The 166,895-nt window shown below is 75.7% G+C and carries 148 protein-coding genes and 1 pseudogene; 90 read left to right on the top strand and 59 right to left on the bottom strand.

Annotated elements, in window-relative coordinates:
• Positions 1 to 198, bottom strand: a 198-nt coding sequence (locus ACI79O_RS04750) for a hypothetical protein (RefSeq protein ID WP_456913486.1), incomplete at its 3' end; no start/stop codon positions are given.
• A gap of 587 nt (positions 199 to 785) precedes the next feature.
• Positions 786 to 2,678 carry a chromosomal replication initiator protein DnaA gene (dnaA, locus tag ACI79O_RS04745; RefSeq protein WP_456913485.1) on the bottom strand — a complete coding sequence of 631 codons (1,893 nt, stop codon included), beginning with the start codon at positions 2,676 to 2,678 and terminating at the stop codon, positions 786 to 788.
• Positions 2,679 to 3,341: 663 nt separating this feature from the next.
• Here dnaA and rpmH point away from each other — a divergent pair.
• The 8 genes from rpmH to ACI79O_RS04705 all read left to right on the top strand — a co-directional run bounded on the left by rpmH (position 3,342) and on the right by ACI79O_RS04705 (position 9,156).
• A complete protein-coding gene (gene rpmH, locus ACI79O_RS04740) occupies positions 3,342 to 3,479 on the top strand; it encodes a 50S ribosomal protein L34 (RefSeq protein WP_456875766.1) in 138 nt (45 codons plus the stop codon).
• Between the two features lies 1 nt (position 3,480).
• Positions 3,481 to 3,876, top strand: a complete 396-nt coding sequence (gene rnpA / locus ACI79O_RS04735; RefSeq protein ID WP_456913484.1) for a ribonuclease P protein component — start codon at positions 3,481 to 3,483, stop codon at positions 3,874 to 3,876.
• Entirely contained in the window at positions 3,873 to 4,283 is a 411-nt protein-coding gene (yidD, locus tag ACI79O_RS04730) for a membrane protein insertion efficiency factor YidD (protein ID WP_456875764.1), read from the top strand. The genes rnpA and yidD overlap by 4 nt, the downstream gene beginning before the upstream one ends.
• Positions 4,276 to 5,445 carry a membrane protein insertase YidC gene (gene yidC, locus ACI79O_RS04725; protein WP_456913483.1) on the top strand — a complete coding sequence of 390 codons (1,170 nt, stop codon included), beginning with the start codon at positions 4,276 to 4,278 and terminating at the stop codon, positions 5,443 to 5,445. The genes yidD and yidC overlap by 8 nt, the downstream gene beginning before the upstream one ends.
• A 124-nt stretch (positions 5,446 to 5,569) precedes the next feature.
• On the top strand, positions 5,570 to 6,226 hold the full coding sequence (locus ACI79O_RS04720; protein WP_456886558.1) for a Jag family protein: 657 nt from the start codon (positions 5,570 to 5,572) through the stop codon (positions 6,224 to 6,226).
• Positions 6,223 to 6,879 (top strand): 16S rRNA (guanine(527)-N(7))-methyltransferase RsmG, encoded by a 657-nt coding sequence (gene rsmG, locus ACI79O_RS04715; RefSeq protein WP_456875761.1) that lies wholly within the window; start codon positions 6,223 to 6,225, stop codon positions 6,877 to 6,879. Before ACI79O_RS04720 ends, rsmG begins: the two co-directional genes overlap by 4 nt.
• 106 nt (positions 6,880 to 6,985) lie before the next feature.
• Positions 6,986 to 8,107, top strand: a complete 1,122-nt coding sequence (locus ACI79O_RS04710) for a ParA family protein (RefSeq protein WP_456886560.1) — start codon at positions 6,986 to 6,988, stop codon at positions 8,105 to 8,107.
• Positions 8,104 to 9,156 (top strand): ParB/RepB/Spo0J family partition protein, encoded by a 1,053-nt coding sequence (locus tag ACI79O_RS04705; protein WP_456886562.1) that lies wholly within the window; start codon positions 8,104 to 8,106, stop codon positions 9,154 to 9,156. Before ACI79O_RS04710 ends, ACI79O_RS04705 begins: the two co-directional genes overlap by 4 nt.
• A 63-nt stretch (positions 9,157 to 9,219) precedes the next feature.
• Here ACI79O_RS04705 and ACI79O_RS04700 read toward each other — a convergent pair whose 3' ends face one another.
• The 9 genes from ACI79O_RS04700 to ACI79O_RS04660 form a co-directional block, all read right to left on the bottom strand.
• Positions 9,220 to 10,215 (bottom strand): D-alanine--D-alanine ligase family protein, encoded by a 996-nt coding sequence (locus tag ACI79O_RS04700; RefSeq protein ID WP_456886564.1) that lies wholly within the window; start codon positions 10,213 to 10,215, stop codon positions 9,220 to 9,222.
• The gene (locus tag ACI79O_RS04695) at positions 10,212 to 11,621 is read right to left on the bottom strand and encodes an aminotransferase-like domain-containing protein (protein WP_456913482.1); all 1,410 of its coding nucleotides are present in this window, start codon (positions 11,619 to 11,621) and stop codon (positions 10,212 to 10,214) included. Before ACI79O_RS04695 ends, ACI79O_RS04700 begins: the two co-directional genes overlap by 4 nt.
• Before the next feature lie 103 nt (positions 11,622 to 11,724).
• Positions 11,725 to 12,807, bottom strand: coding sequence for an N-acetylmuramoyl-L-alanine amidase (locus ACI79O_RS04690; protein ID WP_456886568.1), 1,083 nt, complete (start codon positions 12,805 to 12,807; stop codon positions 11,725 to 11,727).
• 174 nt (positions 12,808 to 12,981) lie between these two features.
• Positions 12,982 to 13,311: a thioredoxin gene (trxA, locus tag ACI79O_RS04685; RefSeq protein ID WP_089405465.1), complete on the bottom strand. Its 330-nt coding sequence runs from the start codon at positions 13,309 to 13,311 to the stop codon at positions 12,982 to 12,984.
• Between the two features lie 83 nt (positions 13,312 to 13,394).
• Positions 13,395 to 14,405, bottom strand: coding sequence for a thioredoxin-disulfide reductase (trxB, locus tag ACI79O_RS04680; RefSeq protein WP_456913481.1), 1,011 nt, complete (start codon positions 14,403 to 14,405; stop codon positions 13,395 to 13,397).
• A 65-nt stretch (positions 14,406 to 14,470) separates the two neighbouring features.
• Positions 14,471 to 16,096, bottom strand: coding sequence for a hypothetical protein (locus ACI79O_RS04675; RefSeq protein WP_456913480.1), 1,626 nt, complete (start codon positions 16,094 to 16,096; stop codon positions 14,471 to 14,473).
• An 83-nt stretch (positions 16,097 to 16,179) separates the two neighbouring features.
• Positions 16,180 to 18,282 carry a murein biosynthesis integral membrane protein MurJ gene (gene murJ / locus ACI79O_RS04670; protein WP_456886574.1) on the bottom strand — a complete coding sequence of 701 codons (2,103 nt, stop codon included), beginning with the start codon at positions 18,280 to 18,282 and terminating at the stop codon, positions 16,180 to 16,182.
• On the bottom strand, positions 18,279 to 20,654 hold the full coding sequence (locus ACI79O_RS04665; RefSeq protein WP_456913479.1) for a DUF6049 family protein: 2,376 nt from the start codon (positions 20,652 to 20,654) through the stop codon (positions 18,279 to 18,281). The genes murJ and ACI79O_RS04665 overlap by 4 nt, the downstream gene beginning before the upstream one ends.
• Positions 20,647 to 21,123, bottom strand: a complete 477-nt coding sequence (locus tag ACI79O_RS04660; protein ID WP_456876998.1) for an NUDIX hydrolase — start codon at positions 21,121 to 21,123, stop codon at positions 20,647 to 20,649. Before ACI79O_RS04660 ends, ACI79O_RS04665 begins: the two co-directional genes overlap by 8 nt.
• Positions 21,124 to 21,165: 42 nt before the next feature.
• Between ACI79O_RS04660 and ACI79O_RS04655 the strand changes: the two genes are divergently transcribed.
• The 3 genes from ACI79O_RS04655 to ACI79O_RS04645 all read left to right on the top strand — a co-directional run bounded on the left by ACI79O_RS04655 (position 21,166) and on the right by ACI79O_RS04645 (position 24,672).
• Complete coding sequence (locus ACI79O_RS04655) at positions 21,166 to 22,620, top strand: CCA tRNA nucleotidyltransferase (protein ID WP_456913478.1); 1,455 nt, start codon at positions 21,166 to 21,168, stop codon at positions 22,618 to 22,620.
• A 123-nt stretch (positions 22,621 to 22,743) separates the two neighbouring features.
• Complete coding sequence (locus ACI79O_RS04650; protein ID WP_456913477.1) at positions 22,744 to 23,571, top strand: matrixin family metalloprotease; 828 nt, start codon at positions 22,744 to 22,746, stop codon at positions 23,569 to 23,571.
• A gap of 165 nt (positions 23,572 to 23,736) precedes the next feature.
• Positions 23,737 to 24,672 (top strand): matrixin family metalloprotease, encoded by a 936-nt coding sequence (locus tag ACI79O_RS04645; RefSeq protein ID WP_456913476.1) that lies wholly within the window; start codon positions 23,737 to 23,739, stop codon positions 24,670 to 24,672.
• Between the two features lie 7 nt (positions 24,673 to 24,679).
• On the opposite strand, the gene ACI79O_RS04640 is transcribed toward ACI79O_RS04645, so the two are convergent.
• The gene (locus ACI79O_RS04640) at positions 24,680 to 25,960 is read right to left on the bottom strand and encodes an MFS transporter (protein ID WP_456913475.1); all 1,281 of its coding nucleotides are present in this window, start codon (positions 25,958 to 25,960) and stop codon (positions 24,680 to 24,682) included.
• Between the two features lie 63 nt (positions 25,961 to 26,023).
• On the opposite strand from ACI79O_RS04640, the gene ACI79O_RS04635 reads away from it, so the two are divergent.
• Positions 26,024 to 26,686, top strand: a complete 663-nt coding sequence (locus ACI79O_RS04635; protein ID WP_456886584.1) for a YqgE/AlgH family protein — start codon at positions 26,024 to 26,026, stop codon at positions 26,684 to 26,686.
• A gap of 129 nt (positions 26,687 to 26,815) precedes the next feature.
• On the opposite strand, the gene ACI79O_RS04630 is transcribed toward ACI79O_RS04635, so the two are convergent.
• From ACI79O_RS04630 to ACI79O_RS04620, 3 genes are all read right to left on the bottom strand, one after another.
• Positions 26,816 to 27,577: a hypothetical protein gene (locus ACI79O_RS04630; protein WP_456886586.1), complete on the bottom strand. Its 762-nt coding sequence runs from the start codon at positions 27,575 to 27,577 to the stop codon at positions 26,816 to 26,818.
• Positions 27,578 to 27,683: 106 nt separating this feature from the next.
• On the bottom strand, positions 27,684 to 28,760 hold the full coding sequence (locus tag ACI79O_RS04625) for an inositol-3-phosphate synthase (RefSeq protein WP_456886588.1): 1,077 nt from the start codon (positions 28,758 to 28,760) through the stop codon (positions 27,684 to 27,686).
• Positions 28,761 to 28,867: 107 nt separating this feature from the next.
• The gene (locus ACI79O_RS04620; protein ID WP_456876990.1) at positions 28,868 to 29,473 is read right to left on the bottom strand and encodes a PadR family transcriptional regulator; all 606 of its coding nucleotides are present in this window, start codon (positions 29,471 to 29,473) and stop codon (positions 28,868 to 28,870) included.
• 202 nt (positions 29,474 to 29,675) lie between these two features.
• Here ACI79O_RS04620 and ACI79O_RS04615 point away from each other — a divergent pair, with 202 nt between their 5' ends.
• From ACI79O_RS04615 to ACI79O_RS04605, 3 genes are all read left to right on the top strand, one after another.
• Positions 29,676 to 30,086 carry a DUF5318 family protein gene (locus ACI79O_RS04615; protein ID WP_456876989.1) on the top strand — a complete coding sequence of 137 codons (411 nt, stop codon included), beginning with the start codon at positions 29,676 to 29,678 and terminating at the stop codon, positions 30,084 to 30,086.
• A 159-nt stretch (positions 30,087 to 30,245) separates the two neighbouring features.
• Entirely contained in the window at positions 30,246 to 32,669 is a 2,424-nt protein-coding gene (locus tag ACI79O_RS04610) for a transglycosylase domain-containing protein (RefSeq protein WP_456886590.1), read from the top strand.
• A 22-nt stretch (positions 32,670 to 32,691) separates the two neighbouring features.
• A complete protein-coding gene (locus tag ACI79O_RS04605) occupies positions 32,692 to 34,215 on the top strand; it encodes a glycosyltransferase family 87 protein (RefSeq protein ID WP_456913474.1) in 1,524 nt (507 codons plus the stop codon).
• Between the two features lie 79 nt (positions 34,216 to 34,294).
• Here the strand turns inward: ACI79O_RS04605 and ACI79O_RS04600 are convergent, their stop codons facing one another.
• Positions 34,295 to 35,107 (bottom strand): deoxyribonuclease IV, encoded by an 813-nt coding sequence (locus ACI79O_RS04600; protein ID WP_456913473.1) that lies wholly within the window; start codon positions 35,105 to 35,107, stop codon positions 34,295 to 34,297.
• Positions 35,108 to 35,280: 173 nt separating this feature from the next.
• Here ACI79O_RS04600 and rpsF point away from each other — a divergent pair, with 173 nt between their 5' ends.
• The 4 genes from rpsF (at position 35,281) to rplI (ending at position 36,860) form a co-directional block, all read left to right on the top strand.
• Entirely contained in the window at positions 35,281 to 35,568 is a 288-nt protein-coding gene (rpsF, locus tag ACI79O_RS04595; protein WP_456876984.1) for a 30S ribosomal protein S6, read from the top strand.
• A 2-nt stretch (positions 35,569 to 35,570) separates the two neighbouring features.
• The gene (locus ACI79O_RS04590; protein WP_456886596.1) at positions 35,571 to 36,065 is read left to right on the top strand and encodes a single-stranded DNA-binding protein; all 495 of its coding nucleotides are present in this window, start codon (positions 35,571 to 35,573) and stop codon (positions 36,063 to 36,065) included.
• A 100-nt stretch (positions 36,066 to 36,165) separates the two neighbouring features.
• A complete protein-coding gene (rpsR, locus tag ACI79O_RS04585; protein WP_073422051.1) occupies positions 36,166 to 36,402 on the top strand; it encodes a 30S ribosomal protein S18 in 237 nt (78 codons plus the stop codon).
• 2 nt (positions 36,403 to 36,404) lie between these two features.
• Positions 36,405 to 36,860, top strand: coding sequence for a 50S ribosomal protein L9 (rplI, locus tag ACI79O_RS04580; protein ID WP_456876982.1), 456 nt, complete (start codon positions 36,405 to 36,407; stop codon positions 36,858 to 36,860).
• An 87-nt stretch (positions 36,861 to 36,947) separates the two neighbouring features.
• On the opposite strand, the gene ACI79O_RS04575 is transcribed toward rplI, so the two are convergent.
• Both ACI79O_RS04575 and ACI79O_RS04570 read right to left on the bottom strand, forming a co-directional pair.
• The gene (locus tag ACI79O_RS04575) at positions 36,948 to 37,226 is read right to left on the bottom strand and encodes a hypothetical protein (RefSeq protein ID WP_456886598.1); all 279 of its coding nucleotides are present in this window, start codon (positions 37,224 to 37,226) and stop codon (positions 36,948 to 36,950) included.
• A complete protein-coding gene (locus ACI79O_RS04570; protein WP_456886599.1) occupies positions 37,219 to 37,731 on the bottom strand; it encodes a hypothetical protein in 513 nt (170 codons plus the stop codon). The genes ACI79O_RS04575 and ACI79O_RS04570 overlap by 8 nt, the downstream gene beginning before the upstream one ends.
• Before the next feature lie 70 nt (positions 37,732 to 37,801).
• On the opposite strand from ACI79O_RS04570, the gene ACI79O_RS04565 reads away from it, so the two are divergent.
• The 3 genes from ACI79O_RS04565 (at position 37,802) to ACI79O_RS04555 (ending at position 44,734) form a co-directional block, all read left to right on the top strand.
• The gene (locus tag ACI79O_RS04565; protein ID WP_456886601.1) at positions 37,802 to 38,257 is read left to right on the top strand and encodes a MarR family winged helix-turn-helix transcriptional regulator; all 456 of its coding nucleotides are present in this window, start codon (positions 37,802 to 37,804) and stop codon (positions 38,255 to 38,257) included.
• 463 nt (positions 38,258 to 38,720) lie between these two features.
• Complete coding sequence (locus ACI79O_RS04560; RefSeq protein ID WP_456913472.1) at positions 38,721 to 42,572, top strand: replicative DNA helicase; 3,852 nt, start codon at positions 38,721 to 38,723, stop codon at positions 42,570 to 42,572.
• A 254-nt stretch (positions 42,573 to 42,826) separates the two neighbouring features.
• Positions 42,827 to 44,734 carry an Ig-like domain-containing protein gene (locus tag ACI79O_RS04555; protein WP_456913471.1) on the top strand — a complete coding sequence of 636 codons (1,908 nt, stop codon included), beginning with the start codon at positions 42,827 to 42,829 and terminating at the stop codon, positions 44,732 to 44,734.
• A 77-nt stretch (positions 44,735 to 44,811) separates the two neighbouring features.
• Here the strand turns inward: ACI79O_RS04555 and ACI79O_RS04550 are convergent, their stop codons facing one another.
• The 3 genes from ACI79O_RS04550 to ACI79O_RS04540 form a co-directional block, all read right to left on the bottom strand.
• Positions 44,812 to 45,873 (bottom strand): CatB-related O-acetyltransferase, encoded by a 1,062-nt coding sequence (locus ACI79O_RS04550; protein ID WP_456913470.1) that lies wholly within the window; start codon positions 45,871 to 45,873, stop codon positions 44,812 to 44,814.
• Positions 45,874 to 45,938: 65 nt separating this feature from the next.
• Complete coding sequence (locus tag ACI79O_RS04545; RefSeq protein ID WP_456913469.1) at positions 45,939 to 47,147, bottom strand: fatty acid desaturase family protein; 1,209 nt, start codon at positions 47,145 to 47,147, stop codon at positions 45,939 to 45,941.
• A 25-nt stretch (positions 47,148 to 47,172) separates the two neighbouring features.
• Positions 47,173 to 48,273: a ferredoxin reductase gene (locus ACI79O_RS04540; RefSeq protein WP_456886610.1), complete on the bottom strand. Its 1,101-nt coding sequence runs from the start codon at positions 48,271 to 48,273 to the stop codon at positions 47,173 to 47,175.
• 105 nt (positions 48,274 to 48,378) lie between these two features.
• On the opposite strand from ACI79O_RS04540, the gene ACI79O_RS04535 reads away from it, so the two are divergent.
• Positions 48,379 to 49,560 carry a PucR family transcriptional regulator gene (locus ACI79O_RS04535; protein WP_456886611.1) on the top strand — a complete coding sequence of 394 codons (1,182 nt, stop codon included), beginning with the start codon at positions 48,379 to 48,381 and terminating at the stop codon, positions 49,558 to 49,560.
• 15 nt (positions 49,561 to 49,575) lie between these two features.
• Here the strand turns inward: ACI79O_RS04535 and ACI79O_RS04530 are convergent, their stop codons facing one another.
• Genes ACI79O_RS04530 through ACI79O_RS04520 form a run of 3 tightly spaced genes read right to left on the bottom strand, consistent with a single transcriptional unit; the run spans position 49,576 to position 51,799 of the window.
• Positions 49,576 to 50,163, bottom strand: a complete 588-nt coding sequence (locus ACI79O_RS04530) for a class I SAM-dependent methyltransferase (protein ID WP_456913468.1) — start codon at positions 50,161 to 50,163, stop codon at positions 49,576 to 49,578.
• Positions 50,160 to 51,503, bottom strand: a complete 1,344-nt coding sequence (locus tag ACI79O_RS04525; RefSeq protein WP_456913467.1) for a DNA polymerase IV — start codon at positions 51,501 to 51,503, stop codon at positions 50,160 to 50,162. The genes ACI79O_RS04530 and ACI79O_RS04525 overlap by 4 nt, the downstream gene beginning before the upstream one ends.
• A 35-nt stretch (positions 51,504 to 51,538) precedes the next feature.
• Entirely contained in the window at positions 51,539 to 51,799 is a 261-nt protein-coding gene (locus ACI79O_RS04520) for a hypothetical protein (RefSeq protein WP_456913466.1), read from the bottom strand.
• A 296-nt stretch (positions 51,800 to 52,095) separates the two neighbouring features.
• On the opposite strand from ACI79O_RS04520, the gene ACI79O_RS04515 reads away from it, so the two are divergent.
• Positions 52,096 to 52,650, top strand: coding sequence for an NfeD family protein (locus ACI79O_RS04515; RefSeq protein ID WP_456913465.1), 555 nt, complete (start codon positions 52,096 to 52,098; stop codon positions 52,648 to 52,650).
• Complete coding sequence (locus ACI79O_RS04510; protein ID WP_456913464.1) at positions 52,647 to 54,206, top strand: flotillin family protein; 1,560 nt, start codon at positions 52,647 to 52,649, stop codon at positions 54,204 to 54,206. The genes ACI79O_RS04515 and ACI79O_RS04510 overlap by 4 nt, the downstream gene beginning before the upstream one ends.
• A gap of 35 nt (positions 54,207 to 54,241) precedes the next feature.
• Here ACI79O_RS04510 and ACI79O_RS04505 read toward each other — a convergent pair whose 3' ends face one another.
• Positions 54,242 to 54,436, bottom strand: coding sequence for a hypothetical protein (locus ACI79O_RS04505; RefSeq protein ID WP_456913463.1), 195 nt, complete (start codon positions 54,434 to 54,436; stop codon positions 54,242 to 54,244).
• 322 nt (positions 54,437 to 54,758) lie between these two features.
• Positions 54,759 to 56,465: a helicase gene (locus ACI79O_RS04500; protein ID WP_456913462.1), complete on the bottom strand. Its 1,707-nt coding sequence runs from the start codon at positions 56,463 to 56,465 to the stop codon at positions 54,759 to 54,761.
• Positions 56,466 to 56,534: 69 nt separating this feature from the next.
• On the opposite strand from ACI79O_RS04500, the gene ACI79O_RS04495 reads away from it, so the two are divergent.
• Entirely contained in the window at positions 56,535 to 57,377 is an 843-nt protein-coding gene (locus tag ACI79O_RS04495; protein ID WP_456913461.1) for an alpha/beta fold hydrolase, read from the top strand.
• A gap of 21 nt (positions 57,378 to 57,398) precedes the next feature.
• Here the strand turns inward: ACI79O_RS04495 and ACI79O_RS04490 are convergent, their stop codons facing one another.
• Positions 57,399 to 57,824, bottom strand: a complete 426-nt coding sequence (locus ACI79O_RS04490; protein WP_456913460.1) for a TA system VapC family ribonuclease toxin — start codon at positions 57,822 to 57,824, stop codon at positions 57,399 to 57,401.
• Positions 57,824 to 58,048 carry a ribbon-helix-helix protein, CopG family gene (locus ACI79O_RS04485; protein WP_456886628.1) on the bottom strand — a complete coding sequence of 75 codons (225 nt, stop codon included), beginning with the start codon at positions 58,046 to 58,048 and terminating at the stop codon, positions 57,824 to 57,826. The genes ACI79O_RS04490 and ACI79O_RS04485 overlap by 1 nt, the downstream gene beginning before the upstream one ends.
• A 123-nt stretch (positions 58,049 to 58,171) precedes the next feature.
• Between ACI79O_RS04485 and ACI79O_RS04480 the strand changes: the two genes are divergently transcribed.
• The 4 genes from ACI79O_RS04480 to bluB all read left to right on the top strand — a co-directional run bounded on the left by ACI79O_RS04480 (position 58,172) and on the right by bluB (position 61,500).
• A complete protein-coding gene (locus tag ACI79O_RS04480) occupies positions 58,172 to 59,005 on the top strand; it encodes a helix-turn-helix domain-containing protein (protein ID WP_456913459.1) in 834 nt (277 codons plus the stop codon).
• Positions 59,002 to 59,397, top strand: a complete 396-nt coding sequence (locus ACI79O_RS04475; protein WP_456913458.1) for a VOC family protein — start codon at positions 59,002 to 59,004, stop codon at positions 59,395 to 59,397. Before ACI79O_RS04480 ends, ACI79O_RS04475 begins: the two co-directional genes overlap by 4 nt.
• Before the next feature lie 73 nt (positions 59,398 to 59,470).
• A complete protein-coding gene (locus ACI79O_RS04470; protein ID WP_456913457.1) occupies positions 59,471 to 59,788 on the top strand; it encodes a hypothetical protein in 318 nt (105 codons plus the stop codon).
• A complete protein-coding gene (bluB, locus tag ACI79O_RS04465) occupies positions 59,785 to 61,500 on the top strand; it encodes a 5,6-dimethylbenzimidazole synthase (RefSeq protein ID WP_456913456.1) in 1,716 nt (571 codons plus the stop codon). Before ACI79O_RS04470 ends, bluB begins: the two co-directional genes overlap by 4 nt.
• A 391-nt stretch (positions 61,501 to 61,891) precedes the next feature.
• Here bluB and ACI79O_RS04460 read toward each other — a convergent pair whose 3' ends face one another.
• On the bottom strand, positions 61,892 to 62,029 hold the full coding sequence (locus ACI79O_RS04460; protein ID WP_456886636.1) for a hypothetical protein: 138 nt from the start codon (positions 62,027 to 62,029) through the stop codon (positions 61,892 to 61,894).
• A gap of 73 nt (positions 62,030 to 62,102) precedes the next feature.
• Here ACI79O_RS04460 and pgm point away from each other — a divergent pair, with 73 nt between their 5' ends.
• Together pgm and ACI79O_RS04450 are read left to right on the top strand one after the other, a co-directional pair.
• Positions 62,103 to 63,737, top strand: coding sequence for a phosphoglucomutase (alpha-D-glucose-1,6-bisphosphate-dependent) (gene pgm / locus ACI79O_RS04455; protein ID WP_456886638.1), 1,635 nt, complete (start codon positions 62,103 to 62,105; stop codon positions 63,735 to 63,737).
• Between the two features lie 71 nt (positions 63,738 to 63,808).
• Positions 63,809 to 64,435, top strand: a complete 627-nt coding sequence (locus tag ACI79O_RS04450; RefSeq protein ID WP_456913455.1) for a hypothetical protein — start codon at positions 63,809 to 63,811, stop codon at positions 64,433 to 64,435.
• A 31-nt stretch (positions 64,436 to 64,466) separates the two neighbouring features.
• Here ACI79O_RS04450 and ACI79O_RS04445 read toward each other — a convergent pair whose 3' ends face one another.
• On the bottom strand, positions 64,467 to 65,357 hold the full coding sequence (locus tag ACI79O_RS04445; RefSeq protein WP_456886642.1) for a diguanylate cyclase domain-containing protein: 891 nt from the start codon (positions 65,355 to 65,357) through the stop codon (positions 64,467 to 64,469).
• Between the two features lie 125 nt (positions 65,358 to 65,482).
• Here ACI79O_RS04445 and ACI79O_RS04440 point away from each other — a divergent pair, with 125 nt between their 5' ends.
• Both ACI79O_RS04440 and ACI79O_RS04435 read left to right on the top strand, forming a co-directional pair.
• A complete protein-coding gene (locus ACI79O_RS04440; protein WP_456886644.1) occupies positions 65,483 to 66,427 on the top strand; it encodes a hydroxymethylglutaryl-CoA lyase in 945 nt (314 codons plus the stop codon).
• Positions 66,428 to 66,435: 8 nt separating this feature from the next.
• Positions 66,436 to 67,014 carry a flavin reductase family protein gene (locus ACI79O_RS04435; protein WP_456886646.1) on the top strand — a complete coding sequence of 193 codons (579 nt, stop codon included), beginning with the start codon at positions 66,436 to 66,438 and terminating at the stop codon, positions 67,012 to 67,014.
• Here ACI79O_RS04435 and ACI79O_RS04430 read toward each other — a convergent pair.
• Complete coding sequence (locus ACI79O_RS04430) at positions 66,928 to 69,228, bottom strand: SpoIIE family protein phosphatase (RefSeq protein ID WP_456913454.1); 2,301 nt, start codon at positions 69,226 to 69,228, stop codon at positions 66,928 to 66,930. The genes ACI79O_RS04435 and ACI79O_RS04430 overlap by 87 nt on opposite strands.
• Positions 69,229 to 69,403: 175 nt before the next feature.
• Between ACI79O_RS04430 and ACI79O_RS04425 the strand changes: the two genes are divergently transcribed.
• Complete coding sequence (locus ACI79O_RS04425; protein ID WP_456886650.1) at positions 69,404 to 70,174, top strand: hypothetical protein; 771 nt, start codon at positions 69,404 to 69,406, stop codon at positions 70,172 to 70,174.
• 4 nt (positions 70,175 to 70,178) lie between these two features.
• On the opposite strand, the gene ACI79O_RS04420 is transcribed toward ACI79O_RS04425, so the two are convergent.
• Positions 70,179 to 70,649, bottom strand: a complete 471-nt coding sequence (locus ACI79O_RS04420) for a hypothetical protein (protein ID WP_456886651.1) — start codon at positions 70,647 to 70,649, stop codon at positions 70,179 to 70,181.
• Entirely contained in the window at positions 70,642 to 71,007 is a 366-nt protein-coding gene (locus tag ACI79O_RS04415; RefSeq protein WP_456886653.1) for a hypothetical protein, read from the bottom strand. Before ACI79O_RS04415 ends, ACI79O_RS04420 begins: the two co-directional genes overlap by 8 nt.
• 62 nt (positions 71,008 to 71,069) lie before the next feature.
• Between ACI79O_RS04415 and ACI79O_RS04410 the strand changes: the two genes are divergently transcribed.
• Positions 71,070 to 71,909: a PaaX family transcriptional regulator C-terminal domain-containing protein gene (locus ACI79O_RS04410; protein ID WP_456877332.1), complete on the top strand. Its 840-nt coding sequence runs from the start codon at positions 71,070 to 71,072 to the stop codon at positions 71,907 to 71,909.
• A gap of 31 nt (positions 71,910 to 71,940) precedes the next feature.
• Here the strand turns inward: ACI79O_RS04410 and ACI79O_RS04405 are convergent, their stop codons facing one another.
• Positions 71,941 to 72,933, bottom strand: a complete 993-nt coding sequence (locus tag ACI79O_RS04405) for an aldo/keto reductase (protein ID WP_456886654.1) — start codon at positions 72,931 to 72,933, stop codon at positions 71,941 to 71,943.
• 135 nt (positions 72,934 to 73,068) lie between these two features.
• Here ACI79O_RS04405 and ACI79O_RS04400 point away from each other — a divergent pair, with 135 nt between their 5' ends.
• The 18 genes from ACI79O_RS04400 to ACI79O_RS04315 all read left to right on the top strand — a co-directional run bounded on the left by ACI79O_RS04400 (position 73,069) and on the right by ACI79O_RS04315 (position 96,769).
• The gene (locus ACI79O_RS04400) at positions 73,069 to 74,079 is read left to right on the top strand and encodes a siderophore ABC transporter substrate-binding protein (protein WP_456886656.1); all 1,011 of its coding nucleotides are present in this window, start codon (positions 73,069 to 73,071) and stop codon (positions 74,077 to 74,079) included.
• A gap of 16 nt (positions 74,080 to 74,095) precedes the next feature.
• Positions 74,096 to 75,124: an ABC transporter permease gene (locus ACI79O_RS04395; protein ID WP_456913453.1), complete on the top strand. Its 1,029-nt coding sequence runs from the start codon at positions 74,096 to 74,098 to the stop codon at positions 75,122 to 75,124.
• The gene (locus tag ACI79O_RS04390; protein WP_456886660.1) at positions 75,114 to 76,121 is read left to right on the top strand and encodes an iron chelate uptake ABC transporter family permease subunit; all 1,008 of its coding nucleotides are present in this window, start codon (positions 75,114 to 75,116) and stop codon (positions 76,119 to 76,121) included. The genes ACI79O_RS04395 and ACI79O_RS04390 overlap by 11 nt, the downstream gene beginning before the upstream one ends.
• Positions 76,118 to 76,876, top strand: a complete 759-nt coding sequence (locus ACI79O_RS04385; RefSeq protein WP_456886662.1) for an iron ABC transporter ATP-binding protein — start codon at positions 76,118 to 76,120, stop codon at positions 76,874 to 76,876. The genes ACI79O_RS04390 and ACI79O_RS04385 overlap by 4 nt, the downstream gene beginning before the upstream one ends.
• A 115-nt stretch (positions 76,877 to 76,991) precedes the next feature.
• Positions 76,992 to 77,807 carry a DUF899 family protein gene (locus tag ACI79O_RS04380; RefSeq protein WP_456886664.1) on the top strand — a complete coding sequence of 272 codons (816 nt, stop codon included), beginning with the start codon at positions 76,992 to 76,994 and terminating at the stop codon, positions 77,805 to 77,807.
• 82 nt (positions 77,808 to 77,889) lie between these two features.
• Positions 77,890 to 80,160, top strand: coding sequence for a DUF222 domain-containing protein (locus tag ACI79O_RS04375; RefSeq protein ID WP_456913452.1), 2,271 nt, complete (start codon positions 77,890 to 77,892; stop codon positions 80,158 to 80,160).
• Between the two features lie 41 nt (positions 80,161 to 80,201).
• The gene (locus tag ACI79O_RS04370) at positions 80,202 to 81,983 is read left to right on the top strand and encodes an N-acetylglutaminylglutamine amidotransferase (RefSeq protein WP_456886668.1); all 1,782 of its coding nucleotides are present in this window, start codon (positions 80,202 to 80,204) and stop codon (positions 81,981 to 81,983) included.
• 12 nt (positions 81,984 to 81,995) lie between these two features.
• Positions 81,996 to 83,753, top strand: coding sequence for an N-acetylglutaminylglutamine synthetase (gene ngg / locus ACI79O_RS04365; protein WP_456886670.1), 1,758 nt, complete (start codon positions 81,996 to 81,998; stop codon positions 83,751 to 83,753).
• A 237-nt stretch (positions 83,754 to 83,990) separates the two neighbouring features.
• Positions 83,991 to 85,034 carry a TerC family protein gene (locus ACI79O_RS04360; protein WP_456886672.1) on the top strand — a complete coding sequence of 348 codons (1,044 nt, stop codon included), beginning with the start codon at positions 83,991 to 83,993 and terminating at the stop codon, positions 85,032 to 85,034.
• An 85-nt stretch (positions 85,035 to 85,119) separates the two neighbouring features.
• Positions 85,120 to 85,494, top strand: a complete 375-nt coding sequence (gene crcB, locus ACI79O_RS04355; RefSeq protein WP_456913451.1) for a fluoride efflux transporter CrcB — start codon at positions 85,120 to 85,122, stop codon at positions 85,492 to 85,494.
• Positions 85,491 to 85,841 carry a fluoride efflux transporter FluC gene (locus ACI79O_RS04350; RefSeq protein WP_456886676.1) on the top strand — a complete coding sequence of 117 codons (351 nt, stop codon included), beginning with the start codon at positions 85,491 to 85,493 and terminating at the stop codon, positions 85,839 to 85,841. The genes crcB and ACI79O_RS04350 overlap by 4 nt, the downstream gene beginning before the upstream one ends.
• Positions 85,842 to 85,913: 72 nt before the next feature.
• On the top strand, positions 85,914 to 87,305 hold the full coding sequence (locus ACI79O_RS04345) for an alpha,alpha-trehalose-phosphate synthase (UDP-forming) (protein WP_456886678.1): 1,392 nt from the start codon (positions 85,914 to 85,916) through the stop codon (positions 87,303 to 87,305).
• Complete coding sequence (otsB, locus tag ACI79O_RS04340) at positions 87,302 to 88,045, top strand: trehalose-phosphatase (RefSeq protein WP_456913450.1); 744 nt, start codon at positions 87,302 to 87,304, stop codon at positions 88,043 to 88,045. The genes ACI79O_RS04345 and otsB overlap by 4 nt, the downstream gene beginning before the upstream one ends.
• A gap of 317 nt (positions 88,046 to 88,362) precedes the next feature.
• Entirely contained in the window at positions 88,363 to 89,964 is a 1,602-nt protein-coding gene (locus tag ACI79O_RS04335) for a methyl-accepting chemotaxis protein (protein WP_456886683.1), read from the top strand.
• An 88-nt stretch (positions 89,965 to 90,052) separates the two neighbouring features.
• Positions 90,053 to 91,675: a methyl-accepting chemotaxis protein gene (locus ACI79O_RS04330; protein ID WP_456913449.1), complete on the top strand. Its 1,623-nt coding sequence runs from the start codon at positions 90,053 to 90,055 to the stop codon at positions 91,673 to 91,675.
• A 372-nt stretch (positions 91,676 to 92,047) separates the two neighbouring features.
• Complete coding sequence (locus tag ACI79O_RS04325; RefSeq protein ID WP_456886687.1) at positions 92,048 to 93,649, top strand: methyl-accepting chemotaxis protein; 1,602 nt, start codon at positions 92,048 to 92,050, stop codon at positions 93,647 to 93,649.
• Positions 93,650 to 93,969: 320 nt separating this feature from the next.
• Positions 93,970 to 96,315 (top strand): chemotaxis protein CheA, encoded by a 2,346-nt coding sequence (locus ACI79O_RS04320; RefSeq protein ID WP_456913448.1) that lies wholly within the window; start codon positions 93,970 to 93,972, stop codon positions 96,313 to 96,315.
• A 1-nt stretch (position 96,316) separates the two neighbouring features.
• On the top strand, positions 96,317 to 96,769 hold the full coding sequence (locus ACI79O_RS04315) for a chemotaxis protein CheW (protein ID WP_456886691.1): 453 nt from the start codon (positions 96,317 to 96,319) through the stop codon (positions 96,767 to 96,769).
• Between the two features lie 4 nt (positions 96,770 to 96,773).
• Here the strand turns inward: ACI79O_RS04315 and ACI79O_RS04310 are convergent, their stop codons facing one another.
• Positions 96,774 to 99,089 carry a SpoIIE family protein phosphatase gene (locus tag ACI79O_RS04310; RefSeq protein WP_456913447.1) on the bottom strand — a complete coding sequence of 772 codons (2,316 nt, stop codon included), beginning with the start codon at positions 99,087 to 99,089 and terminating at the stop codon, positions 96,774 to 96,776.
• A gap of 261 nt (positions 99,090 to 99,350) precedes the next feature.
• On the opposite strand from ACI79O_RS04310, the gene ACI79O_RS04305 reads away from it, so the two are divergent.
• The 7 genes from ACI79O_RS04305 to ACI79O_RS04275 all read left to right on the top strand — a co-directional run bounded on the left by ACI79O_RS04305 (position 99,351) and on the right by ACI79O_RS04275 (position 104,297).
• Positions 99,351 to 100,241, top strand: a complete 891-nt coding sequence (locus tag ACI79O_RS04305; RefSeq protein WP_456913446.1) for a hypothetical protein — start codon at positions 99,351 to 99,353, stop codon at positions 100,239 to 100,241.
• Positions 100,242 to 100,603: 362 nt separating this feature from the next.
• Complete coding sequence (locus tag ACI79O_RS04300) at positions 100,604 to 101,716, top strand: protein-glutamate methylesterase/protein-glutamine glutaminase (RefSeq protein WP_456886696.1); 1,113 nt, start codon at positions 100,604 to 100,606, stop codon at positions 101,714 to 101,716.
• Complete coding sequence (locus ACI79O_RS04295; RefSeq protein WP_456886697.1) at positions 101,713 to 102,537, top strand: CheR family methyltransferase; 825 nt, start codon at positions 101,713 to 101,715, stop codon at positions 102,535 to 102,537. Before ACI79O_RS04300 ends, ACI79O_RS04295 begins: the two co-directional genes overlap by 4 nt.
• Positions 102,534 to 102,923, top strand: a complete 390-nt coding sequence (locus tag ACI79O_RS04290; protein WP_456874871.1) for a response regulator — start codon at positions 102,534 to 102,536, stop codon at positions 102,921 to 102,923. Before ACI79O_RS04295 ends, ACI79O_RS04290 begins: the two co-directional genes overlap by 4 nt.
• Entirely contained in the window at positions 102,920 to 103,447 is a 528-nt protein-coding gene (locus tag ACI79O_RS04285; RefSeq protein WP_456886699.1) for a chemotaxis protein CheX, read from the top strand. The genes ACI79O_RS04290 and ACI79O_RS04285 overlap by 4 nt, the downstream gene beginning before the upstream one ends.
• Positions 103,444 to 103,806, top strand: a complete 363-nt coding sequence (locus tag ACI79O_RS04280) for a response regulator (RefSeq protein WP_456886701.1) — start codon at positions 103,444 to 103,446, stop codon at positions 103,804 to 103,806. The genes ACI79O_RS04285 and ACI79O_RS04280 overlap by 4 nt, the downstream gene beginning before the upstream one ends.
• Positions 103,803 to 104,297 (top strand): hypothetical protein, encoded by a 495-nt coding sequence (locus ACI79O_RS04275; protein ID WP_456886703.1) that lies wholly within the window; start codon positions 103,803 to 103,805, stop codon positions 104,295 to 104,297. The genes ACI79O_RS04280 and ACI79O_RS04275 overlap by 4 nt, the downstream gene beginning before the upstream one ends.
• 48 nt (positions 104,298 to 104,345) lie before the next feature.
• Here ACI79O_RS04275 and ACI79O_RS04270 read toward each other — a convergent pair whose 3' ends face one another.
• Both ACI79O_RS04270 and ACI79O_RS04265 read right to left on the bottom strand, forming a co-directional pair.
• On the bottom strand, positions 104,346 to 104,804 hold the full coding sequence (locus ACI79O_RS04270) for an ATP-binding protein (protein WP_456886706.1): 459 nt from the start codon (positions 104,802 to 104,804) through the stop codon (positions 104,346 to 104,348).
• A 118-nt stretch (positions 104,805 to 104,922) separates the two neighbouring features.
• Entirely contained in the window at positions 104,923 to 106,599 is a 1,677-nt protein-coding gene (locus ACI79O_RS04265) for a SpoIIE family protein phosphatase (protein WP_456913445.1), read from the bottom strand.
• Positions 106,600 to 106,775: 176 nt separating this feature from the next.
• Here ACI79O_RS04265 and ACI79O_RS04260 point away from each other — a divergent pair, with 176 nt between their 5' ends.
• Entirely contained in the window at positions 106,776 to 108,566 is a 1,791-nt protein-coding gene (locus tag ACI79O_RS04260) for a SpoIIE family protein phosphatase (protein ID WP_456886710.1), read from the top strand.
• On the opposite strand, the gene ACI79O_RS04255 is transcribed toward ACI79O_RS04260, so the two are convergent.
• A complete protein-coding gene (locus ACI79O_RS04255; protein WP_456886712.1) occupies positions 108,563 to 109,477 on the bottom strand; it encodes an alpha/beta fold hydrolase in 915 nt (304 codons plus the stop codon). The genes ACI79O_RS04260 and ACI79O_RS04255 overlap by 4 nt on opposite strands.
• A gap of 17 nt (positions 109,478 to 109,494) precedes the next feature.
• Positions 109,495 to 110,262 carry a ZIP family metal transporter gene (locus ACI79O_RS04250; RefSeq protein WP_456886714.1) on the bottom strand — a complete coding sequence of 256 codons (768 nt, stop codon included), beginning with the start codon at positions 110,260 to 110,262 and terminating at the stop codon, positions 109,495 to 109,497.
• A gap of 146 nt (positions 110,263 to 110,408) precedes the next feature.
• Between ACI79O_RS04250 and ACI79O_RS04245 the strand changes: the two genes are divergently transcribed.
• Both ACI79O_RS04245 and ACI79O_RS04240 read left to right on the top strand, forming a co-directional pair.
• Positions 110,409 to 111,425 carry a zinc-dependent alcohol dehydrogenase gene (locus ACI79O_RS04245; protein WP_456913444.1) on the top strand — a complete coding sequence of 339 codons (1,017 nt, stop codon included), beginning with the start codon at positions 110,409 to 110,411 and terminating at the stop codon, positions 111,423 to 111,425.
• Positions 111,426 to 111,614: 189 nt separating this feature from the next.
• Positions 111,615 to 112,427, top strand: coding sequence for an alpha/beta fold hydrolase (locus tag ACI79O_RS04240; protein WP_456886717.1), 813 nt, complete (start codon positions 111,615 to 111,617; stop codon positions 112,425 to 112,427).
• An 82-nt stretch (positions 112,428 to 112,509) separates the two neighbouring features.
• Here ACI79O_RS04240 and ACI79O_RS04235 read toward each other — a convergent pair whose 3' ends face one another.
• On the bottom strand, positions 112,510 to 113,697 hold the full coding sequence (locus ACI79O_RS04235) for an AAA family ATPase (protein WP_456874860.1): 1,188 nt from the start codon (positions 113,695 to 113,697) through the stop codon (positions 112,510 to 112,512).
• A gap of 196 nt (positions 113,698 to 113,893) precedes the next feature.
• Between ACI79O_RS04235 and ACI79O_RS04230 the strand changes: the two genes are divergently transcribed.
• The 4 genes from ACI79O_RS04230 to ppk2 all read left to right on the top strand — a co-directional run bounded on the left by ACI79O_RS04230 (position 113,894) and on the right by ppk2 (position 121,211).
• A complete protein-coding gene (locus ACI79O_RS04230) occupies positions 113,894 to 114,262 on the top strand; it encodes a phage holin family protein (protein ID WP_456874859.1) in 369 nt (122 codons plus the stop codon).
• A gap of 70 nt (positions 114,263 to 114,332) precedes the next feature.
• Entirely contained in the window at positions 114,333 to 119,240 is a 4,908-nt protein-coding gene (locus ACI79O_RS04225; RefSeq protein WP_456913443.1) for an NAD-glutamate dehydrogenase, read from the top strand.
• A gap of 183 nt (positions 119,241 to 119,423) precedes the next feature.
• Positions 119,424 to 120,164: a lysophospholipid acyltransferase family protein gene (locus tag ACI79O_RS04220; RefSeq protein WP_456913442.1), complete on the top strand. Its 741-nt coding sequence runs from the start codon at positions 119,424 to 119,426 to the stop codon at positions 120,162 to 120,164.
• Between the two features lie 21 nt (positions 120,165 to 120,185).
• Positions 120,186 to 121,211 carry a polyphosphate kinase 2 gene (gene ppk2 / locus ACI79O_RS04215; RefSeq protein ID WP_456886723.1) on the top strand — a complete coding sequence of 342 codons (1,026 nt, stop codon included), beginning with the start codon at positions 120,186 to 120,188 and terminating at the stop codon, positions 121,209 to 121,211.
• Positions 121,212 to 121,271: 60 nt separating this feature from the next.
• Here ppk2 and ACI79O_RS04210 read toward each other — a convergent pair whose 3' ends face one another.
• Positions 121,272 to 122,711, bottom strand: coding sequence for an amidase (locus ACI79O_RS04210; RefSeq protein ID WP_456886725.1), 1,440 nt, complete (start codon positions 122,709 to 122,711; stop codon positions 121,272 to 121,274).
• Positions 122,712 to 122,763: 52 nt separating this feature from the next.
• On the opposite strand from ACI79O_RS04210, the gene ACI79O_RS04205 reads away from it, so the two are divergent.
• Positions 122,764 to 124,464 (top strand): DEAD/DEAH box helicase, encoded by a 1,701-nt coding sequence (locus ACI79O_RS04205; RefSeq protein WP_456913441.1) that lies wholly within the window; start codon positions 122,764 to 122,766, stop codon positions 124,462 to 124,464.
• 15 nt (positions 124,465 to 124,479) lie between these two features.
• Here ACI79O_RS04205 and ACI79O_RS04200 read toward each other — a convergent pair whose 3' ends face one another.
• The 4 genes from ACI79O_RS04200 to ACI79O_RS04185 all read right to left on the bottom strand — a co-directional run bounded on the left by ACI79O_RS04200 (position 124,480) and on the right by ACI79O_RS04185 (position 129,837).
• A complete protein-coding gene (locus ACI79O_RS04200) occupies positions 124,480 to 124,929 on the bottom strand; it encodes an iron chaperone (protein ID WP_456913440.1) in 450 nt (149 codons plus the stop codon).
• Positions 124,930 to 125,111: 182 nt separating this feature from the next.
• Positions 125,112 to 127,712, bottom strand: coding sequence for a SpoIIE family protein phosphatase (locus ACI79O_RS04195; protein WP_456913439.1), 2,601 nt, complete (start codon positions 127,710 to 127,712; stop codon positions 125,112 to 125,114).
• A 157-nt stretch (positions 127,713 to 127,869) separates the two neighbouring features.
• Positions 127,870 to 128,616, bottom strand: coding sequence for a peroxide stress protein YaaA (yaaA, locus tag ACI79O_RS04190; protein WP_456913438.1), 747 nt, complete (start codon positions 128,614 to 128,616; stop codon positions 127,870 to 127,872).
• A 96-nt stretch (positions 128,617 to 128,712) separates the two neighbouring features.
• Complete coding sequence (locus ACI79O_RS04185; RefSeq protein WP_456886732.1) at positions 128,713 to 129,837, bottom strand: spore photoproduct lyase family protein; 1,125 nt, start codon at positions 129,835 to 129,837, stop codon at positions 128,713 to 128,715.
• Between the two features lie 280 nt (positions 129,838 to 130,117).
• Here ACI79O_RS04185 and ACI79O_RS04180 point away from each other — a divergent pair, with 280 nt between their 5' ends.
• From ACI79O_RS04180 to ACI79O_RS04155, 6 genes are all read left to right on the top strand, one after another.
• On the top strand, positions 130,118 to 131,689 hold the full coding sequence (locus tag ACI79O_RS04180; RefSeq protein WP_456886734.1) for an MFS transporter: 1,572 nt from the start codon (positions 130,118 to 130,120) through the stop codon (positions 131,687 to 131,689).
• Entirely contained in the window at positions 131,686 to 134,448 is a 2,763-nt protein-coding gene (gene nhaA, locus ACI79O_RS04175) for a Na+/H+ antiporter NhaA (RefSeq protein ID WP_456913437.1), read from the top strand. Before ACI79O_RS04180 ends, nhaA begins: the two co-directional genes overlap by 4 nt.
• Positions 134,445 to 136,139, top strand: coding sequence for an FAD-dependent oxidoreductase (locus ACI79O_RS04170; RefSeq protein WP_456886738.1), 1,695 nt, complete (start codon positions 134,445 to 134,447; stop codon positions 136,137 to 136,139). Before nhaA ends, ACI79O_RS04170 begins: the two co-directional genes overlap by 4 nt.
• Positions 136,136 to 137,602, top strand: coding sequence for an ATP-binding protein (locus tag ACI79O_RS04165; protein WP_456886740.1), 1,467 nt, complete (start codon positions 136,136 to 136,138; stop codon positions 137,600 to 137,602). The genes ACI79O_RS04170 and ACI79O_RS04165 overlap by 4 nt, the downstream gene beginning before the upstream one ends.
• Positions 137,603 to 137,702: 100 nt before the next feature.
• Positions 137,703 to 137,975 carry a UBP-type zinc finger domain-containing protein gene (locus ACI79O_RS04160; RefSeq protein WP_456886742.1) on the top strand — a complete coding sequence of 91 codons (273 nt, stop codon included), beginning with the start codon at positions 137,703 to 137,705 and terminating at the stop codon, positions 137,973 to 137,975.
• Between the two features lie 139 nt (positions 137,976 to 138,114).
• Positions 138,115 to 140,364, top strand: a complete 2,250-nt coding sequence (locus ACI79O_RS04155; RefSeq protein ID WP_456913436.1) for a putative bifunctional diguanylate cyclase/phosphodiesterase — start codon at positions 138,115 to 138,117, stop codon at positions 140,362 to 140,364.
• Here ACI79O_RS04155 and ACI79O_RS04150 read toward each other — a convergent pair.
• Entirely contained in the window at positions 140,361 to 141,164 is an 804-nt protein-coding gene (locus tag ACI79O_RS04150; RefSeq protein WP_456886746.1) for an exodeoxyribonuclease III, read from the bottom strand. The genes ACI79O_RS04155 and ACI79O_RS04150 overlap by 4 nt on opposite strands.
• 268 nt (positions 141,165 to 141,432) lie before the next feature.
• Here ACI79O_RS04150 and ACI79O_RS04145 point away from each other — a divergent pair, with 268 nt between their 5' ends.
• Together ACI79O_RS04145 and ACI79O_RS04140 are read left to right on the top strand one after the other, a co-directional pair.
• A complete protein-coding gene (locus ACI79O_RS04145; protein ID WP_456886747.1) occupies positions 141,433 to 143,028 on the top strand; it encodes an LCP family glycopolymer transferase in 1,596 nt (531 codons plus the stop codon).
• A 104-nt stretch (positions 143,029 to 143,132) separates the two neighbouring features.
• Complete coding sequence (locus tag ACI79O_RS04140; protein ID WP_456886749.1) at positions 143,133 to 143,759, top strand: FMN-dependent NADH-azoreductase; 627 nt, start codon at positions 143,133 to 143,135, stop codon at positions 143,757 to 143,759.
• A gap of 10 nt (positions 143,760 to 143,769) precedes the next feature.
• On the opposite strand, the gene ACI79O_RS04135 is transcribed toward ACI79O_RS04140, so the two are convergent.
• Positions 143,770 to 144,219: a MarR family winged helix-turn-helix transcriptional regulator gene (locus ACI79O_RS04135; protein ID WP_456886751.1), complete on the bottom strand. Its 450-nt coding sequence runs from the start codon at positions 144,217 to 144,219 to the stop codon at positions 143,770 to 143,772.
• Between the two features lie 132 nt (positions 144,220 to 144,351).
• On the opposite strand from ACI79O_RS04135, the gene ACI79O_RS04130 reads away from it, so the two are divergent.
• Positions 144,352 to 144,564 (top strand): hypothetical protein, encoded by a 213-nt coding sequence (locus ACI79O_RS04130; RefSeq protein WP_456886753.1) that lies wholly within the window; start codon positions 144,352 to 144,354, stop codon positions 144,562 to 144,564.
• Between the two features lie 82 nt (positions 144,565 to 144,646).
• The gene (locus ACI79O_RS04125; RefSeq protein WP_456874840.1) at positions 144,647 to 144,847 is read left to right on the top strand and encodes a hypothetical protein; all 201 of its coding nucleotides are present in this window, start codon (positions 144,647 to 144,649) and stop codon (positions 144,845 to 144,847) included.
• Positions 144,848 to 144,936: 89 nt separating this feature from the next.
• On the opposite strand, the gene ACI79O_RS04120 is transcribed toward ACI79O_RS04125, so the two are convergent.
• The 5 genes from ACI79O_RS04120 to ACI79O_RS04100 all read right to left on the bottom strand — a co-directional run bounded on the left by ACI79O_RS04120 (position 144,937) and on the right by ACI79O_RS04100 (position 151,717).
• Positions 144,937 to 146,148, bottom strand: a complete 1,212-nt coding sequence (locus ACI79O_RS04120) for an acyl-CoA dehydrogenase family protein (protein WP_456886755.1) — start codon at positions 146,146 to 146,148, stop codon at positions 144,937 to 144,939.
• Positions 146,149 to 146,299: 151 nt separating this feature from the next.
• On the bottom strand, positions 146,300 to 146,740 hold the full coding sequence (locus ACI79O_RS04115) for a DUF4383 domain-containing protein (protein WP_456886757.1): 441 nt from the start codon (positions 146,738 to 146,740) through the stop codon (positions 146,300 to 146,302).
• Between the two features lie 209 nt (positions 146,741 to 146,949).
• Positions 146,950 to 148,596, bottom strand: a complete 1,647-nt coding sequence (locus ACI79O_RS04110) for a carbamoyltransferase family protein (RefSeq protein WP_456886758.1) — start codon at positions 148,594 to 148,596, stop codon at positions 146,950 to 146,952.
• A gap of 102 nt (positions 148,597 to 148,698) precedes the next feature.
• Complete coding sequence (locus ACI79O_RS04105; RefSeq protein WP_456913435.1) at positions 148,699 to 150,411, bottom strand: RecQ family ATP-dependent DNA helicase; 1,713 nt, start codon at positions 150,409 to 150,411, stop codon at positions 148,699 to 148,701.
• Between the two features lie 91 nt (positions 150,412 to 150,502).
• The gene (locus ACI79O_RS04100) at positions 150,503 to 151,717 is read right to left on the bottom strand and encodes a DUF2786 domain-containing protein (protein WP_456913434.1); all 1,215 of its coding nucleotides are present in this window, start codon (positions 151,715 to 151,717) and stop codon (positions 150,503 to 150,505) included.
• Positions 151,718 to 151,837: 120 nt separating this feature from the next.
• On the opposite strand from ACI79O_RS04100, the gene ACI79O_RS04095 reads away from it, so the two are divergent.
• Complete coding sequence (locus ACI79O_RS04095; protein WP_456886762.1) at positions 151,838 to 152,233, top strand: TOBE domain-containing protein; 396 nt, start codon at positions 151,838 to 151,840, stop codon at positions 152,231 to 152,233.
• Between the two features lie 79 nt (positions 152,234 to 152,312).
• On the opposite strand, the gene ACI79O_RS04090 is transcribed toward ACI79O_RS04095, so the two are convergent.
• Entirely contained in the window at positions 152,313 to 152,522 is a 210-nt protein-coding gene (locus ACI79O_RS04090; protein ID WP_456886764.1) for a TOBE domain-containing protein, read from the bottom strand.
• Between the two features lie 121 nt (positions 152,523 to 152,643).
• Here ACI79O_RS04090 and modA point away from each other — a divergent pair, with 121 nt between their 5' ends.
• The 7 genes and pseudogenes from modA (at position 152,644) to ACI79O_RS04055 (ending at position 158,136) form a co-directional block, all read left to right on the top strand.
• Positions 152,644 to 153,444, top strand: coding sequence for a molybdate ABC transporter substrate-binding protein (gene modA / locus ACI79O_RS04085; protein WP_456913433.1), 801 nt, complete (start codon positions 152,644 to 152,646; stop codon positions 153,442 to 153,444).
• Positions 153,441 to 154,238 carry an ABC transporter permease gene (locus ACI79O_RS04080; RefSeq protein WP_456874829.1) on the top strand — a complete coding sequence of 266 codons (798 nt, stop codon included), beginning with the start codon at positions 153,441 to 153,443 and terminating at the stop codon, positions 154,236 to 154,238. The genes modA and ACI79O_RS04080 overlap by 4 nt, the downstream gene beginning before the upstream one ends.
• Positions 154,239 to 154,267: 29 nt before the next feature.
• A pseudogene (locus ACI79O_RS04075) lies at positions 154,268 to 154,711 on the top strand (ATP-binding cassette domain-containing protein); the annotation flags it as partial.
• Between the two features lie 120 nt (positions 154,712 to 154,831).
• Positions 154,832 to 155,287: a TOBE-like domain-containing protein gene (locus ACI79O_RS04070; RefSeq protein ID WP_456874894.1), complete on the top strand. Its 456-nt coding sequence runs from the start codon at positions 154,832 to 154,834 to the stop codon at positions 155,285 to 155,287.
• Positions 155,288 to 155,404: 117 nt separating this feature from the next.
• Positions 155,405 to 155,986, top strand: coding sequence for a nucleotidyltransferase family protein (locus ACI79O_RS04065; RefSeq protein WP_456886768.1), 582 nt, complete (start codon positions 155,405 to 155,407; stop codon positions 155,984 to 155,986).
• The gene (locus ACI79O_RS04060) at positions 155,983 to 156,408 is read left to right on the top strand and encodes a molybdenum cofactor biosynthesis protein MoaE (protein ID WP_456886769.1); all 426 of its coding nucleotides are present in this window, start codon (positions 155,983 to 155,985) and stop codon (positions 156,406 to 156,408) included. The genes ACI79O_RS04065 and ACI79O_RS04060 overlap by 4 nt, the downstream gene beginning before the upstream one ends.
• 135 nt (positions 156,409 to 156,543) lie before the next feature.
• Complete coding sequence (locus ACI79O_RS04055; RefSeq protein WP_456886771.1) at positions 156,544 to 158,136, top strand: SpoIIE family protein phosphatase; 1,593 nt, start codon at positions 156,544 to 156,546, stop codon at positions 158,134 to 158,136.
• Between the two features lie 7 nt (positions 158,137 to 158,143).
• Here ACI79O_RS04055 and ACI79O_RS04050 read toward each other — a convergent pair whose 3' ends face one another.
• The 6 genes from ACI79O_RS04050 to ACI79O_RS04025 all read right to left on the bottom strand — a co-directional run bounded on the left by ACI79O_RS04050 (position 158,144) and on the right by ACI79O_RS04025 (position 163,186).
• Positions 158,144 to 158,365: a hypothetical protein gene (locus ACI79O_RS04050; protein WP_456874825.1), complete on the bottom strand. Its 222-nt coding sequence runs from the start codon at positions 158,363 to 158,365 to the stop codon at positions 158,144 to 158,146.
• Positions 158,362 to 159,411, bottom strand: a complete 1,050-nt coding sequence (locus ACI79O_RS04045; RefSeq protein ID WP_456886773.1) for a hemolysin family protein — start codon at positions 159,409 to 159,411, stop codon at positions 158,362 to 158,364. Before ACI79O_RS04045 ends, ACI79O_RS04050 begins: the two co-directional genes overlap by 4 nt.
• The gene (locus ACI79O_RS04040; protein ID WP_456913432.1) at positions 159,404 to 160,789 is read right to left on the bottom strand and encodes a hemolysin family protein; all 1,386 of its coding nucleotides are present in this window, start codon (positions 160,787 to 160,789) and stop codon (positions 159,404 to 159,406) included. Before ACI79O_RS04040 ends, ACI79O_RS04045 begins: the two co-directional genes overlap by 8 nt.
• A gap of 60 nt (positions 160,790 to 160,849) precedes the next feature.
• A complete protein-coding gene (locus ACI79O_RS04035; protein WP_456874822.1) occupies positions 160,850 to 161,098 on the bottom strand; it encodes a MoaD/ThiS family protein in 249 nt (82 codons plus the stop codon).
• 3 nt (positions 161,099 to 161,101) lie between these two features.
• Positions 161,102 to 162,151: a GTP 3',8-cyclase MoaA gene (gene moaA / locus ACI79O_RS04030; RefSeq protein WP_456913431.1), complete on the bottom strand. Its 1,050-nt coding sequence runs from the start codon at positions 162,149 to 162,151 to the stop codon at positions 161,102 to 161,104.
• A 147-nt stretch (positions 162,152 to 162,298) separates the two neighbouring features.
• Positions 162,299 to 163,186, bottom strand: a complete 888-nt coding sequence (locus tag ACI79O_RS04025; protein ID WP_456913430.1) for a hypothetical protein — start codon at positions 163,184 to 163,186, stop codon at positions 162,299 to 162,301.
• A gap of 189 nt (positions 163,187 to 163,375) precedes the next feature.
• Here ACI79O_RS04025 and ACI79O_RS04020 point away from each other — a divergent pair, with 189 nt between their 5' ends.
• The 3 genes from ACI79O_RS04020 to ACI79O_RS04010 all read left to right on the top strand — a co-directional run bounded on the left by ACI79O_RS04020 (position 163,376) and on the right by ACI79O_RS04010 (position 166,731).
• A complete protein-coding gene (locus ACI79O_RS04020; RefSeq protein ID WP_456886779.1) occupies positions 163,376 to 164,611 on the top strand; it encodes an MFS transporter in 1,236 nt (411 codons plus the stop codon).
• Entirely contained in the window at positions 164,608 to 165,789 is a 1,182-nt protein-coding gene (locus ACI79O_RS04015; RefSeq protein ID WP_456913429.1) for a GNAT family N-acetyltransferase, read from the top strand. Before ACI79O_RS04020 ends, ACI79O_RS04015 begins: the two co-directional genes overlap by 4 nt.
• A 102-nt stretch (positions 165,790 to 165,891) precedes the next feature.
• On the top strand, positions 165,892 to 166,731 hold the full coding sequence (locus ACI79O_RS04010) for an aldo/keto reductase (protein WP_456886783.1): 840 nt from the start codon (positions 165,892 to 165,894) through the stop codon (positions 166,729 to 166,731).
• Positions 166,732 to 166,895 lie beyond the last annotated feature (164 nt).

Raw genomic sequence — 166,895 nt, 5'->3', positions numbered from 1 at the left:
GCTCCTCTCCCTGCTCCTCTCCCTGCTCCTCTCCCTGCTCCTCTCCCTGCTCCTCTCCCTGCTCCTCTCCCTGCTCCTCTCCCTGCTCCTCTCCCTGCTCCTCTCCCTGCTCCTCTCCCTGCTCCTCGCTGTGCCTCTCAGGGCCCCGGACCGGAGCGTCCCCAGCCCTACTGGGGTTCGAGAACTCCTCGAGATCAATCCCTCATCTCCGTCATCACCGGTGTGGAAGCTGGGGATCGGGGCCCTTCGTGCAGGTCAGCGCCCGAGTCGACATGTTGGCCCGCTGTGGGGAACCGGCGTCTCGTTGTTGTCGACACGTGGACATCTCGACGGCCGTGCACAGCGACCCCCCGCCGTCCACGCGCTGTCCCCGGTCCTCCCCCGGGATGTCCCCAGTCCGTGCCCAGTCCCCGTCGGGGCCCGCCTCCGGCCGTCCGTCGGTCCCGTCCGGAGCCGGGGACGACGGCCCGCCGCTGGAACGAACGTGCAGGTCAGCGCGTGGAGGACACCGGGATGCACACGTTGGGGAGTGACCTGGGGACGGCGCGCGGTCGGGCCCGCCGACCTGCACCGCCGGTCACGTCACGATCACGATCTCCCCAGGGTGTGCACATCCCTGGGGACAACTCCTCGACGAGTCGACACCGCGCAGGCCGTCGACCGCCCGCGGAACCGCGGCCGTACGGGGCAGGACGGCCATCCCGGGCCGGTCCCCGGCTGTGGACAGCCGGTGGCGGCCGTCCACCGGCGCGGGACGGCGACGGGGACGGGGCTGCCGGCAGGCGCTACTGGCGGGCGCGGCTCTTGATGCGCGCGGTCAGCTCGGTGACCTGCGTGTACGTCGCGCGCCGCTCGCTCATCAGGTTGGTGATCTTCTTGACGGCGTGCATGACCGTGGTGTGGTCCTTGCCGCCGAAGGACGCGCCGATCCGCGGCAGGGACAGCTCGGTCAGCTCGCGGCACAGGTACATCGCGATCTGGCGGGCGTTGACCAGCGTGCGGCTGCGGTTGGAGCCCTGCAGCTCCTCCATCGTCACGGAGAAGTACTCCGCGGTCGCCGCCATGATGATCGCCGCGGTGATCTGCGGGCCCTGCTCGTCGCTGATCAGGTCCTTGAGCACCAGCTCGGCCAGTGGCAGGTCGACCTGCTGCTTGTTCAGGCTGGCGAAGGCGGTCACCCGGATCAGCGCGCCCTCGAGCTCGCGGATGTTGGTCTGCACCTTGCTCGCGATGAACTCCAGCACCGGGTCGGGCACCTGCAGCCGCTCGCCGTAGGCCTTCTTCCGCAGGATCGCGATGCGGGTCTCCAGGTCCGGCGCCTGGACGTCGGTGATCAGCCCCCACTCGAACCGCGTCCGCAGCCGGTCCTCCAGCGTCGTCAGCTTCTTCGGCGCCCGGTCGGAGGTGATGACGATCTGCTTGCTGGCGTTGTGCAGCGTGTTGAAGGTGTGGAAGAACTCCTCCTGCGTCCGCTCGGCGCGCTCCAGGAACTGGATGTCGTCGATGAGCAGGAAGTCGATGTCCCGGTAGCGCCGGCGGAAGTCCTCGGCCCGTCCGGAGTGCACCAGGTTGATGAACTCGTTGGTGAACTCCTCGGTGCTGACGTAGCGCACCCGCACGTTGGGGAACATCCGCGCCGCGTAGTGCCCGATGGCGTGCAGCAGGTGCGTCTTGCCCAGCCCGGAGTCGCCGTAGACGAACAGCGGGTTGTAGGCGCGCGCCGGGGCCTCGGCGACGGCCACGGCCGCGGCGTGGGCGAAGCGGTTGCTGTTGCCGATGACGAAGCTGTCGAAGACGTACTTGGGGTTGAGCCCCGGGTCCAGCCCGGCCGGCGGACGGCGGTCCCCGAACAGCGGCACCGCGCCGCCGGTGCGGCTCCCCGGGCGCCGCGGGGACGCGTCGGCGCGGTCGGCGACCGGGTCGGGTGCCTGTTCGGCGCCGTCGTCGCCGAGGTCGAACGGCAGCACCTCGGCGCCCTCGCCGGGGCGCACGCCGCGGCGGCGGCCGGTGCCGCGCGAGCGGACCGCCGGGCTCCAGTCGGTGCCGCCCCACTCCTCCGCGGCCTCGCCGGCCGGCTCCCCGGCGCCCGGCCCGCCGGCCGGCGGGTAGGTCTCGTACGGCGCCTCGGCCGGAGGCCGGCCGTCGGTGCGGACCGGCTCGTAGCGGCCGCCGTAGGGGTCACCGCCGTAGCCGGCACCGGGACGGGGATCGCCGCCGTAGCGGCTCTCGTCCGCGGGGCCGCGCCCGCCGTCGGCCGCCTCGAAGGCGGACCGCTCCAGCGGGCGGGCGTCGCTGCGGACCCCGAAGGCGCTGCGGCCGTCGTCGGCCCGCTCGCGGTCCTCGTCGGTGGGCTCGTCGGCCGGCGGCGTCCAGGGCCGGCGGACGGGGGCCTCCGGCTCGGGCGCCGCGGCACCGGCCGGGCTGTCCTCGAGCTGGATGGCGACGCCGATGTCGCGGCCGAGCTGCTCGGACAGCGCCTCGGCCAGCACCCGGCGCATGCGCGACTCGAGCACGGTCTGGGTGAACTCGTTGGGGGCGGCGAGCACCGCGGTCCCGCCCACCAGGCCCACCGGCCGGGTGAGGTTGAGCATCGCGTTCTGCTGCCGGGTCAGGCTGGTCGCCAGCCGTTCGCGGACCGAGTCCCAGACCTCCGCCAGGTCCACCGTGGCATCGGCCATGACCGTGTCCTCCCCAAGCTGTCTCGTGCCCGTGACCGACGTCCCGGTGTCCGGGGTCCGGCTGTGGACATCCGGACACACGGGTTCCACACGAGTGTCCACAGGCTGTGCACGACTGGCGACAGGGCGCCTTGTCGACCCGCTGCTGCGGGACGGACCCGGCGTCGTCGCTGGTCGGGAGGGAGGTCGTGATACGGCTCGAGGCGGACGGCGGTCAGGTCGACCGGGTGGTCGGCCCCCGTGCCGGGTTGTCACCCGGACCGGAGCGACGGCGACGCTAACAGCCCCGTCCACAGCCCGGCAACGACGTCCGGGGACGTCTGGGACGCCCGGTGCGCGTGTCGTTCGGCGTGTCGTCCCCTGGCGGTCGGCGTGCCGACACCATCCGTCCGCCCGGGGGGTGCAGCCTGGCGGGTCGGCTCCGGCGGGACCCCCCGCCCACCCGGCGGGAGAGAACGGTCCGGCGCCGGGCCGCGGCGACCGCCCCGCCCCTGGTTATGATGGGCGGAGTCCGTGCACCCGTGCCCGCCGTCGGAGCGGGCAGGTGCGCGGAGACCCGCCTCCGGGGTCCGGCACGCGGCTCGCGCCGATCGTCCGTGCCCCGCCCGCGTGCCTGCCCCCCGGCCGGCCCGCACCGTCGACGTCCTGCCGTAGGAGTACCCCGTGAGCAAGCGCACCTTCCAGCCGAACAACCGCCGCCGGGCCAAGACCCACGGCTTCCGGCTGCGGATGCGCACCCGCGCGGGCCGCGCGATCCTCGCCGGCCGCCGCCGCAAGGGTCGCGAGAAGCTCTCCGCCTGAGGTGCTGCCCGCGCAGGCCCGCCTGCGCCGGCGTCCGGAGTTCACCGCGGTCGTCCGGTCGGGTCGGCGTGCCGGTCGGCCGACCATGGTGCTCCACTACCTCCCCGTCCGACCCCCGGTCCCCCCGACCGGGGGTCTCGACGTGTCCGGGGACGGCGCACCGGGCGCCCGCGCGGGCTTCGTCGTCGGCCGGGCCGTCGGCAACTCCGTGGTCCGCCACCGGGTGACCCGGCGGCTGCGCGTTGCCGTCCGCGAGGAGCTGCCGCGGCTGCCCGTCACCGCGGACCTGGTGGTCCGGGCCCGGCCCGAGGCCGGCACGGCCTCCTCGGCGACGCTGCGCCGCGACCTCGCCGCGGGCCTCGACCGCCTGCTCGCCGAGCGGAGCCGGTCCTCGTGAGCGCCGCGTCGCCGGCGTCCGCGCGCCGCGGCCCCCTCGCCCGGGCCCTGCTGGCGGCCATCGGCTTCTACTCCCGGGCGATCAGCCCGGCCCTGCCCCCGCGGTGCCGCTTCGCGCCCACCTGCAGCGCCTACGCCGCCGAGGCGGTCGCCGTGCACGGCGCCGCCCGCGGGTCCTGGCTCGCGCTGCGGCGGCTGCTGAAGTGCGCACCCTGGCACCCTGGTGGGTTCGACCCGGTCCCGGCGCCGCGTGCCGGGCGGACGACCCCTGGAACCGGCGGCGACGGCCGCACGTCGATGACAGCGGCACCCTCCTCGGGAGCCGCCGCCGACGGTGCCCGTCGACCCGCCCCCGAGACCCCGCCGGCTGACCGCCGGTCCCCGCAGCAGGAGGCTGGCGTTGCTTGACTGGCTGTACACCGCGATCGCCTTCGTCATGAAGACGTGGCACTCGGTGTTCTCGACGTTCCTCGACCCCGCCTCGGGCATCACCTGGGCGCTGTCGATCGCCTTCCTCGTCGTCACCGTGCGCCTGATCCTGTTCCCGCTGTTCGTCAAGCAGATCAAGAGCCAGCGGGCGATGCAGGAGATCCAGCCGGAGATCCAGAAGCTCCGCAAGCAGTACGGCGCCGACCGCCAGGGCTTCAGCCAGGCGATGATGCAGCTGCAGAAGGAGCGCGGGGTCAACCCGCTGGCCGGCTGCCTGCCCATCCTGCCGCAGATCCCGGTCTTCCTCGCGCTCTTCCACGTGCTGCGCCGGCTGCGGCCGGGTGCCGAGGGGCTCTACAGCTGGAGCTACGAGCTCACCCAGCAGGCAGCCACGGCCAAGCTGTTCGGCGCGCCGATCTCGGCGTCGTTCTTCATGTCCGGCCAGAAGGCCGAGGACATCCTGGCGCTGCCCGGGGTGAGCCAGGCCGGCATCCGCACCGTCGCGCTGATCCTCATGGTCATCATGTGCGTCACCACCTACGTGACGCAGAAGCAGATCATGAAGCGCTCCGGCCCGGTCGAGGGCCAGGCCGCGATGGTGCAGAAGCTGCTGCTCTACGGCATGCCGATCAGCCTCTTCGTCACGGGCTTCTTCTTCCCGATCGGCGTCCTGCTGTACTGGATGACCAACAACCTGTGGACGCTGGGCCAGCAGTTCTTCATCCTGCGCAAGATGCCCCCGCCCGGCTCCCCGGCCGCCAAGGCCAAGGCCGCGGCCGAGAAGCCCGCCGTCGACCCGAAGACGCTGGCCCCCAAGCCCGGCGCCAAGCCGGTCCGCACCACCAAGGGCGGCCGTCCGGCCGGTCCCGGCGTCGCCCTGACCAAGGGTGCCGACGGCTCCGCACCCGACACCCCCGCACCCGACACGGCCGCGCCCGACGGCGCGGCGAGCGGTGACGGCGTGAGCGGGCAGACCCCCACCGGCTCCCCGCCGCCTCCCTCCGGTGGCGGTGCGACCGCCGCGGGCTCCGCGGGCGCGCCCAAGGGCGGCCGCGCCGGCGGTGGCAAGGGCACCCGCCCGGCCGCCCGGGCCCCGCACGGCCGCCCCGCCGGCACCGGCGGGAAGCGCAAGCGCCGCTGAGCCCCGCGTCCGGAGGACCTGCGTCCCCGGACGCCCCCGCCCGGCCGCCGTCCCGCGACGACGCCGGCCGGGCCCCCGACCCCCGGGTCCGCCCCGGCTGCCCGCACCGACTGGAGGTCCCTCCGTGAGCGTTCCGCACCGATCCACCGACACCGCCGCCACCGCCGCCACCGCCGAGGTCACCGCCGGCGCCGTCCTCAGCCCCGCGACCGGCACCCCGGACGGACCCACCGACCTGCCCGACACCGACGAGACCGGCGCCGACGCCTCGCTCGAGCCCGCCGACGAGGTGGCTCCCGCCCCCGCCCGCGCCGGCGGCACCGAGCTGCTCGTCCGCGAGGGCGACGTGGCCGGTGACTACCTCGAGCGGCTGCTCGACATCCTCGACGTCGACGGCGACATCGACCTCGACGTGGAGGGCGACCGGGCGTCGGTGGCCATCGTCGGCGGCGAGCTCGACGACCTCGTGGGCAGCGACGGCGCGGTGCTCGAGGCGCTGCAGGAGCTCACCCGGCTCGCCGTGGCCCAGTCCACCGGCGTGCGCAGCCGGCTCATGCTCGACATCGGCGGCTACCGCGCGCGCCGCCGGGCCGCCCTCACGGCCATGGCCGCCGACGCCGCCGAGCGGGTCGCCGCGAGCGGGCAGCCCGAGCGCCTGGCGCCGATGAACCCGTTCGAGCGCAAGGTCGTCCACGACGTCGTCGCCGGGGTCGCCGGCGTCCGCAGCGAGTCGGAGGGCGAGGAGCCGCAGCGGCGCGTCGTGGTCCTGCCGGAGCGGTGAGCGACACCCCCGTCCCGTCCGCCCCACCCGCCCCGGAGGTCGCGGCCGCCGTCTTCGGGACGGCGCTGCCCGAGGCCGAGCGCTACGTCGCGCGGCTGGCCTCCGACGGCGTCACCCGCGGGCTGATCGGCCCGCGCGAGGTGCCGCGGCTGTGGGAGCGGCACGTCCTCAACAGCGCCGCGGTCGCCGAGGCCGTGCCGCCCGACGCCCGGGTGGTGGACGTCGGCAGCGGCGCCGGGCTGCCCGGCGTCCCGCTGGCGCTGGCCCGGCCCGATCTGCGGCTGACGCTGGTCGAGCCGATGGCCCGCCGCGTGGAGTTCCTGGAGGAGGTCGTCGCCGAGCTGGGGACGGACTGGCGGGTGGTCCGCGGCCGCGCCGAGGAGCGCTCGGTGGTCACCGCGGTGGGACCCGTCGACGTCGTCACCGCCCGGGCGGTGGCCGCCCTCCCCCGCCTGGTCGGCTGGTGCCGCGGCCTGCTGCGGCCCGGCGCCCGGCTGGTGGCCCTCGTCGGGGCCCGCGCGGTCGCGGAGCTGCCGGGGATGCTCCCGCGGCTGCACGCGGCGGGGATGCGGGACGTGCACGCCCGGGCTGTCGGCACGGGGCTGGGCGAGGCTGCCACTACCGTGGTGGTCATGACGCGTGGCCCGCGGTGAGGCCGCGGAGCCGGCGCACCGCGTTCCACGGCAACCCGTTCCACGTGGAACCAGCACCGACACCCGACCCGTTCCACGTGAAACGGGGCGGCAGGGAGGACCTGCGATGACCGACCCGGGCCAGCGGCTGCGCAGCAGCCTCGCGGCCGACTCGGCGGCCAGCGCCGTGGAGTTCGACAGCCCCATCGCCATGGAGGCGCTGCGGGCCACCAGGGTCCTGCACGCCGCCGACCAGGAGCCCTTCCCCGCGCCGGGTCGGATCCGCGTCATCACCGTGGCCAACCAGAAGGGCGGCGTCGGGAAGACCACCTCGACGGTCAACCTCGGCGTCGCGCTCGCCCTGTACGGGCTGCGGGCGCTGGTGATCGACCTCGACCCGCAGGGCAACACGAGCACGGCGCTCGGCGTCGAGCACACGGTGGGCACGCCGTCGATCTACGACGCGCTCGTCGGGGACAGCTCCCTGGCCGACGTCGTCCACCCGACGACGGCGAGCTCCCTGCTGCGGTGCGTGCCGGCCACGATCGACCTGGCGGGCGCCGAGATCGAGCTGGTCTCCGTCGTCGCCCGCGAGTACCGGCTGCGGCGGGCGATCGAGGGCTACATCCGCGCGCTGCCCGAGGAGGAGCGGCCACACTACGTCCTCATCGACTGCCCGCCGTCGCTGGGTCTGCTCACCCTCAACGCGCTCGTGGCCGGCGACGAGGTGCTCATCCCCATCCAGTGCGAGTACTACGCGCTGGAGGGCCTGGGTCAGCTGCTCAACAACATCGAGCTGGTGCGGGCCCACCTCAACCCGGGCATCGCCGTCCGCACCATCCTGCTGACGATGTACGACGCCCGGACCAAGCTCGCCGACCAGGTCGCCGAGGAGGTCCGCAGCCACTTCGGGGACCTGGTGCTGACGACGGTCATCCCGCGCAACGTGCGGGTGTCCGAGGCGCCGGGGTACGGCCAGTCGGTGCTCACCTACGACCCGGGCTCGCGCGGCTCGACCAGCTACGTCGAGGCCGCCCGCGAGCTCGCCGAGCGCGGCGTCCATCTGGTGCCGGAGTCCGATCCGCGGCCGATGGGGCCGCCACCTCCCCCGCCGCCCCCGGCGACCGCGCCGATGCCGGCGGTCCGGCCCCAGTCCGGCCCGCCGTCCGGCCCGCTGCAGCGTGCCTTCCCGGAGTCCGACGCCGCCGTCGTGCCCGTTCCCACCTCCGTCGACGAGGAGACCCGATGAGCAAGCGTGGCGGCCTGGGCCGGGGCCTGGCGGCGCTCATCCCCACCAGCGCCCCGCCGGTGGAGCAGCCGCCGCTGCCCGAGGCCGACCGCCCGGCCGCCGCGTCCGAGACGGCCGAGACCGGTGAGGTGGGTGGGACCCACGCCCCGGTCACCCTGCTGCCGCCGGCCGCGCAGGCGGCCGCCAGCGTCGCGGCGCAGGCCGTGTCGTCCGGTGTGGCTGCCGTCGGCGTCCCCGGCGCACAGCTGCGCGAGGTGGCCGTCACCGAGGTGGTGCCCAACCCGCGGCAGCCGCGCCAGGTGTTCGACGACGAGGCGCTCGAGGAGCTCACCCACTCGGTGCGCGAGTTCGGCCTGCTCCAGCCGATCGTCGTCCGCGAGCGGGCCGAGGGTGGCTACGAGCTCATCATGGGCGAGCGGCGGCTGCGGGCCGCCCGCGCCGCGGGCCTCGAGACCGTGCCGGCCATCGTCCGCGACACCGAGGACGACGCCCTGCTGCGCGACGCGCTGCTGGAGAACATCCACCGGGTCCAGCTCAACCCGCTGGAGGAGGCTGCGGCCTACCAGCAGCTGCTCGAGGAGTTCGGCGCCACCCACGAGGAGCTCGCGCAGCGCATCGGCCGCAGCCGCTCTCAGGTCACCAACACGATCCGGCTGCTCAAGCTGCCGGTGCGGGTGCAGACCCGGGTCGCCGCCGGCGTCATCTCCGCCGGTCACGCCCGGGCGCTGCTCGGGCTCGACGACGCCGAGGCCCAGGACGCGCTCGCCGCGCGGATCGTGGCCGAGGGGCTCTCGGTGCGCGCGACGGAGGAGGCGGTCGCGCTCGCCGCGGCCGAGCAGCCGGCCTCGCGCCGGCGCGCCCGCCGGATCAGCGCCCCGGGGGTGGAGGACCTCGCCGGCCGGCTCTCCGACGTGTTCGAGACCAAGGTCAAGATCCAGATCGGCCGGGCCAAGGGACGCATCGTCGTCGAGTTCGGCTCGGTCGACGACCTGCAGCGCATCATCGGCCAGATGGCCCCCGACGTCGCGGGGCGCCGCGAGGAGTCCTGACCCCGGGAACCGCGAAGCGGCCCGCCTTCCGTCACGGACGGAAAGCGGGCCGCTTCGCTGCGTTCAGCGGGAGGTGCGGGCCCGCCGGGTGAGCAGCTCGGAGAGGACCTCGCCGAGGTCGCGGCCGGCAGCCTCGACCGCCATGGGGAACATCGACGTCTCGGTCAGCCCCGGGGAGACGTTCACCTCGAGGAAGTGCACCTCGCCGTCGGGAGCCACGATCGCGTCGGTGCGCGAGAGGTCGGCCAGCCCCAGCGCCCGGTGCACCCGCACGGCGAGGTCGGCCGCGCGGGCGGCGACGTCGTCGGCCAGCCGCGCGGGAGCGTGGTACTCGGTGAGGCCGGGGGTGTACCGGGCGGTGTAGTCGAAGACGCCGGACTCGGGCGCGATCTCCACCGCGGGCAGCGCCTCGGGGCCCTCCCCCAGGTCGACCACCGAGAGCGCCACCTCGACGCCGTCGACGAAGCGCTCCACCAGCACCGTGTCGCCGTAGGCGAAGCAGCTGACCATCGCGGCGGGCAGGTCCTCGACCCGGGTGACCTTCTGCGCGCCGAGGGCGGAGCCACCGGAGGCGGGCTTGACCATCAGCGGCAGCCCGAGGCGGGCCACGATGAGGTCGAGCACGGCGCCGGCGCCCAGCTCGCGGAAGGTGCTGTGCGGCAGCGCGACCCAGTCCGGGGTCGCCAGGCCCGCGGTGCGCACGACCGACTTGGCGGCCGGCTTGTCCCAGGCCAGGCGGCAGGCCGCGGCCGGGGAGCCGACGTAGGGGACGCCGGCGAGGTCCAGGACCGCGCGCAGGGCGCCGTCCTCTCCGGTGGCGCCGTGCAGGGCGATGAACACCGCGTCGGCGGGCGCGGCGGCCAGGCCGGGCAGCAGGTCGGCGTCGGCGTCGCGGAGCTCGGCCTCGACCCCGACGCGGAACAGCTCCTCGACCACCTGGGTGCCCGAGGACAGGCTGACCTCGCGCTCGAAGGTCAGGCCACCGGCCAGGACGACGGCGCGCAGGGGGGTCTCCTCGGCGGCTGGGGTGGGGGCGGGCGGTGCGGCTGGCTCGCTCACGGGTGGGGGTCCTCGATCCGGTCGCTGCTGGCGGGGCCGACGATCGTCGCCGGGCCGGCACCGGACCGGCCGACGGCGCGGAACGTGCCGGTGTCGACGGTGTCGAAGGTGGAGTGCAGGTCCAGCTCGGCCTCGATGACCCGGGCCAGCCGGCGCACGCCCTCGCGGATCTGGTCGGGCTCGGGGTAGCAGTAGGACAGCCGCATGTGCTCGCGGCCCGACCCGTCGGCGTAGAAGCCGATGCCGGGGACGTAGGCGACGTGCGCGCCCACCGCCCGCGGCTGCATGAGCTTGGAGTCCAGGCCGTCCGGCAGCCGGAGCCACACGTAGAAGCCGCCGTCGGGGCGGGTCCAGGTGGTGCCCGGGGGCATGAGCGCGTCGAGCGACTCCAGCGTGGCGTCGCGGCGCTCGCGGTAGAGCTCGGTGAACAGCTTGATCTGCTCGCGCCAGGGCTGGGTGTCCAGGTACCGGGCGACCGCGTACTGGGTGAGCGAGGGCGGGCAGAGCACCTGGGCCTCGGTGGCGAGCACCAGCTTCTCGCGGACGGCGAGCGGCGCGAGCACCCAGCCGACCCGCAGCCCGGGGGAGAAGGTCTTGGAGAACGAGCCGAGGTAGACCACCCGCTGGGCGTTGCGGGCCCGCAGTGCGCGCATCGGCTCGTGGTCGAAGCCGAGCAGGCCGTAGGGGTTGTCCTCGATGACCAGCAGGTCGTAGCGGTCGGCGATGTCCATGACGGCCTGGCGGCGCGGCTCGGAGAGCGTCACGCCGGCCGGGTTGTGGAAGTTGGGCACCGTGTAGAGGAACTTGACCCGGTCGCCGTTGGCGCGGCACTCGAGCAGCGCCTGCTCCAGCGCCTCGGGGACCAGCCCGTCGTCGTCCATGGTCACGTGCCGCACCCGGGCCTCGGCGGCCTGGAAGACGCCGAGCGCGCCGACGTAGGACGGGCCCTCGGCGAGGATGACGTCGCCGGGGTCGACGAACACGCGGGTGACCAGGTCCAGGGCCTGCTGGGAGCCGACGGTCACCACGACCTCGCTGGGCGAGGCGTCGGTGATGCCCTCCAGCGCCATGACGTCGCAGATGCGCTCGCGCAGCCGGGGGTCGCCCTGGCCGGACCCGTACTGCAGGGTCTGTGCGCCCATCCCGCTGACGAGTTCGCCGATCATCGAGCCCACGGCGTCGAGCGGGAGCGCGGTGACCGCGGGCATGCCGCCGGCCAGCGAGACCACCTCGGGCCGGCTGACGACCGAGAAGAGGGCGCGGATCTCCGAGCTCTTCATGCCGTGCGTGCGGGCTGCGTACCGGTCGGCCAGCGGGTCCAGCCGCGGGTGGCGGGGCACCACGTGCCCGTGCTGCTGCGGCGGCGTGCGGTGCGGCTGGCCGTGCGACGGCGGGAGGGAGGCCACGGACCGAGTGTAGGGACGGGCGGGGTGCGCCTCCTCCGACACGGCGGGTGAGACGGACCCGTCCGGTCCCGTCGTCCCACGCGCCCCAGGAGTGCGCGGTGCGCTACGCCCGCTGGGGCAGGACGAAGGTGCCGGTGGGCGGGTCGGCCTCGGCGGGCAGGAAGAGCCGCTGGACGGCGGCCAGGACGGCGGAGGCGACCGTGCCGCGCAGCCGGGCGTCGAGCAGCAGCAGCCGGTCGACCGGGTGGGACAGGTACCCGCAGTCGAGCCGGACGGCGGGCATGCGGGTCCACCGCAGCAGGTCCCAGGTCTTGGGGTGCCCGCCCAGGTCGAGCATGCCGGTGCGGGCCACGACCTCGCGGCGGGCGAGGTCGGCGAACCGCTCCCCCACCGTCGACGACGTCCCCGAGCCGGTGCCGTAGTAGTAGCTGGCCACCCCGCGGGCGTGCGGTGAGCCGTGCGCGTCCATGTGCAGCGAGATGAACAGGTCGGCGCGGGCGTCGTTGGCGAAGGCGGTCCGCTGCTCGGGCGTGGGGTCCTGGTCCCGGCCGCGGGTGAGGTAGACCGTGGCGCCGGCGGCGGCCAGCCGGCCCTCGATCCGGCGGGCCACGTCGAGCACCAGGTCGGCCTCGGTGGTCTCGCCGGCGGTGAACCCGGTGTCCTCGCCGCCGTGCCCGGGGTCGACGACGATCCGCCGGCCGATCAGGTGCGGCCCGCTGTCGACGAGGCTCGCGCTCTGCCGGAGCAGCTGCGGGCGGCCGCCGGTGACCTTGCGGCCGAGCTGGCGCAGCGCCCGCAGGGTCGCCGGCCCGCACGTGCCGTCGGGGGTCAGCCCGTAGTCGCGCTGGAAGGCCCGCAGCCCGGTCTCGGTCTCCCGGCCGAAGATGCCGTCGGCGCGGCCGGCGTCGTAGCCGAGCTCGAGCAGGCGCTCCTGCAGGCCGGTGACGTCGTCGCCGCGCACGGGCCGCTCGGGGTCGTGGTGCAGCAGCCGGTCGCCGAGCGACCAGCGCGCTTCCGACAGCGCCCGGTAGGTCTCCTCGCCGACCCGGCCGTCGACCGACAGCCCGCGCACCTGCTGGAAGTGGCGGACGGCGAGCTCGGTGGCCTGGTCGTACACCTCGGTCGCCGCCCCGGCGGCGGGCTGCAGCAGGCCGAGGCTGCGCAGCGCGGACTGGACGTCGGCCACCGCCGGTCCGTGGTCTCCCGGACGCAGCGGTTCCATGCTGCTGTCGTTACCCATCGTGCCGACGATTGTCCCGTGCGCGACCCCGACCGGCCCAGCGGGGTCTCCCCTACGCGTCCCCGGAGACGGCGAGGGCCCGCTCCCCCGGGTGGAGGAACGGGCCCTGGCAGAGGGGTCCTACCGGATGTAGTCGGCGAGGTCGGAGAGGATCGCGCCCTTGGGCTTGGCGCCGATGATGCTCTTCACCGGCTTGCCGCCCTGGAAGACGGTCATCGTCGGGATCGACATGACCTGGTAGTCCCGGGCGATCTGCGGGTTCTCGTCGATGTTGAGCTTGGCGATGGTGAGCTTCTCGCCGTGCTCCTTGGCGATCTCCTCCAGCACGGGGGCGACCATCTTGCACGGCCCGCACCACTCCGCCCAGAAGTCGACGAGGACGGGCTTGTCGCTGCCCAGCACCTCGTTGGCGAAGGTCGCGTCGGTGACCGTCACGGTGTTGCCTGCCATGGTCGTTCTCCCTCTCGGTCTGTCGAGGTCTGGGGTGGGCCTCCGGGGGTGAGAACCCCGGAGTGCCGTGGGGTATGCCCGGATCAGCGCTCGTCGAAGGTCTCGGCCAGCCAGCGCTCGGCGTCGATGGCCGCGGCGGCACCGGTGCCGGCCGAGGTGATCGCCTGGCGGTACACGTGGTCGACCACGTCACCGCAGGCGAAGACGCCGTCGATGTTGGTCCGGGTGGTGGGGTGCTCGACCTGGATGTAGCCCTCGTCGTCGACCTTGAGCTGGCCGACGAAGAGCTCGCTGCGCGGATCGTGGCCGATGGCCACGAACACGCCGGAGGTCGGCATCTCCTCGGTGGCGCCGCTGACGACGTCGGTGAGCTGGACGCCGGAGACGGTCTGGTCGCCGAGGACGTCGGTGACCTGCTTGCCGAGCTGCCAGCGGATCTTCTCGTTGTCGTGGGCGCGCTTCTGCATGATCTTCGAGGCGCGCAGCTCCTCGCGGCGGTGGACGACCGTCACGCTCCGGGCGAAGCGGGTGAGGAAGGTGGCCTCCTCCATCGCGGAGTCGCCACCACCGACCACGACGATGTCCTGGTCGCGGAAGAAGAAGCCGTCACAGGTGGCACAGGCGGACACGCCGCGGCCGAGCAGGCGCTGCTCGTTCTCCAGGCCCAGGTACCGGTACTTCGAGCCGGTGGCCACGATGACCGCGTGCGCCCGGTGCACCTCGTCGCCGACCTTGACCACCTTCGGCGTGGCGGTGAGGTCGACCTCGGTGACGTCGCGGGCGACCAGCTCGGCGCCGAAGCGCTCGGCCTGGGTGCGCATGTCGTCCATCAGCTGCGGGCCCTGGATGCCCTCCGGGAACCCGGGGAAGTTCTCGACCTCGGTCGTGGTCATCAGGGCGCCACCGAACTGGGAGCCCTCGAAGACCAGTGGGTGCAGGTTGGCCCGCGCGGCGTAGACCGCCGCCGTGTACCCGGCGGGGCCCGACCCGATGATGATCAGGTCACGGACGCCGTCGTGCTCCGCCGGCGGGATCACCGGCGCGGTGATCTCGGTGGTCGTGGCGGGGCCAGGGGTCGGCTGGGGGTGGGTCACGCGCGGCACAACGCCCCATCCTAGTGCCGCATTCCCCCATCAGGGCCGGTGGAGGGGGGTGTGGCTCACTCGGCGGGGGTGACGGCGACCTCGGCGAGGGCCCCGGCGAAGCCGTCCTCGGCGGGCACCAGACCGGTCACCCACACCAGCACGTACCGCGTGGTCACCGGCTCGTCGAAGGAGAGCTCGGCGGTGCCGTCGACGGTGCCGGCGGCGGCGACGGGGAAGGACTCCAGGTCGCCGTCGGGGGCCTCGCCGGTGCGGACCTCCACGGCGATGCCCGGGGTGGTCGTCGTCAGGGTCACCCCGCCGACCGGCTGGGCCGCGCCGAGGTCGAGGACGAGCCCGACGCCGGGCTTGAGGTTGCCGAAGGCGGGCGAGCCCCGGTAGCTCAGCGTCGACCACGCGGTGGCCGGGTCCCCGTCGACGGCCAGCGGCACGTCGTCGTCGTTCTCGGACGCCCCGTCACCGAAGGGGTCGAAGACCGCGCCGGAGGCGACGGCCAGGGGTGCGCCGGGGGTCGCGGGGGGCGCGGCGCTCGCCGAGGTCGCGGCGCTGCTCGACGACGGCGACGGCGTGACCGGCCGGCGGTCCACGTCGTCGGCCACCGACAGCAGGTTCGTGCCCACCCACCAGGCCAGCAGCACGACGACGGCGAGCGCGGCCAGCAGCAGCCCGGCGACCAGCAGCCGGCGGGAGGACCGCGACCGGCCGCCGCCCTCGTCGTCGTCGGCCGCGTCGAGCAGGACCGGGTCGTCGTCGGCCGCGTCGTCGGGAGAGCGCAGGGGCGGGACCGGTGGGAGGACGCCGGGGCCCATCCGCTGCGGCCGGTCCTCGGGCTCCGGTGCGACGACCGGGGTCGCCACCGTCGCGTCCCCCGCGCTGTCCGCCTGCTCGGCGTCCCGGTACTCGCGCAGCCGGCGCAGCCAGCCGCTGTCGCTCTCGTCCCGGTCGCGGACCGGCACGGAGGCGTGGCCCCCGCTGCGCGGCCGCTCGGCCAGCAGGGCGGCCATCGCGGCGGCGCTGGCCAGCCCCGCACCCGGCTCGGTGGACCGCGCCCGCCGTACGAGGGCGGCCAGGTCGGGCTGGGTGATGACCGGGGGTGGCGCGGCGACGCCGTCGGGACCGGCGAGGCCGGCGCGGCGGCCGGTCAGGCAGTACTCGAGCAGGGCGCCCAGCGCGGCGATGTCCTCCTGGACGCTGCCGGTGGCGGCCGGGACGGCGCGCAGCCCGACCAGCCCGTTGGGCCGCAGCACGACGGTCTCGGGGCTCAGCCCGCCGACGGCCAGGCCGACCCGGTGTGCCTCGGCGACGCCCTCGGCGAGCCGGCGCAGCACCGTGCGGGCCTGCCGCTCGTCCATCGGGCCGTCCGCGAGCCGGTCGGCGAGGGTCTGGCCCTCGATCCACTCGTTGACGACGTAGGCGACCCCGCCCGCACCGCCGGTGCCCTCCGAGGCGTCGTAGACCATCGCCAGGGCGGGCGTGGCCAGCCCGCCGGCGGTCAGCGCGCGGGCGATCCAGGCCCGCGCCGCCGGCCCGCCGGGCACGTGCACGCGGATGGCGACGTCGCGGTTGAGGACGCGGTCGCGGGCCCGCCAGCAGTGGATGACGCCGGTGCCGGTCCGCTCCTCGGGGCCGATCTGGTCCAGCGGCCGGTAGCGGTCGGGGAGCCCGGTGATCGTGGACGTCACGGACGCTGCCGACCCCCTGTCGCTGTCCGGCCGGTGGCGTGCTGCCCCGGGGCCGGTGCCGTCGCCCGCCGGCCGGTCGGCGCTCATCCGCGGCCCAGCCGCGCGCGGACGGCGGCGAGGGGCTCCCGGAGCTCCGGGACGCGGGCGAGCACGAACCCGGCCAGGGCCGTGACACCGACGACCACGGTACCGATCACGAGGGTGCCGAGCGAGCCTGCCACGGACGTGCCGAAGGCGTCCTCGGTCACCCCGGTCACCAGCCAGCCCAGCACGCCGGCGACGACCGAGGCCAGGACCATCCACAGCACCGGGCCGAGGGTCTCGCGGGTGCGCAGCCCGCCGAGCCTGCGCTGCAGCGCCACGTGCCCGAACACCCACCCGGCGAGGTAGGTGACGCTGGTGGCCAGCATCAGCCCGGCGACGACGTGCTCGGGCCCGACGACCGCCGGGACGAGCAGCAGCAGCGGCACCCGGACCAGCACCATGCCGACCTGGATGAGCGTGGGCGTGCGGGCGTCCTTCATGGCGTAGAAGACCCGCAGCTGCAGCAGCGTCACCGCCATGGGCAGCAGGCCGAACGCGCCGACCGCGAGCGCCGCGCCGATGCCCTGGGCCTCCTCCACCGAGGTGTTGCCGCGGGCGAAGGCGACGGTGGCCAGCTCCGGGCCCAGCACGGTCAGCGCCGCGGCCACAGGCAGCAGCCCCAGCGCCGACAGCCGGGTGCCCAGGGCGAGGTCCTGCACGACGCCGGGCACGTCGGAGCGGGCGGCGGCGCGGCTCATCCGCGGCACCAGGGCGGTCAGCAGCGCGACGCCGATGATCCCGTAGGGCATCTGGAACAGCAGGCTGGCGATGGCCAGCGCACTGGACCCCAGGCCGCCCTCGCGGGTGGCGGCGTTGGCGATGCGGGTGGCCACCACCACGCCGACCTGGCTGACGGCGACGTAGCCGACCACCCACAGCCCCAGGCCGCCCACCTCGCGCAGGCCGATGCCCCGCAGGTTCCACCGGGGCCGCAGCGGCACGCCGGCGCGGCGCAGCAGGGGTACGAGCACCAGCGCCTGCACGGCGATCCCGAGCAGCGTGCCGCCGCCGAGCAGCCAGACCTGGCCGGGCGTGATGGTCGCCGGGGTGAGGTCACCGGGCCCGGCGGCCATCAGGAAGAGCACGCCGGTGGCGATGACGACGAGGTTGTTGAGCACCGGCGCCCAGGCGGGCGGCCCGAACACGCCGCGGGAGTTGAGGATCGCCTGGGCGAGTGCGCCGATGCCGTAGAACACGATCTCGAGCAGCAGGATCCGCGCCAGCCAGTTGGCCAGCCGCACCTGTTCCTCGTCGCCCTGGATGCCGTAGAGCGCGGTGAGCAGCGGGGCGACCGCGACGGCGACGGCGGTGACCACCACCAGCCCGGCGATGGCCACGGTGGACAGCCGCTGGGCGTAGGACACCCCGCCGTCCCGGTCGCGTTCCTGGGCGTGCACCAGCAGCGGCACGATGACCGAGGTGAGGACCCCGCCGAGCAGCAGCTCGTAGACGATGTTGGGCAGCGTGTTGGCGGTGTTGTAGGCGTCGTTGACCAGGCCGACGCCCAGCGCCGCGGCCAGCACGACGGTGCGCAGCAGTCCGGTGACGCGGGACACCAGCGTGGCCACCGCCATCGTGCCCGCCGCGCGCAGGATGCCCCGGCTGGCGCCGGGGGTGCCCTCCCGCCGGCGGGCCTCCTCCTCGGTCTCCCCCTCCGGCGGCCGCGGCACCGGCGGCAGCACCAGCATCGGGAGGACCTGGGTCTCCTCGGCCGGCAGGAAGCGGTGGCGCACCGGCGGCGGCACCGGCGGCAGCGGCCGGGGGGTGCGCCGGACCTCCGCGGGCGGTGCGGCAGGCGGCCGGGCGCCGGTCCGCGGCGGTGGGGAGGGCGGCCGGCCGGCCGGGGAGCGCCCGGGCGCCGCGTCCGGGCGCGGCCGGGCCGGCGGCGGGACCGGGGGTACCGGACGGCGGGCCGGCGGGGCGGGCAGCCGCGAGTCCGGCGGCGGCGCGACCGGGTAGGGCGGCGGGGGGAGCGGCGGCCGGCTCGAGCGCTCGGTGCGGTCCGGACGCTCGGTGTGGTCCCGCGCACCGGAGGTGGGCGGGACCGGCGGCAGCGGCCGCTGCGCGGGGGCGTCCTCCTCGCTGCGGGGCCCGCCGCTCACACCGGGCTCCGGCTGGGCGGGAACGACGCGCCGGCCGGCTCGGCCGCGTCCTGCTCGCGGCCGCGCCGGCGCAGGTACCGCACGCCGCGGCGCAGGAACAGCAGGCCGAGCAGCGCGGCGGCGCCGATGGTGATCGACAGCGAGATGGTGCCGTAGGCGGTGCTGCGCACCTGGATGGCGACGTCCTCGCCCAGCGGCCGGCCGCCGGGCGTGGTCAGACCCGCGGTGACGGCGAACCGCCCGGACTGGCGGACCTCGGTGGGGATCTCCACCGTCGTCCGCTGCCCGGGCGCCACCTCCTGCGGGCCCGGGTCGCCGATGGTCAGGCCGACGTTGTCGCGGGTGCGGACGTCGAACAGCACCCGCACGGGGAAGGGCAGGTCGTTCTGCACGGTGAGCACCAGCGGGGCGTCGCTGGAGGCCAGGCTGTAGGTGCCGTCGGCCGGAGCGAGCAGGGTGACCTGCCGGCGCAGGTCCTCGACGGTGTCGCGCAGGTCGGCCGCCGCCGTCCGGAAGGCGGCCGGCTCGTCGCGCCAGGCCGACGACGCGGTGCGGGCCAGCGCGGCGTCGTACGGGGCCAGCTCCGTGGCGGGGTCGCTGGTCACCGCTCCGGCGAGGTCGTCGCGCAGGCTCGCGGCGGCGACGACGTCGGCCAGGCCCTGGGGGTCGAGCAGGGCGGCGTCCGCCGGCTCGAGCGGCGTGCCGGCGTCGGTGACCGGCCCGGCCGCGAGGTCGGTGAGCGAGGCGGGGCGCAGGCCCGGCAGCGCGGTGTCGGCGATCATCGCGGCGACGGTCTCGGGGTCGGGGTCGACGTCGCGCGGCGCGGCGACGAGCACCGACTGGCCGGCCGGGTCGGCGACCGGCTGCTGGGAGAGCAGGACCAGCTCGGCGAGGTAGCGCTGCTCGGCCACCCGGGGCCCGCCGGCGGTGCTCCGGGTGGCGCCGGCCAGGCCGGACAGGCCGCTGTCGGCCACCAGCGCCTCGACCGGGCCCTCGGCGCCGGGCAGGGTGGTGCGGGCCGCCGCGCCGCCGCCGGCGAGGCCGAGCGCGGCCTCACCCGTGGTCAGGGCGCCGGAGGCGACGACGACCTGCTCGACGCCGCCGCCGCGGAGCGTGCCGAGGGTCTCGGGCCGCAGCGAGCCGCCGGCGGCCCAGGCGAGGTCGGTGCGCGGCGCGACGCCGAGCACCTCCTCGACCAGGGCGGCACCGGCCGGTCCCGGGGAGTCGGCGGAGACGGTGCTCTCGGGCCTGCCGTCGGTGGGGTCCCCGCCCTCCCCCGTGGCCGGCGCCGGAGCGGCCGCGGGCAGGCTGCGGGTGAGCGCCGCGGGCAGGCCGGCCGACTGCAGCGCGTCGGCGTCGACGTCGCCGTAGGACAGCGCGACGACGGGGTGCTCGGCGGCCACGGCGCGCAGCCGCTCGAGCCAGGCCGCGGCCGCCTCGGTGCCGGTGCCCGCGCCCTCCTCGCCCGCGACGTCGTAGGGCCCCTCGGCCATGAGCGCGAGCTCCTCGACCAGCGCCGGGTCGACGGCCACGCTGACCGGGGCGACGGGGGTGGTCGTGGGCGCGCCCGGCCCGAGCGCGGTGGGCAGCCGCTCGAGCACCTCCAGCGCCCGGTCGAGCCGGCCGCCCTCGGACACCAGGCCGGTGAGGTCGTCGTCGACGAACCCGCCCGAGGCGTCGCGGTGGGTGCGCTCGACCAGCGGCCACAGCCAGGCCACCGCGGTCGCGGCGGCGGGGGCAGCGGTCTGCTGCACCACGGAGGTGGTCACCTCCCCGACCCGCCGCGGGTCGCCGTCGGCCCCGGTCCCGTTGACGTTGAGCAGCACCGGGTAGACGCCGTCGCGGTCCATGGCCAGGTCGGCGGTGGAGGCCGTGTAGGTGAACGGCAGCGAGGCGCCGGGCTCCAGCGGGGCGGGCAGCGGCACGAAGGGCGTGACGGCCGCCGACACCGGGTCGGGGTCGACGTCGGCGGCGAGGAGTTCGGCCCGGGTGGTGACCACCTCGCCGCGCTGCAGGCGGATGCCGAGGTCGGTGAGCGTCTCGTCGCCGGCGTTGGTGAGCGTGCCGGCCAGCGTGACCGTGCCACCGGGCGCGACCGTGCGCGGGTCGAGGCGGGTCAGCTCGACGGTCACCGGGCGCTCGGGGTCGACGGGGGGTGCGGGCCGCGACGGCGCGGTCGGCGTGGGCGGCGTCGTGGGGGCGGCGGCGGCCGGCGCCGCCGCCGGCCCCGCGAGCAGCGGGAGGGCCAGCAGCGCGGTGGTCAGGACGCGGCGGACGCGGTCACCGCGGCGCGTCCCGGCCCTCCCGCGCCGGCCGGCCCCGGCGGCGGGGGTGCTGTGCCTGGGACGGACCTCGCGCGAGCGGTCACGCACTGTCGGCGAGCAGCGCCGGCGCCCGCTCGACCAGCGCACGCTCGTCGGCGTAGGCCAGCCGGTCGCTCAGCTCGTCGAGGGGCACCCAGGCGACCTCGGTCACCTCGACGTCGGCGTCGGAGAGGGCACCGCCGATGGCGCGCAGCAGGAAGTGGTGCACGGTCTTGTGGACCCGCCGGCCCTCGGCGACGAACCAGAAGTCGATGATCCCGAGCGGGGCGAGGACCTCACCGATGATCCCGGTCTCCTCGGCGACCTCGCGGACCGCGGTGTCCTCCGGGGTCTCGCCCTCCTCGATGTGCCCCTTCGGCAGCGACCACAGCAGCCGACCCCGGCGGTCGGTGCGGCCGATGAGCGCGGCGCGGGGGCCGGAGATGCCGTCGTCGGCGACCACCAGGCCCCCGGCGGAGGTCTCGTCGACCCGGCGCAGTCGGCGGCCGGGGCGCCCTCGTCCACCGGTCCCTCCCATGCCAGGAGGGTAGCGCGAGACGCCGCACTACCCTGGCTCGTCGTGTCCGGTGTGCCCCCGGCGGTCCAGCAGACCGTGCGCGACCTCGTCGACGTCTCGCCCGTGCTCGTCGAGCTCGGCGAGCGGTTCGCCGCGGCCGGCTTCGAGGCGCACCTGGTGGGCGGCTCGGTGCGCGACGCGCTGCTGGCCGCCGGGAGCGGCGCCGCGACCCCCGCCGGCGACCTCGACGTCACCACCGACGCCCGGCCCGAGCAGGTGCTGCGGCTGCTGCGCGGCTGGGCGGGTTCCACGTGGAACCAGGGCATCGCCTTCGGCACCGTGGGCGCCGAGATCCGCGGCACCCGGGTCGAGATCACCACGTTCCGCGCCGACCGCTACGACCGGGAGTCGCGGAATCCGGAGGTGGCCTGGGGGACGTCGCTGCGCGACGACCTCGCCCGCCGCGACTTCACGGTCAACGCCATGGCCGTCTCGCTGGGCCCCGACCGGACGGTGACCGATCCCTTCGGCGGCCTCGGCGACCTGCTGGCCCGGAGGCTGCGCACCCCCGGCGCGGCCACGGACTCCTTCGCCGACGACCCGCTGCGGATGCTGCGCGCGGTCCGCTTCGTCGCCCAGCTCGGCGTCACGCCCGTCGACGAGGTGGTCGAGGCGCTCACCGCGATGTCCGGGGAGCTGGCCCGGATCACGCCGGAGCGGGTGCAGGCCGAGCTGTCCCGGACCCTGCTGCAGGACGCCCCGCGCGAGGCGCTGGAGCTGTTCGTGTCCACCGGCCTCGCCGACGTCGTCCTGCCGGAGCTGCCGGCGCTGCGGATGGAGATCGACGAGCACCACCAGCACAAGGACGTCTACTCCCACTCGCTGACCGTGCTGGACCGGGCCATCGCGCTGGAGCGGGCCGATCCCGACGCCCCGTCGCCGGACCTGGTGCTGCGGCTGGCCGCGCTGCTGCACGACGTCGGCAAGCCCGCCACCCGCCGGCACGAGCCGCGCGGCCGGGTGTCCTTCCACCACCACGAGGTGGTCGGCGCCAAGCTGGTGCGCAAGCGGCTGACCGCGCTGCGCTACCCCAAGGAGGTCGTCGAGGCGGTCGCCCGCCTGACCTTCCTGCACCTGCGGTTCCACGGCTACGGCCGCGGCGAGTGGACCGACTCGGCGGTGCGCCGCTACGTCACCGACGCCGGCGACCTGCTGCCCCGGCTGCACAAGCTGGTGCGGTCGGACTGCACGACGCGCAACAAGCGGCGGGCGGCGGCGCTGTCGGCCACCTACGACTCGCTGGAGCGGCGGATCGCCGAGCTGTCGGCGGCCGAGGACCTCGCCCGCGTGCGCCCCGACCTCGACGGCAACGCGATCATGGAGATCCTCGGCATCGGCCCGGGCCGCGAGGTCGGCGAGGCGTGGCGCTTCCTCAAGGACCTCCGCCTCGAGCGCGGCCCGCTCGACCCCGACGAGGCCGAGGCCGAACTGCGCGCCTGGTGGGCCGCCCGCTCCTGATCCCTCCTCCGCCCGGGTGACACCACCCCGCGCGGTCTCCCCCGCCGCGCCGGACGCCGGTAGGACCGACGGCCGGGCCGCAGGGACGGGGGACGGGTGCACGGGCGATGTGTGCACGGGCGAGTGCACGGCCGGGGGCACGGCCGGGGGCTCCTCCGGGCAGCGCGCCGCCCCGGCCCGACCGCCGTCGCCGTCGGTTGCCTGGTCCTCGCGCTGACCGCGTGGTCGGTCCAGGACCCCGCCGGCGCCTCGCCGGAGACGGCGCCGGCCGCGGTCCCGGGCCAGCGGCCCACCCCGGGGGTCGGTGCCGCGCCGTCGCCGCTGGGCGTCCCGCCGCCGGCTCCGGCCCCGGGCGGCAGCTGGGCGTTCCTCGACCACCAGGCCGACGGCGTCACGCCGGTCGCCTACGACCCCTGCCGCGCCGTCCACTACGTCGTCCGCGTCGGCGATGCCCCACCGGACGCGGAGGTCCTCGTCGCCGACGCCGTCGCGGAGGTCGCCGCGGCCACCGGCCTGCGGTTCGTGTCCGAGGGTCGCACCGACGAGCGGGTCGGCCGCGACCGCCCGGCGTACCAGCCCGCCCGCTACGGGGACCGCTGGGCGCCGGTGCTGGTCTCCTTCGAGCTGCCGGCCGGCAACCCCGACGTCGGCGGCGGCGTCGCCGCCCGCGGCGGCAGCGAGGCCGTCTCCGCGGGCGGGCCGGCGGTCTACGTGACCGGCAGCGTCGTCGTCGACGCCGACTGGGCGGCCGGCGCGGCGGCCACACCGGCGGGCCGTGCCGCGCTGCGGGCGGTCCTGGTGCACGAGCTCGCGCACGTGCTGGGCCTGGCCCACGTCGACGACCCCGGCGAGCTCATGCACGGGGCCAACGACGGGCAGCTCGACCTGGGCCCCGGGGACCGTGCCGGCCTGGCGCGGCTCGGCCGGGGCGCGTGCGAGCCGGCGCTGTAGGGACCTCCTCCCTCGGAGGTGTCCGGGCGGCCTCCGGGCTGTACCCCGGTGGTCGCGCGGCCGAGAGGATGGGGGACGGGAACGGGCGAGAGGAGCCGGAGCGTGCACGGGGGACCGGAGGACCGCCCGGGCGGAGCGCCACCGCGGGGCGGCCCGGTGCCACCCGTGCCGGGGGTGCCCACCTCGCCCACCGGCCGGGTGCCGCAGTGGGTGCTCGACGAGCTCGCCGGCCGGCCCGCCGACCCCGGTGCCTGGCGCTCGTGGACACCGCCCCGCCGCCCGCGCCGGCGCTCCCCCGCCGTACGGGGGCTGCTGTCGGTCCTCGTCGTCGTGGCCCTCGCCCTGGGCGCCTCCGTCCTGGTCGGTGAGCTGCCCTGGCCGGACCCGCCCGCAGGCGCCGGTGCCTCCGCCGGCGGACTCGGCGGACGCACCGGCGACCGTCCGACCCCGGGGCGGGAGGCCGCGGACGCGCCCCTGGGGCAGCCCGCCCCGGCACCGGGCACCGGCAGCCACGCCTTCGCCGCCGTTCAGGACGACGGCGTCACCCCCGTCGCCTACGACCCGTGCCGGCCGGTGCACTACGTCCTCGCGCCCGACGGTGCGCCGGAGGGCGCCGACGTCCTGGTCGCGGAGGCGGTCGCGCGGCTGTCGGTGGCCACCGGCCTGCGGTTCGTCCACGACGGGACGACCGACGAGCGGTGGTCGGACCAGCGGCCGGCCCACCAGCCCGACCGGTACGGCGACCGCTGGGCGCCGGTGCTGCTCAGCTGGGCGACGCCGGAGGAGGTGCCGGCGCTGGCGGACACCGTCGCCGGGATCGGTGGCAGCCAGGCGGTGTCGGTGGGCGGACCCCTCGTCTACGTCACCGGGGCGGTCGCCCTCGACGCCGGGTGGGCGGCCGCTGCCGCCTCCACCCCCGGGGGTCGCGAGGCGATCCGCGCGGTGGTCCTGCACGAGCTCGGCCACGTGCTGGGCCTGGCCCACGTCGACGACCCGGCCGAGCTGATGTCGGCGACCAACGAGGGTCAGGTCGACCTCGGGCTCGGGGACCTCGCCGGGCTCGCGCGGCTGGGCCGGGGCGCCTGCGAGCCGGCGCTGTAGGGACCGGTCAGGGCGCGTGCGCGCGGGTGATCCGGGCGTAGCCGGCGGCCGTGACGGCGTACACCGCGGCGACGACGGCCAGGCCGGTCACCGACCGTCCCGACGCGGGCAGCAGCAGGGCGCCGGCCACCAGGGCCGCCACGTAGGCGACGTTGACCAGGGTGTCGTAGACGGAGAACACCCGGCCCCGGAAGTCGTCGTCGACCGACTGCTGCAGCGTGGCGTCGACGCAGATCTTCACGCCCTGCGCGACGAAGCCGAGGACGAGACCGGCGGCCACCCACCCGGGCGGTGCGAACGTCAGCCCGAGCGCGAGCTGGAGCGCCCCGCCGCCGGCCAGCAGCAGCACCACCCACCCGCGGGTCCCCAGCCGGCGCACCGCCGCGGGCGTCGTCACCGCCGCCAGCAGGGTGCCGGCCGACCCGGCCGCCAGGACCACGCCGAGGCCGGCCAGCCCGCCCGGGAGCGGGCCGGTCCCCTCCGTGAGCGTGTTCCGGTACAGCAGCAGGGTCATGAGCGTGAGCAGGCCGTAGCAGACGCGGTGCGCCCCGATGGCCGCCAGCGCCGCGGCGGCCGGCGGGTGCTCGGCCACGTGCCGGGCGCCGGCCACCATCCCGCGCAGCACCGCCCGGGCCGGCAGGTGGGCGGACCGGGCACCCGAGTCGGGGCCGAGGTACTGCCGGCCGAACCCCGTGGCGACGGCGGCCGACGCCAGGTACGGCAGGGCCGCCGAGGCCGCCACGGCGGCGTAGGCGACGTCCCCGGCCGTCCCGAGCTGCAGCAGCCCCAGGGCGGTGATGCCGCCGACGACGGTGGCCACCGCCCCGGACGTCGTCGACAGCGCGTTGGCCGGCACGAGGGAGGCCGGGTCGATGGTGTGCGGCAGCGCCGCGGACAGCGCCGCCAGCAGGAACCGGGTGACGGCGAAGACGGCGAGCCCGGCGACGTAGAAGAGCGGTCCCGCGTCCCCGGCCAGCACCAGCGCGGCGACCACGGCGACCAGCCCGGCGCGCAGCACGTTGGCCCGCACCAGCACCTGGCGCCGGCTCCACCGGTCCAGCCAGACACCGGCGAACGGCCCGACCACCGAGTACGGCAGCAGCAGCACGGCGAAGGCCGCGGCGACGTCGACCGGGTCGGCCGCCCGCTGGGGGTTGAACAGCACCGTCCCGGCGAGCGCCGCCTGCAGCACGCCGTCGCCGGACTGGGCGAGCAGCCGGGTGGCCAGCAGGCGGCGGAAGTCCCCGCGGGCGAGCAGGTGCCGCACGGTGGTGTCGGCCTGCTGCACCCGATCACCGTACGGGGCGGCCCCACCCTCCCCCGGGCGCCGGACTGATGCACACTGGTTCCGATGTCCTCGGTGCCCTCGTCACCCGACCCCGACTCCGGCCGGCCCGCCCGGGCGGCCCGGGGCCGGCGTCGCGCGGCGGTCCCCACGCTGTCGACCGGCACGCTCGACGACGTCGCCCCGGGATCCCTGCTGGTCGCCATGCCGGCGCTGAGCGACCCCAACTTCGCCGGCACCGTCGTCTACGTGCTCGACCACAACGACAGCGGCACCCTCGGCGTCGTCCTGGGCCGGCCGAGCCAGGTCGAGATCCGCGACGTGCTGCCCGGCTGGTGCGACCTCGCCGTGGAGCCGGGCGTGTTCCACGTCGGCGGCCCGTGCGAGACCGACACCGCGCTGTGCCTGGCCGCCTGCCCCGGGCACGGCACCGAGCCGGAGGGCCTGCGCCGGGTGGCCGGTGACGTCTACCTCGTCGACCTCGACGCCGACCCCGACGCCCTCGAGGGCGGCGTCGCGGGCCTGCGGGTGTTCGCCGGTTACGCCGGCTGGTCGCCCGGTCAGCTCGCCGCCGAGATCGCCGAGGGCGCGTGGGCGTGCGTGCCGGGGACGCCCGGCGACGTCCTCAGCGAGCTCTCCGGCCCGGAGCTGTGGCGCGCGGTGCTGGGCCGCCAGACCGGCCGGCTGGCGGTGCTGTCGACGGCGCCGGCCGACCCGTCGGCGAACTGACCCTCCCGGGTGGTCCGACTCCCCGGGACACGCCGTCGTGCTGCGCCTGCCGACCGGTTCTGGTAGGAACATCCCCGGAGGGGGCGGTCTGGGGAAGAGGCCGCCCCCTCCCCCCATGTCCGGACCCGCTCACAGGCCCAGGGCGGCGGCGACCTCCGGGTGCGCGACCGCGTCGAGGGTCTGCCCCTCCTCCGGCAGCGCGATCGTCCGCGGCCCGTGGTCGGCGAGCGTCACCGTCACCTCGGTCTCCGGACCGGGCAGTGCGGCCTCGTACTGCAGCAGCAGGTCGCTGGTGTCGTCGACGGCCACCGACCAGCCCGCCTCCGAGGCGTAGACCGACGCCAGCCGGCTGTCGATCGAGCGCTGCCCCTCCCACGTCGCCGCGCCGTCGAGGAACGCGGCCGCCTCGTCGGCCTCCTCCGCGCCCAGGTTGAGCACCACCTGCACGAGGACGTCGGTCAGCGGCACCGCGTCCGGCCCGGCGGCGAGCGGGCGGCGGACGAACGGGACGTCGGGCAGGCCCGCGGCGGCCAGCGCCTCGGGCAGGCCCGGCACGTCGCCGAACCAGACCTGGTCGCGGGTGAAGAACAGCGTGCGGACGTCGTCGGGCCGCTCGTCCCCGTAGGAGGTCACCGCCCGGGCCCGGCCGGCTCCACCGGCCAGGTCGACCTCGCCGGTGAGCGTGAGCAGGCCGTCCTCGCCGAACGGGGCGGTGACCACGACGTCGGCGCCGCCCTCCTCCTCGACACCGCGGGCGAGCAGCCCGGCCAGCACCTCGGCCTCCTCGGCGGTCACCGGGTCGCCGGGCTGCCGGTCGGTCTGGTCGCCCGAGCAGCCGGTCAGCCCGACGCCGAGCAGGACCAGCGCGGTCGCGAGCAGGCGGCGCGGCATGGCGGCCAGCGTATGCAGCGCGGCGGCGGCCCGCGGCTCCCGACAGGCCGCAGGCCCGCCCCCCGGTGCGGGGGACGGGCCTGCGTGAGGTGCTGGACGGGGGTCCTTACACGACGTCGCCGCGGATGAAGGCCTCGACGGCGTCGCGGGCCTCGCTGTCGCTGTACTGCACCGGCGGGGACTTCATGAAGTAGGACGACGCGGAGAGGATCGGGCCCCCGATCCCGCGGTCCTTGGCGATCTTGGCGGCGCGGACGGCGTCGATGATGATGCCGGCCGAGTTCGGGGAGTCCCAGACCTCGAGCTTGTACTCCAGGTTCAGCGGGACGTCGCCGAACGCGCGGCCCTCGAGCCGGACGTAGGCCCACTTGCGGTCCGACAGCCACGGCACGTGGTCCGACGGGCCGATGTGCACGTTGTCGGTGCCCATGTCGCGGTCGACCTGGCTGGTGACGGCCTGGGTCTTGGAGATCTTCTTCGACTCCAGCCGTTCGCGCTCGAGCATGTTCTTGAAGTCCATGTTGCCGCCGACGTTGAGCTGCATCGTGCGGTCGAGCTGCACGCCGCGGTCCTCGAAGAGCTTGGCGAGCACCCGGTGGGTGATGGTGGCGCCGACCTGGCTCTTGATGTCGTCGCCGACGATCGGGACGCCGGCGGCGGTGAACTTGTCCGCCCACTCCTTGGTCCCGGCGATGAAGACCGGCAGGGCGTTGACGAAGGCGACACCGGCGTCGAGGGCGGCCTGGGCGTAGAACTCGGCGGCCTGCTGCGACCCGACCGGCAGGTAGCAGACCAGGACGTCGGCGCCGGACTCGCGCAGGGCGGCGACGACGTCGACCGGCTGCTCGTCGGACTCCTCGATCGTCGCCCGGTAGTACTTGCCCAGGCCGTCGAGGGTGGTACCGCGCTGCACGGTCACACCCAGCGGGGGGACGTCGCAGATCTTGATCGTGTTGTTCTCGCTGGCGACGATCGCCTCGGAGAGGTCGCGGCCGACCTTCTTGGCGTCGACGTCGAAGGCGGCGACGAACTGCACGTCGGACACGTGGTACTCGCCGAAGCGGACGTGCATGAGGCCGGGCACCGAGCTGGTCTCGTCGGCGTCCCGGTAGTAGTGCACGCCCTGCACCAGCGAGGCGGCGCAGTTGCCCACGCCCACGATGGCGACCTTGACAGCTCCCATGGTCTTCCCTTCTCCCTGGACCCGGTGGTCCGTGTCGCGGGACCGTTCCGGTCCTGGCGGTGGCTGCGGTGGCGGCGCAGCCGGTGGTGCCTGCAGTCGTGCCGTGGTCAGTCCTCCCCGGTCCGGCTCGCCGGGTCCGGGTCCGGGTCGGGCCGGCGGCGCTCGCTGTCGATCAGCTCCGACAGCCAGCGCACCTCCCGGTCGACCGAGTCCAGGCCGTGCCGCTGCAGCTCCAGCGTGTAGCGGTCGAGCCGTTCGCGGGTCCGCGCCAGTGAGGACCGCAGGCCGTCGCGCTGCCGTTCGACCGTGCGGCGGCGCCCCTCGAGGATGCGCAGCCGCACGTCGGCGGCGGTGTGCCGGAAGAAGGCGAGGTGGACGCCGAACAGCCTGTCGTCGTCGTACGCCTCGGGACCGGCCTGGCTGACCAGCTCCGCGAAGCGCTCCTTGCCCTCCGCGGTGATCGTGTAGACCACCTTCCCGCGCCGGCCGGTCAACGGCGGTGCGTCGGCCGGCAGCGGCGTGCGCCGGTCGGGCTCGTCGGTGGTGACCAGCCCGGCGGCGTGCAACCGCTTGAGCGCGGGATACAGCGAGCCGTAGGAGATGCTGCGCAGCCCGCCGAGGACCTCCGCGAGCCGCTTCCGCAGCTCGTAGCCGTGCATCGGGGACTGCTGCAGCAACCCGAGGATGGCGAACTCGAGCACCTCGCCCCCCATCGGTCCCTGCCGGTCGATGTATCGAGACGATACATCGGGGGGTGAACGCGTGGGCAACTCGAGGTGCGTCGCCCGACCGGTCGAGGTGCGTCGCCCGACCGGGGGACCCGGCAGCCGCGCCGGTCCGCCGCCGGTCGGTGCGGGCCGGCGCGGGTCCTCGTGAGGCTCCCGGCGGCCGGCGCACCTGCGTACATTGGCGGCCGTGCCCGGACGTCGCTCCGTCGTCGACTACTCGCTGCACCGGCGAGCGGTCCTCGCGGACGTCCAGGCCGGGCGCACCGGGCTCTTCGAGGTCTGTGACGCCAGCCCCTACCTGACCCGGGCGGCGAGGTACCACGGTCAGCAGACCGACCTCCCCTGCCCGGTCTGCCGCCGCGAGCGCCTCGCACTGGTGAACTACGTCTACGGTGAAGGGCTGGGCCACGTGTCCGGGCAGGCGAAGACCGAGGCGGAGCTCGCCCGGATGGACGCCGCGCAGGAGGAGTTCTCCGTGTACACCGTCGAGGTGTGCCGCGGGTGCGGGTGGAACCACCTGGACTGCTCCTACGTCCTGGGGGCGGAGCCCGAGCCCGGACGGCAGCCGCGCCGGCGCCGCCGCGCTGCCACGGACTAGCACCGCCGCTCCGGCGGTTGCACCACCGGCGGACCCGTCCGTCACACGCGTCCCGGGGACGCGGCGCGTTCCGCGCGTCCTCCCCGGTGCACACAGCCGAGAACGCCACGCTGGGCCGGATCCCGTCCTGCCCACCGACTACCGAGGAGGGGCTCCCTGGTGCCTCCCCACGACGAGACCTCGCCGGTCGGGCCGTCCGGCGGCCCGCCGCGGCGGCCGTCCGCCCGGACGACCGCCGCGGGCGGAGGTGCCCGCCGGCCGTCCGGGGGTGACCGCGGCCGCACGACGGCGGGACGGACCGGCGGCGCCCGCCCCGGCGGGTCCCGGCCCCCCGGCGCCCGCCCCGCGGCCGGCAAGAAGGCGCGCACCACGAAGCAGCGCCGCCGTCGCCGGCTCAAGGTCGCGCTGGCCACCCTCGGCGGGCTGTTCGTGCTGCTCGGCGTCTTCGTCGGCGTCGTCTACGCCACCACCGAGGTCCCCGACCCCAACTCGGTGCAGAACGCGCAGACGACGGTCGTCTACTACGCCGACGGCACCACCGAGATGGCCCGCCTCGGCGACACCAACCGCACCAACGTCGGCCTGGACCAGGTCTCCGAGGGCGCCCGCAACGCCATCCTCGCCGCGGAGAACAAGGAGTTCTACTCCGACCCGGGCATCTCCTTCACCGGCATCGTCCGGGCCGCGTGGAACAACCTCACCGGCAGCTCGACGCAGGGCGGCTCGACGATCACCCAGCAGTACGTCAAGAACGCCTTCCTCAGCCACGAGCAGACGTTCAGCCGCAAGTTCCAGGAGCTCTTCCTGGCGGTCAAGCTGGACAACCAGTACTCGAAGGACGAGATCCTCGAGAACTACCTGAACACCATCTACTTCGGCCGCGGCGCCTACGGCATCGAGGCCGCGGCGAACACCTTCTTCGGCGTCCCCGCCGCGCAGCTGACCCCCCAGCAGGGCGCGGTGCTCGCCGTCCTGGTGCGCAGCCCGAGCTCCTACGACCCCGAGGGCAACCCCGAGGGCGCCCAGGACCGCTGGGGCCTGGTCCTCGACGCGATGGTCGAGGAGGGGTGGATGACGCAGGGCGAGCGCGACGCGTCGGTCTACCCGCCGGTGCTGCCGCGGCCGGAGTCCTCGGCGCTGGGCATCCCCACCGGTCCCGAGGGCCTGGTGGTCTCGCAGGCGATCGACGAGCTCGAGGCGCGCGGCTACTCCGACGAGCAGATCCGGGCCGGCGGCCTGCGCATCACCACGACCGTGGACAAGGCGGCCCAGGACGCCGCGATCGCCGCCGTCGACGACGTCATGGACGGCCAGCCGGACAACCTCCGGCAGGCGCTGGTCGCCGTCGACCCGAGGACCGGCGCGGTGCGGGCGTACTACGGCGGCCGCGTCGGTGCCGGTGACGGCGCCGTCGACTACGCCCAGGCGCGCCGCCAGCCCGGCTCGTCGATGAAGCCCTACGTGCTGGCCACCGCGCTCGACCAGGGCATCGGCGTGAACTCCCGCCGCGACGGCAGCTCGCCGCAGACCTTCCCCGACCGCGAGGCGCCGGTGCGCAACTCCGGCGGGGTCTCCTGCGGGGCCTGCACCCTGGTCGAGGCCATGACCCGCTCGCTCAACACGACGTTCTACGGCCTGGCCTACGAGGTCGGCCCGGACAACGTCCGCGAGACGGCGCTGGCCGCCACGGGCATGCCCGAGACCTGGCCGGCCAACGGTGGCCTGCTCGACGACGAGCCGACCCTGACCGCGCCGGGCTCGGGCGTCACCGGCTCCTCGATCGGCATCGGCGAGTACGAGATGCGCCCGATCGACCAGGCCGCCGGGTTCGCCACCCTCGCCAACGGCGGCGTCCGCCAGCCGACGCACTTCGTCGCCCGGGTCACCGACACCGAGGGTGCGGTCCTGCTGGACAGCGGCGTCGGCCCGGGTGAGCAGGTCATCGACCCCGACGTCGCCGCCGACACCACCTTCGCCCTGAAGGGCGTGGCGCAGCACTCCCGCCGCGCCCTCGAGGGCGGCCGGGAGGCGGCGTCCAAGACCGGTACGCAGGGCATCGACGCCGACGACAACTCCGACGCGTGGATGGTGGGCTACACGCCCTCCCTGTCCACCGCGGTGTGGATGGGCACCGACGGCTACGAGCCGATCCGCAACGCCGACGGCGCGATCATCTACGGCGCCGGCCTGCCGGGCGCGATCTGGCAGCAGTTCATGGACACCGCCCTGGCCGGCACGCCCGAGGAGGACCTGCCCGACCGGGCGGTCATCCGCGGGGACACCGGCAACGGCGTCCCCGCGCCCACCACCGAGGCCCCGCCGACCACGCAGGCCCCGCCGACCACGCAGGCCCCGCCGACGACCGAGGCTCCGCCGACGACGACCACGCCGCCGGCACCGACGACGACCACCCCGCCGCCGGCGGATCAGGGGCCGCCCGGGGACGAGAACAACAACGGGGTCCCCGACGTCTTCGAGAACGGGGGCGGCGGGCAGGACGGCAACGGGGGCGGCACCGGCGGCGGCAACCAGGGCGGGTCGCCGGCTCCCGCGCCGGAGACCCAGGCGCAACCGACCGGCTGACCGCCCCGGGCACACTGACCCGGTGAGCTCCTCCCCCACGGGCCCGTCCGCTCCGGCACCCCAGCCGGCGGACGGGCCCGCGGCGTCTGCGGGGACGCCCGGGCCCGGCGCCGGCCGCCGTCCCGACCGGGTGGTGCCCACCTGGTCGGACCCGGTGGCCGCCCAGGCCAGCGAGGCCGTCGGCGGCCCGTGGGGGCGGCACGCGGTCACCGGCCGGGCGCTGTTCTGGACGCCGCTGCGCGTCTGCCTGCTCTACGCCACCGTCGTGCTCGCCGCCGCGTGGCTCAAGCAGTCCCCGTGCTCGGACGGCAACTGGGCGGGGTCGGTGCAGTACACGCACCTCTGCTACTCCGACGCCGTCCCGCTGTTCGGCATCCACGGCCTCGGCGAGGGTGCCGTCCCCTACCTCGACGCAGCCGTGGAGTACCCGGTGCTCACCGGCGCGCTCATGGCGCTCGCCGCGGTGCTCGGCCGCGGCTACGAGAGCCTCGCAGCGGCGGCCGGTCTGCTCCCCCAGGTCCCGCCGGTGCAGGCCTACTACGTGGCCACCTGCCTGCTGCTGAGCCTGTGCGCGCTGGTCACCGTCCGGGCCGTGCTGGGCGCCTCCGGTCACCGCCCGTGGGACGCGGCGCTGATCGGGCTCTCGCCGCTGCTGTTCGTGCACGCGTTCACCAACTGGGACCTGCTCGCCGTCGCGCTGGCGGCCTGCGGGCTGTGGGCCTGGGCGCGCGACCGGCCGGTGACGGCCGGCGTGCTGTTCGGCCTGGGCGCGGCCGCGAAGCTGTTCCCCGCGCTGCTGCTCCTCGCGCTGTTCCTGCTCTGCCTGCGCGCGGGGCGGCTGCGGGTGTGGCTGCGCGCGGCGCTGGCGGCAGGGGCCGCCTGGCTGGCCGTGAACGTCCCGGTCGCGCTGCTGGCCCCGGAGAACTGGTCGCTGTTCTTCCGGCTCAACAGCTCCCGGCCGGCCGATCCGGACACGCTGTGGAACATGGCCATCACCGCCGCCGGCGGCGACCTGTTCGACGGGCCGCTCGCCCAGGGCGAGACGCCGGTGGTGCTCAACGCGCTGGTGGCGGTCTGCGTGCTGCTGGTGGTCGCCGCCGTCGGCTGGCTGACGCTGGCCGCACCGGTGCGCCCGCGGGTGGCGCAGGTGGCCTTCCTGCTGGTGGCCGGCTTCCTGCTGGTCACGAAGGTGTGGAGCCCGCAGTACTCGCTGTGGCTGCTGCCCCTGGCGGTGCTCGCCCGGCCGCGCTGGCGCTCGCTGCTGCTCTGGCAGGCCACCGAGGCGGTGCTGTGGGTGGTGCGGATGCTCTGGTACCTGGGCACCGGCGAGCGCGGCGTCGGCGTCGAGTGGTTCTTCCTCGCGGTCGGCGTCCGCGACCTCGCCGTCTGCGTCCTGGTCGGCCTGGTCGTGCGGGACGTGTGGCGTCCCGACGGCGACGTCGTCCGGACCTCGTGGCCGGCCGTCGACGACCCGGCCGGCGGCCCCCTCGACGGCGCCGCCGACCGGGTGGTGCTGCGCCGCCGGCACCGGGATCAGGTGACCTGATCGTCGGGCGTCCTCCCTCACGTCCGGCCACGAGGGAGGACGCCGCAGGGCGAGGGAGGACGGCGGTCCGGGCGGGCGACTACCCGAGCGCCTCGCGGACCAGCGCGACCTCCTCCGCGTGCGAGGCGGGGTCGCCGGGGGTCTCGAGGACGACGGGGCAGCCGGCGGCGCGGGCCACGCCGAGCAGCAGCTCCAGCGGGATCTCGCCCGACGTCAGCGGCGCGTGCCGGTCGCGGCCGGAGCCCTGCGGGTCGCGGCTGTTGTTGAGGTGCACCAGGTCGACCCGGCCGGTGATCGCGCGGACGTCCTCGACGGCGGTGGCGAGGTCCCAGCCGGCGGCCCAGGCGTGGCAAGTGTCGAGGACGAACCCCGCGCCGAACTCGCCGACGGCGTCCCACAGCCGGGCCACCGCGCCCAGCTCGCGGGCCATCGCGTTCTCGCCGCCGGCGGTGTTCTCGATCAGCAGCGGCAGCGGGAAGCCGCCGTCGTCGGCCTGCCGGGCGAACGTCTTGCGCCAGTTGTCGAAGCCGGCGGCCGGGTCGTCCTTGGCCAGCACGTGCCCGCCGTGCACGACCATCCCGCGGGCACCGATCGCCGACGACGCCCGCGCGTGCACGGCGAGGTTCTTGCGGCTGGGGATGCGGATCCGGTTGTTGGTCGAGGCCACGTTGAGCACGTAGGGCGCGTGCACGAACACCGCGACGTCGCCGGCGAGCAGGGCCTCGGCGTCGGGACGCGGCGGCGGCGCCTTCCAGCCCTGCGGGTCGCCGAGGAACACCTGCACCGCGTCGGCGTCCACCTCCGCCGCCCGGGCCAGCGGACCGCCGGCGTCGAGCTCGTTGTCCTCGGTCAGTCCGGGTCCGACGTGGACGCCGATCGGCTGCGTGCTCACCCCGGCGACGGTAGTCAGGCCCGGTGACGGTGACCGGGGCTCCCGGCCGCGCTGGTAGCCTGGAGGGGCGCGTCCGTCCGCCGTCCCGGCGGGACCGGGCGCGCGACGCGTGTACGACCCTCCTGCTGCAGACGTCCTGCAGCCGCCACAGACCAGAGGAGGTGGGGTTCTCCGTGCGTCACTACGAACTGATGGTCATCCTCGACCCCGACCTGGAGGAGCGCACGATCGCTCCCTCCCTCGACCGGTTCCTGACCGTCGTCACCAACTCCGGTGGCACCGTCAAGACCGACATCTGGGGCCGGCGCCGCCTGGCCTACGAGATCAAGAAGAACATCGAGGGCATCTACGCGGTCATCGACATCCAGGCCGAGCCCGCCGCGGTCGCCGAGCTCGACCGCCAGCTCAACCTCAACGAGTCGGTCCTGCGGACCAAGCTGATGCGGCCCGAGGTCCACTGACCGTGGCCGGCGAGACCGTCATCACCGTCATCGGCAACCTGACCTCCGACCCGGAGCTGCGCTTCACGCCGTCGGGGGCCGCGGTCGCCAACTTCACCGTCGCCTCGACGCCGCGCACCTTCGACCGGCAGTCGCAGGAGTGGAAGGACGGCGAGGCGCTGTTCCTCCGCTGCAACGTCTGGCGGCAGGCGGCCGAGAACGTGGCCGAGTCCCTCACCCGCGGCTCGCGGGTCATCGTCTCGGGGCGCCTCAAGCAGCGCTCGTTCGAGACCAAGGAGGGCGAGAAGCGCACCGTCGTCGAGCTCGAGGTCGACGAGATCGGCCCCTCGCTGCGCTACGCCACCGCGAAGGTCACCCGTGCCTCCCGCGGTGAGGGTGGCGGCGGCTTCGGCGGCGGCGGCGGTGGCGGCTTCGGTGGCGGCGGCGGCGGTGGCGGTGGCGGGGCGAGCGACCCGTGGTCGACGCCCGCCGGCCCGTCCGACGAGCCCCCCTTCTGAGAAAGGACCCCCTCGCTCCCCGCGCCACGCTCCGCGCGGCGGGGGCCCCTGCGAGAGGGCCGTTCCATCTCCCCACCACTAGTCGTACCTGGAGAACCCAGTGCCCAAGCCCCCCGTGCGCAAGCCCAAGAAGAAGGTCTGCCAGTTCTGCAAGGACAAGGCGACCTACATCGACTACAAGGACACGACCCTGCTGCGGAAGTTCATCTCCGACCGCGGCAAGATCCGTGCCCGCCGCGTCAGCGGCAACTGCAGCCAGCACCAGCGGGACGTCGCCACGGCCGTGAAGAACAGCCGTGAGATGGCCCTGCTGCCCTACACCTCGACGGCGCGCTGACCATGAGCACCCAGAAGCTGATCCTGACGCAGGAGGTCACCGGTCTCGGGTCCTCCGGTGACACCGTGGAGGTCAAGGGCGGCTACGCCCGCAACTACCTCCTGCCCCGCGGCCTGGCCATCGTCGCCACCCGCGGTGCCGAGAAGCAGGTCGAGTCGCTGCGCCGGGCGCGTGCCGCCCGCGACGTGCGGTCGCTCGAGGAGGCCCAGGCCGTGGCCGGGCGCCTCTCCGGCCTGACCGTCCGGGTGCCGGCCCGCGCCGGCGACGGTGGCCGCCTCTTCGGCCGCGTCACCACCGCCGACGTCGCCGCGGCCGTCACGGCCGCCGGTGGCCCGGAGCTCGACCGCCGCCGCATCGAGCTGCCCAGCAGCATCAAGACCACCGGTCAGCACACCGTCACCGTGCGGGTGCACCCGGAGGTCACCACCCAGCTGGCGATCGAGGTCGTCGCCGGTTGACGCCGCCTCCCTGCGGGGAGGCGTGGAGCACCGCCCAGGAGGGGCGCCGGACGTCGTCCGGCGCCCCTCCTGCCGTCTCCGGCCCCGTCAGCTCCCCGGTGCGGGGTCGGGATCGGCGCGGCCGGCCGCGTGCAGCACCAGCAGTCCGCCGACGGCGGGCACGAGGCCCCGCAGCCGCACGGCCCGGGGCAGCGGGAGCTGCCAGGCGAGGACCGCGGTGACCAGGTAGGCGGTGCCGTGCAGCGGCCCGACGGCCGAGGCCAGCGGCGCCCAGTGCACGGTCACCAGGTTGACCAGCAGCACGGTGAGGGTGACCAGCTCGGCCGCGGTGGCCAGCGCCAGCCAGCGGGTCGGTGACTCAGACACCGGTCGTCGAGCCCGGCCGGACGACCATGAGCACCACCACGACCACCCAGACCAGGTTGAACGTCCCCGAGGCCATCGCCAGCCGCCGCACGCGGGTCGTGCTGCCGGTGAGGGTGCCGGCGACGGTCCCGACGCCCGGGCCTCCCTCGCCACCGTCCGTCCCCTCCCCCGCGGCGGCCGCGAGGACCTCCTGCTGGCCCGGCAGGACGACGCCGACCAGCACGCCCGCCGCGAGCAGCGTCAAGGCCATCGAGGCCAGCACCCAGGCGTCGGTGAGCACCCCCAGCGAGCTCGCCGTCGCGATCCCGAACACCGGCACGGCCAGCGACAGGACGGCGTAGACGCGGGTGACCCGGTGCAGCAGGCGCAGCGCGGGCACCGCGGCCGGGTCGCGCCCCTCCAGCGCCTGCCGGGCGTAGCGGGGGAACAGGCTCACCGCGATCGTCACGGCGCCGACGAAGACGACGGCCACGACGACGTGGACGCTGAGCAGCACTGCAGCCACGGGACCTCCTCGGTCGGTGCCACCCACAGTATCAGCCAGACTGAAACAACCGGCCTGCGATCATGCGGACGTGACGGCAGCGGAGGGAACGGGAGGCCCGCCACCGACCAGCACCGCGATGGCCCTGGTGGTGACCGGTCGGGCCATGGAGGACCTGCTCACCGCCCGGCTCGCGCCGCTGGGGCTCTCGCTGCGGCTGCTCGGCGCGCTCGGCCACCTGGCCCGCGACGAGGGGCTGTCCTACTCCGACCTGGCCCGCCGGGCGCGGGTCACCACGCAGAGCATGCACGCGACCGTCGGCCGGCTCGTCGAGCTCGGCGCGGTGGAGTCCGCCGGCCCGGGCCGCGGCCGGCGAGCGGGGCTGCGGGTCACCGGTCCGGGGCGTCGGCTGCTGGCCGACGGGCTGGCCGTGGTGGAGGCGGTGGACCGGGAGCTCGCCGCGGTCCTCGCCGACAGCGGCGGCGCGCTGGACTGGCCGGCGCTGCTCGCCGCCCTCGGGCTGGCCGGACGGCGGCCGGCGGGATGACGACGTGCGGTCCTGTCGACACGCCGCCCGTGCCGTCACGGCCGGTGCTGTGACGGCTGCGCCGGGCGGGACGACACGACACGCCCGGGCGTCCGGCACGCCGGTCTTTCTCGTGTCCACAGCCGGTGGGTGGTCACCGCGCAGGTGACGCGCGCAGGACCACGGCATGTCCGGCCGGTGTCCCGCCCGTCTCCACATGTCGACTCGGGCTGTCCACCGACTTGTCCACAAGTTGTGCAGAACGCGGTGCACATGGGGTGTTGGACGGGTCCGCCGTCGCTTCCTACCGTCCTCTGCGGCACCGGGAACTGCGAGAACTGTCGGTGGCTCCCGGTAGCACAGGGCTCGAACGCGCGTTCGAGTGCGGGCATCGCGCGTCCTGGTGCTTCCCCCACCGGGCCCCGGTCGGTCGGCCGGGGCTTGCCGCGCGTGCCCATGAGCAGAGGGAGGTACCCAGGTGGCGGTGGCCGACGAGTTCAGCCGGCCGCAGGCGACGGCGCCGGAGTACGACCGGCAGCCCCCGCAGGACGTCGCGGCCGAGCAGTCCGTCCTCGGCGGCATGCTGATGAGCAAGGACGCGATCGCCGACGTCGTCGAGGTGCTGCACGGCAACGACTTCTACCGGCCGGCGCACCAGGTGATCTTCGACTGCATCCTCGACCTGTACGGGCGGGGCGAGCCGGCCGACGCCATCACCGTCGCCGCGGAGCTCAACCGCACCGACCAGCTGTCGAAGATGGGCGGCGCGGTCTACCTGCACACGCTCATCGCCTCCACGCCGACCGCGGCCAACGCGGGCTACTACGCCGCCATCGTGGCCGAGCAGGCGGTGCTGCGGCGGCTCGTCGAGGCCGGCACCCGGGTGGTGCAGCTGGGCTACGGCGCGGCCGGCGGGCGCGGCGACGTCGACGACATCGTCGACCGCGCGCAGCAGGAGATCTACGACGTCACCGAGAAGCGCATGAGCGAGGACTACTCGCGCCTCGAGGACATCCTGCAGCCGACGATGGACGAGCTCGACGCCATCGCCTCCCGCGGCGGCACCGCCCGTGGAGTCCCCACCGGCATCCGTGACCTGGACGAGCTGACGAACGGTCTCCAGGCGGGCCAGATGGTCGTCATCGCCGCCCGTCCGGGTGTGGGTAAGGCGCTGGCCCTGGACACCCCCATCGCCACCCCCACCGGCTGGACCACGATGGGTGAGGTCTGCGTCGGCGACCGGGTGCTGGGCGCCGACGGGCGGCCGACGACGGTCGTGGCCGCCACCGACGTCATGACCGGTCGGCCCTGCTACGAGGTGCACTTCTCCGACGGGTCGGTGGTCGTCGCCGACGCCCAGCACCAGTGGGTCACCACCGACCGCGCCGCCCGGCGGCTCGGCGAGCGCGGCGAGGCCCGGGTCCGCACGACGGAGGAGCTGGCGCGCACTCTCCGCTGCGCCACGGCCGACCGGCGCCTCAACCACGCCGTGGCGAACGCCGCCCCGCTGGACCTCCCCGCCGCCGACCTGCCGCTCCCGCCGTACGCGCTCGGCGTCTGGCTGGGCGACGGCACCTCCGCCGCCGCCCAGTACACGAGCGCGGACCCGGAGATCGCCGCCTACATCGAGGCAGAGGGCCTGGTCGTCACGCCCACGGGGGTCGACCGGCGCTACTCGCTCCGCCTGCCCGCCCGTCCCGCGCCGGCCGAGCGGCCGTGCCCGATGTGCGGCGAGCCGTTCGTGCCGAGGACCTCGCAGGTGCAGACGTGCGGCAAGGCCTGCGGCGGCGCCCTGCGGGCCAGCGGCGGGGTGGGACGTCAGGCCACCTGCCCCGACTGCGGTGGCCCGTCGAGCGGGATGGCGCAGTGCCAGCCCTGCCGGGACGACCACGGCACCGTGAAGGGCCTCCTGCGCGGCCTAGGCGTGCTCGGCGGCAAACAGATCCCGGCGGCCTACCTCCGCGCGTCGGTGGCCCAGCGGCGCGCGCTGCTCGCGGGCCTGCTGGACACCGACGGCACCGTCACGCCGAGCGGTGCGGTGCAGTTCGCCGTCACCGACCGACGGCTCGCCGAGGACACCCGCGAACTGATCGCCGGTCTCGGGCACCGGGTGAAGCTGAGCACCAAGCGGGTGCGCGGTCGCACCGAGGCGTCGTCCACCTGCTACACGCTGACCTTCAGCACCGACGACGAGGTGTTCCGCCTCGAGCGCAAGAAGCTGCTGCACAAGGAGCGCGGTGCGCGCACCTACACCGCCCGCGGCGTCCGTTTCGTCACCGACGTGCGGCCGGTGGCCAGTGTGCCGGTGCGGTGCATCCAGGTCGACGCCGCCGACTCGCTGTTCCTCGCCGGCCGCAGCTTCATCCCGACGCACAACTCGACCCTCGGGCTCGACATCGCCCGGTCGGCGGCGGTGAAGCACCACTTGGCCACCTGCATCTTCTCGCTCGAGATGAGCAAGCACGAGATCACCATGCGTCTGCTCTCGGCCGAGGCGAAGGTGCCGCTGCACCACATGCGGGCCGGCACGCTGTCCGACGAGGACTGGTCGAAGCTGGCCCGCCGCATGGGCGAGGTGGCCGACGCGCCGCTCTACATCGACGACTCGCCGAACATGACGATGATGGAGATCCGGGCCAAGGCACGGCGCCTCAAGCAGCGCAACGACCTCAAGCTCGTGGTCATCGACTACCTCCAGCTCATGACGTCGGGAAAGCGCGTCGAGAGCCGTCAGCAGGAGGTGTCGGAGTTCTCCCGTGCACTCAAGCTGCTGGCGAAGGAGCTCGAGGTCCCGGTCATCGCGATGTCGCAGCTCAACCGCGGTTCCGAGCAGCGCCAGGACAAGAAGCCGATGCTCTCCGACCTCCGCGAGTCGGGGTGCCTGCCGGCGGAGACCCGCATCCTCCGGGCGGACACGGGCGCCGAGACGACGATGGGCGAGCTCTTCGCGAGCGGTGCCACCGACGTCCCGGTGTGGGCTCTCGACGACAACCTCCGCTACGTCCGCCGGCACCTCACCCACGTGTTCTCCACCGGTCGCAAACCGGTGCTGCAGCTGACCACCGCGTCGGGCAAGACGGTGCGGGCCACGGCCAACCACCCCTTCCTGACCTACGACGGGTTCCGCCCGCTCGGTGAGCTCGCGCCCGGTGACCGCATCGCCGTCCCGCGGCACGTGCCGGCGCCGGACCGGATGACGGTGTGGGAGGACGAGAAGGTCGTCCTGCTCGCCCACCTCATCGGCGACGGCAGCTTCGTCCGGCGCCAGCCCCTCCGGTACGCCTCGATCGACGAGGAGAACCTGCGGGCGGTCACCACGGCGGCGCTGCACTTCGGCGTCGTGGCAGTGCGGGACGACTACGCCGTCGCCCGCTGCACCACGCTGCGGCTGCGGTCCCCCTTCCCGCTCACCCACGGCCGGCGCAACCCGATCGCCGAGTGGCTGGACGAACTGGGCCTGTTCGGCCTGCGCAGCCACGAGAAGTTCCTGCCCGAGCCGGTCTTCTCGCTGCCGAAGAAGCAGATCGCCGCGTTCCTGCGGCACCTGTGGGCGACCGACGGTTCCGTCACGGTGAACAGGAACGGCCGAGGTGGGCGCGTGTACTACGCCTCGACCAGCCGCCGGCTCGTCGACGACGTCTCCCGCCTGCTCCTGCGCTTCGGCATCTCCAGCCGGATCCGCCGGGTCCGCAAGGCCGGCTACCGGGACGGCTGGACGCTGGACATCAGCGGCTGCGACGACCAGCGGCGCTTCCTCGGGGAGATCGGCGTCCACGGAGCCCGCGGCGTCGCCGCTGAGCGCCTGCTGGGCATCGTCCGGGAACTGTCCGGCAACCCCAACGTCGACACGGTGCCGGTGCAGGTCTGGGAGCGCGTGCGCGCGGTTCTGGAGGGGAAGGGGATGAGCCACCGCGCCTTCGCCGCCGCCATGGACTCGGCGTTCTGCGGCAGTGCCATGTGGAAGCACGCCCCCAGCCGGGAGCGCCTGGGGCGGATCGCGGCCGTCCTCGACGACGCGGAGCTCGAGATCCAGGCGGTCAACGACCTGCTCTGGGACGAGATCGTCTCCATCGAGCAGGGTGTCGAGGAGGAGGTCTACGACGCCACGGTGCTGGGCGGCCACAACTTCGTGGCCGAGGGGATCGCCGTCCACAACAGCATCGAGCAGGACGCCGACATGGTCATGATGATCCACCGCGAGGACATGTACGAGAAGGAGAGCCCGCGGGCCGGCGAGGCCGACATCATGCTGGTCAAGCACCGCAACGGCCCGACGGCGAACGTCACCGTGGCGTTCCAGGGGCACTACAGCCGCTTCGTCGACATGGCGAACTGACCGCCCCGCACCCGACACACCAGGGCCCGGGGACCGAGGCGGTCCCGGGCCCTGGTGCGTCCGGCCGGCGGGCCGCTGGTCCCCGGCGCCGCCCGCTGCGTTCCGGCGCCGCGCCGTGTTCCACGTGGATCACCGCCGGGACGCGCGGGACGGGCCGACGGCCATCACCTCGTGTGACTGAACGGCTGCGAGATTGTGATCCGAGTCTCCGTCGACTAGGAAGAGGCGTCCTCCCCTCCCACCTGGAGATGCCTGTGCAGCAACGACGCTGGCACCGGGCGACCTCGTCGCTCCTCGGTGCACTGACCCTGACGGCCGCCCTGTCGGTCACGGCCACCCCGGCCCTGGCCGCCCCGGACAAGCCCGAGCCGCTCTCGGTCTTCCCCTCCGACTCCCTCACCGTCCGCGACCCCGCGCAGCTCACCGGACGCCGGGTCGCGCTGCCGGCGGAGAGGTGCGGCGCCCCGATCGCCTGCGGTCTGGTGCAGCAGCTCAACCGGCTCGACGGGTTCGACCTCGACCCGCGGATCGCCGTGCGGTTCAGCGGGCCGGTGGACCCGGCCGCGACCGCCGCGCGCATCACCCTGCAGCCGGCCGGCACCGACACCCGCATCGGCGTCGACCGCGTGGTGTGGGACCCGGCGACCAACACGCTCTACGCCCACCCGGCCGAGCAGCTGGCGCCGTCGACGACCTACCGGCTGCGCGTCCAGGGCGGTCCGGACAACAAGGCCACGCACGAGACGTTCACGACGATGAGCGCCACCGACGGCCTGCTCGACCTCCAGCGGCAGATCGCCGACGGCAGCGCGTTCGCCGCCGCGGGGATCGACGACCCGTCCCTGCAGGTGCAGGGCGCCTTCCCGGCACGGGGGACCACGGTCGCCTGGGCCACCGACCGCGGCACGACCGACCCCGCGCCGACGCCCACGCCGGTCCCCACGGCCGCCCTCGGCGGCACCGTCGTCTTCGGCTCGTTCCAGGCGCCGTCCTGGCTCACGCCCGAGGTCACGATCCCGCAGACGCCGACCGGGGACGCCGGTCCCCGCCCGGTCGGGGCCGAGCAGCTGCCCTTCGTCGCCGTCCTGCCGCCGGGCACCCCGCCGCCCGGCGGCTGGCCGGTCGCGGTGTTCGGCCACGGGTTCACCAGCTCGACCAACGCCGTCTTCCTCGCGGCCGTGGAGAACGCGAAGAACGGCATCGCCACCATCGGCACCAACGTGGTCGGCCACGGCTACGGGCCCGAGAGCGACTGGGTCGTCACCAGCGGCGGCACGACGAGGACGTTCGACGCGTACGGCCGCGGGATCGACCAGGACCGCAACGGTGCCATCGAGTCCACCGAGGGGTCCTCGGCCACCGGCGCGGCCGCGGCCCAGTCCTCCCGCGACGCGCTGCGTCAGACCGTCGCCGACAACATGACGCTGATCCGCTCGCTGGGCGGCACCGACGTCGACGGCGACGGGACGCCGGACCTCTCCGGCGAGGACGTGACCTACTTCGGCCAGAGCTTCGGCGGCATCTACGGCACGATGCTGACCGGTGTCGACCCGGCGGTCACCCGCTCGGTGCTCAACGTGCCCGGTGGTCCGGTCACCGAGATCGCCCGGCTCTCGCCGTCCTTCCGCGGGCTCACCACTCTGGCGCTGCAGGCGGCCGGGCTGCTCAACAGCACCGACCCGACCCGCAACTTCTTCCAGGAGCAGATGCCGCTGCGCGGCGAGGGCCCGGTCACGGTGACCGTGCCCGGTGCGGTGGAGATCCAGGAGTACCTGGCCCGGTCGACCTGGCTGTCCCGCCCGGGCAGCCCGGAGACCTTCGCCCCGCTCATCGAGCCGGAGCGGGTGCTGGTGCAGGTGGCGTTCGGGGACCAGACGGTGCCCAACCCGACGTCGTACACGATCGTCGACGCCGGGGACCTGTGGTCGCGGACCAGCGTCTACCGCAACGACCGGGCGACGCCGCCGCTGCCCAACCCGCACTCGTTCCTGCTGGTGCTGCCGCATCCGTCGGCGCCGCAGGGGCAGGCGCAGGTGGCCGCCTTCCTCGGCCGGGGCGAGGTCGTCGACCCCGACGGGGGTGGCACCGTGTGGGAGGTGCCGGTCGAGGACCCATCGGTGCTGCTCGGGCTGAACTTCCCGCAGCCGGCGCTGCGGCCCTGACGGCCGCTGACGGCAGAGGGGCCCGGGACGCGATCCGTCGTCCCGGGCCCCTCGTGCGTCCAGGCTCAGGGCGGCGCTCAGGCCTGCGACGGGGCCAGCGAGCCGGGGTCGAAGTGGTCGAGGAACTCGGCGACCGGGCGGCCGAACCAGCGGTGCGCGCCCTGCACCGCCACCTGCGGCCAGTCCCACCAGGCGACCCGCAGGAGGCGGTCGACGACGTCGTCGGGGAAGCGCCGGCGGATGACACGGGCGGGCACCCCGCCGACGACGGAGTAGGGCGGGACGTCGGCGTTGACCAGCGCCCGGGCCCCCACGATCGAGCCGGTGCCCACGGTGACGTCGCCGAGCAGCGTGGCGCCGTAGCCGATCCAGACGTCATCGCCGACCACGAGACGCTCGCCCGTGACGCCGGCCGGGGGCTCCTCGTAGGGCTCGTCGGGCACGAGGATCCCGATCGGGAAGGTGGAGGCGGTCTCGGGACGGTGCAGGCCGCGCTGGTCGAGCGGGACCTGCTCCCCCGCCGCGTCATACACCCGGCCGCCGGGCAGCACGATGCGGACGTCGTCGGCGATCGAGCAGTAGCCGCCGAGCTCCACCCGGTCCAGCGGCGTGAAGGTCTGCACCAGCGTCCGCTGGCCGGCGTAGGTGCCCGGACCGGCGACGACGCCGGGGCTGCCGCCGAAGGGCCGGCGCACCCGCTCGCGGAGGCTGCCGGCGCCCGCGCACCCGGTGACCGGCACGCCGTCGGCCACCGCGCGGCGCACGAGGTCCGGCACCGGGTCGGTCCCCTCGGCGTCCTCCGGGCCGCCCCACCGCTCCCGGAGCAGGCCGGTGGGCGCGGCGACGTGCGGCGCCGGGTCACCGGGTGCGGCGACGGCGACCCCGCCGTCGCGGGCGGCGGCCTCGGCGAGGGCGGTGACCGCCGTCGGGACGGCACACCCCTCGGTACCGCCGGCCCAGACGACGTCGCCGTCGGCCCGGTCGAGTCCCAGCAGCAGGGCGGTGGCGCGGCCGGCGCCCGGCGCCCGCACGACCTCGGCGCCCTCGACCAGGCGCAGGAAGGCGGCGACCTCGTGGCGGCCGGAGCTGTCGACGACCACCGTCTGGACGGTGTGCCCGGCGGCCTCCGCGGTGCCCACGGCGGCGACCAGCGCCTCCAGCGACGCCTCGACGGCCGGGACCCCCTCCTCGGCGGTCGGTCCGCTCAGGCGGCGGCCAGGGCGGCCTGCTCGCGGAGCAGCGGGCGGCGGACCTTGGGCTTGCCGGTGGTCATCTTCCACAGCTTGACCAGCTGCGAGGGCAGGTTGCGGGCCGTCGTGTTCTGCAGCCAGCCGTTGGGCAGCGACAGCCGGATGATCTTGTGCCAGGCCGAGCCGACCTGCTTCGGCAGCGGCGCGGTGTGGTAGTTCAGGCCGTACCGGTCGAACAGGTCGCGGATCTTCGGCGCGATCTCGGCGTACCGGTTGCTCGGCAGGTCGGGGAACAGGTGGTGCTCGATCTGGTGCGACAGGTTGCCGGTCATGACGTGCATGGCCTTCGAGCCGGAGATGTTGGCCGAGCCGAGCATCTGGCGCAGGTACCACTCGCCGCGGGTCTCGCCGTCGATCGACTTCTTCTCGAAGGTCTCGACGCCCTCGGGGAAGTGGCCGCACAGGATGACGGAGTTGGTCCACAGGTTGCGCACGGTGTTGGCGGTGAAGTTCGCGGCCAGCGTGGCCAGGAAGTTCGGGCCCGACAGCAGCGGGTGGACCAGGTAGTCCTTGCGCACCTGGCGGCCGATCTTGACCAACACCTGCTTCGCCCGCGCGCGGAACTCGGGGTCACCGGTCTGCTTCTTGGCGATGACCGCGCCGAGCTCGAGGTCGTAGGCCGCGATGCCGTACTCGAAGAAGCACGCGTTGACGAAGCTCCACAGCGGTTGGCCGAGGTACATCGGCGTCCAGGGCTGGTCCTCGTCGACGCGCATGATGCCGTAGCCGAGGTCGTTGTCCTTGCCGACGACGTTCGTGTACGTGTGGTGCAGCTCGTTGTGCGAGTGCTTCCACTGCTCGGCCGGGCTGGCCATGTCCCACTCCCACGTCGTGGAGTGGATCTTCGGGTCGCGCATCCAGTCCCACTGGCCGTGGAGGATGTTGTGCCCGATCTCCATGTTCTCGAGGATCTTGGCGATCGACAGGCCGATCGTCCCGGCGATCCAGGCAGGCGGGAAGCCCGAGGCCAGGAGCACGGCGCGGCTGCCGAGCTCGATCTTGCGGTGGACGTCGATGACCTTGCGGATGTAGCGCGCGTCGGACTCGCCGCGGCTGTCGATCACGCCCTGGCGGATCTCGTCGAGCTCCTTGCCGATGAGCTCGATGTCCTCGGGGGTGAGGTGCTCGATCGGGTTGTCGGCCTTCTTCTGCAGAACGGTCATGCGGTGCTCCTGGGGGTCGAGACGGTCAGTGGTCGAGGTCGCAGGCGCCGGCGGCGGCGCTGACGCAGGTCTGGACGAGGACGCCGTCGCCGGGGGCGGCGGTGGTGACCTCGCCGGTGCGCAGGTCGCGGACGGCGCCCTCGCGGAGCGGGAGCACGCAGCCGTAGCAGATGCCCATGCGGCAGCCGCTGGGCATGAGGACGCCGGCCTCCTCGGCGGCGTCGAGGATCGGGGTGGCACCGTCGGCCTCGAGCGAGGTGCCGTTCCTGGTGAAGGTCACCGTGCCGCCCTCACCGGTGACCAGCACCTTCGGGCGGAACCGCTCGGTGTACAGGCGGTCGGCGAGGCCGGCGGCGGCCCAGTGCTCCTCGAGCGCCTCCAGCATCCCGACCGGGCCGCAGGCCCAGGTGGAGCGCTCGGCGAGGTCGGGGACGAGGGCGGCGACCGCGGCGGCGTCGAGCATCCCGGCGGTGTCGGTGTGCTGCTCGACCAGCCGGATGCGGCCGGCCGCGGCCATGTCGCGCAGCTCGGCGCCGAAGACGACGTCGTCGGCGGTGGGCGCGGAGTGCACCAGGACGACGTCGGTGAGCTCGGGGTGGTTGCGCAGGATGCCCATGACGGGGGTGATGCCGGAACCGGCGGTGACGAACAGCGCCTTGGCCGGGTGCTGCTCGGGCAGGCAGAACTCGCCGGTGGCCTGGTCGAGCTGGACGATCGTGCCCGGCCGCGCGCGGCGCACGAGGTGGTTGCTCACCCGGCCGCCGGGGATGGCCTTGACCGTGACGGTGAAGCAGCCGTCGGCGCGGCCGAGGTCGGAGGTGATCGAGTACGCGCGCCACATGCGGACGCCGTCGACGTCGATGCCGATGCGGACGTACTGGCCGGGGCGGTGCGGCCGCCAGTCGGCGCCGGGGCGGATGACGACGGTGGCGGCGTCGCGGGTCTCGGGGAGGACCGCCTCGATGCGCCCTCGCAGGGCGGCGCCGGACCGCAGCGGGTCGACCAGGTCGAGGTAGTCGGCGGGCAGGAGCGGCGTGGTCACGAGCTCGGCGAGGCGGAGCGCGCGGTCGCGCAGCGCCCGCAGGCCCGGCCGGGCCGGGGAGGGGCGCGGAACGGTCGCGGTCATACCTCCACAGTTCCCTGCCGAACGTCTAACTACCTGTGCTCTGGACGTGAACGTGGCGCCGGATACTGTTCCGTGCGAACAACCGAGATCACGAGGAGGTCACGGGTGACACCCGACCAGGGCACGTTCGCGCCGGAGATCGCGGCGGCGATGGTCGCCGAGGTGCCGGCGGTGGCCGAGCGCACGGTCGCGGCGATCGTCGTCGAGGTGCCCAGCTACGCCGAGGCGTTCCGCGGGCCCATGGGACGCAAGATCGAGAACGCCGTCCAGCTCGCCCTCGCCGGCTTCCTGGAGCTGGCGACGTCGGCCGGCGGCGCGGACGCCAGCCGGCCCATCGACCCCGCGATCGAGGGCGCCTACTCCCTGGGCCGCGGCGAGGCGCGCACCGGACGGTCGATGGACGCGCTGCTGGCCGCCTACCGGGTGGGTGCCCGGGTGGCCTGGCGGCACCTGAGCGAGACGGCGGTGGCGGCGGGCATGCCCGCGGCGTCGCTGGCCCGCTTCGCCGGGCTGGTGTTCGCCTACATCGACCGGCTCTCGGCCGCCAGCGCATCGGGCCACGCCGACCACCTGGCCGCCAGCGGCCGCGAGCGGCGGCGGAACCTCGAGCGGCTGGCCGGCCTGCTGGTCGCCGGCGCGCCGCCCTACGAGCTGCTCGCCGCGGCGGAGCGGGCGGACTGGACCCCGCCGCGGACGCTGACCGCCGTCCTGCTGCCCGAGGCGGGCGCGCGCGATGCCATGGCGAACCTGGACGCGCGGACGCTGCAGGCCGGCGAGGACCTGCCCGGCGCCGAGCCGTCGACCGAGCGGGCCGTGCTGCTCGTGCCCGACGCCGAGGGCTTCGCGCGGGCCGGGCTGCTGACCTCGCTGAGCGGTCGCGGCGCCGTCGTCGGGCCGCCGCGGCCCTGGCAGGACGCGCGGTCGTCCTACACGCGGGCGCTGCGGGCGGTGCAGCTGGAGCTGCTGCCCGACGGCGACGGGGCGGTGGACACCGAGCTGCGGCTGGCCGACCTCGTGCTGCGCGCCGACGCCGAGGCGCTGGCCGACCTGCGCGCCCAGGTGCTCGCCCCACTGGACGGCCTGGGCCCCGGCCCGCGGGAGAAGCTGCTCGAGACCCTGCGCTCATGGCTGCTGCACCACGGCCGGCGCGAGCAGGTGGCCGCCGAGCTCTACGTGCACCCGCAGACGGTGCGCTACCGGATGGGGCAGCTGCGCGACCTCTACGGCAAGCGCCTCGACGACCCGCAGACGGTCCTCGAGCTGACCCTCGCGCTCGGCGCTCGCTGACAGAAGACCTGCCCGTCACCCGGGGCGCAGCACCGCGACCAGGAAGTCCGACTCGGCGGTGAACGGGTGCAGGTGCCAGCTCGACAGCAGCAGGTCGGGCTCCAGCCCCGCGGCGCGGGCGTCGGCGAGGAAGACGGCGAAGTCGTAGTCGCGCCCGGCGCCGAACCCGACGACGGCCCGCCCGCCCTCGGCCAGGTGCCCGCGGAACCGGCGCAGCACCTCGCCCCGGGTCGACGGCGCCAGGAAGGTCACCACGTTGCCCGCGCAGACGATCGCGTCGAACCGGTCGGGCAGGTCGAGCTCGGCGAGGTCGCCCACCAGCCAGCGCGGCCCCGGGTGGTCCTCCTCGGCCGCGGCGATGAGCACCGGGTCGACGTCGACCCCGACCACCGTGTGGCCCACCGACGCCAGGTGCCCGCCGACGCGGCCCGGGCCGCAGCCGGCGTCGAGCACCCGCGAGCCGCGGGGCAGCATCGCGTCGACCAGCCGGGCCTCGCCGACGAGGTCCATCCCGCCCGCGGCCAGGTCCCGGAACCGCTGCACGTACGCCGCCGAGTGGCCAGGATCGGCCGCGGTCATCCGCACCCAGGCGTTCTCCGTCACGGCTCCATCGTCGGTGCCCGCCAGTCCGGCGGGTCGCCCGGGTGCAGCGCGGGGTCGTCGGCGGCCAGCGTCCGCACCGGGCCCGGCGGGGTGAGCGGCCCCTCGAACCGCACGGTCACCCGGCCCAGCCCGCGTCCCCACACCCAGCCCGCGCCGAGCTCGTCGTGCACGACGTCCTGCCCCGGCCACCAGCGCCGGTCGGCCGGCGGCTCGGGTGCTGCCGGGCCCGACTCGGCGGCGTCCTCGGGCTCCTCCGTCCCCGCGCCGTCGGCGAACAGCTCGCCCTGCGCGTACTGCGACAGACCGGACACCCCGACGCCGAGCAGCCGCAGGCCGCCGCCGGTGCCGGCCTCGGCGAGCAGCCGCCGGGCGATCGCGGCGACCTGCCGGGCGTCGTCGGTGGGCTGGGGCAGTGTCTGCGAGCGGGTCGTGGTGGTGAAGTCGTAGCGGCGCAGCTTGACCGTCACCGTCCGCCCCGACAGCGCCGAGGCCCGCAGCCGCCCACCGACGCGGGCGGCCATCGCGTCGACCAGCCGGTTGAGCTGGGCCAGGTCGGTGAGGTCGCGCTCGAAGGTCTCCTCCTGCGAGACCGACTTGGCCTCCCGCTCGGCCACCACCGGCCGGTCGTCCTCGGCGCGCGCCAGCTGGTACAGCCCGGAGCCGTGCGCCCGGCCGGCCAGCGCCACGAGGTCGGGCAGCGACTTGGCCGCCAGCTGCGCCACCGTGCCGACGCCGACCTGGCGCAGCCGCTCCGCCGTCGCCGGGCCCACGCCGCCCAGCCGGGTCACCGGCAGCGGGTGCAGCACGTCGAGCTCGCGGCCGGGCGGGACGACGACGAGGCCGTCGGGCTTGTCCAGGTCGGAGGCGATCTTGGCCATGAGCTTGGAGCTGCCGATGCCGACCGAGCCGGTGACCCCGCCGGTGGCCGCGGCGATGCGCGCCTTGAGGTCGCGGGCCAGCGCCGTGACGCCGGCGACGGACAGGTCGTGGCCGGGGCCGGCGGCGAGGTCGACGTAGGCCTCGTCGATCGACACCTGCTCCACCAGCGGCGACAGCTCGCGCAGCAGGCCCATGACGACGTCGGAGGTCCGCCGGTAGGCGCCGAACCGGCCGCCGAGGAACGCCGTCCCGGGCGGGCAGCGGCGCCGCGCCTCCGCCGTCGACATCGCCGAGCGGGCCCCGTAGGCGCGCGCCTCGTAGGACGCCGTGGCGACGACGCCCCGCCCGCCGGTGCCCCCGACGACCACCGGCCGCCCGCGCAGCGAGGGCTTGTCCCGCTGCTCGACGGCGGCGAAGAACGCGTCGAGGTCGAGGTGCAGCACACTCGCCTCCCGCCGCACGCCCCCATTCTCCGACGCCGGGACGACGGGACGGGTCAGGCGGCCGGGAGCGGCACGAAACGCCGCAGCTTGCCCGACGGCGGCCGCGGGATCCGCTCGACGGCGGTGACGCCCACCTCCGGGTCGGGGACGCCGAGCCGGGCGAGCTCGCCGGCGACGGCCGCGGCGAGGGCGTCGCCGTCCAGCGGTCCGGTGGCGTGGACGGCGACCTCGGCCCCGCGCGGGGTCTGGCGCACCTGGTACCCGACGACCTCGCGCCTGCGGGACAACGGCGACCGGAAGAGGTGGGGGTGCACGCGCAGGGCGCCGTAGGTGAAGACGTCGTCGAGCCGGCCCTGGGGGTCCTCGATCCGCCGGTGGGTGCTGCCGCACGGGCAGTCGTGAGCGCGGCGAGCAGGACGACACCCACGACGGCGACCGCGACCACGCGCGCAGGCCAGCCGCGGCCAACCGACCCGCCCCGGCGCCGACGCCCGACCCGCGGCGGGCACCGTCCGGGTGAACCGGCACGGCGCCGTACCCGAACCGGTTGATCACCGCGCCGGTGGCTGTGAGGCTGCAGCTCCCGCCAGCCCGACCGGACAGGAGGACCGTGAGCGCCGTCGCCACCGCGTTCCTCGTCGTGGGCGGGCTCGGCGTCGCCCTGCTCGTGTTCTCCCTGGTCGTCGGGGAGATCGCCCACCTGGGGGCCGCGGACGCCGACGGTCCGGTGTCGCTGGAGGTGGTCGCCGCGCTGCTCGGCGGCGTGGGCTTCGGCGGCGCCGCGGCCACGGCCCTGGTGCCCGCGGACCTCTCGACGCCGGTCACGGTGCTCGTCGCGCTGCTGGTGGGCCTGGTCGCCGCCGTCCCGCTGGCGTGGGGCGCGCTGCGCCTCTCGCGCGCGCTCCGCGACATGCCCACCACCGAGACGCTGACCCGCGACCACCTGGCCGGCGCGCAGGGCGTCGTCGTGTCCCCGGTCCCGGCCGGCGGGTTCGGCGAGGTCCGGCTCACGCTGGCCGGCCAGGGCCTGAAGTACGCCGCCCGCAGCGACGCCCCGCTGCCGGCCGGCACCCCCGTCTACGTCGTCGAGGCGCTCAGCGAGACCGCCGTCCACGTCGTGTCGACCGCCCCCGACCCCCTCCCCGACCTCGGAGACCCCGCATGACCCTGTTGCTCGCCGTGGGCGGCCTCGTCGTCCTCGTCATCGTGCTCGTGCTGTTCGTGCTCAGCCGGATCAAGGTGGCCGGGCCCAACCAGGCCTTCATCGTCACCGGCCGACAGGGCCGGCAGGTCACCGACCCGGCCGGCGTCGTCTCGCGGGACAGCTCCGGCCAGAAGGTGGTCATGGGCGCCAGCGTCTTCGTCCTCCCGGTCGTGCAGAAGCTGCACACCATGGACCTGTCCAGCCGGCGGATCCCGGTGGGCATCCGGGGCGCGGTCTCCAAGCAGGGCGTCAAGTGCGACCTGGAGGGCGTGGCGATCGTCAAGGTCGGCGGCACCGAGGGCGCCATCCGGGCGGCCGCGCAGCGGTTCCTCAACCAGCAGCAGGGCATCGACACCTTCACCTCGGAGGTGCTCGCCGGTGCGCTGCGCTCGATCGTGGGCCGGCTGACGATCGAGGAGATCATCCGCGACCGCGCGGCCTTCGCCTCCGCCGTCGCCGAGGAGGCCGAGTCCTCGCTGACCGGCCAGGGCCTGGTGCTCGACACCTTCCAGCTGCAGGACATCCAGGCCGAGGGCACCTACCTCGCCGACCTCGGCCGTCCCGAGGCGGCGCGGGTGCTCAAGGAGGCGTCCATCGCCGAGGCCCGCGCCCGGCAGGCGGCGCAGCAGGAGCAGCTGCTCGCCGACGAGGCGATCGCGGTCGCGCAGCGGCAGCTGGCCCTGCGGCAGGCCGAGATCAGCGCCGAGACGGACGCGGCCAAGGCGAAGGCCGCCGCGGCCGGGCCGCTGGCCCAGGCCGCGCAGGACCAGGCGATCCTCAGCGAGCAGGAGAAGGTCGCCGTGCGCACCGCCGCCCTGACCGAGCGGCAGCTCGACACCCAGGTCCGCCGACCCGCCGACGCCCAGCGCTACAAGGTCGAGCAGGAGGCCGAGGCCCGCAAGAACGCCGCGATCCTCGCCGCTGACGCCGACCGGCAGGCGACGATCGCCAAGGCCCAGGCCGCGGCCGAGCAGGCCCGGCTCTCCGGTGAGGGCGAGCGGGCGCGCCGGTCGGCGCTCGCCGAGGCCGAGGCGGTCGAGGGCGCCAAGCGCGGTGAGGCCGAGAAGTCGCGCCGGCAGGCCGTCGCCGACGCCGTCGAGCGGGAGGGCGCCGCCGAGGCCGCCGCGATCCTCGCCCGCGGCCAGGCGGAGGCGACCGCGATGGACGCCCGCGCCGAGGCCTTCGAGCGGTACGGCGAGGCGGCCATCCTCGACCTGCTGGTGAAGGTGCTGCCCGACGTCGTCGGCGCGGCGTCGGCCCCGCTGTCGGCCGTGGACCGGATGACGGTCATCTCCGCCGACGGCGCGAGCGCGCTGAGCCGGTCGGTGGCGAGCAACGTGGCCCAGGGGCTGCAGCTGTCCGGCGACCTGACCGGCCTCGACGTCGGCGCGCTGCTGCGCCGCCTCGCGGGTGCGGCCGGCGCGGACGGTCGGACCGGGGAGGGCGTCAGCCGCATCCCGGTGACCTCCGCCGACGGCGACGGCAGCGCCGACGGGCACGGGCCGCGCACCCGCTGACGACGGTCGGCGCCGCCCGGCGCGCCCGTGGGCCGCTACGGCGCCTCGGCGGCCCGGTTCCCGCCGACGCCGTAGCGACGCCGCGCCCAGACGCGGAAGCCGAGCACGACGGCCAGGAGCACCGCGACGTTGACGACGGCGGCCTGCCAGCCCAGCGTGAGCAGACCGATCAGCGCCAGCAGCAGCAGCCACGGCAGCTCCCGGACGACTCCCGGACGACGGTGCGCCACACGGACCCGCCGAAGCGGCGCTGCACCCAGGCGGCGTTCGCCTGCTCCTCGCGGGCGCGGGCGGCTGCGTGGCGCTGCTGCCAGAGGGTGGGCTGTCCGGCGGACATCGACGGGCTCCTCGTGGGACGGAGTCCGGTCCAGCTCCCCCCAGCCGTCGGTCAGCCGGCCGGTTCGGACGATCCGGTGATCACCCTGCGACCGGGACGTCCGCGCGGCAACCGGACGGCGCCGCCGCCGCGTGGGGCCCGAGCGTGTGCGCCCGAGCCACGCTCCGGGCCGGGGACTGCGGCGCCGGCGCACCCGCTCGGTCGGGTGCCCGGGCTCAGCCGGCGTCGGTGAGCGCGGCCGGCGGCAGCCAGTCGGCGTCGAGCAGCTCGGCGATCTCCTGCAGCGACGACGTGTCCGCGCCCGCCGTCGACCCGCTGACCGCCAGCCGCTCGACCATGACCCGCGCCACCTGCTCCTCGACGGTGCCCTCGGCGAAGGCCACCCGCCATGGGGAGACCTGCCCGTCGCGGTGGGTGCGGCCGGTGACCTGGCGGGCCTGGATGCCGGAGAAGCGAGGCTGGTGGAACAGGCCGACCCGCGGCGTGGTCGACGCCGTCGTCCCGGCGGGCAGCAGCTCGCCGGCGTGCAGGCTGATCGACGCGGTCACGGTGAGCACGCACACCGGCGCGGCGCCGGTCTGGAACCGCAGCCGCTCGGCCTCGACGTCGAACCGGTCCCGGCCGTAGATGCTCGCCACCGGGATCCCGGCGTCGAGCAGCGCCTCGCGGATGGGGTCGGCGGCCGTCTCGACGAACTCCACCGACACCGCCACCTGCCGCTCGGCCTCCACCTGCGCCCGCACCCAGTCGACCGTGGCCTGCGCGCGGATCAGCCCCGCCTTCTGCCGGAACCGCAGCAGCGCCGCCCGCCCGCGCGCGCTCTGCCGGGCCCGCCGCGCCAGCTGCATCTCGGCCCGGAACTCCTGCCACTCCGACTCGTAGGCGCACCGCTCGGCCGGGGTCAGCGCCACCGGCGTCCCGGTCACCGACACCGGTCCCCACGGCGCCGGGCGGTGCAGCGTGGCCGGCGGGTCGGCGTCGGTGAGCCAGCCCTGCAGCCGGGCGAGGTCGGTGCGCCGCCGCTCGGCATCCTCGGTCCAGGCCCAGCCGTACCGGCCGCGTTCCACGTGGAACCCGTGCTCGGCGAGCTTCGCCGGCAGGTCCGCCCACGCGCGGAGCGGCTCACCGTGGACCTGGGCGAACTGCGGCGCCAGGTAGGGCAGCTCCAGCGGCGTGTGCGCGGGGGTGGCGGTGGCGGCGATGACGAAGGGGACGTCGGTGGCGCGGGCGCCGCCCGAGACCGCCTTCCAGTGCTTCCACCGCTGCGTCGTCGTGTGCCGGACCATGTGCGCCTCGTCGGCGATGACGACGTCGAACCGCAGCGTCGACACCTTCGCCAGCCGGTCCCAGGTGGTCACGCACCAGCGCAGGCCGCCGTCGCCGAAGCCGGCGATCGAGCGGGTCCAGTGCGGGATGGTGATCGCGGCCGGGCGGTCGGCGACGACGAGCACCCGCTCGCCGCCGCGCAGCTCGCAGATCTCGCGGGCGGCCATGACCGCGGTACCGGTCTTGCCGACGCCGGGGTCGTCGCCGAGCAGGAACACCCGGTGCCCGGCCGCGGCCGAGGCGACGACGGCCTCGGCGCCGGTGCACTGCTCCTCGCGCGGCACCAGGGGACGGGCTCCGGGCAGCGGTCGCGGCGTCGCGTTGAGCTCGTCCTCGAGGAAGCGCTCGAACGTGTACGGCGGCGGGTCGTAGGGCGCCAGCGCCGCGGGCAGGTCCGCGCCGACCCACACGTGCGCCTGCAGCCCGGCGTGCCAGGCGGCGCCCGGCGCGGGCGCCCGGAAGGGGACGGCGAGCACCCACACCCGCTCGCCCGGGCCCGCGGTGGGCAGGTCGGGCACCGCTGGCCGGCGGGCCGGCGTCCGCCGCTCGGTCGTCCGGCGCTTGGTCGTGGTGGCGGCGCGGCGCCGTCCGGGCATCGTGGGACCTCCCCCGTCGTCCCGGGCACGGTAGGTCGCCGGACGCCGGGCATCTGGTGGAATCGCCGGATGGGGCCGCAGTCTGACGAGGGGTTGGCGGCGCGCACCGTCGGGGAGTCCGGACCGCGGGTCGTCTTCGTGCACGGCCTGTTCGGCCAGGGCAAGAACTGGACGACGGCGGCGAAGGGGCTGGCCGACGGTCACCGGGTGACGCTGCTGGACCTGCCCAACCACGGGCACTCGCCGTGGACCGACCGGGTCGACTACGTGGACATGGCCGAGCTGGTCGCTGCGGAGCTGGCGTCGTTCGGTGAGCCGGTGACGCTGGTCGGGCACTCGATGGGCGGCAAGGTGGCGATGCAGCTGGCGCTGCGCCGACCGGAGCTGCTGCGCGCGCTGGTCGTCGTCGACGTCGCGCCCGTGGAGTACCCGGTCTCCGGCGGCCGGACCGACGATCCCGACGAGGAGGCGTCCCCGTTCGGCGCGTTCATCGCCGCGATGCGGGCGGTGGACCTCGGTGCGCTGCGCACCCGCGAGGACGCCGACCGGGCGCTGCGCGAGGCGGTGCCGAGCACGATGGTGCGGTCGTTCCTGCTGCAGAGCCTGGTCCGCGAGGGGGTCGGCTCGGCTCGCTGGCGGTGGCGGCTGAACCTGGAGACCCTCGAGCGCGACCTCGGCGAGCTGCGCGGCTTCCCCGACCCGCCGCCGGGCGCCACGTTCGACGGTCCGGTGCTGTGGATCGCGGGCGCGAAGAGCCACTACGTGCTCCCCGGGGACCGCGGGCGCATGGAGGAGATCTTCCCGCACACCCGGCTGGTGAAGGTCAAGCACGCCGGTCACTGGGTTCACTCCGAGCAGCCCGAGGTGTTCCTGCGGACCCTGCAGGCCTTCCTGGACGCCGTCGAGCGCTGAGCGCGTGGGCCGGACCGTGGCTCAGGCGAGCGGATCGACCCACCGGACGCCGGGGAAGCGGGCGAAGTCGGTGTCCGCCGTCGCCACCGCGAGGCCGTGCTCGATGGCCAGCGCGGCGAGCTGTGCGTCCGGGACGAGGTTGCCCGTGGCGCCGGTTCGACGCAGCAGGTCCCCGAGGATGCGGGCCGTGCGCTCGGTGGCGGCCGGGACCCAGACACCGTCGACCTCGAGCCACTCCGCGACGTAGGACCACGCCTCCTCGGCGGTCAGCGGCCGACGGGTCACCCGCGAGTGGGTCGCGATGCGGACGAAGGCCCCGATCGTCTGCCACGGCAGGCCCACGCGACCCGCGCCGTCGAGCGTCGTCTCCCACCAGGCGCGCGCCGCCTCGTGCTGTGGCGCGGCGGTGCTGACGGCGTAGAGCAGCAGGTTCGCGTCGACCAGCATCAGGTCGTGCCGTCGAGCAGGTCGAGGACGTCCCCGACGTTGCGGACGTCGACGGTGAACTCCAGCTCCGCGGTGCGCTGGCGGAACGGCCGGACGTCACGGCGCGGGACCAGGCCGGCGCGGACGAGGCGGTTGACCGCTTCGCTGACCCCCAGGCCCTCCTCGCGGCGCAGGCGCTCGATCGCTGCGGCGACGTCGTCGTCCAGGGTCACCGTGGTCCGCACCACCCGAGGCTACATCGTGATGCGCCCGCGTCCGCATCACGATGCGCGACCCTCGGCCGAACCGTGCACCTCCGCGGCAGTGCACGCCTGGAGGCCGTCGCCCGCCGCTGCCATCCTGGCGGTGTGACCAGCGACTTCGTGCCGCACCGGCCGCACCCGGCGCTGCGCGGGCTGGTCGCCGGTGCCGTCGGCTACCGGCAGCAGGGCCTCGCGCCGGGCACGCACCGGGGGCTCCCCTCCCCCGCGCTCACACTGGTCGTCACCCTCGACGAGCCGCTCGACGTCGCCGCCCACCCCGACCCGGCGCAGCCGCCCGGCCGCTACGACGCCCTGCTCGGCGGGCTGCACACCACCCCGGCGCTCATCCGCCACCCCGGCCGGCAGACCGGGCTGCAGCTCGCCCTGTCCCCGCTGGGCGCCCGCCGGCTGCTCGGCGTGCCCGCCGGGGAGCTCGCCGCCCTCGACGTCGACCTCGCCGACGTCCTGGGCAGCACGGAGCTGGTCGAGCGGGTGCGCGCCGCCGGGACCTGGGCCGAGCGGTTCGCCGTCGTCGAGGAGGTGCTCCGGCGCACGGCCGTCGACGGCGACCCCGCCCCCGAGGTCGCCGAGGCCTGGCGGCTCACCGTGGCCGGCGGCGGGCGGCTGCGGGTCGCCGAGATCGCCCGCCGGGTGGGCTGGTCCGAGCGGCACCTCACCGGCCGCTTCCGCGCGGAGACCGGCCTCGGCCCCAAGGAGGCCGCCCGGGTGGTCCGCTTCGACCGCGCACGCCGGGCGCTGGTCACCCGTCCCCGGCCCGATCTCGCGGACCTGGCCGCGACCACCGGCTACGCCGACCAGGCGCACCTGACCCGCGAGTGGCGGGCGTTCACCGGGCTCCCACCGCTGCGCTGGCTGGCCGCGGAGTTCGGATTCGTCCAAGACGGCGGTGCCCGGGACGCGGCAGGGTCGGCGGCATGAGCACCCCACCGCCCACCGTGTGGCCCGCCTTCCGCGCCGCCGACGCTCCCGCCCTGATCCGCTGGCTGGTCGACGTCCTCGGCTTCACCGAGACCCTCGTCGTCCGCGACGGCGACCTGGTCGTGCACGCCGAGCTCGCCTGGCCGCCCGGCGGCGGCGTGATGCTCGGCTCTGCCCGCGACGACGGCGGCTGGCCGGTGCGCCCGGGCGGCAGCGGCGCCTCCGTGGTCACCGACGACGTCGCCGCGGTCTGGGCGCGGGTGCAGGCCGCCGGCGCCGAGGTGCTGCGGCCGCTCGCCGAGCCCGGGCACGGCGGCGAGGAGTTCTCCGTGCGCGACCCGGAGGGGAACAGCTGGAGCGTCGGCGACTACCCGGGCGCGCCCCGCACGTGACCGAGCTCGCGAGGTCACGCAGGTACGCAGCACGGCCCGTCACGCTGCCGACGAGCGTCAGCGAGGAGGCAGCGTGACGGAGGACGACGTCCGCGCCCTCGCCCTGGCCCTCCCGGAGGTCACCGAGGCCGAGCACCACGGCCGCCCGTCGTTCCGGCTGGGGACCGCCGTGCTCGCCACGCTCTGGGCACCGGGCATCCTCGACGTCGTGGTCGGGGAGTCGGAGGCGCGCGCGGCCGAGGGCGGCGCGGTGTCGCTGCTGTGGTGGGGCGAGCGGCTCTCGGGCGTGCAGGTCGACCTCGCCCGGGCCGACGAGGCGCTGGTCGCCGACCTGCTCGACGACGCCTGGACCCGCCGGGCCCCGGCCCGGCTGCGGCGGGCCCGCCCGTGACCTTCCCCCGGCCGGTGCCGCTGATCGGCGACGCGACCTCGGCCGAGCAGCGGGCCGGCGACCCCGCCGGGTGGGCGATGCCCGACGACGCCGAGGGCCTCTACGCCGTCGTCGCCGCCCGCCGCGACGTCCGCCGCTTCCGGCCCGACCCGGTGCCCGCCGAGGTCCTCCGCCGGGTGCTGGCCGCCGGGCACGCCGCGCCGTCGGTCGGGCACAGCCAGCCGTGGCGGTTCCTCGTCGTCCGCGACCCCGCGGTCCGCGACCGCGCCGCGGTCCTCACCGACCGCGAGCGGCTGCGGCAGGCCGCCGGGCTCGAGCCCGACGCCGCCCGCCGGCTGCTGGACCTGCAGCTGGAGGGCGTCCGCGAGGCGCCGCTGGGCATCGTCGTCTGCTGCGACCGGCGCACGCCCGCGGCCGGCGTCCTGGGCCGCGCCACCTTCCCCGACGCCGACCTGTGGAGCTGCGCCGCGGCGATCCAGAACCTGTGGCTGGCCGCCCGCGCCGAGGGCCTGGGCATGGGCTGGGTGACGCTGTTCCGCCCGGAGGAACTGGCCGGGCTGGTCGGGCTGCCCGACGGCGTGGCCACGCTGGGCTGGCTGTGCCTGGGCTGGCCCGACGAGCGCCCGCCCGCGCCGGGCCTGGAGCGCGCCGGCTGGTCGCGGCGGCTGCCGCTGGACGCCGTCGTCGTCGAGGACCGCTGGCCGGCCGGCGACGGCGGCCCCGCCGCTCCTCCCTCGCACCTGCGCGCGCCCGCCCGCGAGGCGGTGGTCGGCGCCCGCGACGAGGCCGACCGGCTGCTCACCACCCCCGGCTCGCTGGGCGTGCTCGACCGCGCGGTCGACCGGGTGGTGGCGCTGGGCCGCGGCGAGGTCACCGACGGCACGCTGGTGCTGGCCGCCGCCGACCACCCGGTGGCGGCGCGAGGGGTGTCGGCCTACCCGGCGACGGTCACCCGTGACGTGGTGCGGGCGGCGCTGTCCGGGACGGCGGTGGGCGCCACCGCGGCGGCCGCGGCCGGGCTGGCCACCGTCGTGGTCGACGCCGGGGTCACCGGCGACCCGCTGCCCGGCGCGGTCCACGCCCGGCCGGCCGGTCCCCGCGGCGACCTCGCCGCCGCGCCCGCGATGACGCCCGGCGACGTCGCCCGGCTGCTCGCCGCCGGCCGCGCCGTGGGCACCCGGCACGCGGGCCTGCTGGCGCTCGGCGAGGTCGGCGTCGGCAACACGACCGTCGCCGCCGCCCTCGCCGCCGGGCTGCTCGGCGCCGACCCCGCCGCGGTCACCGGTCTGGGCGCGGGCGCCGACAGCGACGTGCTGGAGCGCAAGCGCCGCGTGGTCACCGCCGCCGTCGCCCGCGCCGGCACGGGCCTCGACCCGCAACGGGCGCTGGCCGAGCTGGGCGGGCCGGAGCTCGCGCTGCTCGCCGGCGTGGTGCTCGGCGCCGCGGAGACGCGCAGCGCCGTCGTCCTGGACGGGTTCGCCGTCTCGGTGGCGGCCCTGGCCGCCGTGCTGCTCGAGCCCGGCGCGCAGGCCTGCCTGGTGGCCGGGCAGCGCAGCTGGGAGCGCGGTCACGACCTCGTGCTGCAGGCGCTGGGTCTCGAGCCGCTGCTGGACCTGCGGCTGCGGGCCGGTGAGGGCGCCGGCGCCGCCCTGGCCGCCGGGCTGCTGCTCGACGGCCTCCGCATCCGCCGCGGCACCGCCCGGGTCGGCTGAGCGGGATCCTCAGGTCGGCGGGAACGGCGCTGCCGGATCCGTGGACATCGGGAAGTGGCGCACGTCGGGGGTGGCCGGCTCCAGCCCGTTGACCTCGGCCACTGCCGCGACGAGGTGGTCGCCGGGACCGATCCCCCGTGCGAACGCCGGTGGGTGCGCATCAGCTCGCCGGCACGCCAGCCGACCCGGTCGGTCACGGGGAAGACCTCCAGGCTGGAGAGGAACCGCGTCACCTCTCGGCGCCCGGCAGACCGCATCCGGCCGCTGACCTCCGTGAGCGTCACCGCGCTCGTGGCCAGTCGCCCGGTCCGCCGGCGGGTGTCGAGCAGCCGGTCCCGGGCGGCGGGCACCCCGCGCAGGTGGGCGGTCACGACGTCGCTGCCCAGCAGGATCACAGGCGGCTGATCCGCTCGAGACGGGCGGCGCGTGCATCTGGACCGCGCTCCCCCGACTCCTCCTCGGCCAGGACGCCGAAGGCCCCGTCGATGGCGGTCAGGTCGGCCTCGAGGTCGGACGGCGCTGCGGACACTCCCCGGTCGTACACCGCGAAGACGGCGCCAGGCCGGTCGCGCGAGCTGCGGCCGCGGGCCAGGATCGGCGGCGTGACCGATCCCCGTGCCGGCCAGCCCGCCTCCCCGTCCGACCTGGTCGACGTCGCCTCGCTGGTGACCGCCTACTACACGCTGGTGCCCGACCCGGCCGAGCCGGCGCAGCGGGTGTCGTTCGGGACCTCCGGGCACCGCGGGTCGTCGTTCGACACCGCGTTCAACGAGGCGCACATCCTGGCCACCACACAGGCCATCTGCGAGTACCGGAAGGCGCAGGGCTACGACGGGCCGCTGTTCCTCGGCCGCGACACCCACGCGCTGTCCGAGCCGGCCTGGGCCAGCGCGCTCGAGGTGCTGGCCGCCAACGACGTGACGGTGCTGGTCGACGCCGCCGGCCGGTACACGCCGACGCCCGCGGTCAGTCACGCGATCCTCACCGCCAACCGGGGGCGGACCAGCGGACTCGCCGACGGCATCGTCGTCACCCCGTCGCACAACCCGCCCCGCGACGGCGGGTTCAAGTACAACCCGCCGAACGGCGGCCCGGCCGACACGGATGCCACCAAGGCCATCGCCGACCGGGCCAACGAGCTGCTCGCCGCCGGGCTCGACGGAGTCCGGCGGGTGCCCTTCACCCGCGCGCACGCGGCCGCGCAGCGCCACGACTTCCTCGGCGCCTACGTCGACGACCTGCCCGCCGTGCTCGACCTCGACGCCGTCCGCGACGCCGGGGTGCGGATCGGCGCGGACCCGCTGGGCGGCGCGAGCGTCGACTACTGGGGGGCGATCGCCGAGCGACACCGCCTCGACCTCACCGTGGTCAACCCGCTGGTCGACCCCACGTGGCGGTTCATGACGCTGGACTGGGACGGCAGGATCCGGATGGACTGCTCGTCGCCGTCGGCCATGGCCTCGCTCATCGGCAAGCGCGCCGACTACGCGATCGCCACCGGGAACGACGCCGACGCCGACCGGCACGGCATCGTCACGCCCGACGCCGGCCTGATGAACCCCAACCACTTCCTCGCGGTGGCGATCTCCTACCTGTTCGCGCACCGGCCGGAGTGGGGCGACGACGTCGCCGTCGGCAAGACGCTGGTGTCCTCGTCGCTGATCGACCGGGTGGTCGCGGGGCTGGGCCGGCGGCTGGTCGAGGTGCCGGTCGGGTTCAAGTGGTTCGTGCCCGGCCTGCTCGACGGCACCGTCGGCTTCGGCGGCGAGGAGTCGGCCGGAGCGTCGTTCCTGCGCCGGGACGGCCGGGTGTGGACCACGGACAAGGACGGCATCCTGCTGGCGCTGCTGGCCTCGGAGATCCAGGCGGTGACCGGCAGCTCGCCCTCGCAGCTGCACGCCGAACTGGTGTCCCGGTACGGCGAGTCGGCCTACGCGCGGGTGGACGCCCCCGCCGGCCGCGAGCAGAAGGCGGCCCTGGGGAAGCTGTCGCCCTCCGACGTCACCGCCACCGAGCTGGCCGGCGAGCCGATCACCGCCAAGCTCACCGAGGCGCCGGGCAACGGCGCGTCGGTCGGCGGGCTCAAGGTGGTCACCGAGAGCGCCTGGTTCGCCGCCCGCCCGTCGGGCACCGAGGACGTCTACAAGGTCTACGCCGAGTCCTTCCGCGGCCCGGAGCACCTCACCCGGGTGCAGGAGGAGGCGCGGGCCGTGGTCGACGCCGCCCTCGGTGGCTGACCCCACCCCGACGGGGGGCGGTACGGCTCCCGGGGGACGGCGCGGGCGGGCAGCGGCCCCAGACTGGGCCCATGACCGGTCAGCCGTACGAGCAGGAGTGGGACGTCGTCCCGCCCGGGTCCGCCACGACGCCGTACGGCACACCTCCCGCTACCGCGTACGGGCAGCCGCTCCCCTACGGTCCGCCGCCCGGCTCCGGGTACGGCCCGCCACCCGGCCACGGCCCCGGTCACGGCTACGGCTACGGCCCCCCGCCCGGGTACGGCTGGGGCCTGCCGCTCGCCCCGCCGACCTGGCCGGCGGGGCCCGGCCGGCCGGGCGTGGCCACCACGGCGGGGGTGCTCGGCATCGTCACCGGGAGCCTGAGCGCGCTGGTGGCGCTGTTCCTGCTGGTCGTCGTCCTGGGCGGCGACGACGACGCGCCGACCCTGGTGCTCGTGCTCGGCCTCCCCTGCGGCGCCGCGCTGGTCGCCTTCGGCATCCGGCTGCTGGGCCGGCACTCCGCGACGCCGCTGTTCGCCTCGGCGCTGGCGGCCGTGGCGGTGCTGGTCCTCGCGCTGGCCGTGGGCGCCGGCACGCTCGACCCCGACGACCTGGTCGGGCTCACCGCGTTCCTCGTCTTCGCGCTGCCCCTCCCGGTGCTCACCGCGGTCTTCGCCCGGCTCCCGGCCACCGTCGGCTGGGCCGCAGGCAGGTAGCCCCCGCGGGCCGGGCCCGCGGCCCGGCGGCTCAGCGGCGGCGGGCCTTGTCGGCGTACATCGCCGCGTCGGCCTCGCGGACCACCGTCTCCTGCGCCTGCTCGGGATCGGTCCCGCCGTCGACCGAGCCGATGCCGATGCTCAGCCCGACCTGCACCGTCGTCGGCCCCACCGTCAGGGTGCCCGGCAGCGCCTCCCGGAGCCGGATGGCGAGGGCCTCGGCGTCGGTGCGCTCGGTGTTCTCGCAGACGACGGCGAACTCGTCCCCGCCCAGCCGGGCGGCGGTGTCGCTGGCCCGCAGCACCGAGGTCAGCCGGCCGGCCACCGCGACCAGGACGGCGTCGCCGGTGGGGTGACCGAACTGGTCGTTGACCGCCTTGAACCCGTCGAGGTCGAGGACCAGCACGCACGTGGGCGTGTGCTCGCGGTGACCGCGCTCGAGGGCGTGGCGCAGCCGGTCGCGGAAGAGCAGCCGGTTCGGCAGCCCGGTGAGCGGGTCGTGGGCCGAGAGGTGCAGCAGGCGGGCCTCGAGCCGCTTGCGGTCGGTGACGTCCTCCACCACCGTCACCAGGTGCGGGATGGTGCCGTCGGGCGAGCCCTCCACCCACGACGTCGTCACCTGCACCGGGACCTCGCTGCCGTCGGGACGGAGGAACCTGCACTCGTACCGCGCCCGGCCGTGGCTCTCCCCGAGGCCGTCGAGCACGGTGCGGGCCCCGGCGACGTCGTCGGGGTGGGTGACCGCGGAGAGCGTGGTCCCGGGGAGCTCCTCCGGGGACCTGCCGAGCAGGTCAGCCAGTGCGCGGTTGCCTGCGATCAGCTCCCCGTCCGGCGTGCACAGCGCGACGCCCATGGGTGAGTTGGTGAAGGCACTGCCCAGGTCGGGGTGCCGCACCGTCCCCATGGACTCGACGTCGTCCACGGACCACCTCCCGTTTCCTCCCCCCGACTCGTGTGGTGACCAGGGTGTTCCCTCCCCGGTTCCACGTGGAACCTCCCATCCGGGCAGGATGGGCCCTGCAACCCGTGCGGACCAGGAGGACGATCATGACGTCGGACTTCGATCTCGTCCTGCCGACCGCGGTCGACGTCCGCGAGGTCGGCATGCGCGACGGACTGCAGCTGGAGGCGCCGGTCCCCCTCGAGGGCAAGCTGGCGATGCTCGACGCGCTGGTGGCCACCGGCGTGCGCCGGATCGAGGTCACCTCCTTCGTCTCGCCCAAGGCGGTTCCCGCGCTGGCCGACGCCGACCAGGTCGCCGCCGAGCTCTCCCGCTGGCCGGACGTGCACTGGTCGGCGCTGGTCGCCAACCCGCGGGGCGCCGTGCGTGCCGTCGACGCCGGCCTCGCGCACCTGGAGCTGGTCGTCTCGGCCTCCGACGGGCACAGCCGCGCCAACGCCGGCCGCTCTACCGCCGAGGCGCTGGCCGGGGTTGCCGAGGTCGCCGGGCTGGCGCACGGCGCGGGCGGGTCGCTCGAGGTCGTCGTCGCCACCGCGTGGGACTGCCCGTTCGACGGCCGGACGCCGATCGCCCGAACCGTCGACGTCTGCCGGGCCGCGGTCACCGCCGGCGCCGACGCACTGTGCCTGGGCGACACCATCGGCACGACGACGCCCGCGCGGGTCGTGCGCCTGCTGCAGGCCGTCCGCCGCGCCTGCCCCGGGACACCGGTCGCGGTGCACTTCCACGACACCCGCGGCACCGGCCAGGCCAACGCGCTGGCGGCGATCCAGGCGGGGGTGACCCAGCTCGACGCGTCCGTCGGCGGCCTCGGCGGCTGTCCGTTCGCCCCTGGTGCCAGCGGCAACATCGCCACCGAGGAGCTCGTCTACTGGCTGGAGGAGTCCGACGTGCGCACCGGCATCGACCTCGACGCGGTGCTGGCCGCGGCGCGGGTCACCGAGTCCGCGGTCGGCCACGAGCTGCCCAGCTCGCTGTACCGGGCCGGCGGCCGGTCGGTGCCGCGCGCGGCCGCCGCCACCCTCGCCTGACCGGTCCCGTGGAGGTCATCGACCCGCGCGTCATGCGCGACGTGCTGGGGCACTTCGCCTCCGGCGTGACGGTGGTGACCGCCGACACCGGCGACGGGCCGATCGGGTTCACCTGCCAGTCGTTCAGCTCGCTGTCGCTGGACCCGCCGCTGGTGGCGCTCGCGCCGGCCCGCACCTCGACGACCTGGCCGCGGCTGCGCGACCTCGGCCGGTTCTGCGTCAATGTGCTCGCCGAGGACCAGTCGGCGCTGTCGGCGGCCTTCGCCCGCTCCGGTGTGGACAAGTTCGCCGGGGTGCGATGGCGGCCCAGCCCGTACGGCTCGCCCGTGCTCGACGGCGTCGTGGCGTGGATCGACTGCACGCTGTGGGCCGAGTACGACGGCGGTGACCACACGATCGTGGCGGCGCGGGTGCTCGACCTCGGCGCCGACCCCGATCGCCGGCCGCTGCTGTTCCACCGCGGCAGCTACGGCCGGGCCGAAGCCAGCAACGAGGTTGCCTCAGGAGAAGCGGACGGCGATGAGCGCGACGTCGTCCCGGCCGTCGAGGGTGCCGCTGACGGCGGCGTCGCACAGCTCCCCGGGTGAGGCCCCGGCGGGCAGCGCCGCCAGCCGCCCGAGCAGCGCCTCGATGCCCTGGTCCAGGTCGGAGCCGGGCGTCTCGACCAGGCCGTCGGTGTAGCCGAGCAGGACCGACCCGGGCGCGAGCTCCACGGTGCGCACCACCCGCTGCGCCTCGGCGTCGACGCCCACCAGCATCCCGGTGGCGCCGTCGACGGGCTGCACCGTCCCGTCGGGCGCGCGCAGCACCAGCGGCGGGTGCCCGGCGTTGGCGACCTGCGCGGTCCACGGCCCGCCCGGCCGGTCCGGGGGCAGCAGGCGGACGTAGGCCATGGTGGCCATCGACGCCACCTGCAGGCCCTGCACCAGCCGGTCGACGCGGGTCAGCACGGCGCCCGGGTGCGGGTCGGGGGCGTCCCAGAGGCAGGCGCGGATGAGCCCGCGCAGGTGTCCCATGGCCGCGGCCGCGGCGACGTCGTGGCCGACGACGTCGCCCACCACCATCGCCACCGAGCCGTCGGGGAGCTGCAGCAGGTCGTAGAAGTCCCCGCCCACGTCGGCAGCGGTCGAGGCACTGACGTAGTGCGCCGCGGCCTCCAGGCCCGGGATGTCGGGCAGCTCGGGCAGCAGGGAGCGCTGCAGCGTGTCGGCGACGGCGTGCTCCTGCTGGTAGAGGCGCACGTTGTCCATGACCAGCGCCGCCCGCCGGGCGAGGTCCTCGACCAGGCTGACGTCGTCGGGGGTGAAGGGGCGCTCGTCGGAGGTGCGCACCAGGGTGATGGCGCCGCGGGTGCGGCGGCGGGCGACCAGCGGGACGCCCAGCGCGCTCACCGCGCCCAGCCGCTGGGCGACGTCCTGGGCGACCGGCGAGGCCATCAGGTCCTCGAGCCGGTCGGGCAGCCGCTCGACGAGGACCGACCGCGAGGAGTCGATGCTGCGCTGCCCCGGGGAGCCGGGCGGGAGGCGCAGGGCGTGCCCGCCGTCGTAGCGGCGCAGCTCGGTGCGCTCCCGCTCGCGGTCGCGGTACACCACCTCGCGGATCTCCCCGGACGGGTCGACCAGGGTGACGAGCACCCAGTCGGCCAGCCCGGGCACGCACAGGGTCGCCAGCCGGTCGAGCACGTCCCCGACGTCGAGGGTGGCGATGAGCGAGCTGGTGGCCTCGGCCATCAGCGCCAGCCGGGCCTGCGCGCCCTCGGCGTCGCGCTGGGCCCGCTCGGCGTCGGCCCGCGCCTGCTCGGCGATCGTGCGGGCCAGCTCGGCCTCCTGCCGGGCGGTCTGCTCGGCGGCGAAGGCCGCCTCGCGCTCGGCCTCCACTCGCACCCGCTCGGTGACGTCGGTCTGCACCCCGACGAAGCTGACCAGCTCCCCCTCGCCGTCGAAGACCGGGCTGATCGCGAGCTGGTTCCAGAAGGCCGTGCCGTCGCGGCGGTGGTTGAGCACCGTGATGGTGAGTGGCTCCTGGGCCGCCAGCGCCCGCCGGATCTCGGCCACGCTCGCCGGGTCGGTGCCCGGGCCCTGCAGGAAGCGGCAGTTGCGGCCGACCGACTCCTCGTAGGAGTACCCGGTGATCCGGCTGAAGGAGGGGTTGACCCAGACCAGCGGGTTGTCGCGGCGGCGGGGGTCGGTGATGGTGAAGGCGATGTCGGTGGCCACGACGGCGCGCTCGCGCAGCGCCTGCAGCTCGGTGTCGGAGTCGGCGGTGCGGCCGACGCTCTCGACCTCCAGCAGCACCACCAGTGACAGCTGCTCGGCGTCGGCGGGCTGGGACAGCGGGAAGCCCGACACCCACAGCAGCCGGTCCACGTCGCCGTCGTCCTCACGTGCCCGGTCGGCGTCGGTGCTGCGGCCCGGCGAGAGGCGGACCGCCTCGCCGGTGACCGGCTGCCCCTGGGCGACGAGCGACAGCGGTCCGCTGGTGCGGGCCAGCGGCGCGCCGCCGAGGTCGGTCAGGCCGGCCGAGGCGCCCCAGGTGTCGATGTCGACCGGGAGCCGCACGTTGCCCGCCATCTCGACGGCCGCGGTGTTGGCGTAGGTGACCGCGCCGGACTTCTGGTCGATGAGCAGGACGGCGACCGGGACGTCGGCCAGGACGGCGGGCAGCGCCGCGGCCGCCGAGCCGCTCGGGCCCCGATCGGACACGACGGCGTTCGCGGCGGTGACGATGCCGGCCTGCCGGTCGCCCGCGGCCCGACCGTCGACGGCGGCCCGTGCGACGGCCCCCCGGGCCTCCGGCGGCACGTCCCCGTGGGCCCCGGACGGGGCTCGCTCCTGCGGTGGCTGGCCTCCCGGTCGCACACGACGAATCTAACCGGCGCCGCAGGTCGGACGCCCGGACAGGGACGGTCGGCGGCCGGCAGGTGTGCCGCGCGCCCGGGCGGGCACCCCTCCCGCAGGTACTCGGGAGGGAGACGACATGGGACTGCTCGACCGGCTCCTCGGCCGCCGCCGCGCGCCGGAGCCCGCGCCCTACGGCGGGTACGACGGCTACGCCGCACCGCCGCCGCCCCCGCCCCCACCCGGCCCGCCGGCGTCGGGGCAGCGTGCTCCGCTCACCGACCAGCAGGCCGTCGAGCGCTACCGCTACCTGCTGCGGACCGCGCCTCCCGACCAGATCGAGCAGGCGCACGCCGAGGCCTTCGGCCAGCTCACGCCGCAGCAGCGGCAGGAGGTGCTCACCCAGCTCGCGGCCGCCGTACCGGCCGCCGAGCGACCGCGCAGCGACGACGCGCAGACCCTCGCCCGGGTGGCCACCCGCGCCGAGCTGCGCCAGCCCGGCACCCTGGAGCGCACCTTCGGCGGCGGCTACGGCCCCGGGTACGGGCCCGGGCCGGGCTACGGCCCCGCGTACGGCGGGGGCTACGGACCGCGGATGGGCGGCTTCGGCGGCTCGCTCGGCGGCAGCCTGCTGGGCACCATCGGCGGCCTCGTCGTCGGGACCGCGGTGGCCGACGCGCTGTTCGACACCGGCCTGGGCGACAGCGGCCTGTTCGGCGGTGGGGACGAGGAGGCCTACGCCGAGGGCTACCAGGACGGCGCCGGGGCCGGCGAGGGCGGCGGCGACTACGCGGCGGGCGACGGCGGCTACGGCGGTGACCCCGGGGCCGACTTCGCCGGCGGCGCCGACAACGGCTACGACGCCGGCGGGGACTTCGGCGGCGGTGACTTCGGCGGCGGGGAGTTCTGACCGCTCAGCGCCCCGGGCCTCCCGGGGTCCCGGGCGCCGCCGTCCGCGCCTGGTGGCGCAGCCACAGCAGACCGAGCAGCGGGAGCACGAGCGGCACGAAGCCGTAACCGCGGCCGAACGCCGACCACACCGTCTCGTCGGGGAACGCCGCCGGGTCGAGCAGGGACAGCGTGCCCACCACGAGCACGCCGGCCAGCTCGACCGCGCAGGCGACGACCGCCGTCCGCCGTCCGCCCCGGCCGCCGCGGGCCAGCCCCACGGTGGCCACCACGTACACGGCCGCGGCCAGCGCGGAGAGCAGGTAGGCGACCGGGGCCTCGTCGAACCGGGTGGCCAGCTGCACGGTGGCGCGGGCGCCCGCGGCCAGGGCGAACACGGCGTAGACGGCGACCAGCACCCGGCCCGGCCCGCTCGCCGTCCCGCCCGGCGCGGTCCCGCCGCGCGGTGCCGCCCGGTCCCGCGCCCGCTCAGACACCCGGGGCCTCCCACAGCTGCACCAGCCGCCAGACCATCACGGCGGTGACCAGGGCGGCGACGGCGAGGACGGTGCCCGCCCAGCGGCTGGGCTCGGTGCGCGACCACAGCACCCCGGCCACCGGGAGCAGCACCACGCCGCCGAGGTAGCCGAGGAAGGTCGCGGTCTCCGGCGGCCGCTCCCCGCCGGCCAGCGCGGCCCCGGCGACGACGGCCTGCACGACCAGCAGGACCTCGAGCACCGCGGCGCCGGCCAGGTGGACCAGGCCGATCCGCCGGCGGGCGAGCGTCGAGGCCAGCCCGGCGACCGCGACGGCGACCGCGACCGCCGTGGCCGCCCACACCAGGGAAGCGTTCATCGGCTCCATGATCGCGCGTCCGGCACGGGAGGCGGTCGCGGGGACGGGGTAGGGAGAGGGACATGACCGTCCGCGACCTGGTGGTGGACCTCGCCGCCGAGCACCTGGACGTCCTCGGTGCCGACCCGGTCTCCCTGCAGACGCTGGTCGGGCTGCTGGCCGCGTGCGGGGTGGCCGAGCCCAGCACCCGCCTGGCCGTGGCCGCCCTGCGGCGGGCCGGGTGGCTGACCGGGTCGCGGCGCGGGCGGGAGACGCTGGTCGCCCCGACGGCGCTGCTGCGGGAGGCGGTGGCCGCCCGTGACGAGCGCGTGCAGCGGCGGCTGGGGCCGTGGGACGGGCAGTGGCGGATGGTCGTCTACAGCGTCCCCGAGACCGACCGGGCGGCCCGCGAGCGGGTGCGCCGCGGCCTGGCCCGCGCCGGGTTCGGCCCGCTCGCGCCGGCCACCTGGGTGTCGCCGCACCGGGCGGCGCTCGACGAGGTGCACGCCGAGCTCGCCGGTGAGCCGACCTCGCGGCTGGACCTGCTGACCGCCAGCGTCGCCGACCCCCGGCTGTCCGACGGCGACCTCGCCGCCCGCTGCTGGGACCTCCCCCGGCTGGCCGCCGCCTGGTCCGGCGTGCTCGACCGGCTGCGCGCTGCCGGCGCCGGGCTGCCCGAGGGCCGGTCGGCGCTCGCGCTGCACCTGCGACTGCGCGCCGAGCTGCGGGCGGTGCTGGCCACGGACCCGCTGCTGCCCGCGGCGCTGCAGCCGGAGGGATGGCCCGCGCGCGAGGTCCGCGAGGCGTGGGCCGACACCGGCGCCCGGCTGGCGGCGGCCGCCCGGGCGCACGTCGCCGACGTGCTGGGGACCGTCGCCGCTCGCGCCGCCGTCCGTCCGGCCCCGCGCACCGCCGTCGCATGACCCGGGTGCCTTTGTCGCGATAAAGGCACCTCTACCGGTGGACGCCGGACATGTCGGGGTAGCGGTCGCCGACGGCGGCGCCGACCGGGGCGGCCTCGTCGAGCCGGCGCAGGTCGTCGTCGGTGAGCTCGACGTCCGCCGCCGCGGCGTTCTCCTCCAGGTAGCGCACCCGCTTGGTCCCGGGGATCGGGACGACGTCCGGACCGCCGCCGCGCCCGCTCTGCGCCATCACCCAGGCCAGCGCCAGCTGCGACGCCGTCGCGCCCCTCTCGTCGGCGATCTCGCGTACCCGGTCCACCAGTCGCAGGTTCTGTTCGAACGCCTCGCCCTGGAACCGCGGGTTGGACCGGCGGAAGTCGTCGGGCGCGAGGTCGTCGACGCTGCGGATCTGCCCCGAGAGGAAGCCCCGGCCGATCGGCGAGTAGGCGACGAAGCCGATGCCGAGCTCGGCGCAGGTCGACAGCACCCCGTTCTCCTCCGGGTCGCGGCTCCACAGCGAGTACTCGGTCTGCACCGCGGCCACCGGCTGGACGGCGTGCGCGCGGCGGATGGTCTCCGGCGCGGCCTCGGAGATGCCGGCCGCGCGCACCTTCCCGGCCTCGACGAGCTCGCGGATCGCCCCCCAGGTGTCCTCGACGGGGACCGTGGTGTCCACCCGGTGCTGGTAGTAGAGGTCGATGACGTCGACACCGAGGCGCTCCAGCGAGGCGTCGCACGCCCGGCGCACGTACTCGGGCCGGCCGTTGATCCCGCGGAAGGAGCCGTCCTCGCCGCGCTCGTTGCCGAACTTGGTCGCCAGCACCACCTCGTCGCGCCGGCCGGCGACGGCCCGGCCCACCAGCCGCTCGTTGGTGAACGGGCCGTACATGTCGGCGGTGTCGAGGAACGTGACGCCGAGGTCCAGGGCCCGCCGGATGGTCGCCTCGGCCTCCGCCTGGTCCCCGGTGCCGTAGAACTCGCTCATCCCCATGCAGCCCAGCCCCATGGCCGGGACGGACAGGGACCCGAGGGTGCGTGTCTGCATGACCCGCTCGGTGCCCTCCGGGTCCCGGCGGCAACCGGCCACTACGGGACCCTGCCGTTCCGTTGCTCCGGTGGGTGTGGCAGGTTAGGCGAGGCTCACTTAGGGCAGCCTGACCTACTCACGTCCAGGAGAACCATGCGCACCGCGACCCGGCCGCCGGCGGCCGCCGCCCTGTCCCTCGCCACGGCGCTCGCCCTGAGCGCGTGCGGCTCCGACGGGCCGGCGGCCGAGGCCGCGACCGACGCGGGGACGGTCACCTGGACCTGGGACCGCAACACCGCCGCCGAGGACCAGGAGCCCGCGTACGAGGAGACGACGGTCGAGGTCCCCGTCGACCCCGAGCGGATCGTCGTGTTCGACATGGCCGGCCTCGACACCATCGGCGCCCTGGGCGGCGAGGTCGCCGGCGCCCCGCTGGAGTCGGTGCCGGACTACCTGCAGCAGTACCTGGCCGACGACGCGTTCGACGCCGGGACGCTGTTCGAGGCGGACCTGGTCGAGATCGAGTCGCAGCAGCCCGACCTCATCGTGATCGGCGGCCGCTCCGCGGCGCTGTACGAGGACCTCAGCGAGATCGCGCCGACGGTGGACCTGAGCCTGCGCGGCTCCTACACCGAGACCCTCGAGCGCAATGCCACCTTCCTCGGCGAGGTGCTCGGCGCCGAGGACGAGGCCGCCGCGGCCGTCGCCGACCTGGAGGCCGGGATCGAGGAGGCGCGGGCCGCCACCGCCGACGCGGGCACCGGCCTCGGCCTCATGGTCTCCGGCGGTGAGCTCAGCGCGATGGCCCCGGCCGGCGACGGCGCGGACGCCCGCGGCGCACGCGGCGGGCTCGTCTACGACGCGTTCGGCGTGCAGCCCGTCGTCGACGACATCCAGGCCGCCACCCACGGCGAGCCGGTCTCCTTCGAGTTCCTGCTCGAGACCGACCCGGACCACCTGTGGGTCGTCGACCGCGACGCGGCCACCGGTGAGCAGGGCGCGCAGGCGGCCGCGGCGGTGCTCGACAACGACGTCGTGGCGCAGACGACCGCCGCCCGCGAGGACCAGATCCACTACCTCGACCCGGTCGCCTGGTACGTCGTCTTCGGGGGCATCGACACCACCCGGATCATGATCGACGACGTCCTGCAGATCGCCGGCTGAGTCCGGCACCTCCTCCGTGACGGCACTCGACACGGGTCCCGCGAGCACCCCCGCCCCGGCGCGCCCCCGGCGCACCGGCGCGGGGGTGCTCGTCGGCGTGCTGCTCGCGGTGCTCGCGGTCGCGAGCCTGTTCACCGGCGTCTCCGACGTGTCCCCGGTGTCGGTGCTGACCGGCGGGTCCGACGGCACCGCCGCCTTCCTGCTCGGGGCCACCCGGATCCCGCGCACGGTCGCGCTGGTCCTCGCCGGCGCCTCGCTCGGCATCGCCGGGCTGATCATGCAGATGCTCGTGCGGAACAGGTTCGTGGAGCCGGGCACCACCGGAGTCACCGAGTTCGCGACGCTCGGCGTGCTCGTGACGACGGTCTTCCTGCCGGGGCTGGCCGTCGTCGGGAAGGCGGGCATCGCCGCGGTGTTCGGCCTGGCCGGCACCTGGGTGTTCCTGCGGGTGGTGCGGGCGGTGCCGGTCCGCCAGCTCGTCCTCGTGCCGCTGGTCGGCATCGTGCTCGGCGGCGTGGTGGGCGCCGTGACGACCTTCGTCGCCTACCGCCTGGACCTGCTGCAGTCCCTCGGGCAGTGGGCGCAGGGCAGCTTCGCCGGCGTCGTCCAGGGCCGCTACGAGCTCGTGTGGATCGCCGGGGTGATGGTCGTCGTCGCCTGGTCAGCCGCCGACCGGTTCAGCGTCATCGGCCTCGGCGAGGAGTTCGCGACCAACCTGGGCCTCTCCTACCGCCGGGTGGTCGCGGTCGGCATGGTCGTCGTCGCGGTGATCACCGCGACGGTGCTCGTCACCGCGGGCCTGGTCCCGTTCCTCGGCCTCGTCGTCCCGAACGTCGTCAGCCTGCTCATCGGCGACAACGTGCGCCGCGCGATCCCGTGGGTCGCCGCGCTCGGCGCGCTGCTCGTCGTCGCCTGCGACGTCCTCGCCCGCGTCCTGCGCTTCCCCTACGAGATCCCGCTGTCGGTCGTCGTCGGCATCGTCGGCATCGTCGGCGCGGCGCTGTTCCTCTGGCTGCTGCTGCGGAGGGGGAGCCGTGCTCACTGACCCCGCTCCGACGACGGCCCGCCCCGGCGTGGCTGTCCGCGCGCGCCGGACCGGGCCCGCGGTGCGCCTGGCCGTGCTCGGTGCCGCCGCCGTCGTCCTGACCGCCGTCCACCTGTTCACCGACGTCCCGGGCTCGCTGTCCTACGCGCTGGAGAAGCGCGGCCTGACCGTGGCCGCGGTGCTCGTCGTCGCGACGGCGGTCGGGGTGTCGACCGTCGTCTTCCACACGATCACCCAGAACCGCGTGCTCACCCCGTCGATCATGGGGTTCGACGCGTTCTACGTGCTGGTGTCGACCGTCGTCGTCTTCACCGCCGGGTCGGCGGCGTTCCTGGCGGCCGACCCGGGGGTCCTGTGGGCCGTCCAGGTCGCGGTCATGGTCGTGTCCAGCGTGGTGCTGTTCTCCTGGCTGTTCGGTGGCCGGCGGCGGTCGATCCACCTCGTGCTGCTGGTCGGCATCGTGCTCGGCACGTTCTTCCGCGCGCTCAGCGACTGGATGCAGCGGATGCTCGACCCGCTGGACTTCCAGGTGCTCTCCGACGCGTTCTTCGCCTCCCTCACCCGCCCCGACGAGGCGCTGCTGGCGCTCACCGCGGGCCTGGTCGTCCTCGGCTGCGCGCTGGTCGTGCCGCTGCTGCGCACCCTCGACGTGCTCACCCTCGGCGAGCCGGCCGCCGTCGGTCTGGGCGTCGACCACCGGCGCGTGGTGATGACGCTGGTCACCGCCGTCTCGGTGATGGTCGCGGCGTCGACCGCGCTCGTCGGGCCGATCCTGTTCTTCGGCCTCGTCGTCGCCAACCTCGCCTACTGGTGGGCGGGCTCGTCCCGGCACGTGTGGACGGTGCCCACCGCGGTGCTGCTCGGCGTGGTCTGCCTGCTGGGCGGCCAGCTCGTGCTGGAACGGGCGCTCGGCTTCGGCGGCACGCTGTCCACGGTCATCGACTTCGCCGGCGGCCTGTTCTTCCTGTACCTCGTCCTGCGGAAGGGGGCGCGGTGATCGCGCTCGAGGGCGTCACCAAGCGCTACGGCGGCCAGACGGTGGTCGACGACGTCACGATCGTCCTCGGCGAGGAGGGGGTGACGGCGCTCATCGGCCCCAACGGCGCGGGCAAGTCGACGCTGTTCGGCCTCGTCGGCCGCCTGGTCCGGCCCGACGCCGGCCGGGTCACCGTGGACGGGATGGACGTCGCGACGACGCCGTCGCACGAGCTCGCCCGGCGGCTGGCCGTGCTGCGGCAGGACAACCACGTCACCGCGCGGCTGACCGTCTCCGACCTCGTGGGGTTCGGGCGCTTCCCGCACTCGCGGGGCCGGCTCACCGGAGCCGACCGCGAGCAGATCGAGCGGGCGATCGCCTACCTGGAGCTCGACGCCTACCGGGACCGGTTCCTCGACGAGCTCTCCGGCGGTCAGCGGCAGCGGGCCTTCATCGCGATGGTCCTCGCCCAGGACACCCGCTACGTGCTGCTCGACGAGCCGCTGAACAACCTCGACCTGCGACACATGGCCGAGACGATGCGGCTGGTCCGGACCATGGCCGACGAGCTCGGCAAGCGCGTCGTCACCGTGCTGCACGACGTCAACTCCGCCGCCGCCCACGCCGACCGGATCGTCGCGATGCGCGACGGCGCCGTCGTCGCGGACGCGCCCGCGCGCGACGTCGTCCGTCCCGAGGTGCTGGCGGCCGTCTACGACACGGCCGTCGACGTCCGCGAGATCGACGGCCGGCCGGTCGCCCTCTACTACGGCTGAGCCGCCCGACGCCGGCCGGTCGCGATGAGTTCCGGCCGGGTCGCGAGTCCCTCCTGGTGACCCTCGCAGGACGTCGGACGATGCCGCCCGGCACGAGATCCCCGCGGAGAACGCCATGACGACCACGCCGGACGACCCGACCACCGCCCTGCCCGGCCGCCCGCCCGTCGTCGACCGGGCCACCTGGCAGGCCGCCCGGGACGAGCTGCTGGTCCGCGAGAAGGCCCACACCCGCGAGGGCGACGCCATCGCCGCGGCCCGCCGCCGGCTGCCGATGGTGGAGCTCGACGGGACGGCCGAGGTCGTCGGACCCGACGGCCCGGTCCCCTTCCGGGACCTGTTCCAGGGCCGCGACGAGCTCGTGGTCTACCACTCGATGTGGTACGACGGCACGCCGCACCAGGGGCAGTGCGAGGGCTGCACCTTCAACCTCTGGCACCTGCGGGATGCCGTGTACCTCAACGCCCGCGGCGTCTCGTTCGCCGTCCTGACCTCGGGCGCGTGGGACGAGGTGGCCCCCTACGTCGAGTTCATGGGCTACACCCAGCCCTGGTACTCGGTCCGGGGCGTGGAGGAGCGGATCGCCACGGAGGAGGGGCACATCGTCTGCTACCTGCGCGACGGCGACCGCGTCTTCCTCACCTACTCCACCACCGGCCGGGGCAACGAGCCGGCCGACGGGACCCTCGGCCTGCTCGACATGACGCCCTACGGCCGCCGCGAGGGGTGGGAGGACGTCCCCGAGGGCTGGCCCGAGCCGCCTGCGGTCGGCTCGCCGGTCGGCGGGCACGGCGCGCCGATCTGCTGGTACTGGCGCTCGGACTCCGAGGGGAACGCCTCCTGGGGCCCGACCAGCCGCCCCGTGCCGCAGTGGACCCGCCCGGGCGTGACCCCCGCGGAGTCCCTCGGCCGGCACGTCCACCACCACTGAGGCGCCGTCGTCGGAGTGGAGGTCGGTCCTGTGGCCCGCTGACCTGCGGGTTCTGTCGTACCCCCGCCGTAGGTTCGGTGTCGTGGAGGTCGCGGAGCACCGGTCGCCGGTGGAGCAGGCGCTGCTCGATGCGGTGATCGCGACGCCCGCGCGGTTCCGCCGGCTGCCGGTGGGACTGCTGTCCCGCGAGCAGAAGGCCGCCGAGCTGCAGCGGGTCGCGGCGCTGAAGGCGATGACCGCGGCCTACGAGGCCGAGCTGGTGCTCGGGCTGGCCGACGACTCGCCCGATGACGACGACCCCGCGCCCGGCACTCCCGGCGCGCGCACGGGTTCGTGGGCGCCGGACACCGAGCTGCCCGGGGTCTCGGAGTTCTTCACCGCCGAACTGGCGATGGTGCTCAACTGCGGCCGGGGCACCGCCAACCACCTGGCCCACCGGGCCTGGACCTACCGGGAGCGCCTGCCCGCCACCTGGGCCGCGCTGGCCGCCGGTGACCTGGACGAGGCCCGCGCCAAGGCGCTGGTCGACGTCCTCGAACACGCCCCGGCGGGGATCGCCCGGCGGATCGAGGCGGCGCTGCTGCCCGCGGCCGCGCAGTGGACGGTGGGCCGGCTCAAGCAGCGGGCCCTCGCCTTGCTGCTCGACCTCGACGCCGACGCCGTCGGCCGGCGCAAGCAGCAGGCGCGGCGGCGCGCCGACGTGCGGGTCGACCCCTCGCCGCTGGCGGGGATGGCCACGCTGGCCGCCGACCTGCCCGCCGAGGTCGCCGCGGCCTGCCACGCGCTGGTCGACTCACTCGCCCGGATGCTCAAGGCCGACGGTGATGAGCGGCCGATCGGGGAGCTGCGCTGCGCGGTGCTCGCCGACCTGATCCAGCGGCCCTGGCAGACCGGCCCGGCGGTGACCGCGCAGCTGACCATCATCGCCACCCTGGCCGCGCTGGCCGGCGACAGCGAGGAGGCCGGGGAGGTCAACGGGCTGCCGATCACCGCCGCCCACCTGCGCGAGCTGCTGCGCGAGTTGGACGCGCTCGGGGTGCGGGCGCCGGAGGGCGGGTCGGTGACGGTGGCGCTGACCGACGCCGACGGCACGCTGCGGGCCACCGGCACGCTGGACCGGCTGCGCCGACTGGCCGCCCGCGGCTGCCCCGACCACCCCGACACCACCGACGAGCCGGACTGCGGGTGCCCGGTGCTAGACCGGCCCGACCCGGTCGACCGCTACACCCCCACGCCCGCGCAGCAGGCGTTCGTGCGCACCCGCGACCGCGCCTGCCGGTTCGCCACCTGTGGGCAGCGGGTGGGCTGGGCCGACGCCGACCACGTCCTCCCGCACGCCCGCGGCGGGGTCACCGACTGCGCCAACCTGTGCTGCCTGTGCCGGAGCCACCACCGGCTCAAGACCTTCGCCCGCGGCTGGCGCTTCACCATGAGCGACGACGGCACCCTGACGGTCACCACACCCTCCGGCATCACCAGGACCACCCGCCCACCGGGCACGCGTCCACCACCGGTAGCCGAGCCACCGCCGGACGACACCGGATCACCACCGCCATCCGTCGAGCCGGACGACGACCCCCCCGTTTTGACCGAGGGTCAGCCCGTCAGGGGGTCCGCCTACGCCCAGCGGGCCAGCGCGGTCCGGGTCCCGGAGGCGACCACGGTGAACCCGGCGTCCCTGACCTGTACCGGCGCGGAGGTGACCAACTGGGCCCACCGGTCGGCGTCGGGGTGCTCCACGACCACGGGGAAACCGGCACCCGCCCAGGCGGCCAGGCGTGCGGGCGGCATCCGCATCGCGGTCAGCTGCGCGGCGTGGCCGCAGGCCGCGGCGGCCTTGCCCAGCGGCAGGAAGGGCTCCGGGCAGACCGACACCACGACCGGCCCGCCCGGCACCGGGTCGGCCGCCGCGCACGCGTCCGGGTCGTCGAGCTCGCTGCCGGTCAACTGCAGCCGCCCGACCTCGGGAGGCAGCTCGTCGAGGGCCGCCGGCACCAGCGCGCGGACCTCCGCCCCGCCCACCTGTGCCGTGACACCCGGCAGCGCGGCCACCCGCTCCCAGGCCACCCCGCGCGCCCGCCGACAGTGCTTGCGGATCGCCCCGTCGGTCCACCGGCGGACCTGCGGGGACCACTCGCCGCCGGGCTGCGCCCGGTCGTCGGCCAGCAGTCGCACCACCGCGACCGCCGCGGCCGCGCACACGGCCGTCCGCGTCGGCGGGTCCCGCCGCTCGACGCGGGCCACCAGTTGCAGCGCCCAGGGCGACTCCCCCTCCGGATCGGCGTGCACGCCCCCACCCTGCCCGGTTCCACGTGGAACCGAGCCGTGTGACGTCGGTGTGACGATCACGTAGCGGCGTCGCGGCTGCCAGGTCCGTGGGGTTGGATCGATCCCATGTGCGGCCTCTCCGGCGAGATCAGGTTCGACGGCTCCCTGGCCGACACCACCGCGGTGGCGCGGATGGTCGAGGCGCTGGTCCCCCGCGGTCCCGACGGCCAGGGCCAGTGGAGCGCCGGCCGGGTGGCGTTCGGCCACCGCCGGCTGTCGGTCATCGACCTGTCGGCCAGCGGCTCCCAGCCGATGATCGACAGCGAGCTCGGTCTCGAGGCGGTCTTCAACGGCTGCATCTACGACTACAAGGAACTGCGCGCGGAGCTCGAGGGCCACGGCTACCGGTTCTTCTCCACCAGCGACACCGAGGTCCTGCTCAAGGGCTACCACCACTGGGGCGTCGACTTCGTCGACCACCTGCACGGCATGTTCGTCGTGGTCATCCACGAGCGCGACACCGGCCGCGTGGTCATGGCCCGCGACCGGCTGGGGATCAAGCCGCTCTACCTCGCCGAGACGCCGGGGCGGCTGCGGTTCGCCTCCTCTCTGCCGGCCCTCCTGCGCGCCGGCGACGTCGACACCTCCATCGACCCCGTCGCGCTGCACCACTACCTGACCTGGCACGCCGTCGTCCCCGCGCCGCGCACGCTGCTCAACGGCGTGCGCAAGCTGCCGCCGGCCACCGTCCGCGTCGTCGAGGCCGACGGCACCAGCCGCGAGCACCGCTACTGGGAGCCCAGCTACGAGCGCCGCCCCGAGCACTCCGGCTGGTCGGCCCGCGACTGGGAGGACGCGATCGAGGAGGCGCTGCGGGTCGCCGTCCGCCGTCGCCTCGTGGCCGACATCCCGGTGGGGGTGCTGCTGTCGGGCGGCCTGGACTCCAGCCTGATCGTCGGCCTGCTCGCCCAGGAGGGGCAGACCGGCCTGGCCACCTACTCGATCGGCTTCGAGGCCGTCGGCGGCCACGCAGGCGACGAGTTCCGCTACTCCGACGTCATCGCCGAGCGGTTCGCGACCGACCACCACCGCATCCGGGTGTCCTCCGACGAGCTGGCCGCCGCGCTCGGCCACGCCATCGGCGCCATGGCCGAGCCGATGGTCAGCCACGACGTCGTCGCCTTCGACCTGCTCTCGGAGCGGGTCAGCCAGTCGATCCGGGTGGTGCAGTCCGGGCAGGGCGCCGACGAGGTGTTCGCCGGCTACCACTGGTACCCGCCGCTGGCCGACGTCGGCCGCGAGGAGGCCGTCGAGCGCTACGCCGCGGCGTTCTTCGACCGCGGCGCCGACGACATGCGGGCGCTGGTCGGCGAGCGGTACGCCCTCGACGGCGACCCGAGCCTGGACTTCGTCCGCGACCACATGTCCCGGGCCGGCGCGCAGACCGCCGTGGACGCCGCGCTGCGCCTCGACAGCGAGGTCATGCTCGTCGACGACCCGGTCAAGCGGGTGGACAACATGTCCATGGCCTGGGGCCTGGAGGCCCGGGTGCCCTTCCTCGACCACGACCTGGTGGAGCTGGCCGCTGCCTGCCCGCCGGAGCTCAAGCTCGCCGACGGCGGCAAGGGCGTGCTCAAGGCCCTCGGGCGCCGGATCATCCCGCCGGAGGTCATCGACCGGCCCAAGGGCTACTTCCCGGTGCCGGCGATCACCCACCTCGAGGGCAAGGTCCTCGGCCTGGTGCGCGACGCGCTCTCCAGCGATGCGGCGCGGGAGCGGGCGCTGTTCCGCCCGGAGTACGTCGCCCGGCTGCTCGACGACCCCAACGGCGAGCTGACGCCGTTGCGCGGCAACAAGCTCTGGCAGCTGGGGCTGGTCGAGCTGTGGCTGCAGAACCACGGGGTCTGAGGAGGGCCGACCGTGTCACCCCGGCTCGCCGGTCACCGTCGTCGCACGCCGGTGGCCGGCACACCCGACCTCACCGGCCGCAACTGGACCCGGCCCGCGCCGCACCAGCTCGAGGGCATGGGCACCGACGTGGTGCTCGACCTGGCGTGGGGGCGCCTGGTCTTCGGCCAGACCTTCCCCGAGATGCACAACATCCTCACCGCGCTGCGTGCCGAGGAGACCGGCCGGCGCGACATCTGCATCTACGCCCGTGACCCGCACGTCCTGGTGGGCCTGGCGCCCGACGAGCTGTTCATCGACCCCAGCTACACCTACCGCCTGGACCTCTACCGCTACCGGCCGCGACCCGAGCTCATCCGCGGCGTCTTCGTCCGCACGGTGACGGCGCTGGAGGAGATGCAGGCGATCAACGAGATCTACGCCCGCAACGGCATGGTCACCGGCGACCCCGAGACCATGTGGGCCAACCACCGCACCCGCTGCTTCACCTACCTCGTCGCCGAGGACACCCGGACCCGCCGGATCGTCGGCACGGTGACCGGCGTCGACCACGTGCTGGCCTTCGACGACCCGGAGAGCGGCACCAGCCTGTGGTGCCTGGCCGTCGACGGGCAGAACGCCCCCGCGGGCACCGGCGAGGCGCTGGTGCGGGTGCTGGCCGAGCGCTACGTCGGCCGCGGCCGCTCCTACGTCGACCTCTCGGTCATCCACGACAACGCCGCGGCGATCGCGCTCTACCGCAAGCTCGGCTTCGTCCGCGTGCCCGCCCTCTGCGTCAAGCGCAAGAACCCGATCAACACCCCGCTGTTCGCCGCCCGGCCGCCCGGCCTCGACCAGCTCAACCCCTACGCGCGGATCGTCGCCGACGAGGCGCTGCGCCGCGGCATCCGGGTCGAGGTCACCGACGCGGAGTCCGGCGAGCTGCGGCTGTCCCTCGGCGGGCGCCGGGTGCTCACCCGGGAGTCGCTGTCGGAGTTCACCACCGCCGTCGCCATGAGCCGCTGCGACGACAAGCGGGTGACCCGCCGCATCGTGGCCGACGCCGGCGTCCGGGTGGCCCGCGGCGTCTCGGTCCCCGAGGACGACCTCGGCCCGGCCCGCGAGCTCCTCGCCGTGTGCGGGGAGCTGGTGGTCAAGCCGGCCCGCGGCGAGCAGGGCAAGGGCATCACCGTCGGCGTCACGACCGAGGAGGACCTGGTCCGGGCCGTGGCCGCCGCCCGGCAGTTCTGCCCCGACGTGCTCGCCGAGGAGCTCGTCCCGGGCGAGGACCTGCGGGTGGTGGTCATCGACCACGAGGTGGTCGCCGCCGCGGTGCGCCGGCCGGCCGAGGTGGTCGGCGACGGCCGCCGCACGGTCACCGACCTGGTGCGGGCGGCCAGCCGGCGGCGGGAACGCGTGACCGGCGGGGAGTCGCGGATCCCGCTGGACGACACCACCGCCGACGTCGTCCGCGCCGCCGGCCACGCGATGGACGACGTCCTCCCCGACGGCGAGCAGCTGCAGGTGCGGCGGACGGCGAACCTGCACACCGGCGGGACCATCGAGGACGTCACCGACCGGCTGCACCCGGACGTCGCCGAGGCGGCGGTGCGGGCGAGCCGGGCGATCGGCATCCCGGTCACGGGCATCGACTTCCTCGTGCCCGACGTCGAGGGGTCCGAGGCGGTGTTCGTGGAGGCGAACGAGCGCCCGGGGCTGGCCAACCACGAGCCGCAACCGACCGCCGCGCGGTTCGTGGACCTGCTCTTCCCGGAGACCCGCGCGCGATGAAGGACCTCCCTGCCCCCCACCGCTCGCAGGTTCGCGGCGGGCCCCTGCAGGGAGGCCGTTCCAGCACGTCGCCTACTGGCATCAACAGGTGAAATCTGCTTCACTTGTCGGCGGGAGGGGAGTATCCCCGCAGCGCTGCCGTCGTCAGTACGGCCCCACAGGAGGGGTCCGGCGGAGCGGGCCCCGCGTGGGCCGGGAGAGACCTCCGGTTGGTGCACCACCGACTGGAGGCTCTTCGTGGACGTCCCCTTCTGGCTCTGGCTGGCCGTGCTCGGCGTCATCGTCGGCATGCTGGCCGTCGACCTGTTCGCCCACCGCCGCGCCCACGTCATCGGCGTGCGGGAGGCCGCCCTGTGGTCGGCGGTGTGGGTGGCCATCGGCGTCGGCTTCGGCGCCTGGGTGTGGTGGGCATACGGCGCCGAGTTCGGCCAGCAGTACTACGCCGGCTACCTGATCGAGAAGTCGCTCGCCGTCGACAACGTGTTCGTGTGGGCGATCATCTTCACCTTCTTCGCGGTACCCCGGGAGTACCAGCACCGCGTGCTGTTCTACGGCGTGCTCGGCGCGCTCGTGCTGCGCGGGGCGTTCATCGCCGGCGGCGCGGCGCTCATCGAGAGCTTCGAGTGGGTGCTCTACCTGTTCGCCGCGTTCCTGCTCGTCACCGGCTGGCGCATGCTCCGCCAGCGCAACGAGCACATCGACCCCTCGCGGTCGCGGACCCTGCAGCTGTTCCGCCGCTTCGTGCCGATGACCGACGCCTACCACGGCCAGCGGTTCTTCGTCCGGCGGGGCGGCGTCCTGCTGGCCACTCCCCTGCTCGCCGTGCTGGTGCTCGTCGAGGTCACCGACGTCGTCTTCGCCGTCGACTCGATCCCGGCGATCTTCGCGGTCACCGACGAGCCGTTCCTCGTCTTCACCGCCAACGCCTTCGCCATCCTGGGCCTGCGGGCGATGTACTTCCTGCTCGCCGACCTGATCCACCGCTTCGTCTACCTCAAGGTCGGCCTGGCGCTGGTGCTCATCTGGGTGGGCGTCAAGATGCTGCTCAAGATCGACCTCTACTACATCCCCACCACCGTCAGCCTCGCGGTGATCGCCACCATCCTGGGCGTCGCGGTGTGGGCCAGCCTGCGCGCCACCCGCGGTCAGGGCCGCCGCGCCGTCGAGGCGCCGGCCGCTCCCCCGTTCCGGCTCGCCACCGAGGAGGAGTTGGCCGAGGTCGAGCCGCTGTGGCGGCGGGGCAGCCGGCGCGACACCCCGGAGCCGACCCGCACCTCCTGACCGGGGGCCGGGCATAGGAAGCTCTCCCCACGTCCTCAGCCCCGAGACGTGGGGAGAGCTTCCTATGCCTGCGGGGGGTGCACGGGTGGGGTACCTCCTCGCCGCGATCGGCGGCGCCCTCGGTGCGCTGGCCCGCTGGGGCGTCGCGGAGGCCCTCCCCGCCCGGGACGGCGGCTGGCCCTGGGCGACGCTGCTGGTCAACCTCACCGGCTGCCTGCTGATCGGCGTCCTCGTCGGCGCGCTGGCCCGCCGCTCCCCCGAGCCTGCGTGGGCCCGTCCGTTCCTCGCCGTCGGCCTGCTCGGCGGGTACACGACCTACTCCGCGTTCGCCGTCGAGGTCGTCGGTCTCGCCGACGCCGGCCACGTCCTCGCTGCCGTGGCCTACGTGCCGGCCTCGGTGCTCGGTGGGGTGCTGGCGGTGGCCGCCGGTGTGCTCGCGGTGCGGCGGAGCGGCCCGTGACGCCGCTGCTCGTCGCCGCCGGTGCGCTGGCCGGCGCTCCCCTGCGGCTGCTGGCGACCCGGCTCGCGGCCCGGTCCGGCCGCGACCCCGCGCTGGGCACGCTGGCGGTCAACGTCGCCGGCGCGGCCGTGCTGGGCGTGCTGCTCGGGCTCGGCGGCGTGCCGGCCTGGGTGCTCGCGCTGGTCGGCACCGGCTTCTGCGGCACCCTCACCACGTTCTCCACGCTCGGCGCCGACGTCGTCCGGCTGGTCGAGGAGCGTGCCCTCGGCCGCGCGCTCGGGTACCTGGCCGCCACCCTGGTCCTCGGCCTGGGCGCCGCCGCGGCCGGCTGGTTGCTGGCGGGCTGACCGCCCCGGGGGTGCCACGGCGACGGCCGGTCGTTAGGGTCGGGGCGTATGGCCGGGGCAGACGCGGGAGACGTGCAGGCGGACAGTCCGGTCGTCGTCGTGGCCAACCGGCTGCCGGTCGACCAGGTCACCGACCCCGACGGGACGACGCGCTGGCAGCGCAGCCCCGGGGGCCTGGTCACCGCCCTGGAGCCGTTCGTGGCCGGGCGCGGCGGCGCCTGGGTCGGCTGGTCCGGCTCGGCCGGCGAGGCGCCCGAGCCCTTCGAGTCCGGCGGCATCTCGCTGGTCCCGGTCGAGCTCTCCGAGGAGGAGGTCGACCGCTACTACGAGGGCATGTCCAACGCCTCGCTGTGGCCGCTGTACCACGACGTGGTCGAGAAGCCCGAGTACCACCGCACCTGGTGGGACACCTACGTGCGGGTCAACCGGCGGTTCGCCGACCGGGCCGCCGAGGTCGCCGCCGAGGGCGCGATCGTCTGGGTGCACGACTACCAGCTGCAGCTGGTCCCGGCGCTGCTGCGCCAGCGCCGCCCCGACCTCACGATCGGCTTCTTCCTGCACATCCCGTTCCCGCCCTACGAGCTGTTCACCCAGCTCCCGTGGCGCTCGGCGATCGTCGAGGGGCTGCTCGGCGCCGACCTGGTCGGGTTCCAGCTGCCCAGCGCGGCGGCCAACTTCGTCCAGCTGGCCCGCCGGCTGCACGAGCTGCCCACCCGCGGCGCGACGATCGAGTACGACGGCCGGGTGGTGACCGCCCGGGCCTTCCCGATCTCCATCGACGTCGCCGCCTTCGACCGGCTGGCGAACTCGCCCGATGTCCTGAAGCGGGCCGAGGAGATCCGCACCGAGCTCGGCGACCCGCAGAAGATGATCCTGGGCGTCGACCGGCTCGACTACACCAAGGGCATCAGCGTCCGGCTCAACGCCTTCCAGGAGCTGCTCGAGGACGGCGCCGTCGAGGCGCCCGGCACGGTCATGGTGCAGGTGGCCACGCCCAGCCGGGAGCGGGTCGAGCACTACGTGCACATGCGCGAGACGATCGAGCAGCAGGTCGGGCACATCAACGGGGTGTTCGGCACGATCGGCGGGCCGGCGGTGCACTACTTCAACCAGTCGATGCCGCGCGAGGAGCTCGCCGCCCTCTACCGCGCCGCCGACGTCATGCTCGTGACGCCCTACCGCGACGGCATGAACCTGGTCGCCAAGGAGTACGTCGCCGCCCGAAGCGACCTCGGCGGCACGCTGGTCCTGTCCGAGTTCGCCGGCGCCGCGGCCGAGCTCCGGCAGGCGTTCCTGGTCAACCCGCACGACATCGCCGGGGTGAAGAACCAGCTGCTGCGCGCGCTGCGCCTCGAGCCCGCCGAGGCCGCCCGCCGGATGCGGGCCATGCGGCGGCACCTGGCCAAGCACGACCTCGACCACTGGGCGTCGTCGTTCTTCGACGCGCTGCAGGCCCAGGCGTGAGCCCCGTCCCGGACGCGCTGGCGACGGCGATGGCCGGGGCGGCCGCCCGCCGCCCGCTGCTGGTCGCCACCGACTACGACGGCGTCCTGGCGCCGCTGGTCGACGATCCCTCGGCCGCGGTCCCCTTCCCCGGCGTCGCCGAGGCGCTGGCCCGGGTCGCCGCGGCCGACGGCGTCACCGTCGCGCTGGTCAGCGGGCGCGGCGTCGACGACCTGGTGCGGGTCAGCGGCCTCGCCGGCCCCTACCGGTTCGTCGGCAGCCACGGCGCCGAGTACGGCGGGCCGCTGACCGGTGAGCTCGCCGACCGCCGCGACGCCCTGGCCGAGCGGATGGCGCCGCTGGTGGCCGCCGTCCCGGGCGCGTGGCTGGAGGTCAAGCCGGCCAGCGTCGCCGTGCACGTGCGGCAGGTCGCCGACCGCGCCGCGGCCGCCGCGCTGCTGGCGGAGGCCGATGCGGCGGCGGATCCGTCACTGACGAAGAAGCCGGGCAAGGACGTGCTCGAGCTCGCGGTCACCGACGCCGACAAGGGCACCGCGGTGACGCGGCTGCGGACCGACCTCGGCGCCGCCGCCGTCGTCTACCTCGGCGACGACGTCACCGACGAGGACGTGTTCCGCCGGCTCGGGCCGGCCGACGTCGGCGTCAAGGTCGGCGAGGGCCCGACCCTCGCCGGTCACCGGGTGACCGACCCCGCCGCCGTGGTCGCCGTCCTCGGGCTGCTCGGCGACCTGCTCGGCTGACCGGCCGGGGCGCGTCGCCCCCCGGCCCCGGGTGACCGGCGGCCGGCCGGACGGCGACCGCTCCCCCGGCCGTCGACACGTCGACGGCTCCTCCCCGCCACCTGCGCGGACACGCCCGCCGCCCACCGCGGCCGGCGGGTCGCCGGGGCGGCCGGGTCGACCTGACGACGGCGCTGCGGGCGGTCACCGCCTCCTGCACAACGATCCGCCCGCGGACCTCCCGCGCGTCCGGGCGCGGCGCCGCCGCGGCTCCACCATTCCTCCTGCACGCCCGCCACATCCGTCCCAGCGGGCACACGCACCCAGGAGGCCCCACCGTGAACGCCGCGTCCCGCCCGCACGCCGGCCCGTCCGGCTGGTTCGCCGATCGCTCCCTCACCGTCAAGTTCGGCACCCTCGTCGCCGTGGGCGCCCTGGCCGTGGGGGGCCTGCTGGGGACGACGATGATCGGCAACTCCGCCGTCCTCGACGCCGAGCACCGCCTCACCGACCTCAACCACGCCGAGGAGCTCGTCCTCCAGCTCGACACCCGCGCGAGCGAGCTCAAGGTCGACGGCTTCAAGGCCCTCGTGCGCGAGGACCCCGCCGCGCAGCTGCCCGAGCTGGCCGACGACGTGGCCACCCCCGAGGCGCTGCTCGACGAGCTCTCCGGCGTCGAGCTCACCGGCGACAGCGCCGCGGCGGTCGAGGAGCTGATGGGCACCTACGGCGAGTACACCGCCGCGATCACGGCCTTCGTCGAGAGCGCCGTCGCCGACCAGGCCGGGGCCCGGGCGCGGTGGGAGGACATCCAGGCCGCCAACGACCTCACCGACGCGGCCATCGGCACGGCCAAGGACACGCTCATCCGCGAGGTGGACACCGCCACGACCGAGCTCGAGGACGTCACCACGCGGTCCGAGACCGTCGCGATGGTGGTGGCGGGGCTCGGGCTGCTGCTCCTGGTCGGCCTGAGCTGGCTGACCGCCCGCTCGGTGGTGCACCCCGTCCGCGCCGTGCAGGCCTCCCTCGAGGCGCTGGCCCAGGGCGACCTCACCCGGGAGAGCGGGGTGCACTCCCGCGACGAGGTGGGCCGGATGGCCGACGCGCTGCACCGGGCCCAGACCGGCCTGCGCGAGGTCATGGGGGCCGTCGTCACCTCCGCGGACGCCGTCGCCGCGTCGTCGGAGGAACTCAGCGCGAGCTCGGCGCAGATCTCGGCGTCGGCCGAGGAGACCTCCGCGCAGTCCGGCGTGGTGGCCGGCGCGGCCGACGAGGTCTCCCGGAACGTGCAGACGGTCGCGGCGGGGGCCGAGCAGATGGGCGCCTCCATCCGGGAGATCGCCTCCAACGCCGCCGAGGCCTCCGCCGTCGCCGCCCGCGCGGTCGCCGCCGCCGAGACCACCACCGCCACCGTGGCGCGGCTGGGGGAGAGCTCCGCGGAGATCGGCAACGTCGTGAAGGTGATCACCTCGATCGCCGAGCAGACCAACCTGCTCGCGCTCAACGCGACCATCGAGGCGGCGCGCGCCGGCGAGGCGGGCAAGGGCTTCGCCGTCGTCGCGAACGAGGTCAAGGAGCTGGCCCAGGAGACCGCCAAGGCCACCGAGGACATCGCCCGCCGCGTGCAGGCCATCCAGGGCGACACCACCGCCGCGGTGACCGCCATCGGGGAGATCAGCTCGATCGTCGCGCAGATCTCCGACCGGCAGACCACCATCGCCAGCGCGGTGGAGGAGCAGACCGCCACGACCAGCGAGATGTCGCGGTCGGTGGCCGAGGCCGCCCAGGGCTCGGGTCAGATCGCCGACAACATCTCCGGCGTCTCCTCGGCGGCGGACTCCACGACGCAGGCGCTGACCCAGACCCGCATCGCCGTCGACGAGCTCGCCCGCATGGCCGCCGGCCTGCGCGCCACGGTCGGCCGCTTCACCCACTGATCCCGGACCACCCTGCCCCCCACGCCTCGCAGGCGGAGGGGTCCTGCAGGGCGGCCGGTCCCGCACCTCACCACCGAAAGGCACGACCGTGTCCCTGTCCTGGCTCTCCGACCTGCGGGTCGGTCTCCGCCTCGCCCTCGCCTTCGGCGCGGTCGGCCTCCTCGTCGTGGTCTCCGCCGCGACCGGGCTGTCGGCCGTGGCCCAGCAGCGCGACCTCGCCGAGGAGCTGAGCCGTGCCGACGCCGTCCTCGCCGACGCCGAGACCGCCCGCTTCCAGATCGCCGACGTGACCGGCTGGCAGGGCCTGGTCGTCGCCGACGCCGTCACCTTCGGCCCGGAGGTCGCCCTGGCGCCGGACTCCTACAACCGGGCCGGCCTGCTGGACAGCAAGGACGCCGTCTACGCCTGGCTGGACGAGGTCGACACCGCGGCGATGGACGCCGACGAGGCCGCGGCCTTCGCCGAGCTGCGGCCGGCCTGGGACAACTACTTCGCCTGGGACGACCGGGTGGTCGAGTGGCTGTCCACGGGCACGCCGGAGGACGCCCGGGCGGCACTGGAGAGCATCAACGGCGGCGAGGCCGGTGAGGGCTACGGCATGGTCCTCGACCTCGCCGACCGGATCCAGGCCTCGGCCACCGAGCGGGCCGACCGGCTGCGTGCCGAGCAGGCGGACGCGCAGCGGAGCGCGACGGTGCTGCTGAGCGCCGTCGGCGTGCTCGCCGTGGTCCTCGCCGGCCTGTGCGCGGTGCTGGTCGGGCGCTCGGTGGTCCTCCCCCTGCGCCGGGTGCAGGCCCTGGCCGTCCGGCTGGCCGCGGGGGACCTGACGGAGGGCACCGGGATCCGGCAGCGCGACGAGGTCGGCCGGGTGGCCGAGGCGCTCGACGCGGCCCAGGACGGCCTGCGCACCGTGATGGCCTCGGTCGCGGCCTCGGCGGACGCGGTCGCGGCCAGTTCCGAGGAGCTGTCGGCGTCGGCGGCGCAGATCTCGGCGTCGGCGGAGGAGACCTCGGCACAGTCCGGCGTGGTGGCCGGTGCCGCCGAGGAGGTGTCGCGGTCGGTGCAGACCGTCGCCGCCGGGGCCGAGCAGATGGGCGCCAGCATCCGGGAGATCGCGACCAACGCCGCGGAGGCGTCGGCGGTGGCCGCGCGGGCGGTCACCGCGGCAGAGGCGACCACCGCGACGGTGGCGCGGCTGGGCGAGTCCTCGGCGGAGATCGGCAACGTCGTCAAGGTGATCACGAGCATCGCCGAGCAGACCAACCTGCTGGCCCTCAACGCGACCATCGAGGCCGCCCGCGCCGGCGAGGCGGGCAAGGGCTTCGCCGTCGTGGCCAACGAGGTCAAGGAGCTGGCCCAGGAGACCGCCAAGGCGACCGAGGACATCGCGCGGCGGGTGCAGGCCATCCAGGCCGACACGGGCGCCGCCGTGGGGGCGATCGGCGAGATATCGCAGATCGTCGCGCAGATCTCCGACCGGCAGACCACGATCGCGAGCGCCGTGGAGGAGCAGACGGCGACCACGGCGGAGATGAGCCGCTCGGTGGCCGAGGCCGCCCAGGGCTCCGGTCAGATCGCCGACAACATCTCCGGCGTCTCCTCGGCGGCGGACTCCACGACGCAGGCGCTGACCCAGACCCGCATCGCCGTCGACGAACTGTCCCGCATGGCGGCCGACCTGCGCACCGGCATCGCCCGTTTCACCCACTGATCCGGAATGGCTCCGCCCGGCCGCTGTCCTGCGGTCGGGCGGAGCCATTCCCGAATGGCCGCACCTCCTCCTGGCGCGTGGAGGGAAACGGCCCAGAACGTCCCCCGAGCGGCGTGTGTGCCCATGTCGACAGAGCAATCGCGCCGACCGCCGCTGCTCGGCACCGTGTCGACAAATGATGCGGAATGGCGCCCCGACCCGGTTCCGTCGACCAATTCCGGTCGTACCCGGATCGTTACCGACACGCCATTTCCGGACGGGCGCGGTCCCCATTCCCGTCCGTCACAGTCCGTGCCGACGGATCGCCCGGCCCGCGGCCGATCCCCGCCCGTCACCCCGACCGCCCCACCCCGAGATCCAGGAGCACACCCCATGAGCACCTCCCGCGCCGGCCGCTCCGGTGGCTGGTTCGCCGACCGACCGGTCGCCGTCAAGATCGGCGCGGCCGTCGCCGTCCTCGCGGTCGTCGCCGTCGCCATGACCGTCCTCGCCGTGAGCCGGCTGGCCGCGGTCGAGGCGGCCGCCACCCGGATCAACGGCAACGTGGTCACGCTGGCCGACCTCGCGGACATCCAGCGGTCCTGGCAGGGCGACCGCTCGCGCTACAACACCTACCCGATCGCCGACGGGCAGACCCGGGCCGCGCTGCGGGCCGACCTGGCCGAGCGCCGGGAGACCATCGACGGGCAGCTCGACGCCTACGCCGAGGTGACGGTCAACCGGGCCGCCTTCGACGAGTTCCGCGCCGTCGTCGAGGACTACTACGCGGTCGCGGACGGGCAGCTGGTGCCGGCCGCCGACGCGGGCGACCTGGCCACCGCCGCCGCCGTGATCACCGGTCCGCTGCAGGACCGCTCCGACTCCCTCATGGACCAGTACGCCGCCATGCAGGACCGCCGGGTCGCCGCCGGCCAGGCCGACACCGACGACGCGGTGGCCACCGTCTCCTCGGCCACCACCACGCTGTGGCTGTCCCTGGTCGCCGGCATCGTCGTCGCCGGCGGGCTGACCGTCCTCGTCGTCCGGCGCCTGGTGGGCACCGTCCGCTCCGTGCAGCGCTCGGTCGAGGCGCTGGCGCAGGGCGACCTGACCGTCACGCCCGAGGTCCGTGGCCGCGACGAGCTGGGCCGGATGGCCGCCGCGCTGGGTGCCGCCCAGGAGAACCTGCGCTCGGTGCTGTCCTCGGTGGCGGCCTCCGCCGACGCCGTCGCCGCGTCGTCGGAGGAGCTCAGCGCGAGCTCGGCGCAGATCTCGGCGTCGGCCGAGGAGACCTCCGCGCAGTCGGGCGTCGTCTCGGGTGCCGCCGAGGAGGTGTCGCGGTCGGTGCAGACCGTCGCCGCCGGGGCCGAGCAGATGGGCGCCTCGATCCGCGAGATCGCCTCCAACGCCGCCGAGGCCTCCGCCGTCGCCGCCCGCGCGGTCACCGCCGCCGAGACCACCACCGCCACGGTGACCAAGCTCGGGGAGTCCTCGGCGGAGATCGGCAACGTCGTCAAGGTGATCACGAGCATCGCCGAGCAGACCAACCTGCTCGCGCTCAACGCGACCATCGAGGCCGCCCGCGCCGGCGAGGCGGGCAAGGGCTTCGCCGTCGTGGCCAACGAGGTCAAGGAGCTGGCCCAGGAGACCGCCAAGGCGACCGAGGACATCGCCCGCCGCGTCGAGGCCATCCAGAAGGACACCGGCGCCGCCGTCGGGGCCATCGGCGAGATCTCGCAGATCGTCGCCCAGATCTCCGACCGGCAGACCACCATCGCCTCGGCGGTGGAGGAGCAGACCGCCACCACCGCGGAGATGAGCCGCTCGGTGGCCGAGGCCGCCCAGGGCTCGGGTCAGATCGCCGACAACATCGCCGGGGTCTCCAGTGCCGCCGACTCCACCACCCAGGCGCTGACCCAGACCCGCACCGCGGTCGAGGAGCTGTCCCGGATGGCGGCCGACCTGCGCACCGGCGTCGCCCGCTTCACCTACTAGGAGGACCCCTGCCCCCGCCGCTCGCAGGCTCGCGTCGGGCCCTGCAGGGGGCCGACCCCGCGGGGGGGGGGGGGGGGGGGGGGGGGGGGGGGGGGGCGCCCCCCCCCCCCCCCCCCCCCCCCCCCCCCCCCCCCCCCCCCCCCCCCCCCCCCCCCCCCCCCCCCCCCCCCCCGCGCGCGGGCGCGGCGGGGGCAGGCCGCCGGCCCGCGCCCGCGGCGCGCGCGGCCGCCCCCCCCCCCCCCCCCCCCCCCCCCCCCCCCCCACCGCCGATGACCCATCGGGGACCCCTCGGTCCCCTCGCACTGAGAGAGAAGGCAGCGGTGGACGGTCTGGACGACATCGTCGAGGAGTTCCTCGTCGAGAGCCACGAGAACCTCGACCAGCTCGACACGGACCTGGTCGCCCTCGAGCAGGAGCCCGACTCCCGGGAGCGGCTCTCGAGCATCTTCCGCACCATCCACACGATCAAGGGCACCAGCGGCTTCCTCGCCTTCGGCCGGCTCGAGGAGGTCACCCACGTCGGGGAGAACATGCTCTCCCGGCTCCGCGACGGCGTCCTCGCGCTGACCCCCGAGCGCACCAGCGTGCTGCTGCGGATGGTCGACACGGTCCGCTCGCTGCTGGCCTCCATCGAGGCCACCGGCGGCGAGGGCGGGGTCGACGTCTCCGCCGTCGTCGCGGAGATCAGCGCGGCGATGGAGGACCGGCCGGCCCCGGCCGCCGCCCCCTCCCCCGCGCCCGCCGAGCCCGCCGAGCCCGCCGAGCCCGCCGAGCCCGCCGCCGCGATCGTCCCCGAGCCCGTCGTCGTCGAGCCCGTCGTCGAGCCCGTCGCCGAGGTGGTGGCGGAGGAGCTGCCCGACTATGCGCACGAGGAGCACCTCGACGAGCACCCCGACGAGCACGCCGAGCCCGGCTCGCCGGCCGGTGCCGCGCGGCCCGAGGGCCCCGGCGGCCAGCAGGCCCGCCGCGGCGTGGCCGACAGCACGATCCGCGTCGACGTCGACCTGCTCGACTCGCTGATGCTGCTGGTCGGCGAGCTGGTGCTGACCCGCAACCAGATCGTCCAGTACGTGGGCCGCTCCACCGACACCGACCTGGTGCGCGCCTCGCAGCGGCTCAACCTCATCGCCAGCGAGCTGCAGGAGGGCGTCATGAAGACGCGCATGCAGCCGATCGACCACATCTGGTCCAAGCTGCCGCGCGTCGTCCGCGACCTCGGCATCCAGTGCGGCAAGTCCGTCCGGCTGGAGATGGAGGGCAAGGACACCGAGCTCGACAAGACGCTGCTCGAGGCGGTCAAGGACCCGCTGACCCACCTGGTCCGCAACTCCGTCGACCACGGCATCGAGTCCCCCGACCGCCGCCGCGCCGCCGGCAAGCCCGGCGAGGGCGTGCTCACGCTGCGCGCCCGGCACGAGAGCGGCCAGGTCGTGGTCGAGGTGGCCGACGACGGCGCCGGCATCGACCCGTCGCGGATCGGCGCCAAGGCCCTCGAGCGCGGCCTGGTCACCGGCGAGCAGCTGGCCCGCATGAGCCCGCAGGACGTGCTGCAGCTGATCTTCCTGCCCGGGTTCTCGACGGCCGCCGCGGTCACCAACGTCTCCGGCCGGGGCGTGGGCATGGACGTCGTCAAGACCAACATCGAGGCCATCGGCGGCACCATCGAGGTGGAGTCCGAGCCCGGGCGCGGCACCGTCTGCCGGCTGCGCATCCCGCTGACCCTCGCGATCGTCCCCGCGCTCACCGTCGAGTGCGCCGGCGACCGCTACGCCATCCCGCAGATCAGCCTGCAGGAGCTGGTCAGCCTCGACGCCGAGAAGGCCGCCAACGCCGTCGAGGAGGTCGGCGGCGCGCCGGTCTACCGGCTGCGCGGCGAGCTGCTCCCCCTCGTCCGGCTCACCGATGTCCTGGGCCTCGCCTCCGACCGGCACGACGGTCACGTCGTCATCGCGGTGCTGCGCTCGGAGGGCCGGCGCTTCGGCCTCGTCGTCGACCGGGTCATCAACACCGAGGAGATCGTCGTCAAGGCCGTCGGCGGCCAGCTCAAGGCGATCGGCCTGTACTCCGGCGCGACCGTCCTCGGTGACGGCGCCGTGGCGCTGATCCTCGACGTGCAGGCGCTGGCCCGCCGGGCGCTGCGCACCGAGACCACCGAGCGGCAGGAGGCCCGCGAGGCCGCGGAGCGCACCGCCGCCGCCGAGACCGAGCGGCAACGGATGCTGCTGGCCGCCATCGGCGAGGGCCGGCGGGTGGCCATCCCGCTGGACACCGTCACCCGCCTGGAGCAGGTGCGGGCCGACGCCGTCGAGCGGGTGGGCAACCGCGAGGTCGTGCAGTACCGCGGCGCGATCCTGCCGATCGTCCGGCTCGACCGGCACCTGGGCGCCTTCGGCTCCGGCGAGCGCGAGGTGCTCGAGGTGATCGTCTACAGCGACCACGGCCGCAGCGTGGCGATCGTCGTGGAGGAGATCCTCGACATCGTCGACGGCGGCGCCGCGGTGCGCAGCGACATCGACGACCTGGGCCTGCTCGGCTCCGCCGTCCTCGGCGACCGGGTGACCGAGCTGCTCGACGTCCGCGCCGCGATCCTCGCCGCCGACCCGGCCTTCTACGCCGGGCTGCCGGCCCCCGACCACTCCCCCGCGTCCGCTCGGCTGGAGGCCTGACGTGACGACCCCGACCGACACCCCCACCCGCGCCGCCAGCGGTCAGCTGGCCACCTTCCGGCTCGACGGCGACCTGTACGGCGTCGAGGTCGAGCACGTGCAGGAGGTGCTGCGCAGCCAGAAGCTGACCCGGGTGCCGCTCGCCCCGCCGGCCGTCGCCGGGCTGATCAACCTGCGCGGCCAGGTGGTGACCGCCATCGAGCTGCGGGAGCGGCTCGGGCGCCCGCCGCGGCCGGCCGGCACCGACGCCGTCGTCATCGTCGTGCGCCTGCACGGCGAGGCGGTGAGCCTGCTGGTCGACTCGATCGCCGACGTCGTCGACGTGGACGCGGCCGACTTCGAGGCCCCGCCGGACACCCTCGACGGCCAGGCCCGCGAGCTCATCCGCGGCGCCTACAAGCTCGACGGCTCGCTGCTGCTCGCCCTCGACGTCCAGAAGGCGGTCGGCGCCTAGCGTGTCACCGCGGGCGCAGGCGGGCGACGAGCAGGGCGGCGTCGTCCTCGGCCGGGCCGGCACGGAACCGCTCGGTGGCGGCCAGGACGAGGTCGGCGAGGTCATCGGCGGTGCGTGAGCGGCCGGGCGGCCCGGCGAGGGCCGCGACGAGCCGCTCCTCCCCGAACAGGCCCTCGCGCCCCCGGGTCTCGGTGATGCCGTCGGTGTACATGACCAGGGCGTCGCCGGGCCCGAGGACGAGCTCCTGGGTCTCGACGGTCACCTCGGGGAGGATGCCGAGGAGCTGCCCGGCCGGGGCCAGCAGCGTGGCGCTGCCGTCGGCCCGCACCAGCACCGGGGGCTCGTGGCCGGCGCGGGCGAGCTGCACCGCGGCGGTGCCGTCGGGGCGCGGGGTGACCCGGGCGCAGGCCGCGGTGAGGAACCGGTTGGGGGAGGTCTGCGCGCGCAGGGCGTCGTTGAGCCGCACCAGCGCGGCCGCCGGGGGCAGGTCCCGCGCGACGGCCTCCAGCGTGTGCCGGGCCAGCCCGGTGGTGCTCGCGGCGTCGATGCCCCGTCCGCAGACGTCGCCGATCGCGAGCACGAACCCGCCGCCGTCGAGCGGGACGACGTCGTAGAAGTCGCCGCCGACCTCGACCGCCTCCTCCGCCGTGGCGTAGCGGGTGGCCAGCTCCACGCCGGGGACCTCGGGCAGCCGGGCGGGCAGCAGGCCGTCCTGCAGGCGGCGGGCGATCCGGGTCTGCCGGCCGTAGAGGTGGGCGTTGTCCAGCGCGACCGCGACGCGCGAGGCGAGGTCGCCGACGAGCTCCTGCTGGTCGGTGAGCGGCCAGCCGCCGGCGGAGGCGCCGACCAGCGACAGCACGCCGGTGCTCCGGCCGCGCACCACCAGCGGCGTGAGCAGACCCGGGCCGGGGCCGGGGCCGAGCAGCCGGGCGAACCGGGCCACCTCGGGCGGGCCGCCGTCCTCGGTCAGGTAGGGGAGCGCGTCCTCGACCACGAGGGGCCGCTGGGAGCGGAAGACCCGCGCGGCCGCGCTGCCTCCGTCGATGCGCAGCGGCCGCGCCGCCAGCAGCTCCTGCGCCGCCGCGTGGATCCCCGGGTCGGCGTGCACCGAGCACCGGGGCACCAGCTGCCCCGGCCGGCCGGCGAGCAGGACCACCAGCCAGTCGGCGTGCTCCGGAACCAGCAGGGCGGCCAGCTCGTCCAGCACGGCCGACTCGTCGAGGGAGCGGCTGAGCACCTCACCGGCCCGGGCCAGCAGGTCCAGCCGCTGCTGCGCCCGCTCGGCGCCGAGCCGGGCGTCCTGCTCGGCCCGGTAGAGGCGGGCGCGGTCCATCGCGGTGGCGCACTGGTCGGCCAGCGCGGTGAGCAGCTCCACGTCCTCGTCGGCGAAGGTGCGCGGACCGTCCCAGCCGAACGCCACGATCCCGGCCGGCCGGCCGTGGCTGCACAGCGCCAGGTTGGCCCAGGCCTGCTGCCGCACGCCCGAGCCCGCCATGTCGGGGTACCGCTGGTCGCGCTCGGTGGTGCTGCCCACCAGCACCGGGCCGTCCCCCTCGAGGACGTCGCGCACCAGTGGCGGGAGGGGAGCCGGGATCACCTGGCCCGGTCGGGCCACCTCGGGCGGCAGGCCGGTCACCGCGAGGACCGACAGCCCGGTGCCCGGCTCGTACTCGTTGAGGGTGGCGGCGGTGGCGCCCAGGATCCCCGGGGCGAGCTCCACCATCGTGGCGGCCACGTCGCGCACCGTGGTCGCCCGCGCCAGGGCCGACGTCAGCCGGTGCAGCCGCTCCTGCTGCTGCAGCGCGTGCCGCACCCGCGCCGCCGCCGTCCGCTCGGCCTCCAGCAGCCGGCGACGTTCCTGCTGCTCCTCGTGGCGGGCGGTCTCGTCGGTGACGACCACGCCCAGGCCCTCCGGCGGCCCCGCCCCCGGCGTCGCCCGCACCGGGTAGTAGCTGACCCGCCAGTGGCGGCGGCGGCCGGGCTCGCCCGGGGTGGGCCCGCTCTCCAGCTCCAGGCCGGTGATCGGCTCACCGGTGGCCAGTACCCGGCGCAGCAGTGGCTCGGCCTCCGGGGCCACGTCGGGGAGCACCTCGGCCACCGACCGGCCCAGGTGGTCGGCCACCGGGACGCCGTTGACCGCCGCCAGCGTCTGGTTGATCCGCACGTAGCGCAGCTCGGTGTCGAGCACCGCGAAGCCGACCGGCGCACCGGCGAGCAGCATCCCCACGGCGGCCTCGACCAGCGCCGCACCTCCGGGTGCCGCCGACCCGGCCTGGCCACGGGGTCGCCGCGCTCCTGGGGTGGGGACCTCGGCCTGCATGGCGGCGTCAGTATGGAGGCGGCGCCCCTCCCCTGGTAGGGCCCCCGGTGTCCCGGGACCGCGGCCGACGGCGCCGTCGGCCGGGTGTCCCCGACGGACAGTCACCCGCCGTGATCGTTCCCTCGCCCGGCGGCGCTCGACACGCGGTGGTCGCCCTTGACGCCTCCGGCGATCGGGTGACGGCCGCGTGGCGTCACGGGGTGATCACCCCCAGCATGGACGGGCCGCCTGCTCCAGGGCGGTGCCGTCGGAGGGGGAGACGTGCCGTACACGCTGGTCAGTGCCGCGACGCTGGGGTTCGACCTGGTGCGCCTGCCCGGGGGCCGCGCCGCCGCCGACGTGCTCCTCACCGGCCTGACCGCCGGACCGGCCGAGCTGTCCGCCCTGGCCGCCGCCAGCCGCACCCGCGGCGCAGACCGCGAGCAGCGTGCGGTGCTGGCCGTGCGCGCCCGGCGGGCCCGCGAGCTGGCCGCCGCCGTCCCGCAGCTGCGCTCGGTGACCCCTGGCGAGGGCGAGCGCACCGCCGTCCTCGTCGCCCAGCTCGAGCGCGGCACGATCGGCACCGCCGCCGCCGTGGAGCGGGTGCTGCGCGAGGACGTCCTCGGGCCCGAGCACGCCGCCTTCCTCCAGGCCGACGACGACGTCCGGGAGCAGGCCGCCGAGGTCCTGGCCGACGCCGTGGTGGGGGAGTGGGCCGCCGGCGTCCTGCCGCCGCTGGTCCGCCGCGAGCTCGTGCAGCCCTTCGCCACCGCCGTCCCGGACGCCCCCACCCGCGGCGCCGGCGCCGACCTCGGTCCCGCCACGCCCGAGCTCGCCTCCCTGTTGGCGACCGTCTCCGGCCTCGACGCCCGCGGCCGCGACCGCTGGCGCACCGCCGTCGACGAGGGCCGCGCCGAGCAGCGCCCGTGGGCCACCGCCATGCACGAGGCCTCCTGGGCCGCGCACGTCTCCGGCCGCACCCGCACGCTGGCCACCGCCCAGCTGCTCGCCGTCCGCGCGTTCGCCGCCGGCGGCTTCGACGCCCGCGACGGCGCCTCGGGCTCGTGGAACGCCCTCGCCGGCGTCGTCCAGGGGCTGGCCATGGGCGACCTGCTCGACGGTGGCGCGCTCGGCGTCCTCCTCGCTCCCTGGCGCCGCGTGACGGGCCGCTGAGACCCCGCTCCTGCCCCGTCGACTGTCGGGTTGGTGCCGCCGGCACGCGAGGACACGCCGCGACGAGCGACGACGAGCCGCATCTCGAGCCACCGCCCACATCCCGAACCGCAGGTGAGCGCGCTGCCGGCCCCGGCAGGTCACCGTGCGGCGGGTCGACATGTGCCCGCGCCCGCGGCGGTCACCGGCCGGTGCCGTAACGGTTGGGCGCTCCGCGTCAACCCGGCGGCTGGGGCGGCCGAGAACTCCTGTGACAGGCGATGCGGGTGGGGCTGCCCGGGGCCGATCCCACCGGCCCGCCCCGCTGCCGAGACCCCCGACGCACGGCCGACCGGCCGGGCGCCGCCGGAGCAGGAGGACGTGTGGACCCGATCCGGGTGCTGGTGGTCGACGACTCGGTCGTCGTCCGCAAGATCGTGACCGACGTGCTGTCCTCCGACCCCGCGATCGAGGTCGTCGGGACGGCGGTCAACGGCAGGCTCGCCCTGGGCAAGGTCGACCAGCTGCGGCCCGACCTCGTCACGATGGACATCGAGATGCCGGAGATGAACGGCATCGAGGCGGTCCGGGCCCTGCGCGCCCAGCGCAACCGCGTGCCGATCGTCATGTTCAGCACGCTCACCGAGCGCGGCGCCGCGGCCACCCTCGACGCGTTGTCGGCCGGGGCCAACGACTACGTCACCAAGCCGGCCAACGTCGGCAGCGTCGCGGCGTCGATGGAGAGCGTGCGCGAGCAGCTCATCCCGCGGATCAAGGCCCTCACCGGGCGCCCGGCCGGTCCCGCCACCGCCCGTCCCGCCGCCGCGCCGCCCGCCCCGCGCACGGCGGCGCCCCGCACGGTTCCCCACAAGGCCCCGGCCGTGCTCGTGATCGGCTCCTCCACCGGCGGGCCCGAGGCCCTGGCCAGGGTGCTGCCGGTGCTGCCGGCGAGCCTGCCGGTGCCGGTCCTGCTCGTGCAGCACATGCCGCCGGTCTTCACCCGGCAGTTCGCCCAGCGCCTGGACCGGCTCTCGGCCCTGCGCGTCGTCGAGGCCGTCGACGGCTCGCCGCTGCTCCCGGGCACCGTGCACCTGGCCCCCGGCGACCACCACCTCACCGTGCGCGGCAGCGGCCGCGGCGCGACGACGACCCTGACGCAGGGCCCGCCGGAGAACTTCTGCCGTCCCGCCGTCGACCCGCTGTTCCGCTCCGCGGTGACCGCCTACGACGGCGCCGTCCTGTCCGTGGTGCTCACCGGCATGGGCGCCGACGGTCGCGCCGGCGCGGCGGCCGTCCGCGACGCCGGCGGCACCGTCGTCGTCCAGGACCAGGCCACCTCGGTCGTCTGGGGCATGCCCGGCGCCGTCGCCGCCGCCGGCCTGGCCGACGAGGTCCTGTCCCTCGACCGCATCGCCGAGGCCATCACCCGCCACCTGTCCCGCGCCGTCCCGCCGCGCCCGGCACCTCCGACCCTCGCGACGGGAGCCCTGCGATGACCCTCACCGCCACCCGCTTCGACTGGGTCCGCCAGCTGGTGCACCGGGAGAGCGCGATCGTGCTCGCCCCGGGCAAGGAGTACCTGGTCGAGGCCCGGCTCCTGCCGCTGGCCCGCAAGATGGGGCTGGCCGACGTCGACCAGCTGGTCGACACCGTCCGCAGCCGCCCGCGGCCGGACGACACCCGCCTGATCGTCGAGGCGCTCACCACCAACGAGACCTCGTGGTTCCGCGACGGCGACCCGTTCACCGCGCTGACCTCCACCGTGCTGCCGGCCCTGCAGGCCGCCCGCGGCCCGGCGGAGCGGCTGCAGATCTGGTCGGCGGCCTGCTCCAGCGGCCAGGAGCCCTACACGATCGCCATGCTGCTCGACGACGCGCTGCCCGACGCCGTGACGCGGGTGTCGATCACCGCCACCGACATCTCCCGCGAGATGGTCGAGCGCACCCGCACCGGCCGGTTCAGCCAGCTCGAGGTCAACCGCGGCCTGCCCGCCCCGATGCTGGTCCGCCACCTCCGGCGGGCGGGCAGCGAGTGGGAGGTCGCGCCGGACCTGCGCCGCATGGTCACCGCCCGCGAGTGCAACCTGGCCGCGCCGCTGCCGCGGATGGGCCCGTTCGACGTCGTGTACCTGCGCAACGTCCTCATCTACTTCGACCTGCCCACCAAGCAGGCGATCCTCCGCCGGGTGCGCGAGCTCATGCGCCCGGACGGCTGGCTGCTCCTCGGTGCCGCCGAGACCACCCTCGGCGTCGACGACTCCTGGAGCCGCGTCGTCCTCGGCCGGACCTCCGCCTACCGCCCGCTGAAGGGGGCATGACCGTGCGCGCTCTGGTGATCGACGACTCCCGCGCCATGCGGCGCATCGTGACCGGCATCCTCGAGGGGTTCGGCTACGAGACCCGCCAGGCCGAGCACGGGCAGCAGGCGCTCGACGTCCTGCACGAGGGCTGGGCGCCCGACCTGTGCACCGTCGACTGGAACATGCCGCTGATGGACGGCCTGCAGTTCGTCAACGCCGTCCGCGCCAACCCGGCCTGGCGCGCGGTGACCCTGATGATGGTCACCTCCGAGAGCGAGCACGGCCAGATCGTGCGCGCGCTGGCCGCCGGCGCCCACGAGTACGTCATCAAGCCGTTCACCGCCGATGCCATCCGCGACAAGCTCGCGTTGCTCGGCCTGCTCCCGCAGGAGGTCTCGCTGTGAACCGACCGGGCGACACCGGGCTGCGCCGCCGCGCCACCGACCGGCCGCCGGCCGTCGGCGACCTGCTCGACGAGGCGACGCTCCAGCAGATCACCGAGCAGGCGTGGCTGGCCCTCGTCGGCGAGGACGAGGTGCTCGTCCCGCTGCCGGCGCCGCTGCCGGCCGCGACGCGCAGCTCCTGGGTCGAGATCGTCGGCCCGTGGACCGGCGCCGTCGTGCTGACCTGCGGCCACGACACCGCCGCCGAGCTCACCGCCGCCCTGCTCGGCGCGCACGCCCCGCCGGTGCTCGAGGACGAGGACGTCGACGACGCCCTCGGCGAGCTCGCGAACGTGGTGGGCGGCAACGTCAAGGCCGTCCTCCCCGGACCGTCCGTCCTCGGCCTGCCCGAGGTCGGCGCCACCCCACCCGCCGGCTGCGAAGCCGACACCCGCCGCGTCGCCGTCCTGTGGCGCGGTCAGCCGCTGACCGTCTCCGTGCAGTCCCCGCTGCACACCGAGCGAGAGAACGAGGTGCCCCTGTGAAGATCCTGGTCGCCGACGACAGCCGCGTGATGCGGCAGATCGTCATCCGCACCCTGCGTCAGGCCGGCTACGACGACCACGAGGTGGTCGAGGCCGAGGACGGCCGCGACGCCTACGACAAGGTCCGCTCGGAGAACCCCGACCTGGTCCTGTCGGACTGGAACATGCCGAACATGACCGGCCTGGAGTGCCTGCAGGCGCTGCGTTCCTCCGGCTCGGCGGTGCCCTTCGGGTTCGTCACCTCCGAGGGGTCGGCGGAGATGCGGGAGAAGGCCGCCGACGCGGGCGCCCTGTTCCTCATCGCCAAGCCCTTCACCGAGGAGTCCTTCCGCGAGAACCTCGACGGGGTGCTGGCGTGACCGCCGCCCTGACCGTCTCGCTGCCCGACGCCAAGGCCGTCAAGGACATCCTGTCGGGCCTGGTCGGCAAGCCGGTGGGCGTGACGCCGGGCGACCCGGTCACGCCCACCGCGACCGACCCGGTCTCGGTGGCGGTCTACGTCAGCCCGACGATGGCCGTCAACGCCCTGTGCGTCATGGACCTGCCGCTGTCGGCCTGGACCGGCGGTGCGCTGGCCCTGCTGCCGCCCGGCGGCGTCCAGGACGCCGTCGAGGAGGACGGCGAGCTCACGTCGATGCTCGCCGAGGCGCTGCACGAGGTCGTCAACGTCGTCTCGGCGCTGTTCAACGTGCCCGGCGCCCCGCACTCGAAGCTCTACCGGCTGTACGTGCCGGGGGAGGACCTGCCCGGCGACGTCGCCGGGATGCTGGCCGCCTTCAACCGCCTCGACCTCGCCGTCGAGGTGCCGGGCTACGGGAAGGGCCGGCTCTCGCTGGTCGTCCCCTCGTGAGGACTGCCCCGGGGCGGCGCGACGATCGTCACGCCGCCCCGGGCGCACTCAGGCGGAGTTGACCGCGCACTCCTCGACCGTCGTCGGCAGGCACGCCCAGACGTGCTTGGAACCGTCGTCGACGTACCAGCCGTGCGCCACGGACAGGCGGGCCACCAGGTAGAGGCCCAGGCCGCCCTGGGAGGGGTCCCGGCCGACCGCGGGCGAGGGCATCGTGTCCGCGTCCCGGTCGCTCACGTCGAGCAGCCAGCCACCGGTGCCCGCGACCACCGTCGCGACCACCGGCGACCGGCCGTGCCGCAGCGCGTTGGAGGCCAGCTCGTCGAAGGCCAGCACCAGCCGGTCCGACGCCGGGTCGTCGGGGTCGCGGGGGAAGCCGAGGGAGCCGAGGTGCTCGCGGAGTCCCGCGCGCGCCGCCGGGAGCTCGGCGATGTCACCGAGGTCGAAGCGCCACAGCTCGCCGCGCCCGTCGGGCAGGGGCCGCAACGGCCACGTCAGTCGGCCCATGTCCTCTCTCCGTCGTGGTCCCGTTCTCGGACGGTCCCGGGGTGCCCAGCCCACCGGCGGGTCAATCGTGTCCGGCCCCGCCGGGTGAGGCGGATCTCGCGCCCGGTGACGGCCGCGGTCAGGGCCGGGGAGGGGCGACGGTCAGCGCGACCAGGGCGACGTCGTCCTGCGGGGTGCCCTGCAGCAGCCGCGCCAGCAGCTCGTCGCACAGCACCGCCAGCGGCCGTCCGGCCAGCTCCGCGAGCGCCCGGTGCAGCCGCGCGGTGCCCTCGTCGAGGGTGCTCGCGCGCCGCTCCACCAGACCGTCGGTGTGCAGCAGCACCGTCGACCCCGGGGCCAGCGGGACCACCGCCTCGCGGCGTTCCGCGGTCGCGTCGACCCCGAGCAGCAGGTCGGCCTTGTCGTGGGCCAGCGCCTCGACGCCGCCGTCGGGGCGCAGCAGCACCGGCGGCGGGTGACCGGCGTTGGCCCACCGCAGCCGGGTGCCGCCGGCCTCCAGCCGCGCGACGGCGGCCGTGGCCAGCGTCCCGGCGTGCATGGTGGACATCGCCTCGTCCAGGCCGCGCAGCACCTCGGCCGGCCCGCCCCGGCTGGAGTGCGCGATGCCGCGGACCAGGCCGCGCAGCTGTCCCATCGCGGCCGCGGCCGCGGTGTCGTGCCCGACCACGTCGCCGATGACCACCACCGCGTCGCCGTCGGGGTGCCGGAAGGCGTCGTACCAGTCCCCGCCCACCCGGGCCGCCTCGGCGGCCGGCACGTAGCGCACCTCCACCTCGACGCCGGGGAAGGCAGGGGGCGCGGTGAGCAGGCTGCGCTGCAGCGCCTCGGCGAGCTGGATCTGGCGGCTCTGCCGGCCGACCCGGTCGATGGCGCGGCCGGCCTGCACCGCGACGGCCCGGGCGGTGGCGAGGTCCTCGGGGGAGACCTCCCGGCCGGGGTCGAGGTAGAGCGACAGGACGCCGACGGTCCGCGACTCGGCCGGCAGCGGCAGCACCAGCACCGACTGCGCGCGCAGGTCCCGCAGCATCTCCCGCGTCCGGTCGTCGGACATGAGCGCCAGGACGTCGGTCACCGGGGCCGCCACCGGCGCGCCCGTCCGCAGCGCCCGCCCGACCGGTGAGGACGGCGGGAGGGTGTCCAGCCGCACCATCGCGTAGCGGGCGAGCAGGTCGCGGCGCTGCGGGTCGGCGTGCCACGAGCCGACGTCGCGGGTGCGGCCCTCGCGGTCGACCACGGTGACGACGCAGCCGTCGGTGAGCACCGGCACGACCAGCCGGGCCAGCCGGCCGAGCGCGGACACGCCGTCGAGCGCCCCGGACAGCTCCGCGGCGACCCGCACGAGCAACGTCGCGCGCGCCGCGGCCCGGTCGGCGCGCTCCTGCACCGTCCGGCGGCGGGAGACGTCGGAGACGGTGAGCGCCAGCCCCTCGGCCGCCCGCGCGGCGCGGACCTCGTACCACCCGCCGCCGGCCAGCACGGTCACGGGCTCGCCGGAGTCGGCGGCCTCGGCACCCGCGGAGGCCAGCGCCGGACCCGCCGTGCCGGGCACCTCGGCCAGGACCTCGCCGAGCAGGTCGGACTGCAGGTGCCCGAGCAGCCGCTCGGCGGCGGCGTTGAGCCAGGTCAGCCGGCCCCCGGGGTCCAGCGCGAGGACGGCGGCCGGCAGCCGGTCGACCAGCGCGGCCAGCGCCGCCGGGTCACCGAGCGGGGGAGTGCGGCGCGGGAGCGGCACGGTGGGCTGGGGACCGGGTGGCAGGCCGCGTACCGGCCCCGGCCCGGTGAGCGGATCGGCCATCGTCCTCGGTCCTCCCGGCACCGTCGGGGCGAGGCTGGCTCCCGCGGACACCACCGTGATCGTGGCGCCTGCGGGCCCGGCTGCCAACCGCCCGGCGCGCCGTGCCCTCACCTGAACGGGGCGGTCCGGTACCGGAGGTGCGGCCCACCGGGACGGATGCGGCAGCATGTGTCCCCGTGACCCCGGACGGCCTGGCCCCGCCGCCGAGCGACCTGCTGGTGCAGGCCGTCGAGGGCATGCAGCGGCCGCTGTTCGTGCTCGACGAGGGGTGGCGCTTCGCCTACGTCAACCCCGCGGGCGCGGCGGTCCTCCGCCGGACCGTCGCCGGCCTGACCGGGAGGGGCATCTGGGAGGAGTTCCCCGAGGCCGTCGGCGGCCCGTTCGAGGAGCTGTACCGCCGCGTGCGGGGCACCGGCGGGGCGGGGTCCACCGAGGCCTTCTTCGCGCCGCTGGACGCGTGGTTCCGCGCCGAGGCCTTCCTCACCGGGGCCGGGCTGGTGGTCACCTACGACGACGTCACGGTGCACCGGCGGGCCGACGAGGAGCGCGCGGCGGCGATCGCGGCCCGGGAGCAGGCCGCCGCCTCCGCCGCCGCGGCCGCCGAGCGGGCCGAGACCGCCGCCCGGCACCTGGTCCTCCTGGGCGACATCAGCCAGGCCATGACCGCCACCACCGACGTCGACGAGGCGGTGGCCCGGCTCGCCGCGCTCGTCGTCCCGCTGCTGGCCGACTGGTGCCTGGTCAGCGTCGTCGACCCCGACGGCACCCGCCGCGACGTCGGCCGCGCGCACAGCGACCCCGCGATGGTCCCGGCGATGCACCGGTACGCCGACCTGCGGGTGCGCAGCAACCGGCCCACCGCGCCGGTCCCGACCGCGCTGGCCCAGGGCCGGCCGGTGGTGCTGACCCGGGTCACCGACGACGACGTGCGGGCGATGGTGGCCGACGAGGAGAGCCGCGCCGCCCTCTCGCCGCTGCGGGTCGCCGCCGTCGCCACCTTCCCGCTGGTCGCCCGCGGCGAGACGTTCGGCGCGTTCACGCTGGTCAACGGCCCCGAACGCGGGCCGCACACCGACGCCGAGCTGCGCACCGCCGAGATCGCCTCCCGCCGCGCGGCGCTGGCCCTCGACAACGCCCGCCTGGCCAGCGCCGCCCAGCAGGTGGCCGAGCGGATGCAGCACAGCCTGCTCTCACCGCCGGTGCAGCCCGACCACCTCGAGCTCGCCGTCCGCTACCGGCCGGCCACCCGCGGGGTGTCCATCGGCGGCGACTGGTACGACGCGTTCCTCCAGCCCGACGGCGACACGGTGCTCGTCATCGGGGACGTCATGGGCCACGACATCGAGGCCGCCGCGGCCATGGGCCAGGTCAAGACGCTGGTCCGCGGCATCGCCTTCGACCGGCTGGAGGAGCCGGCCGGGGTGCTGCGCCGGGTCGACCACGCCCTCGTCGGTCTCGCCGTCCCGGCGATGGCCACCGCGCTGGTCTGCCGGGTCGAGCAGGACGAGGTCGAGCGGGTGACGGGAGAGCGCCGGCTGCGGTGGTCCTCGGCCGGGCATCCCGACCCGATGCTGCTGCTGCCCGACGGCACGGTGCGCGACCTCAGTGCCCCGGTGGGCCCGCCGCTGGGCATCGGCTGGCGGGGTCCACGGGCCGACGGCGAGGCCGTCGTCCCCGAGGGCGCCACGCTGCTGCTGTTCACCGACGGGCTGTTCGAGCGCCGCGGGACCCCGCTCGACGAGGGCCGCGACGCCGTGCGCACGCTGCTGGCCGCCTCCGCCGGCAAGGCGCTGTCCGCACTCTGCGACGACCTGCTGTCGAGCATGCTCGGCGAGGGCGTCGAGGACGACGTCGCGGTGCTCGCCGTGCGGGCCCACCCGGTGCGGGGCGAGCGGCCGGCCGAGGCCGGTCCCGAGGTGCTGCCCCCGGTGGTCGGCCGTCCGGCCCGAGGTCGCCCGGCTCGCTAGGTGCGGGCGGCCGCGGTGCGGGCCGCCTCGGCGACGGCGGCCACGCCCTGCTCGGACCACAGGATCGAGTAGTGGTCGGTGTCGGGCACCTCGCGGGCGGTGATGCCCGAGGGCTCCAGGCCCAGGCCGGCCAGCCGGACCTCGTCGTAGAGCCCCGGCCGCTGGCCGAGCAGCCCGCGGGTGGCCCACAGCAGCGTCGCCGGCACCGGCAGCGAGGCACTGGCCTCCAGCACCCGCTCGTTGAGCAGCACGTCGCCGCCGTCGACCCGCACGGCCTCGGGCACGCACGCGCTGCGCAGCGGCACCGCGCCGGGCACGAGGTCGCGGGCGAGGTAGGCGGCCACCGCGGGGACGTCGACCCACGGGCCGACGGCGGGGTGCTGCGCCCAGAACGCCCGGACCGCGGCCAGGTCGGGGAACGACGTGCCCAGCCGGTCGAGGGAGGGGCCGAGGAGGGCGGCGAGCTTGGCCTCGACGTCGGCCCCCGGCGGCTCGGGCAGGGCCAGGCCGCCGTCGACGAGCACCAGCCCGTGCACCCGGTCGCGGGCCGTCCCGGCGGCGGCCAGCGCCGCGACGAAGGCGCCCATCGAGTGGCCGACCAGCACGGTGGCGTCGGCGCCGGCCTCGGCGTCGGCGCCGAACCGGTCCAGCAGGGTGGCGACGTCGTCGGCGTGCCGATCGAGGCCGTAGGGGCCGGGCAGGTCCGCCGAGGCGGCGCGGCCGCGCAGGTCGGGTGCCAGCACCTCGAACTCCCCGGCCAGCGCCGCGGCGACCGGCGCCCAGGCCATCGCGTTGGCGGTGATGCCGTGGACGAGCACGGCGATGGGGGAGCCGGGCGCGTCGGCGGCCCAGTGCAGGGCCGCGAGCTCCCCGCCGTCGACGGGGACGCTGATCTGCACGGGCTCGGTCATGTCGCCACCCTGCCCGCTCACGCGCTCAGCCGCTCGATCGCGAACGCCACGAGGAACCCGACGCTGGTGACGACGCCGGTCCAGGTGCCGGTCCGCTCGAACGCCTCGGGGATCATCGTGTCGGCGACCATCGTGAGGATCGCGCCCGCGGCGACGGCGGTGATGACCGCGACCACCTCGGGTGACGCGTCGCCGAGGGCCAGGTAGCCGACCAGGGCCGCGACGCCGCTGGCGACCGCGATGCCGCCCCACACCCCGAAGACGTAGCCCGCCCGGCGCCCGCTGGCCTTCATGCCCGCAGCGCTGGACAGCCCCTCGGGCACGTTCGAGATGAACACCGCGGCCAGCACCGACGGGCTCACCGAGCCGCCGCCGAGCAGGCCCAGGCCCAGGACCACCGACTCCGGGACGCCGTCGAGCAGCGCCCCGACGGCGATCGCCGCGCCGCTGCCGGCCTGTTCCTCCTCCGAGGGCTGCTGCTGGGACCCCTCGCCGCCGGACCGCTTGCGGTGCCGCGCCCCGCGGCGGGCCAGCAGGGCGTTGGCGCCCACGTAGGCGAATGCGCCGCCGAGGAACCCGAGCGCGGTCGGGCCCAGCCCGCCGGTGTCGGCGGCCTCGGCCACGAGGTCGAAGGCGACGGCGGAGACCAGCACGCCCGAGCCGAACGCCATGACCGACGCGATGACCGTCCGGGGCACCCGCACGAACCAGGCGACCGCGGCGCCCAGGACGAGGGCGGCGCCGCCCAGCAGACCCCACAGACCCGCCTCGACAGCTCCCGGCACGGGGCGGTCCCTGCCCGATCCCCGCCCCGCCAACCGTCGACGGAGGCCGGTCGTCACCGGCACAGTCGGCGTGCCCGTGACCGTTCCCGCCGCCGAGGAGGCCACCGTGCCCGTCACCCACACCGCGCTGACCGTCCCGGCCTGACGTGCGCGCTCTCGTCTCCACCGGGCCCGGCCGCCTCGGCTGGGAGGAGGTCCCCGACCCGGAGGTCGCGCCGCACGGCGCCCTCGTCCGGCCGCTGGCGGTCGCCCGCTGCGACCTCGACGCCCCCATGGCCGCGCTCGGCCTCTTCCCCGGCCCCGTCCCGGTGGGCCACGAGCTGGTCGCCGATGTCGTCGAGGTGGGCGCCGACGTCGCGCTGCGCCCCGGTGCCCGGGTCAGCGTCCCGTTCCAGGTCTCGTGCGGCGGCTGCGGGCCGTGCCGGGCGGGGCGCACCGTGGCCTGCACCACCTACCGGGCCCCGGCGGGTGCCGCGTACGGGTTCGGCGTCCGGGGCGGGGGTCACGGCGGCGCGGTGGCCGAACTGCTCGCCGTCCCGCACGCCGACCACGCGCTCGTGGCCGCGCCGCCGGCCCTGTCCGACGTGGCGCTGGCGACCCTGCCGGACAACGCCGTCGACGCCTGGCGCGCGGTCGGGCCACAGCTGCGCGAGCGCCCGGGCGCCGAGGTGCTCGTCCTGGCCGGCGCGGTCCCCTCCATCGGGCTCTACGCCGTCGCGCTGGCCCGTGCCCTCGGTGCCGGGGGCGTGCGCTACGTCGACGACGACGAGCAGCGGTGCGCGGCCGCGACGTCGCTGGGTGCCGAGGTGACCCGGCGCGAGGGCGGCTGGCCGCGCCGGTACGACCGGGCCGACGTCGTCGTCGACGGGTCCGCCGACCCCGCCGGGCTGGCCTGCGCGGTGCGCTCGACGGAGGACCAGGGGCTGCTCACCGTGGTCGGCATCCTCTTCGGCGAGGCCGCCCTGCCGCTGCTGGAGATGTACACCCGCGGGATCACCGTGCACCTGTCCCGCGCGGACTCCCGCCGGCACCTGCCCGAGGTGCTCGGGCTCGCCGCGTCGGGCGCCTTCGACCCGCTCGCCGTCCCCACCACCACGGTGCCCTTCGACGCCGCCGCCGAGGTCTGGCTGCAGCCCGCGACCAAGCTCGTCCTCGCGCGCTGACGCCCGCCCGCGGCGCGGTGTGTGCACGGATCGTCGTCCCCGGGCCACCGCGGCCGCGTCGTGTGCACGGGACGCGGTCACGAGCCGGTCCCTGTCCCGCCGGACACCGGCTCACGGCCGGACCGGTTCCCCCGCCGGCGGCCACGGCCCTACCGTGGTCCCGCACGGGGGCCGACCTCCGGAGGAGCCGTGCCCGGGACGACGCAGACGCTCCGCCACCGCACCGTCCTCCTCCCCGGGGCACTGCGGCTGGACGCCGTGGAGCAGGGGGACCCGGCCGGTCCGGCGGTCGTCCTGGTCCACGGCTGGCCGGACTCGTGGTTCTCCTGGAGCCGCGTGCTCCCGCACCTGGACCCGCGGCTGCGCGCCGTCGCCTACAGCCAGCGCGGGTTCGGGGACTCCGACCACCCGGCGACCGGCTACGACCTCGACCGGTTCGCCGACGACGTGGTGGCCCTCTGCGACGTGCTCGGCGTGCGCCGGGCCCACCTCGTGGGCCACTCCTTCGGCACCTTCGTGGTCCGCCGCGTGGCCCAGGAGCACCCCGACCGCGTCGACCGGATGGTGCTCGTCGGCTCGGCCGACCGCATGGGCGACCGGCTCGTCCGGGAGGTGCGGTCGGCGATCGCCGACCTCCGCGACCCGGTCCCGGTGGAGTTCGCCCGGGAGTTCCAGTCCGGCACGGTCCACCGCCCCCTCCCGCCGGACTTCTTCGACGCGATCGTCGCCGAGAGCCGCAAGGCGCCGGCGCACGTCTTCCGGGACGTCTGGGAGGGGCTGGCGCGCTCCCACGACCGCGACCGGCTCGGCGACGTGACCGCGCCCACGCTGGTGCTCTGGGGCCAGGCGGACGCGTTGTTCGACCGGGGTCAGGAGGACCGGCTCCTCGCCGCTCTCCCGGACGCGCGCCTTCGGGTCTACCCGGACACCGGGCACTGCCCGAACTGGGAGCGTCCCGAGGAGGTCGCCGCGGACGTCAACGCCTTCCTCCTGCCCGGGTGATCCCGGGCGCCCAGGCATGGGAAGCGATACGCACGTCCCACGTCCGGGAACGGGTGTAGAGCTTCCGATGCCTGGCTGGTCATCAGTCGGGGTGGCGCAGCAGGTAGCGGCCGAAGTGCGGCACGGTGAAGGCGATCTGGCCGCGCTCGGCGGAGTACACCAGCCCCTTCTTGATCAGCGAGTCGCGCGCGGGGGACAGCGACGCGGGCTTGCGGCCCAGCGCCGCGGCCACCTCCGACGTCGCGACCGGGGCGCCGGCCGGGCCGCCGAGCTCGGCCATGGCGTGCATGTACTCGCGCTCGGCCGGGGTGGCGCGGTCGTAGCGGGAGCCGAAGAAGCCCACCGCGAGCTCCGCCTCGGCCACCGGCGCGGCCATCGCGACGTCGGCCGCGGTGATCGGGGAGGCGGCCGCGACGTCCCAGGTGACCTTGCCGTAGGCCTGCACGAAGTACGGGTAGCCGTCCGCGGCCTCGTACAGGGCGTCGAGGGCGGCCTGCTCGTACTCGACGTCCTCGCGCTCGGCGGGGGCCAGCAGCGCGCGGTCGGCGGCGGGCCGGTCGAGGCGGTCGATGCGCAGGTAGCGGAACAGCCGCTCGGAGTAGCTCTTCGAGGCCGACAGCACCGCCGGCAGGTGGGGCAGGCCCGCGCCGACGACGATCAGCGGCGCGCCCTGCTGGGACAGCTCGTGGCAGGCGGCGCAGATGGCCGAGACGTCGGGGGCCTGCACGTCCTGCATCTCGTCCACGAACAGCGCGATGCCCTTCCCGACGTCGGCGGCCAGCCCCGCGGCGTCGCTGAGCAGCTCGACCAGGTCGATCTCCATGTCGCCGGAGTCGGCCCGGCCGGTGGTCGCCGCGACGTCGATGCCCGGCTGCCAGCGGTCGCGGAGCTTCCCGTCGGCCGGCGCCAGCCGCTGGGCGAACGCCTTGAGCGTCCCGAGGACGGCGTCCATCGACTCCTGGTCGGGGTGGCGCAGCTCGCGCAGGGCCATGTGCAGCGCCGAGGACACCGGCCGGCGCAGCGACTGGTCGGGCCGGGCCTCGATCTTGCCGGTGCCCCACCCGCGGCCGATCGCCGCCGAGCGCAGCTGGTTGAGCAGCACGGTCTTGCCCACGCCGCGCAGCCCGGTGAGCACCAGCGAGCGCTCCGGCCGGCCCCGCGCGATCCGCTCCAGGACGACGTCGAAGGCCGACAGCTCGTCGTCACGGCCGGCCAGCTCCGGCGGGCGCTGGCCGGCGCCCGGAGCGTAGGGGTTCCGCACGGGGTCCACGTCGAGCACCGTATGACCCCGTCTAGCCCTCGCGGTAGAGATCAGTAGAACCTCCTACGCCGTGTCGCCACCCGGGCACGTCCGCGGAAGCGCCCGGGATCGACCGGCGTCTAGGGCTCTCTGGCGCCGACCCGAGACGGGCCTAGAGGCGGCGAGAGCGCGGGGGCTCCCAGGGAGCGCCGTTAGCGTGGCCGCCGTGATCAGGTTTGCGCTCAAGGTCGTCGTGATGGCCCTGGCCTTCTACGCCCTCACCCGGCTGCTGCCCGGCATCGACGTGGAGGGCAACGAGGAGGGCACGTTCGGCGTCAGCGGCACCTTCCTGTGGGTGGCGCTGCTCTTCGCGGTGGTCAACGCCGTCGTCGGGCCGCTGCTGCGGTTGGTGTCCTTCCCCGCGATCGTGCTGAGCCTGGGGCTGTTCCTGCTCCTCGTGAACGCGGCGCTGCTGGGGCTCACCGCGGCACTGTCCGACCGGCTGTCGGTCGACGGTTTCGGCACCGCGGTCCTCGGCGGCCTGGTCCTCGCCCTCGCCGGGTGGGCGGCCGACCAGGTCCTCGACCGCGGCTGATCCCGGACGGCACGCCGATCGGGTGGCCTCCCCCTGACGTGGGCCCCCGGCCGCAGTAGTTTCGCTGTACATGAGCACCATCGGCGTGGACACCGTCGTCCCCGGCCGACCGGAGGACGAGGTCCCGCCCGGACTGGTCGCCCTCGAGGCGGCCAACGACCGCAAACGGGCGCTGCTGGCCGAGGCCGCCGCCGTCGCCGCGGACGGCCTCGACGACGGTCCCGGACTGCCCACCGGCTGCGGCCGGACCGACCTGCCGGCGCTGCTGCAGCGCTACTACTGGAGCGAGCCGGCCGCCGAGGTGCTGGGTCACGCCCCGGCCGACCTCGCCGCGCTGGCGCTGCGCCACCTGCGGATCGCCGCCATCCGCGCGCAGGGCGCGGCCACCGTCGTCGTCGAGCGGCTCGACGACGGGCGGGGGCTGCTGCTCACCGTCACCGACGACATGCCCTTCCTCGTCGACTCCGTCACCGCCGAGGTGGTCCGCCAGGGCGTCGGGCTCCAGCACGTGGTCCACCCCGTGGTCGTGGTCCGCCGCGACGTCTCCGGCGGGCTGCGCGCGTTCTGCAACAGCGGCGGCACCGACGTCGCCGCGTGCGGGCCGGACGCCCTCGCCGAGTCCTGGATGGCCGTCGTCCTCGACGGGCCGCTCGACGACGAGGCCGCCGACGACCTGGTCGCCGGGCTGCGCACGGTGCTGGCCGACGTCCGCGCCGTCGACGAGGACGCGCCCCGCATCGCCGCCCGCGCGCTGGAGCTGGCCACCCGGCTCGAGGAGATCGGCTCGCTGGACACCGCCGACCCCGCCGACGACCCCGCGGAGGTCGCCGCGCTGCTGCGCTGGCTGGCCGACGGCAACCTCGTGCTGCTCGGCGCCCGCGAGGTGGAGGTCGGGACGACGGCGCGCGCGGTCCCCGGCAGCGGCCTGGGGGTGCTGCGCAGCGACAGCGGCGCGGCGCTGCCCGAGGCCGCCGGGCCGCTGGGGCCCACGCTGGTCACCGTCACCAAGGCCGACATCCGCTCGACGGTGCACCGGCGGGCCTGGCTCGACCTGGTCGCGGTCACACTGCCGGGCCAGGACGGCGGCCCGGCCCGCCAGCACCGCCTGGTCGGGCTGTTCCCCACCACGGCCGCCGCCACCGGCGTGCGCGACGTGCCGCTGGTGCGCCGCCGGGTGGACGAGGTGGTCGAGGGCTCCGGGGTGCCGGCCGACAGCCACACCGGCAAGGAGCTCGTCGGCGTGCTGGAGACCCTCCCGCGTGACGAGCTGTTCCAGGCCGCCGCCGGGGAGCTGCTGCCGGTGGCGATGGCCGTCCTCCACCTGCAGGAGCGCCGCCGGACCCGGCTGTTCCTGCGCCGCGACCCCTACGACCGGTTCTGGTCGGCGCTGGTCTACGTGCCGCGGGACCGCTACACGACCGAGGTCCGGCTGGCGATGCAGCAGGTCCTGCTGTCCCGGCTCGGCGGTCGCGAGATCGAGTTCACCGCCTACTCCACCGAGTCGGTGCTCACCCGGCTGCACTTCGTCGTCCGGGTGCCGGTCGGCCGCGGCGGCACGCCGGCGCTGCCCGGCGTCGACGCCGACGGGCTGCAGCGGGAGCTGGCGGCCGTCGCCCGCAGCTGGACCGACGACCTCGCCGACGCGCTCGCCGAGCGGTACGGCGCCGAGGCCGAGCAGGTACTGGCCCGGGTGGCCGACGCCTTCCCGGCCGCCTACCAGGACGACTTCCCGGCGACGACGGCCGTCGAGGACCTCGCCCGCCTCGACGCGCTCGCACCGGGCGAGCTGGGCCTGCGGCTGCGGCGCCCGCGTGGCGCCGACGCGGCCGAGCCGCGGCTGACCGTGTACCGGGTGGGGGAGCGGCTGCTGCTCTCCGACGTGCTGCCGGTGCTGCAGCACATGGGCGTCGACGTCATCGACGAGCGGCCCTACGAGATCGACCGGATCGGCGCCCGGCAGGCCTGGATCTACGACTTCGGCCTCACCGCGCCCGGCGGGGAGCTGCCCTTCCCCGGCTCGCTGCCCGAGCGGTTCACCGAGGCGGTGGCCGCGGTCTGGCGCGGGGACGCCGAGGACGACGGCCTGGGCGCGCTGGTGCTGCTGGCCGGGCTCAACTGGCGGCAGGTCACGGTCGTGCGCGCCTACGTGCAGTGGCTGCGCCAGGCCGGGCTGCCCTTCGGCATGTCCTACGTCGAGTCGGTGCTGGCCGGGCACCCCGACGTCGTCGCCCGGCTGGTGGCGCTGTTCGAGACGCGGTTCTCCCCCGAGCGGGAGTCCGGCCGCGCCGCCCGGCAGGAGGACCTCGCCGCGTCGCTGCGCGAGGCCATCGGCCGGGTCGAGTCGCTCGACGCCGACCGGGTGCTCACCAGCCTGCTGGCCGCCGTCCTCGCCACCCAGCGCACCACGTACTACACGGTGTCCGGCGCCACGCCCGCCCCACCGCTGGCGATCAAGCTCGACCCGCACGCGGTGCCCGACCTGCCCGAGCCGCGCCCGGCCCGCGAGGTGTTCGTCAGCTCGCCGCGGGTGATGGGCGTGCACCTGCGGTTCGGCGCGGTCGCCCGCGGCGGGCTGCGCTGGTCCGACCGCCGGGAGGACCTGCGCACCGAGGTGCTCGGCCTGGTCAAGGCGCAGATGGTGAAGAACACCGTCATCGTCCCGACCGGCGCCAAGGGCGGCTTCGTCGTCCGCAACCCGCCGCCGGAGGGCGCCTCCCGCGAGGAGGCGCTGGCCGAGGGCCAGGCCTGCTACCGGCTGTTCATCGGCGCGCTGCTGTCGCTCACCGACGACCTGGTCGGCGGCCGGGTGGTGCCCCCGCAGCGGGTGGTCCGGCACGACGGCGACGACGCCTACCTCGTCGTCGCCGCGGACAAGGGCACGGCCACGTTCTCCGACCTGGCCAACGCCGTAGCGATCGAGCGCGGGTTCTGGCTGGGCGACGCCTTCGCCTCCGGCGGCTCGGTGGGCTACGACCACAAGGCCATGGGCATCACCGCCCGCGGCGCGTGGGAGTCGGTCACCCGGCACTTCCGCGAGCTCGACGTCGACGTGCAGAGCCAGGACTTCACCGTCGTCGGCATCGGCGACATGTCCGGCGACGTGTTCGGCAACGGCATGCTGCTGTCCGAGCACATCCGGCTGGTGGCGGCCTTCGACCACCGGCACGTCTTCGTCGACCCGACCCCGGACGCCGCGACGTCGTTCGCCGAGCGACGGCGGCTGTTCGACCTGCCGCGCTCGTCGTGGGCCGACTACGACCCCGCGCTGATCAGCGCCGGGGGAGGGGTGTGGCCACGGACGGCGAAGGCGATCCCGGTGAGCGAGCCGATGCGCGCCGCGCTGGGCCTCGACGACGACGTCGACACGCTGACCCCGGTGGAGCTGGTGCGCGCGGTGCTGCTCGCCCCGGTGGACCTGCTGTTCAACGGCGGCATCGGCACCTACGTCAAGGCGGCCACCGAGAGCCACGTCGACGTCGGCGACAAGGCCAACGACACCGTCCGGGTCGACGGCGGGCAGCTGCGGGTGCGGGTGGTCGGTGAGGGCGGCAACCTCGGCCTCACCCAGCGGGGCCGGGTCGAGTACGCGCTGGCCGGCGGCCGCGTGAACACCGACGCCATCGACAACTCCGCGGGCGTGGACACCTCCGACCACGAGGTGAACATCAAGATCGCCCTGAACGGGGTGGTCGATGCCGGGCAGCTGGACGCCGAGGGCCGCGCGGCGCTGCTGGAGCAGATGAGCGACGAGGTCGCCGCCGCCGTCCTCACCGACAACCACGCGCAGAACGCCACCCTGGCCGAGGAGGTGACCGGGGCGCGCAGCCTGCTCGACGCGCACGAGCGGTTCATCCGGCACCTCGAGCGCTCGGGCCGGCTGGTGCGCGCGGTCGAGGCGCTGCCCGACGACCGGGCGCTGGCCCAGCGGCGCCGCGACGGGCACGCGCTGACCAGCCCGGAGCTGTCAGTGCTGCTGGCCTACGCCAAGCTCGAGGTCAACGACGCCGTCCTGGCCTCCGACCTGCCCGACGACCCCGCGCTCGCCCGGCTGCTGCGTGACTACTTCCCCGCGCCCCTGCGCGAGCGGTTCGCCGCGGCGGTCGACTCCCACCCGCTGCGCCGGGAGATCGTCGCGACGGCGCTGACCAACCGGGCGGTGAACACCGCCGGGGTGACCGGGCTGTTCCGGCTGGCCGAGGAGACCGGCCTGGACCTCGCCGCCGTCGTGCGGGCGCACGCGGTGGCCCGGGCGGTGTTCGACGTCGACCGGCTGTGGGACGCGGTCCGGCCGCTGGACAACCGGGTGCCCGCGCCGGTGCAGGTGGAGCTGCGGACGGAGGCGACCCGGCTGTCCGAGCGGGCCGCGCGCTGGCTGCTGCGGCTGCCCGAGCTGGCCGGCCGCCCGCCGACGGGGATCACCGCGGTGACCGAGCGGTTCGCCGCGCCGGTGGCCGCGGTGCGCGCCGGGCTGCCGGGCTGGCTGCTCGGCGACGAGGCGGCCGCCTACGCCGCGCGCGCCGAGCGGCTGCGGGCCGGGGGCGTGCCGGCGGACCTGGCCGGGGAGCTGGCCGCGGCGGCGCTGCTGCCCGCCGCGCTCGACCTGGCCGTCGTCGCCGAGCGCACCGGGGCGCCGATCGACCTGGTCGGCCGGGTGGCCCAGGAGCTGGCCGACCGGCTGTCGCTGGTGCCGCTGCGCGAGCTGGTCATCGCGCTGCCGCGGGACCGGCGCTGGCCGTCGATGGCCCGGGCCGCGCTGCGCGACGACCTCGCCGCCGAGCAGGCCGAGCTCGCCGTGGAGGTGCTGTCCGGGCGGGGGAGCGGCGACGCCCGGCAGCTCGTGTCCGACTGGGTCGCGGGCTGGGACACCCCGCAGCGCCGGGCGGCCGCGCAGCTCGCCGACATCGCCGCCGGCGACCGGCACGAGCTGCCCGAGCTGGTGGTCGCCGTCCGCACCCTGCGCGGCCTGCGCGGCCGCTGAGGGGCGCCTCTACCGAGCCGATCATCGGGTGCGTGCCGCTCGCACCGGCGTGTCCGCGCGCGTCGCGTGCACGCATCCGATGATCGACTCGGCGACGGCGGCCATCCGCGTCGGCGTCACCCGCAGGACACCTGAGCCCCCGACCCTGGGCGCCGGAACACCGGCCCACCCCGGGAGGCCCCGATGGACCCGTCCGCCCCGACCACCGCCCCGACCGCCGTCCGCCCGGCGCTGACGCCGGTGCTGGCCCGCACCGCCGTCCGCGCCGCCACCGCGACCTGGGGCGGTGACCGCCGCCGCCAGCGGCTGCTGGTCTGCACCGCCGCCGAGCTGCTCACCGCCCGGGGGCTGCGGGTGCGGGTCGTGTCCCCGGCCGTGGCCTGGCCGCGCGGCCCGCGCCTGGTCGTGGCCAACGCGGCCGGCTGGGTCGACGTGCTCGCCCTCGCCACCGCCGTCCCCGGCACGCCCGTGGTCGACGCCGCCCTCGTCGACACCCCGCTGCTGCGCTCGCTGGCCCGCCGCGGCGGACTGCTCGTCGACGACGGCAGCGGCGCGGTGCGGGGGGAGGTCGCCGAGCTGCTGCGCCGCGGCGCCACGGTGACCACGCACCCCGGCGGCGCGGCGGCCGACGGCGAGCCCGGCCGGTTCCGCGCCCGCGCGGTCGTCCCCGCCGTCGACGCGCAGGCCGTCGTCTGCCCGGTCGCCCTGCGGCACACCGACGGCGGCCGCATCGTCGAGGTGCACCTGCTGCCCGCCCTGCAGCCCGGCGCCGACGCCCGGCCGCTGGCCGCGCTCGCCGAGTACGCGGTCGCCCACGTGCTGGAGGCCGGCGGGGCCACCCCCGCACCGCCCCCGCGCCCGGCGCCGTCCCGCCGGCGCAGGACTGTCCGCGCCCGCCCCGGGTACGACCGCGGACGTCCCTGACCCGACCGGGAGGAGGCTCCCGTGCAGCCCGACGCCCTCGTGGACCGCACCGAGACCGACCGCGACGACACCGGGGACGGCAGGCCCCCGGTCCGGGTGCCGGCCAAGGCCGAGGTCCTCGACCTGTCCAAGTGGCGGCTGAACTCCCTCCCGGACGAGGACAGCGACGAGGACTGGGACGACGACCGCGAGCTGTTCGGCCCCGACGGCCTGCGCGTCGAGACCTGGCGCGAGGGCTACCCGTACACCGAGCGGATGGAGCGCCGGGAGTACGAGGTCGAGAAGCGCCGGCTGCAGATCGAGCTGCTCAAGCTGCAGGGCTGGGTGAAGGACACCGGCCAGAAGCTGGTCATCGTCTTCGAGGGCCGCGACGCCGCCGGCAAGGGCGGCACGATCAAGCGGTTCACCGAGCACCTCAACCCCCGCGGCGCCCGCGTCGTCGCCCTGGACAAGCCGTCCGAGCGCGAGCAGAACCAGTGGTACTTCCAGCGCTACGTGCAGCACCTGCCCGCGTCGGGCGAGATCGTGCTGTTCGACCGCTCCTGGTACAACCGCGCCGGCGTCGAGCGGGTCATGGGCTACTGCACCGAGGAGCAGTACCAGCAGTTCCTCGTCCAGGCCCCCGAGCTCGAGCGGATGTTCGTCGACAGCGGTGTCCTGCTGTTCAAGCTGTGGTTCTCGGTCTCCCGCGGCGAGCAGCGCTCCCGGTTCATCGTGCGGCAGATCGACCCGGTGCGGCAGTGGAAGCTCTCACCGACCGACCTCGCCAGCCTCGACAAGTGGGACGCCTACACCGAGGCCAAGGAGGCGATGTTCCTGCACACCGACACCACGCACGCGCCGTGGACGGTGATCAAGAGCAACGACAAGAAGCGGGCCCGGCTCGAGGCGATGCGCCACGTGCTGGACCGCCTGGACTACGCGGACAAGGACGGCGACGTCGTCGGCGACCCCGACCCGCTCATCGTCGGCTCGGCCGCCGACGTGCTCGAGGAGTCCTCCGACACCCCGGTCGCCCCGCCGCTGCCCCGCTACGCGCGCCGCTGAGGGCGTCGATCGTGCCGTCTGCGGCTCTCTAGCGGGGAGCCTAGAGAGCCGCAGACGGCCTCAGAGGGGTGGACGGTGGCGGCCGAACCCGGTGGCCTGCTCGATCGCGTGGGCCGTCTCGAGCAGGCGCCGGTCGGCGCGCGGTGCGGCGACCAGCTGCAGGCCCACGGGCAGCCCGTCGTCGGTGAACCCGCCGGGCAGCGACAGCGCCGGGCAGCCGGTGGCCGACACCAGCGTGCAGGAGCGCATCCAGCCCAGGTAGTCGGCCTGCGGCACCCCGGCCACCTCCGCGGGGTACTCCTGCTCCACCGGGAACGGCAGCACCTGCGTCGTCGGCGCGAGCAGCAGGTCGTACTCACCGAAGAACCGCACGACCTCCTCGTGCAGCCGGGTGTGCGCCGCCTCCGCGCGCGCGACGTCGGCCCCGGTGAGCGCCGCCCCGACCGCCGCGTTGCCGCGGATGGCGGCCTTGACCCGCTCCGGCGAGCGGCGGACGAGCTCGCCGTAGGTGGCCTCGAACAGCCATCCCCGCAGGGTGCCGAACACCTCGTCGGCCTCCCGCAGGTCGGGGCAGGCCTCCTCCACGACGCCGCCCAGCGACTCGACCACCGGCAGCACCCCGCGCAGCACCGCGGGGATCGCCGGGTCGACCGGGACCAGGCCGCCGAGGTCGGGCGTCCACGCCACCCGCAGGCCGCGCAGGTCCTCCGGCAGCGGCGCGGCGAACCCGGCGGGCTCGTCGGACAGCGAGATCGGCACCCGCGGGTCCGGCCCGGCGATCGCCGAGAGGGTCAGGGCGACGTCGGCGACCGTACGGCCCATCGGCCCCTGCACCGACAGCGTCGACCAACCCAGCGCGGCCGGCCAGGTGGGCACCCGGCCGGGCGTGGGCCGCAGCCCGACGACGTTGCAGAACGCCGCCGGGTTGCGCAGCGAGCCGCCCATGTCGCTGCCCTCGGCCAGCGGCACCAGGCCGGCCGCCAGGGCCGCGGCCGCCCCGCCGCTGGAGCCGCCGGCCGACAGGCCGTGCCGGTACGGGTTGTGCGTCGCGCCGAAGAGGGTGTTGAAGGTGTGCGAGCCGGCCGCGAACTCCGGCACGTTGGTCTTGCCGACCCGGACCGCGCCCGCCCGCCGCAGCCGCTCGACCACCAGCTCGTCGCGCTCGGGCACCGTGTCGGCGTGCAGGGGCGAACCCCAGGTGGTGCGCATCCCGCCGGTGGCGTGGGTGTCCTTGTGCGCCACGGGCAGCCCGTGCAGCGGGCCGACCTGCTCGCCGGCGGCCAGCGCGGCGTCGGCGGCGTCGGCGGCGGCCCGGGCGCCCTCGGCGTCGAGGGTGACGATCGCGTTGACCTGCGGGTCGACCCGCTCGATGCGGGCCAGGTGCGCCTCCAGCAGCTCGCGCGCCGACACCTCGCGCTTCCGCACGAGGGCGGCCAGCTCGGTGGCCGGGCGCAGGCAGAGGTCGTCGTCGCCGGCGGGTGCCGGGGTGTCGCGGGTCACCGGGGGAGGGTGCCACGTCGGTGGCGCGGGGGACATGGCCGACACTGGGCGGGTGGACGGCGAGACGACGCAGGTGGACGAACGCGACGAGACCAGCGCCTTCGCCGACCTCGGCCTGCGCCCGGAGCTGCTGGCGGCGCTGTCCCGGCTCGGCTACGAGGAGCCCACCCCGATCCAGCGCGAGGCCGTCCCGCCGATGGTCGAGGGCCGGGACCTGCTCGGCCAGGCCGCCACCGGCACCGGCAAGACGGCGGCCTACGCGCTGCCGGTGCTGCAGCGGCTGCCCGACGACCGCCCCGGCGGCGACCCGCTGGCGCTGGTGCTCGTGCCGACGCGTGAGCTGGCCATCCAGGTGTCCGAGGCGCTGCACCGCTACGGCCGCGACCTCGGCGCCCGGGTCGTGCCGGTCTACGGTGGCCAGCCGATCCCGCGCCAGCTGCGCGCGCTGCAGGCCGGGGTGGACGTCGTCGTCGCCACCCCGGGGCGGGCGCTGGACCTGCTGCAGCGCGGCAGCCTGCACCTGGGTGGCGTGGCCACGGTGGTGCTCGACGAGGCCGACGAGATGCTCGACATGGGCTTCGCCGAGGACCTCGAGGCGCTGCTCGAGGAGGTGCCCGAGGAGCGCCAGACGGTGCTGTTCAGCGCCACCATGCCGCGCCGGCTCGACAGCATGGCCCGCCGGCACCTGCGCGACCCGCTGCGCATCCAGGTGGCCCGCGAGGTGCCCAGCGAAGGGGAGGCGCCGCGGGTCCGGCAGACGGCGTTCGTCGTCGCCCGGGCGGCCAAGCCCGCGGCGCTGGGCCGGGTGCTCGACGTGGAGAGCCCGACGGCGGCGATCGTCTTCTGCCGCACCCGCGACGAGGTCGACGACCTCACCGAGACGCTCAACGGCCGCGGCTACCGCGCCGAGGCGCTGCACGGCGGCATGAGCCAGGAGCAGCGCGACCGGGTCATGGGCCGGCTGCGCGGCGGCACCGCCGAGCTGCTGGTCGCCACCGACGTCGCCGCCCGCGGCCTCGACGTCGAGCAGCTCACCCACGTGGTCAACTACGACGTCCCCGCCTCGCCGGAGACCTACGTGCACCGCATCGGCCGGGTCGGCCGCGCCGGCCGTGAGGGCGTGGCGATCACGCTGGTCGAGCCGCGGGCGCACCGGATGCTCAAGACCATCGAGCGGGTCGCCGGGTCGCGGATCGAGGTCCAGCGGGTGCCCACCGTCGCCGACCTGCGCGCCCGCCGGCTCGAGCTCACCCGCGCCGCGCTGCGCGAGAGCCTGCTCGGCGACGACCTCGAGCGCTTCCGCGCCGTCGTCGAGACGCTCACCGACGAGTTCGACGTCGTGGAGGTGGCGCTGGCCGCGGTCAAGCTGGCGCACGAGGCCACCGGCGGGCCCGACGACGAGGAGGAGATCCCCGAGGTCGCCCTCCGGCCCGAGCGGCCGCACCGGGACGGCGACCGGGGCGACCGCGGGCAGGGGCGCCCGCCGCGCTCCCGGTCGGGCCCCGGCGGGGACACCGAGCGGCTGTTCATCGGCGCCGGCCGCAGCGCCGGCGTCCGCCCCGGCGACCTGGTCGGCGCGATCGCCGGGGAGACCGGGCTGCGCGGCCGCGACGTCGGGGCCATCGAGATCGCCGAGCGGTTCAGCCTGGTCGAGGTGCCCACCGCAGCCGCGGAGGAGGTCATCGCCGCGCTGCGGGCCAGCAGCGTCAAGGGCCGGAAGGTCACCGTCCGCCGCGACAAGCAGCGCGACTGAGGGGCCCGGTCCGGGTCAGGAGGTGGCGGCCCGGACCAGGGCGACGACCCGCTCCTCCACCTCCGGGCTCCAGGCCCGCAGCGCGAACGACGTCGGCCACAGGTCGCCGTCGTCGAGCGTCGCGGTGTCGTTGAAACCGAGGGTGGCGTACCGGGCCTTGAACTTGGCCGCGTCCTGGAAGAAGACGTCGACCTTGCCGTCGGCGTCCGCGTAGGCCGGCATGCCGTACCAGGTCCTGGGTGCCAGCTGTGGGGCAGTCGTGGTGACCACGACGTGCACCCGCTCGGCGAGCGCACGGTCCTCGGGTGCCATGGCCGCGATCGCGTCCAGGGCGGCCTGCAGCCCGTCGGCCCGCTTGACGCCCTTCCTGCCCTCGGCCCGCAGCTCGGCGGCGCGCTGCCTCATCGCGGCGCGCTCCTCGGCGGTGAAGCCGGTGGCCTCCTGCTCGACGTCCTTCGTGGGCATCGCTGCCTCCCTCTCGCTCCAGGGCCCGGCGTGGTGCCGGCCTCGGGGAGGACGCTAGGCAGGGGCGCGGTGCGCGGGCTTCTCGATTCCTGACCGGATCGGGCGGCCGGGTGAGGTGATGGAACGGCCCTCCTGCAGGGTCCCGCCGCGAGCTCGCGAGTGGCGGGGGGCAGGGGGGTCCTTCAACTGGCGGGGTCCTCGGGGACGACGTCGGGTACCCGGTTGGGCCCGGCGACGGCGGGCCGCGGGCGGTCCTGCCGGTGCAGCCGGACCGCGACGAGGGCGACGTCGTCCTCCGGCCGGCCGTCCACCAGCCGCTCGAGCACCTCGTCGAGCAGGTCCTGCAGCGGCCGGTCGGCGAGCTCGCGCAGCGCCTCCCGCAGCCGGGCCATGCCGGCGTCGAGGTCGGCGTCGCGTCGCTCGATGAGGCCGTCGGTGAACAGCAGCACGGTCGCGCCGCGGTCGAGGGTCACCACCGACTCCTCGCGGCGGGCGTCCGGGTCGACGCCCAGCAGCAGGTCGCCGCGCCAGGTGGCGAGCTCGGCCACGCTGCCGTCGGGGTTGGTGACCAGCGGCGGCAGGTGGCCGGCGTTGGCCCAGCGCATGCGGGTGACCCCGCGGCGGCGCTCGTCGTCGGTCTGCTCGAAGCGGGCGACGGTCGCCGTCGCGAGGACCCGGGTCTGCAGCACCGCCATCGAGGCGTCCAGGCCGCGCAGCACCTCGCCGGGGCCGGCGTCGCTGTAGGTGGCGATCCCGCGCAGCAGCCCGCGCAGCTGCCCCATGGCCGCGGCGGCCTCGGTGTCGTGGCCGACGACGTCGCCGATGACCAGCATCGTGGCTCCGCCGGGCTGCAGGAACGCGTCGTACCAGTCGCCGCCGACCCGGGCGGCCTCGGCCGCCGGCAGGTACCGCACGGCGATCTCGGCGTGGTCGGGCTCGGGCGGCTCGGTGAGCAGGCTGCGCTGCAGGCCCTCGGCCAGCGCCCGCTGCTGCCCGTAGAGGCGGGCGTTGTCCAGCGCCAGGCCGGCCCGGTCGGCGACGTCCTGGGCGGTGGCCAGGTCCTCCTCCCGCGGCGTCCAGCCGCGGCGGAAGTACAGCGTCATGACGCCGAGGGTCCGGTCGCGGCCGCGCAGCGGGAGGGAGATCGCGGACTCCGGCATCAGCGCGCCGAGCAGGTCGCGGGCCTCACCGTCGGCGAGCAGCGCGGCCACCGCCTCGCCGCGCTCCATCACCGGCTCGCCGGTGAGCAGCGCCCGCATGAGCGGCGCCGTGGCCGGCATGGCGTCGAGCCGGAGGGCGACGTAGCGCTCCAGCAGCGGCCGGGCCGAGGCGTCGGCGTGCCAGTGCCCGACGTCGCGGGGGCGGCCGTCGGGGTCGACGACGGTGACGATGCACCAGTCGGCCAGCGCGGGCACCACCAGCCGGGGCAGGTGCGCCGTCGCGGTCTGCGCGTCGAGCGCGCCGGCCAGCTCGGCGCTGACCTGGGCCAGCAGCGCCAGCCGCTGCGCGCCGCGCTCGGCGCGGTCCTGCACCCGGCGGCGCTCGGTGACCTCGAGGAAGTAGACCGACAGCCCCTCGGGGCTGGGCCAGGCGCGCAGCTCGTACCAGCCGTCCAGCGGCGCGGGGTAGTAGGCGTCGAAGTGCACCGGCGTCCCGGTGCGGACGGCGGTGCGGTAGCTCTCCTCGAAGACGCTGTTGAGCGCCGCGGGGAACGCCGTCCACAGCTCCTGCCCGAGGAGCTCCTCGCGGCTGCGGCCCAGCAGCCGCTCGGCCTCGGCGTTCACGTGGGTGAAGCGCCACTCCCGGTCCAGGGAGTAGAAGCCGGCCGGCATCGACTCCAGGACCCGGGTGACGCGCATGCCGGCGGCCCGCTCGGCGGTGGTGTCGTAGGCGGCGCCCAGGACGCGGGTGGCCGCGCCGGTCGTGTCGGCGAGCGTGCGGCCACGGGCCTGCACCCAGCGGGTCTCCCCGTCCGGCCAGACGACCCGGTACTCGGCCTGGTACTCACCGCGGGTCTCGATGCTGGCCTGCAGCGCGTCGGTCACCCGCGGCAGGTCGTCGGGGTGCACGCGGTCGTTGAAGGCCTCGATCGTGCCGCCGAAGGAGTCGGCGTCGTAGCCGAACATCCCGATCAGCCGGGCGTCCCAGGTCAGCTCGCCGGTGCGCAGGTCCCAGTCGAAGGTGCCGATGCCGGCCGCGTCGATGGCCAGGCCCCAGCGCAGCCGGTCGCTCTCGTACGCGGTGCGCAGCGCGGCGAGCTCCAGCTCGGCGACGGCGGCCGCGGCGAGCTCACGCAGCACGGCGACGTCGGCGTCCGACCAGCTCCGCGGCGTGGGCGCGGCGACGCAGAGGACGCCGACGGCGAACCCGTCGGAGTCGATCAGCGGTGCGCCCAGGTAGGCGCCGACGACGCCCGCGCGGACCTGCGGCAGGTCGGCGGCCCGCGGCTCGGCGCGCACGTCGGGGACGGCGAGCGGGGTGCCCTCGGCGGCGGGGACGGCGCAGGCCGTCGCGTCGAGCGGGGCCTCCCGTCCCACGGTGCCCGGCGGCAGACCGGCGCCGGCGACGACGACCTCGACGTCGTCGAGCAGGGAGATCTGCGCGATCGGGACGCCGAGCAGCCGGGCGGCCAGCTCGGCGAGACGGTCGAGGGCGGCACTGGCGTCGCGGAGGCGGAGGCGGCGCGCCGCGTGCACGCGGGGTCGGTCGGCCTGCAGCTCCTTGGCTGCGGCACGCGTGCTCGCGACCGGCCCCACCGCGTGGGGGCGGGACGTGTCGTCCACCGAACCTCTCTGCCCGGCTCGTGGCCGACTCGGGTCGTCACCGCAGGGGCCGTTCCTGGACCTGGGCGGGGTGTACATCGTAAGCGACCCCCACGTGGGGTCGACAGACCTGACGAGAGGTGCGTCGCATCTCACGGAGGGTGAGAACCCGCCGCTCTCAGGTCGCGGGCAGCACCAGGGTGAGGGCCGTCCCGCCGTCGTGTTCCACGTGCAACCCCGCTCGCCGCAGCAGCGCCCGCAGCCGGACCACCCCGTCGGGCTCGGCGGTCGTGGTGGCCAGCAGCCGGGCGATCCGCCCCTTGTGGGCCTTGTTGGCGTGGCTGACCACCGTGCGGCTGCCGTCCGTGCGCTCGCTGAGGACGTCGACGGTCACCGCGCCGGCCACGGGGGCCAGCGCCCGGTAGGCGCCGCTGCGCAGGTCGACGACGAGCTCGCCGGTGGCGGCGAGGACCGGGCCGAGGAGGGGGCGCCACAGCGCGCGCAGGGTGGGCAGCCCGGGCAGCGCCGAGCCCGCCGAGAGCCGGTAGGCGGGGATCGGGTCACCCGCGCGGACCAGGCCGAACAGCGCCGACCCGACGGCCAGCCGCCGGTCGGCCCGGGACCGCTGCGCCCGGGTCATCGTGCGCACCCCGAGCGCGTCGTAGAGGACGCCGGTGTAGCGCCGGACCGCCGGCGTGGTCGGGCTGGTGCACAGCGCCGCGTTGCGGGCGAGTTCGGCGTCCTGGCCGGGGGACAGGCCCAGCGCGGCGCGGGCGGCGGCCGGGTCGGCGGCGAGCGTCACCAGCGCGGAGACCAGCCGCTCGCGCACCGGGGTCAGCTCGGGGACGGAGAGCGCGCCGAGGTCGAGCGGGGCGCCGTCGCCGTCCGGGGCCTTGGTCTCCGACGGCGGCAGCAGCACGAGCACGACGAGCCAGGCTACGTGGCGCTCGGGCTCGGCATGGGAAGCAATCCGCACGTCTGCCGCTCGGGAACGTGCGTAAGGCTTCCTGTGCCTCGCCCGTCACGTCCAGTAGAGGAGGCGGGCGCCGGGGAGCCGCTCGGCCACCTCGCGCTCGAACCAGGTGCGCAGCTCGGCCATCGTCTCCTTGCGGTAGACGTGCTTGACCGAGCCGAACTTCCCCCGCTTCGTGGTGCGGCGCGACTCGTCCATCTCCAGCTTGGTCCGCGGGTACCAGTCCAGCAGCGTCTCCTTGCTGCCCGGCGTGAACCGGTGGGTGATGCACTCGACGGTGAGGTCGTGGCCGGCCGGGACGGCCGCGGCGACGCCGTCGAGCAGCTCGGCGTACTGCTCGCGCCAGCCCTCCACCGGCATGATCGGCGCGATCGTGACGCCGACCGGGTAGCCGGCCGCGGCCACCGCCGACAGCGCGCGCAGCCGCCCGGGCACCTTGGCCGTCGCGCCCTCGAAGCGGCGGTCGACCGACGCCGCGTTGACCGAGAACCGCAGCCGGGTGCGCCCGCCGTGGGGGAGGGCCAGCAGCCCGGCGACGTCGTCGAACTTGGTGGTGGCGCGCAGCTGCACCGGGCCGGGCCAGGCGTGGGTGCCGAAGTGCTCGACCATCCGCGCCAGGCCGCCGGTCAGGTGCTCGATCGCCAGCGGGTCGGTGTAGCAGGAGGCCTCGAACGTCGTCCCCTCGCCGCCGCGCTCGAGCGTGCCGGAGGTGACCGCGCCGCGGCCGACGCAGCCGTCGAGGTCGGCGAGCACCTCGTCGAGGTCGGCCCACACGCGGGTGATCGGCGGGCCCGACAGCGAGCCGGCGAGGTAGCAGTACTGGCAGTGCGCCGGGCAGCCCTCGGCCAGGTCGAGCCGGAAGTCCGCCGACGGCGGGATGGGCTGCAGCTTGCGCTTGGACGGCGGCGGCACGACGAGCGCCATCGTGTCCTTGGCGGCCATGAAGGCGGCGCGGTCGTCGTCCCCCCGGAGCGAGGGCAGCCGGTCGCCGGGCAGCAGCTCGATCGCGTCGACGCCGGCGGCCTCGAGGCGGGCGAGCACGCGCTGCCCGTGGGGGCGCTCGGCGGCCGAGCGGGTGACCAGGACCCGCTCGGGGGTCCACAGCCGGGACGGGGCGGGGACGTCGGGCGGGGCGGGCGGTCCGAGCAGCGCGGTCATCACCGCGTACAACACCGCGCACCCCGCGCCGATGCCCCGGGAGCGCGCGTCCCCGCAGGTCAGCCCGTGAGGTGGGCCACCGCGGGGACGGGCCCGTCGCCCCCGCCGTTCCGCCCGCGGTGAACAGGACGACCGGCGGCATGGACCTGCACCCCGTCCGCGCGGGACGATGCCTCACCGCTATCGGCCCCGCTATTGGACAGCCCCGACCCGCGTGGTCAGGCTCCGGGGGGCAACGCCAAGGAGGCTCGAGTGCCGCGACGAGCTCACCGGTGTCACACCCGACCGGTCCCCGATGTCGGCTGACGACCGGCCGGCCCCGGGCGCCGCGGTGCGTCCCTCACTGCCGGAGGCGGGCGGCCTGCGCATGGGCACCCCCCGGGCGCGCTGGGTGCTGCTGACGACGGTGCTCGGCTCCAGCCTGGCGATGCTCGACGCCACGGTCGTCAACGTGGCACTGGAGCGGATCGGCGCCGACCTGGACGCCGGCTTCAGCGGCCTGCAGTGGACGGTGAACGCCTACACGCTCACGCTCGCGTCGCTGATCCTGCTCGGCGGCTCGCTCAGCGACCGCTTCGGCCGGCGGCGGATCTTCGTCCTGGGGGTCGTCTGGTTCGCCGCGGCGTCGCTGCTGTGCGGGCTGGCGCCCGACGTCGGGACGCTGGTGCTGGCCCGGGCGCTGCAGGGGGTCGGGGGCGCGCTGCTCACACCGGGGAGCCTGGCGATCATCTCGGCGTCCTTCGCCGGCGAGGACCGCGCCGCCGCGGTCGGCGCCTGGTCGGGCCTGGGTGGGGTCGCCGGGGCGGTGGGGCCGTTCCTCGGCGGCTGGCTGGTGGAGTGGAGCTGGCGCGCCGTCTTCCTCGTCAACCTGCCGGTCGCCGTCCTCATCGTGGTGGTCGCCGCCCGGCACGTGCCCGAGACCCGCGACCCGGACGCCGCGCCCCGGCTGGACTGGGCGGGGACCGCGCTGGTCGTCCTGGGCCTCGGGGGGCTGACCTACGCGCTGACCGCCGCGGGCTCGGCCGGCCGCGCCACCGAGGTGGCCGTCTGGGGCACCGTCGGCGTGGTCGGGCTGGTCGGCTTCACCGTCGTGCAGCGGCGCTCGACCCACCCGCTCGTGCCCCCCGCGCTGTTCCGCAACGCGCAGTTCAGCGCGGCCAACGGGGTCACGCTGCTGGTGTACGCCCCGCTCGGGGTGGTGTTCGTGCTCCTGGTCCTGCAGCTGCAGGTCGTGTCGGGCTACAGCCCGCTACTGGCCGGCACCGCGCTGCTGCCGGTGACGGTGCTGATGCTGCTCTTCTCGGCCCGGGTCGGGGCCCTCGCGCAGCGGATCGGGCCGCGGTCGCTCATGACGGCCGGCCCGCTGCTCGCCGCGGCCGGGTTGCTGCTCCTGCGGGAGGTCGGGCCCGAGGCGTCCTACGCCCTGGACGTGCTCCCGGGCGCCCTGCTGTTCGGCGCCGGGCTGACGCTGCTCGTCGCGCCGCTCACCGCGACCGTGCTCGACTCCGCGGAGGACCGCTTCGCCGGGGTCGCTTCGGGGGTCAACAACGCCGTCGCGCGCGCGGCGGGCCTGCTGGCGGTCGCGGTCGTCCCGGTCGCGGCGGGGATCGGCGGGGACGACTACACCGACCCGGCCGCCTTCGGGGCCGGCTTCCGGACGGCCATGCTCATCTGCGCCGCGCTGCTGGTCGCCGCCGCGCTGGTCGCCGTGCTGGCCATCCGCCGTCCGCTGGCCCGCGCGGCCGCTCCCGGGGCGGGCGCCGAGCGCACCCGGCTGCACGTGGAGGACTGCATGCACTGCGACGTCGACGGCCCCCGGTTGCACCCGCGGGAGCCGGCCCGCACCCCCCGGGGCGGTGCCGCGTGAGCGACGGCAGCGTCCCGGCCGTGCGGCCGTCGCCCGGCGCGGGCGGGCCGGACGGTCAGTCCAGCCCCGGGGGCGGTGGTGGCCTGCTGGCCCGCGTCGCGCCGCTGCGCCGGTCGCTGCGCACCGAGGCCGGCAGCGCCGGGCTCCTGCTGGCGGCCACCGTCGTCGCGCTGCTGTGGGCCAACTCGCCGATGGGCGACAGCTACGAGGCCTTCTGGCACACCGAGCTCGCGTTCCGGCTGGGCGGCATGGAACTCGCCCTGGACCTGCAGCACTGGGTCAACGACGGGCTGATGGTGTTCTTCTTCTTCGTCGTCGGCCTGGAGATCAAGCGCGAGCTGGTCATCGGTGAGCTCACCGACCGGCGGCGGGCCGCCGTGCCGGCCCTGGCCGCCGTCACCGGCCTGGCGGTCCCGGCGCTGGTCTACGTCGCGTTCAACCTCGGCGACGAGGCGGCCTCGGCGTGGGGGGTGGTGATCTCCACCGACACCGCCTTCCTGCTCGGCGTGCTGGCGCTCGTGGGTCCGGCCTGCCCGGCCCAGCTGCGGCTGTTCCTGCTCACCCTGGCCATCGCCGACGACGTCGGGGCGCTCACCGTGATCGCGCTGTTCTACACCGAGGACCTGCGGTTGCTGCCGCTGGCCGTCTCCGTGCTGGGGCTGGCGCTGATGGTGGGGTTGCGCTACCTCAACGTGTGGCGGGGCCCGGCCTACCTGGTGCTGGGCGTGGGCGTCTGGGTGGCGATGTACGAGTCGGGGGTGCACCCGACCCTCGCCGGGGTCGTCATCGCGCTGTTCACCCCGGCCTACGCGGCCCGGCGCGACGAGGTCGCCGACGCCGCCCGGCTGATGCGGGCCTACCAGCAGTCGCCCAACCCCCAGTTCGCCCGGGCGGCGCGGCTGTCGATCGACCGGTCGGTGTCGGCCAGCGAGCGGCTGCAGGCGCTGTGGCAGCCCTGGACGAGCTTCGTCATCGTGCCGGTGTTCGCCCTGGCCAACGCCGGTGTCCCGCTCACCGGCGAGACGCTGCGCGACGCCGCGACCTCGCCCGTCACCATCGGCGTGGTGGCGGGCCTGGTCGTCGGCAAGCTCGTGGGCATCCTCCTCGGCACCGGCCTGGCGGTCCGGCTGAACCTCGGTCAGCTCGCCCCGGGGCTCACCACGATGCAGCTGGCCGGCGGCGCCGCGCTCTCGGGCATCGGCTTCACCCTCTCGCTGTTCATCGTCGACCTGGCGTTCGGCGAGGGCGACGAGCGGACCGCCGACCAGGCGCGGGTCGGCGTGCTGGCCGCGTCGGTGCTGGCGGCGCTGCTCGGCTGGGCGCTGTTCCGGCTCGCCGACCGCCGCCGTCCGCCCGGGGACGCCCGGCCGGTGCTGCTCGACCCGCCGGTCGACCCGGCCCGCGACCACGTGCGGGGGCCGGTCGACGCGCCGCTCACGCTGGTCGAGTACGGCGACTTCGAGTGCCCGTTCTGCGGGCGGGCGACCGGCGCGGTCGACGAGCTGCGCGAGCGGGTCGGCGACCGGCTGCGCTACGTCTTCCGGCACGTGCCGCTGTCCGACGTCCACCCGTACGCCCGGCTGGCCGCCGAGGCGGCCGAGGCCGCCGGCGCCCAGGGCCGGTTCTGGGAGATGCACGACCGGCTCTTCGCCCACCAGGACCGGCTCACCCCCGGCGACCTGCTGGAGCACGCCGCGGCCCTCGGGCTCGACGTCGCGCGGTTCTCCCGGGACCTCGGCTCGGGCCGGTACGGCCGGCGGGTGGAGCGGGACGTCGAGTCGGCCGAGGCGAGCGGGGTCGAGGGCACGCCGACCTTCTTCGTCGGCGGGCGGCGGCACACCGGGCCCTACGACGCCGACAGCCTCGCCGCCGCGCTGCTCGCCGCGGCGGGGAAGGACGCGGCACCCCCGCCGCCGGCCGACGACGGGGCCGCCCGCGTCGTCCCCGCGCTCGGGCCGCGGCGCATCGGGACGCCCCCGGCCGCCGCGGAGGTGGCCGTCGTCCTGCCGCCCGACCTCCCTGAGACCCCGGACACCGACGGCGCCTTCCCCCGGCTCGACCACGACCAGCTCGCGGTGCTGGAGCGCCACGGCGTCCGCCGCCACTACGAGCCGGGCGAGACCCTCTTCCGCGAGGGCGACCCGGGCTACGACTTCCAGGTCGTGCTGTCCGGGGCCGTGGCGGTGGTCGAGCACCACGGCCGCAGCGACCAGCGGCTGGTGTCGGTGCAGGGACCGCGGCGCTTCCTCGGCGAGCTGGACCTGTTCAGCGACCGCCCGGTGTTCCTCACCGCCGTGGTCATCCGGCCCGCGGAGGTCCTCACCATCCCCGACGCGCGGATCAAGGAGGCCCTCGGCTCCGACCACGCGCTCAAGGAGCTGGTCCTGCGCGCGTTCCTCATCCGCCGGTCCCGGCTCCTGGAGCTGGCCGCCGAGCTGCGCATCGTCGCCCACGCCGGCTCCGACCACGCCGCCCGGCTGCAGCGCTCCGCGGCCGAGCGCGGCATGTCCGCGGTGGTCATGGACATCGAGGAGGGCGAGGACGTGACCGGCCTGCTCGACGGGCTCGGCGTGACCGAGGAGGACCTGCCGGTGGTCGTCTGGCGGTCCGAACGCGTCCTGCGCCGTCCCACCGAGGCCGAGCTCGCCGAGCTCGCCGAGCAGGCCGGCATCCCCGACGGCTCTCCCGACGGCTCTCCCGACGGCTCTGCCGACGGCATGGCGGGCCGACCGCGACCTCTGGCCCAGGAGGGCACATGACCGAACCAGCCGGCACCGCCGACCGCACGCCCGGGCAGGCCCGGCCGGTCCTGCTGACCGTGGACGACGACCCGGGGGTCTCCCGCGCCGTCGCCCGGGACCTGCGCCGCGAGTTCGGCGGCGAGTGCCGCGTCGTGCGCGCCTCCTCCGGGGAGGAGGCGCTCACCGCGCTGCGCGAGCTGAAGCTGCGCGGGGACCCGGTGGCGGTGCTGCTGGCCGACTACCGGATGCCGCAGATGAACGGCATCGAGTTCCTCGAGCAGGCGATGGACCTCTTCCCGTCGGCCCGGCGGGCCCTGCTGACGGCCTACGCCGACACCGACGCCGCCATCCAGGCGATCAACCTCGTCGACGTCGACCAGTACCTGCTCAAGCCGTGGGACCCGCCGGACGAGAAGCTCTACCCGGTCGTCCGGGCGATGCTCGAGACGTGGCGGGCCAGCCCGGACGCGCCCGTGCTCGACGTGCGGATCGTGGGGCACCGCTGGTCGGCGCCGTCCTTCGCCGCGCGGGACTTCCTCGCCCGCAACGCCGTGCCCTACCAGTGGTACAGCGTCGAGGAGCCCGAGGGTCGCCGGCTCCTGGAGGCCGCGGGGGCCGGGCCCGACGACCTGCCGGTCGTGGTGCCACCGGACGGGGACCCGCTGCTCGCGCCCTCCCAGGCCGAGCTGGCCGCCGCCGTGGGGCTGACCGTCGAGCCGAGCACCGACTTCTACGACCTGGTCGTCATCGGGGGCGGTCCGGCCGGGCTGGGCGCGGCGGTCTACGGCGCGTCCGAGGGGCTGCGCACGGTGCTCGTGGAGCGGCAGGCCACCGGCGGGCAGGCGGGGCAGAGCAGCCGGATCGAGAACTACCTCGGCTTCCCCGACGGCGTCTCCGGCGGGCAGCTGGCCGACCGGGCGCGGCGGCAGGCGGCCAAGTTCGGCGCCGAGGTGCTCACCACCCGCAAGGTCACCCGGCTGGAGGTCCAGGGATCGGCGCGCGTGGTGCACTTCGCCGACGGCGGGAGCGTCGCCGGCCACGCGGTCGTGCTGGCGACCGGGGTCGCCTACCGGCAACTGGACAGCGACGGCGCGGAGCAGTTCACCGGGCGCGGGGTGTACTACGGCTCGGCGCTGACCGAGGCGGCCGCCTGCGCCGGCAAGCACGTGTACATCGTCGGCGGGGCCAACTCCGCCGGGCAGTCGGCGGTCTTCTTCTCCAAGCACGCCAGCTGCGTGACGCTGCTGGTCCGCGGGCCGTCGCTGGAGGCCTCGATGTCGCACTACCTGATCCAGCAGCTGGCCGCCATCCCCAACGTCGTGGTGCGGACCGGCACCACGGTGGCCGCCGTCCGCGGCGGGGAGCACGTGGAGGAGCTGGACCTGCGCGACGCCACGGGCCGGGTGGAGAGCGTCCCGGCCGAGCACCTGTTCGTCTTCATCGGCGCGGCGCCGCGGACCGAGTGGCTCGACGGCGTGCTCGCCCGGGACGGCCGGGGCTTCGTGAGCACCGGCCCCGACCTGCTGCTCGACGGCGCCCGCCCGCAGGGCTGGCGGCTGCACCGCGACCCGTACTTCCTCGAGTCCAGCGTGCCCGGGGTGTTCGTGGCCGGCGACGTCCGCGCCCAGTCGGTGAAGCGGGTGGCGTCCGCGGTGGGGGAGGGCGCCATGGCGGTCACCCTGGTGCACCGGTACCTGGAGGAGCGATGACGACCACCACCCCGGCGGCCCCCGGGACGCCGGCCCCGGACGCGACGCTGACCCGCGAGCGGCTGCGCGGGCTGTTCCTGTTCACCGACCTCGACGACGACCAGCTCGACTGGGTCCTGCGCACCGCCGACGTCGTCAGCCACCCGGCGGGCAGCGACGTCTCCGTCGAGGGCGAGCCCGCCGAGTGCTTCTTCGTGCTGCTGTCCGGGACGCTGAGCATGGTGCGCCAGGTGGGCCGCGACGAGGTGGAGACCGTGCGCAGCGACTCCCCCGGCGTCTACAGCGGCGCGGTGCAGTTCTACCTCGGCGACCAGATCGACCAGGTCTACCCCGCGACGGTCCGCGCGGTCACCGACTGCACCTTCCTCGCCCTCCCCGCCGCCGAGTTCGCTGCGGTGTTCCGCCGCTGGTACCCGATGGCCGTGCACCTGCTGCAGGGCCTGTTCCTCGGGATCCGCAACTCCGAGGAGCTGGTGGGGCAGCGCGAGCGGCTGCTGGCCCTGGGCAAGCTCTCCGCCGGGCTGACCCACGAGCTCAACAACCCCGCCGCGGCGGCGTCCAGGGCCACCGCGGCCCTGCGCGAGCGGGTGGCCGGGATGCGGCACAAGCTGGCGCTGCTGTCGGAGGGGACGATCTCCGGCGACCAGCTGCGCCGGCTCACCGACCTGCAGGAGCGCTTCGTCGCGCGCATCGGCACCACCGGCGAGCTGTCGGCGCTGGAGCGCTCGGACCGCGAGGACGAACTGACCGACTGGCTCGACGACCACGGCCTGGCCCGGCCCTGGGAGCTGGCCGCGGTGTTCGTGCCGGCCGGTCTGGACCTCGACTGCCTGGAGCAGGTGGCCGAGGCCGTCGACGACGGCTTCCTCGAGCCGGCGCTGCGGTGGCTGTCCTACACCGTGGAGACCGAGCTGCTCATCGGCGAGGTCCTGGAGAGCACCAGCCGCATCTCGCACCTGGTCTCCGCGGCCAAGCAGTACTCGCAGATGGACCGCACCCCGCACCAGATGACCGACCTGCGCGAGGGGCTCGACGCCACGCTGGTGGTGCTCAGCGCGAAGATCCCGCCGGGGATCCGCGTGGTCAAGGAGTACGACCCGGCGCTGCCCCTGGTGCCGGCCTACGCCGCCGAGCTCAACCAGGTGTGGACCAACCTCATCGACAACGCCCTCGACGCCATGGGGGACACCGGGACGCTGACCCTGCGCACCTCGCTGGAGGGCGACTCCGCCGTCGTGGAGGTCGTCGACACCGGCCCGGGGATCCCGGAGGAGGTGCGCCGGCGGGTGTTCGAGCCCTTCTTCACCACCAAGCCGGTGGGCCAGGGCACCGGGCTGGGGCTCGACGTCGCCTGGCGCATCGTCGCCAACCGGCACGGCGGGGTGCTCAAGGTCCGGTCCAGCCCGGGGGACACCCGGTTCGTCGTCCGTCTGCCGCTGTCGGAGACCGCCGCGGACCGCTGAGCGCGGCCACGGCCGCGGTCAGCCCGCGCCGGCGCCCCCATGTGGCATCAGCATCACCGCGGGCATTGGACGGGCGGCCCGCGGGGTCCACACTTCCGCCATGGCCGACTGCACCCACCTCGACCAGGTCGACCCTGCCGTCGTCCCCGACACCGAGGAGGGCTGCGGGGACTGCCTCCGTGAGGGCTCGTCGTGGGTCCACCTGCGGGAGTGCCTGACCTGCGGCCACGTGGCCTGCTGCGACAGCTCACCGCGCCGGCACGCGACCGCGCACTCGCACGGCTCGGGTCACCCGCTGGTGCGGTCGTTCGAGCCCGGTGAGTCGTGGTGGTGGTGCTATCCCGACCAGGTGATGCTCCAGCCGCGCGCCTGAGGACGGGCGGGCGCGCGCCCGTCCTCCATGGGGTGAGACCCGGCCGCCGGGCTCTCCAGCCGCCCCGGGCGCCGAGCCGACGAAGGATGCCGACGGCACCGCAGCTCCCGACGCGGGCCACGACACCCCTGGAGGCTCGGTGACGGCTCTGCTGCACGACGCGCTGGGCCGCGGTGGGCCCAGTCTCGTCCGCCGGACGCGGGCGCTGTTCCTGCTGCTGGCGCTGACGTCGCTGGCGATCGCGGTCGCCACCTCGCTGCCCGGCTCGTCCGCTCCGGCCACCGCCCTGCTGGTGGCGTCCGCGCTCGTCATGGTGCTGGCCTGGGTGCACCGCTACCGGCACGCGGACGAGGTCACCCGGTTGTGCTGGCTCGAGTGCGTCAGCGCGGCCGGCTTCCTGCTCGCCTGTGCCAACCCGGTGACCGGCGTCGGCGTGGTCCTGGCCCTGGTGTGGTTCCGGGCCCTCTTCGGGCGCACGCTGCACGTCGCCTGCTACGGGATCGGGATGTCGGCGGCCGTGGCCGGCGCGGTGCTGCTGTGGGACCGCGTCCCCTGGCACGCCCACGCGCTCCCGGCCGCGATGCTCGCCGCCGCCCTCCCCGGCGTGGTGCTCACCAGCGTCGTGGCCCGCCACCTGGCCGTGGGTGTCGTCGAGCGTGACCGGGCCCACCGGTGCGGCACCCTGCTCGCCGAGCTCGCCGCCGACCTGCTGGCCGCCGACGACCTCGACCGCGTCGTCGCGGTGGGCTGGCGGGCGCTCGGTGACCTGTGCGGCCTGGTGCCCGGCGGCCGGGCCGTGGCCGTCGGCACGGGCGACGAGGTCGTCGGCTCGGCCGGCGAGTTCGCGTCGGTGCCGGAGGTCCTCACCGTGCCCGGCGCGGCGCCGCTGGGCGGGGCATCGGTCGAGGACGGCGCCGTCCTGGACGCTGCGGCCGGCAGCGCCGCCGGGTGGTGGGTCTTCCCGCACCGCGGCCTGCCGGGCCGCTTCTACCTGGGTGCCCCCGGCGGGGTCCCCGACGACGTGGTCGCCACCGCGGCCCGGCTGCGTGACCAGATGGCGCTGGCCATCAGCAGCGTGACCCGGCAGCAGGAGCTCGCCGTCCAGGCCCGGACCGACCCGCTGACCGGCCTGCCCAACCGCGCGGCGTTCACCGCCGCGCTGACCGAGGCGGTGGCCGGCCTGGACCCGCACGGGGCGCCGGCGTGGATGCTGTTCGTCGACCTCGACGACTTCAAGACCGTCAACGACAACCGCGGGCACGGCACCGGCGACCGGCTGCTGCGCGCGGTGGCCGGCCGGCTGTCCGCGTCGATCCGCGACGGCGACCTGTTCGCCCGCCTGGGCGGCGACGAGTTCGCCGTGCTGCTGCCCGGGGCGAGCGAGCAGACCGCCGTCGACGTCGCCGGGCGCCTGGTCGAGCTCTCCGGCGTCCCCGTGCGGCTCGACGGGCGGCCGGCGCAGGTGGGGGCGAGCGTCGGCATCGCGTGCGCCCGCCCCGGCCTGACCGCCGAGCAGGTGGTGCAGCACGCCGACCTGGCGATGTACGCAGCCAAGCGGGCCGGCAAGGGCCGGGTGCACCTGTTCACCCCCGAGCTGCTGGCCGCCGACGACGAGGCCGCGCTCGCCGCGGAACTGCGCACCGCGCTGGCCGAGGACCAGCTCGAGGTCCTCTACCAGCCGATCGTGGCCACCGCCGACGGCCGCTGCACCGCCGTGGAGGCCCTGGTCCGCTGGCGGCACCCGACGCGCGGGCTGCTCCCGCCCGCCGCCTTCCTCGCCGTCGCCGAGGCCCGGGGGCTGATCGTCCCCGTCGGCGCACAGGTGCTCGCCCGGGCCTGCGCGGACGTGGCCGACTGGCGCGACGGCGGCTCCCCCGTCGCCGTGCACGTCAACGCCTCGGCCGCCCAGCTGTCCGCGCCGGGCCTGGTCGGCGACGTCACCCGCGACCTCGCCGTGCACGGCCTGGCGCCCGACCGGCTGGTCGTCGAGGTCACCGAGTCCTCCGCGCTCAACACACCGGCGGTCCGCGCCACCCTGCAAGCGCTCGACGCGCTCGGCGTCCGGATCGCGATCGACGACTTCGGCACGGGGTACGCGGCACTGACCGCGCTGCGCGAGCTGCCGGTCGACGTCGTCAAGATCGACAAGTCCTTCGTCACCGGCGCCGCCACCTCGGTGGCCGACGAGGCCGTCGTCTACGCCATCGTGGAGATGGCCCAGCGGCTCGGCCTGGACACCGTCGCCGAGGGCGTGGAGACGGCCGAGCAGGAGCACTTCGCCGGCGCCGTCGGGGCGACCAGCGTGCAGGGCTTCCTGCACGGCCGCCCGATGACCGCGGCCGACCTCACCGCCTGGCTGCGGTCCCGGACGCCGGTCGCGGTCGGCTAGTCGGCGAGCTCGACGACGACGGGGGCGTGGTCGCTGGCGCCCTTGCCCTTGCGTTCCTCGCGGTCGATGAGCGCGTTCGTCACCCGGCCGGCCAGCGCGGGCGTGCCCAGGACGAAGTCGATCCGCATGCCCTCGCGGCGCGGGAAGCGCAGCGCCGTGTAGTCCCAGTAGGTGAAGACCCCCGGGCCGGGCGCCAGCGGCCGGACGACGTCGGCGTACCCGGCGTCCACGACGGCGCGGAACGCGGCCCGCTCGGGCTCGGAGACGTGGGTGGAGGTGGCGAAGACCGTCATGTCCCACACGTCGTCGTCCTGGGGCGCGATGTTCCAGTCGCCGACCAGGGCCACCTGGGCGGCGGGGTCGGCGGCCAGCCAGCCGCCGGCCGCGGTGCGCAGCGCGGCGAGCCACTCGAGCTTGTAGTCGTAGTGCGGGTCGCCGAGCTGGCGGCCGTTGGGCACGTAGAGGCTCCACACCCGCACGCCGCCGCACGTCGCGCCCAGCGCGCGGGCCTCGGCGGCCGGCTCGGCGCCCTCCTTGGCCACCCACGTCGGCATCCCGGGGAAGCCGACCTCGACGTCGGTCAGCCCGACCCGCGAGAGCACCGCGACGCCGTTCCACTGCGAGTACCCGACGTGCGCCACCTCGTAGCCGAGCTCGCGGAAGCGCTCCTCCGGGAACTGGTCGTCGCGGCACTTGGTCTCCTGCAGCGCCAGGACGTCGACGTCGCGGCGCTGCAGCCAGGCGGCCACCCGGTCCAGGCGCGTGCGGATGGAGTTCACGTTCCAGGTGGCGAGGCGCACGGCCCCCGAGCCTAGACACAGGACCCTCCTGCCCCCCCGCCCCTCGCAGGCTCGCAGCGGGACCCTGCAGGAGGGCCACCCGCTGGTCACCGTCGGTACACGCCACCTGGCCCGCGGAGACGCCCCTCACGGCCGGCGGGGTGGCGCCGGCTCCCCCGGGGTACGGAACGCCGGTGAGCCGTAGGCGCGAGTGGGATCATGGGCGGATGACCTCGACCCGGACGAGTGGAGCCGACAGGAGCGGGCCCGGCCTGTCCCGGGTGCGCCCGTGAACGACGACTCCGACCTCACCCGCCCGATCGGGGACGCGCCGTCCCTGCCGCCGGTGCCCGGGAGCACCGCCCGGCCGGCGCAGGGGAGCGACCGGCGCGAGCGGCCGCGGTCACGGTCCCTGGCCTCCGTCCTCGGCCTCACGGCGCTCAACGCCGCGCTCCCCGGTACCGCCTTCCTCGCCACCGGACGGCGGCGGCTCGGTGCCGCCGTGCTGGTCGTGTTCGCGCTGCTGGTGGCCGGCGGCGTCTGGCTGGCGACGGCGGGCCGGCGCACCGCGGTGCGACTTGCCGTCGACACCGACCAGCTGGCCTGGCTGGTCGGCGGCATCTCCGTGCTGGCGCTCGCCTGGATCGCGGTGATCGTGACCGGCTACCGGGCGCTGCTGCCGCGCCGCAGCAGCCGGCCCCGGCACGCACTCGGCGCGCTGCTCGTCGCCGCGCTGGTGGCGGTCGTGGCCTATCCGGCCTACCGCGTCGGCACCGTGGCCGTCGCCCAGCACGGGCTGCTCGAGGGGGTCTTCGCCGACGACCGGCGGTCGGCCACCGTCGTCGACACCCCCGACCCGTTCGGGGACAAGGAACGCGTCAACGTGCTGCTGCTCGGCGGTGACGGCGGTGAGGGCCGCGAGGGCGTGCGCACCGACACGGTGATCGTCGCCAGCATCGAGACCGAGACCGGTGAGACGACGCTGTTCAGCCTGCCGCGCAACCTCCAGGACCTGCCCTTCCCGCCCGGCAGCGTCCTGGCCGAGGCCTACCCCGACGGGTTCGAGGGCGTCAACGAGTCCGACGGCCTGCTCAACGCCGTGTACCGCAGCGGGCCGCTCGCCCACCCCGAGATCCTCGGCCCCACGGACGACCCCGGTGCCGACTTCCTGAAACTCGGCGTCGGCGAGGCCCTCGGCCTGCCCATCGACTACTTCGTGCTCGTCAACCTCGACGGGTTCAGCCGGCTGATCGACGCCCTGGGCGGCGTCACGGTCAACGTCAACTACTACGTGCCGATCAACGGCGAGCCGACCCTGGGCATCCTCCCGGACGACTACATCGCCCCCGGACCGAACCAGCTCATGGACGGCGGGACGGCGCTGCACTTCGCCCGCGGCCGGTTCGGGCTCAGCGACTACGACCGGATGGACCGGCAGCGCTGCACCATCGACGCGATCATCGACGCCGCCGACCCGATCACCCTGCTCGAGCAGTACCAGGAGCTGGCGGCGACGACGCAGGACATCGTCAGCACCGACATCCCCCGCTCGGCGCTCGACGACTTCGTCGACCTGGCCTTCCTCGTCAAGGACGCCGAGGTGCGCAGCGTCGTCTTCGACACCAGCCTGATCGACCCGGCCTACCCGGACTACGACCGGATGCGGCAGATCGTGCAGGACACCCTCGCCGGCACCGCGCCGACCACGCCCGCACCGGCGCCCGCGCCGGGCACCAGTGCGGCGGGGGAGGTGCCCGACGGGTCGCCGCCGGCGCCGGTGGAAGGGGCCGCGCCGGCCCCCGACGTCGCCGACGCCTGCGCCTTCGACCCCGCCCAGGCCCAGGCCGCGCTGGACGCCGGCGAGCCGCCGACGCGCCGGGGCTGACCCTCGGCCGGCGTCCCCGGCTCCGTGCTCCCGAGAATGTCTTGTGCGTGCGCACGCATCTACCTAGGATGCGTGCATCCGCACGTATCCCCGGGAGGAACCCCATGTCCGTCCTGCTGCACGTCGCCGCCTCGCCTCGTGGCGCCGCCTCCGAGTCCCGCGCCCTGGCCGCGACCTTCCTCGACGCCTTCACCGAGACCCACCCCGGCGTCCCGATCGACACCTTCGACCTCTGGGACGGCACCCTGCCGCCGTTCGGGGCCGCCGCGACCGCGGGCAAGATGGCGCTCTTCGCCGGGCAGCAGCCCGCGGGGGAGGCCGCCGAGGCGTGGCACGCGGTCGAGGCCACCTTCCGCCGCTTCGACGCCGCCGACCGCTACCTGTTCAGCGTCCCCATGTGGAACGCCGGCGTCCCCTACGTCCTCAAGCAGTTCATCGACGTGGTGAGTCAGCCCGGGATGGTGTTCGGGTTCGACCCGGCGACCGGGTACCGCGGCCTGCTGACCGGCAAGCGGGCCGCTGTCGTCTACACCAGCGCCGTGTACGGACCCGACCGCGGCCCGGCCTTCGGGTCGGACTTCCAGACCACGTTCTTCACCGACTGGCTGAACTGGGCCGGCGTCGAGGACATCACCGAGATCCACCTGCGTCCGGATCTGGTCGCCGACGACGTCGACGTCCGCCGGGCGCTGGCCCATGCTCAGGCGCGCGACGCCGGCAAGGCGTTCTGAGCCGGGCCGGTCAGCGCCGGGGCGGCTCCTCGGCCTCGAGCACCCGGGCCAGTGCCCGCGACAGGACGGTGATCTCGTCGTCGTCGAGGTGGCGGGTGTAGTGCTCCTCGATGCCGGCGAGATAGGCCGGGGCGGCGGCGCGCAGCCGCTCCCGGCCCTCCTCGGTGAGCACGGCGAACAGCGACCGGCGGTCCTCCGGGTTGGCCTCGCGACGCACCAGGCCGGCTCGCTCCAGGTCGTCGACCACCCGGCTGACCCGCTCCCGACTGAGCACGACCCGGCTGCCCAGTTCGCTCATCCGCAGCCGCCGGCCGGGGACGGCGTTCAGTTCGAGCAGCACGTCGTACCAGGCCAGCGGCAGCTGGTGGGCCGCGAGCGCCCGCTCCAGCCGGGGGAGGACGGCGGCGTGCACGCGCAGCAGCAGGGCCCAGGGCAGGGCCCGGTCGACCGGCTCCGGCACGGGGAGGACCCTAGCCCGGGCCGTTCCCCGTCCCGTCGCGGCGCCGTCGAGCCTCGGGCCCGCACCCGCCTGCGCCGTCTGGTTGGCTCGACGTGAGGCCGGCGCGCGGCGCCCGGCCGGAGCGGAGGCGACATGGCAGGGGCCCGGACACCACGGGACGACGGCAAGGCGCGGCGCAGCCGGGTGGCGGCGCTGCTGGTCCTCGGCATCGGGACCGTCCTGCTGGTGTCGGCGTCGACGTGGTTCGTCGCCGAGCGCGGCGGCGTGGGGGCCGCCCAGCTGTCCGTGGGCGTGCTCCTGCTGGGCCTGAGCGCCTTCCTGTTCGGGCGGTCCCGCCCGCGCTGAGCGCCCGCCGTCCGGTTGCCGCCCCTGGGTGACCCCCACCACACTCCGGGAGGAGGAGCGGTCCCCAGGACGGAGGAAGCGCGTGAAGCTGGACAAGCAGGAACTGGTGCGGGTGCTGCGCACCGAGGGTGACAACAGCACGGCCGACGCGGTCGAGGCGCAGCTGCCCGACGAGATCGACACCGACCGGGACGGCGACGCGCTGGCCGGCGTGGGGCTCGACCGCACGCAGCTGATGGCCAAGCTGGCCGGCGGGGGCTTCGGCTCGACACTGAGCCCCTGACCGTCCGACCCCGGACTCCGACCCCGGACGTGCGGCGGGGCCGGCACCACCCGGTGCCGGCCCCGTTCTCGTGTGGTGAGGTCCTTCCGTCAGCCGACGTAGGGGCGCTCGCGGGCGAGCTCCTCCTTGGCCACCGAGCGCAGGTGCACCGCGTCGGGGCCGTCGGCGATCCGCAGCGTGCGGGCCGAGGCGTAGAAGCGGGCCAGCGGGGTGTCGTCGCTGACGCCGGCGCCGCCGTGCACCTGGATGGCCCGGTCGATCACGTCGCAGGCCACGTTCGGCGCGATGACCTTGATCGCGGCGATCTCGGTCCGGGCGCCCTTCGCGCCGTACTTGTCGATCAGGTCGGCGGTGCGCAGCACCATGAGCCGGGCCTGGTCGATCTCCATGCGGGAGCGGGCGATCGTCTCGCGGACGGTGGCCTGCTCGGCCAGCGGCCGGCCGAAGGCGACCCGCTTCTGCGCGCGGTCGACCATGAGCGCCAGCGCCCGCTCGGCCATGCCGATCGCCCGCATGCAGTGGTGGATGCGGCCGGGGCCGAGCCGGGCCTGGGCGATCATGAAGCCGTCGCCCTCGCCGGCGAGGAGGTTCGTGGCCGGCACGCGGACGTCGGTCAGCCGCAGCTCCGAGTGGCCGTGCTGGTCCTGGTAGCCGAAGACCGGCAGGTGCCGCAGGATCTCCAGCCCCGGGGTGTCCCGCGGCACGAGGATCATCGACTGCTGCCGGTGCGGGGCGCCCTCGGGGTCGGTCTTGCCCATGACGATGAAGATCTGGCAGCGCTCGTCGGCGGCACCGCTGGTCCACCACTTGCGGCCGTTGATCACGTACTCGTCGCCGTCGCGCACGATCGACGTCTGGATGTTCCGGGCGTCGGAGGAGGCGACGTCGGGCTCGGTCATGGCGAACGCCGACCGGATCTCGCCCTCGAGCAGCGGCTCGAGCCAGCGCTGCTTCTGCTCGGGCGTCCCGAACATCATCAGCGTCTCCATGTTCCCCGTGTCCGGGGCCCCGCAGTTGGTCACCTCGGGGGCGATCACCGGCGACCAGCCCATGATCTCGGCGACCGACGCGTACTCGAGGTTGGTCAGCCCCCCGAGCTCGTGGTGGAACAGGTTCCACAGCCCGCGGGCGCGGGCCTCTTTCTTGAGGTCCTCGAGCACCGGCGGGTGCCCGTGGTCGTCGTGGCCGCGCTCGGCGCGCCACGCCTGGTAGACGGGCTCGGCGGGGAAGACCTGCTCACGCATGAAGTCCCACATCCGGCCGCAGACGTCCTCGGCTCGGGCGGACAGGGCGAAGTCCATGCACCGGAAGGTAGCCCGGTTGGTGACCGGCGTCGCACCGGGGTGCGCGCCCCGCGGACGCCAGGAGCCGGGCGCCCGACGGAACGGGTGCCCGGCTCCTGGCGACGTGCTGGAACGGCCTCCCCGCGGTGGGGGCGGGGAGGCCCTCCGTTCAGGCGCGCGTGGGGCGCGCGACCCGGTCGTTGACCGGGCCCAGGGCCATCACCAGGCCGACGACGGCCGTGGCGATGTGCAGCACGTTGTCGGCACCGTTGATGTTGAGGAAGTCCCAGTCCTCGCCGATGGCGATCAGGCCGTAGACGAAGGCCGCGCCGTAGCCGATCGCGAGCAGCCAGCCGTAGGTGCGGGCGCCGGCCAGCGTGCGCGACAGGGCGATCCCGGCCAGGCCGATCACGATGTGCACGATGTTGTGCAGTGGGTTGATCATGAAGATCAGGAGCATCTCGTCCTGTGTGTTGTCGGCGAAGGCGTCGAAGCCGGTGATGAAGAAGCCGACGATGCCGACCAGGAGGTAGACCACCCCGAAGACGAGGGCGAGCGCCTGGGGCCAGGTGGTCCCCCGCCGCGCGCCGGTGTTGCCAGTGGTAGCCATGGTGTCCGTCTCCTCCGTGTGCGTCGCGCTCCGCCGTCCTGACGGGCGCTGGTCGGGCGGTACCCGGCGGGGACGGTCCGGCAACGACAACCGCCCGTTCGAGGGAGGGTCGTTACCGGATCGTCACCGATCGGTTCCCGTGCACCCGGTCTTCGCAACGGGCGGCCGCCGCGGTTCGCCCCTCCCCCGGACGGAGGAGGGGCGACCGGTCAGGGGCGCGGCGTGCGGCTCGGCCGGCGGACGACGAACGGGCCGATGGCCAGCAGGTCGACCGGGGCCGAGCCGAAGCACTCGAGGGCGTCGCGCGGGTCGTCGACCATCGGCCGCCCGGCGGTGTTGAGGCTGGTGTTGACCACGACCGGCAGCCCGGTGTGCCGCTCGAACGCCGAGATCATCCGGTGCACCAGGGGCTCGGTCTCGGGGTCGATGGTCTGGATGCGCGCCGTCCCGTCGACGTGGGTGACGGTGGGGATGCGGTCGCGCCACTCCTCGGCGACGTCGTGGACGAAGAGCATGTAGGGCGAGGGGACCGGGCCGCGGCTGAAGATCTCCGGCGCCCGCTCCAGCAGCACCATCGGCGCCACCGGGCGGAACTGCTCGCGGCCCTTGACGTCGTTCATCCGCTCCAGGTTGGCCTCGAAGCCGGGGTGGGCGAGCAGCGACCGGTGGCCGAGCGCGCGCGGGCCGTACTCGCTGCGGCCCTGGAACCAGGCCACGATGCCGTTGTCGGCGAGGACCTCCGCGACGGCCTCGGCGACGTCGTCGGGCCGCTCGTAGTCGATGGCCGCCGTCTGCAGCCACCGCTCGATCTCGTCGTCGCCCCAGCTGCGGCCCAGCGCCGCGCCGGGCATCGGCTCGGTGCGCTCGCCGAGCTCGTGCGCCACGTGCAGGGCGCTGCCGAGTGCGGTGCCGGCGTCGCCGGCGGCCGGCTGCACCCAGACGTCCTCGAAGGGCGTCTCGGCCAGGATGCGGGTGTTGGCCACGCAGTTGAGCGCGACACCGCCGGCCATGGTGAGCGTCTTCTCGCCGGTCTGCTCGTGCACCCAGCGGGCGAGGTCGACCAGGACCTCCTCCAGCCGGGTCTGGACGCTGGCGGCGAGGTCGGCGTGGTCCTCCGTCCACTGGTCGCCCTTGCCCAGGCGCGGGGCGAACTCGGCGAAGTCGATCCGCTCGGTGACGAAGCCGCCGTCGCCGGTGGGCCGGATGAGCTCCGACAGCTCGCCGAGGAACCGCGGCTTGCCGTAGGAGGCCATCGCCATGACCTTGAACTCGTCGGAGCTGCGCAGGAAGCCCAGGTGGTCGGTGAGCTCCTCGTACATCAACCCGAGGGAGTGCGGCAGCGCCTGGCCGGCGAGGACCTCCAGCTGCCCGTCGACGTAGCGGCCGGCGAGGTGGCTGTGCGCCTCGCCGCGGCCGTCGAGCACGAGGACGGCGTTGTCCCGCTGCGGAGCCGCCTTGCCGGCGGAGGCCGCGTGCGCGACGTGGTGCTTGACGAAGCGCACCTTCGCCGGGTCGAGGCCGGGCAGGGCGTGCGCGAGGAAGTCCGGCGCCATCTCGGCGTACCGCTTGCGCATGGTGTCGCCGTCGTCGAAGAGACCCGAGTCCTCGGGCGTGCCCATGAGGGCGGGGTCGAACGAGTAGGCGACGGCGTCGAGCTCCTCGGGGCGGATGCCGGCCTCGGCCAGGCACCAGGCCGCCGACAGCTCGGGCAGCTCCCAGGCGCTCCAGGGCAGGGGGCGCTTGCCGTGCTTGCGCCGGCTGAAGCGCTCCTCCTCGGCCGCGGCCACGACCCTCCCGTCGACGACGAGCGCCGCCGCGGGGTCGTGGTAGATGGCGTTGATGCCGAGGACCTTCACGTGCGCACTCCTCTCGCCCGGGCGCGGCGCCCGGTCCTCGGCTGATCATCGCGGCGCCCCGGCCGCTCCGCAGGGTGAGCACACGATGAGGTGCCCGGCCGGTCAGGCGCCACGGACCCGCAGCAGGTCGTTCGCCTCGATCGCCCGGAGCGCGAGGGTCTTGTAACCGACCTCCTCGAACAGCACCACGACCCGGTCGTCCTCCACCCGCATCACCACGCCGGGACCCCACTCGGTGTGCTCCACCGGGGTCTCGGGGGCGAAGGGGGTGTCCGCGTCGTCGGCGGAGGGCTGCTCGTGCGCGGTGCCGTTCGAGCAGGTGTCGCAGTTGCCGCACGGCTCCTCGAGCTGCTCGCCGAAGTAGCCGAGCAGGTACTGGCGGCGGCACTCGGTGGTCTCGGCGTAGCCGCGCATCATCTCCACCCGGCTCTGGTCGACCCGCTCGTGGTGCTCGGCGAGCTCGCGGGCGGCCGCGGCGGCGTCACCGGGGGAGGGCGCCCCCTGCGCGGGGTGGGCCGCGCCCTCCTCGTCGAGGACGACGGCCGACACCTGCTCGAGCAGGTTGAGGTCGCGGGCCAGCGGGGTGGCCCCGCGGCCGGTCTCGTCGCGCAGCTGCCGGACGTCGACGCCGTCGTCGATGCCGGCCGCCGGTGCGGCGGCGACCAGCCCGGCCACCTGCTGCAGCTCCTCCGCGGCCGGCGCGCCCGCGGCGAAGAACCGCCGCAGCCCGAGGTCCTCCTGCCGGTACACCAGGACGGCGAGGGCCGGCCGCCCGTCCCGGCCCGCGCGGCCGATCTCCTGGTAGTAGCTGTCCACCGAGTCGGCGGGCTCGGCGTGCACCACGAACCGGGTGCCCGGCTTGTCGATGCCCATGCCGAAGGCCGTGGTGGCGACGACCACGTCGAGCTCGTCGTCCATCCACGCGCGCTGGGTGTCCTCGCGCTCGCCCTTCCTCAGGCCCGCGTGGTAGGGCCGGGCGCGCAGACCCCGCTCGGTGAGGGCGTCGGCGAGGTCGGTGGTGCCCTTGCGGGTGGCGCTGTAGACGATGCCGGGGCCGCGGCCGGCCTCTACCTCGCCGGCGGCGCGGTCGATGACGGCGGCGCGCTTGGCGTGCGCGTCGGCGTGGTGGTCGACCTCGAGGCGGATCTCGGGCCGGTCGAACCCGGCGACGACGACCTCGGGCTCGCGCATCGCCAGCCGCTCGACGATCTCGGCCCGCACCGGGGGCGCGGCGGTCGCCGTCAGGGCGAGGACGGTCGGGTGGTCCAGCTGCTCGACCACCTGACCCAGCCGCAGGTAGTCGGGGCGGAAGTCGTGGCCCCAGGCGGAGACGCAGTGCGCCTCGTCGACGACGAACAGGGCGGGCCGGGCGTCGCGGAGGGCGGCCACCACCTCGGGCTTGGCCAGCTGCTCGGGCGCGAGGAACAGGTAGCGGACCGTTCCGTCCTCCACGCCCTGCAGGGCCGCGTGCTGGTCGCCGGCCGACAGGCTGGAGTTGAGCTGGGCGGCCCGGCCGGCGTCCTCGCCGAGCTCGGAGAGCCGCTCCACCTGGTCGCGCTGGAGGGCGATCAGCGGCGAGACGACGACCACCGGACCGTCGAGCAGCTGGCCGGCCACCTGGTAGACGGCGCTCTTGCCGGCACCCGAGGGCAGCACCGCGAGCGTGTCCCGGCCCGACAGGACCGCCTGCATGGCGCGCTCCTGGCCGGGGCGGAAGTCGTCGAAGCCGAGGACGTCGCGGGCCGTCTCCCGCAACCGGCGGGTGCGGACCGACGCCGAGCCTCCGGCGGGGTTCTCGCGAGGGGTGCGGGACACCGCCCGCCGCTGCCCGGGGCCGGAGATCGGCAAACGGACGGCAGGCGGCCCGGGGCGCCGTGGGGAGGCGTCGGGAGGTGCGGCCGGGCGCTCACCGGAGGTGCGCACGGCGGGTCCCGACGTCGGCGGAGTCCGCGGCCGCCCGGCCGGCCCACCAGCCCGCGCCGTCGACCGACGAGCGGCTGCGGTTGCTGCGCACGCGGGGGAACAACTCGGTGAACGCGTCGTCGACGGCCGCCTGCCGCGAGCGCAGCACCGGCCGCAGGTCGACCCCCTGCTCCGCCGCGGCCGCCCGGGTGGCCCGTTCCCGAGCACCGGTCAGCCGCTCGCCGATGCGTCCCGCGTAGCCGAGCAGGAACGCCCGCCGGAAGGCGCGGGAGGCCGACCGCCGCCCCGCCGCTCGTTCGGCCGCCGCCAGCGCCTGCCCGACCTGCAGCAGCAGCGAGGTGAACAGCAGCTCGACGGCGTCGAGGTCGGCGGCCACGCCGACCAGCGTCGCGATGCCCAGGCCCCGGTACCAGACCAGCCGCACCCCGTTGGCGTCGGCGACCGCCCCGAGCAGCTGGGTCTTGGCCTGGACGTACGGGTCGTCGACGTGCACCCGACGGGTCGCGACCGCCGCGGCCGCCGCCGTCCCGCTGCCGGCGTCGAGCAGGGCCGCGTCGACGGCGTGGCGGGTCATCAGCTCCTGCGCCTTGGCGGTCAGCGCCTCGGCCTCCTCGGGGAACTCCGTGGACTCCGCCTTGTCGAGCAGCGCCCGGATGCGCCGCAGCGCCCGCGCGTCCCCGGTGCCGGGGGCGACCGTGTGCCGGACGCCCGGACCCCACCGCGACGGCGGGGGGACGAGCACCTCGAGGCGCGCGGTGGTCCGCAACAGCCCAGCCAGGCGCAGCACGATCCGCCACGCGTCCGCGGGCGGTCTGCCCTCCCGGCGGTGCCAGGCACCCACCACCCCGGGATCGCCGTCAGCAGGCACCCCGAGCTCGCGCAGCTGCCCGAGCCAGGCATCCGGTGCACGGGCGGCCGCACCGGTGCGCCGCGCGTGCTCGCCGATGAGCGCCACGGCCAGCGGCACCGAGGCGGCGGTCGCCTCCTTCCGCGCCAGGTGCACGACGTCGGCCGGCTGCCAGCCGCGCTCCCACGTGTCGGCCAGGGCGGCGAGCAGCTCGCGCGTGGCAGTGCCGGTGACGTCGACCCCCGGCCGGTGCACAGCCAGGGTGGCAGCGAGCTCCGACGCCACACCGGCGTCGGTCAGCAGGCCGCCGCGGAAGCGGAGGAGGTCGGTGAGCCAGGCGTCGTCGAACACCACCCGATGGTCGCGCCGGGGCCCGTCGCCGCCCGGGAGGGCCTGTGGACGGCGGGTGCCGGTCCCCAGGCCGCCGCGGCACCGCGGGGAGTGTCGTACCGGCGACTAGGGTCGCCCGGCGTGAGCGCGAGCTACCGGATCGCCGAGGCCGCGGCGCTGCTGGGCGTCAGCGACGACACGGTCCGCCGCTGGATCGACAGCGGGCGGCTCCCCGCGTCCCGGGTGGGCGGCGGCCCCGCGCACGTCGACGGCGCCGACCTCGCCCGCCTGGCCACCGAGCTGCACGACGCGCCCGAGCCCGGCACGACCCGCGGCTCCTCGGCCCGCAACCGGCTGGCGGGCATCGTCACCCGCGTCGTCCGCGACACCGTCATGGCACAGGTGGAGATCCAGGCCGGGCCCTTCCGGCTGGTCTCGCTGATGTCCCGCGAGGCGGCCGACGAGCTCGGTCTCGACGTCGGCGTGCGCGCCGTGGCCACCGTCAAGGCGACCCAGGTGAGCGTCGACGTGCCGTGAGCAGCATCGTGTGGCTCGGCCCGCTCGCAGGGACCCGCCCCGAGCGGAGCGAGGGGTGGGGGGCGAGGGGGTCCTTCTCCTAGTCCTCCACGGCGAGCATCACCTCGGTCGACTTCACCAGGACGACGACCGGCGAGCCGACGGCCAGTCCCAGGTCCTCCACCGCCTCCTTGGTGATCGACGCGGTCATCTCCTGGCCGGAGACGTCCACCTTCACGGTCGCCATCACCGACCCCGGGGTGACCGCGGTGACGGTGCCGGACAGCTGGTTGCGCGTGGACAGTCGCATGTGCGCATCCTGGCGGATCTGCGGAGGCCGCGGCCGTCTGCACGGCCGCAGTTCCGGGCCGTCGTCGGCTATCGTCCCGCAGGCGCGGATCGGCGGATCCGCCCGGCGGTGAGGAGACCCGATGCGCGTGCGGAGCACGGCGGTGCTGGTGGCGGTGACCCTGGGGGCGCTGAGTGCCTGCGGCGGGGACGACGGCGCGCAGGCATCGGGCACCACGTCGGCGTCCGCGTCCGACGACGGCGGTCTCACCGGCACCCTCACCGTCTTCGCCGCCGCCTCGCTCACCGACGTCTTCACCGGCCTCGGACAGCAGCTGGAGGGCGACAACCCGGAGCTGACCGTGCAGTTCAACTTCGCCGGCAGCTCCGCGCTGGCCACCCAGCTCACCCAGGGCGCCCCGGCCGACGTGTTCGCCTCGGCCAACCCCGCGCAGATGACGGTGGTCACCGACGCCGGCCTCGGCGACGGCGAGCCGACGGTCTTCACCGCCAACGTCCTGCAGATCGCCGTCCCCGCGGGCAACCCGGCCGGGATCACCGGCCTGGCCGACTTCGGCCGCGAGGAGCTCACCCTCGCCGTCTGCGCGCCCGAGGTGCCCTGCGGCGCCGCGTCGGAGGACGTGTTCGCCGCCGCCGGCGTCACCCCGCGCCCGGACACCCAGGAGGAGGACGTGCGGGCGGCGCTGACCAAGGTGGAGCTCGGTGAGGTCGACGCCGCCCTGGTCTACGCCACCGACGTCACCGCCGCCGGCGACGCCGTCGAGGGCATCGCCTTCCCCGAGGCCGAGGACGCCGTCAACGACTACCCGCTGGTCACCCTGGCGGACGCGCCCAACCCGGACGCGGCGCAGGCCTTCGTCGACCTCGTGCTCTCCGACGACGGGCAGCAGGCGCTCGAGGCGGCCGGCTTCCGCTCCCCGTGACCCGCGGCCGCACCCCGGCACCGCTGCTGGTCCCGGCGGCGCTCGCCGTCGCCTTCCTCGTCCTGCCGCTGGCCGGGTTGCTGGTCCGCACGCCGTGGTCGCAGCTCGGCAGCCTGCTCACCGCACCCGGCGTCGGCCAGGCGCTGCGGCTGTCGCTGGTGTCGGCCACCCTCGCCACGCTCGTCTCGGTCGTGCTGGGGGTGCCGCTGGCCTGGGTGCTGGCGCGGTCGCGGGCGCGCGGCCGGGCGCTGCTGCGCGCGCTGGTCACCGTGCCGCTCGTGCTGCCGCCCGTGGTCGGCGGCGTCGCGCTGTTCCTCGTGCTCGGCCGCCAGGGGATCATCGGGCGCTGGCTGGCCGAGACCACGGGCGTCACCATCCCGTTCACCACCACCGCCGTGGTCATCGCCGAGACGTTCGTGGCGATGCCGTTCCTCGTCATCAGCGTCGAGGGCGCGCTCCGGGCCGCCGACGTCCGCTACGAGGACGCCGCCGCCACGCTCGGCGCCGACCGGTGGACCACCTTCCGCCGCGTCACGCTGCCGCTGGTGGCACCGGGCGTGGCCGCCGGCGCGGTGCTGTGCTGGGCGCGGGCGCTGGGCGAGTTCGGCGCCACGATCACCTTCGCCGGCAACTTCCCGGGGACGACGCAGACCATGCCGCTGGCGGTCTACCTGGCGCTGCAGCGCGACCCGCAGGCGGCGATCGTGCTCTCGCTGGTCCTCCTCGTCGTCTCGGTGGCCACGCTGCTCCTCCTGCGGGACCGCTGGCTCGGGCGCTCGGGGGCGGCCGCGTGAGCCTCGCCGCGCACGTCGTCGTCCGCCGGGGCCCGCTGACCGTCGACGTCGCCTGCGAGGTCGACGACGGGGAGGTCCTCGCCGTCCTCGGGCCCAACGGGGCGGGGAAGTCCACGCTGCTGCGGGTGCTGGCCGGGCTGCTGCCCCCCGACGGCGGGCGGGTGGTCGTCGACGGCGCGACCTGGGACGACGTCGGGGGCCGGGTGCACCTGCCCGCCCACCGCCGCCCGCTGGGGATGGTCTTCCAGGACCACCTGCTCTTCCCGCACCTGTCGGTGCTCGACAACGTCGCCTTCGGCCCGCGCACCCGCGGGGCGACCCGGGCCGCGGCGCGCCGGGCGGCGGCCGCGTGGCTCGAGCGGGTCGGCATCGCCGACCTCGGCCACCGGCGGCCGGGCCAGCTCTCCGGCGGGCAGGCGCAGCGCGCCGCGCTGGCCCGGGCGCTGGTCGGCGACCCGGCGCTGCTCCTGCTCGACGAGCCGCTGTCGGCGCTCGACGCCCGCACCCGCCTCGCCGTCCGGGCCGAGCTGCGCCGGCACCTCGCCGACTTCGGCGGCAGCGCCGTGCTGGTCACCCACGACCCGGTCGACGCCATGGCGCTCGCCGACCGGGTCCTGGTCGTCGAGGACGGCGCGGTGGTGCAGGCCGGGGCGCCCTCGGACGTGGCCCGGCACCCGCGCACCGACTACGTCGCCCGGCTGGTCGGGCTCTCGCTGCTGCCCGGCACCGGCGAGGGCCTGACCGTGCGCCTCGACGGCGGGGGAGCGGTCACCGTCGCCGAGCCGGCGCAGGGGCCGGTCCTGGTCGCGGTGCGGCCGGAGTCGGTGGCGCTCTACCCGTCGCGGCCCGAGGGCAGCCCCCGCAACGCCTGGCCGGCGACGGTGGCCGGCGCGACGCCGCACGGGTCCACGGTGCGCTGCGAGCTCGACGGCGAGGTGCCGCTGCTCGCCGACGTGACCGCGACGGCGTTCGCCGAGCTCGGCCTCGCCCCCGGCTCGCGGGTCTGGGCGGTGGTCAAGGCCTCGGAGGTCGCCGTCTACACGCGGTGAGACGGGTGGTCGATGATCAGGGTCCCTGATCGCAGGGCGTCCTCCCTCACGTCCCACCGCGAGGGAGGACGCCGCACGATCAGGTCACCTGATCATCGGCGGGAGGACGCTGGGCGCATGAGCACGGTCGCCGGGCTGGTCCTCGCCGCGGGCGGGGGACGCCGCTACGGCATGCCCAAGGCCCTGGTCGAGTACGAGGGCAGCCTGCTGGTCGAGCGGGCCGTGCGGACGGCGCGGGCGGTGTGCGACCCCGTGCTGGTGGTCCTCGGGGCGCGGGCGGTCGACGTCTGGCGCAGCGCGGACCTCGACGGCGCGACCGTCCTGGCCAACCGCGACTGGGAGACCGGCATGGCCTCCAGCCTGCGCACCGGCCTCGACGGCCTGCGCGGCTGGCCGGGACGGGTCGACGCCGCGCTGGTCACGCTGGTCGACATGCCGGGCATGACGCCGGCCGCCCTGCGCGCGGTCGCCGCCCTCGCCGCGCCGGACGCGCTGGCGGTCGCCACGTACGACGGCGTCCGGGGCCACCCGGTGCTGCTCGGCCGGGACCACTGGGCCGGGGTGGCGGGCACCGCGACCGGCGACGAGGGCGCCCGCCGCTACCTCGCCGCCCACGCCGTCACCGAGGTCGACTGCACCGGCCTGGCCGACCCGGTCGACCTCGACGTGCCGCCCGGCGGGGTAGCTTCGGGCCCGTGATCGCCGGCCACCTGATCGCCCGAGTCGTCGACGAGCCGCTGTCGGTCGCCGAGCACGAGCAGGCGGTGGCCGACTCCGGTGCCGGCGCCGTCGTCTCCTTCTCCGGCGTCGTGCGGGACGTCGACGGCGGCCGGCCGGTCACCGAGCTCGAGTACGTCGGCCACCCCACGGCCGGCGAGGTCATCACCGGGCTCGCCGAGGAGTTCGCCGCCCGGCCCGAGGTCCGGGCGGTCGCCGTCTCGCACCGCGTCGGGCTGCTGGGCATCGGCGACGTCGCCCTGGCCTGCGCGGTCAGCGCCGCGCACCGCGGGGAGGCGTTCCGGGCCTGCGCGGAACTGGTCGACGAGGTCAAGAAGCGGCTGCCCATCTGGAAGCGGCAGGTCTTCGCCGACGGCGAGGAGGAGTGGGTGGCCTGCCCCTGAGGCGGCAGGTCACGTCCCGGTCGGCACCCGGCCGGGTTCCTTGACCGGCGGTGGGCGTCTGGCACACCATGCGCCGGGGCTCCAAGGGCGGGGCGACGTCCCCGGTGTGCCCTGACAGCGCGAGGACGGGAGCAGGTGCCGGTACACGCACAGCGCGATCCCGTGCTCGAGGCGATGCCCCTGGGCTACATCGCCGTCGACCGCGACTGGCGGATCACCTACGTCAACGGCGCGGGCGAGGCCGTCGTCGGCGGGACGTGGGACCAGCTCGTCGGGGCCTGCTTCTGGGAGTCGTTCCCGTTCAACGTCGACAGCGAGTTCGGCCGCACCTACCGCGAGGTGCTGGCCACCGGCCGGGCCCGGACGGTGGAGGCCTTCTACCCCGAGCCGCTCGACCGCTGGTTCGAGGTGCGCGCCGTCCCGCTCGGGAACGGCCTGGCCCTGTACTTCTCCGACACCACCGCCCGGCGCACCGCGCAGGACCGGCTGGCCCTGCTCGCCCGCGTCGGGGCGGAGCTGACCGGCACGCTCGACCTCACCGAGGCGGTGCGGCGCATCCCCCGCCTGGTCGTGCCCGAGCTCGGCGAGGCGTGCCTGCTCACCGTCCTCGACGACGACGGCCGGCCCCGCGACCTGGGCTCGTGGCACGGCGACCCGGCCCGCCGCGACCTGCTCCGCCGCTACGCCGCCGTCCGGCTGCCCGGGATGCCGGCCGCCGCGCCGGTGGTCCGCGCACTGGCCGGCGAGACGGTGGAGGCCGACGGCGCCGACGTCCTCGCGGCCATCCTGGACGCCGAGGCGCGTGCCCTCTACCGGCAGCTCGGCGGTCCCGACGTGCTCGCCGTCCCGCTGCCCGGCCGCGCGCGGGTGATCGGCGCGCTCACGTTCCTCTCCGGCACCGGGGCGAGCACCTCACGCGTCGACCCCGTGACCGCCCGCGAGGTCGCCGGCCGGGTGGGGCTGGCCCTGGACAACGTGCGGCTGTTCGCCCGCCAGCGACAGCTCGCCGAGGCGCTGCAGCGCAGCCTGCTGACGACGCCGCGCGGGTCCCGGCTGGGCCGGCTGGTCGTCCGCTACACCCCAGCCGCCGAGGCGGCCCGCGTGGGCGGCGACTGGTACGACGCCTTCGCCCAGCCGGCCGGGGCGACGACGCTGGTCATCGGCGACGTCGTCGGGCACGACACCGAGGCGGCCGCGGCGATGGGCCAGCTGCGGTCGCTGCTGCGCGGCATCGCCGCCTACAGCGACGCCGGCCCGGCCGAGGTGCTGCGGGGCCTGGACCGCGCCATGGCCACGCTGGCGGTCGACACCTACGCCACCGCGGCGGTGGCCCGCTTCGAGCAGACGCCGGAGGAGGCGGCGGCCGGCCGGGCCCGGGTGTGCTGGTCCAGCGCCGGCCACCTGCCCCCGCTGGTCCTCGACCCCGCCGGGCGGCTGCTCGACCTGCCCCCGGTGCCCGGCGACCTGCTGCTGGGCGTCGACCCGGACAGCCCGCGGCACGAGAGCGCGCTGGTCCTGGAGCGCGGCAGCACGGTCCTGCTGCACACCGACGGCCTGGTGGAGCGCCGCGACGTCGACCTCGACACCGGGCTGGCCCGGCTGGCCGACGCGGTGACCGACCTGGCCGGGCGCCCCCTCGACGAGCTCTGCGACGAGGTGATCGAGCGGCTGGTGCACGGCCGGCCCGAGGACGACGTCGCGCTGGTGGCCCTGCGCCTGGGCGGCTGACCGCCGGTCAGCCGACCGGGGTCTGGCCGTCCTCGTCGGTGGGCCGGGTCCCGCCGTGCCGCCGGCCGGCCTCCTCGGCGCGCTCCTCCTCCAGCTCGACCTCGGCCTCGAGCCGGTGGGCCTCGCCGGCCACCTGCGCGGCCGCGTCGCCGTGCGTCTCGCCGTACAGCTCCTCGGCCCGGCCCAGCAGCTCCTCGGCCTTGGCCTTCGTCCTGTCGATGAAGCTCATCGTGCTCCCGTCCTCTCCTGACCCCGGTGTGCAGCATCGCGGATCTCGCCGACCAGTTCCTCGAGGATGTCCTCGAGCGCCACGACGCCGACCACCCGGCCGCCGTCGGTGACCGCGGCGAACTGGGCCCGGCCGGCCTGCATCACGCCCAGCGTGCGCCGCAGGTCGTCGTCGGCGGCGACGCGCGGGAGCGGGCGGGTGATGTCGCGGACCCGCGGCTCGGGCGCGCCGTCGGCGACCAGCACGTCCTTGACGTGCACGTAGCCCAGCAGCCGGTCGCCGTCGGCCACGGGGAAGCGGGAGAAGCCGGTGGCGGCCGCGGCCCGCTCGACGGCGGCGGTGTCGTCACCGGGCGCGACGACGGTCAGCGCGGCGCGGGGGATGAGCACCGAGCGGGTGTCGCGCTCCTCCAGGCCCAGGGCGCCGGTGAGCAGCTCGAAGCCGCGCTCGTCGAGCAGGCCGCCGGCGCGCGACTCGCCGATGAGCCCGGCCACCTCGTCGCGGGTGAAGGCGCTCGTGACCTCGTCCTTGGGCTGGACGCCCAACAGCCGCAGCACCCCGTTGGCCAGCGCGTTGAGCGTCACGATCACCGGCTTGAGCACCGTGACGACGGCGGCCAGCAGCGGGGCGAGCACCAGCGCGGCGCGGTCGGGACCGGCCAGCGCCAGGTTCTTGGGCACCATCTCGCCGATCACCACGTGCAGCGCGACGACGACGGTCAGCGCGATGACGAACGAGATCGGGTGCACCAGCGCCTCGGGCACCGACAGCGCCGCGAAGACCGGCTCGAGCAGGTGCGCCACGGCGGGCTCCCCGATGGCGCCCAGGCCCAGCGAGCAGACGGTGATGCCCAGCTGCGCGCCGGCCATCATCAGCGACACCCGCTCCATCGCCGCGAGCGTGGTGCGGGCGCGGCGCGAGCCGGCCTCGGCCAGCGGCTCGATCGACGAGCGGCGCGCCGAGATGAGCGCGAACTCCGCGCCGACGAAGAAGGCGTTGGCCAGCAGCAGCACCACGGCGACCAGCACGCCGACCCAGTCACCCACGGTCCTCGTCCTCCTCGCCGGTGGTGGCGGGCAGCTCGCCCACGACCGCCCGCTCCACCCGGGTGCCGTCGACCCGTTCGACCCGCACCCACACGCCCGCGGGCAGGCCCTCGGCCTCGGCGGCCAGCTCGGGCGGCAGGACCGGCCGGGCCTCGATGCGGTCGCCGACCTCGGGGATGCGGCCCAGCACGTGCAGCACCAGCCCGCCGACGGTCTCCCAGTGCCGGTCGGAGGGGACCGACAGGCCGGTCGCCGCGGCCACCTCGTCGGGCCGCAGCAGCCCCGACACCGACCAGGTGCCGTCGTCGCGCGCGACGACGTCGTCGCCGGCCTCCTCGTCGTGCTCGTCGGCCAGGTCGCCGACCAGCTCCTCCACGAGGTCCTCGACGGTCACGACGCCGTCGGTGCCGCCGTACTCGTCGACGACGACGGCCATCTGCAGGCCACCGCGGCGCAGGTCGCCGAGCAGGTCGTCCAGGCGCCGCGAGGTGGGCACGAACAGCGGCGGCAGCATCACCGCCGAGACCGGGGTGGCGGCCCGCCGGTCCCGCGCGACGGCGAGGGCGTGTTTCACGTGGACCATGCCGACGACGTCGTCGACGCCGGCGGCCGAGACGACCGGGAAGCGGGAGTGGCCGGAGTCGCGCGCCGCGGCGAGCACCTCGGCGACCGGCGCCGCGTCGAGCACGGTCGTCATGCGGGTGCGCGGGGTCGCGGCGTCGCTGGCCCGCAGCTCGCCGAAGGCCAGCCCGCGCTCGAGCAGGGTCGCCGTCTCCGTCGGCAGCGTGCCCTGCCGGCCCGACCGGCGGACGAGCGAGGTCAGCTCGTCGGGCGAGCGGGCGGAGGCCAGCTCCTCCTGTGGCTCGACGCCGAACAGCCGGCGCAGCGTCGCGTTGGCCCAGCCGTTGAGGAACCGGATGACCAGCGCGGTGGCCCGCGTGAAGCCGCGCTGGAAGCCGGCCACGGCGCGGGCGGTGCGCAGCGGCTCGCTGATGGCCACATTCTTGGGCACCAGCTCGCCGAACACCATCGTCAGCGCGGTGGCCAGCACCAGCGCGAGGGTGATCGACACCGAGCGCGCGGCGCCCCCGGAGAGGCCCACCGACTCCAGCGGCCCCCGCAGCAGGGCCGCGATCGAGGGCTCGGCGACGAAGCCGATGGCCAGGTTGGTGACGGTGATGCCCAGCTGGGCGCCCGAGAGCTGCGTGGACAGGGTCCGCAGCGCGGCGAGGACACCGGCCGACCCGCGCACGCCGGCCGCGGCCTCCCGCTCGACGGTGGCCCGGTCGACGGTCACCAGGGAGAACTCGAAGGCCACGAAGGCGGCGCAGGCGAGGACCAGGACGACGCCGACGAGGACGAGCAGCCACTCGATCACGAGCAGCTCCGGGGGAGCGGGGAGGGGTTCGTATGGTGAGGCTTGCTCACAGGGGGACGGTCAGCCTCCGGCGAAGGGGGGCAGCACGTCGACGACCGCCCCGGGTGACAGGTGCAACGCGCGGTTGCGCGTCTGCGTTCCGTCGACGAGGAACGAGCAGGCGGTGAGCACCCGCTCGAGGCGCTCGCCGTGGGCCTCGACGATCCGGCCGACCAGCTCGTCGAGCGTGCCGGCCGCGCAGGTCTCGGTGTCGACGCCGGCGGCGGCGCGGGCCCCGGCGAAGTAGCGGACGGTGACGGTCGGGGTCACCGGTCAGCCCCCGATGGCCGACATCGGCCGGCTCGGCTGCAGGAAGCTCGGGTCGTCGATGCCGTGGCCGGGCAGCTTCGCCAGCGTGGCGATCCGCCAGCGGTCGGCCAGCTCGGCGTCGGTGGCGCCGGCGCGCATCGCCGTCCGCAGGTCGGACTCCTCCCGGGCGAACAGGCAGTTGCGGACCTGTCCGTCGGCGGTGAGCCGGGTGCGGTCGCAGGTACCGCAGAACGAGCGGGTCACCGAGGCGATGATCCCGACGGTGGCCGGGCCGCCGTCGACCAGCCACCGCTCGGCGGGCGCAGAGCCGCGCTCCCCGGTGTCGGGCGTGAGCTCGTGCGCCGCCGACAACCGCTGCAGGACGTCCTCGGCGGTGACCATCTCGCCGCGGGTCCAGGCGTGGTGGGCGTCGAGCGGCATCTGCTCGATGAACCGCAGCTGGTAGCCCTGCTCGAGGCAGAAGTCGAGCAGCGGGACGGCGTCGTCCTCGTTGAGGCCGCGCAGCAGGACGGCGTTGACCTTCACCGGGGTGAGCCCGGCCTCCTGCGCGGCCCGCAGGCCGGCCAGGACGTCGTCGAGCCGGTCGCGGTGGGTCAGCTGCCGGAACCGCTCCCGGTCGAGGGTGTCGAGGCTGACGTTGATCCGGTCCAGGCCGGCGGCGGCGAGCGCGGGGGCGACGCGGGCCAGGCCGATGGCGTTGGTGGTGAGGCTGACCTCGGGCCGCGGGTGCAGCGCGGTGGCCGCCGCGACGATGCCGACCAGCCCCGGGCGCAGCAGCGGCTCGCCGCCGGTGAAGCGGACCTCGCGGATGCCGAGCTGCTCGACGCCGATGCGCACCAGCCGGGCGACCTCGTCGTCGGTGAGCTGCTCGACCTTGGGCAGCCACTGCAGCCCCTCGGGGGGCATGCAGTAGGAGCAGCGCAGGTTGCAGCGGTCGGTGAGCGAGACCCGCAGGTCGGTGGCGACCCGGCCGTGGCGGTCGACCAGCCCGCCGGTCCCCGGGACGCCGTCGGACGGACGGGTCCAGGGGTCGGGCAGCGGGGTGGCACTCACGAGAGGAATGTATGCGCGGGAGGGGACGACGTCGCCGGTGCCGACCGTGCCGCCCCCCGAGACGCCGCATCCGCGGACACGACCGGGCGATCCCGGCCGCGCCCGCGGATGCGGGGGCTGCACCGACGTTGCACGCCGGCGGGGCGGTCAGCCGATCGGGGTGGGTGCGGTCGGGTCCGGCGGGACCGGCACCGAGCCCTGGATGCGGTTGCGGGCCTGGCAGTCGGAGGTGCAGTTGGTGGCGCCGGCCGACAGCTCGACCGCGTCCTCCCCGAGCACGCCGCCCATCCGCCCGCCCGAGGCGACCGACCAGCGGCTCGTGGTCGCCGTCTGCTCGAGCCGGGTCGCCACCTGCGGGCTGTCCTTGCCGAGCAGCATCCGGTGGGTGGCGTCGGCGGCGATCCCGTCGCCGAAGTTGACCTTGCCGGTGTACTCGTTGACGAAGTAGTGGAGACCGGCGCCGAGGGTGTGGACGTACTCGACGGCCGTGCCGAACTCCTGCTCCATCTGGAAGATGCCGCCCTGCGGGGCGTCCTTGGACTGGACCTTGAACTTCCCGCCGGAGGCGGTGCTGAACGAGACCACCAGGACGTCGTCGCGCAGCCGCAGCTCGCTGATCCGCACACCGCGCAGCTGCGCGGCGGTGAGCACCGGCACCTTGGAGGAGAAGACGACGGTCTGTGCGGTGACCATGCGCTGCGGGTCCGGGGCGCCGGTCAGCGTGTAGTCGTAGACGCCGAGGGTGGCCGGGTCGAGGGTGTAGGTGACGTGCCGGCCGCGGACGGCGATCGGCCCGGTCGGGGTGGTGTCGCGCAGCCGGAACTCGTTGCCGGGGCCGGGGTTCGACGTCCGGCCGTTGACGGTGACCGCGAAGTCGCCACCGCTCGACGTCCCGGTGCCCCCGTCGTCGCTCCCGGAGGCCGAGGCGGTGCCGGGGACGAGGAGGGCCGCGAGGGCCAGGAGGGCGGGGAGCAGGGCCAGCAGCAGGCGCGGGGGCAGCGGGCGGGCCGGGCGCTGCAGGGGGGTCGGGGCCACGGGGCTCCTCGGGTCGGCGGGGCGGGCGCCGCACAGAGTGCGTGAAGCTTCATGCACCGGCGGTGACGACACGCACACGCTCCGAAACCCGGACGACGGGGACGCCCGCCGTTGTTACGGTCGCGTCGCCACCCGAGAGTCCGGCGGGCAGTCCCGCACTCGCCTGTGGCCAGGAAGCGCGAGAAGCCCGTGTCCCCCCGCACCGTCCTCCGACCCCTGCTCGGTCCCTACGCCCGCCTGTTCACCGCCGTCCCCGGTGCCGCGTGGTTCTCCCTCGCCGGGTGGGTCGCCCGGCTGCCGCTGCCGATGCTGGGCCTGGGCGCGGTCCTGCTCGTCGAGGGCGAGTCCGGCAGCTACGCGCTGGCCGGCGCCGTCTCCGGCACCCTCGCCCTGGTCGCCTCGGTCGCCGGCCCACAGTGGGCCCGGGCCATGGACCGCCGCGGCCAGGGCGCGGTCCTGCGCCTGGCGATGGTCGCCTACCTGGTCACCGGCCTGGCCTTCGTCGGCGTCGTCGTCACCGAGGCACCCACCTGGACCTGGTTCGCCCTGGCCGGGCTCACCGGCGCGAGCCTGCCCAACATCGGCGCGCTGGTGCGGGCCCGGTGGGCGGCCGCCCTCGCGGACGCCGAGCGTCGGCAGACCGCCTTCGCCTTCGAGTCGGTCGTCGACGAGGTCGTCTTCGTCGTCGGGCCCCCGCTGGTCACCGTGCTCGCCACCCTGATCGACCCGGCGGCGGGGTTCACGACCGGCGTCGTCCTCGGCACCGTCGGCGGCCTGTGGCTGGCGCGGCAGCGGGACACCGAGCCGGTCGTGGCCGCCGTGCCGGTCGACGGCGGGCGCCGGCGCCGGGCCGCCCTCGGGCCCGCGGTCCTGGTCGTCTGCGCCGCCTACCTCGGCGTCGGCACGGTCTTCGGCGCGATGGACGTGGTCGTCGTGGCGTTCGCCGAGGAGAGCGGGCAGCCCGCGCTGGCCGGCCTGGCGCTGGCGCTCTACGCCGGCGGCAGCCTGGTCGCGGGCCTGGCCTACGGGGTCGCGAGGCTGCCCGGCTCGCTGGCCGCGCGGTTCCTCGGCACCGCCGTCGCCTTCGGCGTGGCCGCCCAGGGCCTGTGGGCGGTGTCGTCGCTGCCGCTGCTGATCGGCGCCGGGTTCCTCGCCGGCCTCGCCGTCGCGCCGGTGCTGGTGTCGGGCGCCTCCCTCGTGGAGTCCCGGGTGCCGCGGTCGGCGCTCACCGAGGCGCTGTCGTGGACCAACACCGGGCTGACCGTCGGGGTCACGGCGGGCTCGGCGCTGGCCGGCGCCGCCGTCGACGCGTGGGGCGCGCAGGCGGCCTTCGCCGTCCCCGCGCTCGCCGCGGCCGCGGCCGGGCTGATCGGGCTGTCCGGGGCGCCGCTGCTGCGCCAGGCGCCCGAGCGGGTGCCGGTGTGACCGTCGTCGTCCGGCCGCTGGCCGACGACGAGCTCGCCGACGCGTGGGAGCTGGGCCGGCTGGCCTTCGGCGGACCGGCCACGGCGCCGGACTGGGCGCTGCGGCCGCTCGACGGGCTGCTGCGGCTCGGCGCCTTCGACGGACGGGGCCGGCTGGTCGGCAAGGCCACCGACGTCGGCCACCGGCAGTGGTGGGGCGGCCGGACGGTGGCGACGGCGGACGTCGGCGGGGTCGCCGTGCTGCCCGAGTACCGCGGCGCCGGGGCGGCCCGCGCGCTGCTCACCGACCTGCTCGCCCGCGGGCGCGAGCGCGGCGCCGCGGTCAGCGCGCTGTACCCGACCGTGTCGGCGGTGTACCGCCGGCTCGGGTGGGAGGTGGTGGGCGCGCTGCAGCGGGCCGACCTCGACACCGCCTCGCTCCCGTCGGCGCCGGTGGCCGGGGTGACGGTCCGCCCGGGTGAACCCGCCGACCTCGCCGTGGTCGCCGACCTGTACGAGACCCTGGCCCGCCCGCGCGCCGGGCTGCTCGTCCGCCGCGGCGGCGTCTTCGACCTGCCGCACGAGGGCCGGTGGCCCGACGGGGTGGACGGCGTCACCGTGGCCGAGGAGGACGGCGTCCCGACCGGGGCGCTGGTCTACGAGCGCGGCGCCGGCTACGGCCCCGAGGTCCTGCTCACCGTCCACGACCTGGTCGCGGTCACCGCCGGCGCCGCGCAGGCGCTGGTCGGGGTGCTCGCCGGGTGGCGCACCGTGACCCGCACCGTCCGGGTGCCCCTGCTGGCCGGCGACGCGGTGGCCGGGGCGCTGCCGCTCGAGCGCTCGGCGGCCGGCCCCGGCACGGCGTTCATGCAGCGCCCGGTCGACGTCGTCCGGGCGGTCGCCGACCGCGGCTGGCCGGGCTCGGTGCGCGGGCGGGTGGCCTTCACGCTGCTCGACCCCGTCGTGCCCGGGAACGCCGGTCCCTGGGAGCTCGAGCTCGCCGACGGCGCGGGGGAGCTGCGCCGTCCCGGTCGCGAGCCGGGGCTCGTGCTCGACGTCCGCGGCTTCACCCAGCTCTACTGCGGCGTCTCCGGCGGCCGCGCGGCGGCGCTGGCCGGGCTGGTGTCCGGCCCGGACGACCCGGCGGCGCTCGACCTGCTCGCCTGCGGGCCGCCCGCCCAGCTCCTCGACTACTTCTGACGGCGGGTTGAGCCCGGGGCTGCCGGGTAGGCGGAGGACCGGCAGGCCGTGCCCAGGTGAGCGCGCGGCGCCCCCCGTCCGTCACCAGCGAGAGGAGCCCCCGTGGCCAGCGTGCCCGCGATCCGACTCAACAACGGCGTCGAGATCCCCCAGTTGGGGTTCGGCGTCTTCCAGATCGAGCCGGAGAACACCGTCGAGGCCGTGCGCAACGCGCTCGAGGTCGGTTACCGCCACATCGACACCGCCGAGATGTACGGCAACGAGAAGGAGGTCGGCCAGGCCGTCCGGGAGTCGGGCATCGACCGGTCGGAGGTCTTCGTCACCAGCAAGCTGAACAACGGCTTCCACCGCCGCGACGACGCGCTGCGCGCCTTCGACCAGACGATGGACGACCTGGGCCTGGAGTACCTCGACCTGTTCCTCGTCCACTGGCCGCTGCCCACCATCGGCATCGACTACGTCGAGACGTGGAAGGCGATGGAGGAGATCTACGCCGGCGAGCGGTGCCGCGCGGTCGGCGTCTCCAACTTCAACCCGCACCACCTGCGCCGGCTGTTCGCCGAGACCGACGTGCGGCCGGCGGTCAACCAGATCGAGGTGCACCCCTACCTCGCCAACGACGAGGTGCGGGCGTTCGGCGCCGACCACGAGATCGTCACCGAGGCCTGGTCGCCGATCGCCCAGGGCAAGGTCCTCGACGACCCGGTGGTCGTGCAGGTCGCCGAGAAGGTGGGGCGGACGCCGGCCCAGGTCGTGCTCCGCTGGCACGTGCAGCGCGGCGACGTCGTCTTCCCCAAGTCGGTGACCCGCAGCCGCATCGAGGAGAACTTCGCCCTGTTCGACTTCGAGCTCGACGCCGGCGACATGACCGCGATCACCGCCCTCGACCGCGGCGAGCGCACCGGCCCCGACCCGGACACCTTCGACTACGTGCCGGGCTGACCGGAGGTCCCGGACGTGCCGAGATCACGCGATCTCGGCACGTCCGGGGCGCCGAGCCGGGGGGGGGGGGGGGGGGGGGGGGGGGGGGGGGGGGGGGGGGGGGGGGGGGGGGGGGGGGGGGGGGGGGGGGGGGGGGGGGGGGGGGGGGGGGGGGGGGGGGGGGG

The sequence above is a fragment of the Geodermatophilus sp. SYSU D00696 genome (genome assembly GCF_054050235.1).
This window is presented reverse-complemented; position numbering and strand designations above follow the sequence as displayed.

Bases quoted from the DNA above. Each gene is read 5' to 3' on its own strand.
- dnaA (WP_456913485.1), bottom strand. From the start codon at position 2,678: ATGGCCGATGCCACGGTGGACCTGGCGGAGGTCTGGGACTCGGTCCGC.
- ACI79O_RS04710 (WP_456886560.1), top strand. From the start codon at position 6,986: ATGACCGACCCGGGCCAGCGGCTGCGCAGCAGCCTCGCGGCCGACTCG.
- ACI79O_RS04705 (WP_456886562.1), top strand. From the start codon at position 8,104: ATGAGCAAGCGTGGCGGCCTGGGCCGGGGCCTGGCGGCGCTCATCCCC.
- trxA (WP_089405465.1), bottom strand. From the start codon at position 13,311: ATGGCAGGCAACACCGTGACGGTCACCGACGCGACCTTCGCCAACGAG.
- ACI79O_RS04660 (WP_456876998.1), bottom strand. From the start codon at position 21,123: ATGGGAGGGACCGGTGGACGAGGGCGCCCCGGCCGCCGACTGCGCCGG.
- ACI79O_RS04635 (WP_456886584.1), top strand. From the start codon at position 26,024: ATGTCCTCGGTGCCCTCGTCACCCGACCCCGACTCCGGCCGGCCCGCC.
- ACI79O_RS04630 (WP_456886586.1), bottom strand. From the start codon at position 27,577: ATGCCGCGCCGCCTGCTCGCGACCGCGCTGGTCCTGCTCGGCGTCGGG.
- ACI79O_RS04625 (WP_456886588.1), bottom strand. From the start codon at position 28,760: ATGGGAGCTGTCAAGGTCGCCATCGTGGGCGTGGGCAACTGCGCCGCC.
- ACI79O_RS04620 (WP_456876990.1), bottom strand. From the start codon at position 29,473: ATGGGGGGCGAGGTGCTCGAGTTCGCCATCCTCGGGTTGCTGCAGCAG.
- rplI (WP_456876982.1), top strand. From the start codon at position 36,405: ATGAGCACCCAGAAGCTGATCCTGACGCAGGAGGTCACCGGTCTCGGG.
- ACI79O_RS04545 (WP_456913469.1), bottom strand. From the start codon at position 47,147: ATGACCGTTCTGCAGAAGAAGGCCGACAACCCGATCGAGCACCTCACC.
- ACI79O_RS04540 (WP_456886610.1), bottom strand. From the start codon at position 48,273: ATGACCGCGACCGTTCCGCGCCCCTCCCCGGCCCGGCCGGGCCTGCGG.
- ACI79O_RS04510 (WP_456913464.1), top strand. From the start codon at position 52,647: ATGACCCTGTTGCTCGCCGTGGGCGGCCTCGTCGTCCTCGTCATCGTG.
- ACI79O_RS04500 (WP_456913462.1), bottom strand. From the start codon at position 56,465: ATGCCCGGACGGCGCCGCGCCGCCACCACGACCAAGCGCCGGACGACC.
- ACI79O_RS04495 (WP_456913461.1), top strand. From the start codon at position 56,535: ATGGGGCCGCAGTCTGACGAGGGGTTGGCGGCGCGCACCGTCGGGGAG.
- ACI79O_RS04490 (WP_456913460.1), bottom strand. From the start codon at position 57,824: ATGCTGGTCGACGCGAACCTGCTGCTCTACGCCGTCAGCACCGCCGCG.
- ACI79O_RS04475 (WP_456913458.1), top strand. From the start codon at position 59,002: ATGAGCACCCCACCGCCCACCGTGTGGCCCGCCTTCCGCGCCGCCGAC.
- ACI79O_RS04450 (WP_456913455.1), top strand. From the start codon at position 63,809: ATGACCGGTCAGCCGTACGAGCAGGAGTGGGACGTCGTCCCGCCCGGG.
- ACI79O_RS04440 (WP_456886644.1), top strand. From the start codon at position 65,483: ATGACGTCGGACTTCGATCTCGTCCTGCCGACCGCGGTCGACGTCCGC.
- ACI79O_RS04425 (WP_456886650.1), top strand. From the start codon at position 69,404: ATGGGACTGCTCGACCGGCTCCTCGGCCGCCGCCGCGCGCCGGAGCCC.
- ACI79O_RS04415 (WP_456886653.1), bottom strand. From the start codon at position 71,007: ATGAACGCTTCCCTGGTGTGGGCGGCCACGGCGGTCGCGGTCGCCGTC.
- ACI79O_RS04410 (WP_456877332.1), top strand. From the start codon at position 71,070: ATGACCGTCCGCGACCTGGTGGTGGACCTCGCCGCCGAGCACCTGGAC.
- ACI79O_RS04405 (WP_456886654.1), bottom strand. From the start codon at position 72,933: ATGCAGACACGCACCCTCGGGTCCCTGTCCGTCCCGGCCATGGGGCTG.
- ACI79O_RS04400 (WP_456886656.1), top strand. From the start codon at position 73,069: ATGCGCACCGCGACCCGGCCGCCGGCGGCCGCCGCCCTGTCCCTCGCC.
- ACI79O_RS04380 (WP_456886664.1), top strand. From the start codon at position 76,992: ATGACGACCACGCCGGACGACCCGACCACCGCCCTGCCCGGCCGCCCG.
- ACI79O_RS04370 (WP_456886668.1), top strand. From the start codon at position 80,202: ATGTGCGGCCTCTCCGGCGAGATCAGGTTCGACGGCTCCCTGGCCGAC.
- ACI79O_RS04325 (WP_456886687.1), top strand. From the start codon at position 92,048: ATGAGCACCTCCCGCGCCGGCCGCTCCGGTGGCTGGTTCGCCGACCGA.
- ACI79O_RS04310 (WP_456913447.1), bottom strand. From the start codon at position 99,089: ATGCAGGCCGAGGTCCCCACCCCAGGAGCGCGGCGACCCCGTGGCCAG.
- ACI79O_RS04295 (WP_456886697.1), top strand. From the start codon at position 101,713: ATGACCCTCACCGCCACCCGCTTCGACTGGGTCCGCCAGCTGGTGCAC.
- ACI79O_RS04290 (WP_456874871.1), top strand. From the start codon at position 102,534: ATGACCGTGCGCGCTCTGGTGATCGACGACTCCCGCGCCATGCGGCGC.
- ACI79O_RS04270 (WP_456886706.1), bottom strand. From the start codon at position 104,804: ATGGGCCGACTGACGTGGCCGTTGCGGCCCCTGCCCGACGGGCGCGGC.
- ACI79O_RS04265 (WP_456913445.1), bottom strand. From the start codon at position 106,599: ATGGCCGATCCGCTCACCGGGCCGGGGCCGGTACGCGGCCTGCCACCC.
- ACI79O_RS04255 (WP_456886712.1), bottom strand. From the start codon at position 109,477: ATGACCGAGCCCGTGCAGATCAGCGTCCCCGTCGACGGCGGGGAGCTC.
- ACI79O_RS04225 (WP_456913443.1), top strand. From the start codon at position 114,333: ATGAGCACCATCGGCGTGGACACCGTCGTCCCCGGCCGACCGGAGGAC.
- ACI79O_RS04220 (WP_456913442.1), top strand. From the start codon at position 119,424: ATGGACCCGTCCGCCCCGACCACCGCCCCGACCGCCGTCCGCCCGGCG.
- ACI79O_RS04200 (WP_456913440.1), bottom strand. From the start codon at position 124,929: ATGCCCACGAAGGACGTCGAGCAGGAGGCCACCGGCTTCACCGCCGAG.
- ACI79O_RS04180 (WP_456886734.1), top strand. From the start codon at position 130,118: ATGTCGGCTGACGACCGGCCGGCCCCGGGCGCCGCGGTGCGTCCCTCA.
- ACI79O_RS04170 (WP_456886738.1), top strand. From the start codon at position 134,445: ATGACCGAACCAGCCGGCACCGCCGACCGCACGCCCGGGCAGGCCCGG.
- ACI79O_RS04165 (WP_456886740.1), top strand. From the start codon at position 136,136: ATGACGACCACCACCCCGGCGGCCCCCGGGACGCCGGCCCCGGACGCG.
- ACI79O_RS04160 (WP_456886742.1), top strand. From the start codon at position 137,703: ATGGCCGACTGCACCCACCTCGACCAGGTCGACCCTGCCGTCGTCCCC.
- ACI79O_RS04140 (WP_456886749.1), top strand. From the start codon at position 143,133: ATGTCCGTCCTGCTGCACGTCGCCGCCTCGCCTCGTGGCGCCGCCTCC.
- ACI79O_RS04130 (WP_456886753.1), top strand. From the start codon at position 144,352: ATGGCAGGGGCCCGGACACCACGGGACGACGGCAAGGCGCGGCGCAGC.
- ACI79O_RS04120 (WP_456886755.1), bottom strand. From the start codon at position 146,148: ATGGACTTCGCCCTGTCCGCCCGAGCCGAGGACGTCTGCGGCCGGATG.
- ACI79O_RS04115 (WP_456886757.1), bottom strand. From the start codon at position 146,740: ATGGCTACCACTGGCAACACCGGCGCGCGGCGGGGGACCACCTGGCCC.
- ACI79O_RS04090 (WP_456886764.1), bottom strand. From the start codon at position 152,522: ATGCGACTGTCCACGCGCAACCAGCTGTCCGGCACCGTCACCGCGGTC.
- modA (WP_456913433.1), top strand. From the start codon at position 152,644: ATGCGCGTGCGGAGCACGGCGGTGCTGGTGGCGGTGACCCTGGGGGCG.
- ACI79O_RS04070 (WP_456874894.1), top strand. From the start codon at position 154,832: ATGGCGCTCGCCGACCGGGTCCTGGTCGTCGAGGACGGCGCGGTGGTG.
- ACI79O_RS04065 (WP_456886768.1), top strand. From the start codon at position 155,405: ATGAGCACGGTCGCCGGGCTGGTCCTCGCCGCGGGCGGGGGACGCCGC.
- ACI79O_RS04050 (WP_456874825.1), bottom strand. From the start codon at position 158,365: ATGAGCTTCATCGACAGGACGAAGGCCAAGGCCGAGGAGCTGCTGGGC.